This is a genomic window from candidate division KSB1 bacterium (assembly GCA_034506395.1).
Classification (GTDB): domain Bacteria; phylum Zhuqueibacterota; class Zhuqueibacteria; order Thermofontimicrobiales; family Thermofontimicrobiaceae; genus Thermofontimicrobium.
The window spans coordinates 1-171,446 of record JAPDPQ010000009.1 but is presented as its reverse complement, the minus strand read 5'-3'; the positions used below and the strand labels follow the sequence as shown (position 1 = coordinate 171,446).

Below are 171,446 nucleotides of genomic sequence, written 5' to 3'. Positions count from 1 at the left end.
TCCAGCCATGTGGAAAATTTCTTGAAGATCGAAGGCGTGGAGGTCAAAGCCATCTGCGATATTGTGCCCGAAAAAGTTGAAAAAATGCAGCAGCGAGTAGTGGAAGCAGGTCAGCCCAAACCGACTGGGTATTCCCGTGGCAAGCGGGATTTCGAACGGATGTGTCAGGAGCAGGATCTGGATCTGGTTTTTACCTGCACGGGCTGGGAATGGCACGTCCCTGTCTGCGTCGCTGCGATGAAAAACGGCAAACATGCCGCCACTGAGGTGCCTGCGGCATTGACCATCGACGAATGCTGGGAACTGGTGGAGACGGCCGAGAAATATCAGAAGCACTGCGTGATGATGGAGAACTGCTGCTACGACCGCACCGAACTGATGATTTTCAATATGGTTCGTCAGGGACTATTCGGCGAGTTGCTTCATGCCGAATGTGGCTACTTGCATGATTTGCGGGAGTTGAAATTGAGCGATTTTTATGAAGAACGCTGGCGCATCAAATATTCCATCCAGCGCAATGCGGACCTATATCCCACCCATGGCCTGGGACCCGTGGCGCAGTGGCTGGACATCAATCGGGGCAATCAATTCGATTACCTGGTTTCCATGAGTTGCAATTCTCGGGGACTGAATCTTTATGCCGAAGCCAAATTTGGCCCCGACAGTCCCGAGGCCAAGCAGAAATACGCCCTGGGCGATGTCGTCAGCACGTTGATCCGCACCAAAAATGGCCAGACTATTCTGGTGACGCACGATACCAATCTGCCCCGACCATACAGCCGTCGCATCTTGCTGCAGGGAACCAAGGGTTTGGTGCAAAAATATCCCGAACAGAAAATCCATATCGAGGGTCGCAGCCCTGCTCATCGCTGGCAGAACCTGGAGGAATATGTGGCTGAATTTGAGCATCCCCTGTGGAAGCAAATGGAAGAAATGTCCCGAGGTGCAGGCCATGGCGGTATGGATTTCATCGAGGACTATCGCCTGGTGCAATGCCTGCGGGAAGGCCAGCCGACGGACATGAACGTCTACGATGCGGCAGCGCTGAGCGCTGTCACCGAACTGAGCGAACGCTCGATTGCCAACAAAAGCCGCTCGGTGGATTTTCCCGATTTCACCCGAGGAAAATGGAAAAACTGGCCGCCGCTGGGGATCATTGGGGCGTAGGGTCAGAATTGTAGTCACCTTGAAGGTGGGCTACATTTCATTGTGCTTCGACCGCAAATTTCGTTAATTATTCGAATTTCGCTAAAGATGGACTGGCGCAATTTGGCAAATTCGTGCAATTAGCTGTAAAAAAATTTTTATTGGAAATGTAGTCCACTTCAAAAGTGGACTACATTTGTTTAAAAAATAGTATTGCATTCCTATCGAAAAATGATTATAATAGGATCGCATTCCTAACAAAATTACGCTTCTTCGATAAAGATATTCAGTAACCATTTTCAAAGAGCATTTGATATTGTTTAATTGATTAACGCATGAAGGCTGTCGCTCATTATGAGCAAATAGAGTTGGGTGCGAGATGAAGCTGCAGGCGGTTTTTTGGGATTATCCCCAATTCCTTGATGAGAACTATCTGAATTCGACTCTCCATACAAAAAAGAACTCGGATATTTATTATTGGATCATGAATCGCTTCCTCGAACATGGTCGGGTGGTCGATGTATTGAAATTTTTCACGATCTATGAAATTTCTCAAAATTTAGACAGACTCAAACTGACTGATTATGCGACCAAGAAATGGAAACGGCTCATTGAAGTTTACAGCAACTTTGAAAGAAAATAAGAATTGCTATGCTTCAGCCACGCAGCGGGAAATCCTTATGGCGCTGGTCAACAAGAAAGTCCTTGGGGACAATTTTTTTCTGACTGGAGGCACTGCGCTGGCGGTGTTCTATTTGCATCATCGCCGATCGAATGATTTGGATTTTTTCACGCTCAGTTCAACTGATCTATCAGAAATCGATTTCTTTTTGAAATCCAATTGGAGAAACCAGTATAGTAAGATCAAAGAATCTGCAAATTTTCTCTCGGCGCTACTCAAAAATGTGAGAGTCGATTTTATGATTGATCCATTGTCGTTTGACGAGGAGCGGGAAAAGTATTTTCTCGACTCGAACTTGTTTCTATTGGTCGATACAGCACATAACATCGTCACAAATAAATTTTGTACAATAGCCAGCCGTATTGAGCCCAAAGATTTCATCGATTTCTATTTCATCAATAGAAAATTAAATATCTCGTCGCTTGAGGGGCTTTATGAGGATGCACGGAAAAAGGATGCCATCTTTGATGACCCACCAACGGTAGCCTATCAAATCGAACAGGGATTGAACTTCATTGAAAAGAATCCCAGTTTATTCCCCGAGCTTTTAATTGATTTTAGCAGCGATGATTTTTATCGTTTTTATCGGGAGAGCATCGATTGGATTTATCGAAAAATAAAATTGAAAATGAATAATCGAGGATGATATTATGGGGGAAAGCTTTCCTAAACCTCTGACGTTTAGGAAAGCCTACGTGGGGTCGCCCACATGTAACTGATTGATTGTAAAATTATCATAATTTGCCTTAACTTTGTTACAGAAGGTGGCTATTTTTTAACGGTCAACCCATGGCAGCAGTAAGTAGACGCTTTATAATTTTTTTGACTGCAAAAATAAACAATTCCATCGTCCCACTTATTCTCAGACTGCTCATTTTCATCTTTCCTTTTGGTTTGATCTCCTGTCAAAAATTAGACAGAAGTAACAGGCCAGTGCTTATCGATCATCAATTCTTAAAAAGTTCAGTTCCCCTGCCAGCAGCACTTACCATTCCAACAATTGATCTTACCCATCAAAACCATCGCCAAATAATCGTCGATAAAGAGTCAGGCCAATATCTCGGCCATCCGACCACGGTTTTACTGGAAGATGGAAAAACCATCATCGCTGTTTATCCCAAGGGCCATGGCCGAGGGCCGATCGTGATGAAAAAAAGCACCGATGGCGGCTTGACCTGGAGCGAGCGGCTGCCCGTGCCTGAAAATTGGGCGACGTCATTGGAAACTCCTACCATCCATCGGGTGATCGATCCACGGGGGAAGAAGCGGCTAATCCTATTTTCGGGGTTGTACCCTGCTCGAATGGCGGTTTCCGAAGACGATGGCGTGAGTTGGACGCCGCTGCAGCCAATTGGAGACTGGGGCGGGATCGTGGTCATGAGCAGCCTGGTCGAATTAAAAACTGGGAAACGACATTACCTAGCCATGTTTCACGACGATGGGCGATTTTTTCGGAAAGATGGGGTGGTGACCGATACCTTCACACTGTATCAGACGTTTTCCAAGGATGGAGGCCTTCATTGGTCGTTTCCTGTGGCGATTTTGAAAACAACCGAAGTTCATCTCTGCGAGCCTGGTGTGATCCGCTCTCCTGATGGGAAACAATTGGCTGCCCTGCTCCGAGAGAACCGCCGTGTCCGAAATTCATTTGTGATCTTTTCCAATGACGAAGGCAAAACATGGACGCCGCCTCGGGAGTTGCCCGCTTCCCTCACAGGCGATCGCCATACGGGAAAATATGCGCCCGATGGCCGATTGCTCATTTCGTTTCGGGATATGGCTCGTGAATCTCCCACCCAGGGCGATTGGGTCGCCTGGGTCGGCACGTATGACGATATTGTGAACGGCCGAGAAGGCCAATGCCGAGTGCGGCTGATGGATAATCATTACCAAGGGGATTGCGCCTATCCTGGGGTCGAAGTGCTGCCCGATGGGACGTTTGTGCTGACGACTTATGGCCATTGGATCGAGGGGGAGCCGCCGTTTATTGTGAGTGTGAGGGTGAAGCTGGAGGAGTTGGATCAAATCAAGCGTTAGATAAGCGTTCCTAAACCTCAAAGGTTTAGGAACGCTATTAACTATATTTGATCAATTACTCCATCCAGAAAACTACTATTGACTTTTAGATTATATTTTTTTATATTTGATTTGGATTTGTTTTGGCATTGGGAGATGAATTTATGGTTTGCGACGTTATAATTCACAAAAAGAAAGACAAGTATTTTGCAAGAATAAAAGATTGGCCAGAAATATCGGTAGAAGAAAACTCTCGAGATGAGGCGCTAACCCAGGTCAGATCAAAGTTTATTGACTATCTAACCAACAATGTTGAGTTAGTGCAAATTGAAATTCCTTTTCCGTCTCGAGCAGCCAACCCCTGGCTTGAGAAATTTGGCTGGTTTAAAAGCGATCCCACTTTCGATGACCTCCAATCTGAAATCGCTTCTTATCGTAATGAAATTGATAAGGAGATGAGGCAATCAGGCAAATGAGACTTTATGTATTAGACACCGATCATCTCAGCTTACATCAACGAGGGCACGAACCACTCAAATCCCGTCTACAAAAAATCTCACCTGAACAAATTGGTATCACTATCATTACTGTCGAAGAAATATTTAAAGGTCGCCTGGCGCAAGTCAGAAGAGCACAGCAGCCAGAAGATCGCTTGAAGGCCTATTTCTGGCTCTCTCGAACATTAGACTATCTTTGTGGCTTTGATGTGCTGATATAGGATGCACATGCTGAGGCTTACTTTCAAAAATTAAGAGAACAAAAAATCCGAATTGGTGTCCAGGATTTAAAGATCGCTGCCATCGTCTTGAGTCACGATGGTACTTTGGTGACTCGCAATGTGAATGATTTCAAAAATATCCCCTTATTAAAGATTGAAGACTGGTCTTGTTAACAATAAATTCTTCCTGAAAGCATTTTATCCATTCGAACAGACGAGGAGAACATTCTATGGATTCATTGCAATTCTGTTTCAAAATATTTCTTTCAGTTATGGTCGTTTCTCTTATTATTCTAAATGTCAACGCCTCTGCCACCGAACCAAACGACTGGGAAAATCCCCAGATCACCGCCATCAACACCGAGCCGCCACACTGCACGCTGATGCCTTATGAAAATACAATCAAAGCCATCGAAGGAAATCGCTTCGCCTCGAAATATTTCAAATCTCTCAACGGTAATTGGAAATTCCATTGGGTGAAGACGCCCGATGATCGTCCCCGAGATTTCTATAAATTAGATTTTGATGTCAGCCAGTGGAAAGAAATTCCCGTGCCCAGCAATTGGCAGATGCAGGGCTACGACATCCCGATCTATTTGAACATTCCGTACCCATTCGAAAATAATCCGCCGTTCATCCAGAAGCATTTCAATCCCGTGGGCTCGTATCGCACCGAATTTGAGATTCCTGCCGACTGGAAGGATCGCCAGGTGTTCATCCATTTCGATGGCGTGGAGTCGGCGTTCTACCTGTGGATCAATGGCGAGAAGGTCGGATTTAGCAAGGATAGCCGCACGCCTGCGGAGTTCAATATCACCAAATATCTTCGGCCTGGCAAAAATGTGCTGGCGGCCGAGGTCTATCGCTGGTCCGATGGCTCGTATCTGGAATGCCAGGATTTCTGGCGGCTGAGCGGCATTTACCGCAACGTCTATTTGTTCGCTACGCCGAACGTTCACATTCGGGATTTTGAAGTGAAATGTGATCTGGACGAAAAATATCAGGATGCCCTGCTCCACGTCACGGCGAAGGTCTGGAATTATGGCAAAGAGGCGTGTTGGAAGCCTGAGATCGAGGTGACGCTGTTGGATGCGAACCGCCAGCCCGTGGGTGCGGATGTTTTGATGAAGGGCAATAGCGTTTACATTCCACCAGGCGATGAGAGCATCATGAAAATGAAAGCCTTCGTCAAAAATCCGCTGAAATGGTCGGCGGAAATTCCGAATCTTTACACCGTGATTTTGACGCTAAAAGATAAAGATGGCCATATTCTGGAGATCGAAAGCTGTAAATTTGGCTTCCGCAAAGTGGAAATTAAAAATGGGCAACTATTGGTGAACGGCGTGCCCATCCTCATCAAAGGCGTCAATCGCCACGAGCACCATCCCGATACAGGGCATTACATTACGCTGGAATCGATGATCAAAGATATCCAATTGATGAAGCAGCACAACATCAATACGGTCCGCACCTGCCACTATCCCAACGATCCGCAGTGGTACGAGCTCTGCGACAAGTACGGGATTTATTTGATTGATGAAGCCAACATCGAATCGCACGGCATGGGCTATGATCCCGACAAGACCTTTGCCAACAGGCCTGAATGGAAGAAGGCGCACCTGGATCGCATTCAGCGCATGGTGGAGCGGGATAAAAATCATCCGTCAGTCATCATCTGGTCCATGGGCAACGAGGCGGGCGATGGCATCAATTTCGAAGCGGCCAGCGATTGGATCCACCATCGGGATCCGTCCCGACCCGTGCATTACGAGCGGGCGCAGCTCAGGCCGCACACCGATATCTATTGCCCCATGTACGCCCGCATCGAACATCTGGTCAAATACGCCAGCCAGAAGCAGGATCGGCCGCTGATTATGTGCGAGTACGCCCACGCCATGGGCAATTCGGTGGGCAATTTGCAGGACTATTGGGATGTAATCGAAAAGTACGATCATCTGCAGGGCGCTTCGGTCTGGGACTGGGTCGATCAGGGGATTCGGAAAAAAACGAAGGACGGCAGGGAATTCTATGCTTACGGCGGCGATTTCGGAGAGGAGCAGACCGATCGCAATTTCTGCTGCAACGGCTTGGTGCTGCCCGATCGCCAGATCACGCCCAAATTGTTAGAAGTGAAAAAGGTTTATCAGTACATCAAGTTCAAGCCCATTGATTTGAAGAATGGCAAGGTGGAAATTATCAATAAATACGATTTCAAAGATCTGAGCGATGTGGATATCCATTGGGAAATTCTGGCCGATGGCAAGCCGATCGATAAGGGATTGCTGTCGAATCCGAGGATTCTGCCCAAAGAGAGCCGCATTGTCACGGTCGATCTGTCAAAGATCAAGCCCGAGCCAGGCGTCGAATATTTTCTCAATTTCAGCGCCAGGACAACTGAGGCCCAGCCGTTGGTTCCCGCTGGCTATGAGATCGCTTATGAGCAATTCCAATTGCCTATCGAAGCGAAAACCGTGGAAACCACAAAAACCTCTCCGCCCAAGTTGACATTCAGCCAGTCGGATCAAGCGATCCGTGTCGCTGGCAAAGATTTCCAGCTTGTGTTTGATAAAACGAAAGGGACAATTTCCTCATTCAAATTTCAAGGTGCAGAGCTGATCATGTCTGGTCCTGAGCCGAACTTCTGGCGGGCGCCGACGGACAATGATTTCGGCAATGGGATGCAGAAGCGCTGTGCCGTCTGGCGATATGCGGGTCGGGATCGCACTATCACTGATGTTCAGGTGGAACAGATTTCTGATTCTGAAATTAAGGTTTCATTCAACTTTGATTTGAAAGAGGCCGAATCGAACCATCGAACCAGTTACACCGTTCTGGGCAGCGGTGATGTGATCGTGGACAATCATTTCACACCAGGGAAAAAGGAACTGCCCGAGCTACCCCGCTTCGGCATGACGATGTCCATTCCAAAAGGCTACGACCGAGTCGTCTGGTACGGCCGAGGTCCGCATGAAAATTATTGGGATCGCAAGACCAGCGCATTGGTTGGCATCTATCGCAGCACGGTTCGAGAGCTGTTCGAGCCGTACATCAGCCCGCAGGAGAACGGCTACCGCACCGATGTCCGCTGGGTCGCTTTTTTGAATGACAAAGGCAATGGTTTGCTCGCCGTGGGATTGCCGCTGATCTGCTTCTCCGCCCTGCATTACACCAATGAAGACCTGACTCAGCAGAGCCGTGGCACCATGCACCCAACCGACCTGAAAGAGCGGGATTTTGTGTTTCTCAATCTGGATTACAAACAGATGGGGGTCGGCGGCGATGATTCCTGGGGCGCCCGCCCGCATCCCGAATACACGTTGGCCGCGCAGGAATATTCGTATCGGTTTCGGTTGACGCCTGTGATGAAGAAGGATGATTTGATGGAAGTGAGTAAAACCCAATCGATTTTGAAATAGCTGCTTTATGCAAGATGGAGGCCATTTCTAGAATGGTCTCCATCTTTTTCTTCAATTATTAATTCAATTTCATTTTATATGATTGCTCTTACAAAGATGCGATAGAATTTTAATTGACTTTATCCCCAATTTCATTTATATTCTGACGGTCTCAATTTCAAATCCAACAATGAGGTATAACCCATGGAACAGCTTGCCGAAAAGAAATATTATTCTCCTGAAGAATATTTAGCCCTGGAAGAAACAGCGGAATATAAAAGTGAGTACTATCGGGGTGAAATTTTTGCCCTGGCTGGAACATCTGTCAATCATAACCAGATTATAGTGAATACGGTAAGCAAACTAAGCAACCGTTTGGATGAAAAATGTAGGGCTTTTACAACGGATGTACGACTATGGATTGACGAAAAGGACCTATTCACCTATCCCGACATCATGATTGTCTGTGGCAAAATTGAATTCTATCCTGGTCGAGATGATACTATCACCAATCCATTGGTCATTATCGAAGTCCTGTCTGAATCGACGAAAAATTATGATCGAGGGGAGAAGTTCGTTTTCTATCGAGCCATTCCTTCATTTAAAGAATATATATTGATCGATCAATACACAGTGCATGTTGAGCATTTTTACATCGGCGAGCAAGGCAAATGGGTCTTAACCGAGTATGATAATCCTGATGACATTTTGAAATTCACCAAAATCGATTTTCAAATTTCACTGCGGGAAATTTATCATCGGGTTGAATTGCCAACGTCTAGCTCATCGTAAAGGCCATTCTGACAAAGATTAGAATAGATATAAAATTTCGTGAAATTTGATTAACACTTAATAAAAGCAAGCATCAGCTTCACGACGCGCTCATGATTTGATAAACATGGAAAAAGAAAATCAACGCTATGATTTTGCGTCTCATCTTGGGCGACCAGCTCAATCCCAATCACTCTTGGTTCAAAACAGTTGATCAACAGGTGCTTTATGTGATGATGGAAGTTCGACAAGAGACCGATTATGTCATGCATCATATTCAGAAGGTCCTAGCATTTTTTGCAGCCATGCGCGATTTTGCCAAGCAACTGAGTGATAGGGGCCATCGAATATTATATTTGAAATTAGATGATCCAGATAACACCCAATCGATCCCGCAGAATCTCTCTCGATTGATCTCACAATACAATATCAACCGCTTCGAATACCAATTGCCCGATGAATATCGCCTGAATCAGCAATTGCACGATTTCTGTGATTCGCTTACGATTCCCTCAAAGGCATCGGATACGGAGCACTTCCTGTCAAGTCGCGAGGACGTGGCCAATCATTTTCGCGGGAAAAAGTCTTATTTGTTGGAATCGTTTTATCGGATGATGAGGAAACGGTACGGTTTGCTGATAGAGAATAATCAACCCATTGGAGGGGTTTGGAATTTCGATCCTGAGAATCGAGCTCCATACGATAAAAAAGTGCCTGTCCCATCGCCGATTGTTTTTCGGAATGATATTCGAGAACTGAACACATTATTGGCCAAATCAAATGTTAAAACTTTTGGTGAATGCGGCGATGAACTGATCTGGCCGATTAATCGCAAACAAGCGATAGAAGTTCTGACCTTTTTCATTGAACGATGCTTGCCCTATTTCGGCCGCTATCAAGATGCGATGAACAAAGCGCACTGGTCCATGTTTCATTCCCGTTTATCATTTGCGCTGAACACCAAGATGCTGCATCCGATGGAAGTGGTGGAATCGGCGCTCGAAGTCTGGGAACAAAATAAAACTAAAATCGGCCTCCCGCAGATCGAGGCGTTTGTGCGTCAGATCATTGGGTGGCGTGAGTATATGCGCGGTGTCTACTGGGCGCATATGCCTGATTATGCAGATCAAAATTTTTTTGGGCATTATCGTCACCTGCCGCATTATTATTGGGACGGTGACACGAAAATGCAATGTCTCCGTTTTTGCATCGGACAATCGCTGCGATATGCCTATGCTCATCACATTCAACGTCTAATGATAACTGGCAACTTTGCCCTGTTGGCAGGAATTCATCCAGACGAAGTCGATGCATGGTACCTGGGAGTTTACATCGATGCAATTCAATGGGTCGAGATCACCAACACCCGAGGGATGAGCCAATTTGCAGATGCAGGCCTTGTAGCAACCAAACCATATATCTCCACTGCAAAATACATTCAAAAAATGAGCGATTATTGCGTTGGTTGCTTTTATGATCCGAATAAGAAATATGGCGAGAGAGCTTGTCCTTTCAATAGCCTTTACTGGTCATTCTATGAGCGGCATCGGGATAAACTCGCCCATAATCCTCGAATAGCCATGATGTATCGCCTGCTCGATCGTTTTTCTGCTGAGGAACGGGCCAAAATTTTGAAACAAGCGAACGAATACCTTAACGCCATTGAAGAATTGTAGCATCGAGCCCAAAACATGATAATCAGCAAAATCTTTGTACCAGAAAAAAAATGGACGACAATTATTGTGAACCAGTCAAAATTAAAATTCAGTGAGGGAAGTAAAATGCATAAATCACCGAAATTTTTATTCATTCTTGTTCTTCAATTTTGGACGGCAACATCACTCATGGCGCAATTTCAGATTGACTTCGAGACTGGTGCTGTATTTAGCGGGTACAACGATGTCCGTATCCCAGGTGATGGCGGGACACTATTCTCGTTATCTGAGGAACTCACCATCGATCCATCGGTCTTCTTTCGGGCAAGAATATTTTACGATTTCAACCCAAAGCATCATTTGGGCTTACTAATTGCCCCATTATCTCTGAATTCCACTGGTCAATTGGACCGTGAATTGGTTTTTCAAGGTAAACTGTTCCCAGCCAATACTCCTCTGGACGCAACATATCGGTTTAATTCCTATCGATTGATATACCGTTATGATTTTCTGAGAAAGGAGCGATTGAAATTGGGAGTTGGCTTCACTGCTAAAATTCGCGATGCAGAGATCAGCGTCCGTGGCAATGGAATTGAGGGCAAGAAAACGAATGTGGGATTCGTTCCGATCGTCCATTTCAGACTGCTATGGAATTTTTATGATCGTTTTGGTCTATTATTGGATGGGGATGCGCTTGCAGCTCCGCAGGGGAGGGCAGAGGATGTCATGGCGGCGCTCAGCTATCAATTGTCAAATCGCGCCCATCTGAAATTCGGATATCGCGCGCTCGAAGGCGGAGCGGACAATGATATAGTCTATAATTTTGCTTTGCTCCATTATGCACTTATTGGCCTCATCTTTAAGCTATAGATCAAATCAATTTTTCGCAGATTTTCCAAGTTGAAGAATCATAAATCAACTGATAATTTTCTGAGAGCTGGGAAAATGAATTGCTCGCGGGATAGTGCAAAAGAAATGAGCGAGTGATGGATGAAATTTTTTATCATGAGATGTTTTGCAAACCCAATTTGATGGATTCACTATGATTCATATTGATCGATGAGTTGCTGCATTTTATTTCGAACCAAATCACGAAGCTGCTGGCTGGTCAACGATTGGAACGTCTCTGGATGAATGACATCCCCGATGACGAATTTTACAGTCCCTGGTTGAATTAGCCAATGATTGACGCGTTTAATTTGAAAAGCGCCGATCATCACGGTGGGAACAATCGGTGCATCAGACTTTTTGGCGAGGAGAAACGGACCGCGCATAAATGGCAGTAATCGTCCGTCTTTGGTGCGATGTCCTTCTGGTAGAATGATGATCGATGTACCTTCGCACAGAGCGGCTCGGGCTTGTTCCAGGCTCTTCAATGCGCTCGTCACCCGGCTTTGACTAATAGGGATATTGCCGAACCGAGTGATCACTTTGCCCCAAATGGGCCAATGGAAATGCTCATCCAGTTCCACGCCTCGGGCAAAATTTGGAATGTAGCCGTAGAGCAAAAAAACGTCGAAAATGTTGACATGATTGGACATGAATAGGTAGGTTTTCTGGGGATCAATTTTTTCTAAGCCAATGACATCGACCTTGATGAAAATCGATCGCAAAAATGCCCGACAGAGCCATTTGACAAAGCGATCGTATTGACGAGGCTTAAAAATCAAGGTTACAGCAATCACAATAATGGCTAATAAAAAGAAATTCACCGCGCCAATTGCCCAAAGCAATGCTGAGATCAAGTATTTTATGAGTTGAAATTGCTTCATCCCAGAAATTGATACAACCAAATCCCACCCAATTTCCGAAATCCATAGCTTCAGCAAAACATGCTGATCTTACTTGGAAAAATAGAAACCTCAATCGGGGTCGTCCCAAACACTTCCCCGTCTGGGGTCAGCTTCTGTGCCGGCTCTGAGGCAACTTTGATCTGCCGACCTCGAAAAGTTTCCACGCAGGATTCATTCACATGGGTTCCCTTGAAGATTTGAGGAAAAATCGTCAATAGTTTGGTCCGAGAGATTTTGTTGAGCAAAATGATGTCCAAAAAACCATCATCGATCTTCGCATTGGGCGCCATGATCATATTGCCACCAGTTTTGGTGGAATTGCAGATCTCAATGAAGATCGCATCTCGATGATATACCTTGCCGTCAATAATTATTTCGGTCGGCAGAGACTTCAATAGTGCGACTTCTTCAAAAACGCCCAAAACGTAACTTGCGGCGCCGAGCGCTTTGTACTTCTTGGCTCGATGGGCGACATTCGCCACAAATCCTGTGCCCAGCAAATTAATGAAATAATGCTCTCCTTCTGGATGTCTGAACCATCCGACATCGACCTTTTTAGTCCTGCCAGCGGCGATTTTCGCAACCGCATCTTCGATGCTATGAATCGCCAAATCTCGGATAAATGAATTGCCTGTACCGACGGGGATCTGTCCGATGGGGATGGCGAGATTCGAATGCTGTTTCAGCAAGCCATTCACCACTTCAAACAGCGTACCGTCCCCTCCGACAGCGACAATTCCATCGTATTTGGATGGTTCTACTTGTTGGGCTAATTGGATGGCGTGTCCCGCAAATTCCGATACCAGAAGATCATAACTGATATCATGTTTTTTCAAAAAAAGATCTGCTCGCTGGAGCGCTGCAATGCCTTTGTTTTTCCCAGCAACCGGGTTCAAAATCAGCAATATCTTCATGCAAAAGGCACCTGAGATTCAGATTGAAAGCCCTGAGCCAATTAGGAATGAAAGAAACTCCGAAATGTCATGGATAGCATCATTTGGATTGCAAGATTGACCCGAAAATAAGTTTTGAGTGTTAAATTGATTGGCGAGATCACAGAAAATCCGCGTTAAAAGTATCGCCTTGATTGATATCTCCGGTTTTGAAGCCCTTCATGAACCATCGAACGCGTTGCTCTGATGTCCCATGGGTAAACGCATCTGGGACTACATAACCCTGGGTTCGTTTCATGATCCGATCATCTCCGACTGCGCTTGCAGCGTTCATCGCTTCTTCCACATCGCCCTCTTCTAAAATATTATGCAATTTTTGAGCATGATGGGCCCAAACGCCAGCCAGAAAATCTGCTTGCAATTCCAGTCGAACCAGGTACTGATTGAATTGGCGCTGACTCATGCGGTTGCGCATCGCCATGACTCGGTCATTGATGCCGAGCAAATTCTGGACATGATGTCCAATCTCATGGGCAATGACATAGGCCATGGCAAAATCGCCAGGTGCTTCAAAGCGCTGTTGCAGCTCTCGGAAAAACGAAAGATCGATGTAGACTTTCTCGTCCCCTGGACAATAGAACGGTCCAGTTGCGGCACTGGCATAACCGCAGGCGGATTGAACTGCTTCTGAGAACAAGACAAGCTTGGGCTCTCGATATGCAAGACCCTGCCGGCGGAACAGTTCATGCCAAACATCCTCGGTGTCGCCCAATACCACACCGACGAATTGAGCCAGCTCGTTCTCCTCTGCTGTCCCCTGATATTGCGATACCGAACTTTGATCTCCAACTGGCTGCAGATTATTTAGCAGCTCTAATGGATTGCCACCAAACAACAGCCAGACGATCAGGACCAAAATAATCGTGCCACAGCCGCCACCAGCGATCCTACGGGTGGTCTGGCCGCGCCGATCTTCAATATTGGTGCTCTGCCTTCTCCCAATCCAGCGCATGGCTTTTTCCTCCCTGATGTTTGATAATCATCATTGATGAGGAATAACATCATTTGTTATCGATGCTCATCAAATCAGACAATAAAATAGAAATAAAGCTACAGATAAATGACCAATAATTTTGTCAGCATTGTGGCATCCTTCAAAATTGCCATTGATCATAGCGAGCCATTAATGCTTTGCGGAAAAATGCTTATATAAGAGCCAGGTCACCACGAACGATATGATAAAAATGAGAGTTGGGATTACGATGCCGTGAATCGTTCCACCGACCCGGGCAGCTAATAAAATCAGAGGCATGACCGTCATTTTACGCTTCCTTCTTTCTTGGTGAAGTTGAACCTTTATGCTTTCGGTACGAGACCCACGCGATGATCAAACCCAAAAATGATGCCAATAGAGCCATAAGCATCCCGATGGTAAACATGATAATTTTGGTGTTCATCAATCTTCCTCCCATTTGACACTTTTTTCCAACTGGATGAGATATTCTTTCTGCTTTTGCTCATAGTCAGCAGAGATTACCTTTAACTTGGGGTTGATGATCCAGAACATGATCAGGCAAGCGACAAATCCAGCAGCGAGCGTAATAAATCCGATCGGTAGCAACAGAAACGATAGCGCTGTCCCGATAGTTAATAGAACATAAGAAAGCACAGCAAAGATACAAGCGAAAAGATCCTCTTTTGTCCATTCATCAGCCTCTGCTGCTGTCCAACTCCGTTTGATAAAAGCCATTATATTCCTCCGTTTCTCAACGTTTAAATTTCGATCTTTAATTCCTCAGAAGGATTAATTGATAGGCCGTTCGATCAATTGATTTCCAATTAGCTTGTTTTCAGCTCTTTGGTTAACAGCCCTCGACGTTCAGCCTCTTTCCGGACTGGCCCCCACCAGCCGAGCGGTTTGGACATCACATAGTATTTGACCAAACGATCCATGTTCTCTGGCGGAGTGAGCAAAGTGACCGGGATGTAGATCAACGCCATCAAGACAACCAATAACCAGAATTGTTCAAAATCTTTGAGCTTGGGCATGACCCCGATCTCAGGAAGGATCCAAACGATCAACCAACTGATGCTGAGATTGGCGATCCAAGCGGAGAGGTAGCCCCATGAATTAAAGCGCCACCAGATCACTTGGAGGATGTTCGGCAACCAGACACCAGCGGCCATGATCCATAGGGCAAATATTAGCCAATTGGTGATCTCCTCCATCATTAATCCGTAGACGAACGATCCCAATAATAATAGCACAGTGGCTATTCTTCCCACAAGGATCAATTTTTGTGGTGACGCCTTGGGATTGATGTAATGATGATATAAGTCTCGAGTGAAATACATGGCTCCGAGATTCAATTGCGTCGCAATGGTGGAGAGATGAATGGCTACGATGGCCGCGAAGAAGAATCCGATCATGCCCACGGGAAGAGATTCGAAGCCCAGTCGGAACCAACCTAACTCATACTCTTTGGTTTCGTTAATATTGGGATAAAGCACAAAGAAACCGAGGATCGCAGCAGCCCAGATGGCATTGCGCGTTAATACCAGAGCTGTGCCACCCCAAATGCTATAGGATGCATCGCGAACTGTCTTGGCGCTTTGAATACGTTGGGCTTCGGTGTACCAATCGATGGCTGTGCCCATGCCCACTCCACCGATAATGGCCACCACAAACATCGTAATGAACCACGCAGGGGTAAAATCAGCAGTGAAATGGAATGGATTCAGTCGCCAAGCTTGTCCAAGTTCTCCTAACTTAGCAATAATCTGTCCCGGTCCACCGGCATAAATAATGCCCCAGATAGAGACAATCACGATGGCTAAAAACGCGATGACACCTTGCTGAAAATCTGCCATCACGACCCCCCAATATCCAGCGGCCGTGACATATATTGCGCAGACTGCCGAAAATACGATCAATCCGATCCAATTCGGCCAGCCAAAGGCATAGTTACAAACTTTTCCCATGGCAATACCAACCCAGCCGAGGATGAACATGTTCATGAAGATCTGCCAACCAGCGACCCAACCGCGGAGCAGTTCTGCCCCCAATCCACTAAATCGCAAGGTCTGCCACTCCGCTTGCGAATAGGCGAGCGAGCGACGAAATATCCGAGTCGAAACAAATGCTGAGACCGCGCACCATGCAGAAAAAAAAGTGTACCACAGCCCTGCCAAACCGTGTTTATAAATCACACCAGTCACCCACATGGGCGTATCAGTGGCAGTATGCGTGGCATAGACGGATGTTGCCGGCAGCCACCAGGGCAACCCACGACCAGCCAAAAAGAAATCGGCTTCAGAACGCTTCCCTAATCGATAAAACAAAGCGCCGCAGCCGATCATCAAGATCAAAAACAGAATCATCCACACCCAATCCAGTAACGCAAATTGAACCTGACCCATGCAGTAGTCCTCCAATTCGAATTATTTTTTAAAAAATTTTAAATGGAAGGCTAAATATATTTTGATAATTTTTAAAAGTCAAGCAAAAATTTGGCTTTGCTCTTTTCAACGTCACACAAATCAAAAAAACTCTCACCAAAAATTTGGTGATCAACCTGAATCCATGGAATATGATACCGTGAGATGTTCATTGAAGAAATGTGTTGCATTTTATGCTGGGAATGATAATATTTATTGCAGTCGAGACGCCTGCTTTACTGGAATTTCCTGGCAAATAGATATTGATTTCGTTCTTTAAAGTCATTAGACGAGGTGAGAGTCATCGTTTCCGCGGGCTCTAAAAATTAAAAATCGCGCGATGAGAAAGCAAAGATTTGAAAATTGTTTCGGAGTTGAACATGATCCAGATTGATGGTTCTTTTGGAGAAGGTGGGGGACAAGTGCTGCGAACATCGCTGACATTATCATTGATCACTGGCGAGCCATTTGAGATTTATAATATCCGAGCCAAACGCAAACGGCCGGGATTGCAGCCTCAGCACCTGAAATGCGTTGAAGCTGCGCGATTAATCAGTAATGGCGCGACTAAGGGCGAAAAAATAGGCTCCACTCATTTAATCTTTGAGCCAGGAGCTGTGAGACCTGGAGAATATCAGTTTGACATTGGTACGGCTGGGTCCACAAGTCTGGTGCTCCATACTGTTTATTTGCCGCTGGCGCTGTCTAACGGCCCTTCAAGTTTATGCATCACTGGTGGCACCCATGTCCCATGGAGCCCGTGTTTTCATTATCTCACCCATCAATGGCTCCTATATCTCAAAAAGATTGGCTTTCATTTGAAGCTCTTTTTGGATCGAGCTGGATTCTATCCAGTAGGAGATGGAAAAATACGTGCAGAGATTGCGCCAGCAGAAAAGCTCAACTCACTTCAATTAATAAACCGTGGGAATCTGAAGAACCTCACGGGCATTTCTGCAATTGCGAACCTCGATATTTCCATCGCCGAGCGTCAGCGCAATCAATCCTTAAAAAGATTGGAGCGTTTGGGCTATTCAGCAGAAATTGCCATCGAACGATTAGAATCGCGGCACAAAGGCACAATGATGCTCTTGCGCGCTCATTTTGAGGGAGGAAGCGGGTGTTTTACTGCGCTGGGAGAAATTAGAAAACGTGCAGAACAAGTGGCAGATGAAGCCGTTTCCGAATTGGAGGAATATCTCGCTTCGGAAGGATGCCTTGATAAATATCTGGCTGACCAATTGATCTTGCCGCTGGCGGTCGTAAATGGAACTTCAGAATTCACGGTATCGAAAGTTACCAATCATTTACTGACCAATATGACAGTGGTTCAAAAATTTTTAGATATTCAAGCTACGATAGAGGGAAGTATTGGTGAGACAGGAATCGTAACACTCGTTGTCGGGCCAAAAAGGACCAAAAATTGAGAACCCATACATTTTTTCACTCATCGCCGACTTTCTGAAATTGAGGTTGCGCTTTACAAAAAGAGAAGAGCTTGTGAGATATTATCAATAATAACCTTCAATGAACGAAGATTCGATCGCTTGAATTCAATTGAAAGGCATTTATGGCGGCATTTGCGTAGTGAACTAATTTTAGCTTCATTGGCATAAATGACAAAAAAATCCCGAAGTCGGCCATAACAAAAAATATACAATCAGATAAAAACAATCAAAATCAAATGAGGAGGAAAGAAATATGAAAAATGCAATTATTTTTGTAGGTCGAATCTTATTGACATTGATTTTTTTCCTTTCTGGCATCCAAAAAATCCCCAATTTCAATGGAACGAAACAATATATGGCTGCTGCTGGAATGCCGCTAACTGACTTATTTTTAGTAGCGGCTATCATAATTGAAATTGTGGGAGCCATTCTCATATTCATCGGTTTCAAAACCAAATGGGCTGCTTTAGCACTAATTATCTTCATGATCCCAGTAACCTTAATTTTCCACACCAATTTTGCCGATCAAATTCAGATGATCATGTTCATGAAGAATCTATCCATGCTCGGCGGCTTGCTCCTACTAGCAGCTTACGGGGCCGGCAACTGGAGCTTGGATGGGAAAATGAAAAAGTAGATCTTTTCAGATTTAATATACTAAACCTGCGTCTTTTTCATTTGGTAACTTTTGGTTCAAAACTGCAACGTCCAGACTATTTTAATGTGCGGCAAATGTGGGATGAAAAAATTATTTTAAATTAAATATCACTCTCATCTCACATTTGCCCGTCTAAATTTAATCCTTCGTTCTACCATCTTCGGGACGTAAATCCCTTTGCTTTCCAATGTGATTATTTTTAAGATTTCAATTAAAAATAAAAACCCAAACCGAGATTCATATTGCTACTACTTTGTTGCATCTGAGCCACGAATGATATAATGAAAATACTTAAACCTGAGAATTATGCCTGCACCTAATTCTCCCTTCCTGCATCTAATAGCATGAACGATTTGAGCTTTTTGCTTGATTCATATTCAAGAAACCTCAAACCGCCAAGTCCGCTAATTTGAGCGAATTGATGATATCCATTGGCAGTTGGTTCGATGATTTTTTTTGTTTGTATCTCCAACGGATCAAGGAATCCAACTGATGGAATTTTGGGACACGAATTTGAAGGACTAATCGAAAAGGAAGAAATAATGAAACGAAAAATTATCATTACGCTACCCATTATTATTTTAATCATCGGCTTTATCGCCATGCGAGTCTTGATCAGCATGAAAAAGGAGCCACCCAAGCGGCCTGCGGTGGTGCGGCCCAGAATGGTGGCGGCGCAGGTGGTGCAGTTGAAAGATATTCCTGCGCAGATTATCGCTTACGGCCGATTGATGTCGGCGCAGCCAATTACGTTGTTCAGCGAGGTGGCAGGCGAGATCATGCCAGGTACTGTGCCGTTCCAGCCTGCCCAATCGTTCAAAAAGGGCGATCTGCTGCTGAAGATCGATGATCGGCAGATCAAGCTGGATATCAATACCGCCAAGAGCGAATTCCTCAATGCGCTGGCTGCGGTGCTGCCTGAGCTGAAGGCGGATTTTCCTGAAGAATACGAAAAATATCAGAGCTATTTCGACTGCTGCGGCTTCGGCGAGGAACTTCGAGAATTGCCTGAGACAGACAATCAGAAGGTCAAGCTGTTTCTGTCTCGGTTCAATGTGTACAAACTTTATTTTGCGGTGCGCAATCTGGAGATTCGGTTGGAGAAGCATTATTTCTACGCACCGTTCGATGGCTCGATTGTTTCGGCTGATCTCAGAGTTGGCGCAACGGCTCGAGTGGGAAGTCAATTGGGGCAGATTATCAATCTTGAAAATCTGGAGGTGGAGTTGCCCATTCCTGCCATCGATGTGCAGTGGATCGACCAGACCAGGCCTGTGATTTTCACGTCGAGCGAGATGGCGGGCCAGTGGCAGGGCAAGATCAGGCGCATCGGCAAAAATATCGACACCCGAACCCAGGCGGTTCAGGTGTATGCCTCGGTGGATCGGGGCGATCAAAATGGCCTATTCAATGGCGTATTTCTCAAAGCGCAGATTCCAGGCAAGGTCATCAGAAACGGCATTGCCATCCCCCGCCGAGCGATTTACGAGGACAAGTTCGTCTACCTGATCAAAAATGGCAGGCTGGATTACCGAGAGGTGATGATTTCATTTCAGGAGCCTGAATCGGTCATCGCCACAGGCGGTCTTCAGAATGGCGATACGCTGGTCGTCGAATTGTTGCAAGGCGTGGCACCTGGCATGTTGGCCGAAGCACGCATCAGTGAGGAGGTTGGCCGATGAAAAAGATCATCGAATTTTTCATAAAATATCGCCTGTGGGCCAACGTGATGATGTTCAGCATCCTCGGCTTCGGGCTTCTGTTTTATTCAAATATGAAATACTCGTTCTTCCCTGAAGTTGAGCCGAGTTTTATCATCATCCAGGTCGTTTATCCTGGCGCTTCGCCTGAGGAAGTAGAGGAGGGTGTGATCTTAAAGATTGAAGAGAATCTGGATGGTCTCGACGGAATCGAGCGAGTGACCTCAACGTCTCGTGAGAATTTTGGTGTGGTCACAGTGGAGGTGGCTGAGGGAGCTAAGATTGATAAAGTCTTGACTGATGTCAAAAATGCCGTAGACCGTATCGGGTCGTTTCCGCTGGGAGTGGAGAGGCCTGTGATTTTTGAGCAGAAATTCCGTGTTCGGGCGCTCTCGATCGTTCTCTATGGCGAGACCGATCGGTACAACATGAAGTACATTGCAGAAAATTTGCGGGATGAATTGCTGGCGACACCAGAGATTTCACAGGTCAGCATCGAGGGATTGCCCAATTTGGAATTTTCTATTGAAGTGGCGGAGGCCGATTTGCGCCGCTATCAGTTGACGTTCGATGAGATCTCCCGAGCGGTGGCTTCGGCCAATATCAACATTTCAGGCGGAAAATTGGAGACCCGTGATGAGGAGATGTTGATCCGAGCGTATGGCAAAAACTATTTTGCCAACGAATTGCTCAATCTCGTCGTGCGAGGCAATCCCGATGGCACTGTGATCTACCTGAGAGATGTGGCGACAGTTAAGGAGAGTTGGGAGGACAGCCCAGATCGATCGTATTATAACGGTCGCACGGCGGTGGTGCTGAATGTCGATAAAACGACTGCGGAAGATATTTTGGCCGTTGCCAAGACTGCCAAAACCATCGTTCAAAAATTTAATGAGAGCAATGATAAAGTCCAGGCATTGATTATCGACGACACCACAATTCCCTTGCGGCAACGGCTGTCGTTACTGGTGAACAATGGCATCATGGGCTTGATTTTGGTGCTCATTCTGTTGGGATTTTTCTTGAATCTTCGGCTTTCATTCTGGGTGGCTATGGGCTTGCCCGTGGCTTTTGCAGGGATGTTCATCGTCGCCAATTTATCGGGCATCACCATCAATGCGATTTCGCTGTTTGGTATGATTATCGTGGTTGGAATCCTGGTGGACGATGCAATCGTGGTGAGTGAAAATGTCTATTCCCACTACGAGCGGGGCAAACCCGCCCTGAAAGCCGCCCTGGATGGTAGCGTAGAGGTGTTAGGGCCTGTAACGACCTCGGTTCTAACTACCATCATCGCCTTTCTGCCGTTCTTTTTCCTCAGCGGCTTCCTGGGCAAGTTCATCTGGCAGATGGCGGTAGTCGTGGTAGCGGCGCTTTCATTTTCTCTGATTGAATCATTTACGATCCTGCCCGCTCATCTGGCGCATTCAAAGGCGCTCCGACCTCAACAGAAGCTATCGGTTGTGCGGCAAAAAATCGAAAAAATGATCGCATACCTGACGCATCGAATTTATGGGCCGACATTGAAATTGGCCATGCGGCGCAAGTGGATCACGGTCTCCATTCCGTTTGCGTTCGTGTTTCTGACCATCGGCTTGCTCGGTGGCGGATTCATCGGCGTCACTTTTTTCCCATTTATCGATGGGGATACGCTGCCCATAAACGTTTCGCTGGTGCCTGGTCGACAGGAAGCGGATACGGATTCGCTATTGGCGCAGATCGAACGCATCACCTGGCAGGTGAATGACCAATTGAAGCAGGAGCGTGCAGATAAAAAAGATGTGATCCTCGGCATCAAGCGGGACATCGGCAGCAACGATTTTGGCGATGCAGGTAGCCACGCAGGGCGATTGACCCTACAACTGTTAGACGGCGAACAGCGCAATATGGAAAGCTTCATTATTGCCAATCGCATTCGCCAGGCAGTTGGACCTGTGCCCGAAGCGCAGAAAATTTCGTTCGGACGCACCAGTGTCTTTGGCAAGCCTGTTTCGGTGAGTTTGTTGGGGAATAATCTAAAAGAACTGAACAAAGCCCGAGACCTGATGGTTGCAGAACTCAGCAAGTTCACGACGCTGAAAGATATCACCGACTCCAATCAGGAAGGCCGAAGGGAGATCAATATCACGCTCAAGCCCCGTGCTTATGCGCTGGGACTGACGCTGCGAGATGTGGCAGGGCAGGTGCGGCAGGGATTTTTCGGCCAGGAAGTGCAACGGATTCAGCGGGGCAGGGATGAAATTCGGGTCTGGGTGCGGTATCGCCCCGAAGATCGGGCGGCATTGGGATTTTTAGATCAGATGCGCATTCGAACCAGTACGGGAGCGGAATATCCGTTCAGCGAGTTGGCAACGTATGAGATCAAACGAGGCATTTCGGCCATTAACCACCTGGAGAAAAAGCGAGAGGTGCGAGTAGAGGCGGATCTTGTGGATACAAACATCGATCTACCGCCAATCCTGGCTGAGATTCGAGAGCGAGTGGTGCCGAACGTGTTGGCGCAGGTACAGGGAGTTCAAGTTTCCTTTGAAGGCCAATCCCGTGATCAGGAGAAAATGCAAAGATCGATGCGCAGTGCTTTCTCTGTGGCCCTATTAGCTAATCTAATCCTTCTATTTTTGGTATTTCGATCTTATGCCCAGGGATTACATATTTTCTCATTCATCCCATTCGGAATTATGGGTGCCATCTGGGGACATGGCATTATGGGGTTGCAGGTGAATACGCTATCGCTGTACGGAATCATCGCTCTGGCAGGCATTGTCATTAACGATAGCATCGTTTTTGTGGATCAAATCAATCGCAATGTTCGGGAGGGCCAGAAGGTGTTTGATGCGGTCTATAATGCGGGCATCTCTCGCTTGCGACCGATCCTTTTGACGACGTTAACCACAGTAGCAGGCCTGGCCCCACTGATGTTTGAAACCAGTCGTCAGGCCCAATTTCTGATCCCGATGGCAGTTTCTCTCGCCTATGGCTTGCTGTTTGGGACGTTCTTATTGTTGATCATTCTGCCAGCTTCATATCTGGTACAAAATAAATTTCGTCTCTGGCTGGCTTATTTGCTAACTGGCAAGAAACATGTGCCAGAAGAAGTAGAGCCAGCATGGAAAGAGATGCAGGTGGTAGGTTAATTGGGTGAAGGAGTTAATCCGTCAGGATTTTAATTGCACTCAGAATTGAAGGGTAACTTTTAATTTAAGATTCATGGGGTTAATCCGTCAGGATTCTAATGAGAGTCTCTCCGAAATTAGCGATTTTTCTTAAAAGCGGTCATTCCGATCCGCCAACTGGCGGAGAGGAATCTGGAAGTCCCATGTTTTCAATCATTGATAGATTCCTCGCTTCGCTCGGAATGACATACTTCTTAAAAATCTTTAGTTTTCGGACGGACACTAATTATACTCAGAATTGAAAGGTCATAGAATTTAAAATCAAGATTCTTTTCTGAGACCTTTCAATTCTGAGACCAAAAATTACTTATTGGTCAAGGTAATAAAAAATTTTTAGGAACTCTAACAATGAAAAAATACATTCTACTATTTTTCTTGATTCCCTTTGGCGTACAAGCCCAGGACATCCTCACCGCCGAGGATGCTATCCGAATTGGACTGAAGAATAACTTCGATATCCAGATCGCTCGGAATACGGCCGAGATCGCCAGAAATAATGCGGGCAAAGGCACCTCTGGATTTCTGCCGACGCTGGATGCGCTGGGAAATTATCAGATCCGCTCCTCGGAACAGGAGACCAATTCGCCCATCGGATTTGGGAATTCAACCTCACAAAATCTCAATGGGACGATTTCGCTCAACTGGACGCTGTTCGATGGATTTCAGATGTTTGCCAATAAAAGTCGCTACGATGAACTGGCCAAACTGGGCGAATATCAGGCTCGGTTTCAAATTGAGAATACCGTGGTGGCCATTCTGGCCGCCTATTTCAATCTCGTGCGGCAGGAGCAACTGCTGGAGGTGGCGAAAAACGCCAGGGATGTATCCGAAACCCGCTTGAATAAAGCCAGGGTGCGTCGGGATTTAGGGGGCACCTCAGCGGCAGATTTTCTAAACGCCCAGGTCTCGTTCAACAACGACGTGGCGACGCTGCTGAACCAGGAATTGCAGGTCCGAATTGCTCAGAAAAATCTGAATATTTTGTTGGGACGAGACCCCGCCACGCCGATCAATGTGGAAAAGCAGATCACCATTAACGGGGTAAATTTTGAACGAGAGGAACTGTTTCAATTGGCAGCGGAGCGCAATAGCTATCTGCTGTTCATCCGACAAAATAAATTGGTGGCAGATCAAAATGTGAAACTGGCGCAATCGGCGTTCTATCCACGATTGGCGCTTAATGCCAGCTATGGCTATTCCGATGCCACCACCGAGCGCAAGGTCACCGATGGCAGTTCCTTTTTCCCCAGGACGGTGGAATCGCAAAGCAAAGACGCTACGGTCGGCCTAACGCTGTCGTTCAATCTGTTCAATGGCTTTCGCAATAAAATCGATCTGCAAAATGCGAAAATCGAGGCGCAAAATCAGGAATTGAATTTGGCCAATGTCAGAAATCAAATTGCGGGATTGGTGCAGGAGAAATTCGATACGTTTCAGAAGCAGATTGAGCTGGTCCGATTGGAAGAGCAAAATCTGATTGCCGCCCAGCAGAATTTAGACCTGCAATTGGAGCGATTCAATATCGGGACGGCCAGCTCCCTGGAATTTCGGGATGCCCAGATCAATTTAATCCGAGCCCAGACGGCCCTGATCGCTGCCCGCTATCAGGCGAGGATCACCAGGCTGGAGATCGAGCAGTTGATTGGGAGGGTGGGCATTGAATAGCAGGAACTGAAAATTTAATTTTCTCCAACGGATGGAAACAACCCAACAGATGATTTTCCCAACGGATGGTAGACTACCGCTGATATTTTATTTAAAAACTATCCGTGGTCGTCCTATCATCCGTGGGGAGAATTATGGAGTATTAAAATTTCAGAACAAAAACCGTTGGGTTGTTTCAATCAGTGGGATAATAAGAGGGTGTTTTACAATTATAAATTCGATCTTATTAAGCCAATCTTAAGATAGACGTTAACCTCAACCCGTTATTCAAAGGCAACTGTTTATAACTCATCGATTGCTCCTGTAAGTTTTTTTTAGGGCTCGCAACCCAATTAATGCTACGCTAATTAAGTTGGATGTTCATTCCCCCTAACAATTGCACTTATTATTTTAGCTCACGAATAGCAGCTATTCAAGGATGGTCTCTATGAGAAGAAGAAGATTGAATTACAATCAGTAAGCTGAAAAGCGGATTAGAATGACCGAGTCTTTTACATTTCTCTGAAATAAAAAAGGTTGCCGGTTACCGGCAACCTTTTTTATGAAATTCTGTTGTGTTTCATTTTGAAAGTGAAAGTTGATAGCCCGCCATCAGCAGAAAATCTGGGGCGCCATCGTCAAGACCGAGCCCCAAACCAGCTCTCAAGCGGCCACTTCCCAATAGATAATCCGCACCGCCGCTCAGCAACATGTAGTCCCCTTCGCTTTTAATGTTGAGCTCGCCAACCACATTGAACTCCTTATTAACAGCGTAAACTAGGCCGGCGCCGATATTCAGATAGTTTTCGTAAGAGGTTTCCTCTTCAACCTCGAAAGTATTAGGATTGAATTTAGGTTTCTTTGACTCATAAAACATCAATCCTATGGTACCGACCAGGGACATATGGGAATTTAAAGCATGTCGGATTGCACCGAAAGCACCAAAATCGAGATTCCCTTCGAGCACATCTTCTGAGCCTATCGGCAGCGAGACCATCCCTCCAGCAGAGATGTTGGTCTTATCTTGGTTGAACACATTATAACGTCCGAAAACATCAATATCTGAAATCCCAGATTGGCCGTCACCCTTATCTGGTGAAAAATTGACAAAATGCAATTGGGTGCCCAGTTCTATTTTCTCGTTGATTGGATAGCCACCCATGACACCAATCCGAAAGCTGTTCCAGAGATCGTAGTTGGCATACATCAAACCTCCTTGGCCGTAGCCTGCTTTCGAGATCGGTGCGTCATAAAAATAGGATTGAAATAAACGGACGTTATCGAGATTGGATTGTGCGTAAAGTGGAAGAATGAATAATCCCAATAATAAAGTGATGAACATAAATCTTCTCATATCAAGCCTCCTGATGGTTGATTGTTCTTGGTTTGGTAGGTGTTTTAAAAAGTTGGCAAAGATAAGGAAATTTTAGTTGAATGTCAAGTATTTTGTCTTCGCAATAGCGATAGTTCCCATAAAAATTTTAAGATTGCTCAAATTGTTCGCAGAGAAAATACACTTTTGAAATTACATTAAATCATCTAATCCAAAAATTTCCCTTGATATTCAGACCACATTCATTCTATATAAAACCAGATCGCAAGGTCGAATTGTCGATGGTTTAGATGTCGTGAAGCGAAGGGGGATTCAAGCTCCATTAGGAAATTTGCTGGTCTAACGAGAAAATAGATCGGCCTTACATTATTTTCCAAAAATCTAAGTGGTGATATCTAGACCCAATTTGGGTGGACCAATCAGACGAATTCATCGCAAAAAGTCTGGTGGAATTGAACGACCTTCAGTTTTTGAATTTACTAATAGGCGGATGATCGCCTAAAAATATAAGTCAGAATCCGAAAAATATTTTGCAAGAGAAGCCTTTAATCATGGCAGCTAATATTTGGAGCAAGGCAAGTTTTATATGCATCTTTTGCATGGAGATGCCGAAATTTAACTATATTTATTTGACAAAAATTCTCCCTTGACTTTTTCGGAAAAAATTATTACAATGCTTTGACAAAAATAATGACCGCGGAATGAATAACTATAATTTGCAAGGATCAATGCCCTTAGACGAAATATTGTACAAATATAGAAATCTGATTTTCAAGGTCAGCTCGAGATGCGAAACATTGGAAACGCTCTATCGGGAACATTTGGTCTGCAAGCCTGGCTGCAGCCAATGTTGCCGGGTGGAACGCACCGTTCTCTCTATAGAGGGATATATCATCGAGCGGTATTTGCAAAAATTTTCTCCGCAGCGGATCAAGCGACTCCGAAGGCTTTATAAAGACTCCGACGAGACATGTCCGATGTTACTAAAGGATCGATGTGTGATTTATCCAGTAAGGCCAATCATTTGTCGAACCCATGGATTGCCTATTCTTTATGAAGAAGCGGGAAGGGCGTTCATTGATTATTGTCGATTAAATTTCACTCGCCTGCCATTGCATTATGAGTTTGCTGAACAGGACGTTCTGGATATGAATCCGTTCAACCTTGAGCTTATTGAGCTTGATCGATATTTTGTGGAGGAGGTGACCCATCAGCCATGGCATCCTAAAAATCGTCGCTCTTTGAAGACGATTCTTTTTCATCTCGACTTGCGGGAACGTCAAACTAACAATTCGATCATTGATGAATTGCGCAGTTTTTACAGATAGGCTTTTGTGAGCCCTATGGATGATAAAATAGCAATCTAAGGTATAGCTAAATATAACTGGCGAACTCAAGAATGATATTGTTGAAGATTGTTTCATAAATAAGATGATCAAATTCATTGATCAAATCAAAAATATATTTCACGTGAACCTATTGACATAAGGTTTTTTCAAATATGAGCGAGCACTCTAAAAAGCAAAGCAAAAAAAGCAACAAGCGCCCGATTAAGATTGAAAAGCGTGTGCATTTTTCGATCTGGTACATCATCTTTGGTATCATGATCATGTATCTATTAGAGACCATGATTTTGAAAGAGACCGTTGTTAAATTGCCTTATAGCGAATTTAAAGAGATGGTGCGCAAGGGCCAGATCAAGGATTGCCTTATTAGCCAGGATAAAATTACTGGCCGATTCTTCTCAGATCCAGCGAAATTGGATTCTCTCTACCAGGCGTTTGGCTTTTTACCAGATACGATTTCGAACGCTGAAACTCTGAAGTCGAAGCGCAAATTATTCAATGCCTGGGTCGATTCGCTGGCTCAAAGCGGGCCGATTCGCAAGCGGGGAGAAGCGGTGAAAGGATTGTCCTTGGCGAGCTTCTCAACCACGCGCGTCGAAGATCCAGAGCTGGTGAATCAGTTGGAGGCAATGGGCATTCAGTTCTCGGGGCAACCAGAGCGGAGCTGGTTATTGAATTTTCTATTGGTTTGGGTTTTTCCGCTGCTCATTTTGGTGGCCATTTGGGGGTTCATCTTTCGTCGCATGAATCCCACTGGGGGGATGTTATCGATCGGAAAAAGCAAGGCGAAAGTGTATGTAGAGGGTCAGACCAAAGTGACCTTCAAGGATGTTGCTGGGATTGATGAGGCGGTCGAGGAGGTGAAAGAGGTAGTTGAATTCTTGAAGAATCCTGCGAAATTTCAGTCCTTGGGCGGTAGGATTCCCAAAGGTGTTCTGCTGGTCGGCCCTCCAGGCACGGGTAAGACTTTATTGGCCAAAGCTGTGGCAGGTGAGGCGGGTGTACCCTTCTTTTCGATGTCAGGTTCAGACTTTGTCGAAATGTTTGTTGGTGTGGGTGCAGCACGAGTTCGTGACCTATTTCAGCAGGCGGCGCAACGATCACCCTGCATCATTTTCATAGATGAACTGGATGCCCTGGGTAAGGCGCGTAGCATTAGCCCGGTCACTGGTGGGCATGACGAGCGGGAGCAGACATTAAACCAGTTGCTCACCGAAATGGACGGATTTGATCCGAACATCGGGGTAATTATCATGGCAGCGACCAACCGTCCTGAGATTCTTGATTTAGCCCTGTTGCGGCCGGGCCGGTTCGATCGCCAGGTTGTCGTCGATCGGCCTGATATCAATGGCAGAGAGGCAATTCTTAAAGTGCATGCGCGCGGAGTCAAGCTGTCACCTGATGTGGATTTGCGCGTCATTGCCGCTCGGACCCCAGGATTTGTCGGTGCTGATCTGGCCAATGTGATTAATGAGGCGGCGTTGCTCGCGGCGCGTCGCAATAAGAATATCGTCAGTATGGAAGAATTGGAGGAGGCAATCGATCGTGTGATTGCCGGGCTCGAGCGAAAAAGCCGAGTGCTCAATAAGCATGAGAAGGAGATCGTTGCCTATCACGAGTCCGGTCATGCGATCGTTGGCGCCAGCCTGCCCAATACTGATCCAGTGCATCGGGTTTCGATTATTCCACGCGGTGTAGCAGCGCTGGGCTATACGCTGCAATTACCCACCGAAGATCGCTATTTGATGACTCGCTCCGAACTGGAAAGTCGGCTGAAGGTGCTATTGGGTGGCCGAGTGGCAGAAGAAATCACATTTAATGAAATCTCCACTGGGGCTCAGAATGACCTCGAGCGCGCCACTCAAATTGCTCGCTCCATGGTGGTCGAATACGGGATGAGTGAGAAGCTAGGCCCGCTATCGTATGGCAGTAGCCAGCGTGGCATCTACCTTGGCATCCAAATGCCAGAGAGTCGGCCCTACAGCGAACAAATCGCTGCCGAAATCGATAATGAGGTCCGAAAAATTGTCGAGTCCGCATATAATGTGGTCAAAGAGTTGCTTATAAATAAGAAGCAGCAGCTCGAACAACTCGCAAAACGATTGCTCGAAAAAGAGATCGTCGAGAAAGAGGAGCTATACCAAATCCTTGGCATAGAACCACCGAAACAAGAATAGGCGAACCAGTCAGCGGGCAACTATCGAACGAACGAGTAGGCAGTGATATTGAAATTGCCGCGCCATTTTTATTCCGCCTTCAATCAGCACGGCCAAGGTCTACTCGTGCAGCAATGAGAACTCAATTCTCAATGAGTTCCATTTTCATTTTGCAAGCATTAATTTGGAAACACGATAATCATCTCGAAAGAAGATTCCTTCACATTGGACTGTGTAAATGTTAGTGCCTAATCTTCTGAGCATGTTTCGCTAACCGCTGAGGTATGGGGGCGCAAAGAATCTCGATATTTCAAAGCTCGATTCGCTTGAATAGATCTCTTTTTTGCCAAGAACGCCAATCAGAATGCGATACACGGTGTTTTCTTTCTCCTTTCAATTTCATCGCAATGAAAATATCACCGAAAATTTTGCATTTTCATTCATGATTGTTCAATTGCTCCAATTCTTTAGCTTCCCTTAATGGTCATTTAATAGCTTAATATTACCACCTCGCCTTCTTGCTGGTTCAACTGAGGAAAATTCCGAATTTGATTGGTTCGCAATAGAATTTTATAGCTTTCTTTCTGAGGGAATCAAGCAATTATATAAATATCTCTCTGCAAAACAGAGGGTCAGAAACATTGATTTCTATATTTTGCGTAAATCCTGAAGCTCGGTTTATAGGTTTTTTTGCATCTTGTCAAATAAAAACCGAAAAGCTGTTACAATATTGAAAGAACGGTTGCATCTCTTTAAATTGGGCAATTTTTCACTTGATTTTCCAGAAGAAATTTTTAAATTGAGTAATGCAGGGAATGATCTGAGGCTTTCGATCTTGCCCTTATCGGGTCAAATGAAGTCTCGCCTCCACCCCCAAGGCTTTGGGGATTCCATCAAAATCAAATGGATTTCGGGTATAAGACTCAGCAATCCGATGGACACGGTTCACCCAGAGTGTTATTGCTGGGCTAGCAGCGTCAAACCATCCACTTATCGCGAGCGATCCGGTATTATTTGATTCCATGAGAATCTCCCTCTTTCAACAGATTTCGGACCGCTCCGCTTTATTAATTTTATTAATTGAATCGTCAGGCAACAGATTTTTGCTTTCAGCGTTATTATCGATCCTTTTTATATCATCATCGGCTTTGGAGGAGAGGAAATGATGAGCAGGTTGCTAATGTTCATGTGGGGAAGCCTATTTTTATTTTTTGTCAGCGGGCGTGCCAGCCAGCCGAACCGCATGGACCTGAACACTGCCGTGGTAACCTGCCAAAATGACCTCATCGCTGCTGGTTTGGAGAACATTGAAATTCAGGTGGCATCCGGCCCGACGATATGGATCAGCTACGAAAATCGGCGTTTCCGAAATGAGGTGCTCGCTTTGGGCGTTGTCCTTGTTTCATCAGCTCATCGTTTTTCCTCTTGCCACAGAATTGTCCTAATTCCCAAATACCGAAACGTGACGATCAAATACATCATCGTCGAGCGAGAAGGGTTTGAGCAATGGCTGCAAGATCAAATTTCATTGACTGAGTTTTTGGCTGGCGTATCAATTGGCTGGTATCCACTATCCCCAGCTCCTTATCCCGGTTATATTGCACCTGAGCGCCAGTCCTCTGCATTCAAATTTGATCTCAGTTTTATTCCTGGATGCAATGCCCAATTCGCACAGCCAAAGGATCCAGCGCAATTGCAATTCAATGTGACTTCCAATATTTCGTTTACCGTTGCCAAGGGATTTCAAATGAACGGTCAGCTTTATGCGACGATTTATGATGAGTTTCAACGTTTCGGGCATAAAAATCAGACGGGCTTTTTACAAATTCAACAATTGATCCGATTGCCCTATCAGTCATTTCTATCGCTGAGCGCTGGCCGGTTCGAATTCGGCTGCTACGGCATCTCCTCCCAGCTCAGACATTTTCTGTGGCGCGATCGAGTCAGCTTTTCTGCCAGAATAGACTGGGTGGATGCGCATTCAATCGGACAATGGTTGTCAATTTCTCGCCCGATCAACAATCGCTATTCCTATCTTTTCCAGACCGACTATCGCTTTGAGCCAGTCGATGTGCACTTTCGGGTGAGTTGGGGCAGATACCTTTTGGGTGATAGTGGCTGGCGCATCGATATCATGCGCCGTTTTCGAGAGTTGGAGCTGGAATTTATGGGCGTCTGGAGCCAATCGCTTGAATTTCTCACTGGCATGACCGTCCGAATCCCATTCCCAATGATCCGGCAGGCGATGCCAAGTCGATTCCGATTGACCTCACCTCGATCCATCATTTGGGACTATCGCTATCTGCCATGTTATGACGGTCTGATCCTGAACACTGGAGAAAGTTTTGAACGCGTGGCCGATCAATTGACCCTCAGCTTTATCCGGGCTAATAGTCACTATTTAAAAATAGCGCGGCGCTATGTTAAACTGGATGAAGCTGTTTTTCGCCACGAATATATTCCGAAGCGAGGGAGTTGATAGCAGTGATTGCATCCGCTATTCGATTTTCACAGCTAATTAGCTCGGTTCCACGAGTGATGGGATGGTTCATGCTAATCTTGGCGTTTCCAATGCCCAGCCGCTCTGGTATTTCGCTTTCTGGGACCAGCGGTCTGATCCAAATCCCCACAGCGGAGGTGATTGAGGATCAACAGGTGGCAATCGGCTTCGGTTATGTCGATCGTCATGCAGCGTACCTCGCCACCCATCTTTTTCATAATTATCCTTTTTTCATCGTCCTCGGCTATCTCCCCAGATTGGAATTTAGCGCTGGCGTGACATTCGTGCCTGGTCAACAAAGCTATGATGGTACCAATACCTACAAAGATGGCGTGATCAGCTTGCAATATCTTGTGCTCAAAGAGCATGGCCAGCTTCCAGCAATTGCCATCGGCGTACGGGACATTTATAGCTTTATTTTGCTTAATACCAGCTATATGGTTATCAGCAAAACCATTGTCAACCAGCCTCAAAGCTGCTGGCGGTTGCATATCGGTTACGGCTCTGATCTAATCAATCGCCACCTCGGCGTGCCAAAGCAAGATCGCGATCTACCAGTGGGACATACTATCGTCGGTCTCTTTGGGGGGCTGGAAATCAGTTGGAAAAATTGGCTGATTTATTTGGTTGAATATGATTCTCAAAAAATAAACGCTGGATTTCGATTCTTATTTTCCCAGCATTTGAATTTCATGTTAGTGCGAATGGATATGGAATATTGGAGCGCGAACCTCAATTGGACATTTCGCCTATGAATAGCGCCCATGACAAAAACGAGGGAAAGAAATAAATTTCATGTGATGGATAGCGCAAAAGACATTCGATTTTGTGATTCCGCCTCATATACAAAAAGGCGAGCTAGTAAAATGCGATGATTGTTTCGATCATTCACCAACAATCCCGACCGAGAAGCTGATTTTGGTTAGCTCCTTTTTCCATCTAATATCATAAATTATCTCTGCGACAGACACTGCTCCCTAAAAAATCAGTTGACATTTCCATCCGAAATTGTTATAATTCTGTTGAATATTTCTTAACAACCTTTGTGCGCGAGGGCGTTATGGCAAAAAACATCATTAAGCAGGTGCGATGGTGGTTGTTAGCTATTGTCATCTGGGCTGGGGCATGGGCTCAGGATGAATTTGTTCAGTTTACTTATTATGATCAACTGACATGGTCGCCAGATGGAAAACAATTGGCGTTTCGATGCATTTTATTGGATGAGTCTCAGCCAGAGCGGTTCAAAATCCACATTCTGGTCAAGGATTTGGCATTAGATCGTTTGGTCTGTCTTAATCCGCAACCAGAGCAGTTGGTCGTAGCGCAAGATAAAAAACAATTGATCTTCTCCAGCAGTTTTGGCCTGTACCTCATGTCGTTGAAGCCTCTTTCTCCCCCTGTCCAGATCTACTTTCGCGATCCAACATCGAAATGGTATTTTCAGGAATTCGGATTTCTCAAGAAAGATAATGGGATTTACATCGATCGTTTCGAGCCAGGAACTGGGCAGACGATGCGACATTATTTTTCGTTACCGACCGGACAAATTGCCGCGGCTGGATCGTCTTGGGTCGAGCCGATCGCGAAAGAAAGGATCCGCAGTAGCACTTTTAATTTGAGAGAGGCGGCCATGTCAACCAGCGAACCCAGAGCAATGAAATTAAAAAAAGCGACACTTCAATTTGTCAGTCGCGCCGAGCCAGGAGGATATGATCTCGTCCTGCAACCCTCGGGTCTGCGTGCCCAAGCGGCCACGGTTTTGCTTAAGAATGTACGACCGCGATTGCTCAGCACCAATCCCCGGCAAAGCGACGCAATCCTTTCCGTGCTTTCTTCAACCGGAAATCTGACGTTCCATTATGCAATGAGTTCTGGGAAGTTTTCTGCCATTGATAGCAGCCGCTATTATGCACTGGCATGGTTGGATGAGGATCGCTACTTGTGCATAACAGATCAGGGGCTAATGCTGCGCAGCCTTGATCGCTCATTGGATCAGAAATTGAACGATTGGCCAATGCCGTCATGGTGTCATTCGATCTCATTGGCATTGCCCCAATATGAGCTACAAGTCGGTTTTGAACCAGATCGGCCCGCTGCGGAGAAGATCGCAGCGCGATTGGCGAAATTGGGCTATTTTGCCCGAATAAAGTATTTTCAGGATGAGAAAAAGTCAGGATATCGAATACGGTTAGGCGGCTTTTCGACGAAAATCGAAGCACAACAATTTGCCTCTCAGCTCAAACGCCATGGGTTCAAATATTGGATCGTGCCAATTGACGATTGGTACGATTATTTTAACGCTGAACACGCTGGAGAGCATCGTCGCTATGATGAATCAACCGAAGCGATCATCGAGTACAAATTCGATCGCTATTTGCGGAGCCGAATCGTGCTCAAAAGACCAGGCCAACCAGCTCGTGTGATCGTTGATGAGATGAATAACATTCCTGATCGTGGCAATTGGTAACCGCCAGCCTATTAATCGAATTTGACAAAAGTTCGCTCTATCAATCGTTCAAAAGCTGTTACTGCTTGTCCAGATTGTTCCTGCAGAGCTGACAGGTTTCATGGATTAAAGAAATGACAGTTTGATATGCAAAGGTGTGACGCGTGAGTGCAAAAGTATATTTCATGCCGGCCACGGCAAAAGATCCGGTGGATTTGATGCATCGAAAATTGATGCAATTGTACGAGGCGGCACAATTGAGAAGCTGTTTTTCAGCAAGGGACATGGTGGCGATAAAAATTCATTTCGGAGAAGAGGGCAATAGCACCCATGTGGCAGCTGAATATTTGCCGCCATTAATTGCGGCGATCCGGCAAAGCCAGGCGGAGCCATTTTTGACCGAGACGTGCGTGTTGTATCGGAGTCAACGCGCAAATGCGGTGAGCCATGTGCGCTTGGCCGAACAACATGGCTTTGGCATGCGGCAATTGGGTGTTCCAATTATCATCGCCGATGGGTTGCGCGGTAATAGCGAGATTGAGGTCAAGATCCCTGGAAAATTGTTCAGCAAAGTTGCCATTGCCGCCGAGGCGTTGATGGCCAATGCGATGTTGGTCATTAGCCATGTGACAGGGCATATGGCTTCGGGATTGGGTGCGGCGATCAAAAATTTGGGCATGGGGTTAGCCAGCCGCAAGGGTAAGCTGCGGCAACATTCCTCAATGAAACCGCGCATCGAGATTACGCGCTGCACGGGGTGTGGCGAGTGTATCCTTTGGTGTCCTGAAACGGCCATCACGATGAACGGGAATGTGGCCGTTATCAATGAAAAAATTTGCATCGGCTGCGGTGAATGCCTTACTGTCTGTCGTTTCGACGCCGTAAAATATAATTGGAAGACATCCAGTGAAAGCTTGCAGCGAAAGATGGCCGAACACGCCCTGGGGGCAGTGATTCATAAAAAGGATAAAGTGGCCTATTTGAACTTTTTGATCAATATCACCAAAGATTGTGATTGTCTCACTGGAAAGCAGCCTTCAATAGTGCGAGATATCGGAGTGTTGGCGAGTCGAGACCCTGTAGCGATCGACAAAGCCAGCCTGGATCTGATCGCCCAATATGCTGGCAAAAGCTTGGCCGCCCTCTCTTATCCTCATATCGATCCTACCGTACAATTGCAGCACGGTCAGGAGATCGGGCTAGGCTCGATGGATTATGAGCTCATTTCGCTCGATGCCCCGACAGAACCATAGTCTGGGCGAATTATCTCTCTATTGATTCTTTTTTAGGGCCTGTGAGCGAAACTATGACGCCGGTATTTGTGGCAAAAGACTAGCTTCGAGAAAAAATTCTTGCTTTGCGATGCGATAATCGTTATATTGTTGGCCGTTGAAATGGCTGGTTAGTTGATAGACCAAGTGAATTGGGTCCATTGCCACAAGTTCAACTCGGAATTTGGGAGATAATCTTTTCGGTAGTACATTTAACAGACGATCAAACTTTTGGGATTGAAAGTAATTGGGATTGATCGGGAGGATTCGCCGGTTATCGAACATAAAAAAATATTAAATGAAGGTGACTATCTCAAGCGAGCGATTCGGCTTGCACGACGCGGGATGGGACACGTGAGCCCCAATCCCATGGTGGGCTGTGTGATCGTGAATAACGATGCGATTGTGGGCGAGGGATATCATCGATATTTTGGCGGGCCCCATGCGGAGGTGGAGGCGCTCCAGGCTGCTGGTGAAGCGGCAGCCGGGGCAACGCTCTATGTCAATCTGGAGCCGTGTTGTCATTATGGCAAGACGCCTCCTTGTACCGATGCCATTATTCGGGCCGGCATCAAGCGCGTGGTGGTAGGGATGATCGATCCCAATCCGCTCGTGAATCAGCGGGGCATTGAAATTTTAAGGCAGCATGGAATCGAAGTGACCAGTGGGGTGGAGGAGGAAGCGTGCCGCGAGTTGAATCGGTGCTTTATTAAATATATTGTGGCTGGGCTCCCGTATGTCACGATGAAGATCGCTCAATCGTTAGATGGTCGCATCGCCACGGCGACGGGTCATTCGCAGTGGATCACCTCTTATCCAGCGCGGGTGCTGGCCCATCGCTTGCGCGCCGAGCACGATGCCGTGATTGTTGGCATCGGAACCGTGCTGGCTGACGACCCTCAATTGACGGTTCGTTTTGTGAAAGGAACGAATCCGTGGCGGATCGTTTTAGACGATCAACTCCGGATCCCGTTAAGCAGCCGATTGCTGACGGGCGAATTGGCAGCAAGGACAATAGTCGCAACCACCTCACAGGATGAGATGCGCAAAAAGGCTGTCGAAGCCACTGGGGCTCAGGTCTGGACAATTTCGCCGAATCAAAGCAATCGGGTTTCGATTCCAGAATTGCTGAAAAAAATGGCAAGCGCCCATATCAGCTCTGCATTGATCGAAGGTGGCTCACAAGTCAACACAGCGTTTCTGAAAGCCGGCATGGTCGATCGAATCATCATCGCGATAGCTCCCAAGATTATCGGAGCTGGTATCGAGGCGATTGGTGATCTGGGAATTGAGAGGGTGGATCGCTGTATTGAACTGACCAATATCCGACTCAAAGCTGTCGGGCCAGATTATGTGGTGACAGCCGATCTGCTTTATCCTAATCCACAATGATGATCAACTTTGGACAAATTGGGTTCTGAGGTTTAAAAGAATATCAATGTTTACCGGGATCATCGAAGAAATTGGGCTGGTAGAGTCCAACGTGATGCAATCTGGGGCAATGCGGTTTCAGATTCGTGCGGAACGAGTGCTGAGCGATCTGGCCGTGGACCAGAGTATTGCGGTCAACGGGGTATGTCTGACGGTTGTTGCAGTTGGGGACAGCTATTTTGAAGCTGATGTTGTAGCCGAAACATTAGCTCGATCGACCTTAGCGCAATTGCAGCGCCATGATCGTGTAAACTTAGAGCGAGCGTTGCGATTGCAGGATCGCTTAGGTGGACATCTGGTGCAAGGCCACGTCGATGGCCTCGGCACCATTCAGAGGCTTCGCTTTTCCCCAGGAGGTGGAGAATTAACCATTTCGATCCCTTCAGAACTGGAGCGATACACCATTGAGAAAGGCTCTATTGCGATTGATGGGGTGAGCTTAACCATCGCCAAAAAGAGTGGGGCGCTCATTTCGATTGCTGTCATCCCCCATACATGGAATCAAACGATATTACAATTTAAAAAAAGTGGTGACCAAGTGAATATCGAGGTCGATTGCTTGGCAAAATATATTGAGCAGTTGATCTGGCGACCTGGCGAAACAAATATCACCATGGAATGGTTAAAACAACAAGGTTTTTAGCCAGGCGGTTAAAATTTAAAATTGAGATCAATTTTTTTATGTATAAATTCAATCTGATAGAGGATGCCATTGAGGATTTTCGTGAGGGGAAGATCCTCATCGTAGTGGACGATGAAGATCGCGAGAATGAAGGCGATTTTATCATGGCGGCGACCAAAGTGACCCCGGAGAAGATCAATTTTATGGCGACTTATGGACGGGGGCTGATCTGTGTGGCGATGACCGAGGAGCGATTGGAGGAGCTGGAGTTGCATCCGATGGTGTCGCGCATTACGGCGCTGCATGGGACAAAATTTACGGTATCGGTCGATGCGGTGAAAAACACCACCACAGGGATTTCCGCGCACGATCGAGCGCAAACCATCAAAGTGCTGATTGATCCTTACACCAAACCGAGCGATCTGGCACGGCCTGGGCATGTTTTTCCCATTAAGGCCGAGAAAGGGGGCGTACTCAGCCGTGCCGGACATACGGAAGCGGTGGTTGATCTGGCGCGACTGGCTGGCCTGTATCCGGCTGGCGTGTTGTGCGAGATCATGGATGACGATGGCTCGATGGCTCGGGTGCCCAAGCTGATGAAGCTTGCTCGAAAACATGATTTGAAAATCATCACGATTCGCGATCTGATCGAATATCGGCGTCGCACCGAAAAACTGGTCGAGCGCAAGGCCACAGCCAAGCTGCCCACCAAATACGGCAATTTCATCCTCCATTTATATAAAAGTTCAGTGGATGAGCACCATCATCTGGCGTTAGTCAAAGGCGATGTGGCGACTGATGAACCAGTGATCGTGCGAGTTCATTCGCAATGCCTTACTGGCGATATTTTCGGCTCACTGCGCTGCGATTGTGGAGAGCAATTGGAAAAGGCGATGAGGATCATCGAACAGGAAGGCCGTGGTGTCCTGCTTTACATGCGCCAAGAAGGACGAGGGATTGGTCTGGCCAATAAAGTGATGGCCTATCAGTTGCAGGATAACGGCAGGGATACAGTGGAAGCCAACGAGGAGTTAGGTTTTAAAGCGGACTTGAGAGATTATGGGATTGGTGCCCAAATTTTAGCAGATCTTGGGATCAAACGGATCAGGCTTTTGACCAATAATCCCAAAAAAATCGTCGGTCTGAAAGGTTACGGTCTGGAGGTGGTGGAACGGATCCCCATCGAAATCAAGCCAAATGAAGTCAATGCGCGCTATTTGCAAACCAAGCGGGATAAATTGGGTCACTTAATTTTGAACGGGCCAGTGGTGGAGAAATAAACCTTATTCATCAGGAGGCAGATCATGCCAAAGATTTTGCAGGGAAAATTTGTCGGAAAAGGGAAAAGGTTTGGGATCGTGGTCAGCCGTTTCAACGAGTTCATTTCATCTAAATTGCTAGAGGGAGCACTGGATTGTCTCCAGCGCCATGAAGTGGATATGGATCAGGTGGACATTGCCTGGGTGCCTGGTTCGTTTGAAATCCCTTTGACTGCGCTGCGCATGGCGAGCAGCAACAAATACGATGCGGTCGTATGTCTCGGAGCCGTGATTCGGGGCGCGACGCCCCATTTTGAATATATCGCTGCAGAGGTGACCAAAGGTATTGCGCAGGTCAACCTCCAAACCGGTGTGCCCACGATTTACGGAGTGATCACTGCTGATACTCTGGAACAAGCTATTGAGCGGGCTGGCACTAAGGCGGGAAACAAGGGTTGGGATGCCGCAATGTCCGCCATGGAAATGGCCAATCTGTTTGAGAACCTGTAATATGGATCAACATCTCATGAAATTCAAAATAAATTGGATCGCCCTAATCGCGCTACTGGCAACACATGGGATGGTTCATGCTGGAGTAGGCGATTGGACCACGTTTACCAGTCAGACCGATGTCCGCGATTTGCTCCTGGTTGGGGATGCGATCTGGTGTGCCACCAATGGGGGGGTATTTCGATATGATATCGCCACTGGCGATTACACGCTTTTTAATAACACGAATGGCTTAACATCCATCGATGCGAAAGCATTGGCAATTGATCAAAGGGGCCGAATCTGGGTGGGCTTTACGGACGGGTCAATCAATTTTTATCAGCCCAGCAGCGAACAGTGGAAGAGCATCAAGGAATATATTGGCCGCCGGATTTATGACCTGGCATTGATTGGGGATTCGCTGCTGGTAGCGCTGGATATCGGTCTAAGTCTCTATGACATGAATCGGCAGGAGGTGAAGGAGACCTATAAACGGTTGGGGTGGAAATTTCCCAGCGAAACTGCTGTCACCTACGTCACGATCGTGAATCGAGAGATTTGGGCTGGCACAGCGCTGGGCATCGCGCGCTCCAGCTTCGATCGCGCCAATTTAATGGCACCTGAGAGCTGGCAAAACTACACCACTCTTGATGGATTGCCCCACAACCAGGCGAATGCGATCATCAGCCACAATGATTCAATTTATGCAGCCACCAATGGTGGAGTCGCCGTCCTGCGATCGCAGCAATGGGTATCGATGAGCACCAATTTGAGCTATCCGGAAGTGCGAGGATTGGCATCGAAAAACGGGACGCTTTATGCACTAACTTACGGATATGTGAGCCGTTGGGTCCCCACTGAGATGCTATGGCGCAATGTGGCCGAATACGTCAGCGAATTGAGTTGCTTTGCTGTGGCGGATAATGGTGATCTTTGGGTGGGCCGAAACAAATCAGGCAGCGGCCGCGGGTTTGCTCACTTCTCAATTGCCCAGCAAAGGTGGGAATATCTTGTTCCGCCCGGACCCGCCAGCAATGAATTTAACGGGCTTGCGGTAGACCGTAATGGCATCTTATGGTGCGCTTCAGCCAGGGATGGGATTTTCAAATTCGACGGCAAGACTTGGCGCCAGTTCACCACTGCCGATGGGCTGATCAATAATGGCATTAAATGCGTGACCGTCGATGGCCAAAATCGAAAATGGTTCGGGAGTGAAGGCGGTGGCTTGATCTGTATTGATTCCGACGAGAAGATCACCGTGTACTATCGCGATTATCTCGCTCCGGCTGGTGCTTTTTCCGATTTTGTGGTCGTCCCCGATGTTAAAGTCGATGAATTCGGCAATGTATGGGCGCTCAATACCGAGGCGAATAACGGACGCGTCGTGGCGGTGTTCGCTGCCAACGGCTCGTGGTATTATTTCTCGGTCGCTGAGGGCATATTGAACAATTCGGTCACTTCCCTGGCAATCGATTGGGAGAACCGAGTCTGGGTCGGCACCAAGGGGGGAGTCAGTGTCATCGATTATCAGAACACCCTCGCTGTCAAATCCGATGATATCATCAAGGATAATAATCTGACCACTAACGATGGTTTGGAAAGCAACCAGATCATCGACATCGCTATTGATCAAGATAATATCGTTTGGATCGCCACTAGTGCCGGTGTGAATTACTGGTATTGGGACAACAACAAGCGGGCTGGAGTAGTCAAGTACCAACCTGGTTTGCTAAGCACCAGTGTGAATACCATCGAAGTGGACATCCGCAATAATAAATGGTTCGGCACGTCGGCTGGGATCAGCATCTTGGCGCCCGATGGATATACCTTTTCTCATTATACTACCGCAAATAGCTCCCTGGTATATGACAATATTACATCGATTGCGTTCGATCCGGAGAGTGGGAAGGCCTATATCGGGACTGGCAGAGGACTCTCGGTTCTCGAGACCCCGTATGCGCGGCCCAGAACCGATTTGAGCATGGTGAAAGCAGGGCCGAATCCATTTATCATTCATGAGGCGCGAGGATTCAATTTCATGGAGCTTGCCGACGATGTTGCTATCAAATTTCTCGACGAAAGTGGTCATCTCGTGCGCCACATCAGCAACGAAGAGATTTTTGGGAATTATTTCTCCTGGGATGGGAGAGATGACCAAGGCCAATATGTAGCCAGCGGCATTTATATTTATGTGATCTATAATCCTGAAACAGGGATGCATCATGTCGGAAAAGTTGCGGTGATCCGATAAACTGTGGTCTTATTCGATGGTTCACAAAAAACAACAATCGCATCACTTCGATTGGTGCGATTCCATTCGATTGGAAACGACATCAATTCGTTTGAAGGCCCTCTGGGAAAAATAGCTCTAATGATGGGCCCAAATTTCAGCTCAATTCCCTCCAGAGTACAATAAGAGATCAGTTCATATTTGCTATTCAAATCAAAAAATTTAGACTCGTATTGCGACATGCTTAAAAGTCTGCACGTCGAAAATTTCGCTGTGATCGATCAGGTCGATGTCGAATTCGGACCAGGGCTCAATATCATTACTGGCGAGACCGGCGCTGGCAAATCGATTTTGATCGATGCCTTGGGTTCAACCATAGGCGGTAAAATTGAAGCTGACTCGCTTCGCAAAGGAGCGACCAAAACGGTTGCCGAATGTGTTTTTGCGATTCGCGACAATGCCGAATTGAATCGGGTCTTGCAATCGCACGATATCGATCAATTCGATGATACCGTCATCCTCAGAAAAGAGATCTCTGATAGCCTCAGAAATCGCGCCTTCGTGAATGACACCCCAGTCCCCAATGCTGTACTGGTAGATATCGGCAACTTGTTAGTGGACCTTCATGGGCAACACGAACATCAATCGCTGTTGAACACCAACTATCACATTCAATATCTCGATGAATTTGGGGGCTATCACGCCTTGCTCGATCAGGTTCGGCAACATTACCATCGGTTGGTCGAGCTGATCGAACAGCTCAAAGAATTAAAACGGCAACAAGAGACGGTGAATGAAAAACGTGATCTGTATGAATTTCAGCGGGACGAAATCAATGGAGTAAATCCCAAACCGGGTGAAGAGGAGGCGCTGCTTCAGGAGGAGAAAATCCTCCAGAACAGCGAGAAGCTCTTTCAAACCACTACCGAACTCTTTGCCGAATTGTACGATAGTGAAGGATCGGTATTCGATCGCATAGCAGCGGCGCAAAATCGCTTGGACCAGTTATCGGCCATCGACAACCGCTTTGATAGAATCAAGGCTGATGTCCAAGCTGCTCGGATAGCGATCGAGGAAGTTGCCAATTTCCTCCAACGCTATTTTAACAGCATCGAATTTAATCCGGAACGGCTGGAGCAAATCCGAATGCGGCTTGGTCAGTTTGCCATGCTGAAGCGCAAGTACCATCGCACCATCGATGAGCTCATCGCCTATCGCGATCAGATCGTTCAGGAGTTGCAGCAGATTGATAGCATGGATGACCTGATTTCGGCCAAGGAACGGGAGATAGAACAAAAGCGAGCAGAATTGATCCAGCACTGCCAGGCATTATCTCAGCGACGACATGAAGCTGGGCACAGATTAGAGCAGGAGGTGCTGAGTCGACTGGCAGAGTTAGGCATGAAAAACGCTCGGTTTAGCGTTCAAATCCGATGGATTCCAGATGAGAAAGGGATTATCACCATCGATCAAACATGCTATCGCGTTTCAGATCGCGGGCTTGATCATGTGGAATTTTATATTGCGACCAATCCTGGGGAGGATTTAAAGCCGCTGGTAAAAGTGGCATCAGGTGGTGAAATTTCGCGCATTATGCTGGCGCTGAAATCCTCTTTGGCCCAGGTCGATCGTATTCCAGTGCTGATCTTCGATGAAATCGATATGGGTATTTCAGGCCGTATTGCCCAGGCCGTGGGCTTGGCCTTGAAACGGCTTTCCAAAACCCATCAAATTATCTGCATCACCCATTTGCCTCAGATCGCCAGCATGGGCGATCACCATTTCGTAGTAGAAAAGATCGTGGAATCTAATTCAACCCGAACAACCATTCGAAAGCTCACCCGCGAGGACCGGGCGATTGAGATCGCGAAGCTGTTGGGTGGCCAGTCCGTTACCGAGACACACATCCAAGCTGCTCGGGAATTGATCGAAGAGGCGAATCAATTCGAAAGTCATATTGCGCACCCAAATTACCAAAATTGATGCTTTGATTCACAAAATGGTAATTCCCCAATAGCCTGTCTATGTCCTTTCCGAATTCTTGCTAAATCGTCTTGGTCAAACTCGTCAGAAAGACAAGCTTCTTTTCGCAGTTGCTGCTGAGCAAGGATAGACTAAAAATTCAAAACAAAAAGTCTTAATCGCTGGCATAATTATTGTATAGATATAGAATCAGCGATCGGAGCCGATTTAGGCGAAGATCGAGGAATTAGATGTTTGGACATCAGAATTTCGTCTTTGGAGTAGGCTGCAAATATGGCAAAACCCTTAAAAGGCGGACCTCTGGTGCAAGGGGTCGGAACATTTGGAACTGAAAATGGAATTGTGCTTATGAGACTTTCCCAATTTCCAAATTGAAAGACGATGCTTGCAAATTGCAATAGGAAACTCAGCCAGACATTATCTAAAAATAAAATTCATTCAAAAATATTGCATTTTTCATGATTATTTATTATAATAGCATCGCCTGTCAAATTGGAGGTGATTGGGCCATTTCGCCCCGCATCGTGCAAATTTTGCTGATGAGGTTCAATGGGCCGGATATTCGAAGACAACTTAGCACTGCATCATTTAAAATTCGGTGGAAACCAATTTTAAGGAGGAAAATATCATGAAAAACACCAGAGCCCTCATGAGTTCTTCATTGGTATCGCTCATCATCATCGCACTGGGGCTGTTTGTCCTGTGCATGGGGCGCGCACCTCACGTTAATTTAGATGAGCCACTGATTGAAGGGGGCGGAATCGCTGCGGAATCGGATAGCTCTAACGACGAGCTTTCTGCGTTATTAGATGATGCCACTGATTCTGAAAGCATCTCCGGCAACTCCGAGGCGTCGTCATTTGAAGATAGCGACTTGTCCAGTCTCCTGGCTGAAGATGATGATAACAAAGCATCAACGAACAGTGATGATGGAATGGATGAGATTTTGAGTTTGCTGGAGGATAATGGCACCGAGTCAAACGATAGTGGGAATAATGATAGTTTCGAGTCGTTTGCCGAAGCGGACGCGAATAATCGCCTCAGTAAGAACGCATCAGATTCCGATGGTTCGTCTAAAGCACCCCAGATGGCATCGGCCGATCAACTATCCGAAGAGATTAGCCAATTGGAGAGTGTATTATCCGAAAAAACATCGGAAGCGAATAGATTGCAAGCTGAATTAAATAATTATGATCAAAAGATCGCGGAGTATCAACGAGCTGCCTATTCGCCAAGTAGCGGCACTCCGGTTCGGACTGTTAGCACCAGCAAGCCCGCGCTATCCAGCGCAGCGGAGGAATCCTACTCGCCTCAAAGCGAAAGTCGCGCTGCAGGCGGTAGCGATTATGAAGCAACTTATAATGCTGCACTGGAGCAATATCGCAACAAGCAGTATCAGCAAGCGATTGCGACGTTCGATCGGCTGATTCAAAGAAATCCCAATCACCCCCTCGCTGCCAATTGCCAATACTGGATTGGCGAGTGTCGCTTTGCCCAGGGAAATTTTTATCAAGCCATTGTCGAATTCAATAAAGTTTTCGCTCATGATTCGCCTGATAAGCAGGATGATGCTCAGTTGATGTTAGGCTTGGCTTATTTGAAGCTTGGCGAATTGAATATCGCACGAGTCGAATTCGATTGGTTGGTGAGCTGTTATAACTCTAGTGAATATCTGAATTCCGCTCATCATTACTTAAGCCAATTCTAATCTACTTTCGGCTGGGAACCAGTTCATAAGCAGAGCTGGTTTCCAGCCCTTTTTACCCTGCGGCAGCGACCTACCTATAAAGCCAGATGATGGCCACGGCATTGCTATTTTCCCAATATTCCAATATTGTTGTTTGTCGGTAGTAGCAGGCAATCTCGGAAGTTTATCATTTTTCATTTGATTTGCTGGAAAGTGGTTTCAAAATTTGGGACATCGGCTTTATGAGCGATTTTGTTCATCTTCATAATCATTCGCATTATAGCTTATTAGATGGCGCCTGCAAAATCGAAGATCTCATCGAAGCGTGCCGGGAATTTGGGATGGATACCCTGGCTTTGACCGATCATGGCAATATGTTCGGTGCGATTGAATTCTATACCAAAGCGCGCGAGGCTGGCATCAAACCGATTATTGGCGCTGAGGTATACATCGCTCCCGGCAGTCGGTTCGACCGATCTTCTGCGAAAGGAGCTAAAGATGCGTCGTTTCATCTGATCCTGCTGGCGAAAAACGAGACGGGCTATAAGAACCTCATGAAGCTGGTGTCGGCAGGCTTTTTGGAAGGATTTTATTACAAGCCGCGTATCGATAAGGAACTGCTTCGTCAGCATGCTGACGGGCTTATTGCATTATCGGCTTGTTTAAAGGGGGAGGTGCCGCAGCGCATTTTGCAACAGGATCTGGCTGCGGCTGAGCGGGCCGCCCTCGAATTCAAGGACATCTTTCATGATGATTTTTATTTTGAAATTCATCGCCACAAGATCCCCGAAGAGGAAATCGCCATTCAAGGCATCGCGCAATTGAGCAACAAGCTCAATATCCCAATGGTCGCCACCAATGATACTCATTACTTGAAACGCGAACATGCTTTTGCTCACGACATCCTGCTTTGTCTGCAAACCGGCAAATCTTTGGAAGAAGAGAACCGCATGCGCTTTAACACCAACGAGGTCTATTTCAAATCGCCTGAGGAAATGAAGCAGCTTTTCCATGATTTTCCCGAGGCGCTTCGAAATACCCGTTTGGTGGCCGATAAATGCAATCTAACGCTCGACCTGAAAAGCGTTCATTTGCCTCGCTATCAAGTGCCTGAGGCATATGGCAACATATCTCTGGATGATTATTTGCAGCTATTAGCGGAACAAGGACTGCGAGAACGGTATCCCCAGGTCACGCCCGAGCTGGAAGCGCGCTTGACCTACGAATTGGACATCATTAAAAAAATGGGCTATGCTGGTTATTTTTTGATTGTGAAGGATTTCATTGATCATGCTCGCAAGGAGAAGATCCCAGTGGGACCAGGACGTGGATCAGCGGCTGGCAGCCTTGTCGCTTATGTCTTACGCATCACCAATATCGATCCGATCCAATATGATCTCCTGTTTGAGCGGTTTCTCAATCCTGAGCGCGTGAGCATGCCGGATATCGACATCGATTTCTGCTTTGAGCGCAGGGAGGAAATCATCCAGTACGTCAAGAAGAAATATGGCGAACAAAACGTCACTCAGATCATCACCTTTGGCACCATGGCAGCGCGCGGTGTGATTCGCGATGTCGGTCGCGTGCTGAAAATGAGCCTTAGCGAAGTCGATAAAATTGCTAAAATGATCCCAGAAAAACTCGGCACAACGCTGGAAAAGGCGCTAGAACAGGTGGCTGAGCTTCGCCAGGTGGTCGAACAAGATGAGTTGCATCGGAAATTGATCGAGAACTCGCTCATTCTCGAAGGGCTGGCGCGACATGCTTCAACCCACGCCGCTGGTGTTGTCATCACCCCGGACGAGTTGACCAACTATACGCCCTTGTTCAAATCCAGCCAAGGCGATGTAACCACCCAATACGACATGAAAACCCTGGAGAAGATCGGCGTATTGAAAATGGACTTTCTGGGCTTGCGCACGCTGACCGTAATCGATCATACCCTCAAATTGCTCAAGAACCGCGGCATTGAATTGGACTTGGATCAATTGCCATTAGACGATCCGGCGACGTTCCAGATCTTCTGTAACGGAGAGACCGTTGCGATATTCCAATTTGAAAGTTCGGGCATGAGGGATTGCCTGCGTCGTCTGAAACCAGAGCGGATCGGCGATTTGATTGCAATGAACGCGCTGTATCGACCTGGCCCAATGGACATGATCGACGATTTCATCGCTCGCAAACATGGGGAGCAAAAAATCGAGTATCTCCATCCGCTCATGGAGCCGATCCTCAAAGAGACCTATGGCGTCATGATCTACCAGGAGCAGGTGATGCGAGTTGCCAGTGAGCTAGCGGGATTCAGTCTCGGAGGGGCTGATCTATTGCGGCGCGCAATCAGCAAGAAGAAGCTCGAGCAGATAAAACAGATGCGCGAGCAGTTCGTCGCTGGTGCGGAAAAAAAAGGCATTTCCCCTGCCATCTCGAATGAAATTTTTGACCTCATTGTTAAATTTGCTGGCTACGGCTTTAACAAATCTCATGCAGCCGGCTATTCGCTGATCGCCTATCAGACCGCCTATCTCAAAGCCCATTACCCAGCCGAATTTATGGCCGCGAACCTAACTAGCGAAATCAGCGACACCAGCCGCATCGTGGTGCTCATCGATGAGTGCAAACGAATGGGCCTCACAATTTTGCCACCAGATGTGAATGAGAGTGAATTCGAGTTCACCGTTGTAAATCAGGCGATCCGCTACGGTTTGGGTGCGATCAAAAATGTTGGCAGGAATGCCATTAATTCGATCCTGGCGGCTCGAAAAAAACTTGGTCGGTTCAAAACCATTTTTGACCTCGTTGCTCATGTCGATGGCCGGCTGGTCAATAAAAAGGTGCTGGAAAGCCTCATCCAGGCAGGGGCAATGGATTCGCTCCAAGGCCATCGCGCCCAATTGATGCAGAGTATCGATCTGGCTGCCAATTACGCTCAGCGCATCCATCTGCATCGCGCTAATGGTCAGACCAGCATTTTTGATGCAAGTGGGCCCAGTATCGGCCCGGATACACCACCGTTGCCAGACGTAGCTCCATGGAGCCATTCTGAGCAATTGAGCCGAGAGAAGGATCTGCTCGGATTTTACTTCTCTGGACATCCGCTCTCCAGGTACAGCATTGAGCTGAAAATGTTCTCCCAACATACGCTGGATCAGCTCCGTTTCCTTAGCGATAAGGCCGAGCTAAAAACGATCGCCATGATTACTGGCATCAAAAAGCATTTTGACCGCAAAAATCGGCCGATGGCTTTTGTGACCATTGAAGATTTGACCGCGACTGGGGAGCTGATCATCTTTGCTGATGCGTTTGAAAAGCATCGACAAATTGTCCACGAAGATTCCATTCTCCTGGTGATCGGAAAAGTCTCGATGAAAAATGGCAATGACGAGGCGAAAATTTTGTGCGATGATTTGATCCCCATCGATCAGGTATGGGAACGCTGCGTCAAAAATATTAAATTTTCCCTCCAAGTTAATCAGCAGAGCGAACATCATTTGCGCGAAATCAAAAATATTCTGACGAAAAATCGAGGATCCGTGCCCGTGTTGATCAATCTGAAAACGCCCGAAAACGGTGAATATACGTTTCTTTCGAAAAAAATCACTGCTCAACCTTCCTCGGCTCTGATCTCCCAATTGTCGAACATTATCGGCTTAGAAAACATTTGCATTGAACTTCAGCCCCGATCTTTGTAATAAGCTAGACCGAAATAAATTCGTAAAATGCCCAGCCGATGTCATCATGCGTTGGGAACTTTTTGCCCCTCCACGGGTAAATGTGTCAACCGTGCGATCTTTTTGTCGTTCGATAACCTAATTCTCAGAATGCCATGTGAATCGCAATGTGAGGCGGAGATTTTCATTCGATCAAATGGGCCATAGCGGTCACTCCGAATAGGATTTTAAAACTCATTTTCTCAAATCTCAATTTATCAAATTCGATTTTCCAAAAGTTAAATTACTCGCAGGGAGGAACCATGGAAGAACCGAAGGGCTTTTTTACCACATTATTTGACTTCTCATTTTCAGAATTCATCGTTCCAAAGGTGATTCAAACGTTATTTGTCATCGGGATTCTCGGGGCCGCGGTCGGCGCCTTTTTCTTCATCGCCTGGGGATTTCGGGCCAGTTTCTTCGCTGGTCTGCTTACCATTCTGCTCTCCCCAATCGTTTTTGTCATCTATGTGATCCTGGTTCGCGTTTACCTCGAAGTCGTGATGGTACTGTTCCAAATATCAGATACACTGAATAAGATACTGGCTCAGAGGAAAGAATAGAATGGAACTCAATTTCAACTGAGAATCATTGATGAAAACCGAACTGGCAATATCGCGAATCAAGGAAAGGAGTTTAGCTCAATGAGGTCATGAAAATTGAGCTATTTTAAAAATTCGGTATGGTCATATAAATTTCAAAAGACTGCATGAAGACAAATTTCGGTTCAGAAGAGTTCGAGCGCTATGCGCGCCAAATAGCGTTTCAGGAGATCGGCCCGGCAGGGCAGGAAAAGTTAGCCCGGGGTCGGGTGATGATCTTGGGATGCGGCGGCCTTGGGGCGGCCTCGGCGTCGATCCTGGCGCGTGCCGGAGTGGGCTATCTAAAGTTAGTCGATCGCGATTTTTTAGAATTGAATAACCTGCAGCGTCAGCTTTTGTATGAGGAACATGATGTCAAGGAGGGATTGCCTAAGGCCATTGCAGCTCAGCACCGCATCCAGCAGATCAATTCCACGATCAACACCGAAGCAATCATTGCCGATGCCAATCGATTCAATATCGAATCGCTGATCAATGATGTCGATGTGATCATCGATGCTACGGATAATTTTGAGACCCGATTTCTATTGAATGAGGCGTGTGTGAAGCACAGCCGTCCTTGGATTTACGGTGCTGCGATCGAATCCTATGGTCTGACCATGACTATTCTCCCCGGAGAAACTGCTTGCCTTCGATGCGTGATGGAAAAAATCCCCGAACCGGGAACAGTCCCGACCTGCGAAACTGTCGGTGTTTTGGCTTCCATCGTCGCGATAATCGCCTCCATTCAATCTGCCGAAGCGATCAAAATAATAATCGGGAACAAGGCAGCGATCAATCGCAATTTGATCAGCATCGATGTCTGGCAGAATAGCTATCAGACTATTGATATTGCGAAAGAAAAAATTCAGAAGAACTGCCCGGTCTGCAATCAGCGGTGGTTCGATTACCTTGAGGGCAAGCACGGCAGTGCCTTCACTACGCTGTGCGGCCGCAATGCGGTGCAGATTCTGCCATTTAAACAAACCCAGCTCGATCTCCCTCGATTAGCCATCCAGCTTGCGGAACTGGGTGTGGTGAAAGCCAATGAGTATTTGATCCGCTTTGAGATCGAAAATTATGAATTATCCATTTTTCCCGATGGCCGGGCAATTGTCAAAGGAACCACCGATACAGCAATTGCGCGCAGCCTCTATTCCAGATATGTAGGGAATTAGTACCTGAACGGAAACTCACCTAATTATTTCGACCCAAAGGAGAAATCGGTAAATGAAATAACCTCAAAGTGACCAGATTCCTCACTTCGTTCGGAATGACGGTTGGCTAAAAATTTAATCGTTTTCGTTGACGCACTAATTAGATTGAAAACGTCAATCATCTACTCCAGGGCAGCCTCAGCCATGGCCCGCACATTTTCGGCTGGCACATTGGGCAATAGCGCTTCGTGGCTAGGGCTGACGACCAGACACGGACCAAGCAATGCTTTCACGCGTCGTACTTCTTGTTTGACCTCATCGGGGCTGGCATGTACCAGTATTTGCTGCGTATCGATGCCACCAATAAAAGCGACCTCCCCCTTAAATTCGCGGGCTAAAATCTCTGCATCCATGTTGCTGGCTTTTGCCTGAAGTGGGTGCAATGCCTCAACCCCAAGGTCAATTAATCGAGGAATGACTTTAAAGATCGAACCACAGGAATGGAGAATCACCTGATAGCCATAACGATGCCCTTGGTCGGTCAATTCCTTGAAATAAGGAAACACGAACTCTTCGAACAATCCAGGGCTGATGAGTAGATCGAGTTGAGTGCCAAAATCATTCCCAAAAAAGAACGCATCGATCAGATCCCCAGCTTGCTCGAAGAATCGACGATTCGCCTCCAGGTAAAAATCGATCACGTGACGGGTCACGGCATGCACCACATCAGGATGAGTATACATCTTGATGAAATAATTTTCCATGCCGAAGAAATCGGCGATCTCATGGAAGAACGGACACCAGAAGCCGCTGGCTCGATATACATCTCCAGCTTGTCTGAGCTCGGCCAATGTCTCGGAAAAATCGAGATAATCGGGATTCGGCCAATCGAAATCATGAACTTGCTGGACATCCTCGCAATCGGCAAAGACGCCCTCGGCACTGAGCTCTTTGCCTTTGCGTTGCATGTCCCACATCGGTTTCCCCTCAGGATGTTTATAGGAGTTCCATTGCGGACATATCCAGCGGAAATCATCTTGAAGCATCTGGCGGATATGTTCCATATCGGGTTGCTTGAAGGCGTTGAGATAGATCGGCTCCGTATCGGGATGGGGTTTACCCAGCCAAAAACCGACACGATCAGCCGCTTTACCAGAAATGATCGTTCGAATCCGTTCACGATGCGTCATGCTTATCAAATTTCCTCAAATTGATTTACCAAATCGCAAAATCCATGGTTAGAATTTGATCTCGCGCTCAGAGTTAAGTATCGGTGAGCCTCGCAACTATGGCAAAGTTCATTCTGGAGGTTCTTTTCAGAGCGGTTCAGTTCCTTACTTTGGCGATGATTACACCAATCCATTTCATCCATCTACCAAACAAAATTTTATTGGATTTCTCATGATGAGTTCTGTTGCACTAATGCGAAATGCTTGGCCGAACTGCTTTCAAAAATAGCGCTGCTTTATGCAAAAAAGACCTTCAGCACCACGTTCGAGCATGTCACTCAAAATGGACCTCTAACAGATCTAAAACCTGCTGAATTGGGTTAAAAACAGTCACTTCATTAGAACCGGCAAATAGTAATCCCACTGCATTATTTCCATCGGCAGTTACCAGCAGGGAGCCAGAATCCCCTGGGGCGGACATATTGGTCGTGATGATCTGATTTTCAAAAATGGCACTTTTACCATTGCCATAACCGACCTCGACCATGGTATTCAGGCTGGTAATCGTGCCTTCGGTCACAGCAGTGGTTCGTCCGCTTTTTCTCACTTTCATATTTAGTTCAGGTTCAGCAATGCCATGGACCGTTCCCAAGTTGAGAATTTCATCCGTAATGCTATCGCCCCAGGGCGATGCGACCGCTGCGTCGACCACATTCACGGCATCTTCGATCCGAAAGGGGGCCAACCGCGATTTTGAACCAAACCGCGCGGCAAGATAATTCGCGATTTTGGCGATCCGAGCCGCGATCGAACATACGTTCGTTTCACTTTTTTTGAAGCTGATCGGGACGAAACGTTCCAGTTGAGCAATCAAGTCCTGCGGAGCGCGTCCGCCATCGATGGGACCCGGCTGAACGATGGCGTCCTTTTTTCGTGCGTCATTACTGTTGGCCAAAACATGATTATTGGAGAGGATCAGTTTTTTACCGGTTGCATTATCTCGCACAACTGCACCGAAGGTACCTGCCGTAACATATTCGTGGCCGATACTCACCCCAGGCGGCGCTGGGCGCCAACGTTCGGTCCGCGACTTATGAATTATGATCCGACCCACCGGCTTGACATCAGTGACGACTCCCTTAATCGCTTTCGGAATGACGTCTCGGCTGGCTAATTGCGCCGCCGGAAGCTTGTCCGAAACAAAAACCACCAGACCAATTTCTCCTGTGGTTCGATGATTTGACATTTTATAACCAATCCCGACGCCGACAACGTTCTTTTTTTTCATGAGCTCAAACTGAACCCGTTTTTGTATTGCCAAAATCTGTTGGATGGTTGGCATGTTAACCTCTCTTTCCTTTCAATTAAAATTTTTTCAGAGACTAATCGAGCGATCGTTTTCAACTGAGATGGCGAGCCATGAAAAGTGGTGATAGGATCTCGATAGGATATGTTCAACCCATGAAATTGAGATTTAATAACAGGGCAATAATGAAACATTTTTTAAGACCAGTTCCCGTTCTTTGGGGTAGGTGAGTTTGCCTACCGCAGCGTCAGCGCTCCACCATTGGAGCCGATCTACCTCATTATTTGTCCGAAACGGCATCGGAGCAATTAATTTCATATTCCAATAAAGCACTAACTTGGGAACTTTATTCGTAACATAGCAAACACAGCCGGCAAAATTTTCAATTTCTGCCTGGCACCCTGTCTCCTCAAACACCTCTCGAAGTGCCGCCTCGTGCCAGGTTTCGCCTGGCTCTAATTTCCCTTTGGGCAATGTCCAGTCATCATGCTTCGGCCGATGGATGATCGCCAGTTCGTTACCATGAGCAGTCGAACGCCATAGCAAACCACCAGCAGCTTGGATGACATCAAGCTCAGTCAGATTTTGAATCATCAATGAATTCTCCTGCTTAACTCTTTTTGGTTTGTTTCATAATAGTGCTTATGATAATCAAATTCTATCAAAAAATCAAGCATTTTTCTGACAACTCTGAAACGCTGAGATCCTTGCCAGATCTGAAGGAAATCCCCAGAATAATCGCTCTATCGCCCTCTTTGCTATTTTGCAATTTCCGCATATTCGATTATCACTGATTTACCCAAGATAATAATTTTATATCTTATCCTCCTTAATCAATTTTTTTAAATTGTGCTTGCAATTTTAAATGATAATTTTTATCTTTAAGGCAATTTCATCAGAAGGCGATCATGGATTTTTGGTCGGATAAAGTTCACGCACGCCATAGGATCTTGATCTCATACATGCATGTCAATTGAGTAATCCAAAAAAATAAAAATGACTAAAATGGAGCGAACATCGATGAGCAACTTGCTGGCTATTAACGAAGAAAATTTTGAAAATGAAGTGCTGCAATCTCCTCATCCGGTCTTGATCGATTTCTGGGCAATTTGGTGTGGGCCATGCAAAATGATCTCTCCGATCGTTGATGAATTGGCGCGCGATTATGAGGGAAAATTGAAAGTAGGCAAATGCGATGTAGATTCAAATCAGCGGATCGCTATTAAATATGGCATTCGCAGCATTCCGACATTGCTGCTGTTTAAAGATGGCAAGGTGGTTGACCAAATCATCGGTGCCGTTCCGAAGCATCACATTAAAGAAAAAATCGATAAAATATTAGGTGCCTAAAAGAAACCTCTTTTAAAGAAATTTTGCTTGACATTCAGCGCTTTTGTTTATATATTCAGACCAATTATTTGAGGCGAAAATGATGATGAACCGATTGACATTGGTTTTTATGTGGCAAAAGTGCTTTCATTGGTGGTGGTATATATGATCGGGCGGAATTAGTCACTGTACAGGTGTTTCATAAATAAATCAACCAATTCCAGCCCACTTAAGCTTTTTAAGTGGGTTTTTTATTTAACCCTCAGGAGGAGCCGTGATTCAGAGAAATGATCAGCAGCTTAAGATTGGAGAACTCCCACATCTCAGAATCGTTCCTATTTCCCAAATTATTTTCCACGAAGATCCAGACTTAGAGCGATCCTCAAAACTGATCGAGTATATCAGGAAAGAGAATCGATTGAAAAATCCTCCGGTCGTCGCCACTCATTCTGGCACCGATAAATACATCTTATTGGATGGGGCCAACCGATTGACTGCCTTGCAGGAACTGAAAATTCCCGATGTGCTGGTCCAGCATATCGATCTATTCGACCCAGGACTCATCTTTCTCCACTGGCATCATGCCGTTGAAAAATTCAGCAAGGCTGAATTTTTGGATAGGATCGGTAATATCCCGGACATCAAGATCACAAATCATCCCAAGAATGAATTGATCGATAATGAAAACGGGGATCTGCTCTGCCAAATTCAATTTGCCGATGAGACCGTTTACCACGTTCATGCTCATACCGATTTATTTCAACGGATCAAAGATCTCCAGAACATTACGCAAATCTACAAAGGTTTTCAATACATGGATCGGGTGAGTTATACAAATCTCGATCATTTGAAGGCCAATTATCCCCAGTTTTGTGCCTTGATTGTATTTCGAAGATTAGAGAAGCAAGAATTGGTAGAGGTCACCAATCGCGGTATCAGGATCCCCAGCGGCATTACCAGAATCATTCTGCCGAAACGAGCGTTGCGAATCAACGTGCCGTTAGACATATTGCGGTTCGATGTCTCTGTAGAACAGAAAAATTACTGGTTGCAGAAACGTATTACCGAGCAAATACGCGATAAGTCCATCCGTTTTTATCATGAGCCGACGTTTTTATTTGATGAATAATTTGCGGACCATTTTTTGGATTCTAATTCTGCTTTTGATGTTTGATTTTTTATCGCGATCTATTATCTGAGCTGTTCAATACCAGCAACATGCTAAAGGACATAATTCCGTTCGAAGCGAGGAATTAACTAACTATTCCTCGTATGAGATTGCTTCATCTCCGCTGAAAAGCAGATCTGAGCATCGGTTCTAAATTTGGCATGTTGGACAACGGTGTATCGAAACTAATGGACCTGTCCAATCAGCTAATTTCGAGTCATTGAGAGAGGTGAAGCAGCGCAGCAGTCTTTGCTTTTCGCTCGATTATTGGATTCCTCGCCATGCTCGGAATAACTGAATTCGATAATTTGCAAATATCCCTATCCAAACTAACCGAAAGGAGTCATTATGAAGACGACAAAAATTCTTCTCTCCGAGAAAGATCTACCACACGAGTGGTACAATATTCAAGCAGATCTTCCCAAGCCGTTACCTCCAGTGCTGCATCCGGGCACCAAACAGCCAGTGGGACCCCAGGATTTGGCACCGCTGTTTCCGATGGAATTGATCAAACAAGAGGTGAGCACCGAGCGGTGGATTCCGATTCCAGATGAGGTTTTGGACATCTATCGGCTCTGGCGTCCGTCCCCCCTGTTTCGGGCTTGGCGGTTAGAGAAGGCGCTGGATACGCCAGCGAAAATATATTACAAATGGGAAGGAGTTAGCCCGGCTGGCAGCCACAAGCCAAATACGGCTGTGGCCCAAGCATATTACAACAAGAAAGAAGGAGTGAAAAGAATTACGACCGAAACTGGCGCTGGCCAATGGGGAAGCGCGTTGAGCTTGGCGTGCAACTTTTTTGGTCTGGAATGCAAGGTTTACATGGTGAAGATCAGTTACAATCAGAAGCCGTACCGTCGAATTATGATGCAGACCTGGGGGGCCCAGGTCGTACCAAGTCCCAGCACCGATACCAATGCTGGCCGGATGGTCTTAGAACAGGATCCTGATTCTCCCGGGAGTCTGGGGGTTGCCATCAGTGAGGCGGTTGAAGATGCAGCGATGAGAGAAGATACCAAATATTCGCTGGGAAGCGTGCTTAACCATGTGTTACTGCATCAGACCGTGGTGGGTTTGGAGGCGAAGAAACAAATGGAGCTGGCGGGAGATTATCCTGATGTGGTTATTGGCTGTGTGGGCGGTGGCAGCAATTTCGCTGGCTTGGTGTTCCCGTTTCTCCATGATAAATTTAACGGAAAAAAAGTAAGAGGGGTGGCGGTAGAGCCTGCTTCCTGCCCAACGCTCACTCGCGGCCCGTATGCCTACGATTTTGGGGACGTGGCTGAGATGACACCGCTTTTAGCCATGCATACCTTGGGCCACAAGTTCATTCCGCCTCCGATCCATGCCGGTGGGCTTCGCTATCATGGGATGGCTCCGCTTATTAGCCACCTGGTCAAAGAGAAAATTCTTGAGGCCGTTGCTTACAAACAGTTGGAAACCTTCGAGGCCGCAAGAACCTTTGCCAGAGCCGAAGGGATTATCCCAGCGCCAGAATCTGCCCATGCGATCCGCGCCGCAATCAATGAGGCTTTAAAAGCCAAGCAAGCGGGCACGCCAATAACAATCCTGTTCAACCTCAGCGGTCATGGACATTTTGATATGGCGGCCTACGACGCCTTTTTGGCTGGCAAACTTGCCGATCATGAGCTCCCAGAGGACGAAATTAAGCGCACTTTGGAGTTGATCAAGGATTATCCAAAAGTGGCCTAAGCGACATTATTCATATTTTCATTTTGCCCACGAGTCCAAACTATATTCATCAATGGCTCGTGGGCTTTTTTTTATAAATCTGAGCCTTGAGAAAAGGTTTGACCACTAGATTGAAAAAAAATCATTTTGGCGAAGTTTTCAAAAATTCATTTTGCTATTAGCTCTCAAAAAGAAATTGAATCGCAAAAATTTTCATTGACATTTTGATTTATTTTTATTATTATCGATTAATTCAATCTGGTACCAAACGTTCCTCTGAATAAAAAAAATCGATCGAGGATTTTTCAATATTTTATCACTAACCAAAACTCTGCTGGGACATCTTTACGCACGCCTTCTTTGGTCATTCCCAGACTTATTCGCGCTTTAATTGCTGGCGTTTTTAAATATTTGTTCTCCGCATGCCACTAACTAAATTCATCTCACCGCTCGTCAATGGATCAGGGAGGATCGGACAATGTTACTCAGGCTCAAATTCTTTCCTATCTCTTGGCTTTGTATTGCATTTTTATTGACCCCAAATTTCTGTTCAATTACTTTCGCACAATCTACCAAGATTCAAGCGTATCATGGAGCGTTCAAGTCTTATTTCACTTCGAATCGAATTGTGATTAAATTATCAACGGCTGCTCCCAAACTGGTTTTCAGTCAAAAAAACGGCATCATTACCACTGGAATTCCATCGCTTGATCAGCTTAATTCGCAGTTTAAAGTTGTCGCAATGACCCGTCTCTTCCCTGGGGCTGAAAACATGTGGGAAGGCGGGCAATTTGGACTTGATCGGGTGTATCGGCTTGAGCTCGCTCCACAAGCTGATATTATGGATGCTGTCACTGCCTATGCATCTAACCCATTCATTGCATCCGCTCAGCCGATCGGTATCCATCGGGTTTATGGTGTCACACCAAATGATCCCGATTATTCCAAGCAGTGGGCCATGATTAAAATTCATGCTCCTGAAGCGTGGGAAATCAGCCAAGGAGATAGCACAGCAATTCTGGCGATTGTGGATACTGGTGTCGATTGGCAGCATCCTGACTTGGGAGGATTGAACCCCTATTTGAGCGGGAATATTTGGACCAATTGGATTGAATATAGCGGGGTAGCTGGGGTTGATGATGACCAGAATGGCTATGTGGATGATATACGCGGCTGGGACTGGGTAGATGTGGCGCCTGGGGATTATCAGCCCTTCCCTGGGGAGGATGGGACCCAGCCCGATAACAATCCCATGGATTTCAATGGGCATGGCACACATTGCGCTGGGATCGCCAGCGCCATTACAGCTAATGGGGTTGGGGTATCCGGATTGGGCTGGAAATGCAAGATTATGCCATTACGAGCAGGATGGTCAGCCAAGTATTCGGGCTATGAAGTTGGTCTAGTGGATATGTCGTTCTGTGCTCAGGCCATCTATTATGCTGCCCGAAACGGTGCGGTAGCAATTAATTGTAGCTGGGGCTCAAGCAATAGCGGAGGAATTGCGGACGCAGTGAATTTCGCTACTGCAAGAGGGGTCGTGGTCATTTCGGCTGCTGGTAACGACGACTTTCCCGAATCCTCCTATCTTTGTTCGCGGGCTGATGTGATTTCAGTCGCCGCAACCGAGCCGAGGGACTTGAAAAGCTCATATTCCAGCTACGGATATTGGGTAGATATCTCAGCCCCGGGCGGAGATACACCGCCATCAACAGATATGATTTATAGCACCTACTATGATCATACGACGAACGCCCATACCTATGAATGGCTGCGCGGCACATCGATGGCCGCTCCCCACGTTGTTGGACTGATCGGTCTCATTTCCAGTCGATTTCCAACTTGGAATTGGCGAGACAAAAAAGATCGCTTATTATTTACGAGTGAAAATATCGATCAGCTCAATCCCAATTATCTAGGAAAATTGGGTGAGGGGAGAATCAACGCACTGGCTGCAGTCTCTCAGATTGAAATCCCCTTATTCACGACTTTTTTTGAGGAAAATTTCGATCACGGCCTTCCGGCCGATTGGTCTGCTGATCCCTATTGGCGAGATGATGATCCTGGCAATCGCAATGCTGATTTTGATGATCAATATCAACCAGGTACGATTAAAGTTGGGTATGATATCTGGTCTCCTCCGTTTTTAATTGTCGATAGCGATTATGCTGAGACTGTGGACGTGGACGCTTCCCTGATCAGTCCAATCATCGACTGTTCCATGTATTCGAACATCCGACTGGTGTTCAATAATTGGTTTCAAAATTATGCGGGTAGCTACAACGAACAAGGGGATATCGATATCCGCGTCGATCAAGGGCCATGGCAGACAGTCGCCAGCTTCAAAGATGTGGGAACTTATAACATTGTTGATGCAGCAAAAGATATCGTCATCAAACTCCCCTCAGCTGTCGATTATCAAAGCAGTGTTCAGATTCGATGGCATTATTATAACGCCAATTACGAATGGTTTTGGGGGATCGATAATATTAAATTGATGGGCGAGTTAATAGAGCGCGATTATTTCGTCACCATTACGCCCCAGACAGTGACGATGCGGGGCGAAGCGGGGGATACGCTGAACTATCCGCTCAAGATCAAAAATGTCGGATTGCTGAACGATAGTTATGACCTCGTTGCGGTTGAAAACCAATGGACAACGACATTTTGGGATTCGGCTGGCAAGACACCGATCAATAATACTGGCCTGGTCTCTTCCCGACAAGAAAGAGTCATTCTTGCTCGGGTTATCATTCCAAGTGATGCAGAAAATGGGGCGAGCGATCAAGCCCGAGTAGTCGTTCGCTCCACGAGTGATACGACTGTCTTCGCGAAGGCAACATTAAAATCGGTTGTCGCCGCGATAGGACGTATCCCTTGGTTTGATGATTTTTCCACTACGATCATCGATACTTTAAAATGGTGCATGAATAGGGGACCAGCCACAGTTAACACTAATGGCTCAAATGAACCCAGTCAACCTTATTCCTTAAATCTCAACGGAGACGCAATCGGCGGCGATGAAATTCAATCTTGCGATATTGACCTCTCAGCTGAAAATAATGTGATTTTGAGCTACTACTATCAGCGGACCGGTGGTGGTAATTCGCCAGAGGCTGGTGAAGATCTTTTTGTGGACTATTGGAATGCCTCTGGCACATGGGTAAACCTGAAACATTACCCTGGCGATGGAATCGATATGAATCAATTCGATCAGGAGGTAATTAATTTGCCAGCCGATGCCTATCACAAGAATTTTCGAATCCGTTTTCGGAACATCGCAACTCCTGGCAATTACGACGATTGGTTCATTGATGATATTTATATCGGTGTTGGCCCAGATATATCTGTCAGCATTGATCCCGATCCGTTCGAATTTTCTCTGGAAATTGGAGATAGCACCAAAGGGGTAGTGAAAATCGATAATTTGGGTTTAATGCCTTTAAACTATTCACTCACGACTAAAGAACCGAACACCATCTTTGCAGAACCCCATTTAATCCAGATTCCTGCGCCAAGCCTTTCTGTTTCGGGAGAAGCGGCGAAATCTCCACCTTCAAAACGTATTGCACAGCCATTCATGCATGATATCGCTGGTGAAAGACTCATGTCCAGTCAGCTCGACATATTGCTTATTTATGCCGATGATGGAGCAAGCGCACTGCAAAGCATCCTGCTCGGATACCCAGATATTCGCAAGGTGGATACTTGGCTGGCTAATCAAAGCGGCAGTATTCCCAACCTGGATTTCGTGCGGAAATATCATTTGGTAATTGCTTGGAATAATTACCCCTGGTTTAACAAATATGCCATTGGCGATCTGTTGGCCGATTTCATCGATGTGGGTGGGAAAGTCATTACGACGGTCGACTGCTGGAGCGCCGATCCCTTCGATTCGCGCGGGCGCTATTTTGATGCGGGCTATTGTCCTTTTATTTCCCTCGGTGGCGCTCAATTTTCTCCTCGGACGCTCGGCTGGTTCAAAGCGGATCATCCAATCATGCAAGGTGTCAATCAATTGAGAATCAGTGAATTTTATAATAATGTCGCCTTGAGCCCAACCGCTGAATTAGTGGCAGCCTGGGACGATAATACCCCATTGGTCGCCACAAACCCGAATACCGTCGCTATCAATGTCTGGCCTGGCGACGGCTATTATTGGAGCGGTGATTTTCCAACGCTTCTTCATAACAGTATCCAATATCTCTTTACTGCGGGCAAAACGAATTGGTTAACTTTTCAACCCAATTCAGGGAATGTTTTGCCCAAAAGCAGCGACACTGTGATCGCTCGTGTTTCTGCCGTCGATCTGATCCCTGACAGCGCCTATTCGGTCGATGTTATTATCCGCAGCAATGATCCCGACGAAAACCCGATCTCTTTTCCCGCCTCGCTGTTCGTTAAGATGACCGATTACTATTTTGTTGTTGAACCGTTAGAGCTGAACGCTCGCGCCAAAGCAGGGGATACCCTGAGTTATAAATTATCAATAAAAAATTATGGCCAGTTAACGGATAGCTATGATCTGTCAGTGATCAACAACCAATGGAGCACAACTTTTTGGGATTCGACTGGCAAAATTAGCATACACAACACCGGTCCAGTCCCACCCAAATCCAAGTTCAATTTGACCATAAAGGTCGTGATCCCGATAACAACCGCTTTCGAAAACGCAGACACAGCGGCCGTTCAGATCCGCTCGGAGAGCAAACCAAACCTAGTCCGGACTTGCCAGGTTCTATCAACATCGTTGGGAATACCGACGGCCATTCCGTGGTTCGACCAATTTACGTCTACAACACTCAGCCCAACCAAATGGATCCGTAACATCGGTCCCGCCAACGTGAATAACCTTGCACTAAATGAGCCTAGCCCTCCATATTCGTTAAATCTCGATGCCTATTCGACCGGCGGGGATGAAGTTCGTTCGCAATTGATCGATCTATCTCAGGACAGCTTGGTCGTTCTCAGCTATTTTTGGCAGCGAGGTGGATCTGCAGATCCTCCAGATGCGAATTCCACGCTTCAAATCCAATTTGTCAACCCAGCGAATCAATGGCAATCTCTTAAGGAGTACACAGGCAATGGAAGATCAGATTCGATTTTTTCCTTCGAGGAGATTGTTTTGCCGAAAGAGGCATATCATAATGCTTTCCAGTTGAAGCTGAAGAGCAGCGGATTCAATACCACAGCTTTCAACGATGATTGGTTCATTGATGACATCTCAATTTCTCTTCCAGCAAAAATCAAAGTTGATCCTGCAAATTATGATATTACTTTGGTCGCTGGTGATAGCCTTGTTTCTGCAGCGCCGATCCAAATTCATAATCACGGGATGGCTCCGCTGCGGTATCAGATATTTGCAGTGCCGGGGAGTTCAACTGGTTCAAATCTATTTTTTGCGCCCGCCACAAAAAATTATCCTCCCAGCTATTTTTCGATGGAGTTGGAAAAAGATCAATTAGACCCACGGGTCGGCGCTCCAGTTATTCACAAAATGGGCGGCCCAGACAAATTCGGTTATTTTTGGATCGATAGTGACGAGCCAGGAGGCCCAGGCTTCAATTGGATTGACATCTCAAACGTTGGGACGGAGATTACTGGATTATATGGCGATTCGAATGTGGGGTTCTTCCCCATCGGCTTTAATTTTCCGTTTTATAACAGGGTTTACTCGATGTTCCGGTTTTGCTCCAACGGATTTATCAGTTTTACCAGTGCATCAAGCGATTGGTCCAACGATCCAATTCCCAACCAGAGCGTTTTCGATCTTGTTGCTCCATTTTGGGATGACCTTTTTGTGGACACCAATACCAAAGCATATTATCATTTTGACGGTGAAAAATTGATCGTTCAATTCAACAGATTTCGGACCAGTTCAGCTCAGTATAATACTTTCGAAATTCTCCTTTATCCAGACGGGCGGATCGTTTTTCAGTATTTGATCATGCAAACCAGTTCAGCATCAGCAACCATTGGGATACAAAATTATAATGGGAGTGATGGCCTTGAGATCGCATTTAATAGCGATTACGTTCACAACCGCATGGCGATTCACATTTCAACTGGTTTGCCGTGGCTTCAACTAAGCCGAAAAGCTGGGCTTGTTGTCGCTGGACAAAGCGATGCCATAGGCATTAGATTTTATGCAACGAGTTTCAAATCAGATACAACTTTGTATGCGAATTTGGTCATAAAGTCCAACGATCCTTTGGCTCAGTTCACCCGAATTCCAACGAAAATGAAAATTACTACAGCAGAATTCATCAGCGGCCAGATCCGATCGGATTCCAAGCCGTTGAAAGATGCCATTGCCCAAGTCTGGGATGAGTACCCTTCTGGGACAATGATTGACTCTGATACTACCAGCGCTGACGGAACATATTTTCTTACGGTACCGCCGTCAGGGGATAAATATACTGTCCGCGCTTATTGTCATAGGTATTTCCCAAGTTTCAAAGAACAGGTTGCTGGTAATACCGCTAATTTAATCTTTCAATTGAAGCCAATTCCAAGCATTACTCCCACCACGGAGTGGGTTGATTTTTATAGCAAAAACTCCCATTTTTGGGGCGGCCTTGTCCAAATGGGAGATATTGTCACCGCAGAAGACCCCGATGGTGTGGTTTGTGGAATTTGTACGGTTGATAAGAGCCCTGGCAATTATGGATTCCTGCCCGTCTATCGGGATGATCCATATTCTACAAACGTCGATGAAGGAGCAGAGCCAGGGGATTCCCTCGTATTTCGAATCAATGGTTATCAAGCAAGGCCGATGGGGCCAGAAAGTCCCATCTGGACCGCTCACGGTGATATCCGAAACGTTGATCTACTCGTCGAAGAAATTGACACAGTCAAAATCCAATTGGTCACCGGTTGGAACCTTGTATCCTGGCATGTGGAGCCAGCCAATGATTCGACGCATGCGCTGCTGAAAGATTTGTTGTCTAATTGCACAGTGGTAATGAGTTTTGAGCAAGGGGCACTGGTCTACGATCCGAAAAATCCAGATCTGAGCAACCTGAAGCGGCTCGATCATCTCCATGGATATTGGTTCAGGATGCTGAAATCAGATACACTGGTGATTATCGGCAATCCAGTCGATTATACGATCGAACCGATCAGTTGTGAACGTGGCTGGAATCTGGTCAGTTACCTGCCCACGCAGCCCGATTCGGTCGCCCATGCTTTCCAAACAGTCATAAATCACCTGGTTAGAGCATACGGATTTGACAACGGCGCTAAGACCTATGACCCCAAGCATCCCGAATTCAGTACTCTTAACTTTCTGTATCCCGGGTCTGGCTATTGGATGTATCTAACCGCATCAGACACACTGATCTATCCGAAGCCGATACCTGGTATCAAACGCTCTGAACAGCCTGATGAATTAATGCATCTTATCGCCTCGTCCCAATCGAATGAAAGCAGTCTTATCCCCACTTATGAATGGATCAATCTATTTGGTGATAGTATTGAGCTCGATGGGAAGTTGCTCGCTCGCGGAACGCATATCATTGCTCGGGATGCTCAGGGCACAATCTGTGGAGAATTTATTGTGTCAATTCCAGGTCGGCTTGGATTCATGCCGATCTACCGCGACGACCCAGCAACTGCGATTGACGAGGGGGCGGTCCCTGGGGAACCGATCTCGATCTTCTTCAATGATTATGAGTTACCCATGCAAATCACTTGGACCAGCTTCGGTGATCTGATAGATGTGGCTCCTCTGATCACCTCTTTGAATTGCAAACCGACAAATCTTCCAGACAAATTTGCCCTCTCATACAATTATCCTAATCCATTCAATCCGCAGACCACTATAAAATTTCAACTGCCGCAGCGGCAATATGTCACCCTAAAAATCTATAACATGTTGGGACAGGAGATACGGACATTAAAGGCCGAAGAAATGGAGCCAGGCTATTATAATGTGCTTTGGGATGGTCGAGATAACCAGGGTATGCTGGTGGCGAATGGCGTTTATTTATTTCAGTTGAAAGCCGGCGTTCATCAAAGCACTAAGAAAATGGTCATGTTGAAATAACACCGATTTCTGGGGTGCCAATGAACGATAAAGCACCCCAGCCTCTTGTCACCTATCGTTTTGAAAGGGACGCAGCATGAAATTTATCGATATTCTAAATATCTTCATCCATTTTATTTTCATGATCGCGCTCATGATCATCCCTGCCGAAGCTCAGGTCACCCCCACCGATGAGTGGGTCTGTTTCTATGGACGAAATTCCTTATTCCATGGAAAGCCGATCCCGATCGGTACAATAATCGATGCTTACGACCCAAATAGCGTTCATTGCGGATCATTCACCGTTACAAGCCCAGGACAATACGGCTTTTTATTCGTCTATCGAGATAATTTCCTCACTGAAGATATCGATGAAGGTGCCGAACCAGGAGATACGATCAAGTTTAAAATCAATGGAGTTTGGGCAAAAACGTTCGGTCCAGATACCAGCGTTTGGACGCAGAAGGGGGATATTTTGGAGGTGGATATTGCCGATAACCTCCCGCCGATTCAGATCTCAGAGATCTCTTTTCTGAGTCTGCTCGAAGATGCCCCAGATACAATGATCGCGGACCTGGATGAAGTTTATATTGATCCTGACGGTGACTCGCTCCAATTTGCTGCCGTGACCGATCAATCTGCCATCATCCCTTTTATTGATGAAAATAATTGTCTTCATCTTTCCTTGCAGCCTAACTGGTCTGGGGCTGCATCGATCGTTATCGTTACGCAAGATCTGTGGTTTGAAAGTCACGATACGATTATCATTCAAGTAAAAGAAATTAATGACCCGCCCATTATTTTAGGTTTGCCGGACACCTCCTTTTCCTGTAACACCAGCTTGATTTTGGATCTGAACAATTATGTCATTGATGTGGACCATCCAAAATCAAGCTTACTCTGGCAGGCAGAGGTCCAGCCACCCTATCATGATTCCCTCACTATAGAAATTGATAACGTTGAAAAAACCGCAACCTTTCGGGCCAGATACAGCTTCAATGCGCGAGTCACTGCAATTTTTAAAGTATATGACGACAGTCTTGGTTTCGATCGCGACTCAATGAGGGTTTGGGTGAAATTTCCAAGCGCAGCGAACCAAATGGATATCTCGCACTTAACAATGGAATTGTGGCAAAATTTTCCCAACCCCTTTAACGAAATAACGACGATTTCATACTCATTAGCGGCTTCAGCGAATGTAAAGCTGGAAATTTATAATCCACTTGGCGAGAAGATCAGCACACTTATCTCTCAACAGCAGCCCGCTGGTGAATATTCAATCCAATGGAAGGCACAGGATCTGAGCTCTGGTGTTTACTTGATGGTTCTTTGTGCGGATAGCGTTACAATAAAGCGAAAGCTATTGCTGATAAAATAGATTTCGAGTCAAGCAAAAACTCGAGTATCAATTAGCGGCATGATGAAGAATGGAACGCCAAATTTATTTCTGATGAGATTTATTCTGACGTGATTCACTTGACTCGAATGATTCGAGACGAAAATCCGCTGGTAACAAAATATTACCACAAAAGAATCAGCAATGAGAATACAAGGGGGCTATGAAAATGAGCGGATCGATAATCTTTAAAGCTCCCCAATACATTGGCTCACCACCTTTCCCAGAAGTGGATGATCTTTGATCTGTTGTTTGAATTTCGTCTGATCAATTTCAAATTGGTGGCTATGCAAAGATTGCTCCACTCGGTCCGCATACTCAGCGGATTCGAAGTAACTGGCCAATCTGTCACTGACCGCAAGAACCTGCTCGTCTGTGAACCAATTCCAAATCTTCCCGCTATTTTTCTCCACCACACAATTTAGCTCCACAGCCCAAGCTGCTTTAAATAGACCGACCATCCTCAAATCCCGAAGCATGGCCTGAAATTGCCCTTCAGTGAACGGATTAAAATATCTAAAATGCTTCGAATAGAAAACAGCATTATGGTAGTGCTCGGGGATATTCAATAATCCATCCGTTTTTAGTCTCATGGCCATATTGATGAAAATGCCAACGATTTTTCTTCCCATCCGCAGCCCTGGGTAAATCTGTCCTGGCAATGGAGGGCGCGAGGGAGCAAACTGGGCAGTGGGATCCTGTAATGTCAACCATTCGATCACGATCATACTGAATTTTTGACCAGCGATATTTGATGGAAAGATCGGCTTAGCGATAAACATCTTTTTTCTAACGATCAGCTCTCCCAAAAGGTGATCGGGATCTTCCTTCTCGAAATATGCTTTTAGAGTATGCCGATAGGGATCATCAGCGTTAATTCTAATGATGAAATTTCGGAAGCCTCGCTTATTCAGATCCTTAAAAACGCCGTATTCCTCCAAAGCTTTGCGAACGCCATTTTCTGAATAAAAATTCAAGAACAGATGCGGTCGCACTTTGTCTCTCAAGTCTCCCAGAACTTCTTCGGCAGATATGATTTGATCAGCTTTGGTGCTGCGTTGTAGCTCAAAATTGGTTAGCTGCTCGTAAATGCGTCGGTATTTTTTAGAGATATATGGCATATTAGAACCAATCCAAATAAGTGCAAAATAAAATTCAAATCCACTCGGATGATAAAAAAGGACTACCAATCTTCGTGGGAGAACCCTATATGAATTTGGGCCTTTAACATAATTTTTATTAACTCGAAGAAAAAGAGAAGCTGAATACCTCAGCATCAAATGTGATTTCTTTTAACGAAAGGTCTCACGAGTTGTCCGTGCCACAATTCGAGATAGAAAAATCAGTCCCACTAAATTGGGGATGGCCATAATCGCATTAAATGTATCTCCCACATTCCAAACGATATCAAGATATTTTCCGGTCATCAATGCACCGAAAAACAATAATATGATGAAAACAATGCGATATGGCATGTGCGACTTCACCCCCCAGATATATCCGATACATTGTTCCCCGTAATAAGCCCAGCCTAATAAAGTCGTATAGCCGAAGAAAAAGGACGCCACAGCTATAATAATCCCGCCATAGGGGATAACAGAGTTAAAAGCTTGTACAGTTAGCGCGGTGCTTGAGAGCCCTCCCGCAGCGAGATCGTATCCTAATTTTTGTGCCATTTCATGAACTTGCGGAGGCAGGGAAGCGAGAGCAGTGAACGGTTCCCCTTCCTTGATTAATTCCAAACCGCAGGCGGGGGTTAATTTCCAAACGCCAGTGACAACAATGGTCAAAGTGGTTAAAGTATTCACCAATAGCGTATCTATAAAAACCCCGGTCATGCCGAGCAGTCCATTGAAAGTCGGATCTGGAGATTTGGCGGCGCTTTGAGCGATTGCTGCAGAACCTAATCCGGCTTCATTTGATAATACTCCGCGACGGACTCCCAAACTGATGGCCTTTTGGACCGAAGTACCAATGAGCGCCCCACCCATAGCCTTTACAGAGAAAGCTGATTTGAAAATGGTAACAAACGCATCATCTAATTCTGAAATTTTGGCGATCAAAATGACGAATGCACCTCCAAGATAGAACAGGATCATGGTCGGCACCAATTTCTCAGACACTGCGCCAATGCGCTTAATCCCGCCAATAATAACCACACCGACCAAACCGGTAATAACAACCGCGCTCACAATGGTAGGAATGTTAAATTGGCTTTTCCATGCCAAGGCCATCGAATTAGACTGCATCATGTTGCCAGTGCCCATTAAAGCAGTTATTCCACCACATACGGCAAACAACATTCCAAGAAATTTGCCGATGGATTCGTTTTTGATCCCATATCGGCAATAATACATCGGCCCTCCAGCCATTGAGCCGTCTTCAGCGACCTTACGAAACTTTATTCCAAGAAAGCATTCCGCATATTTTGTTGCCATCCCAATAAAGCCAGAAATCCACATCCATAGCGGAGCGCCAGGTCCACCCGTAGCGATTGCTGAAGCGACGCCCGCGATATTGCCATTTCCGACTGTCGCCGCCAAAGCGGTCATTAAAGCTGCGAATGGAGAGATATCGCCCTGAGTATCTTTTAAAATTTCACTTTTCTTGCCTCCTTGAAACAAATACTTAATTGATAATCGAAATTGACGGATCTGGACAAATCGAGTCATGATGGATAGCAAAATACCCGTGCCAACCAATAACAAGATCATCCAATTGCCCCACATAAAAGTGACAACTGTTTTTGACAAAGATAATAAGACTTCCAAAAAACCAGTCATGCAGCGCCTCCTCCGGAAAATTTAGCCAAATTGTCGGTCTCGTGTTACATTTAGTGTATTTAAAAATTATTGGCACGCTCACTTAAAATAGCAAAAATTATTTCTAAGTCAAGTTTTTTTTCTTGAATAATGGAATGAGACCAAATTTCCAAGTATATCACAATTTCTGCTGCATTTAAATAAGCAAAATTTTTTATATGATTGTAGATCCAAATGGCATTTCAAATTGGTAATCCTGCAAAATTGCTTTGATTTAAGATTTCCTTTAATTAATGATGATTTAGAGTCACTTTTTTGAAAACTGAAATCCATCTAATATCCATTTTGCAGCTCCGTTAGCATTAAAAAAATCGGATCACAAATATTTTGCTTGACCAATAAAATGAAAATGCTTATATTGGTATTTAAAAATTACAATAGGACTTAACTTTAAGTTTTGATCTGGTAAAAATAGAGGCAAAAGGTTCATAGTGGGGGCTTTTACAAAAAGTTAATTTTTTGCTTGACAAATATTATTTTCTTTATTATATTTAAAGTCATTTTGGATTGCCTCACCAAAGACTAGACACCTACCAAGTTAAGGAGGAACAGAATGCAGCTCCCAAGGAAAGGTCACCACTATTAATCAATTCAAGGAGATTGATATGCGTGACAAGCGCGTCAAGTTGGTTTTTTTTTCTCTAAGGGGGTCAGAAGTCCGCGATTTTAGCATTTCATGGCAAAAGATCTTGCTTTTTTCCGTCATGTTGGTCATATTTCTGATAATTCTGGTTGGGGCAGTTGTTGGTCTTATTTCTAACTTTTATCAGAACTCTCGAATCACCACTCTCCAAAAAACCAATCAAATCCTGAAAAATCAACTCGGGGAAATGCGAGAGCGAATTGATGCGGTTGCCGCTCAAATCGAAAAAATCGAACATTTTGATGATGAGCAGCGGCTTATTGCTGGGCTTGATATCATTGCTAAAGATATGCGAAATGCAGGTCGAGGCGGTCCATCGCTGGCAAGCTTTGTGGGTGACTTTAGCGTGCTTCCCGACCATACACGAGATGAGCTTACTAACATCAGAATTCAAGTGGATCAGCTTGAAAAAAGAGTCGAATTAGCGAAAGAAAGTCAGCAGGAAATCGCCGAAATTTTTAAACAAAAAAAAGAATGGGTTGAGCACTTGCCGACAATAAACCCTGTTAGAAATGGCCGAATTACTGATACATTTGGCTACAGAATTGATCCTTTTATTGAAAAACCCAAGATGCATACAGGGCTTGATATTGCAGCGCCTGTGAATACCCCAGTCTACGCCGCGGCAGCAGGGTATGTGGAGTCGGTCCACCATAGTTACAGTCCTAATGCCAGCTATGGTAAATATGTTGTGATTGATCATGGCTTTGGTAAGAAGACAGTATATGGCCATTTAAGCAAAATTTTTGTCAAACCTGGGCAACAGGTCAAGCGTTGGGATATTATTGGTGCGGTAGGAGAAACCGGAAGGGCTACTGGGCCGCATCTTCATTATGAAGTTAGGATCAATGATGACCCTGTTGATCCAGCAAAATACTTTTTCGAATAGTTCCTTGGTTTGCAATCAGCAAATCGCTCAAACTGAAATCACATTTTTGAATATTTGATTATTCTTTGCACCCCTCTTGGGAAATCCCAGAGGGTTTCTTTTTTGGAAAGGCTCGATCAGCAATTCATAATCTGAAAGCGAATTAAAGGAAGGATTGCAGTTTTTTTATTATCTGATTATTCCAGTTTTTCTTTAGCGATTTGATAGCCGAGATCAATATTTCTGGCGATTAGCTGAGGCGAGAAATCTAATTCGTCTCCAAAGGATTGATCTTTGGCTGGGGCAATCAATTTTAATTCAATAAATCTATATTTTCCTCCTCTAAAAGCCACTCCCTTATTAACCGCTTTGTTTATATCTTCGCAAGTGTTAATATCGTTTCTTAGTACCTCATTGTAAAGAATCGCGAGCGAGCGGATCCCAATGTTTACCAAATTATGAAAATCTCTCATTTGTTCACCAATTTCTAATGGATAGCAGTGCAATACAAAAATCTGGTCGCAGCCAGCTTGAATGGCTGGTTTTAAAGGAGCACTATCTCGCACACCTCCATCAACGTATTGTCGCCCTTCATAGGTAATTGCTGGAAAAACCATTGGAATAGCCGTCGAGGCCAGCAACATCTTTTGAAAATCATGATGAGTTTTATCAACCAATAGATAAGCTCCTGTTTGTAGCTGAACGGTGCCAATTTTCAGCTCAATAGGGCTTTGTTTTAACTTATCGAGATCAATGTATTTTTTGATTTTTTTCCATAAAGGCGTATTGTCATAAATCGATCGGATTAGCTTCCAGGGACGGAACCAATTATTTTTATAAATATCTGAATTCCCTTTTATCTCGCGCCATAGCCGCTCAAGAAGGTGCAAATCGCCCTCTTGTGCCCAGAATGTTGCATTGAGTGAACCGACGGAGATGCCTGAAATAAATTCAGGTTGCAAACCCTGTTCAGCAAGGTAGAGCATCATGCCAAGTTGCCCAGCTCCTTTTGCTCCACCTCCAGACAAAACAAGGCCAATTTTCCTTCTTGACATCATCCCACCTCGATTTTTCATAAAAGCTCTGAGTACATGCTATTAATAATCACAAAAAATGATTTGCACTTTTGTTACCGAATAATCCTAACGAATATTCAGCTCATCATAGAATGATTTAGGTTTCAACCATCATTTCGTTTCAATAATTCTCTCAATAAATTAAAATCTTACTTCCAAGTTTGCTTTTGACCAGCTATCAGGAAATTTCACATACAGCAGTTTCTTGGTCGAGTGATAAGTCCATCCTAATTTTTCTTGATGAAGTTCATCTAGCGAAACCGTTTCTTGCAAGGATCGCTTGTCTATATTCACACGGTGAGGTTTGAGGTCGCTAGCATGAAATTTTAGCAGGAATGATCGCTTTTCTGGTGAATAGCCGTCAACGATTCTTTCAATAAGTAAGTTGATTTTTTTCTGCTGGACAGATAATTCAAATTGAGTTATGCGATATTGACCTTTTTGATAATCGAAACTGTTTCCATCATCCTCGTACAGTGAATCATTACTGATCCCCGGACTGGGATATATTTCTACCACAAGGGGATCAGGTGGCAATTCTCCCACGTATTGCATCGTTGGCTGCATGGGCAGGATAGACCCCGATTTGACGAACATGGGAATTTGATCTAAGGGCGCTTCGACGAGTTTTTCAGTTGGGCCAATTATTTTTTCGTCAGTCCAGAAATTATACCATTCACCTTTTGGAAAATAAACCTTTCGCACGATTTGATTGGCCTGATAAACAGGAGCAATCAACAGCTTATCGCCAAGCATGAATTGGTCATCCATCCAATATGTCATGGGGTCTTCCTGAAATTCATAGATCATAGGACGCATGATTGGCGCATTTTGGGTAGCACTTTGATAAAAAGTATGGTAAAGGTAAGGCAATAATTGATAACGGAGTTGAATATATTTTTTATTGATTTCTTCATAGCTATCGCCAAATGACCAGGGCTCCTGATCTGGTGTATCAATGCAGGTGTGCGTACGAAATAAGGGGGTAAATGTCCCTAATTGAATCCACCTTGTATAGAGTTCAGATGTGGGAGCATTCATAAAGCCACCGATATCCATCCCACAGAACGCTACGCCCGTCATCCCCAGTCCTAAACACATCGCTATTGACATTTTTAGATGTTCCCATGAAGCCACATTGTCCCCAGTCCACACCGCGGAGTACCGCTGTACACCTGAGAATCCAGCTCGAGTGAGGACAAACGGCCGGTCATTGGGTCGCAACTTTTTAATTCCTTCGTAACTGCTCTTTGCCATGAGCATTCCATAAAGGTTGTGGATTTTTAAATGATCTGCTTTTCGTCCTTCATCGTCAAATTGGACAATATCTGGAAATGTGCCACCCCAAGTAGCAGGTTCATTCATATCATTCCAGAATCCCACCACACCGTCCTCCACAAGATCGCGATAAAGCTCACCAAACCAATCCCGTGTTGCCGGTTTGCTAAAATCGGGAAAATGACACCATCCAGGCCAAACCTGACCCTGATAATAGGTTCCATCGGGGTACTTGCAAAAATGATCCCCTTTGATTCCGTCCTGATAAACCCAATAATTGGGATCCACCTTGATGCCAGGATCAATAATGACCGCTATTTTAAAACCCATGTTTCTCAAATCTTGTATCATTCTTTTAGGTTGCGGAAAACGCGTTTTATCCCAGGTAAATATGCGGTAGCCATCCATATAGTGGATATCAAGGTAGATCACATCACAAGGGATTTGTTTGGATCGAAATGTACGAGCTAAAGCCAAGACTTCGCTTTCAGGATAATAGCTCCAGCGACATTGCTGATAGCCTAGACTCCACTTGGGCGGCAGGGGAAGGGTTCCCACCAATTGTCCATAGCGTGCTAAAACCTTTTTTAAAGAGGGACCATAAATAAAATAATAATCCATTGGCCCATCATCGGCGCTAAAGCTGAAAAACTGGTCAGTTCCAGCACCGAGATTAAATTGTGATCGGTAGCTATTGTCGAAGTAAATTCCGAAGCCCCGGCCTTGGTACAATCCCATGAGAAATGGGTGCGATTGATAGAGCGGATCTTGCGTGGGCGTATAACCTGGAATATCAGAATTCCACATAGTATAGACGTGGCCGCGCTTGTTCAACCCTCGCGTTTTTTCGCCTAAACCATAAAAAGATTCATCATGCAATTCTTTCCAGCAGCAAATTTTGGAACCGTTCCAACCCGTTCCAAAAGCATCATGATCCTTGCAGATTAAATTTCCATGAACATCATAAAACGCCAAACGGCAGGGGAACTTTTTGATTATCAACCTCAATTCATTTGTGCTGATTTGAATTTCATCAGAGAGATCAGCGACTGCTAGTTGGGAAGGCACTGTTTTGATGGGCAGAACAGAATAGGAATTGTCTACTCTGAAGCTGCCATGAGCAGCGACCTCAATTCGAAATAGATCATCACTGAGTACTGTAACTCTTACAAGGGCGTTATGGCATTGGATTACGATTATATTTTTGTTCTGCTCAAAACTGGTCACTCCACCAATGAATTGAAAGCCAGAAGAAGCAGCCTGAATCGCAATCAATGCTAAAAATAGCACAGCAAACAACAAGCTCTTGCTCATTTTCTCTCCTCAACTTTTTTCGATGATTTTGGCCAATAAGTTACTGTAAAGACTGTGATGAATCAAACTCTGTTTCTTTCAATCTGACATCAATAAAATTTGTTGAAATCTATTCAAAAAATGGTCAACCGAGATAGCCAAAATTTGTCAGGGCATGATATGGAACTTATTTTGTATAGCCAAGTTAATAGCAGAAATTTAATCAAGGAGCCTGTATCATGTCACGAAAAAAAGCAGATGTCTATACTCGAACTGGTGATGCTGGGACAACAGGACTATTTGGGGGCTCTCGTATCGAGAAAGATTCTCCCAGAGTTGAAGCTTACGGCACTATTGATGAACTCTGTGCCGTGATATCGGTCGTTAAAACAACAGATGTCAGCGCAAAAATTTTCGATGTGCTGAGCAAGCTTCAGGACTATTGCCATGATATTAATGCTGAGCTGGCCGCGGATGATCAAGGCATTAAAATGTTGACCAAACGGGTTAGCCAGGCTGACATCGAATATATTGAATCTTTGATCGATGAGTTTGATGCATCGTTAGCGCCGCTTAACCATTTTATTGTACCAGCGATCAAACCCTCGGCCGCATTCTTGAATTTAGCGCGAACAGTTTGTCGTCGCGCAGAACGAAGATTGTGGAGTTATTATCGCCAGCAACCTTTCAATCGACATATCATTGTGTTTTTCAACCGATTGGCTGATCTGCTGTTCACTTTTATGCGCTACGAAAGCGAACAATGAACAAACTACCGGGCTGATCATTCATTAACCCCAAAGAGGTTGGGATTTGAATTGAATAATCGGTTATTCCGTAGAGTCTTCCACAAAAATTTGATTTAAAAAAGTCCTACTGATTGCTTCCCATTCTTGAGATAATTCCAACAAAAGATTTCAAGGACCTGGTTATGCGTTTTTGGCGGGTTTAGCTGAATGATCAAGGACCTTGTATTGCGGTTTTTCGCAAGCTCAGCCCGATTAAACGACAGCAACAGGTTTTAGCCCGGCCTTTTTCTCATTATTTTTTTTATTATGCTATTGATTTTTCGAAGTACCTCCTCTTCACTTGGCTCATGATCGAATTGAATCGATGAAAGTGCCTTCTGCAGTTGGTTCATTTTGCCAAAGATATAACCGCGTAATGCCATAAGACGCTCTCGATTTGCAGTTTCCCAATATTGTCCCTCATCATGGACCTCTAAATTGGGGATATAAGATTGTTTGAGAAGTTGCAGCAATTTGATGATCCCAATATGCGCATCTACTGAGCCATATTGGGTCTTTACAAATAACCATGCCTGATCCCAGGTGAGAGAACCGTCGTGGATCATAATTTCTTGCATAAAACTGGATAACCGTCCCTCGGGGTTGAACATTACATCCAAAACTTCATTTTTAGGATCGCTAAAAATCGAAACTCCCCTGAGCGGAATATGTCCTTGAATTTTAATCCCCTTTGGCTCGTGAACCAAACGTGCATTAAAGGGCTTGCTCAAATTCAAGTTCCAGAGCTGATAGTTCCAGTTCATCGATTGACAATAAGCCATGATCTCGTTTTGAATCGGCTCAATGAGGGACAAATCTTCAATTGAACCGCGATAATAAATTGTTATTCCCATCGCGAATCACCTCGTTATCTTTGGATTGCAGAGAGCTCGAAAGCCATGGGAAATGGAACTGCTAATTATTGTTCAATTCAATGATAATAGCAATTTTTGAAAAAAGCAACATTTTTTTTGATTTTGTCATTATGATGTCACCATCGACCAAATACATGATTTGACCGTCCAGAATAGTGAGCTATTCTTAAGTTTCGGTGAGATCATCCTGAGACAATGCCATTCGCCCTTTCAATTGTTCTCATTAAAGAATTTCTGAGCTTGCAAATATCGAATTATTAGCTTATATTATTGCAACTGCTTAATATTAAGCTGCGAAACTTGTTAAATTCAATTCGCCAACCGAGACTTTAAGGGGTGAATATGCAGATCAAATCTGATCGTTTTTTCTTCGTAATTCTTCTTGCGCTCGTGACAATATTTCAGACTGGCTGTGAAAAACATCGGCGAATTTACCTCTTGGCTTCAGGTCCACCTGGGACTTCCTACTACCGAATCGGCAAAAATCTCGCTGAAGTCGTTTCAAATTATAGTCGCATCAAAATCGAGGCTGTGACAAAGCCTGTAGTTGTCGATGGGGATACGCTGCCGCTGAATGCTCAGAATAATTGTCGAATTCTCTCACGATTAAAAGTGGATTTCGCAATTTCTCAAAACGACGTTACGCTTATTCCCGTGGCTGGCGAAAGCAGCAATAACTTCAACAATTTGCAAAGCATCATCCCGCTATTCCCTGAAATATTGTTCATTTTTTACAAAGAAAATCTGAAACCGAACGACAATTCGCTCGCCGCCTTGATCCGTGGCCGAACAGTCACCATGGGACCTGAAGGGAGCGGCGAGGCAAGGTTGACAAAAAAGGTATTTCAGGAATTTGGGATTGGTCCCTATGAATACCAAGCTCGGCATGTGAATTTCGATGAAAACGTCTTGTCGGATTCGGTGGATCTTTGCTGTATGGTAACTGGCTTCGATAATCCTCGGGTGCAGAAAAGCATGGAACGGGGCGGAAAAATTTTTAGCCTTGGCGATCCAGATTTGGCAGGGAAGGGATCAGAAGCGGATGGGTTCTGCCTTAAATATCCCTTGGCCAAGCCACTCATTATTCCCAAAAATATTTATTCCAATCTCCCAGAGCATCCGATCTTGACCGTCGCCATCGATGCGGTTTTGCTCACTCGAAAAGATATGGATCCCGAAGTGGTGCACGAGGTCATTGAAACAATTTTAAACCGCAAACAGCACCTTGTCATGGATCTGGACAATAAACTGCTGAGTCAAATCTCCGAACAATTTGATCCGTTGAAGCTTCGTTTTCCACTACATCCTGGCGCACGACATTATCTTGAGCGGGACAAGCCGAGCTTTTATGAACGATATGCCGAATTGATCGGGGTGATATTTTCAATTTTCCTTGCATTGGTCAGTGGCATCGTAGCCCTGTCGCGATGGAGTCAGCGGCGCAAGAAAAACAGGATCGACGATTATTATAAACAAGTATTAGACATTCAGGTCCAGATTGATGATTTTGATGACGAACATGCTTGTCGTCTGGCAATTGCCAGATTGAAAGATTTGCGTGAGAAGGCATTCCAGCATCTCATTGCAGAGAAGCTTATGGCCGATGATAGCTTTCGCATTTTCATCACGCTGGTTAATGACACCCGCAGCGAAATTCATCAGCGGTTGTCGGAGATTCGGCAAGGAAACTAAAAGTCTTCAAGAAAGAGGCTTCGAATACTGAAGCTTGTGCGCTAAAAAATCAATAAAATGTCTATTGATATTTGGGAACCTGAATCCTAAAAATTGCCCAGGTAGCGGCGACATTGGAAAGTGAACACGAACCAAACTGGTTTCTGGGGCAGAATTCGAACTTGAATTAGGCCGTGTCATTCCTGCGAATGCGGGGATCTCTTTAAAAGTTCTTATTTGACTCAATTATAAAAAGCGAAGTTGATTGAATGCTTGCCGTTAACCCTGGTCTCTAAACCACAATTTTCTTAGCTTTCTTTTGGCCAATTCCCAGAGGTAAGGTTTGAGACGTCCCTTTTCGATTAAGATTTGTTTGAATAGATCTCGTTTTGTGCGTGGTGGAATTGCCATATTTTGCCGGGGGATTAGCGCAATGGCTTGGTTTGGGCAGGAAGAGATGCAGGCGCCACAACCGAGACAAATAAGACTGTTAACTTGGCTCACTTTTTTCGTTGCTGAACGATCACGACCGATGGCCTTAACATTACAAGCTGAAAAACACGCCCCACAATAGTCGCATCGCTGGGGATCAATCAGCGCGATATAGCTGGTTTTGGCTACGCCATCGTAATAGCCCATCTGTACACCAGCCATGATCTCGCAACAGCAGCCGCAGCAATTGCAGATGAAAGTCGGTCGGTTGCGGATATTATCGGTCACATGAGTGAGCTTCAGTTCATGCGCCCGATCGATGATTGCTAATAATTGTTTTTTACTCTTTGGCACGGCAAAACCTCGTCGCGAAAGAAACTTGGCACCGTTGCCCAGTGAAATACAGATTTCCTCCATGGGCGCCCCTTTTTTGCATTCGAGCCCCTCATGATGCCGCTTATGGCGACAATAACACAATCCTGCTGCTCCAAACTCAGATTGCTTGATAATCTCCCTGGCGCTCTCGTAAGGGGTAACCACGCTGGTTACTGGGATATGCTCTTCGTAGACCAAAGATCGCGTCAGTTGGGTGGAGCTACCGAAGAATTCTTTTGCCATGCCGTGCTTCGGGTCCTGATGAAAATATTCTGTCATTAATTTCGCCAGTCGTTCCACTGGCAAATCGACGCGATGCTTCATGAAACTGAATTCAATGAACCCAATCACCCCAGGCATCAGCAAATAATAGGTGGTATTCTCGTAGGGCATATCCATGATCAGGCCTTTGTCGGCCATGGATTCCAAGATTGGCAATAGTTCATCTGGATTCATTCCGGTTCGCTGGCACAGTTCGGGGAGGGTTGTTTCCATCAAAGGGAACTTTGAACCCACATAGGCTTCTTGTTCGGTAAATAGAAGCGAAAGGATCTCCCGAAGGAGCTCGTTATCTACCAGGCCAATGGGATATTTGTTTAGCCGATCAATCAAGGGAACCAAATGATTTTTAGAGTAAGTAATATGGCCCATCAGGATGTCTCACTTGACTTTGAAATGAATGATTTGCACAAAAATAACTAATGGAAATTTTATGAAGCTTTGACACCTTAATCATTCGATCAGCGCTCAGGCTTTGTTGAAAACGAGATGGTCAGATATTCATAAAGCGAGCAAGATGCTGACCCCAGATGTACTGGGAACGAAGTGAATAGCAGTTGATTTTATGGAATTGGTCGCAAGCCAGGCGATCCACCATCCTAAAAAAGCCTGGGAGAAATAATGCTGATTATCATTGATGCGCGATAGGCCGGTGAGCGTTGATCCCAGGTACAGAGGGATTTTGATCAATTGAAGGTTGGTGTGTCGAGCAGCCACCAAAAATGGCAAAGCGCCCATAAAGCAATGTCCACTCACCCCATTGTTATCTTTGAAGGGATGCCATTTAGAACCATTATTCTCATAAGGTCGAGAAGCACCAGTCCCCAGTTGCAATCCTAAAACTAATGGCGCGCCAAGAATCAGGGCCCTGGAACATTCCTGCCCCCAATCTGAAATTTTGTTCATCAGCTTGTTTCTCGGAAAAATAAAGATCATGCTTGCTGTTGCTAAGTAAAGGGGCACCGTAATTTTGCCATTGCCAAATTGTTTTGCAACTTTTGAGATTTGATCTGTCGCCGAACTTCGAATATAATCATGATAGAGATTTTGAATCTCGGTATCGAAACTCGTATTAGCATAAAAGGCCCCGACGCCGAGTCCCAATGCGAGCTGGCCAATATTGTCCAGAGCGTAAAATTGTTGGTGATCATCCCAGATAGTTCGAGATAGCGTCGAGCAACTCTGATGCTGGCTCATCGAGATAGGAGTCCATGATGCTATGAGAAGGATTGCTGTACAGAACCTAATTTTCATCATCGAATACTGCCCTCAATCGTTTTATAGTATTTACTAAATCTACTGATAAAATTCAACAACTTTTTATCTCAATTGCCAAATATGGGAACAATTGAACTGAAAGCAGGTTAATATAAGACATTTTAAACCACTGAAGTGAAAATCAAATGTGTTATCACATTCATCAACAGAGGAGAAGAAAATATGAGTAGAATAAAAATCGTATTTGCGATCTTGTTCCTAACACTACTGAGCTTAACTCTGGCTGCCCAGGCTGATGTCAAACGAGAGTCCGTGACCAAAATGGATTTTAAAGGGACGCTTGGCACAATTATGAGGATTTTTGGCGCTGACAAGCCGATGCGGACGGTAGAATATTACAAGGGCAACGTCTTTCGATCAGACAACATAGATGATAAGGGGCGAATGATAAGCTCTCAGATCATTGACTTAGATAAAGAGCTCTTTATCACTCTCGATCATAAGGACAAGAAGTTCACTCAGATGACCTTTGAGGAATTTCGGCAAATGATGGCTCGAACTCTGGAACAAATGAAATCGGATCGGGAGAAAGCCCAGAGGGAGCACGCCGAGGTAGAATGGGATTTCAAGGTGAATGTCACGAAGCCTGGCGAGACCGAAGTGATCGTTGGACAGCCTGCTGAAAAGGTCATTATCAATATTTTGGTCACCAGCAAGACAACACAGCCAGCAAAACAAGAGGGAGCAGCTCAAACGGCGCAAGGTGACCTGATCGTTTCTTCTTCAAATTGGATGGTGAAATCGATCGATGGGCAAAAAGAGATCGAGAATTTTTATTTAAAATTCGCGGAGAAATTGGGGATGATGCCAGATAAGGGCGGCTTGGAACAGATGATGCGGCAACTTAACCAGAGTTATCCTCAGTTGGCTGATGCGATGAAAAAGCTACAAGAGGAGAGCAAGAAATTGTCGGGCGTGCCAGTACGAACTCATACAGTTTATGAGACCAGAACCCAGGCAACACCTTCATCTGGAACGGAACCTGAAAAGAAAAGCGCTGAGATCCCAACCTCGGTCGGTGGGCTATTAAAGGGGATTAGCAAAAAGGTAGCTAAATCTGAAAAATCAGAATCAAGCGCGAATGTACTTTTGGAAATCAGCGATGAACTTGTGAGCGCTGAAGTTGTTTCAATTGAAGCGAGTCAATTTGAAATCCCTGCAAATTATAAATTGCAGCCAAACGCGATGAAATAGCCCATTCGGTTCAAAAATTTATAGAAGCCCTTGGGAAGGCAAGCTTTTTTCACAAGGGCTTTTTCGATTTTTTCTTGCGTCATTTTTCGGTTTTCTGTTGCTGAAACTTTCATTAGAAAATTCTGGTGGCGAATTCATTGGAAAGAGCGGTCTCAGCGAAACATCGCATGGTTGGATTATTTGAGAACTGAATCGATAGATTAGCTAAGAATCAGATTCGATGTTTTGATCGGGTAGCTCCCAAAGAGACAATCCTATCAAATTATAACCCATACATGAAGTCTTCGACTTCGTTTTTTAGATCCAAAAATTGCTTAGTGCGCCGCGTGTCGCGCGTTCGAGGAAATGGCAAATTGACATTGAAGCTCTGAATGATTTTGGCAGGTCTTCCCCCCATGATATAAATTTTGGTTCCCAAAAATACCGCCTGCTCGATATCATGAGTAACCAAGATGATGGTGGATTGCAACTGTTCCCAGAGATTTGCCACCAAGAGATCGATCTGAAGGGCAGTGTCGTTATCGAGGCCGCGATTTGGCTCGTCCATGAGAACAATTCCGGGATTGGCGATGAGGCTTCTGGCAATCACCACTCGCTGGAGTTGCCCGCCCGATAGCTTGCCAAATTTAGCGTACTTATGTTCATGACCGTCCAATCCCACCGCTTTGATCATGTTCATCGCTCGGTCGGCAGCCTCCCATTCGGGGACACCCCGATAAAGCAGCGGCAGCATGACATTTTTGAGCACCGTGTAATGCTCCAATGCCGATGGCTCTTGAAAAACCATTGAGATCGGCACTTCTTGTAACCGATCTCTGCCGTGAATTAAGACTCTCCCAGAAGTGGGCTTGGTTAAACCTGCAATATATTTCAAAATCGTGGTTTTGCCGCAGCCTGATTTGCCCAGGAGCACAACAAACTCACCACTATCAGGAATATCCTCAATAAGCAAATTGAAATCTTTGATGATAAAGGTCCTTCCACCATCAAAACTGGTGCAGATGTCCTGAAGCTCGATAATGTCAGGCAGATTTGTATTGATAAAAAATTCAGCCATTCTGGACTCCCTAAGCATATTTGAACGGAAAAGCTTTTCGATCGACCCAGCGCAATATCTGGTCGAAGAGAAATCCGACGGCTACCATGATCAAAATTAGGGCGTAGAGTTTCTCAGCCTCGTGCTGCCGAAAATAGAGGTTGTAGATTAAGGCACCAATTCCCCCTTCTTGCTTATTGATCAATTCAACGTAGATCGCATAAGTCCAGCTAATGGCTACGATATTGATGAAGTCAGTTGAAACGCGAGAGAGCACCTGGGGGATGAATACTGTTTTGATAATCTGCCATTTGTTGGCACCTAATGTTTTCACTGCATCAACATAGACCTGAGGAATTTCCTGAACGCGGAAAACGACGGCTGTAATCAAATAGACCAGAATGGCGAATGTGAGGAATTGGACCTTCATGAAAAGATAAATGCCAAAGGCTGCCATGAACAGCACAATTGTGGCAGTTAGCGGAATATAGCGCGTTGCCTGAATGTACCCACCGAACAGCGCGCCAAAGAGAGGGAACAGGCCGATCACGAAACCAATGGGGAGTGCGATGGCCGCCCCCTCTAACCAGCTCATCGCGTTCATGAAGATGGTCAGTGATAAATGACGAAACATCTGATCCCTTACCACCAGTTCAGGCAAGCAGGCAACAATGGCGAACGGGGAGGGAAGGATCTTCGGGTTGAAAATTTTCACCGTCACGGCCAGCCACCAGAGCGCGATGATTCCCACCAGACCGATTAATCCAATCTGAATCCGAGCGGCCTTAGGCAAACTACCACGTAATTCGAAAAGTCCTGACACGAGCGTCTCCTCAAGTCGTGGGTTTCTAAACAAGCAACTGAAACCGTTGAGTCAGAATGAACCAGAATTGATTTCTAAAAAGGATAATTTTGAAAGACCATTTTGCTTCGCAATCAGATTTCTTAAAATCAGAGACCAGCAAATGAATTGCTTCACAAGCTGGTCAATTTTTATCGAGCTCTTGAAGCCAGGTCCTTATAATAGCGAGCACTCAGCCCTACGATTTAATGCGCGTCCCTCCTCGGTTTCGTTCGTGGCGATCGGTTGATCTGGTCCTTTGCCATCATAAATGAATTGATTTGGGCTGAGTCCATAAGTTTCCACCAAAAAATTGACAATCGCCCGAGCTCTTGCCTTTGAGAGCCGGATGTTATAATCCCGATCACCGACATTATCCGTATGCCCTATGATTCGAAATCGAGAGTTTCGATTCATCGCCACGATCTGGCCGTACTCGTTTTTGAGCTTTAATTGTTCTGCTGGACGCAGTACAGCTGAATCGAAATCAAAATTAATGCGAACGATCTTTGTCGCAACTGCTGGTTGGGTTAACATCCCAGGAGATGGTGGAGCAAAAGTTGCTGGCGCCTGCGCAAGATGTTCTGGACCGACCAGTGAGATCGAATTAAGGATGCTGACGTTAGAGACAGCTCGCCAGCGCGGCAGATTGGGCGAAGCAAAGCCAAGCTCCTGATAGACCTTGCAGGCTTCGTCATAAACCATCTCTGCGGTCACCCCTTTATAACTGGGATTGAGACTAAAGAATGCCACATTATCCCCATAAGTGGCAAATCGGACGTTGTTGAACGTTTCCAACCAATAATCTTCAGTTGTGCCGCTATATCCCGCAGTCATGATTTTTGCAGCAGCAGCTCGGGCGGTAGGGCTGGTATTAAGCTCCGCGGCTGCTTTCATCCAACCTTCGAGGAACGCCTTGAGATCCTTGGGTCGCTTGTCAATTAGATCTTGGCTGGTGAACATGATGCCAAATAGCATCTCAGAGGCCTCTTTCGTGCTCTTCAGCACATGAGCTCCAGGAACCCTGTTGCGAACCCCAATATCATCTGGTGACCATCCTACGGCGGCATCAAGTTGGCCGGTCTCGAACGCTTTGAATACCTGCGGCACCTCCATGAACTCGATCCCTTGAACGTCCTTCATCGTCATTCCTGCTGCTTTAAGCATATTCAATAGAAACCATTGAGAGGGAGTACCTGGTACATAGCCAACCTTTCTTCCAGCCAGATCGCTCATCGAACGAACCTCGGCTGTTGCAATGATCACATCGGCGCCCTGGGACTTGTCAGTCAGATAAAAGATCCGAGGATTGAAGGATAGTAATTCCTGGAGACCAATCGGATAGGAATCCACTGTCAGCACGATGATATCCAGCTTGCCCGCCTTCCAGGCTTGAATGGCGTCTGGAATCACATCGATGACCGTGAATTTAACTTTCAATCCATATTCCTTTAGGTACCGCGATTCGGGATTGGGCGACATCCCATTATTGAAATAAGGTCCAGGCGCCATGCCAGAGTAGGTCACGAGGTGAACTCGCAGTTCTTTTCCGCCAATACCAACTTCGCCAGGAAGAAATTTCCAGCCGATATAGCCAACAATTGCAACGATAATTAGGCCGATAAGTATTTTGGCGAACGGCGTTAATCCCCCTTTGCTCTCTCTTGCGCTAAATTGATCAGCCATTTTGTCCCTCCTTACCTGTCTTGCCAACAATAATGTGTTATTAAATTCACGATTGAATGATCCAAACCTAAAAGAGACCAGTCATCCACCTGCGCTGGGCAGATCTAACAGTTGAAAAGCGGCTGTGATTGTCAAAAAATTGCTCTGAAAGATCATCGGAATCCAGAGGGCTATTATTACCAGCGATATTTCTTTTTGCCTTCTGATTCTGAAGCCCCAGTTTCAATTGGAATCAATTGCTTTTTCTCTCCACTGGTGACGATTGCCACAGCTTGGCTGGTGTCTCCGGCGGATAACGCCTGCCCTGCTTTGCCGATATTCTCAGCCTGTTCCATCAACTGGTCGGTGGCTTTATCCCATTGTTCCAAAGTTTTCATCATGGCATCTTCACTGACCATGTCGTGGATCTCTGACTCTGCCATGAATTGGGGGGCTACCTGCATGAAACGATCCACCTGACCAGTAAAGAGCGCGATCTGATTTTGGACGTATTTAACGGATTGTTCGTAGATATCAACCCGAGCATCGCCGCCCAGCACGCTGGAAGTGGCTTCGGTTGCTTTCGCCATGGCCTGCGCCTCGCGATAATCGGCGGAAAGCGTGTCAGCGAAGAACTTGGTTTTATCTCGGTAGAATTCGAACGCCTGCTGCATTTTCTTCATGATCTGGCAATACTTTTCAGCGCGTTCGAGCCGCTTCTCGGATTTGGTCAAATTCGTCTGCAACATACCCGCTTCACTGCTGATCTTTTGAAATTGAAAGCGCTTTTCCTCATTGGTCCATTGTCCATCTTTGTAGAAACGGCTCTTGAGTGCCTCCGCCTGCTGAATCCGCTCATTGATTTGAGCCCGATAATTGTCGATATTATTTTTGATCTCGTTGCGGATGCCGTAGACGTGATCCGCGGCGCTACGGATCGTGTTGAGCTTTTCGCTGAGATACTCATTCACGTAGGCATAGATTATATCCAGGGGGTTGGATTTGATCATCAGCGAGGTGAACCAACGATAAAATTTTGCCCTCCAATACCAGAGGATCGCCCAAAATTTTTTACTGGTGAATAAGAACCAGAGAATCGCGGCCAGCACGACCAAAATTCCCAGCAGAATGGTCTTACCCACTAAGGTTATCCCCCAATTCACAAGCTGAATCAAGTAGGGCGCGGCCGCATAAAAGCCAACTCCGAGCAATGCAAGAAGAATCAATGCTCCGAAGTTACCCCAAGCCTTTTGCTTTTTCGATAAAAATGTCGTTACTTTATCAGCACCAGGCAATGTAGGCATATCAGTCATTTTCAATCCTCCAGACTATTTGATCTGTTTCAAATTTTCTTCCAATTCAATTTTGAGCTCTTGAAGTCGTTGACGATGCGCCTCTAACGCAGCATTAAAGAGGTTCTCTCGCTCGGCCTTCTTCTGCTTGAGCTGATTCATCTCGCTTTCAGCGATGATCCGCTGCGAGATCATTTGCATCCGCTCGTCCTCCAGCTTTTTCTTTTCGGCATTCTTCGCAGCAAGAAACGCTTCGATTTCCTGTTGCAGGATTTGCAAACGACTCTCCCGCTCCTTGATGCCTTGGCTCATCTGTTGTACTTTCTGCTCTACCTTTCGATAGTTATCCCGATAACTCTGCTCATTTGCTGCTTCGAACTCCTGTTTTTCTGTTTCTAAAGTCCGGGTTAAGCTGTCTAACGATTTCGATAAGATGGCTGGCGTTAACTGTTGGTTGCGGGTCTTTAGCGCTGTCTGCGCGGCATGAAATGCCAGTTGATAGCGCGTCGCCTTGTCCAGATTGGGAAATTTTTCGTTGATCACCGACATTTGATTGTAAAACTCAGCAAATTCGGCAGGCATGGCGCTCGCGATCGCTTTCTCGATTGCACCATAAAATTCTGAATCGCTCGCCGGAGCTGATTTTGGAACTTCCTCTTGCATCGGAATCGGCGCTAAGATGTCAACTTCTTTAGGGGAAGAAGTAACTGATTGCTCCTCTGCTTCGCGCCAAAACAGCCTTTTTATTTTCTTTAAATCTGCCATTCCAAGATCTCCTGAAGAAATATTCATCCAGGCGATGGATGAGAATTTTTTAATGCCAGCTTTAGAAAGCCTGCATTCTTCAGCTATGATAAAATAGGTTCAACTCAAATAATGTCCCATTATCATGTGAACAATCTTCGGCATGATTTTCACCGAGTTCAAACCATGATTCGCTTCGCGTAAAGATAGCGATGCTTCAGTATTCAGAAAATCGATCGAGTTCTGAATACCAAATCGCTCAGAATAAACGTAATCTGGATCGATTAGTTTCTTTTTGTCCACAAAAATTTTCAGCAAACAAGGACAGATTTGACCAAGACCATCTTTCTTTTTATCAAGGGTCAAATCATCGCCAACACCGAAAGCTATATTTACAAAATTTTCAGACAAAATACAACATTTTTTTATGTATGACCCGCAAATCATTTACTTCTCATTTAACACCGTTGTGGAGACAACAGGGGCGATTTAAGATGAAATGGGAGGCAATTTTAATCTTGATAAAATTGGCAGATGAAACCAGGTTTTTATTGCAACTGGATAATTATTTTTTTATATTTGCAACTTGATTTTTGGAGAAGAAAAACTAAATATTGTCCTATCAGAAAATAAAGCAAACTTCTGAGGTGATAAATGATGCCATCTTTTTCGACATCATCCTCTTTCTGGCTGAAATTAAATTCAAAGATGGCAGCGCAGCAACCGACAGAGAGACGAGTTGAAATTTTATGAATATGAGCTGATTAAAAGTGTGGAGATAAATATCAATTGAGAGTTATGAGATCTCGATCGCTGTTCATTTCAAACTGAAGATATACGGAGGTGAGAAGCGAATGATTGAGAACAAGCCTAAAATTGGTTTCATCGGGCTTGGTATTATGGGCAAGCCTATGGCACGGAATCTGATGAAAGCTGGTTATACCTTGGTGGTGTTTAACCGCAGCAGACCAGCCATTGATGAACTGGCTCGAGATGGGGCGCAATCAGCTCGGTCTGCCAGAGAAATTGCCCAGCGTTCTGATGTAATAATCACCATGCTCCCCAATTCAGATGATGTGGAGGCAGTTGTATTGGGAGAATCAGGGATTTTGGAAGGTGCGAATCCAGGGCAGATTATCATCGACATGAGCTCTATTGAGCCGTTGGTATCGCAGCGTTTGGCGGCCGAAGCCGCAAAGCTGGGTGTGGAATTTTTAGATGCACCAGTGAGCGGCGGCGAACCTGGGGCGATTCAGGGGACATTGGCCATCATGGTCGGCGGAAAAGAGGAAATATTCCATCGCTGTCGGCCAATATTCGAAGCAATGGGCAAGACTATTGTTCGCGTCGGCGATGTAGGAGCTGGGGGCTTCGCTAAATTGGCCAATCAAATCATTGTCGCGATCAATTTGGCAGCGCTGGGAGAAGCGTTCGTTCTTGCCCAAAAAGCAGGGCTGGATCCAGATAAATTATACCAGGCGATATCTGGGGGATTGGCTGGTAGCCGTGTGATGGATGCCAAAATCCCAATGATTGTAAATCGCAACTTCAAGCCAGGTTTCAAAATCAAATTGCATGACAAGGATCTCGCTAATGCTTTAGCCACCGCCGCACAATTACAAGTTCCCTTGCCGCTCACCAGCATCATGAAACAAATCTTATCCGCTCTTATCCTCGATGGCAAGGGAGAGATGGATCATGGGGCGATTATTCAATTTACTGAACAATTGGCAAAAATCGAAGTGAGAAAGGATCGTTAAATGGAAAAACTTGGGGTCGGAATTATTGGAGCAGGTGGAATTTCTGAAGCACATGGTGAATCGTTTGCGCGACTAAAAGATCGTGTGTCAGTCATAGCTTTCTCCGATGTAGATCTTGAGCGAGCAAGCTCTCGGGCTGAGCAATTCAACGCGCCTATTGCTACTAATCGCTATGAGAACTTGCTGAAGCGTGAAGACATCCATATTATCAGCATTTGCTCTCCCCCGGGCGATCATTTTCAGCAGATTGTCGATAGTTTGAGCGTCGGGAAGCATGTGCTTTGCGAGAAACCAGTGGTATTGAATTTGGCTCAACTAGATAAAATTGAAACGTTGGTGAATCAAACTGGATTATGCTTTGGTGGGGCGTTTCAATGGCGGTTTGGAACAGGTATCCAACAACTCAAAGATTTGCATGAGCATGGATTGTTCGGCAAAATTGTATATGCCACAAACAATTTGTTTTGGCATCGAACCCAGGAATATTTTGATGTGCCTTGGCGGAATACCTGGAACCGGTCTGGCGGTGGGATCATTTTTACGCTGGCATGCCATGGGTTGGATGCGCTGATTTATGTTTTAGGGGACATCAGCACTGTGATCGCTGAAGTTGCAGCGATGAAGTATCAAATTGAAATTGAAGACACTGGTGCTGCGATCTTGCGGTTTAAAAATGGGGGGTTTGGAGCTATTAATGCTACAGTGACCGCCCATCGGCAACGCAGCCATCTGGAAATTGTGGGGACCGATTTGGAAGCTATCTCTCCAGACGATCCGTACGGGGTGGCTTATCAGCCCTGGCAGTTCTATTCGGTAGATGCTCACCATGAGCAACGGGTGAAGCAATTTTTGGCAAGCAAAAACTATCAGTTCGAACCTGCCAGCCATCGTCGATTGGTCGAAGACTTCGTCAATGCCGTGATCAACAAGCGGCAGCCTGCTATTCATGTCGCTGAAATTCGGCGCTCGCTTCAGGTGCTTACCGCCATCTATAAAGCCAATCGGCTCGGCTGCAAGGTGGAATTGCCCATTGATAGCAGTGATCCGTTTTATTCTGCTCTGAATCCTGATTAGCTCTCAATTTGCTCCCAGCGCTTACAGCTTTTATGCTGAATTTAGATTGCGGTTATTAATTTTGGAGTCAACTCAGCGGGACCAAAATAGAAAACCCAACCAATGAACCATGGTCTGTGATCATTGATTGGGTTTTATTTTTCGATCAGTAATTATCGCACCTACAAGTGCGACGGTATCATCATCACGTTACAATTGTTTGATATAAATCAGATTGTTTTCCGTCTCAATCGTATAGTTGATGCGATTTCTCAGATCGATCACCACCCGAGAGAAACGATCCTCTGGGTGATAACCGAGCCGCGCGCGAATAAATGGGCCCATATTCAATTCATAAACCGAGCGATCGTCCAGTAGGAAAATACCTGGGAAATCCACTACAATACGATCTGGATTGTCCATGAGCTCATCGACGAACTTCACGCGGCCATTGCACACGATTTTCACTGTTTTCGCATCGACGATCTCCACCCCCTGGATGGCAGAGCCCTCAGGGACAGCTGGAGCGGTGGGTGCAGTGTATATGAGAAAATCGACGCGACGATTTCGGAACCGGCCTTCGGGAGTGGTATTGGTATCCACCGGCCTCATTTCGCCATAACCGATGGGCATGAAGAACCGATCATAAGAAATTTTTTCGCGCGTTGTCAAGAAATTGATCACGCTGTTTACCCGGCGCTGGGATAGTCGAATGTTGTATTCATCTGAACCGATGAAATCGGTGTGGCCAGAGATATGGACCTTGCTCTCTGGATAGGTGTTCAAGATTTCGGCCACTTTATGCATGGTCCCATATTCATCTGGTCTAATGTCCGCTTTATCGAAATCGAAATTGATGCGCATGGAGACCAGAATGCTGTCTCCATATTTTGGAACGGTTGGGGTGACCAATTCCAATTTACCCTTGCTAGACTCGACAATTTCCTGAATCCGTTTAAACCGTTTCTGCATTTCATCTTCGAGGGCTTTGGCTCGGCGTTCTGCCTCTTCCGCCGAAAGTCGCGCTTTTTCTGCCGCCTCCACCTCTTTTTTGAGTTGCTCTTTCAGTCGTGCAATCTCCCTTTGGTCTTGGGGCGTGATAGTGACCCTTGGTGCTTCCAACCCGGCAGCTCGACCAAAGGCAAAAACTAAAGAGAATCGGTGCGCCGCGGCATCAAAAACATCCAATGGGCTATAGGAATAATCCAATTGGGTCTGGGAACCATAAAACCAGCTCATCGGAATAATAAGCCCCAAGCCAGCCGACCAGCGGCTGGCCTCAAATTCGTGGATTTTGTACCCGCCACGGACCGCAATCAAATCGCTGAACACAATTTCACCGCCCACATAGGCTCTCACTTTCTGATCGACCAGCCAGGCGACATCGCACCCTGTATTTGCTTTGACATTGTCGACAATCGGGAAATGCAGCCCGATACCTGCCCGATACGTCTCAGGCAAGTTGTCCTTCTTTTTTAAAAACTCTAATTTCGTCAGTTCCAGATTCTGAACCAACGCCCCATAGGAGATATATTTGGTTCTCACTAATACGCCGAGATCTAATCCGACCGCGGTAGCCATTTGATCTGCCAAGTTCTGACGTACGACTTTCAAGGCGCCACCGAACGATACCGGGCGTTTGAAAATATTAACAAATGAGCCATATCCCAAAGTGAGAACGAAATCATTGCTGCTGATTTCCGCACCCGAGCGATTGAAATTGGGATCGAATTCTGTAACCGTTCCTTCGTTAAAATAATCCAGCTCAAAACCGAAAATGCCATAAAGCGTAGGGAGCGCCAGTCCCATAGCACCTTGCTGCGTATCATCGATCCAATTGTGGAAATGGATCCCCAACATGGGGTTTTTGATATAGCCTAAACCGCCGATATTATATCGAAGCAAACCGATATCATCGGCCAAGCCAGTGAACGCCTCTCCCATGCCAACTTGGCGAGCAGTGGGGCTGATTTGGAGGAATGATGCCCCATATTTTCCGATGCCCTGACTTTGTTGCGCATATCCAGAGAACGCAAGCAACGGCACCACGAGCAGCAAAATGATTTTCACGTATTTTATAGGATGATGGCTGCCATCTTGTCCGGCTGCCTCAACTGAGGTAATATTCTTTATCATATGATAGGTCCATGGTGAGTGTGTTCATTATTCGATTCATCTAACAATTACCAGCTTTTTGATATGAGAAAAACTCCGATTACTGTTTACCGTATTTCCCGATACTTTAACCCAATAAGTGCCGCTACTAATTGGCACAGAATTTTGATCCCGCAAATCCCACCAATTGTCTGCATAGCTAAATTGCTCTGCTGGTATCGGATAGGCATAATAAAACTTTAAGCTTGAGCCAGCAATCTCAGTGATCTTTTGTCCAGCAAAATTGAAAATTTCTATCTTTTCCACTATTAAATCCCCCACTGATGAGGCCACTCGAATCCGTAATAAATTGTGGCGATCCTCATAATATGGATTGGGCGCAATATCAAAGTCAAGCGATCGAAGCCCAGCATACGGTTCAATTGGGATGGGTGGATGTTTGTCGTAAACTTTAATGATGGGAATTTTGGAAATGGTTTCTTCATAAGTGAGGCTGATGCGACTCCCTGCAAATGTCTGGAGCAAGCCATCACTAAATATCGGAGTTCGTCCTAACACCAATGGAAGCCCTTCAGAGAGAAAATTTCCTGTTTGGTATCGCGATAGACTATCAGGAATTTCTAACACATTTAGCGTTTCTTTATCTGCAGTTTCAAAATCGAATACGACGATAGAAAATTTGTCTTGATCAGATGACAAATCTCGATCGCGCTCTCCTGTAAAGTAGACAAAAATTGTATCGCCAATGGCTGCCGAATCGATCTTGGTATAATAATCATCTCGAATCTTAATCAACCCCTCGACATCGCGAATGAGAAATTGGACGATTCCCTCAGTGTTTTGAACAATCAAAGCGGTGTCGGACGCTTGGTCAGAGGGATTCATGGGATCAATGTATGTCACAACCAATCGATCTCTATCCTGAACCTGCAAAATTCTATCATTGATTTTTACTGTATCGGCTATGGCCGCTGGAATGCTGGTATCCATCAGGTACCAGCCTTCTGGCCTCAAACTTAAAGTTACCTGCTCAGAATCCCTGGTTTGCAACGAAGAGATCCTGAGAGTGATAGCTGACTGGATCGGCACCAAATTCGGATCTACCAGACGGACATTAACATAATCGATATAGTCCTGCCCTGAAATTGGGACGCGATAATAGGAGGTTGGCCGAAACTCTTGATTGATCAATTTAACGAAATCGATGTTTGCTTTTGTTAATGGGGTTGATTCCCAGATCAATTCCCAGCTATCCAATATTGGCGTTGCCGCAGTCGTATTGGTATTCAAAGTAGCGTGGATCCGAAAATTTTGCTTGAGCCGAAGCGCTGCAATGTTGTCGAGTGGTTCTTCATTGACAGAATTGAAGGGATTGGCAACGAATGTGCGTAATGGGGCGCCACTGATGCCATCCTGAAGCGTGACTTCGATGCGAACTTTGTCCCGATTGATAGGGTTAGGCGGCAAGATCGTATGATATTTTAGCGATTTCCATTTGGTGATGATGTAGTTACTTGAGTCACGAACCACGCCGCTCGTAAGTTGGCCAGTCACTTCAGTATCATAATACCGATAAGTCACTTTGACATTATTGAGCACTGGGGTGTATAAAGGATCGCTGGTGGACAATATCGCCTTAAATTGATAAATGGCATCGCCATCGTGAATCGGATTGATCTCGCTGCCCGAAGTCGTATAATAGGCCTCAAGCTCTGATGGGCCGCGCCATGGATTATTCGGCGACATAAGCTGCTCGGGAGAATTCCCAGTACGGAATTGAAGTTGAATGGAAGTATTATGCTCAGTTTTCGCAGTCCAAAATAACTGATCAAAACTCACAGCGCGATTCAAATACCGCGGGGCTGAATAGAATTCATGAGAAAGGTAGCCGATCAAAGCTGGCTGACCATTGACAATAGCCAGATGCTTATTTACCCATTCTTGACCCAAATCGATACCCAATCGGTCGGCATCCTTCAAATTTTGAATGGGCGTCTCTAATTGCCACACGATTTGTCGATTCAGATTCACCTCGATCATCCGATTGTTCCCTCGATCGCAGATCAGCACGTCGCCATTGGGCAAGAAATCTGCATCCGAGGGAAGATTTAACCCGATATCATAATCCCACGTGACCACATTGGTTCGGATGTCTAATTTCAAGACGCGATTGTTATTTTGATCGGTAATAAGCACTTCCTGAGAGGTCGGATTGTAGTCGATGTCAACTGGCCGATTTAAAATGCCACTGCCGAAGGTATTAATAATAGTACCCGCCCCATCAACTAGAACCAGGCGATGATTCCCAGTATCGCAGATTAGTACCTGATCAGTGCCAGGGATGACCACAGCATCCAGGGGAGAAAAAAGCTCATTTGAGGCAGGCGCCCCAAATTTCCATTTCACTACGTCACCAATACGATCGTATTTGATGACTCGATGTCGGCCTTCTTCAGCGATCAAGAATACTGGATTCCCATTTTCCTTATAAACTTGAATGCTTGCTGGGTTGTTAAGTCGATCTCCATCGATTGCGTCCAGTACCCAGGCTCGATCGGGCCGGGGGAGAATCAAATCAATAATTTTCCCCCCCTCGCGATCTGCCACCACATAATGAATCACGTTGTTGAGGTCTAAGTATAGTTCTATCGCCGCTGCACCAACGATTTTCACCTTATCGGCTGGCTCTTGAGGCCAGGTCCAATTTGAATCGAACGCAGAAAGCATCAATTCAAATCCAGGCGGTTCCTCGCTAAATCCCAGCGTTGGTATCAGGCTCACTACCGAGTCCACCCGCACATTGTTCGATTGGGAGATATTTCGGAAAGTTGGTTGACCATCGCTCCAGCTTTTGGTCAAGATTTGAGGGATTTGCGCGGAAATAGTGGTCGCTATACTCAATAACCACACAATGAACAATAATAGGTGTCTTTTTCTCATGGTAAGATGATTTCTTTTAGTTAACGAGCTGATTATGATTGATGCTTAACATTCATTAAGATTTTGGCCTGCTATGAATATACACAATTTTTCCAAAAATGCAAGTATTTTCTCTAAGTTGTAACAACTTAGCTGGGCAGTTATTAAATTTTGGAAACATCTTCGAACATTTTTATGATGAGCCACCTTTGCTAATGAAGTTTCAGAAAATATTGCTTCCATAAAATAGAATCGAAGCCAGCAAATAACATTTTGCCAATTAATTCCGAGCTCTTACCGTAACATTCCTTTCAGCAGCAAGCTTAACAAAACAGCCAATAAAAAAACCATCAGATAAATGATGAGTTGCTTCCAGGATGGGCGCGGTTTGAGGATGCGAATTTTCATCCATCCCCTAAAGCCGCATTTGTGGCATCGGTAGGTCTGTTGACGCAACAGCCTTTTTCTCAATCGCTCATAAAAATTTCGGGTATGTGATTTGTGAAATGCATACTCGTGGCATTTCGGGCAGGGTATCGTTGATGGCATTTGCTATCTCTCAGATCGTGTTTAATTAGATTTGCCCCAAAAAATATAAAAATAAACGCCAATAATGATTCTTATTCCTTGTGTTTTAATTGCCCAAGTGATTCGGATTTTTCTTTGAACTTTAAAAATCAAACGCTGAATCTCTGATCAGAAAAGTTGCGATCGAATGCTGAGAATGGCTGAGAAAAAAACTGATATTTTTCCCCAGGTACAATTGGGTTGAAAAGGGGCGCAAATCTCAGTAAAACTAAGCCCTCAATCATTCTGAGTATTTATTCTTCAGAGCTGTCTTCTTGGCCTGAGGCAGCCTTGGCCGCTTCTTCCTCAGCTTCCTCGACCAATTGATCATAATCTTCTCCCAGCTCATCCCCCATTTCTCGTCCCATTTTTTTTATAAATTTCACCATGCTTTTCGGATCGTTCTCATCCAAATCACCCCATTTGCTAGGATCGGCAAGGCTTTCGAGGCGGCTCTCTTCTGAACGGATCGCTGCGAAGCGGGACATGATGCGTTCAAGATTGGGACTGCCGCATTTTGAGCATCTTGGTGATTGTGTGCTTGGGTTTAGGATCAACAGGCTAATTTTTTTATTGCAATCCCGGCAGATGTATTCATAAATTGGCATTGATGCACCTCCATCGTTTGAAATTCCCAGCCGGCTTTTTGGCTGAAAATATAATTAAAAATTTCGATGAAATCAATCGTCAATTTTGAAACATTTTTAGGCGAAAAACTCGAACAAATCTTAAAATTTGAATTTGCGATTTCGATGGCTCGGGTCCAAGTCGAGCCCATAATAAAGCTAATTCCAGACTTAGCTCAATGCTGGCAGTGTTCACACACAAAGCTGCTGCGATCTTTTTGTTTGATTCGAACAATCGGCTGACCACATTGGAAACAGGGTTCTCCCTCACGGCCATAGACCATTAAAATATTCTGAAATCCACCTTCCATATTGAAGACCGATCGATAATCTGATACCCGATTACCCAAAGTCGTGCCCATTTTTTGGACTGCCAGTTCCAGAACCCGAGGGATCCAATAAAACAACTTCCCAATTTCTTCATCAGAAAGGGTGTTCGCCCTGCGTTCGGGATGGATGCCAGCTCGGAATAGGATCTCATTCGCATATATATTTCCAATACCAGCAATTTTGTTCTGATCCATTAGAAAGAGCTTTATTGCTAATGATGATCCTCGACACAGCGTTTGGATATGCTCGAGCTTCCATGCCTGGCTCAGCGGTTCGACTCCTAACTTGAGTAAAGAAACATATTGCTCGCCCTCTGGCAAATAAATCAGCCAACCCAATGCACGCGTATCATTGAATTGCAAACATGAGCCATCAGTGAAATGAAAGATGGTTCGGGTAAATTTATCCAGAATTGGCTCAAATGGCGTCCAGATCAACTTACCAGTCATGCGAAGGTGAATAATCAAATTGCCACCGCTTTGGAATTGAATCAAAATAAATTTGGCACGTCTTTGGACTTGATAGATGCGCTGATTAACCAAGGCAAGTTGAACTTGCTCAGGCAAATTTTTGTGCCACTGGTCTGGACGCAATATCTCGACCCGAGCAATGACCTTATTAATGATTTGTTGGCGTAATTGACGGGCGATGGTTTCAACTTCTGGCAATTCTGGCATAATAGTTCTTTCCAAGTTCGCTGCTTATGATTCAAGCTGTTACGAATGTCGATCGCTTCTGGTTCGTTGCTTTCCAAAGAAACTTGAATAATCCAATCTGAAAATTAATGCTTGATTTATGGCTTTAAATTGCTTAAATTTGCATTTTAAAATTCAGCTCATCGAGTCAGATTTGGTTACTCAGACGCTGAATGAAAGTTCCAATCAAAATCATGGTCTCAATTAAGGACAATGATCAACCGAGCCCTGTTATTCGAAGCCAAGGCGTTCCTTTGTTGGGAAAAATTTGATCAACTGTCGATCAAGTTGATTCCTATTACAGGAACGGTAGCATTTTTTTATCCGCCGACTGAGGACATTGCGACGATAAATCTCTTTTACAAGAGCGAAACCGAGGATTTCGGTCAATCGCTTTGTCTGCTGTTTCATGAGGCGGGTCATTATCAGCAATGGCGCCAATGGTCGAACCAGGACAAGGAGCGCGAATTTTGGAACTTGCTGAATATCGATAAAGGTGCTGAGAAAATCGCTTTTGAACGGGAGGCTTGGGACCTGGGAGGGCGATTGCTTGATGAGTTCATTGAACGACTGGCTGCGAACCATGATGATTTACGTGATGCGTATGACAAGCTGGCTCAACAAAGTATATTAACTTATCATGACTAAGTCCCGAACTAAATGTGAGGATGATATGAAACTGAAGCTGTTGTTGGATGATTTAACCGAAAAACAAGTATATGGTGAAATCGATAATGTGGAAATCAAAGGGATCGCTTATGATCCGCTTCGAATTCAACCTGGCTATTTATATGTAGCGATCAATATCTACACTCAATTGGATAAGATCGAAATTCCAGATGGTCATGACCGGGTCGATTTGGCGCTTCAAAATGGGGCCGTCGCCGTCATGTTACAACGGGATCTCCCATTATCCCGACCTGCAATCAAAATTATCGTTCCAAATTCCCGATATGCATTGGCGGTGATAGCCAATCGTTTTTATGGGTTTCCGTCGCGCCATTTGAAAATGATTGGGGTGACTGGGACTAATGGCAAGACTACTACAACCCATATCATCGAAAGCATCCTGATGCAGAAATATCGCGTGGGACTTATTGGCACGTTGTATTACAAAATCAATGGAGAGATCAATAAATCCAAGGATACGACTCCAGAGCCTCCCGATTTGGAGGAGATTTTTAGCCGCATGGTTGCGCGAGATGTTGAATATTGCGTGATGGAGGTCTCCTCACACGGGATCGACTTTTTCCGAGTTCATGGGATCCATTATCACGTCGCATTGTTCACCAATTTAACTCAGGATCATCTCGATTATCACAAAACAATGGACCATTATCTCCATACGAAAATGAAGTTGTTCCAGTGGCTAGAGCCGAATGATTTCGGCATCGTAAATGCAGATGACCCGTACGCCAAATATTTCTTGGAGGCGACCAAGGCTCATCGGTTGACTTATGGCATCTATCAGCCAGCCGACATCATGGCAAAAAACATCAATTTTTCAATTAAAAATACCCAATATCAACTGGTCACACCGATCGGACAAATTGACATTCAGCAGCAATTGGTAGGGACGTTCAATGTCTATAATAGCCTGGCCGCAGTAGCAACAGCTATTTCTCAGAATTTTGATCTGGAGACTATCAAGCGCGGCCTGGAGCAAAAGATCAGGGTAGCCGGTCGTTTCGAATTGGTGGATCGGGGGCAACCATTCTCTGTTGTGGTCGATTATGCGCATACTCCAGACGGCATGGAAAAGGTGCTTAGCTTAGCTCGAAATCTGAAACCGAATCGCCTGATCTCAGTGTTCGGCTGTGGGGGGGATCGAGATAAAGAGAAACGGCCGTTGATGGGAAAAATAGCTGCACAATATAGCGATCTGATAGTGCTCACCGCTGATAACCCTCGTAATGAAGATCCAGAGGCAATTATCGATCAAATCGCGGCGGGAATGAATTCAACAGCATATCATCGGATCATCGATCGCTATGAAGCGATTGAATTTGCGCTGCGGCAAGCTCGGCCTGGCGATATTGTGATGCTGTTGGGAAAAGGCCATGAGACCACTCAAACATTGAAGGATAAGACCATTCATTTTAACGACGTTGAGGTAGCTGAAGAGATCTTAACTCGAATGAATGGAATATAAGATCAAATTGGTTCGAATTTTTGAACAGAAATTAGCACGGATGAAATTTAGATCCAGAACAATGAACAAAATACTTCGGGTTTCGCTCCTTTTATTGGATTTTTTGGGAATCGCTTTGCTTATCAGTTGTTCTCGCAAAGCGCCAGAGCCGATCGTAGCTCAGGTTGGCAAGATAACCATTCCGCTCTCTGAATTTCGCGAACGCTATGAGTTTACCCCGCATCTTCAAATGACCAAAGATAGCAAGCGAAATCGCGAACAAGTCTTGATTGACCTCCTGGGCGAAAAAGTGCTGGTTGCTGAGGCATATCGGCGCAATTTATACAATAGCGAAAAGTTTAAAGCATATTCCCAGCAGATGGAAAAAGAGGCGATCATCGAGGCATTGTTCGAAAAAGAGGTCGCGTCGAAGATTACGTTGACCAAAGAGGAGGTGAAGCAAGCCTTTTTGCAATCGCAATCCGAATTGGATGTGCAAGTGTTGAGCTTCGATACGATGGAGCGGGCGCAGCAAGCCCGACACCAACTCCTTGCTGGAAAAAATATGCACGAGGTGAAACGAGCATTCCAGACAGATACTTTCATCGCTGCTGATTCGGTACTTACCCTGACGATCAAATGGGGAGATGCCCATCCAAACATTGAACAAGCTGCCTATCAGTTGAAACTGAATGAGGTATCCGAACCAATTGAGGCGGATGGCAGCTTTTTTCTCATCAAACTCATCAATAAGCGGACGAATCCGCTAATTACAGAGGCAGATTATTACCGCGAAGCCCCGAAGATTCAAAAAATACTTCGAGAGCGAAAGCGGACGGTTCTCCTCACCGAGTTCTTGTATTCTCTGATGGCGGACAAAGAGGTGAAGGTTTCGCGAGAGATCTTCGATTTTGTGGCAAGGGAATTGGAGAAATTTTATCCCATTCAAGACAGCAGTCATGCTTCGGCCCAATTGGAACATCCAGTAGAGCTATCCTTGGATTCGCTCAAAAGCAAAAGTCTGGCAGATCGTTTGAATGAGCCATTCGCCCGGTTCAATGATGGCACGATTTGGACCGTGGGAGACTTTATTAAAAAGCTGAGTGTCAGCCCATTTCGGTTAAATTATCAGTCACGGCAGGCGTTTCGAAATAGCTTATCTCATTTGATCCGAAGGACTATCGAATTGGAGGCGTTAGCTCAGAAGGGGCGCAAGGCCGGTCTTGAGAAAAGCTATTATGTCCGATATCAAAAGAAGATGTGGGATGATGCTTATCTGGCACAGCAATTGCGACAGCAGATCATCGACACTGTCACGGTCTCAGATGAGGAGGTACGACAATTTTATGAACGACATCAAAACGATTACCTCTCATCAGAGATGGTGAATTTGCAGGAAATTCTAGTGGCAGATGAATCGTTGGCGAACCAGCTATTAACGCGGATTCGAAACGGGGAAGATATGGGGAAACTGGCGCGCCAATATACGCTGCGCGAATTGGGTAAGAAAAACGATGGGATTTTGGGTTATTTTGCACCATCTGCATTGGGCAAAGTGGGGGCAGTCGCGCAAGAGTTGCAATTTGGAGATCTCGCTGGGCCTGTGAAAACCGAAGATAATAGATTTTCGATCTTCAAAGTCCTCGATATCCGAGGAAAGGATCCGCTTCCCATCGAGCAGGTTTGGAATCAGGCAAAACGAGATGCGCTAACAGAAAAACGAATCAAGGCCATCGACCAATTTCTGGTCAAGGTAGCGGAAAAATATCCGATCAAAATCAATCATGTCGCAATTGACTCGCTGAAGCTGAGCGACTTGAGCATGCTCGTTTTAAAACAGCACTTCCCAAATCGCACGGCCGCGCCGCTGGTGGCACCATTGCATCAAGCGACCCAATGGCAGCGGCGTGCTTTGGGGCGCTAATCCATGACTCGCGGATTTGAACCATTTAGTTTGATAAATAATGTTTGGATGTTTTAAAAACTTCGAACAGATCTGGTGACAAGGGTAGTACATGAGACTGAAGGTTGATCTGCATCTGCATACAGCAAATGATCTAGTGGAATTGGTTGCGGGACGAAAAAATTTAATGTCGCCGAAACAACTGATCGATTTAGCAGTAAAGCATAAATTCGATGCGATTGCCATTACGCATCATGGGCTACAATATCAAGATGCGGAGCTCTCTGAATATGCACGGCAAAAAGGTCTGCTATTGATCAATGGGGTGGAGACCTATATTCACAAAAAGCATGTGCTGCTGATTAATTTTTCTGCCAAAAAACATGTTTTGAATTATTCGGATTTGCTTCGTCATAAAGCTGACGATGTGTTAGTGATCGCGCCGCATCCGTTTTATTTTTTGCCCGAATGCCTCGGAAAAGATCTGATCCGCTATCACCATTGTTTTGATGCGATCGAATTTTGTCATTTTTATTATCGGTGGTTCAATCCCAATCGAAAGGCGATTCGGATCGCAAAGCAATTGAATCTGCCAATGGTGGGCAATTCTGATGCGCATCGCTCTTTCCAATTCGGCCGAACCTACTCTTACGTTTATGCGGAAGAGAAAACGATACCAGCTATTATTCGGGCTATCAAAGCGGGTAAAGTGGAATATGTATCGCAACCACTGACATTGCGGGAATTTCTATATGAACTGGGCTGGCTGCTTGAGAGCCTGCCTTACGTGATAAACATCTTCCTTCGTAAATTAGCCTTGCGCACATCTCAGCCATTTTTGATGCGCAAATTCGCAACTCCGCAGCTTTCGCCCGAAGCGCTGAAGGTAACGAATGGACAACGAGTTCTGAATTCAACCAATGGAAGCAGAGGGCCAATAGGTTCTGAGCAAGAGAGGCCCCAATCTATGAATTTAACGAGCCGAGTGAAATTGGATGATCGCTTATTTTAACGGGAATTTTCTCCCTAAGGATCAAATTCATATCACCCCAGACGACCGCGGTTTTTTATTTGCCGACGGCGCTTATGAAGTGATTCGCTGTTACCGGGGCAAGTTATTCATGGCAGAAGCGCATCTCCAGCGACTCAAGCGTAGCTTGGAGCAGTTGCGAATTGATTTTTCTGATATAGATCAGCTTTTGCCTATCGCCACAAAGTTGATTGCAGAAAACCAATTGACTGATGGTCAAGCGACGGTTTACATTCAGGTAACTCGTGGGGCAGCGCCGCGGACCCATCGCTTTCCAGCGAAAGAGACGCCTGCGACCGTTTATCTTGCAGCTTCCCGTTTTCAGCCACATCAAGACGAGCTGGATCATGGGACGAAAATCATCTTGGTATCCGATACTCGATGGTCTCGCTGCGACATTAAATCCATCGCGCTCTTGCCAAATATCTTAGCGCATCAATTGGCCATCGATCGAGGCGCCACCGAAGCCGTTTTTGTCCGCGATGGCTGCATCACTGAAGGAACTCACACCAATGTCGCTGCAATTTTCAATGGCACTTTTGTTACTGCTCCCGCTTCCAATTACATTCTTTCTGGAATCACCCGACAGATCGTCATCGAACTTTGCGGGAGATTGGGGATTCCGGTCAAAGAATTCCCAATTCTCGAGGTCGAGTTGCATCAAGCGGATGAACTCATGCTGATCGGCACGACGGTTGAGATCACCCCAGTGGTTCAAGTGGAAGATCGGCGTGTGGCGAATGGGAAGCCTGGCCTCATCACGCAAAAATTGCAGCGATCTTTTTACGAACTGATTGCTTGGCGTTAGGCAGGGAAAGTTAAGGAGCTCATCCCAAAAATCGTTACGTGACTATCCTCATGAAAAAGTGGCTTTCTGCTGATGAAATCCTGTCGCGCTTTCGACAAAAACCAATCGATCCTGATTGGTCGTTTGAAGGGTGTACTCCATCGCAAACTGGCAAATGGACCCACGATTTTCATCGCTATCCTGCGAAGTTCATTCCGCAATTAGTTGAAAAATTAATGGAGGAATATCTCCAATCGAGCGATGCTCATATCAACGATCCGTTTTTCGGCAGCGGAACAACCATCGTTACGGCCATTGCTCGGGGGATGAAAGCCAGCGGTACGGATATCAATAAAATAGCCTATTTGATGACCCGCGTCAAAGCGACCCCGCTTGAACCGGCGTTGCTATCGGAGCAAATCGCTGCTTTATTGGACCAACTCGCTGATTTGGAGTCCCCATCTTGGGACAAAGCTCGCCCCTCCATCGAGCCATTGATCCCCGTTCGCCATCGCGATCGAATCGACTACTGGTTTTCGATTACGCAACAACAGGAGCTGGGGATCATCCTCCGAATGATCAATCAAATTCCCAAACCAGATATTCGGAATTTCTTTTTGGTGGCGTTCAGCCACATTCTTAAAAACTGTTCTATCTGGCTCCAGACCAGCACCAAGCCGACGCGCGATTTTTCCAAAAAACCGGAGCGACCGCTTGCCGCTTTCAAACGACAGCTCTCGAAGATGGAACGTGGGAACGCTGAATTCTATCAGATTGTCCCAGCAACCGTCAAAAATCATATCGAGCAATATTTAAATATCAAGATCGGTGATGCCCGGGAGCAACCCGTCCCGAACAACTCTGTCGATCTGATCGTGAGTTCAAGCCCTTACGTCACCAGCTATGAATATGCAGATCTTCATCAGCTCTCTACAATCTGGCTGGAATTTGCCGATGACCTGAATGAATATAAACGGGAATTCATCGGCACTGCTCATAAAGCGTATGACGATCAACAATTGAAAAGCCAGATTGGGCAGAGGATTGTGGAACAGATGAACCTTCGTAGCAAAAAGATGGCGAGAGAGATCGCGGCCTTTTTCATGGATATGCAACAAGTGTTCGATGAGAGCTTCCGCATCTTAAAACCTGGCGGCCGATGCTGTTATGTGATCGGAGATACGCGATTAAAAGGCATTGAAATTTTAAACGCCGAGGTGTTTGCTGAGAGCCTGCAGCATTCAGGCTTTCGGTTAGATCGAATCATCAAGCGATCGATTCCGTCTAAAATCTTGCCGCAGAAACGCGATGAAACGACTGGGCGATTTGCCAGCGTTTCTTCAGCGAATTCGGAGGCGTATCCCTGCGAGTTCATCGTAATTGGGCTCAAAGAATAACCACCCAGCCCGCTGCAAATCCTTTTATCGCTTCGCGAGCATTTATTATCCTCTCGCTCAAACGAGTGCTGCTTTGATCCCATCTGCAAGATGTTTATCTGAGATACCAATGACACTCACCTCGTCACGACCACAAATTTTTCCTAATTCCGATTTATTGCCGAAAAGCATGAGCGGAACGCCATGCCGGAGACAGTCGATTTCCATTTGCTTTTTAAATTTATCAGAGGCATCGAACGCCATGATGATCAAAGCAGCCCTCCGGCGCTTGAGCAAAATTTCGACGGGCGTTTTCCCGATTTCGATCATGCGGCCCTTGCGGCCAAGATTGAGGAGAGATTTCACTTTTTCGATGTTCAAGTTCAGCGATCTCCCAATGCAGTTTTCAATCAATCGTTTTCACTCAAGTGATGGAAGTTATGATTTGAAAACGATGATCACTTACTGCTTCGAAGCGTTTGACCGTGGATTGGCGATCGTAGTTCCAAAATAAGCTGTGAATTTAAATCTGAACGCTAATTGCTACCCCGTTCCAAAAAAGATGTCAGCATTACTATAAAAAAACGCCATATTCATTGAATTTTTTATTCAGCACATCAAAGCAAAAAGCCATTGAGCATCTCGCTCAATGGCTTTTGTGCTAAGTCGGATCATGCCTGCGCTGTCAAAGACTATCGCACCAGCATCATCTTTTTCATATCAGAGAAGGAGCCTGCTTTCATCTGATAGAAATAAATGCCCGATGCAACGCTTTGACCGTCGGAATCGGTCCCATCCCATAAGGCGATATGATAACCTGCTTTCATTTCCTGATTCACTAGCGTCTTAATCGCCTGACCACTGGTGTTGTAAATGGTAATGACGACATGCGAGCTAGTCGGAAGCCGGAAGCTGATCGCTGTGGTTGGATTGAATGGGTTGGGGTAGTTCTGCGCAAGGCCGAACTCGGTTGGAATGGCACTGGCCGACCGATCCTCTACATTGGTGAGCACTGATGTCTCATTGGAATATTTGCTCTCGTTCAGGCCAAAGTCAGTAGCAGTCACCACATAGTAGTAAGTCTTCCCTACGGTAGCAGCGGCATCGGTGTAACTCAAATCAACGGTATAAGCCAATGGTGTTGAAGGATAATTGCCGCTGACTTCGCTTCGGTAAACAGAGTAATACCGGACATCTTCATCAGGGCTGGCTTCCCAGGTAATGATATTGGTGTTATTCTGTCCGATCGCCATGACATTCATCGGAGGATGCGGAGCCAGGTTATCAACGGATTTCCCGCTGACGATCTTTGAGTTGACAAACACCGTGGGATCACTGGTATGAGCGGATACCATAAAGCCGGTTTCCACGCCATCTGCCAGCGTCGGAGCCACATAATTATAGACTGGATCAAAGTGAGCTGGGATAGTGGCAATGAAATCATATTGCGTGCTGCCCAGAACAAACGAGTCCCCAGGTTTGCCAGGATTTGAAAGCATTCTTTTCAGATCGGTAGCAGCAGCCACCCTTGCAAGTCCAGTGGTGGGAATGACGCGCCATAGGTTATAATGTGTGACTATATGCTGTTCAAAATCCCCATAGCGGCCTTCATTCCATAATTTCAGATCATTAAATGAAGCTTTCCAAGTGACCCGCACCTGTTTTCCTTGGTCATCGGGAATATCAGCAACATTGGTGATTCTGGCATAATCAAGGCCGCCATAAACCACCATATCCTCGAAGCTAATCCCGGTGATGTAAGAATTCTCAGATTTGACAGCGATCATGACCATCATCTTCTGGCCGCCCATCTTGAGCGCTGGGGTGAGGTCCACATGCAGGTAACTTGTATATGGCAGGACCGGCGTGCCATAATAGTAGTTCGGTAAGCGGCGCGAGTCGTTGGCCAAACCATCATAATCCTGCCATACGAAGGCTGCTTTCCAGGTCTTTCCACCATCGATGGAGAAGTGGATCTCAAACGAAGTTTTTTGCATGCCAAATGGTGGACCCAATGCTGGATGGAACGTTCGGAAATAGACGTAATACCGCATAAACAACGTTCCATTTGGCCCGATTTCAGAAATATCGAACTCTGGTGTAATCAGCGCTTCATCTAAGACCTCGGAGCTATCGTAAGGAGCCACAACATCGGTACCGGGATCAAGGTTGCCCCAGGCATAAGATATTAATGCTCCGCCATGCCCATAAATGAGTCCAGAATCATATTCCCATTTATTGACATTTAAGCCTGTCGCTTTGCATCCGCCGCCGTTGATCACAGTGAATCCCAGATCCTCCAATGTGCTCCCCCCGGCGCGCTGCTGGAAATCCTGTTGATAGACCACATTTGTATAAGGTGCACCATATACCAAGAAATCGACGCGAAAAGTGTTATTCTTGACATCATTATCCTGCGCGTATGAAACCTTTCCGCGGAACAAATAATGACCCGGTTCTTTAACCAGCCATTCTCTGGCTGGGTTGGTCGGAATAACCACTTTTTGGCCTGAAGCAAAATTAGTAACTGCTAAGGTACCAAACATCGCTGGATGAACAACAACAGTATCTCCCGTGGTGATATCAGCAATTTCACCGGTCCATTGCAGGGTTGCAGTAATACTATTTAACCCAGCATTGGCAACGACAACGCCCAAATTCACCTTTTTATCAACAGCTATGGTATTGAATCCAGTGGCGCCCAAAGCGGTTACATCGAAAGGCAATAATCCAATACCATATAGGGTCACATCGTCAATGAAAAATCCTCTCCCAGCCGTGGAAGCTCCGTCAGATTCCCATTGGATTGCGATGCGAATGCTATCGCCAGGATTAATTGATACACCGAATCCTGGGACGACAATAGGCTCTGCTGCCTTCCAAGCAGGAGATGGATTGGCAGAACCTGTGACGCTCCCAAAGCGAGCCCCTGGGGCAAATCCATTTTTAACGATAGTCGACGTGCCAGATTCTCCACCGTCATCATAGAAGAATGTGGTGCTGGCATCGCTCACTTTAATCTCATCAATGCCCCAGAATCCCTCAGCAGTACCATAATCGCCCTTGCTGCTAAAGCGGATTTTTACCACCTTGCCAATGAAATCCGAGATGTCTAAGCTCACGTTTGTCCAGGTCAATTGTTTGGTGCTGCCATCGTAAAATGCGAGAGTCTTGTAGGATACGAAATTGTCGGTCGAAATGTCCACTGAGTAATAATCAAATTCGACCTCTGAATCGTATTTGTGTAAGAAGGTTAGATTTACCGGAGCGGTTGCAGAGGTCAAATCGATTGCTGGCGTCACCAACCATTGGCGCCAATGCTGGATATCTTTCGGAACCATCCACCACGAACTGGTTCCCGCGCCAGGATCGGTATTGGTGAACTGCCACCAGCATTCGGCAGATCCCACCAAATGATGCCAGCTATTGCCAGCAGGAGTATCAACATCATAATTATAACCGAGCTTCAAACCTTTCAAGGGGCTGGTCACACCACCAGTGGTCACTTCCGTTGGGAGGTAAATCACCGGAGAAATAACGAAATCCAGCTCTTCATCCAATCCCAATTTGGCATGCCAGCTTGTGCTTGGGCTTGAGAAGTTCGTATTGCTCGGTTCCCAACTGCTCACTGGCTGATAGGCACGATTGCCTGCTGCTGTAGCGACATGGTTCCAACTGGCATCGATCACCCAGTTCGGTTTTCCTCCTTCAAAATCATCACTGAAGATGACTGGGTCGGCCAGGGATTGGTTATCAAATACACTAATGGTACTGAGGGAATTTTTCGTGGAACGATGCGGCTGTTTCTTTGGAGCACTTGCCTGGATGGTGACCGCCATGAGGAAAATCGCTGCGATCATCAGGACCAAAATTGGAAGCTTTTTTACCATAAATACCTCCATGGTTTGTGGTGAAGTAAGTTGATTGGGGATTTTAAAATCCAAAAAAGAAAAATTTTGATTCGCTCTCACCTCCTCGAAAGATATGTGTTTTGCATCATCGTAATATTTGACTTAATTTGGATTTGTGCGGCAATTAGGTGAAGATCAGAACAACATTTTTAGAATGGTGAATAATAAAAAAATTTAATCAAAATGTCAAGTATTAATTTTTATTTTATACATTTTTTTAATTGATAATTAGCCATGAATTTTATAATAAAACGGCCATGTTAAGGTCATTTTTCTTTTTTTGATGATAAAAGCTGAATGAGCTCATCATACAAGGATCCAGGGACATCGGATCGAAACGATCGATTGAACCCTCGCTTTCGCTTTGCTTTGATTGCGCAATCTAAATTGCGGCACACATAGGCGCCTCGCCCAGCTTGCTTTTGTTGCCAATCGATCTCATATTTTCCTTCTCTCGTTCGGACAATTCTGAGTAGATCTTTTTTATGTCGCGGCGTCCCACAGCCGACGCAGATTCGATACCAATTTGGTTGGGCCATTGCTTCTCACCAATTCATTAATCCAGCTAAATCATCATGAGAAAATGGTTCGATGCTATTTTAATAATACCATCTTTATTGCTTTCGACGCCAATGGGGATGAATCTTCCTGTTGATCTTTTATTTTGACTTTTGCGAAATAAATGCCACTGTCACAGCGAGATCCCCGATGATCGCTGCCATCCCATACAATGCTATGCTGGCCAGATAGTTGCCACCCGAGCGATTTTTGCTGAACCAATTGGCCGATCAAATTAAAGATTTCTAATTCAATCGACGCCGAGACAGCAAGTTCGTAATGAATTTCAACGGATAGATTGAATGGATTGGGCGCGACATTTATAAGTCGAACCGACAGAAAACCCTTTTGCATGATGATATTCGGAGAAGAGACCCCGGCTTCGTTGTCAACCAGCAGCGCGATGTCGTCGATGAACCAGCCGTCCATGGGCTGTACCTGAAGTGCATCGGAAAGCATGCGGAAGCGCAAGCATAGCGTGTCCGTTCCTTCTTGATAGAAATCGCTGAGCGGATAGAACCTTTGATACCACTTATCCGCCATGCCCGAAACTGGAGCGCCAACGGGCTGCCAAGTATTCCGATGATCGAGACTCACTTCGACAAGCCCAACATCGCCATCACTCTCCAATTGATGCTTTGTCCAAAAAGAAAGTATCAAATTTTTTAGTTGATTTCGCGGCAGGCCGAATTTGCAATTAAGCCGAATGTCGATATTGGTTGGATAGCTTTTGCTGGGATAACTGGTGATGCAATATCGCCCTGAATGGGCTTGCAGCTCATCGAGTCCCCAGCCATTGTTCTCCGACTCCCAAAATGTCAGGCCATATTCGAAGCCTTCGATGCCAATTCGATAGGAGAACGTTTCGGAGCTTGCCCGGTTGGGTGGAATGGATGAATCGTTAGCCGAGAACCAGTAAAATATTTTTTCCCCCAGACTGGCGATAGGTGGAATAACCGCATCGAACCAGCCAGCTTCTCGCAGCGTCATTCGGATGCTATCGCAAATCCCAATGGTTTGATAATGCAACCAAACTGAGGCTGGATCGACAGCGACGTTATCCTTGACAAACAGCGCGACTTCCCGCGGTTGATTCTGAATGAAAATATCATTTAACCGAATATGGAACAATTCAGGCGGAATTGTATCTTGTCCAATCGAAATTGAAAATGGCCGCTCAAAACCCGCCAGCGGCAACTGAAAAGAATAGTAAGGTGTTTGAAGTTGGAAGTAATATTGGAGTTTGCCAGAGTAACCGCGTAAAGCGATGGAGCTGATGAACTGATGATCTTGTTTTTTAATTAAGGGTGCTGAGTTGAATTTTTGCATCTCATCGGTTCGCCAAAACAGCAACAGCGATTGCATATCATTGACCAGAGGTGAAAGGGTCACTGAAAGCGAAAGCGAATCTGGGGCTACGGGCAGATCTCCTGGCGGCTGATGCCGAAGTGGGCCTAATCTATCGATAATGCGATGCAATAGTTCGTTTCGTGTCTTCGATTGCCGATCTGGCGGATCGAATTGCGAGGCATCGACGGCCTCAAATCCAAATCCAAGATAGAGCACCGAATGTTCTCCCTCAAAACTCACTCCTGCTCCTCGGCCATTTTCATATTGAAATGACCTCTGAGCGTCTGGGGTGGGCTCGATCCATTCTGGAAATTGAAAGTGATAGGGGATTTGTGGCTGGTAAATATCGAATTCTAATCCCTGGCCAATAGTTCCAGGTATTCCAATGACGCGCTGCGACCCACTATGATCAGCCCGATAAATGGCATGCAGATAATCGCGATAGAATTGCTCAGTTAGACTTGTGTGCTGATCCCCAGCGGGATCTGCGAGGTCCCAGCCAATGTCCTGACCGGAAATGAACAAACTTCCTCCCTGATCAAGATAATGGGCAATGGCCGCCCGATCTGGATCCTCTAAGCTGGGAAAGGCCCATTCGCAACTCCAGATCACCATCGGAAAAAACGACATCAGTTGCGGGGAGGGACTGCCCAGTTGCGCATGATTCCAGAGCAGATAGCTGACGTGCGCTTGATCCAATATTGTTGTATAAAATCCTTCAACGTTACGCTCGCCATTTTCGTCGTCATCCACAAGTAAGATCGCGCTTTTGCCGATGGCGACGAACACCGTATCGCTCCCTCCAGTTCCATTATCCAACTGATAATTTAATACAAATTGTACCAAATGGGGCGTTGCTTGAGATCGAATTCGAAAACTGAGTTCCTTAGGAACGATAGTTATGGCATCAGCGGGCAAATGGGACAATGTAGCGATCCGATTTAGCGGGATGATATCCGCATCCTGACTTATTAACGCGATGGTCAAGTTTCGACCGGGGCTAATCGCATAGTTCCGATACCATGCATCGACACCAATGATCTCATTTCGCTCGAACAATCCATTCCCATTTCCCCAAACGGAATCGTTGAATGCCACTTTGAACAGGCTCACCTTAGCTGGCTCCTCCTCCTGAACGTCCTCAGTCAGTGCTCGAAACGCATTGACGCGACCATAACCGATCAGCCCATCATACCGCAGGTTAATTTGGTCAATGGGGTCACTCGTCATCACCACTTGTCGGGCGATTTGCAACGGGGAGAATTGAGGGAATTTTCTGATCAATAAAGCCACAACTCCTGCTACGACTGGGCTTGCCATGGATGTCCCAGAAAATTCGCCATAACTGCCGCGCTCGACGGGAAAGGTGCTGAACAGCCCAGGTCGTCCTCCACGGACATCGCCGCCAGGGGCGGAAATATCGATGAATTTGCCGTAATTTGAATAGCTGGCTTTTTCATCGAGATCATTCACCGCTGCTACTGCGATCACATGCACATAACTGGCTGGGTAAAAGTTATCCTGCACATTGGAATTTCCAGCGGCTGCGACGATGAGGCAGCCTTTTGCCGCAGCGTAATTAATCACATCTTGTTCAAATTGGGAAAACGGTCCGCGCCGGCCCCAGCTAACATTGATCACCTTTGCTCCTTGATCTGCGGCATAGACTATGCCCTCATAACCGAAAGGAATCTGGCGGGTATCAGCATCCGTGCTGGCTTTGATCGGCATGATCGAACAATTCCAGCTCACGCCTGCCACACCGATGAAATTGTCGGTCACCGCACTTGCAAGCCCAGCAATGTGGGTCCCGTGTGAAGTGATCGACGCGGGATCTGTCCCATGACTCGGGTCATTATCATTTTCTCCGAAATCCCAGCCGTGAATATCGTCAACGTACCCATTGCCATCGTCATCCACATTAGGCAAACCGGCGGCTTCTACATTATTCGTCCAGATATTGGCGGCTAAATCGGGATGCCGATAATCCGTGCCATTGTCAACAATTGCGATGACTGTGCTGCCATCTCCCTGCTGATAATCCCATCCGCGAAACATCTGAATCTGTCCGAGATGAGACTGTCGGCCAAGCAGCGAGTCGTTGGGAATTGTCTCGGCTGCAAAAGAGACATATTTGGGTTCGACATATTCAAATATCTTCCAGCTCATAAGCTGACTGGCTATTTCATTCGGCGGAAATACTGGATCGAAATAAACGGAATAAATTCGGGATAAGGTAGCGGACCTTGAATGAAGCGGAAAGGCCGGCATGACATGGAACATCAAAGAAGGTCGTTGGAAATGCCACAGAGTTTGAATTTGGGTTTCGGGTTTCAGTTTTGCTATAACTACTCCGGGTAGGTAGCTCGTTCTTGCCTCTTGCTCGGTGTTTGCTGCAAACGAAAATTCTGTGAGCAATAAGAATAAAAACGTGAATATATTTTTATTGATGGAATGGTTTTTCATTTTGGCCTGATCGATAGATTTTTGCTTATCGGATCTGTGTTGATTGCCCAAGAGATGCAGCTAAATTCGCTTTTTGCCCTCGTCACAATTCGCATTGAATGCTTTTTGCCTAATAGATCGGTTTTGTATCGCCTAATAGATTTCGCTTATTGAGAAGAAAAAGCCTGCTATGCCGCCAGGTGGCAGCCTCCGATAAAAAAGCCGCTGGGGAGAATCTTCTCCCCAACGGCTTTATACTCATCACTTACCCTGAAAAAGCTATTAAGAGTTTAGCGCAACAGCATCATCTTCAAGGTCTTGGAGAAGTCACCAGATTCCAGTCGGTAGAAATAGACACCGCTGGGCATATTGGTCGCATTCCAAGTGATCTGGTAATTGCCGGCTGGCTGGATTCCATTGACCAGTTCAGCAACCTTCTGTCCTAGGACATTATAGATCGTTAAATTCACCCGTCCAGATTTGGCGATGCTATAGCTGATCTTCGTCTCCGGATTGAAGGGGTTAGGATAGTTCTGATGCAGGTTATAGCTCGCTACCAAACCTGGTTTTGAATTATCCACGGCTGCGGGTTTTTCAGGAGCGCCGAGCCATTTCAGAGCATTGTAGAGCACGCTGGTCTCCTGTGAATCAAATTCTGGCCAGTGGTAATTGGCATTGGTATATGGCGGATTGATATCCAACGCCAGTTGATCGAGCGCAATAAAGACCGTTTTAGTAGTAGTGCCGTCTTTATGCAAGCCCATGGGTTGTCCTGAAGCCTTGTCAGAGAAGCAAGCCACTGCCCCTTCACCAGCATCCAGGCCATCAGACCAATCATTGAATCCCAACTCATAAGCGGGGTTATGCAGCAACTGGAAGCTGCTGTCCTTGCAGAGCTTCGCTATTCCACCGGTGATCGGATTATTTTCTACTGCATTCACTGGCCATGGCTGATTTGGAGTGCCGGTATAACCTGCAGCGGCATACTGCAGATCATGCTTCACCCCTTTAATGCCCAAGAAAACATGATGCCAGTCATCAGCAGCATAAGTTGTGTCTGTCCAATTCGTCTCATAGCCCAAGAACTCTGGAGATGACCAGAATAAAAATTTCTTTTTCTCAGCCGTTCCAGAGGCTAACCAGGCCTTGAACTCTTCGCTATCGAGATTGACAGGACCGCCGCCATCGATCCGCACAATATAATCGAACATATTCAGCAGGTCGCTGGTTGCCGCGCCGTCAGCAACGCCGTTCCAAGTATCATGCATATGTGGCGCCTGATGCCAATAATAGGTATTTGCATCGCCAGTCGATAGCGTTTCATCATTATAATAGAACAAAATATCTGTGGTTTTAGCGAAGTAACCGTAAGAGAATTCATCGGTCTTCGAGGTCAAACCACCGCCATCGGTCATTTCGAAGTAGAAAGTCAACACATCGCCGGGCTTAAGGGTGCCAGCGGGGATATCTCCCTTCCAAAGCCCATCGGTTTTGGTTCCCTCGGCTAAGCTCATTGGGGCTTTTTTCCAATCGCCGCCATTGACGTTGTAGACAATATTTGCTTCCTTGATCCCGGCGGTGGCATCATTACTTGCGTCGATATCCACTGCATAGCATTCCAGAGTTCGGGCTGCATCGCTCAAAACAGATCCATACGGTCCACCTGGCGTCAATACGGGTGGGGTATTTTCATAATACTCCACTACGGCATAGGCATAAAAACCGATCGCTTGGCGCAGATGCCAGTTGCCTGTGCTGACGTACCATTTCCAAAGCATCTGCTGCCGGGTAAGCGCAATCCCTTGTGTATCATCAAAACCGCCTTCGGAGTTGGAAGGTCCATAAGGAACAATGGCAATCACAAAATCTTTGCCTTGGCAATCCGCTTCCATCCCTAGCCATTCCATTCTAATAACTTCATCCACATCACTTGGTGTGGCAATAATGGTGGCTGGGAAGCTGCCCCAGAACATGCTGCCAACAGGGGGATTGGGATAATTTGCAGCATACCAAGGATTAGGATTCCACACGCCATTGACCCACTGTCCCAAAATATAATTTGCAGGAGCACCTGGCTCTGCTTTGCCATCATAATTGGCAAAATTCAAGGATACATTCAAGCCATCCCAAAGGATCGGATAAAGCTCTGGGTTGTTTTGCCAGTAGCCGCAATTGAAGCCGATCTCGAGGACTTTGCATCCAGCGCCCGGGCTGAAATAAACGGCGAAGGTATCACCTGGGTCGCCCCCAAAATATGGACCACTTGTGCTACCTGCATTTTTCGGCGTTGTAAACAGAGTGTCGATGATCGTAGCTGGCTTGGTTAACTTGTGCATTCCGGCCGGCTTGTTCAAAAGCGCCTTGGCCTCTTTTTCTGTCAGCGGAATCATGATATTGTCGTTTTTGCCATCGGATAAGCTGGGCATCAAAAGCGCATATTTGGATTTCTTGCTATCGATTTTCCCAAATACATTCCCAGCAATCAAACCAACAGCGATAAAAACTATTAGTAACATGCTTCTCTTCATAGAAACTCCTCCTTGTTAATCCCTGAATTGTAATTGGTGAGATATTGATTTATTAAAAAATACTGGTCAGAAAAATTTGCTTTTTCGCTTCACCTCCTTCGCAAAGAGATTTTTATAGGGTAAGTGATATTAAGTTGGAAAGCTGTGAATGATCTGAAAATAAAATGTTAAAAGCCTATTACCATTCCGCTGCTTATGCAATGAACTATATTCCTATTGACACCGATCGATTAATCGTTTAAAGCTCATAAGCATTTGAGCGAGTAATGCTTCAATCCATTACTTGATGCATCGGTGTTCGCCCAAAAGAACGGTCACAATTTTGATGAGAATGTCAGGATAGAATGAAATATTCAAGATTGAGTGATAAAAAACAAATATTATGCCATTTCATTAACTACTTTTCATGTTAGTTAACTCTTTGAAATCAATGAATCGCTATGGTGTACAATTCGCTTTCCATTGAAACGTCGTGCAAACTCTTACACAGCTTGAATTGAAAAGTTTTGCACGATCAAAGGATTTTGATCTTTTTAATGATCCTTTTCAATGATCGGCCAAATTTTGCTTGCCGAATCTCTAATCGCCGATCAGCACCTTCACCCACGCTTTTCGTCTCAATCCCATCAAAGTCCTTGAGATAATTATGAACAATAAACCGCTCATAATTGCCCAAATACGGCATCACGATCGTTTCCCCAGTTTCCAACACTTTTTCAGCATTTTGTTTGGCTAACCGTTTCAAATTTCCAACTGGGATAACTTTAAGCACAAATTGATCGCCCTGGCGATAGGTTCGGGTTTCATATTCATCCTTCTTGGTATCGAAAAAACTATGGATTTTCTTGCGCTCAAAACTGTTGAGATTTTCCACGCAATAGGGCTCTAGTGAATCGCGGAGTTTCCGCTGAATATCAATCAGAATTTGATCGATTTTGCTCATGTTGACTCGCTGTTCGCTGCGACGAATCGTTCGTTTCTTCTTCTCCATAGCTGCTATCATCTCACTCCAAATCTATCATTTAGCTTTGTGATTAATCGTTGATGAATATTATCAAAGGCACCATTGCTCATGATCAAGACTTGATCCCCAGGCATCACCCGAGGGACGATAAAATCGACGATTTCGGGGACAGTTGGGATGTAATAAGCTTCCTTTTGACGTCGTGTTAGTTTGGCGACGACGGATTCCACAGACATCCGCTCTTCAGCTCGGACTTTTTCTGGCAAATGCAGCGCCGCAAGAATGATAATATCTGCCTCATCGAACGCTTTGGCATATTCATCTTCCATGATCTTTCGTTTGGCCGTCGCAGTGCGTGGCTCATAGACCGCCCAGATTTTGCTTTTTGGATAGCGACAGCGCAGACCATTAATGGTCGATCTGACTTTGGTGGGATGGTGAGCGAAATCGTCGTAAATCGTCACCCCATTGACCGTGCCTTTGACCTCCAATCGTTTGACAATGTTCTGAAATTGTGCAAGCCCAGGAACAATCACCTCTGGTGTCAATTCGAGCCGATTGGCAACCCCAACTGCGGCCAGGACGTTGCGGATATTATGGTAACCAGTCAAAGGAACAGTGACCGTAGCAAATTTTTTGTCGCGCTGAAAGATGTCGAAGGTTGTGCGATCAGGATAAAAATGAATCTCCTCGGCGCGCCAAAAGGCATCGGGTGCGAGCCCAAATGTCTCCACTGGACAAAAGGCCCGAGGCGATAGCTCCATCACGTTGGCATCCTCTCGATTGGCCAATAGCAACCCATTTCGCGGCACCAAATTGATCAGACGACGAAAAGCCAATTTGATCTGATCAAGATTATCATAGATATCGGCGTGGTCGAATTCGATGTTATTGATGACCAAAATATGGGGCAAATAATGAAAGAACTTGGCGGCCTTGTCGAAAAATGCAGTGTCGTACTCATCCCCTTCAACTACGAACAGATCGCTATTTCCAACTTTAAAGCCCTGACCGAAATTTTTAGGGATCCCACCAATCAGAAAGCTGGGATCTTTGCCAGCAAACTCCAACAACCAGGCGATCAATGATGTCGTGGTCGTTTTGCCGTGAGTCCCTGTCACCACAATAGATGTTTTGCCCTGAATAAAAAAATTTTTTAGTGCTTCTGGGAGCGAAGTATAGGGGATTTTTCGCTCGAGCACTGCCTCCACCTCTGGATTACCGCGCGACATCGCATTGCCGATGATCACCAGGTCTGGCTTTGGATCAAGATGGGCAGGATCAAATCCTTCATAAACCTGAATACCCTGGGAAGCTAAGAAGGTGCTCATGGGGGGATAGACATGGCTATCCGAACCAGAAACTTTGTACCCTTGAGATTTTAACATTGCCGCCAATGAACCCATGGCGGTACCACAAATGGCGATCATATAGATGTCTTTTACTTCGCGCAGCAGCATTATTTCTTCCCAATTCCAGATTCAATGATTTCTAACAGATCCTGCTCTAAGCTTACTGTTGCTGATTCGACAATGCGCCCGATCTCTTCATCTTGTTGAATTACCACAAATGTGGGCACAAATTCAATCTGATATTTTTCGGCAAGCCCGAAAGCATCTCGTTTCGAGCGATCCAATCCGATGAGCTGATAGCTAATTGGCCCACCTTTTGTCAATTCCATAATTTTGAGAAATCGTGGGACTTCCCGCTCCGAATCGGGACACCACGTCCCTAAAAAAACGAGGATCTGAATGTCGGACCCGAGCGAACGCAGCGCGGAGAGAGCCTCAGGATCGGGCTGATACGCAACCTTGCCGCTTCGATATGCTGCCAGATTATCTAATAATTGTTGCGCCGTTAATTCCCCAGTCATGATAAGCCTCGAAGGCATTGCTGTGCGGCTGCGATCCATCTTCGGCTGGTGCTGAGTGCACGATAGTATCATTCCGATTTGCACAAGAATAAGCGCCCATCTCATTGTGAGAGTAAACTTTTTCGTGGTTTTCATTATAGTGTGCTCTTTTGAATTCCTTGCTCGGTTAAATCGAATTTAACCACTTCTCCAGCATGTCCCAGCTTCCCCAGATCTTGGCCATTTAGGTACAGCCGAACTCCGGCTGCATTACCGATGCGTAGTTTGAAGCGCTCTCGGGCCTGCCAGCGCTGGTTCGCACCGCTTTCAAAAGTAAGTTCCTTTGCCAAGCTATCGTCAACTACAATTTGTAACCAGGTTTTCTCTAGAGCTTTTAGCTCTAAACTTAAAAATTTTGGCGCTGGGACAATTTGGCTACTATCCGCTGCGATCTGATTCGTATCGCTAATCGCCGTATCAGGCAATACGCTGACAATTTCGGGTTGAGCCCTAACCACTGGTTCATCGCTTTGAGTTTTGATGAATGCAATCACGGCAACGAATATAACCAAGGCGATTAGCCCAATCCAAACCGTGCGCATTTGACGCAGGTAAGGTTTCAATCTGTCAAGAATTGCGGTGATTTGGTTCCGCAAGCTCCAGCGTTTGGCTGGTTCGGGTGCTGCTGTTTCAGCAACCACTACAGGTTCGCTCGCCTTTTTTCGAGCACGAATGTCATCATATTCGTCTAGCCAATCCACCCAATTTCCGCCCAATTGTTGAAGATACAGTTTTAAAAAACTTCTGACGTAAAGTTCTGGTAGAAAATTGAAATTCCCCTCTTCGAGATTCTTAAGATAGCCGATGTTGATTTTGGTCCGCTCGGCAATGGATTTCAAATCGAGTTTTTGTTCTTCTCGAAACTTTTTCAGCTTATTGCCAAAGGCAATCAGGTCCTGTTCTCTCAATTTTTTCCTTCCCCGTTTAAAATCGTCCTCAAGGCAAGAAATAATTTGGTAAGCGGCAAACCAACGACGTTGTAGTAGTCACCAGTGATGGACTCAACGAAAATAGCCGCATCATCTTGAATCCCATAAGCGCCAGCCTTGTCGAAGGGTTGACCCGATTCGATGTAAGCCTCAATTTCCCATGGCTCCAACTGTCGAAATTTCACTTCGGTGACTTCATAATCGCTTATGCTGCGCTGCTCTGGGACACTGATGATGGAAAAACCCGTGTACACTCGATGCACTCGACCGCTCAATGAGCTTAGCATTTGATAGCTCTCTTTGCGGTCCTGAGGCTTGCCCAATATTTTCCCATCAAGGACTACGATCGAATCCGCGCCAATCACGACCCCAGAATCGATCTGCTGCGCTGTTGCAGCCGCTTTATGCATGGATATAGACATCACCAACTGCTCTGGGCTGAAAATCTCAGGCATGGGCTCATCGAAATGGGTAGCGCAAATCTCAAATGTCGGAATGACTTTTTTCAGCAGCTCGATCCGCCGCGGTGATTGACTGGCTAGAACAATCCGCTTTGTCACAGGATTCAAAATCGGCATGATATGTGATTCTGTTAAGTCCCCTCTTTAGCTAAAATAATGTATAATTAATTTTTTTGAAAAAGTCAAGCGAAATTTTTATCGAAATGGCTGTATTTCAATTATCGCTCATTGGTTAAATTTACAATCACTCCGCTGTTTGACTATGATGAGTTCAAGCATCGAAATGTCTTGAGACTGGGAGTACGTTAAGAGTCTTCTGCAAAGATCAACTATCTGCAACCAAAACTCCTATCTCTCCGAATTTAGGCATTTATTCAGCTTCTTGTTCGTTGAAAAGGATATTGCCTCCATCAAAGAAATGACAGGGAAATGAGCAACATGATTCATTGCTACGATTCAGTAGGATAAACTAAATATGCAATCTCCTGCTGAACTCTCAAATTGAATGGAAGCCCCTTGGGAGGTAAGCAGTTCAAATGAGCTGAAAAGAACCCTTTCTTAGTGCCTATTAGTTTTCCACCTGATGCATCAATTTGAAGTGAATTACAATTTTGAAGCATAGAAGAGTTGAACAATCGCGAATCAGGCCGAACGAATAAATGAGCGATTATCGTTCGATCCCATCGCGTGCTATTACCTGCTGGCGATAATAGTGCTTCACCTCGGCCATTTCGGTGACAAGATCAGCTTTTTCGATCAGCGCTGCTGGGGCATAACGGCCAGTTAAGATTAGTTCCACTGATGTCGGTTTATTATTGACAAATTCCATCACTTGCTTTAGGGTGAGCAGCCTGAAATGAATGGCGACCAAAATCTCGTCCAAAATGATAATTTGAAATCGCCCAGACATCATGGCCTCATAGGCTTTAGCCAGCCCAGCTTGCGCCATTTTGATGTCCTCCTGTTCGGGCCGATCGATATGGACAAACGTATTTTTGCCGAATTGCTCAATAGTAATCTCAGCAATGCCATGCAAGCTCTCGAGTTCGCCATAAAACTGGCCTTTCATAAATTGGGCGATATAAGTCCGCAATCCATGACCAGCCGCGCGAACCGCTAGCCCCAATGCCGCAGTGGTTTTGCCCTTGCCATTGCCAGTATAAATCTGAATATACCCTCTTGGCCATTTCATAGTCATCGAATTCCCAGTATGATGTAAAACTGATATTGCTGTCATCATGAGATGCCCCGGCATTATTTTCCGAGGTAATAGCGAAGACAGAGGGCAAAACTCAAGTATGGATCGATCCGTGTCACTTTTTCATCGACTGTGCTGGCTGGTTTGGTCAGCGTTTTTCCTCGAGTTTTCAAATAGGTGAAATTAGAAATGAGTCCAACCAGCAATTTGTCACTAAATGCGTCCGTAAATACCCCAGCTTCAACGAGTGTTCCTGGGCCATGTCGCTTGCGGGAGCTTTTTAATTCACCGAAATAGGGGTGATCGAGCCGGGTAATGAACCAATAATACGCAGCGCCAGCGCCAACAAACCCTTCGAGCTGATCTTTGAACTGAAAGCGGTAGCGCATCGTCAGCGGAAAGCCATAAATATTTACTGATTCTTGAATCAGCCCGTAGTAATAATCGTAGTAGTAATCAGGGTTCTGAGGCGACGAACTGCCGAAATCGAAAGCGAGATTAAAAAGTTCAAAGTGCTTGGTGAGTTGATAGCCCAAACCGAATCGCAGTGAAAAGCCAGAGAGCATATCGTCGCTGGTTTGGTCGGCCACAGGGAAACGGATGCCAAACCAGAATTCTGAAGTAAAGCGCTTTGGGTTCTCAAAACTGGGCGAGCCAGCGATCAAAATAGAATTTAACCCAACCAAAAGAATGAATAGCGAAAAAAAGTTTTTCATCATAATTCACCTTTCATTTTCTGCCGCAGCGAAGACCTATGCCCGTTGAGAATGAAACTGAACAGAGTAAAATGATCATCGGGCGACGATCGCGAGGCGATGGGTCATCGCTTTTTCAGCATGTCAGAGTCATTTTCATATAACCTCAATATAGTGCTAAGTTTTGAGATTTGCAAGCGAAAAATATGTGGTATTTGATCGGAGATTTCGCTATATTTAGGGCTAATAAGAGCAACAGCAGGTTTTGTATCACGAGCGATTGAAGCTTGTGCTTGTTTATTTGTAGAAAAGTACAGATCATGATGGTTAATTGAATAAGGAGTGAGCATTGGATATCCATAAATTGGATCGTATTTTCAAGCCCCAGCGCATTGCGTTGATAGGGGTGACGCCGAACCCGAAAAGTGTTGGAGGCAAAGTGCTCAGCAATCTGGTGGGAGGAGGTTTTCGCGGTGTGGTTTATCCGGTGAATCCGAGCAGCGAAGCCGTCCTTGGCATTCAATGTTACCCAGATCTGAAAAGTTTGCCCAAAACTCCAGATTTGGCAGTGATTTGTAGCCCAGCCGAACAAGTTCCCGACCTTGTGCGACAATGCGGCGAGAATGGCGTTTTGGGGATTATCATTCTTTCCGCCGGTTTTCGGGAGATCGGGCAGGCAGGCAAAGTATTGGAATTGCAGATTCGCTCCGAGGCCAGTCGGTTCGATGGGATGCGGATCATCGGGCCGAATTGCCTCGGCATCATTGTGCCAGGCGAGAATCTCAATATCAGCTTTGCCCAGGGCATGCCCAAGAAGGGGCATGTGGCATTCATTTCTCAATCTGGGGCGCTTTGCACATCCGTGCTGGATTGGGCGCTTGAAGAAAAAGTCGGGTTTTCATATTTCGTCTCCATTGGCAATACGCTTGATGTCGATTTTGGGGATTTGATCGATTATTTTGGCGAAGATGAAGCCACCAAGTCGATCCTGTTGTATATCGAATCGATTGAACAGTCCCGAAAATTTATGACAGCGGCGAGAGCTTTTGCCCGAACCAAACCGATCGTTGCTTACAAAGCAGGCCGTTTCCCCGAGTCTGCTGAAGTCGCGGCTTCTCATACCGGCGCTATGGCGGCTGAGGACGCCGTTTATGACGCGGCGTTTCAGCGAGCTGGCATCGCCCGCGTGCTCAATATTGGAGAGATTTTCGATGTGGCTGAGCTCTTGGGACGTCACAAAATTCCCAAAGGACCTCGGTTGGCAATTGTAACGAATGCGGGTGGACCTGGTGTCATGGCCACCGATGCGTTGATCGCGGAGCATGGTGTTTTGGCAAAATTGTCAGATGATACCATTATGAAGCTGAATGAAAGTCTACCCCATTTCTGGTCTCATGGCAACCCGGTGGATGTATTAGGAGATGCGCCGCCCAAAAGGATCGCCCGCGCTACAGAGATTGTCCTACAAGATCCAAATGTTGACGCGGTATTGATCATCATCACCCCCCAAGCGATGACCGACCCGACCCTTACGGCGCAGCGCATCAGCGAACTGACAGAACAATCCAATAAGCCATTGCTTGCAGCCTGGTTGGGCGGCCACAGCATGCGCGATGGGATTCGCTGGCTCAACGATCGAGGCATTCCAACCTATTCAACTCCAGAGCAAGCGGTTCGTGCGTTCATGACCATGGTCGCCTATGCCAGAAATCTCGAAAGTCTCTATGAAACTCCTAAAGATATTCCGGTCCAATTCTCTATCGATCGCGAACAGCTTAGGGCCCAATTCAATGCCATGATTTCAGGACAAGAAGAGATCTTAACCGAAGAGGTTTCCAAACAACTTTTGGATGCCTATGGCATTGCGGTGACCCGTCCTTTTCTGGTTCGATCGGAGCAGCAAGCAGTAAAGATAGCCGAACAAATTGGCTACCCAGTGGTGCTGAAAGTCCTCTCCCCAGATTTGCCCCATAAAACCGACGTTGGCGGCGTGATGTTGGATCTTAGGGACGCTGAATCGCTGGTCCGTGCCTATCGACAGATGTCCAATACCATTGCCATGCGTCGACCCAATGCGAGAATCACCGGCTTCACTGTGCAACAAATGATCCAAGATGAAGAAGGCGTCGAATTGATCCTGGGAATCAAAAAGGACCCGGTGTTCGGAACTGTCGTCATGGTGGGGCTTGGCGGCATCACTGCGGAACTGTTTGGTGATCGCGCTTTGGGGCTACCGCCGTTGAACGAACGGCTGGCTCGCCGGATGTTGGAATCGCTCAAAATTTGGCCCTTGCTCTGTGGTTATCGCGGTCGTCCAGCTATGAACATAGAGGGATTGATTGAAATCATGATCCGGCTGTCCTATCTTGCTGCCGATTATCCAGAGATTAAGGCGTTGGATATCAATCCATTATTGGTTACGCCGAGACAAATTATCGCGCTGGATGCCCGAGTTCAAATCGACCGCAGTGTGCTGGGCAAGGAGATCAAACCGTACGCTCATTTGGCCCTGCGTCCTTATCCTGAAGAATATGTTCGCGGCGCCGTCTTGAAAAATGGCACTTCAATTATCCTGCGACCAATTAAGCCAGAAGATGAACCAATGTGGATGGATATGTTGGCCAGTTGCTCCAGAGAATCAATCTATCAACGTTTTCGTTATTTTTTCCAATGGGCCTATCATGAGGTGGCAGTGCGGTATTGCTTCATTGATTATGATCGTGAGATCGCCATTGTGGCAGAATTGAACGAAAATGGCACCCGAAAGCTCCTTGGTGTGGGACGGCTTGTGGGCGATCCCGACCTGAATACTGCGGAATACGCTGTGTTGGTCACTGATGCTTGGCAGGATAAGGGATTAGGAAGCTTGCTTACCGATTATTGCATCGAAATTGCCCAAAGCTGGGGAGTCAAGAAAATTGTGGCCCAGACGACAACTGATAACCCTCGGATGATCGCCGTATTTCAAAAACGGAATTTCTCGATCGAGATCGATCCCTTGAGCTCGCTGGTCGAAGTAGAAAAGATTTTAAACTGAATCGTCAGAATAGCCTTTATTCCTGTTGAAGCGGGGCAAACTTGGATCGCCAGTTAAACTTTTATCAATCGATTGAATGCAGCAAATTTTGCCCAGTTGCAGCATTATTCTTGTTCAATTGAGCTGGAATCGGACATCAAATCATCACAAATCTCTTCGATCTCGTCACGATATTCCTCTGGAGCCTCCAGATGGCCCCAGCCTTTCTGAAATTGGTACAAACCATTCAGGGCGAAATCGTGATACGATTTGATGAGATGAGGGATATTGCGTTCTTTCAAGATGGCCTCCAGGTGTCGCGCTTCTATTTCATTTTCAAAAATGATGATCTTGACAAATTCTGCCATATTAAGCTCCTATGTTTTTGATCGACCCGTTTTTTCGAACATAAAATTCTTCTTGGACCAAAACCCGATGGAACTTCTGAAACAAGTTGAGTCGGTGATTGGGCTGGCTTAATTCCCGAGGTAGCTATGCCCTCATTCAATGCTATTCTAATCCATCCATTCAAATCAAGTTTGAAGGTTAAATATAGAATAAAAAAATCTGAAAAACAAGCCCAATTTCGGTTAAATTAGATTCTTTTCAAACGCTCAATCTTCCATTCGGAAGGCAGCTTCGTCCGATCTATCGAGTCCAAAAAAGTATTTTTTCCGTCAATTACATTTCACCTTTATCCCTCAGCCAGCCAATATTTGATTGAGCACCTTCTTCATAACAATTTTGATCTTGACTGAAACATTCTCCCTAATTTTGAGTAAAGAGATTATCAAAAACCAAATATCTTAAACCGAGCGATTTCACTACGTATCGAAAGCCTTAATTATTAATCGTACTAACTGATCAAAATAGAAATAAAACGAATCATTATGGCGAGCTGAATCATAGTCAGATGAATCGGATATCAAACCCACTCCTATGTTTTCGCAACTCAACTATTCGATATTTGGTAATAGACTCAGAATAGCGCTCATTAATTTTCGTGAGGAAAAAAATGAAAGTTCTCCAGGTTGAAAACATTAGCAAGTCTTTTGGAAATCTCAAAGCGGTTGATCAGCTCTCATTTGAGGTCGGCGAGGGCGTCATTTTCGGATTGCTTGGGCCCAATGGCGCTGGGAAAACCACGACGATTCGGATGATTAATAATATTATTATCCCAGACTCTGGGCGCATTTCGATTTTAAACCATGGCGATTTTACAACTGCTTCAAATCATATTGGGTATCTCCCAGAGGAACGGGGCTTATATCGAAAGATGAAAGTGGGGGAGCTACTGCTTTTTCTGGCGCGATTGAAGGCCATGCCGAAAGGTGAAGCTCAAAAAGACATCGATTATTGGCTCCAGCGGCTCGATTTAATGGAATGGAAAAAGAAGAAAGTCGAGGAGCTTTCCAAGGGCATGCAGCAAAAGCTTCAGTTCATCGGCACCATTCTCCATAAACCGAAATTATTGATTCTGGACGAACCGTTCATGGGACTCGACCCAATCAATACCAATCTTATCAAAGACATTATGCTGGAGCTAAAAAATAATGGAGCAACGATTATTTTTTCCACGCATCTGATGGAGAGCGCGGAAAAACTCTGTGACGAAATCCTATTGATCAATAAGGGCAAAAATGTGCTTTCTGGCCGATTAGCCGAGGTCAAGAAGCGGTTCGGACGAGAAAATGTGGTGCTCGAATTCCACGGCGATGATGGATTCCTCAGGACCTCGGATCAGATCAAAAAGTATGACTATTATGGCAATTTTGTTGAGATCCAGTTGCAACAGCACGCTGATCCCCAGAAATTGTTGATTGAAGCCATGAGACATGCCCAAATCAGAAAATTTGAAATTAAAGAGCCATCACTTAATGAGATCTTTATCGAAACAGTTGGTAATACGCAGACCATATCAGACAATTTAGCCTAAATATTACCAGACGAATTGGGCAGCAGTGAAAACGCAACCCAGTTTCAACTAAATTGATAATCGAAGATTTTGATATTGCTAAAACATTATCTCAAGTCCGTGCTAAAAAACAGATCAATCGATGGTATTTTTCTTATGCACCTGTTGCATCACGCCCTGTTTATTTGGTAGCATAAAATCATTTCAGCAGGGTAGCAAAAATGTGCGGAGGTCAAGATGTTAACCAAAAAAGTCATGCCCATTATTGGCAGAGAATTTTTAACGCGCGCAAGGACCAAGGGTTTTATCATCGGCACATTGATTTTCCCTCTCATGTTGATTTTAATCTTTGGTGGGATTTTTCTCTTTTCGGTGCTCTTTAAACCCGCCAGTCGTACGTATTACGTTGTAGATCAAACTGGAAAGATTTTTGAAGAGCTCGTTCGGCAGTTACCCGATACGCTCAAGAATGGACAATTGAAATACCAGTTCATCAAACAGGATGTCCCTGCTTCGCAGCTCGACCAAGCGATGGCAAATTATCAAAAATTGGTGATGGAAAATAAGATTGATGGGTATCTGATCATACCAGAAGACATCGTGCAATCCCGAGAGGTGCGATATTCGGCCAAAAGCGTCAGTGATTTTGAACAACAAAGCGATTTCGAACGGGCCTTATCTCGGATCGTCACCAATATCCGATTGGAGAACATCGGGCTGTCGTCCGAGGTGATCCGGCGGGAAATGGCACAGGGAAATGTGCGTCTGGTGAGTCGCCAGATTACAGAGAGTGGAGAAATCGAAAAAAGTGGCGTGTCGAGTTTTGTATTAACCTATTTTCTCACTTATATCATGTTCCTCATGATCATAATTTATGGTGCCATGCTAATGCGCAGTGTTATCGAAGAAAAGAGCCAACGGATCACTGAAACGATCATTTCATCTGTTAAGCCAGTCGAGTTGATGGTGGGCAAAATTATCGGCATTTGCGGGTTAGGTTTGGTCCAATTAATTTTAATGGGCCTGATTATCCTGGCGATCGTTCATTTTGGAGAATCTCTGTTTGTCAAAATGGGGGTTAATATTCCAGAACTGTTCCGAGTATTAAAGCAAATTCATTTCTCGCCAGCAGTGTTTATTTTCATGGTGCTCTTTTTCCTGCTTGGCTTTATTTTCTATTCAACCCTGTTTGCCGCCGTTGGGGCTATGGTTACGACCGAGGACGAGGGCCAACAATATCAGATGCCTCTGGCATTTCTTATAATGATCAGCTATTTTATCATGTTTTCAGTGGCCAAAAACCCCGAGACACCGATGGCCCTTTGGACCTCGCTGATCCCATTTTTCACCCCGCTGTTAATGTTCACGCGCATTGCCGTGAGCGATCCAGTTTTTCCCTCTGGGGCGATTGTTTCGATTGTCACCATGATACTTTCGATCGGCATCATGGTCTGGCTGGTAGCCAAGATTTACCGAGTGGGAATTCTTATGTATGGCAAGAAAGCGAGCATTAAAGAAGCGATCAAATGGATTCAATATTAATCGCTGATTCAAAAAGATTGATCAATCGCATAGTGGAGTGAAAATCATGTGGAGCACTGGCCAGGTTTGGCCCGTTTCCAATTTCCGAAATCTGACCAGTGTTAAGGCTATTGAAAAATTTTATTCGACCTAAGCAATGGTTATATCCTGAGACCAATACGAACATTTCATCTCTCGATTGCTTGCAGCGCCTTTTTAGCGGGCTCGAAATTTGGATCCAATGCCAATGCTTCTCGATATTCAGCGGCTGCTTGCTGTTTATTGCCCTTCAATTTGTAAAGATGTCCCAGTTGAAGCCGAGCGAACGCCAGTGATGGCTGCTCGGTGGAAGGCTCGCTTTTCAAATATTGTTTGAGATGCTCCTCACCCTGATCGAGTTTTTGCTCTGCGAGGACCGCCAGCCAGCCCAGATAAAAGTGAGCCGTCACCTCTTCAGCTCGTCTGGCCAATAGTTGTTCCATCACTAACCAGGCTTGGTCCCACTGTTTGTTTCTTGCGTAAAGGAAAGCTAATTGATAGTAGGCTTGTGGGTCGTCAGGCTTATCTTCCATGGCAGCGCGGAACTCCTGCTCTGCCAACTCGTAGCGTTCGTTCGCCGCATGAACTATGCCGAAGGCCAAATGTCCCTGATATTCATTCCGTTGTTTAATCTGTGCAGCCTGTTCCCCAGCGGCCTCTTTGCTGCCGCCGATAATGCCTGGGGCAAAAGCATAGAACTGAAGCAACGCCATCCTTGCCGCGAGATTGTCTGGATTCAATTGCACTGCCCGTTCGAACGCAGTTTTGATCTGTCGAGCCGCCGCTGCTTTTCTCAATAGACCAACCCGCTGAGCCTTGATCGCATAGGCCCGGCCCAGCCAGAAATGATAATTTGAATTGTTCGGTTCCGATGATATCGCACGCTCCAACCAGTCGATCGCCTTTTCATGATTCCCTTCCCGAATGTAAATCCTTCCAAGATGGTAGGCAATAACAGGTTCTGTCATTTTGCCAGCCGCGAGCGATTCAAATACTTGCTTGGCCTCAGCATATTTTTTGGAATTAAAATACTGGATCCCTTGCTCAACTCCATTAGTTTGGGCAATGGCTGGTGGCAGATGTGTTGGGGCAATGATCAATAATAAACAAAAAAATGCACTAACAAAATTGTTCATTTCAAGCTCCACAAGTTCATTTCATCAATGGAAGTATTTTCAACCCATGCCGACTTCTATCAATTAGCAAGTCAGGCATTACCATGGCAAAAAACCGTTCTACCCGTTCAATGACATACCTGGCGAAAAACTCTAAGATAATTTTCGCCTAAAATTTTTTTCACATCTGAGTTGGAATAGCCATGTTTTAGCAGTGCCATGGTCAGGTCGGGAAATTTCGATACATTCTCCAGTCCGACCGGTGTGGTCTCGATCCCGTCGAAATCCGAGCCCAAAGCGACATGATCGACACCGACCAATTTGACGATGTGGTCAATATGCTTGATGACAGTGCTGATGTCGACCCGTCCGTATGGGGTAAGAAACGGGGGATAGAAAACAACTCCAATCACGCCACCGGTACTGGCTATTGCTCGGATCTGGTCGTCGTATAAATTGCGATAATGATCGTTCAACGCTCGAGCACCAGAATGCGATGCAATAATCGGATTTTTTGTTATGGCGATAATATCTTCGATCGTCTTGATGCCCACATGGGAAACATCGATGATCACTCCCAGCGAGTCCAACGTACGGATCACTTGTTTACCAAATTCTGATAAGCCTCGGGTCCGCGTCCGGCTATCTCGGGCCGAAGTCGCCCAATCGGTGCTGTTGTTCCAAGTGATGGTCATGTAGCGCATGCCACGCTGATATAATTGCTTCAGTTTGTTCAAGTCATTTTCGATGGCATGTCCACCTTCGACAACCAATACTCCTGCGAGTTTTCCTTGCTCACAGATCTGGATAATTTCATCCGCAGTTTTTGCCTGGGCGATGAGATGAGAGTTGAGCGCCACTTGCCGGTCAAAGGCATCGAAAAACTGGAGCGCTTTCTGATAAGCCACGTTCAAATAGCGATCTGGATCTACCCAGGCCACAAACATCTGAGCGTCTACTCCTCCGTCGAAAAATCTGGGGAGATCGGAATGATTGTAGCTGTGTCGCACACCTAATTGATAGCCAGAGTCAACCACCTTTTCCAGCACATCATTATGGAGGTCGATCACCAGCGCTTTGCGATGCAGCCAATCCAATTGTATCAAGATCGGTAATTCATTGGGGAGTGTGACTTCAACTGAATCTGGCTCATAACCGAGTTTGGTTGCTTTGATCTTGGCTGTGAGATTCCCTGGTTTTTCCAGCCATGGGTCGTTGCTATCCTCCGCCATCGATCTGATATCTCCCAAGCCGCCTTGGCCGTGATCCAATTGCAGCATCTTTCGTGTGAGCCGCTGATGGTTCATTTCAAGCGAATAAAATAGAAAACCGGGCACTCCTTTAGCCGACCAATCAACATAGTAGCGTCCGCGATTCAAAAAAATGGTCCGCTCATCCAATAGTTGTCCCAAGACATTATATACCCGCAGGGTCACTTGTCCCGCTTGATAGATTGAAAAATTGATCCGAGTTGTCGGACTGCCAGATTGATTTGAAAACGGGTTCGGATAATTCTGATCTAATGCAAAGGAGCTGGGTATTGGAACAGATGGGGGAGCGACGCCAGTGGTTTGAAAACGAAAGTTCCATGAACCATCTTGGCCGCTGAGAACGCTCTCAGTCCTCTGAAGCACAGGGATGTCGATCGTCACCAAAACCGAATCCAAAGGAACACCACTGTACCGGTCTTGAATCGTGCCATAAATTGTGATCTCCTCCCCAATGACAGGAATGCAAAGGAAAAGGGTGATGAGAACCGTCAACCAGATGCTGAGTTGATGAATTAAACGCATGCTTATCCCCTGTAACTTGAAAAGCATAATGGTTCTTGAAATTCGATGCAGAATCAAGCATCTTGATCAAAAATGAATTGGTTTGCCCGCCGATTTTTCGAAACACAGTGCGCTGCAAATAAAGAGCTAAGTGGCTCAGGTGGAGCAATGGCTGTCAAATCGCCCTTTTTGGGTTAATAAGTCGATTTATCAACCAATTGATCCTCTTCCCAGTGAAAGTGGGACCGTGATGAAGTAATTTTTAAGGATCGATCGCTCCAAGCACTTTTTAACTAAGTACAGGTTCGCTCATCCAAACATGTGATGTTCGCTGGATTAAAATTTGCGACCGTAAATCAGCTCCAATCCGATTGGGGCCACTTTTGTCCGAGCTTGCTTGAGAAAATAAGCAATCCAGAGCCGCGATTGAACGCTTTGTTCATTGTCCAATTGATAGCTTACCCCTGGATTGATTAGTATCATCGGCAGGAACTTTCGTTTTTCGGGATCGGGTGGGCTAGCCAGCATCATGAATTCTGCACCAAGGGTTGGCTGCCATTTTCTATTGCCCCCTTCCCACTGATAGCCCGCTGCTAGGCCGTAAGGCAACCCTTTTTCTGGTGCCAGATAAAATGTCGCTTGCACTCCCTGATGCGCATCCCAAAAATAACAATAACCAATCCCTAAGAGCAAATGGCCGCTGAGCGTCAATGACATCTGAACCCGATGGTTTAAATGATCATTGGCCAACAGAGCATTGGAGCCGATTTGCAACATCAATAACGCAATCGCTCCATTCAGAATAAATTGGGCGACTTTCATTTTGATCCATCCCTCTTTTAAAGATATTAATTCGTTTTTATGTTAGCCTTTTGATTTTTGCACGATATAACCATGGGCAACCAAAATATCCAGCTAGACCGAAAGAGAAAAAACGATGATCGGCTGGCGAAGTGAATCCTCAGCCAAGCTCCAGGCTTTGCATTGCAGAAAAATCGTTTGCAAGCCAACTTGAGGTCAATTTAAATGATATCTGTGATGTCATCTTCTTTAATCTCCATTTTTAAACCAAAAATGAGGGAGCAAAGCTAACCCACTTACAATTTGACATGCGCCAATTGACTTAGCACGTAATTTCGGATCTCATGCACCGAAGGATACTTTGTTGCCAATTGGCCCTTTTCGATCAAAGGTTTCAACATGGCTTCATACGGCTGACCACAAGAACAAACGGGAGTTGGCGTTGAATGATGCGGAATGACAATTGTTTGAAAGCAAACTGGACAACGGAAGACCAATTTTTTGCCTGATGGTTTACCGCGCTTCGCAATTGGTTCGCCTTCAATAGCGACGATATCCAAAGCAAAATCCAATACCGGGGCGCTGGAGATCGCAGTGCCAACACCGTAGGCGTCGACCACTTCGTTGAGGGTTAAAATTTTATATTCATCAATGCCCCCAGAGACTAAGATTTTGATGTTGTGAAATCCCCGCAAATCCAATTCCCAACGGACCTCTTTGAGAATGCTCAAAAAATCCCCACGGCGATTGCTTGGGGTATCGAGCCGGATGCCGAACAGATCGGGGCCCAGAGCATGGGCCACATTGACGGCTTCAAATTTTTCATCGAGAAACGTGTCCACCAAAGCCACCCGCTTTACTTTCTTGTCAATGATTTCGTTGAAAGCTTTCACGGCTGCGACGGTATCGCCCATAATCAGAATGAGCGCATGGGGGATAGTGCCACTGGGTTGCAGACCTAACAGTTCAGCGCTTTTCATGACGGCCACGCCATCACACCCGCCAACATAAGCGTTTCGCTCGACCATTGGAGCAATGCTGGGGTGCATGCGACGGGCGCCGAATGAGATAAGTTGTTTTTCACCAGCGGCAATGCGACATCGTGCAGCTTTTGTGGCGATCCCAGACGCCTGGCATAAAAAGCCCAATAAGGCGGTCTCGTAAATACCAAACTCCAGATATGCGCCCTCAATCACCATCAATGGTTGATGCGTCCCAAAAATTGTCCCCTCGGGCATCGCCCAAACATCGATATTTAATCCAGCCAAAATTTCCAGACTCTCTTCCACACCAGACCAAATCCCCCATTGATATTCGTCAGGAAATTTTTTGAGCACAATCTCTGCAGTGACATGTTTGTTAATGTTCAAAGTTTCAAGTACCTGCCGAGTTCGGTCGAAATATACATCACATACTCGGCCCTTTTTGATCTCTTCTAATGTGGCAATTTGTAACATTTCAAATTTTCCCCTCTGGCTAATCAAAGAATATTTGCATCCAATAGCCTATGATGATGTCATGAGAGACAAATTTTCAATTCATCGTTAAGCTTACTTTTTGATTTCTCTCAAAAGGACCATCCGCTTCATGGCAGAAAAAGCGCCAGCCCGCAAACGAACGAAATAGATCCCCGAGCTAACCAACCTACCTTGATCATCCCGGCCATCCCACTCTTTTTGGTAATAAAAGGGATGCAAGAATTCGTCGACCAATTTCCGCACTTGTTGACCCCGAAGGTTGTAAATGATCAGCGTCACTGGTGCTGGCGCATGAAGGTCGTAGCGAATTGTTGTTGTACTGGCAAATGGATTCGGATAATTTTGATGCAATCGGAAGTGCTGCGGAGGCTCGATCCGGGTAATGGATGAATCAAATGCGATAAAGGAGAAATATTCCTCTGGTGCGCGATGAGGATGATACTTGAAATCCCCAGATTCGTTTGCCGCCGAAAAATAGAATTTGACCTCAGTGCCAAAAGGTGCAAAGGGGATCCATGCTTGGTATTCTTGGGGTTCCTGCGTCGGCTCGAGTGGAATTGGAGTAAATGGTTGGTCCAGAATTGAATAATAGAGGTACAGGGCATCCGTTTTCAAATTGGCTTTGGAAAAAATTTGAATTTTGATCAGATGGCCTGTTTGTTCGTTGGCGAAAATTTTCGGTTTGGAACTGAAAAATAAGCCATGATAGAAGATGGCCTCGTAGGCATTTACCAAGCCCCAGCCGTAATCATTATCTGGATTTTGGGCGCGGTCGGCAGTTTCTCGCAAAGCGTCTCTCACCTCAAACGGCGTTAGGTAGGGATGGGCTTGCAATATAAGGGCCGCGACACCGGCAACCAACGGACTGGAAAGCGAGGTACCGCTCACTCCCCGATAATCACTGAGGGTGTTGGGTTGCGCTGAAATAACGTTAGCGCCCATTGCGACAACGTCAGGTTTGATGCGACCATCATAAGTCGGGCCGCGGGAACTGAAACCGACCAGTTCTCCAGTGTTATAAACAGCACCGACAGATATCACATGAAAACCATCTGCCGGGGCCATCATATGGCGCCACAGGCTGGTTCCCTCATTCCCATTGCTATTTACGACTACTACTCCTTTCAGAACTGCGCGATCGGCCGCAAGCGTGGTGACGGCGGTCTTTCCGTTCATATCCTCGTAATTGTACCAATCGTTATACCCCAACGAGCTGTTGACCACATCAGCGCCCATCGCCTCGAGCCATTCGATGCCAGCCACCCAATAATCTTCTTCAATGCGGGTCTCAGAACGAACATCCTCGGTCTTTGCCAGCAGAAAAGATGCCCCATAAGCTGGACCGATGAGGCGGCCTTCTTGAAAGCCGCCCAAGGCCGATAACGTATAGGTTCCGTGGAAATGCTGGCTGGAAGCATCGTTGTCATCGATCTCATTCTGGGTAGTGCTGTCGTTGTTGATGAAATCATATTCCGCAATGACTTTCATTTTTGAGAAGGCCTCGTGCTGTTTATAGTCGAAGCCAGTATCCAGCATGCCGACAATCACACCGCTCCCATCCAAGCCCAAATCATGAACCTCTGGCACATGCATGATCTGATTTTGATCCAGCGATGGGCCGTAATCCAACCGATGCTCGGCTGCCTTTACCAAGGATTTCGCTGGGGTAATTTGAGGCAGCTTTAGCTTAAAACTGATAACCGGTTGGATGTGTCGGACAAAATTGAGCTTTTTCGCTTGAGCAATCTGATCTGGGGTCATACGAGCACTCATTGCATTGAGCCAGCGCGATTGGACAATGGGCCGAATGCCAAGGGCAGCCAATTGTTCTAAATAGGAAGCATATATTGGTAAATCATCCTCTCCGACCAGATCTTGCTGATGCATCATTTTGGCGCGTCGCTCAAGGGCTCGCCTCGAGAGATACTGTTTTGCGCTGATGATCTGAGTCTGTTTTTCATGAATTAAATTTCCCTTATCTCGAAAAAATATCCAAAATTTCTCTTGACTAAAAACAATTTGAGGGGTGATCAAAATCCCCAGAACGACAAAGAGCCATCTATTTCTCATATTTTTTCCCTATTTCTGTCAGTGAAAACGGGTTGAACCCGATTATTTATCGGTTGAAATTTACATTAATAACAACTTGCTTGACCTTTCCGTTCCATTTTTTCTTCACATGGTCTGAAATCTCCCATTGAAGTTTTTGCTTTTGCACTGTCTGACCGGCCCAAGAGGGAGATGTTTCGTTTATTATGGTGCAATTTCAGTTTTTATCCGCAGGGGCGTAAGCTATGGACCAAATTTTCGATTGCAAATTACTATTATTTTTTTTAACTTCACATTGAAATCCAAGATTTGCTTTGATGGTGTTAGCACTTTTGAATGACATGAAATTTGCCGAAATAGCCGTTCCTGTCCCAATTCATCAGACCTATACATATCAGATCCCAGAGGATTTTCAAGCGAGTATTTGCCCTGGCTATCGGGTCATTGTCCCGCTGGGACAGCGTAAGATCACCGGGTACGTCGTTGCGCTATTAGATGAGTGTGACCGGAGCGATTTAAAGCCGATCGATGATCTATTGGATGATGGGCCTGCGCTCCAGCCGGACCTGCTGCTCCTTGCTCGCTGGATCTCGGATTACTATATCTGTCCCTTGGGAGAAGCCATCAAAGCGATGCTGCCAAGCGGGATCAATGTTGAATCTCAGATTATCATTACGCTCCAGAAAAACCATGATGAAATTCAAGACTACCTGCGAGAAAATCATGTGCCGACCCAGGCTCAGATCCTTCATCAGCTCATGGAAACTGGATCGCTGAGCATCGAAGAGCTTCGAAAGAGGGTACGTCGTTCCGGATTAAATTATTCTATCAATCGTCTGGTCGAAAATGGGCTGGTAACCCGCTCCCTTGAGTTGACGAAGCCGTCTATCCGACCCAAGTTTGAATCCTGGATTCGGATCGGTATGGGCTATAGCGATCCGATCAGGGTACAGGAGGTCCAAAACAAGTTGACCCAAAAGAATCCTCGGGAATGGGAAGTATTCCGATCAGTTCTCGCTGTCGGGGAAATTGCTCGGCGAGATCTCGCGGCCCAATTAGGCGCGGATGGCAAAACCATCAATCGGCTGATTAAGCTGGGTTATTTGGAGAAGTTTCAAAAGGAAGTCGTTCGTTTGTACTATTCAACCTCGGCTGAGACGATTGCCCAGCCTATTCAACTGAACGAGTACCAACAAAGAGCGCTTCAGCCCATTATTGATGCGATTGATCGCGGCGAATATCGAACTTTTCTCATTCATGGGGTCACTGGCAGTGGTAAAACCCAAGTTTATATCGAGGCGCTAAAACATGCCATTGCAAGGGGCAAAACTGGGATCGTGCTGGTGCCCGAAATTTCGCTCACTCCTCAGACGGTGAGCCGTTTTACTGCAAATTTCCCGGATCAGGTGGCAGTGCTTCATAGCCGAATGTCCCCGGGAGAGCGGTTCGATTCATGGCGTCGGTTGAAGCGCGGCGAGCTGAAAATCGCCATCGGTCCGCGCTCTGCCATTTTCGCCCCGCTCGAAAATTTAGGGATGATCATCGTCGATGAAGAACATGAACCTACCTATAAGCAAATGGACAATCCGCCGCTGTACCATGCCCGAGATGTGGCCGTGTATCGCGGGCTATTGAATCAGACTGTGGTCATCTTGGGGTCGGCAACCCCTTCCCTGGAATCTTATTTCAATGCGATACGAGGAAAATATCAGCTTCTTGAGCTGCCGCAGCGCATCGACGATATTCCCTTGCCCCAGGTGACGATCATCGACATGCTGCAACAGCGCAAACTTTTTCCTGGAAAAAATATCTCAATTTTCTCCAAGCCATTACAAGAGAAGATCCTTGAAAAACTCAAACTGAATCAGCAGATCATTTTGTTGCAGAATCGGCGCGGTTTCTCGACCAGCATTAAATGCAAAGACTGTGGCTTTATCGAACGATGCCCGCATTGCAACATTACTTTGACCTACCACTTGAGTAATCGATCGGTGCGGTGCCATTATTGTAATTTTACTAAGCGCGCGCCAGATCGTTGTCCCCAGTGTGGCGGCATCGATATTCTGTTTCAAGGGATTGGCACGCAGCGTGTCGAGCAAGAGATCCGGCAGGCTTTTCCTGAAGCGCGAGTCATTCGAATGGATTTGGATACGACGACACGAAAGTTTTCGCACGACAAAATTTTGAGGGATTTTGGCTCAGGAAAATACAATATTCTGCTCGGTACGCAGATGGTCGCCAAAGGTCTTGATTTTCAGAATGTGACTTTGGTCGGCGTGATTTCAGCCGATACCAGCCTGCTATTTCCTGATTTTCGTGCCTCAGAACGAACTTTTCAACTATTGACCCAGGTGGCGGGCCGCGCTGGTCGTAAGAATATCGTTGGCGAAGTTTATATTCAAACCTATTGTCCTGATAACCTCAGCCTGAAATTCGCCCAACAGCATGATTTCAAGCGATTTTTTCTGTCCGAGTTGCCAGTCCGGAAAGAGCTAAACTATCCGCCATTTGGACGGCTGGTCCATATTTTATTTAGTGGGGAAAACGCGCTTGACGTTCAAAATGGCGCGGAGGAGTTCCATCAAACTTTGCACATCCCAGATGCCCTGGGAAAAATTTTGGGTCCAATCCCAGCGCCCCTGACGAAGCTCAAGAACAAATATCGCTGGCATATGATCATCAAAGTTAACAAAGCCCAGGATCCAAAGGGTGAGCAACTGAGAGGGATACTGCTTGAAGCGCTCAATCGATTCAGGGCTCAGTCGCATCCCAAAGGTATCAAACTCCAGATCAACGTCGATCCGATTTCGTTGTTATGAAAGTTATTTTCTTGACAAAAGCAAAATTATTCTTGCATCAGAGCGAATTATCAGTTATATTTAAGCGACTTAAAAGTGCAAGCCGAACAGCCGAGGGAGGAGTTACTGATTGCGCTATGCCATCATTTCGGACATTCATAGCAACCTGGAAGCGCTCCAGGCGGTGCTGAAAGCGATAGAAAGCCTAAATATTGACCAGATCATCTGCCTCGGCGACATCGTTGGGTATGGTCCCGACCCGAATCAATGTCTTGAACTGGTGAGGAAAAAGTGTGAGCTGATCCTTGCGGGGAATCATGATTTTGCCTGTATTGATAGTTCTGAACTGGAAAATTTCACCCAATATGCCAAAGCAGCGATCGAGTGGACAGTGCCGAAACTAACACTCGAAAGCTTTCGGCAGTTGGCAGCCTTGCCGTTGACCGGGGAGATTGAAAGCTGTTATCTGGTCCATGCCAATCCGGGAGATCCCCGATCATGGGATTATATCCTGACGCTAAGTGATGCCAGGTATTACTTTTCCCAATACCCGAAGGAATTTCAAATTTGTTTTATCGGTCATTCTCATCGACCCATTATCTTTCTGGAACAGATGGGGCAAGATTGGCCCCACTATCATATTTATACGTCAGCACGTTTGGAATTGGAACCGCAGCATCGCTATATCATTAATGTCGGAAGCGTAGGTCAGCCGCGGGATGGTAATCCTGCGGCTGCGTTTGGAATTTTAGACACCGCACTGCAACTATTTGAGGAACAGCGGGTGCCCTACGATGTTAACAGAACCTATCAAAAAATCATCTCGGCGGGGTTGCCCGAGTTCTTAGCCGATCGGTTATTAGTTGGAAGATAAACTGCATAGGCTTCTGCAATATGCACCGATATTGAACAGATGCAACTCACATCAGTCGATGCGGGATCGTTTGCATCTCACGAATCATCTCATAAAAAATGCCTGCATTCGCATCGATGATAGCAGAAGTGTGAATTGCATCGATTTTGCAGAAACCTAGAGAACTGTAATCAATGGAGCATTCCGATGGACCTAGGACATGGAGATAACGGACAATCGATCGTTTTGTCCGGAGAAATGTACAAGTCGATTTCTGAAATTTTATCAGAATTAGCGGCCAAGACGCGAGCACGCGCCATCATTTTCTCTGATATGAACGGCCATCCGATCACCCAGCGCGGCTCTGCGACGGAGATCAATGTCAGCACAATGGCTGCATTAGCCGCAGGTGGATTCGCTGCCACCGCTGAAATCGCCAAACTCATCGGCGAAAAGAAACAATTCAAGTATATCTTCCATGAGGGAGAAAACTATAACGTTTATTTCTCCAATGTCGGAGACAATTTTTTATTGGTCTTGGTTTTTGGGTCCCAAACTGCGCTGGGCATGATCCGGATTTATACCAAGCGCGCGATTGACTCGCTCTGCCAACTAATTTATGCCGCGAAGGAGGAAGAACAAAAAGCCACCCAATTTCTGGATATCGATTTCAACAAATATCTCAACGAAGAACTTGATCGTGCTTTTAAAATTTAGTCAACCGTTCAGTCGTATCACTCATTCGAGGAAATACCGCGCCAGTTCGGCTTAATATGTTATGTTTATCAATTTGGCTCAGCAGGAAATAACATTAAAAATTGTATATTATGGTCCGGGTTTAAGTGGTAAAACAACCAACCTGCAGTATATCTATGATCATATCAATCCTTCACTCCGAAGCGATTTGATCACGCTCAAAACCAGGGAAGAACGAACGCTGTTTTTTGATTTCCTACAATTGGAATTCGGCAAAGTGTTGGGGAAAAAACCACGATTCAATCTTTATACCGTCCCAGGCCAAGTATACTATCGCCATAGCCGCAAGGTGATCCTATCCGGCGTGGATGGCCTGGTATTTGTGGCAGACTCCCAATTAGGTCGGATGGATGATAACTTGGAAGCGCTTTATGATTTAGAGCAGAATCTTATCGCCTTAGGACAGACGTTACAGCATATTCCATTTGTCATTCAATTTAATAAATGGGATGTACCCAACAAGTATGATCTGGAGACCCTTCAGCAGCGGATCAACTTTTATCAAGTGCCCTATTTCAAAGGCATTGCAACGCGCGGTGTTGGGGTTTTCGAAACACTCAAAACCATTATCAATTTGATTATCCAGCATATTCAGCAGGTTCATCAGCCCGTTTATTAGTTTTAGTTAAGGACAAAGATGTCATGAACAAAGATCTCGCGCCACAGGAACAAATCGAAAATTTCATGAAAGAAGTGGTCACGCTTGGCAATTATGAGATGGCCTATTTGTTATCTCAGGAAGGATTGCTGTTAGCCCAAAGCAAATCTGCCGAGGTTATTCCAGAAGATCGCCTGGTGGAGATGGCGATCTTGTTTCAAGAAATCCAGAAAATGGCGGATGTCATGGCCGGCATTGATGAAATTAAAGAATTGACAATTGAGGGCGCCAACAAGCGTAAGATTATTTTTCGTCTCTTCAACGCCTTTGGACAGACCGTAACCCTGGTCCTGATCATTTCTCCAGGAAGAAGCTATCGAGGTCTAACCAATCGATTGGTGCGACTTATCCAGAAGGTTTCGGATTAGCGCTTGATATTGTCGATTTTTTTTCGTAATATTACGCCGCAACCTGATTGTGTAACCGGGATTTGCGGCTTTTTTATTGCAAAAAGATTTGGGTGAGATTGACAATTTAGGCCCGAAAAAATCATGTTGTTTATCTTCATCATTATCCCAAAACATTTGAACAGCCGAGATGGTCTGTGGCCAATATTTTTGCTATCAAAGCTCTCAAAATGCTTTGATAATTGCTGGAATAGTGTACCATAGCCCTCTGATGCGCGCTGAGCTATAAAGAACTGAAATTGGAAAACCTGTATTGTCCATGAAAATAGAACCGACAGCTCATACCCTCACGGGTCTAGTTTCTCATCCGAAGCGATATCGAACGGCAATCAATGCCTGGTGCATGTACGATTGGGCTGATTCGGCTTTTGCCACCACCATAATGGCCGCGCTGTTTCCACCATTTTATCGTTCGCTGGTCACCAATGCCGGTCTCGCCGAAAACCAGGCAACTGCCTATTGGGGCTACACCACATCCATCGCACTGATCGCTGTGGCGCTGATTGCCCCGATTTTGGGAGCGATCGCCGATCATACCGGTGGAAAGAAGCGATATATCGCTTTATTCGTAGCGATTGGAGTCATCGCCACTGCATCATTCGTCTTTATTGGAAGCAATACCTGGTTGCTCGGTTCATTGCTTTATAGTTTGGGGAATTTTGGCTTTGCTGCTGCAAATATCTTTTATGAATCGCTGTTACCTCATCTGGCTCAGAAAAATGATATCGATCAAATTTCCACCCGAGGTTATGCCTTCGGTTATATCGGTGGCGGGATCTTGCTGATCGTAAACGCACTCTGGATCGCCAAATATCAATGGTTCGGTATGCCAGACATCGGCTTTGCCCTGCGGGCATCTTTCTTCAGTGTAGCCGTTTGGTGGGCGCTGTTTTCAATTCCGCTATTTCGTCATGTCCCTGAGCCCCCCGTATCTCGAACCCATCACCTCTCGCGAAACGTCATCGTTATCGGATTCTCACGGCTGGCCGCCACATATAAAGAAATCTCGCGATATAAACAGTTGCTCATTTTTCTCATTGCATTTTGGTTGTATAATGATGGCATTAATACCATCATCAAAATGGCAACAGCCTATGGAGACGAACTCGGCATACGCGTGGCGGATATGACACTGGCGCTAATCTTAACTCAGTTCGTTGGCGTTCCATTTTCCTTTCTCTTTGGCAAATTGGCTCAAAAAATCACTGCCAAATTTTCGATCCTGCTAGCGCTCAGCGTGTATTTGCTTATCAGCATCGGCGGCTTTTTCATGCAAAATGCGCTGCATTTCTATATGCTTGCGTTTTTAGTGGGAACTGTCCAAGGTGGAAGCCAGGCCTTGAGCCGGTCGTTGTATGGTAGTATGGTTCCAAAGCACAAAACTGCTGAGTTCTTCGGCTTTTTCAGCACCAGCTCTAAATTCGCTGGCATCGCAGGTCCTTTGTTGTTCGGCCTTGTCAGCCAAATCTCAGGCGCCAGCCGATTAAGCATCTTGTCGTTAATCGGATTTTTCTTGCTTGGTGGCGTTATCTTGTTGAGGGTGAATGTCCAGGAAGGAATTGTAGCCGCGCGCAACTCTGAGATTGCCCATGATATGGATTAATCATCGCTCGGGACTGACCTCCAAAGGAAATCATTTTCCCCCAAACTTATCTCTTGTCCTCTAATTTGGATTTTTCGTTTCGAATAAAATCATTGATCGCTATCTGTATTTGACTCGCTGTTCTTATCCTACCATTTCACTTGATACGAACACCTATCAGGCGAGGGGAAGCGCTTGAGATTGTTCATCAATTACAATTCAAAATTTCCCTTGGCGCGTTCAATTTTATCCGATCCCTGATCAATTGAACTTGGCATCAATACAAATTGCAATTTTAAAATGAGATTTCAAATTGAAAGTCGATTATATAAATTGCGATGATGATTGTACTAAACTTGAGACAGTGTATCTTGAGTGAACCCGAATTTTAAGATGAAGCGCCTTTCCATTGCATTAGGGTAATTGCACATATTCATATTTATAAGCAAATTAATTAGCGCATATCATAATGGCACAGGAATTGCGTAATCAAATGATAGATGTAACCTAAATCGCAAATTGGATGATACCATGATGAAAGGATAAAGCCATGAGGTCGAAATTATTCATAATTGCAGCGATAGTTGCTTTGATCTTCGCTTGCAACGATTCTGCAAATACAGCTCCGAAAAATGAATTGACCATGCGGTTTATTAAGGTATTGAATATTAACTCTCGAACCAATGTTTTTGAGCGAGTTCCAGGCGAAACGCAAATCACTCCGCTGTTCATTCGCTCGTCCAAAAAAGGCGATATTGATCTGACGATGCTCATTGCCTATGACGAGCGCGTGACGAAATTAGCTCAGCAGATTCTTAATAAGCCAGTGACACCGCTTATTTTTTCAGTTTCCACTATGCCATTTGTGAATGACAATTTTGCACCTGAGAGCCTGGTATTCGAACAAAACGGGAGAAAATGGTCTCCCAGCAATCATCCCGAAAGCAATGATATGTTCCCAATTGATGATGACGTTCCGTTCGGCGGCCCCATCTCCGATACTCAGATCCATCAAGGCGTGATTTTGCTCCCAAGTTATTTTGATATGAGCTCGCCCATAGAAATCAATTACAAGACATTCAGGAAAATGTGTCTCTTGAAATAAATTCCCCCTTAAACAGTGCCCAAACAATGCGATGTTCTCGGAATCAAGTCTTCGATGAGGGCATCGCTTTTTTATTTTGAATTTTAGCGGAAAATTTGTAAATTGCCAGCAAACACAGATCTACTGATTCAGCTAACGCATACCTATGATTCCCGATAGAAATTGGTTTCGTCGTACAATTGTTCGCAAGATTATCATCATTTTGTTTTGGATTGTTGGACTTAGCGCTTCTATCACAATTGCAGTTTGGATCCGGCAATGCGAGCTATTGTTCGGTGATCCACTGTTTAATAGCATCGCCGTGCTATGCACTTTTCTCATCGGGATGAGTGCTGGTAGCTACCTTTGTGGCAGATGGATCGATCAAAAACGCAATGAGCTCCATAAATTTTTCTGGATCGTCTTGCTGATTGGCGTTTATTTGCTGCTTTCGTTCCCGATTTTCAAATTATTGGCGGGCTTTAATAAATTAATATTTCATCAATTCGCAGCCAATAGTCAGGCTTTGCTTGTTTTGAACACAGTATCCATTTTTGCCACTTTCATCCTTCCCGCAATTTTTATAGGTAGCCTCTTCCCGATCCTTGGTCGCTTTCTCATCCAGACATCGGATCGGGCCAGCAGGGAAATCGGGAATCTTTACGGTCTCTTTGCTTTTGGTGTCGCTATTGGTTGTGTCTTGATACTATTGCTCCTATTTCCAGTGATCGGGATCCAGCGGTCTTTATTGTTTGCTGCCATGCTTTATCTTCTCTGTGCAGGAACTATCAAATTTATTTTGAAACAAATTGATCCAACCATTCATATCGAGACTGAGTTCTATAACCAACAACTAAAGCATCTTGCCCGGGTCAATTCATCTCGGTCCCCGTTCTTGAAACGTTCAGTCATGTTCAGTATCGCAGTTTTCGGTTTTTTTTCCAGTTCTTATTTGTTCATCTGGCATAGATGTCTCATGCTCATCGCTGGTGATAACAGTGCAGCCATTTATGTATCGCTCACTATCTTTTTTGTTGGCTTGATGTTGGGCGCCTTTTTTTATCCGCGTTTCTTGGAAAGAAATAATCTCTATTCTGTATTTGGACACATCCAAATCATTATTGGCACATTCGCAATCATTTCGATCCCTTTGCTCTGGCAGATACCAACCATTAATCAAAGATTATTTGAGCCGCTTATTGTTTCACAAAGCTGGCTGGCGATTTTGCTGATCCAAGTCTATGACGCATCGCTCATTCTCTTAACTCCAACCATCTTTATGGGGATGGCGATCCCATTGATCTTCAAAATCTATCTTACAGATTATGAACGCCGAGGCAGAAGTTTTGGGACGATCTTTTCGGCAAACGTCTTCGGGGCAGCCGTTGGTCTTCTGATAACCCCTTTGCTCTTGATCCAATTGACTGGTACCCAAAATACTTTAATTTTTCTCGCGCTGCTGAACTTGCTAATCGGTTTGGTGGTGTTGCTACTGACCTCAATTCGATACGGGAATCTGCTGCGGACCGCCATTGCCTTTGGAATTGCATCCTTAATGCTCATCTTGATATCGATCGTCCCATTCAATCTTATCGGTCGGTTAATTGGAAGTCATTTTCCAGAAGAGCAAATCGTGTATGTCAAAGAGAGTCCTAGAAATGCTGTTGCGATTGCTCATCATCGTTCCCAACCGCAAATGTCGATGATACTCAATGCGGTTAAGATCGCAGAAACAAGCAAAGAATCTGCCTCTATTCAACGGCTGTGCGGCCAATTGCCCATGCTCCTTCATAAAAATCCTGAATCAGTGCTAGTGCTTGGCTTCAGAAATGGAGAAACCATTGCGAATGTGCTAAACAATTCGGTCCGTGAGGTCGATTGTTTAGAATTTCGAACTGATGTTGTTTCTACAGCCGCAGTCATTAACAGCGATCGTTATAGCCTTAAAGATCATCCCAATTTGAAGATCCTTCCGATCGATGGGAGATATTATCTGGCGCAATCGCATAAAAAATATGACATCATCATTAATGAAATTGCTCATCCAGCGTTTAATGGAAATGCCCGCTTTTTCTCATTAGAACATTTTCAGGGTTGCAAGAGACATCTTAAACCTGGCGGCATCGTGTGCGGTGTTATTCCCCTGTTCAAAATTTCGATCGAAGATTTCAAAGCAATACTTGGAACATTCCTAACAGTGTTCCACACAGCGTCCCTCTGGTATCCAAATAATTATTTGGCCCAATATGCGATTGTAATCGGCAGTTCTGATGCGAACTTCAAAATTGATTATCAAAGGGTCAGTAATGGTGTCAATCAACCAGCCGTGATGCTTGAGCTTGCAGCGGCTGGAATTGATAATAGCTATGAAATTTTTGATTCATTTATATGGGGGAGCAAGATCTGCCATGAAATCACCGAGGGCGTTCGACTTCAGCGGGACGCGATGCCGTATCTCGAATTCTCCTGCGCTAAAACCAGTGATACTCGAAAAAATTGGGGTCAAATTTTGCAGCTCTTGGCCAACTATCGGGAGCCAATTTTTCCGTATCTCAGCAATATCGAGCCAATAGGAGAATCAAAAGAGATGGTTCGATTAATTTTAGATAATTATTACAAAAGCACCGAGCTGGCGTTGCGGGCTTCTATTTTTGAGCTTCTTGGGGATACTACCACCGCTCTATTGTTGTATCGAAAAGCTTATGTCTTAAATCGTTTTGACCGAGCCTCAAAACGGTTCTTTGATTCATATTTCGATCCCATGCTGATTGATTCCGCTAGCACAGCCGCAGATTATCTTCAGAATGCGACTATTCTCTATCAAAAAATGGAATATGAAGAATCTATTTCGCAACTCCTTAAAGCATTGGAACTGAATCCCAACTATGCACCTGCCTTTTTCGGATTAGGCATCAATTATGAAGCGATGGGAGAAGTCAGAAAAGCGCGGGAGATGTATTTAAAAACGTTGCGACTCAAACCCAATCTTTTAGAAGCCAAGAGCCGCCTGGATTCTTTGGTAGTGGGAAATTAATAGACCAACTTGCAGCTAAGCTCATTTTCAAAGTTAGTTTTCAAAATTGATGCCAACTCCAATTAATTTGTCATTCTGAATCTTAGCAGTTGTTCGCTCAATTTCTCATTTTTGCCCAGTCGAGCAAATGCTTAATCAACATGCTATCCCAATGGCATTGGCTAAAAACTCCATGAAAGGCTTCGCTATCTGACAGATCTCGGCATAGCGCTCGATGAAATCGCTGCGGCAGGCCTCCTCTTCGCTCAATTCGGCAAAGAGATAGAACTCCTTCATCTTGATCACTTCGATCAGCGGGTGCTGGGGATCATAACCTCTGGGTGCGGTCTTGAGTTTATCCCCCTCCAGCGTGAAAGTCGCTGCCAATTTTTTATCAGCAAAAATTTGCTGCCAACGATCGGGATGGGCGACGATGGCATCCCGAATTTTGCCCAGTGTCTCCGCATCGGGCTGCCAGACGCCGATGGCGGTAAACACATTTTCAGGTTCGAGCTGTAGATAGAAGCCAGGCGCATGGGCATCCCTGGCGCTCTCGTGGCGAAATTGAATTCCTGCGTGGGTTTTGTAGGGGCTTTTGTCAGGCGAGAAACGAATATCCCGATAAATGCGAAACAGCGAGCCACCGACCTTGCGGGGATCGGCCTCGAAATGCGGGCTGATTTTAGCCAGATAAGGCGCAAAATCGGCGATGAACCTCAGCAGCGGCTCTCGCACTACCGACTCGTAGCGTTCCTTGTTCTCCTCAAACCAGATGCGGTCATTGTTTCTTTTTAATTCTCTAAAAAAATCGAACAGCGCTGGTGTGATGTAGGGAGAAAAATTGTCTTTAACGCTCATTTTGATTCATTCTTTTTTGATCTTGATCCAGCTTCAAATTCTCAATATTCAAAGGACAAATCACAAATAAATTTCAATGATCAAAATTGGAAATTCCAAACAAGTTTGGCTCATTGAAATTTTGGAACTGAAAATTATTTGGAATTTGCTTTTTGTGATTTGGTATTTCATCCGTTGGGTTATTCCGATTCTTCGGAGCTAAAACCTTTTCACATAGCCATGACAATACGGATGATGTCCCGTCTTTTGATAATACGATTGGTGGTATTTCTCCGCCTCCCAGAACGTACCCGCTTTGGTCACTCGAGTGGCTACTTTGTAGCCTTTGTCCTTCAAAATCTTGATCAGCTTCTCGGCAATTTGCTTCTGTTCATCGTTCACGTAAAAAATCTCGGAGCGGTATTGCTCGCCAATATCGGGCCCCTGGCGATTGACCTGGGTGGGATCGTGAATTTCAAAAAAGAGTCGAGCTAACGTCTCGTAATTTGTTTGGCTGGGATCGAACACCACCTCCATGGTCTCTGCATGACCTGTATTGCCTTTGCAAACATCTTCGTAGGTCGGATTTTTCAAATGCCCGCCCATGTAGCCCACTCGGGTGGAAATCACACCTTTCTCTTTTTGAAAAAAATATTCCACGCCCCAGAAACAACCACCTGCAAAATAGGCCTTTTCAGTGCTTCCACTCGTTCTATCATCGGCTGGAATGAAGTTCAACGAGATCGAATTAACGCAATGGCGGGTATTTTTAGGCGTGAATCCTTCGCCATAAAATACATGACCTAGATGCCCGCCACAATTGGCGCAGACGATCTCGGTCCGAATGCCATCGGCATCTGGCACCCGTCTGACCGCACCAGGAATTTCGTCATCAAAGCTGGGCCAGCCGCACCCCGAATCGAATTTGTCCTCGGAACGGTACAGTGGTGCCCCGCATTGCTTGCACGTATAAGTGCCTTTTACTTTATGATTGTAATACTTGCCCGTAAAGGGCATCTCTGTCCCCTTGTGAAGAATGACCCGCTGCTCTTCTGGAGTCAATTGATTGTACTTCATCTGATTATCCTGTTTCGTTTTGTCCTGTGAAATAAACCCGATCGTGGCTGCCGCCGCGACCAGAATCGTGATTGAAATAATGATTGCTTTCATTTTATCCCCTTCCTTTGTTGGTGAGACGGCAAACGTGAGAAGTGCGCTTTCTAAGGTTCAAAGCACTCATCCAAATAACCGTTAATAAGCTTCCAACGGATTTATTAAAAAATCGTACAAATTTAGCCAACTGAAGGAACGTGTCATTTCGAGCGCAGCGAGAAATCTTTCTTGAGAACATCTTTCATGATTCCGCGGTCTTTTGCTAGTAAAGATTCCTCCCTTCGGTTGGAATGACAGGCTGCGGTTCAAGTAGCTAAATTCTTACAAAAAATCTTTCATCAATTGGGTTGTTTCTATCCGTTGGAAAAAAATTATCTCATCTTTAAAAAACCAATGAAGTCACTTAATCTCAATGTTGTCATTTCATACCTCACATCTGCCGTTTGCCATCTCACGTTTTGATAAACGTCCCGTTCCGATACTCCTGAAACGCTATCATCAGCTCCTCATCGGTATTCATTACAATTGGTCCCCGCCAGGCGATGGGCTCGTTCAGTGGCTTGCCTGAGACAAATAGAAATCGAACGGCATCAGATTTGGTCTGAACCTTCACGCTGTCGCCCTGATCAAAGACCACCAGATGATCGGCTTTGATGGCATCTTTTTTGTCGGGATCGAAAATGCCGCTGCCTTCGAAGACAAAGGCAAATGTCTTATAATCGGGCTTCGTAGCGATTTCAAATTCGGCATTCGGCGCTATGGCGACATCGAAATATTCGGTATCCACCACCAAATCCTGAACAGGGCCCCTGGCTCCATTCAATTGCCCTGCGATGATTTTGATTTTCACCTTCGGATTGGGGGAGAACTCTGGAATGGTTTCGCTCCTTACATCCCGATAACGAGGCGCCATCATTTTGTGCGACCTCGGCAGATTGACCCAGAGCTGAAATCCCCGCATTTCCCCCTCAAAGCGTTTCGGCATTTCCTGATGAATAATACCGCTCCCCGCTGTCATCCACTGCACATCGCCCGAATAGATCACGCCCCTATTGCCAAGACTATCGCCGTGCTCCACCTCGCCCGCCAGCATGTACGTCACTGTTTCGATGCCCCGATGCGGATGCCAGGGGAAGCCAGCGATGTAATCCTCGGGATTGGCGGAGCCGAAATGATCCAGCAACAAAAATGGATCGAGCAATGGCTTTTCATAATAGCCGAACACCCGTTTCAGCTTCACCCCAGCCCCTTCGAGGGTGGGCTTGCTTCTGATGATGTGATTGATTTTTCGAATTGCGTTCATGATTTTAATCCTTAAAATTTTTAGTCAATTTCAAAACGCAAACCCTTTCAAAGGTTCAAAATCTTTGAAAAGGTTGGACAGGCCATTTACTACTAAGAGCATTAAGTAGTTTACATCGAAGAGTCATTTCGACCGAAGGGAGAAATCTGTAAATTCAATAGTCACTTCAAAGCCAGACGCCTCTCCTCCATCTGGCGGATTGGAATGACATTTCAATAGTAAACTATAATATGCTCCCCGTGATAAATTTTACTTGAGCCGTGGGATCTTCTTCATAAAAAATCTCATGCCCGTCGACCCATTTTCCATTTTGCAAATATTGGGACTTGCTATGCATTCGGCCATCGGGCGGCCTCTCGCCATCGCTGCTTATTTAATTTCTATTAGATCAAAATTAGTTTTAATATTAAAACATAAATTAAACGTCCCTTTTTCTTGATTGCTCCCTCAGAACTAGAATCCCACAGAAAAAATATTCCACAAATTCATAAGATCTTCCCGAGACATTTTATCTCAATGCAATCACCACAAATTTCCATGCCTCAGGGGTTTCTCGATAAGAGCGGCAGTTTTGGAGCAATCGAATAGTGCAGCCCAAAGTGGTAAATCATTACACCATCACTCCAATTCTCCTTCTATAAATCAAAAATCGTTGATCATTAATCCGAGATCAGGGTCGACCCCAATCAGGCAGCCGACCCTGTCTCTGTGCGGAGGGTAATGGTTTTATCTGAGAATCTCAATCAATTACAAGCAAATACTATTTGGACCGCTAATTTCACGAATTATCCGAATTGCGCCAAATTCGAATTTTGAAAATTAGCGCAATTAGCTTGATTGGCGAAATTAGCGGTCGGAGTTCTGTATTAGACCGCTAATTTCACGAATTATCCGAATTGCGCCAAATTTAAAAATAAACCATTAGCGAAATTCGATTCATTGGCGAAATTGGCGGTCTATTTTCTCTCTTCACAAACCCTAAGATCTCATCGCCGCATGAAATTTATCCGCCACCGTCTTCCAATTGACCACATTCCACCACGCCTCAACATACTCGGGACGGCGATTCTGATATTTCAAATAATAAGCATGCTCCCAGACATCGATGCCCAGGATCGGCGTCATGCCCTCACTGATTGGGCTATCTTGATTGGCTGTGCTACTGACGATCAATCGGCCGTCCTTGACGCTCAGCCAGGCCCAGCCGCTGCCGAAACGGCTGATGGCTGCATTGGAAAATTTTTCTTTGAACGCCTTGAAATCGCCGAATTCCTTCTTAATCGCTGCTGCCAGATCGCCTGTCGGTTCGCCGCCAGCGTTTTTCGCCATGATCTCCCAGAACAGATTGTGATTCACATGGCCGCCGCCGTGATTCCGAACCGCTGTGCGAATGGCCTCGGGCACCGCATTCAAATCCGCCAATAGTTTTTCCACACTGTCAGCATGAAAATTGGCCGACTCCAGCGCTTTATTCAAATTTGTTGTATAAGCCACATGATGTTTGTCATGATGAATTTCCATCGTGCGAGCGTCGATATATGGTTCTAACGCATCATAAGCATACGGTAGATTTGGTGTTTTGAAATTCATAGTTTGCTCCTTCTATAAAAGACTGGTTCACTTTTTTCTCCAAAGGATTAAAACAATCCAACGGATAGAAATTTTAAAAAATAAATATACCAGACCAATTTAGTCTGATTTAATGATAAAAAAATTTAATCTCAAAAGCGAGAGGACAAAGAAACAATCTTATCTCTTAACTTCTGCGACCTTTCAATCCTGAGAACAAAAAAATTATTATCAGTTAATCACGTCCACACCCAATTGCCCAAATATCTAATTATCCAACCCGCCCCGATTTCCACTTGATATTACATCCTATGCTGGGCTTCTGTTCCTCGGGAACAGACTTGCCCGCCAAAATCGCATCCAGTGCAGCTCGAATATCTTTGCCCGTGACGGGGATATTATTGCTGGGCCGAGAATCATCCATCTGGCCACGATAGACCAATTTCAAATTTTTATCGAACACATAAAAATCTGGTGTACAGGCCGCCATATAGGCACGGGCTACTTCCTGGGTTTCATCGTAAAGATACGGGAATGGATAGCCAAATTGCCTGGCTACTTTCTTCATCTCGGCTGGTGAATCCTCAGGATAACCCTCCACATCGTTGGAGCTAATGGCGATGAAGGCAATTCCTTTGGGAATGTAATCCTTCGCCAATTGAACCAGGCCCGTCCGAACGTGCTTGACAAAGGGGCAATGATTGCAAATAAACATAATCACTGTCGCTTTATCTGATTTTAATTCTTGCAGCGACAGCTCTTTGCCAGAAATCGTATCGGGCAACGTGAAATCTGGAGCCATTGTCCCCAGCGGCATCATGTTCGATGGGGTTACTGCCATTCATTCCTCCGCTTTGTTTTAATTTTTACAATGATAACAATAAATGATCATAAAATTTTTGACCGCTAATTATGCTAATTGGTCCAATTTCGCTAAGTCGATTTTATTACGGGGAGCATTAGATATATTACATTTGAATTGTCATTCCGAACGCAGTGAGGAATCTGATTTTCTAGCAAAAGTTGAATTTACAGATTTCTCTCCGCCAATTGGCGGATCGAAATGACACCGATATGTAACCTATTTAGCGATCTTACTAATAACAGATTGGCGCAATTCGTCTAATTGGCGAAATTAGCGCTCCAATTCTTTTCAATTATCAATCGACAATTTCGTATCGAAATCCTTGAGCGTGATTCCTTCCAATAAGCCAACCAGCCTGGACTGAATATCTTCCATGGATTTGCGGATGAGGCAACTTCGCTCTCGCTCGCAGACCGTTTCCTCGTCATTATCCAGACAATCGGCGATGGCGATTGGCCCGTCGATGGCCGTGATAACCGAGGAGATATTGATATGATCGATGGGCTGCGCCAGAAAGTAGCCACCTTTGACGCCCTGCACCGAAATCACCATTCCGCTTTTCACCAGGCTCTGCAAAATTTTTCCCATCAGCTCCAGCGAGATGTCGTACTTATCTGACAGCTCCCGAGCCGTGGTCAGTTCGTCTGCTGATTTTTTAGACATGTGCAACAGGGCAATTAACGCATATTCGACTTTTTTGCTGAATTTCATCATAACCAGTTATACCAGACTGAGTTGGTCTTATTTTTGGTGAAAATAAAAATCATTGGCTTCCAATGATTTCAATGTCTGAAACGCATGGGCATGGAATTAGTTCCGAAATGGGACTGATATGGTCTTATTTGAATCTAAAATTTTAATTTTGACCTAAAAAAATTTTGGTCTCAGAATTGAAAGGCCTCAGAATTGACGCTCTTAATTTCTAATTCTGTGACTTTTCGGTTCTGTGACCAAAAATTTATTGGTTTTAGATTTGAAATGTCTCAGAAATGAACCTTCAATTTTTAGTTCTGTGACCTTTCATTTCTGTGACCCAAAATATCAGTTTTCTTCAACCAAAAAACTATTTTGCAAAGCATCCATTCAGATATCTTTTTTGTATCAAATGCCACTATAACATTGATGATCAACTCTGAATTTCGGCCAAGATTACTACCAATTTACCTTTCTTTTTGACCAAGAATTAATAAAAATATCCTTGAGTTTTGACCATCCTTTTTTCTGGTTCTGATTTTTGTTGAGCCGTTAAGTAGGTTAAGTAAGTTGAGTAAGGGAGGCTGAATGCATCGTCTCAATCGTCTCCCCCTCCAGCGTCAGGTAGCTGCGAAGGAGCGGCACCGTGAGGCAGGAATGGGCGGGAAGGATCGCCAGAATATCCCCAATTTTGACCTGATCGAAAAATTCAGCAGTCGTTTTGATGATCCCATGCTCCTGGGATAATGCCGATACGTAGGTATTGGGAACGATATTGCCCCAACCTCGCTCGTAAAGCGGCGCCACGTAGCCGAAAATCTTGTTACCATCGTGATCGACGATAAAATCTTTCGAGAGATGCACCGCCCCACCATAAATTACAATTTCATCCCGCTCCCTATGCTTTGCCACTACAGGACAGGCCACGGCCACGGCAATATCCTGCTCGGTGCAGGAGCCAATATTGAGTTGCATGACATCATAAAAAACAAAATTGCCAGGTCGAATTTCATCCACACCACTGAAATCATCGACCACGCTGCAAGATGGCGTATCGCCAATGGAGATCTGTGTTGCTGAAAATCCTTCTTCGATCAGCTTCCACTTGAGCTGCTGCAACTTGTGTACGGTGTCGTGATAAATCGCCCTGACTTCATCTGCCGATCGGGCTCGATAGCTATGTCCCGCATGGGTTAATAATCCTTTAAAAGTCATGTTTTTTGAATGGCCAATTTGCCGAACCAGGCCAATGGCTTCATCGACCTGCTCCCACCAGATGCCCGTTCGATGATAGCCGACATCAATTTTGATCCATATCCCAACCTCGGCTTGTAGATTTATATCCAAAAAAGCCACCACCTCTTTAGATTCGACCAGCAGATGCAACTGAATTTCAGATGCCAGTTTATTGATGTTTTCAATTTCCAGAATATTCACAGGAAAAGCGATGGTAATATTTCGCCAGCCATGCTGGGCAAAATAGCTCGCCATCTCCACCGATGAGACGGTGATCGTCTCCACACCAAATTGCCGAAACCATTCTCCGATCTGAGCGGACTGATGGGTTTTGAAATGAGGACGGAAACGAACGCGGTTTCGGCTCGCTTTTTCGGCCATGCGACGAATATTCGCTAAGGCTTTCGAACGATCAAGCATCAAGGTTGGACGGATGATTCCCATTGCTTTCATTGAGGCCATATTATTCTCCTACTTGATTGCATTTGCTTCATGATAGGAATTTCCAGGCCAAGCAAATTGAAGTTGCATTCTTTCGAAAGGAAATCCCACAGCAATGAAACAATTCCCCTTTAACTAAGTTTCAAAATTTGTTTGTTGAAACAGCATGGAGAATTCTGCTGTAACAGTAACGCAGGGGTGCTTCTACAATGACTCCGATCAAATAACATGTTAGAATTTCATCTACCATAGCGAATTATTTATTTGGATTTTTCCAATTTGCATCTAATTTTCTTCTAGGAGGAGCCAATGATGACACAATTGCTTTACCAGACCGATAGCTATCTCAAGGAATTTCAGGCTAGCGTGATCGAAATAAATTCGGCTGAAAACTCCATCGCGCTGGATCGGACCGCATTTTATCCTGGGGGCGGCGGCCAACCGAATGATCTTGGAACGATCAAATCATCCGAGCGAGATTTTCCAGTGACGAAAGTTAAAAGTTTAGAAGGGGTGGTTTGGCATTGGATTGAGGGTCCGTTGCCAGCAGTTAGAACAGAAGTAGTGGGACAATTGGATTGGGATCGTCGCTACAAGCTAATGCGAACCCATACAGCGCTGCATATTCTCTGCGGGGTGATCTGGCGGGATTATGGCGCGCATGTGACGGGCGCCAATATCGAGCCACTCAAAGCCAGGATGGATTTTGAGCTCGAGACCCTTCCAAAAGATTTAGTAAAAGATATCGAAACGAAAGTCAATCTCGAAGTCCAAAATGCCAGGCCCATCCAGATCAAAATCCTTCCACGCGAGGAGGCTTTCAAGATTCCAGATCTGATCCGAACGAAGATCAATTTGCTCCCCGAGCACATTAAAGAAGTAAGAACAGTGGAGATTGTTGGTCTGGACCTACAAGCCGATGGAGGCACCCATGTAGCCAATACCAAAGAAGTTGGGCTTGTTCGGATTATCGATTATCAAAGCAAAGGGAAAATTAACAAGCGAATCTATATTGAACTTAATCCGGGTAATTAGTGATCAGTAATCAGTGATCAGTGATCAGTCTGTTTTTTTGCAGGATGCCGTATGCTTTTCGATGATAAAACCAAAACGAGGGAGGATAATGAAAATACCGCTTTATCAGATCGATGCTTTCACGAGCAAGGTTTTCTCTGGGAACCCTGCGGCGGTTTGTCCGCTTCAGGAATGGCTGGATGATAAAATGATGCAGGCAATCGCAGCGGAAAACAATTTATCGGAGACTGCTTTCTTCGTCCGGCAAAATGATCATTATGCGCTCCGCTGGTTTACTCCCATGGTAGAAGTCGATTTGTGTGGTCATGCGACGCTAGCCTCAGCTTTTGTGATCTTCAATTATTTTGAACCCCTTGCCTCGAAGGTGCTATTTCACACGAGAAGTGGACCGCTCATCGTTGATCGCGAAGGAGAGCTAATGGCAATGGATTTCCCAGCACGAAGAGCCGAGCCCTGCTCTACCCCAGCGCTGCTTGTTAAAGCTCTGGGAAAACAACCCAAACAGGTTTATCGGTCGCGGGATTACATGGCCGTCTTTGAGGTTGAAGCCGAGATCCGCGCCCTCGTCCCTGATATGAATTTGCTTTCTCAGCTCGATGGCCTTGGGGTTATTGTAACTGCCAGAGGTGATCAAGTAGATTTTGTGTCCCGGTTCTTTGCCCCCAAGGTCGGTGTTCCAGAGGACCCTGTCACGGGTTCGGCGCATTGTACTTTGATCCCTTATTGGGCAGAGCAATTGGGCAAGCAAAGGCTGCATGCATTGCAGGTCTCATCCCGCGGGGGAGAGCTATTCTGTGAGCATCTGGCCGATCGAGTGAAAATTGCCGGTCGGGCTGTCCGCTTTTTTGAAGGATATTTGTATCTATGAACCGATGAATTCTTTTGGATTTTCGTTTAAGCTGCTGCAAAAAGAAGCAATGGTAAATTGGAGCTTATTGCTTCTGGGTAGGCAAACGCCTCGTTAGTTTTTGACTGGAAGCTAAAAAATGCTCACATCCCCAGGCAAGAAAGTGGAGCTTTATGATATTTTATAGCAAACACGCCTCTAATTTCATTTTGAGCTCATGCCATTGCCTGCCTTTTTGAAGCGAGCATCGAAATTGCTGCAAAGAAATCCTGATGTCCCTTTGTTTAAAGATCAGGACTGGTGAGGCAGAATTATTGAGATCGCAACTCTGACATGCAGAGAGTGAGGACCGTTCATTTCAATTGCTGCCCGAAGATACCTGCAATGAACCATTTTTGAAAAAATAGAAATAGGATTACAGGCGGCAAAAGCACCATCATTCCAGCAGCGGACAGTCCGCCCCAATAGGTTCCCCAACTACCCAAAAACGATAATATTCCCTGTGGCAAAACCCGCAGCGACTGAGAACTGGTGAGTGCGAAGGAATAGAGATAGTTATTCCAGGCATTAATAAACACGAACACCGCAACAGCGACGATCCCTGGCCCCATATTTGGCAAAACCATGCGAAACAGCACGCCCCAGCGCGAGCAGCCATCAATGCGAGCTGCCTCTTCCATTTCTACGGGGATGCCCAAAATGAAATTTCGGACCATCCAGACCGAGAGCGGGATATTAAAAACCACATTGGCGACGATCACAGCAGCGAGGGTGTTATAAAGTGTCAATTTTTGGAAATAAGATAACAGCGGTACTAGGATGGCGACTGGAGGCAATAAGGGCAAAATCAATAAGAGCGCGCCGAATTGGCGGCCTCGAAACCGCATCCGCGCCAACGCATAACCTCCCAATAGAGCAACTATCAGCGTAATGGCAATCGAACTGAACGAGACCACCGCGCTGTTTCGCAGATAATACAATAATTCTGGCCGTGCAATTATTGCCTGATAGTGGCTGAACGTCCAATGCGTTGGGATAAATTTGCTATCAAATCGTTCGGCAAGCGAGGTCCGTATTCCCCAGAAAAACGGAAATAGAATAAAGGATAAGGCGATCATACAAATGATCGGTGTGAGCGTCCTTTTCACCATATTCATCTCATGACACCAATTAAAATATTCAATCGATTTTTAATGGCAACCAACGCCAAGTATCACCCCGAATTTTGATTTTTTCAATATCGAATGCAGGGCTACTTCGCAAATCCTTCTTTCGTTTCTCTTCCAAGGCGGTGGATCCATTGAATGAAAACCAAATAATTGAATCATAGTAGCCATTCCGGTCAAAACACGATCTAGCGTTCTTCCCTTTTCGCAGCAAATTGGACATAAAGGATCATAAAGATCAATCCAACTAACAGCAACAGGACTCCTAAGGCAGCACCACTGTTGAGATCGAAATTCAAGAAGGATTCTTTAAATAGCCGAACGGCCATGACCTCGGTGCTATATCCTGGGCCGCCTTCGGTCATCGCATATACTGTTTCTGCATCTTGCAAGGTCCAGAGAGTAATGGTTAAAAGCACGATGACCAGATGGATTTTGGTCAGTGGAAAAGTCAGCGTGAAAAATTGTTTCCATTTTCCAGCGCCATCGACCATGGCGGCTTCATACAGCTCCTTAGGGATCATGGCGATGCCAGCAGCTAAAAACAACGTCATGAACGGCAGCGATCGCCATACGCTATGAATGATGATCACCGCCATTGACCAGGTGGGATGGGCCAATAGGACAATCGAATGACCAATGATTTTCTCAATCATCCAGCTCAAAGGTCCAAAAGCAGGATCCACTAAGGAGCGGAACAACACGGTGCTAACGATGGGCGCTACTATCCAGGGCAATAAAAACACACCCCTCAATAAGGACGCTGCTTTTAATTTACTAGTGATCAGCAAAGCCATGCTGTAAGCAATCGGCAACGAAATCGCAAGATTGCCCAGCACGTATAGCATCGATAGTCGAATATTATTTAGAAATCTGGCTTCGGTCAACAACAGCCAATAATTTTTTAAACCAACAAATTGGGTAGTGCCAGAAAGGCTGGTTTTATAGAAGCTCATAACCAGCCCAGTGATCATCGGCGATATTAAAAATAATCCGATCAGGATAAGAGTAGGGGACAAAAAAAGATAAGCCTGGATTTCGCTATGATACCCTCGGTTTGGCAAAGCCTGCCGCTGATCCATTAATCCTCTCCGAATCATTTTATTCAATCAAAAATTTAATACCGTTTTTGCAGAAAGAAAAACATCAACATCGATTAAGACGATCACCTGAGCATCGAGTGAATTGGTGCACGATATTTTTTGAGATTTTGCGATCATAAAAATAACGAGAGGTCGAGCTGCTTGAGCAAAAATTATCTTTTCGCTTAAAACACAAAAGGCCAATTTTGTTGCAAATGATTTAGGGGATGAGTGCTTTCAATAAAGTATCGTTCCATTTTTTGTTGACAGGATCGTAAATGCCAAAGCCAGAACAGAATTCCCAATAAGCCCAGCTAAATTTTCTTTGTTCCGCCTCTCGAGCGACGAATGAGGTCCATTGATAACGGGAATTCAGATCAGCTTTGCTGTACGCGCCGAACTCACCCATAAACAACGGTCGATTTTTGCTTTTCGCCCATGCTTCGGCTTGAGCGAATTCGTTCATGATCATCTGGCGTTGCGCCATGGTTCCAGTCCAGGTGGTTCCCAGCCAGGCATTGCTCCCTTGCACCCATTCTGCCCCCTGATGGGTGAATTGAAACGGATTGTAATAGTGGAATGTGACGATGATGTTCCGATCAGAATCGGGTAAGGTCAGCGTATTTAGAGCAGTGATGCTGTTCCAGTTTACTGGACCAATGATCAATGTCCGATAGGGATTGCTCTGGCGTACCACTTGGATCGCTTCGCTAAGCATTTCGTTCCAAATGGGCGCTGTCAGGTTGGTATTGGGCTCATTCAGTAGTTCGAACATCAGCTCGTCGGGGTATTTTTGATAATGAACAGCGATCTGCTGCCACAAACCCAGAAATCGATCTTTATGTTGCTGGGGATTCTGCATGATCTCATCATAATGATGGATGTTGATTACCGCGGCAAGGCCACGCGTCAGTGCTTGAGCTACTGCCCAATCGACTCGAGCGAAAAAGGCGGGTTCAATGGTATAAGGCGGTTCAGCTTTGGCATGTCCCGACCATTTAATCGGGATTCGAACGCCCGTAAAACCTGCTTCTTTGATCAGTTGGAAATACTCCGCCTGTAGGGTTACACCCCATTCGCCCTCGTTCGGCGCTTCCAGCGCATTGCCCAGATTAACGCTTCGCGCCAATAATTGATTTTGAATAAAAGGATCCAATACCTCATTCGAGGGCGGCTTAAAAGGATACTCATCAGAAGGTTTCTTGGAGTCTGAGTTCTTGCTGCAATTCAAGACAAGAACCGCGATTGCGACCAAAGATAACCATTTGGTCACTGGTGTTCCATGTGCCATCATTTTTTCCTCCCTGGTTTTATGCTACTGACGGATTTTAGCAAAACTTAAATGCTTTGGACATGCGTCCTGTTCTTACGAATCAAGGTAGATAACAAATTCACGAAACGAAAAAGATTTTTGCTTTCCCTGTGGTGACAGACATAATTTGATGACAGACATAATTTGATCCCTTGCAAGTTTTCAGAACGCTTTTGTGCTAATGCGGAATTTCTCTCAGATGAAAACCTCCGTTTATGCTGGAAACGTTCATCTGCTATTGCTATAAGATTATGTGCCGATCAATTTTCATCCGTTTCTTGCATCGATCGGCAAGTTGTTACTCCCCAGCATAGCGACTGTTATAGGAACGTTGAAATTTCGTCAATGTCGCTTCCACTGGGGCGTTTTTGATCAATATTTCCTGGAGCGCTGCTGCCACTGTATTGGAAAGCTCTTCATAATGAGCCGTTGGAGGCATGGATCTGCCTTTGCTGGCCGCCTCGAACCAAATTTTATAGAACTCTGTCTGATATTCAGGAGATTGCCATAAAGATAATGCGGCTGGCAGCCCGGCATCGGGGAACGAACAGAGCGCTTTGGGATCAATGAACTTTTTGAGAAACTGAATGCTTTCGTGGGGTTTTTGACTTAGTGCATGGATGGAGATGGTCCAGGCGTTGGTAAATTGGGCCTGGGGAACGGTCGGAGTAATAAATATTCCGATTTTGATCATTTCGCCATCGGGGGTTGGCGGATAGCAACCAGCAACCAGCCCTTGTTCCTCGAGTGGTTGGATCCAATAGCTGCCCCATCCCCAAGCCATGGCGACCCTTCGATCGAAAAAAGCGCGCATTACCACGTCATCGTAGGTGCCGCTGACCGCCCAACGGGGAATAACCTGATATTTATTCAGCAGGTCGCTCAAGAATTGGGCGGCGTGCACCCCGGCTGGAGAGGCGAACACCGCCTGCTTGCTATGCTCATCCCAGAGTTCGCCGCCAAAGTGCCAAATCAGTGGCGCGAAGGAAATCTCGATCGTGGCCCGCGATGGGCCAAAGTACATTCCCAATCCCCATACATCGGTCTTGCCATCGCCATTTAGGTCTCGCGTCAGCTTTTGGGCATAATCAACCATTTCGTCCAGCGTTTTTGGAGGCCGATCCGGATCGAGCCCAACTGCGGCGAACTGGTCCTTCCAATAAACGCAGACCCTGGTATGCGCCCCCATTGGAATGCCGAGCCATTTGCCTTGCTGCACACAAGCTTGCCAGACCGGGTTCCAAGAGAACTCCGCCTTCTGAGTTTCATCCCAATTCAATAGCGGCCGCAAATCCAACAGATCGCCCACCACCTGGTGTTTGGGCAAAAATTGCGGTGAAGTAATGACAACATCATGAACGATGCCCGCGCGATAGTCTGCCATGCATTTCGTATCGATCTGATCCCATTTCGCCTGCTCCAGCTCCACCTTTAGCTCGGGATGCAAAGCTTGAAATTCAGCTACCCGAGCGTTCACCCAGTCCATGCTTTGCTTACCAGTTGGCCCACCCAAAGCATCATAAATGTGCGTGAATCGAATTTTATTTTGATCATCCTGCGAACAGCTTGAGAGGAGGAAAAGAATAATAAGTACTATTCGAGTTGATTCTTTCATTTGTTCTCAGCAACCTCGATCAGTTGTCAGATATTGGCTCATCGGGATCCACCCAATCAATCCTTATTGAAGCAGTGGTTTTTTATCTCGATAATTAGCAGCATTGGGATGCCTGCATTCGCAGAAATGACAGATTGAACAGCTCATTTTTATGGTTTGTGTCATGAAAGCTAATCAATCAAAACGATAGATACAACAGAAAATTGCCATTGAAAAAATTTAATTGCCTCGGCTGGATAAAAAATCATCCAAAAATCGAGATCATCCTTTTCGATAGCGGGAATACAAAATCTCTCAATACAAAAAATTCAACAACCAGAGAGCTCAATGAACTCTTTCACTCTGAATGTGCACCTCATGATGCAGAAGACGAAAATCAATTGATAAATCGCCTTGCCGGAATATCCCAGTGATCAAATCCACGTGAAGGTTAGTCCATTTAATTGAGCTTGTTTGTCCTTACGCTTCCCCTTGCTAACGATGCAAAAATTCCGGCAAAGCAGAACACTGCGAATATGATAAAAGCAGCCCTTGCAGCGACTAAGAATGCTGGATATTTATCCGGCGTGATTTTCACTTTGCCAATGACTACAGCGAAAATCACCGTGGCGATACCCATACTGAACATCTGTCCGACAAGCCGCATGGTTCCGAGCGTTGCCGAGGCCACACCATAATATCTCTTTTCGACAGAGCTCATCACTGCATTGGTATTTGGGGAGGAGAACAGTGCAAAGCCAACACCCAACAGAACCAGATTCAAAACGATTATGAGAATAGGAGTCCTCTGCTTGAGAAAAATTAGCAGGGTTAAACCGACCACGGTCAAAATCATCCCTGAGGAAGCAACGATCCTCGGTTCGATTTTATCGGAGAGCTTTCCAGCGACTGGGGAAAGCAGAGCCATCACTACGGGTTGAGACACCAGGATGACACCTGCTTGTTGCGGGCTCAGCGCCTTGATATATTGCAGATAGAGGCTCAGCAAAAACGTTACGGCGGAAGTAGCGCTGTAATTGATCAGGGCTGCCAGGTTAGAGAAACTAAGGGGCTTATTGTGCCGAAACAAACGGAGATTGAGCACTGGATGATCGACCCTGAGTTCCCACCAAACAAAGAATGCGATTCCGAACAGGGCAAAGAGGATTAACCAGAAAGCCTCTTGACTGGGCAAGCGCGAAAAACCATACATGAGGCCGACCAACATCAAGCCGTAAATGACGGATCCGACCAGATCGAGCTTTTCGCCTTTCGCCTCAGCCCACTCGCCGGTTAATTTCCAGAGCACGAAAAGAAGGGTGATAATTCCGAGCCCAGTATTGATCCAGAAGATGCTGCGCCAGCCCCAATGTTGGGTTAAGATGCCGCCCATGAACGGGCCAAGCGACAAGCCAGAATAGACCGCGGCCACGTTAATTCCCAGCACTCTGCCGCGCTGGTGCGGCGGAAAAACCGAGGTAAGAATCGCTACTCCTGTGCCAAAGATCATTGCGCCACCGACCCCCTGAATCACTCGAGCGGCGATCAGTTGAAGTGAGGTACTCGAAAGAGCCGTCAAAATCGAAGCGATGGTATAAATTGCGATGCCCCACATAAAGACCCTTTTTCGACCATAGATGTCTGCTAATTTCCCGAATGGAACGAGAAACATGGCAGCAGCCAGCAAATAGGACGTAGCGATCCAGCTCAATAAGATCGCGTTCATCGAGAATTCTCTGGCAATTGCTGGGAGCGCAATATTGATCGAAGATGCCATGAAGGGCGTGAAGAAGGCGCTCAATGTTGCGGCAAATAGCGCCGCCTTTCTGCTGACAGGAGTAGAAATCGTATCTGCCATTTTTTGCTCTTTTGATTTTTTCAAATTCTCTTCTTTTTGCAATCGCCTCTTTCATGATCATATTCAAAACGAAATATCGCAGAGGTCGGATTGCGAATCATTCCCGGGCTTCATCATTTATTAGGCGAAGCTATCTATTTTTCCTGTGGCGTCATCAATTTCAATTGTTCTAATCTCTGCACAATGGGTGGATGGGAATAATAAAGTTTCGCATATAGCGGATGGGGATGGAGATTGGATAAATTGTCCTTGGACAATTTGATCAACGCGCTGATCAATCCATCGGGGCTGCCAGTGAGGTTCACGGCCATTTGATCCGCCTGGCGTTCTTGCTTCCGCGAAAAATAAGCACTGATCGGCGAAAACGGAACCGAGATGATGCTCCCAATGAAACCCAGAATGATCAATTTGACAAAAAATGTCGTTTTGTCAAGATAGTTTGCTGAAGGTTCAATGCCGAACAGATCGGTTAGCCAACTGGTCTGCAAAATTCGAAACGAAATGTAGAATCCAACAAATCCCAGCGCCTCCGAGATGATGATCCGCTTCAAGATATGCTTTTTTTTCCAATGACCTGCCTCATGTGCCAACACAGCCAAAATCTCGTCGTGAGTCATTTTTTGTAATAAAGTATCGTAAAGGATGATGCGTTTCACCTTGCCGATTCCTGTGAAATAGGCATTGGTATGGGTGCTCCGCTTTGAGGCGTCGATCTGGAAAACACGGCTGACCTTGATACCGACCTTTTCGAACATGGCGCGGATCTTTTCTTCCAGCCCCTCATATTCGGTAATTGGGGTGAATTTATGGAAAAGCGGCTCAATCACGTAAGGGGAAATGTACATGAAAAAAAGGCTAAAAGCCAGGAAGAACGCCCAAATCCACAGCCACCAAGAGTTGGGACTGACCTGGACGATCCAGAGCGCAGCTCCTCCAGTAATGAGAAGCAAGATAATGGAAATCAGCAGCGATTTGATAAAATCGGATATCCAAATTTTCGGTGTGGTGGTGTTGAACCCGTACTTGTTCTCTATTTTGAACGTGCTATAAAGATCAAAGGGAATACCTAAGATAGTCGAAACAAGATCGAGGATGAGAAAAAATACAATGCCAGTTAATACGAACGAAAGATCCAGCGAGTTGATCCAGCGATTGTATATCATCATTAACCCGCCGAACAAAAACGCGATGAACAGAATGTTATCGAAAATCGAAGCGATGTAACCGAATCGACTATGCTCAAATGTATAGGCGCTGGTTTTTTTCAATAGCTCACCATCGATATGGCCCTCAAATGGCTTGGGAATGATGTGTCCATGCTTACGCAGAAAATTAAGATTGAGAAATTTCATCCAATAGCCAAATATTACCAGCAACAAATAAATAACCAACAAAATTACCATAGCTGTTGTCATGTTTCTTTTTCTCCGTATGGCTCAAATCACCATGATTGATGAAAAGTTGTTAGCGAGCAAAGATCAGTAATCAGTGATCAGTAATCAGTGATCAGTAATCAGTGATCAGTAAGCAGTAAGCAGTAATCAGAGAACCAGTGATTATGAGATTTGAAATGATCATGTATCGGAATAATGATCGATGCAATTTGACGTTTCAGCTTGATTTTTCCGCTATATGGATTGCGACGTTGCGGAACATCACTGGGAAGCAGCGAACATTCTGCCAGCCAGCCCTGGCTATAACCTCCTTCAGTTCCTCGGCGGTATAGAAATTTTCGATGGACAGCGGCAGATAGGAATAGGCATCGGGATAGGAGGTGAGCCAGCGGCCCAGACGAGGGATGACATGCTGAAAATAGAACCAAAATAGCTTTTTTAAAACTGGATGGCTCTGCTTCACCATTTCCAGGGACGCCACTTTTCCTCCTGGACGGATCACCCGATGTAATTCCCGAAACACCTGTTCAACGCTGACGACGTTGCGTAGGGCAAATGCGGTAAATGCACCATCGAAGACATTATTTTCGAACGGCAAACTCAATGCATCGCCCTGAATGAACCATGCCTTGTTCGCCGCGATCCCATCATTTAGCTTTTTCTTTGCAATCTGCAGTAACGGCTCACAAAAATCCAGGCCAATAAATTCCGCTTCAGCTACAATTTTTTTCGCAGCCAAAATCATGTCCCCAGTCCCAGTCGCCAGGTCAAGCAATAATCCATCCGACTTGAAATTGGCGAGCTTAATGGATTTTCTGCGCCAACTCATGTCCAACCCGAGCGACATGATCCGATTCATGCGATCATAATGATCCGGGAGCGAAGAAAACAGGTTCAAAACATAATTTCTTTTCTCTTCAGAAGTCGAAAACCTTCCAGCAAATGGATTTTTTTCGGACATAAATTTATTCGCCTAAAATCAAATTGACCCTCATTTCATTCTTCTCTGGCCACGGATGGAGAGTCATTCCCCTACAGATCCGACAGCTTTTTGATTTTCTCAACGATAATCGAACTGGAAACTCCAGCGACCATGGGCAAAAGCACGATTTGGCCGCCATAGCCTTCCACTACCTTGCGTTCTGCTTGGTCAATCGTATCGAGGGTATAATCCCCTCCTTTGATGTAAAACTCAGGTTGGAGCTGTTCGATGATTTTGATCGGGCTTTTATCTGAAAAAATGATCACGAAATCAACAGGGCTAAGCGCACATAATACTTTGGCCCGATCTTGTTCTGAAAAAATCGGACGCAATTCTCCCTTGAGTTGCCTTACGGAAGTATCACTATTCAGCCCCACTACCAGATAATCGCCATAAGCCTTCGATCGCTGCAGATAATCCACATGACCGGCATGAATGATATCGAAACAACCATTGGTCCACGCGATCCGCTTCCCTTCGGAGCGAAATCGATCAACCAGGCCTTTCAATTGTTCCAGCGAAACCAATTTATCAATCATATTTTGCTTCCGAGCCAATTTATTTCTCTGCTTTCAGAGCAATGCCTGTCCCTAATTTCGCATGGCTCTCCTATCGCAAAATTCAAGCATTCCTACCATATTAAATCAATTCTTTCATTGTATCATTGCTCGATTGAGATATCTCAAACTTCGGCTAATCGGCTATTCCCGCTCTAATTTTAAAATGGTCTCTGCCGCTTCCAGCAAATCTTTGACGATGAAATCCGGCTTGGGGGACATCGACTCTAGCGCCGGCACTCGTTCATTTTCGATCAGAATCGTTTTCATCCCAGCCCGAACGCCAGTCTCAATATCGATTTCGCTATCACCGATAAAAAAACTATGCGAAAGATCGAGATTCAATTCCTCCTTGGCGCGTTCGATCAATCCGAGCTCTGGCTTGCGACATGGGCAATTGTCGGCCTTGCTATGGGGGCAGAAATAGATTTTATCGATCAAAATTCCAGCTCGAGAAACCTCAGCCAGCATCTTTTTATTGACCCGGTAAAAGTCCTCTTTGGTAAAATATCCAAGCCCTATCCCCCCTTGGTTCGTGACAATTACCAGCCGATATCCCAGGTCCTGCATTTTCTTCAAACCATGGAGCGCGTTGGGAAGAAATTCGAATTGTTCTGGCTCGCTCAGGTAACCGATCTCGCGATTGATCGTGCCATCCCGATCCAGGAACACGGCAGGTCGCATTTTCGTTGGCTTCAGCTTCAAATGAACTGTTCGCTCCTGTTCCTCGACAAATCGATCCCCATCTCCCTGGAGCTGGATCCGCTCGATGATGGCGGTGGTAGATATCGGTTCGTTAACGGGGATTAATCGTACTTCCCCCCCGATTTGTTCCATCAGCGGTTTGGAGGACAGTTGCTCTGCAGTATAATCGCCAGCCTTGAAATAAATATGTGGCTTTAGCAGCTCGATGTTCTTGGCATTGCGCCGCTCATCAAATAAAAAAACATAATCCACCGATTCCAGTGCTGCGACCGTTTTCAGCCGCAGTCGTTCTGAAATGATTGGCCGAGTTGGTCCCTTATATTTTTGGATTGACGCATCCGAATTGATGCCGACGATCAATCGATCGCACTGTGCCCTGGCCTGCTCCAGGAAATCCACGTGACCAGCATGGAGCAGATCAAACGCGCCAGAGGTAAAACCGATGACTCGCCCTTCTCGTCGCATCTGATCACAGATCAGAACGAGTTCGTCTCTGGTTGTAATTTTTTGTGCGATCATGAAAGAAATTCCAAATACCTAATTTGCACCCGCTCATTTCCCGTCTTTAAAAAAATGCGCCTCGACGATGGCGCACAGCGTATGATACACCTGCAAATGCAGCTCCTGAATGCGATGCGTGCTGCTGGCTGGCACGCGAATGGCGATCTCAACCATCGAAGCCAGTTTCCCACCAGTTTGGCCTGTTAATGCAATGGTGCTCATCCCAATCGCTCGGGCCGTGGTCATGGCATAACAGACGTTTCGGGCGTTGCCGCTGGTACTGATCCCAAGGAGTACATCACCTGCTTTGCCCAGTGCAAACAATTCCTGCGCAAAACCGATCCCCGGCACTGGTATGTCGTTCTCCACGGCCGATCGCAGCGAAGCGTTCAATCCCAAAACGATCACCGGCAGGCCATATTCCAATGCCCCAGCCAAAATCTCTCCATCCGGCAACCCCAAAAATCTTTTCCGATCCTCGGCACGAAGGCCGCGCCGACGCTGAAATGACTTCATCATCTCTGCCGAAATGTGCAGACTATCGGCAAAGCTTCCACCATTGCCGCAAACGAATAGCCTCCCATCTCGCTCAAAACAATCTACAATTCGGAGGTAGCTTCGAATGAGATCGCCCATAGTTGGTTCAAAAGCTGGGCTGCGCTCCATGAAATCGACCAAAATCGCTACCACGTCCGGGTGCTGATTGAGAAATCGTTTCGCATCTTCAGGCAGGTTATGAAATATTTTTTGCATGATTCTGTTCTCTCTTGTAATGAAAAATCAATCTGATTTAGGCCTACATGAATTTGTTGTCCTTTCTACCGCTGATTTATGCCATGCAATGTCAATTGCTTGGTGTTTTATGCTTTGAGAAGGGGACTTGTTGGCGCACTTTAATTCTTCCTCCCGCTTGCTCAATTAGCATCTATGAGCATCATCTTGAGCTCGCTTTTATGCCAGCTTGACCACTGTTTAACGCTGCTGACCGATCAAAATATCCTGTTTAATATGATCGCCTTGCCAAGCCGAATAAAATTCACCAGGATTTTCACCGGCTAAAGATCATCTCTTAATTTGCGATATAACTTTTGCATCTTTTCACATTCGCAGCCCGAGATGGTAACAGCCGTGCCAGCCTGATTCTGGCATCGAACCGCCTTCACCATCACTTCGCAATTGTGAAAAAGTCCATAATCACTTTTAAAATGCACCCATTTCCCTTTAGCGTCGGCGCCATCTTTTCGTCGATTCAAATGCGAACCCTGGGGCACATTTTGGGCAATCAGATTGGCAGCGCTGGCAATGACCTGAGCCGGAGAACTGAGGATCACAAATTCATCATAGGTTTTCATCTTTGTCTTCTTAGCATCTTTATTCAATGGTTCTACTGACCGATCACTTGCAAGGACCGATCAGTAACGACTTTAGCCCTGAACAGTCAATATCAGCTACCGATCAGTTTTTCAGCTTTCTCCTTTTAATTTCTGCCAAAACACTTCAAACATCCGCTGAAACATCAACCCGTGATTTGGATATTTCAAATGCAGCAACTCATGCAGCACCTTCTCCAGCCGCTCGTTATGCGACAGATGCAGAATCTCGCTGTTGAACGTCAATCGCCCTCGGGACGAGCAACTGCCCCATTTGCGTTTCATCTGGCGCAGGTGAATCTCTTTCACTACCACGCCGACCTGCTGCGCCCAGCTCGATACTTCCTGTTTGAATTCACTGGCTGCGATCATGATTTGCTCTGCTTTCGCTTTTCAATTGAATTGATAATAGCCCACGGATGACACGGATCACACTGATTAACACGGATTTTTGATAGCTGTATTTACTAATTCAGACCTTTTAATCTCATTGAAATTTAAATTAATGGATCCACAAAGATTGATGGATCAATCCGATTAAACCTTATAAACCTTAGTAGTTGATGATGAACAACAGCGACTAAACCTTATTGGCTTATTTTTCTTTTAGGTAGTAATCCTAATAAGCTAATAAGGTTCATGCATTCTTGAATCAGCTCTGCTACTAAGGTTAATAATATTTTCATTAGCCATCATTGGATTGGAATAAAAATCATTAACATCGTCTTATCGAGTATTTCTTTCGGTCTCTTCAAAAGGAAAGAACGAGCTAAAAAATCGTGCCACTTCGCCTCATCCGTCTCATCCGTGTGCTATCGAAAGCTTTACACCGAATCCCCCTTCAGCACCCGCATGATGGTCTCGCTGATCGCTTTTACCCGCTCCATGTCTTTCAGCCCGCTTTTCACCAACACCGAAAAAAGCTTGCTCCTCACCTCCCGCTCCTGCGCCGAGCTGGTGCGGAAATGGGGATAGCGCTGGAACGTCTCGATCATCTGATTGGCGCAGGCCTCGGGCGAACCAATCCCCTCATTCTTCAACACCCAGTAGATCGAAAAAATCTCCTTCGGCAAATTTTTCGCCTGTTGCTCAGCCCTCGCTTCATTGATTTCGACGATCAATTTTTTCAGCTCCTCCAGCGCCTCCAGCGTCTGCTTCTGCCCGCTCTTGAACAGCTCGATGATCAGCGCCGCCTTCTCGCCGATGGATTTGAGATAGGGCTGCGCCCCAACATGCTCCCGCACCTCTTTCTCGATGCTCTTCAACAAGTTGAACACCCGCTCCGTGTCCGAAACCTGGCTCTGCTCAATCAATTCCAGCGTTCGGTCATTGATCTGATAGACCTCGATGGTATCCCGAATGCGGCCACCCGACGTGTGCTCTTGCACCAGTTGCGCTACCTTTTTGGAGAAATCCCGATCCACATCGATCCCAGGCTCGTACGCCTCCCGCAGCATCCGATACATCCGTGCCAGCGTCTCCATGTCGTTGATGTACGGCCGCAGAAACGCATCAGGCGAGATGATGTCGTAGCTCTCGGACAGCCCCTTGAAAAATTGATAGAACTCCTGCCTGATCGTCTCATCTTGAAAATGGACCAGCACCGCCTCCACCGCTTTGTCGCCATAATGGCCCCGAATGACCGACAGATAATGTTCACGGGCGAACTCGATCTTCTGGCCGAAATCCACTTTCAGAAGCTCGATGTCCCGCACCACGCCCTCGATGTCCTGCGAGTCGAACGCCAGCGCCTTCTCCAGATTCGCAAAGATGCCCACAAAATCCAGCACCAGGCCGCACGGCTTGCCCTTGCCCTCAGCCTCGTACGGCCGATTCACCCTGGCAATGGCCTGCAACAGCACATGATCCCGCATCGGCTTGTCCAGATACATGCAGTAGAGCACAGGCGCATCAAAGCCCGTGAGCAGCTTTTCGGTCACGATCAAAATTTTGGGCAGCGCATTTGGGTCACGGAATTTCTTCCGCACCCGCTTCTCTGCCTCTTCAGAGAGATGAAATTGC

General features: G+C 45.6%; 126 protein-coding genes and 1 pseudogene. 61 read left to right on the top strand and 66 right to left on the bottom strand.

The window, feature by feature from the left end; translation table 11 throughout:
* The 10 genes from ONB37_08260 to ONB37_08215 form a co-directional block, all read left to right on the top strand.
* On the top strand, positions 1–1,167 hold a 1,167-nt coding region (locus ONB37_08260; protein ID MDZ7400139.1), incomplete at its 5' end, for a Gfo/Idh/MocA family oxidoreductase.
* Between the two features lie 358 nt (positions 1,168–1,525).
* Positions 1,526–1,789: a hypothetical protein gene (locus ONB37_08255; GenBank protein MDZ7400138.1), complete on the top strand. Its 264-nt coding sequence runs from the start codon at positions 1,526–1,528 to the stop codon at positions 1,787–1,789.
* On the top strand, positions 1,758–2,474 hold the full coding sequence (locus ONB37_08250; protein MDZ7400137.1) for a nucleotidyl transferase AbiEii/AbiGii toxin family protein: 717 nt from the start codon (positions 1,758–1,760) through the stop codon (positions 2,472–2,474). Before ONB37_08255 ends, ONB37_08250 begins: the two co-directional genes overlap by 32 nt.
* A 287-nt stretch (positions 2,475–2,761) precedes the next feature.
* Positions 2,762–3,865 carry a glycoside hydrolase gene (locus ONB37_08245; protein MDZ7400136.1) on the top strand — a complete coding sequence of 368 codons (1,104 nt, stop codon included), beginning with the start codon at positions 2,762–2,764 and terminating at the stop codon, positions 3,863–3,865.
* Between the two features lie 143 nt (positions 3,866–4,008).
* Positions 4,009–4,320 (top strand): hypothetical protein, encoded by a 312-nt coding sequence (locus ONB37_08240; GenBank protein MDZ7400135.1) that lies wholly within the window; start codon positions 4,009–4,011, stop codon positions 4,318–4,320.
* Positions 4,317–4,562 (top strand): hypothetical protein, encoded by a 246-nt coding sequence (locus tag ONB37_08235; protein ID MDZ7400134.1) that lies wholly within the window; start codon positions 4,317–4,319, stop codon positions 4,560–4,562. Before ONB37_08240 ends, ONB37_08235 begins: the two co-directional genes overlap by 4 nt.
* 230 nt (positions 4,563–4,792) lie before the next feature.
* The gene (locus ONB37_08230) at positions 4,793–7,978 is read left to right on the top strand and encodes a DUF4981 domain-containing protein (protein MDZ7400133.1); all 3,186 of its coding nucleotides are present in this window, start codon (positions 4,793–4,795) and stop codon (positions 7,976–7,978) included.
* Positions 7,979–8,161: 183 nt separating this feature from the next.
* Entirely contained in the window at positions 8,162–8,749 is a 588-nt protein-coding gene (locus tag ONB37_08225; protein ID MDZ7400132.1) for a Uma2 family endonuclease, read from the top strand.
* 128 nt (positions 8,750–8,877) lie between these two features.
* Positions 8,878–10,404, top strand: coding sequence for a cryptochrome/photolyase family protein (locus tag ONB37_08220; protein ID MDZ7400131.1), 1,527 nt, complete (start codon positions 8,878–8,880; stop codon positions 10,402–10,404).
* 105 nt (positions 10,405–10,509) lie between these two features.
* Complete coding sequence (locus tag ONB37_08215; GenBank protein MDZ7400130.1) at positions 10,510–11,253, top strand: hypothetical protein; 744 nt, start codon at positions 10,510–10,512, stop codon at positions 11,251–11,253.
* 170 nt (positions 11,254–11,423) lie between these two features.
* Here the strand turns inward: ONB37_08215 and ONB37_08210 are convergent, their stop codons facing one another.
* From ONB37_08210 to ONB37_08180, 7 genes are all read right to left on the bottom strand, one after another.
* The gene (locus tag ONB37_08210; GenBank protein MDZ7400129.1) at positions 11,424–12,176 is read right to left on the bottom strand and encodes a 1-acyl-sn-glycerol-3-phosphate acyltransferase; all 753 of its coding nucleotides are present in this window, start codon (positions 12,174–12,176) and stop codon (positions 11,424–11,426) included.
* Positions 12,177–12,205: 29 nt separating this feature from the next.
* Positions 12,206–13,090: a diacylglycerol kinase family lipid kinase gene (locus ONB37_08205; protein ID MDZ7400128.1), complete on the bottom strand. Its 885-nt coding sequence runs from the start codon at positions 13,088–13,090 to the stop codon at positions 12,206–12,208.
* Between the two features lie 139 nt (positions 13,091–13,229).
* The gene (locus ONB37_08200) at positions 13,230–14,081 is read right to left on the bottom strand and encodes a zinc metallopeptidase (protein ID MDZ7400127.1); all 852 of its coding nucleotides are present in this window, start codon (positions 14,079–14,081) and stop codon (positions 13,230–13,232) included.
* Between the two features lie 171 nt (positions 14,082–14,252).
* Positions 14,253–14,390 carry a hypothetical protein gene (locus ONB37_08195; GenBank protein MDZ7400126.1) on the bottom strand — a complete coding sequence of 46 codons (138 nt, stop codon included), beginning with the start codon at positions 14,388–14,390 and terminating at the stop codon, positions 14,253–14,255.
* Position 14,391: 1 nt separating this feature from the next.
* Complete coding sequence (locus ONB37_08190; GenBank protein ID MDZ7400125.1) at positions 14,392–14,526, bottom strand: hypothetical protein; 135 nt, start codon at positions 14,524–14,526, stop codon at positions 14,392–14,394.
* Positions 14,526–14,819, bottom strand: a complete 294-nt coding sequence (locus tag ONB37_08185) for a hypothetical protein (protein ID MDZ7400124.1) — start codon at positions 14,817–14,819, stop codon at positions 14,526–14,528. The genes ONB37_08190 and ONB37_08185 overlap by 1 nt, the downstream gene beginning before the upstream one ends.
* A gap of 89 nt (positions 14,820–14,908) precedes the next feature.
* Positions 14,909–16,489, bottom strand: a complete 1,581-nt coding sequence (locus ONB37_08180; protein ID MDZ7400123.1) for a Na+:solute symporter — start codon at positions 16,487–16,489, stop codon at positions 14,909–14,911.
* Between the two features lie 398 nt (positions 16,490–16,887).
* Between ONB37_08180 and rtcA the strand changes: the two genes are divergently transcribed.
* From rtcA to ONB37_08155, 5 genes and pseudogenes are all read left to right on the top strand, one after another.
* The gene (gene rtcA, locus ONB37_08175; GenBank protein ID MDZ7400122.1) at positions 16,888–17,934 is read left to right on the top strand and encodes an RNA 3'-terminal phosphate cyclase; all 1,047 of its coding nucleotides are present in this window, start codon (positions 16,888–16,890) and stop codon (positions 17,932–17,934) included.
* Between the two features lie 271 nt (positions 17,935–18,205).
* Positions 18,206–18,592: pseudogene (locus tag ONB37_08170) on the top strand (DoxX family protein).
* A 563-nt stretch (positions 18,593–19,155) separates the two neighbouring features.
* Positions 19,156–20,295, top strand: coding sequence for an efflux RND transporter periplasmic adaptor subunit (locus tag ONB37_08165; GenBank protein MDZ7400121.1), 1,140 nt, complete (start codon positions 19,156–19,158; stop codon positions 20,293–20,295).
* Entirely contained in the window at positions 20,292–23,447 is a 3,156-nt protein-coding gene (locus tag ONB37_08160; GenBank protein MDZ7400120.1) for an efflux RND transporter permease subunit, read from the top strand. The genes ONB37_08165 and ONB37_08160 overlap by 4 nt, the downstream gene beginning before the upstream one ends.
* A gap of 387 nt (positions 23,448–23,834) precedes the next feature.
* On the top strand, positions 23,835–25,151 hold the full coding sequence (locus ONB37_08155; protein ID MDZ7400119.1) for a TolC family protein: 1,317 nt from the start codon (positions 23,835–23,837) through the stop codon (positions 25,149–25,151).
* A 559-nt stretch (positions 25,152–25,710) separates the two neighbouring features.
* Here ONB37_08155 and ONB37_08150 read toward each other — a convergent pair.
* The gene (locus ONB37_08150) at positions 25,711–26,484 is read right to left on the bottom strand and encodes a hypothetical protein (protein MDZ7400118.1); all 774 of its coding nucleotides are present in this window, start codon (positions 26,482–26,484) and stop codon (positions 25,711–25,713) included.
* Between the two features lie 707 nt (positions 26,485–27,191).
* Between ONB37_08150 and ONB37_08145 the strand changes: the two genes are divergently transcribed.
* Both ONB37_08145 and ftsH read left to right on the top strand, forming a co-directional pair.
* Entirely contained in the window at positions 27,192–27,791 is a 600-nt protein-coding gene (locus ONB37_08145) for a YkgJ family cysteine cluster protein (protein MDZ7400117.1), read from the top strand.
* Between the two features lie 173 nt (positions 27,792–27,964).
* Complete coding sequence (gene ftsH, locus ONB37_08140) at positions 27,965–29,986, top strand: ATP-dependent zinc metalloprotease FtsH (GenBank protein MDZ7400116.1); 2,022 nt, start codon at positions 27,965–27,967, stop codon at positions 29,984–29,986.
* 820 nt (positions 29,987–30,806) lie between these two features.
* Here ftsH and ONB37_08135 read toward each other — a convergent pair.
* Positions 30,807–30,989 carry a hypothetical protein gene (locus ONB37_08135; GenBank protein MDZ7400115.1) on the bottom strand — a complete coding sequence of 61 codons (183 nt, stop codon included), beginning with the start codon at positions 30,987–30,989 and terminating at the stop codon, positions 30,807–30,809.
* 138 nt (positions 30,990–31,127) lie between these two features.
* On the opposite strand from ONB37_08135, the gene ONB37_08130 reads away from it, so the two are divergent.
* From ONB37_08130 to ONB37_08065, 14 genes are all read left to right on the top strand, one after another.
* Complete coding sequence (locus ONB37_08130) at positions 31,128–32,444, top strand: YjbH domain-containing protein (GenBank protein ID MDZ7400114.1); 1,317 nt, start codon at positions 31,128–31,130, stop codon at positions 32,442–32,444.
* Between the two features lie 71 nt (positions 32,445–32,515).
* Positions 32,516–33,220, top strand: coding sequence for a YjbH domain-containing protein (locus tag ONB37_08125; GenBank protein MDZ7400113.1), 705 nt, complete (start codon positions 32,516–32,518; stop codon positions 33,218–33,220).
* A 305-nt stretch (positions 33,221–33,525) separates the two neighbouring features.
* Positions 33,526–34,932 carry an SPOR domain-containing protein gene (locus ONB37_08120; GenBank protein MDZ7400112.1) on the top strand — a complete coding sequence of 469 codons (1,407 nt, stop codon included), beginning with the start codon at positions 33,526–33,528 and terminating at the stop codon, positions 34,930–34,932.
* Between the two features lie 143 nt (positions 34,933–35,075).
* Complete coding sequence (locus ONB37_08115; protein MDZ7400111.1) at positions 35,076–36,164, top strand: DUF362 domain-containing protein; 1,089 nt, start codon at positions 35,076–35,078, stop codon at positions 36,162–36,164.
* A gap of 249 nt (positions 36,165–36,413) precedes the next feature.
* Positions 36,414–37,574: a bifunctional diaminohydroxyphosphoribosylaminopyrimidine deaminase/5-amino-6-(5-phosphoribosylamino)uracil reductase RibD gene (gene ribD / locus ONB37_08110; GenBank protein ID MDZ7400110.1), complete on the top strand. Its 1,161-nt coding sequence runs from the start codon at positions 36,414–36,416 to the stop codon at positions 37,572–37,574.
* Between the two features lie 46 nt (positions 37,575–37,620).
* The gene (locus ONB37_08105) at positions 37,621–38,256 is read left to right on the top strand and encodes a riboflavin synthase (protein ID MDZ7400109.1); all 636 of its coding nucleotides are present in this window, start codon (positions 37,621–37,623) and stop codon (positions 38,254–38,256) included.
* A 38-nt stretch (positions 38,257–38,294) separates the two neighbouring features.
* Positions 38,295–39,515 carry a bifunctional 3,4-dihydroxy-2-butanone-4-phosphate synthase/GTP cyclohydrolase II gene (locus ONB37_08100; protein ID MDZ7400108.1) on the top strand — a complete coding sequence of 407 codons (1,221 nt, stop codon included), beginning with the start codon at positions 38,295–38,297 and terminating at the stop codon, positions 39,513–39,515.
* A gap of 24 nt (positions 39,516–39,539) precedes the next feature.
* Positions 39,540–40,004: a 6,7-dimethyl-8-ribityllumazine synthase gene (ribE, locus tag ONB37_08095; protein MDZ7400107.1), complete on the top strand. Its 465-nt coding sequence runs from the start codon at positions 39,540–39,542 to the stop codon at positions 40,002–40,004.
* 16 nt (positions 40,005–40,020) lie between these two features.
* Entirely contained in the window at positions 40,021–42,234 is a 2,214-nt protein-coding gene (locus ONB37_08090) for a hypothetical protein (GenBank protein ID MDZ7400106.1), read from the top strand.
* Positions 42,235–42,453: 219 nt separating this feature from the next.
* The gene (gene recN / locus ONB37_08085) at positions 42,454–44,196 is read left to right on the top strand and encodes a DNA repair protein RecN (GenBank protein MDZ7400105.1); all 1,743 of its coding nucleotides are present in this window, start codon (positions 42,454–42,456) and stop codon (positions 44,194–44,196) included.
* A 628-nt stretch (positions 44,197–44,824) separates the two neighbouring features.
* Positions 44,825–45,904, top strand: a complete 1,080-nt coding sequence (locus ONB37_08080; protein ID MDZ7400104.1) for a tetratricopeptide repeat protein — start codon at positions 44,825–44,827, stop codon at positions 45,902–45,904.
* Positions 45,905–46,125: 221 nt separating this feature from the next.
* Positions 46,126–49,572 (top strand): DNA polymerase III subunit alpha, encoded by a 3,447-nt coding sequence (locus tag ONB37_08075; GenBank protein ID MDZ7400103.1) that lies wholly within the window; start codon positions 46,126–46,128, stop codon positions 49,570–49,572.
* A 281-nt stretch (positions 49,573–49,853) separates the two neighbouring features.
* Positions 49,854–50,153 (top strand): DUF4282 domain-containing protein, encoded by a 300-nt coding sequence (locus ONB37_08070; protein ID MDZ7400102.1) that lies wholly within the window; start codon positions 49,854–49,856, stop codon positions 50,151–50,153.
* A 146-nt stretch (positions 50,154–50,299) separates the two neighbouring features.
* On the top strand, positions 50,300–51,349 hold the full coding sequence (locus tag ONB37_08065; GenBank protein MDZ7400101.1) for a ThiF family adenylyltransferase: 1,050 nt from the start codon (positions 50,300–50,302) through the stop codon (positions 51,347–51,349).
* Positions 51,350–51,510: 161 nt separating this feature from the next.
* On the opposite strand, the gene ONB37_08060 is transcribed toward ONB37_08065, so the two are convergent.
* From ONB37_08060 to ONB37_08050, 3 genes are all read right to left on the bottom strand, one after another.
* Positions 51,511–52,518 carry a hypothetical protein gene (locus ONB37_08060; protein MDZ7400100.1) on the bottom strand — a complete coding sequence of 336 codons (1,008 nt, stop codon included), beginning with the start codon at positions 52,516–52,518 and terminating at the stop codon, positions 51,511–51,513.
* 313 nt (positions 52,519–52,831) lie between these two features.
* Entirely contained in the window at positions 52,832–53,839 is a 1,008-nt protein-coding gene (locus ONB37_08055; GenBank protein MDZ7400099.1) for a S1 family peptidase, read from the bottom strand.
* Positions 53,840–53,971: 132 nt separating this feature from the next.
* Positions 53,972–54,397, bottom strand: a complete 426-nt coding sequence (locus tag ONB37_08050; protein MDZ7400098.1) for an NUDIX hydrolase — start codon at positions 54,395–54,397, stop codon at positions 53,972–53,974.
* A 426-nt stretch (positions 54,398–54,823) separates the two neighbouring features.
* Here ONB37_08050 and trxA point away from each other — a divergent pair, with 426 nt between their 5' ends.
* The 5 genes from trxA (at position 54,824) to ONB37_08025 (ending at position 67,396) form a co-directional block, all read left to right on the top strand.
* On the top strand, positions 54,824–55,153 hold the full coding sequence (gene trxA, locus ONB37_08045; protein MDZ7400097.1) for a thioredoxin: 330 nt from the start codon (positions 54,824–54,826) through the stop codon (positions 55,151–55,153).
* Positions 55,154–55,406: 253 nt separating this feature from the next.
* Entirely contained in the window at positions 55,407–56,261 is an 855-nt protein-coding gene (locus ONB37_08040) for a hypothetical protein (GenBank protein ID MDZ7400096.1), read from the top strand.
* Positions 56,262–56,648: 387 nt separating this feature from the next.
* Positions 56,649–58,013, top strand: a complete 1,365-nt coding sequence (locus tag ONB37_08035) for a TrpB-like pyridoxal phosphate-dependent enzyme (GenBank protein MDZ7400095.1) — start codon at positions 56,649–56,651, stop codon at positions 58,011–58,013.
* 607 nt (positions 58,014–58,620) lie between these two features.
* Positions 58,621–66,039: a S8 family serine peptidase gene (locus ONB37_08030; protein MDZ7400094.1), complete on the top strand. Its 7,419-nt coding sequence runs from the start codon at positions 58,621–58,623 to the stop codon at positions 66,037–66,039.
* 76 nt (positions 66,040–66,115) lie between these two features.
* Positions 66,116–67,396, top strand: coding sequence for a T9SS type A sorting domain-containing protein (locus ONB37_08025; protein ID MDZ7400093.1), 1,281 nt, complete (start codon positions 66,116–66,118; stop codon positions 67,394–67,396).
* 206 nt (positions 67,397–67,602) lie between these two features.
* Here ONB37_08025 and ONB37_08020 read toward each other — a convergent pair whose 3' ends face one another.
* Together ONB37_08020 and ONB37_08015 are read right to left on the bottom strand one after the other, a co-directional pair.
* On the bottom strand, positions 67,603–68,535 hold the full coding sequence (locus tag ONB37_08020; protein MDZ7400092.1) for a hypothetical protein: 933 nt from the start codon (positions 68,533–68,535) through the stop codon (positions 67,603–67,605).
* Positions 68,536–68,706: 171 nt separating this feature from the next.
* Complete coding sequence (locus ONB37_08015; protein ID MDZ7400091.1) at positions 68,707–70,197, bottom strand: amino acid carrier protein; 1,491 nt, start codon at positions 70,195–70,197, stop codon at positions 68,707–68,709.
* Positions 70,198–70,841: 644 nt separating this feature from the next.
* Between ONB37_08015 and ONB37_08010 the strand changes: the two genes are divergently transcribed.
* The gene (locus tag ONB37_08010) at positions 70,842–71,768 is read left to right on the top strand and encodes a M23 family metallopeptidase (protein ID MDZ7400090.1); all 927 of its coding nucleotides are present in this window, start codon (positions 70,842–70,844) and stop codon (positions 71,766–71,768) included.
* 176 nt (positions 71,769–71,944) lie between these two features.
* Here the strand turns inward: ONB37_08010 and ONB37_08005 are convergent, their stop codons facing one another.
* Together ONB37_08005 and ONB37_08000 are read right to left on the bottom strand one after the other, a co-directional pair.
* Complete coding sequence (locus tag ONB37_08005) at positions 71,945–72,823, bottom strand: patatin-like phospholipase family protein (GenBank protein MDZ7400089.1); 879 nt, start codon at positions 72,821–72,823, stop codon at positions 71,945–71,947.
* Positions 72,824–72,964: 141 nt separating this feature from the next.
* Entirely contained in the window at positions 72,965–75,415 is a 2,451-nt protein-coding gene (locus tag ONB37_08000; protein MDZ7400088.1) for a glycoside hydrolase family 31 protein, read from the bottom strand.
* Between the two features lie 218 nt (positions 75,416–75,633).
* On the opposite strand from ONB37_08000, the gene ONB37_07995 reads away from it, so the two are divergent.
* A complete protein-coding gene (locus ONB37_07995; GenBank protein MDZ7400087.1) occupies positions 75,634–76,161 on the top strand; it encodes a cob(I)yrinic acid a,c-diamide adenosyltransferase in 528 nt (175 codons plus the stop codon).
* Between the two features lie 254 nt (positions 76,162–76,415).
* On the opposite strand, the gene ONB37_07990 is transcribed toward ONB37_07995, so the two are convergent.
* Complete coding sequence (locus ONB37_07990; GenBank protein ID MDZ7400086.1) at positions 76,416–77,036, bottom strand: hypothetical protein; 621 nt, start codon at positions 77,034–77,036, stop codon at positions 76,416–76,418.
* Positions 77,037–77,399: 363 nt separating this feature from the next.
* Between ONB37_07990 and ONB37_07985 the strand changes: the two genes are divergently transcribed.
* A complete protein-coding gene (locus ONB37_07985) occupies positions 77,400–78,749 on the top strand; it encodes a TAXI family TRAP transporter solute-binding subunit (GenBank protein MDZ7400085.1) in 1,350 nt (449 codons plus the stop codon).
* Positions 78,750–79,007: 258 nt separating this feature from the next.
* On the opposite strand, the gene ONB37_07980 is transcribed toward ONB37_07985, so the two are convergent.
* The gene (locus ONB37_07980) at positions 79,008–80,186 is read right to left on the bottom strand and encodes a 4Fe-4S binding protein (protein MDZ7400084.1); all 1,179 of its coding nucleotides are present in this window, start codon (positions 80,184–80,186) and stop codon (positions 79,008–79,010) included.
* A 129-nt stretch (positions 80,187–80,315) separates the two neighbouring features.
* On the bottom strand, positions 80,316–81,011 hold the full coding sequence (locus ONB37_07975; protein MDZ7400083.1) for a phosphatase PAP2 family protein: 696 nt from the start codon (positions 81,009–81,011) through the stop codon (positions 80,316–80,318).
* A gap of 243 nt (positions 81,012–81,254) precedes the next feature.
* Here ONB37_07975 and ONB37_07970 point away from each other — a divergent pair, with 243 nt between their 5' ends.
* Complete coding sequence (locus tag ONB37_07970) at positions 81,255–82,286, top strand: hypothetical protein (protein MDZ7400082.1); 1,032 nt, start codon at positions 81,255–81,257, stop codon at positions 82,284–82,286.
* Positions 82,287–82,548: 262 nt separating this feature from the next.
* Here the strand turns inward: ONB37_07970 and ONB37_07965 are convergent, their stop codons facing one another.
* The 5 genes from ONB37_07965 to ONB37_07945 form a co-directional block, all read right to left on the bottom strand.
* Positions 82,549–83,343, bottom strand: coding sequence for an ABC transporter ATP-binding protein (locus ONB37_07965; GenBank protein MDZ7400081.1), 795 nt, complete (start codon positions 83,341–83,343; stop codon positions 82,549–82,551).
* A gap of 10 nt (positions 83,344–83,353) precedes the next feature.
* Positions 83,354–84,145, bottom strand: coding sequence for an ABC transporter permease subunit (locus ONB37_07960; protein ID MDZ7400080.1), 792 nt, complete (start codon positions 84,143–84,145; stop codon positions 83,354–83,356).
* A 195-nt stretch (positions 84,146–84,340) separates the two neighbouring features.
* Positions 84,341–85,849, bottom strand: coding sequence for a phosphate ABC transporter substrate-binding/OmpA family protein (locus ONB37_07955; protein MDZ7400079.1), 1,509 nt, complete (start codon positions 85,847–85,849; stop codon positions 84,341–84,343).
* Between the two features lie 176 nt (positions 85,850–86,025).
* Positions 86,026–87,141, bottom strand: coding sequence for a hypothetical protein (locus ONB37_07950; protein ID MDZ7400078.1), 1,116 nt, complete (start codon positions 87,139–87,141; stop codon positions 86,026–86,028).
* A 15-nt stretch (positions 87,142–87,156) separates the two neighbouring features.
* The gene (locus ONB37_07945; protein ID MDZ7400077.1) at positions 87,157–87,885 is read right to left on the bottom strand and encodes a hypothetical protein; all 729 of its coding nucleotides are present in this window, start codon (positions 87,883–87,885) and stop codon (positions 87,157–87,159) included.
* An 833-nt stretch (positions 87,886–88,718) separates the two neighbouring features.
* Here ONB37_07945 and garR point away from each other — a divergent pair.
* Both garR and ONB37_07935 read left to right on the top strand, forming a co-directional pair.
* Positions 88,719–89,624 carry a 2-hydroxy-3-oxopropionate reductase gene (gene garR, locus ONB37_07940; protein ID MDZ7400076.1) on the top strand — a complete coding sequence of 302 codons (906 nt, stop codon included), beginning with the start codon at positions 88,719–88,721 and terminating at the stop codon, positions 89,622–89,624.
* Positions 89,625–90,698, top strand: a complete 1,074-nt coding sequence (locus ONB37_07935; protein MDZ7400075.1) for a Gfo/Idh/MocA family oxidoreductase — start codon at positions 89,625–89,627, stop codon at positions 90,696–90,698. It abuts the gene before it with no gap.
* Between the two features lie 189 nt (positions 90,699–90,887).
* On the opposite strand, the gene ONB37_07930 is transcribed toward ONB37_07935, so the two are convergent.
* The 4 genes from ONB37_07930 to mutM form a co-directional block, all read right to left on the bottom strand.
* A complete protein-coding gene (locus ONB37_07930; GenBank protein MDZ7400074.1) occupies positions 90,888–92,813 on the bottom strand; it encodes a PorV/PorQ family protein in 1,926 nt (641 codons plus the stop codon).
* A 36-nt stretch (positions 92,814–92,849) separates the two neighbouring features.
* Positions 92,850–95,732 (bottom strand): hypothetical protein, encoded by a 2,883-nt coding sequence (locus ONB37_07925; protein ID MDZ7400073.1) that lies wholly within the window; start codon positions 95,730–95,732, stop codon positions 92,850–92,852.
* Between the two features lie 800 nt (positions 95,733–96,532).
* Complete coding sequence (locus tag ONB37_07920) at positions 96,533–96,886, bottom strand: zinc ribbon domain-containing protein (protein ID MDZ7400072.1); 354 nt, start codon at positions 96,884–96,886, stop codon at positions 96,533–96,535.
* Positions 96,887–97,080: 194 nt separating this feature from the next.
* Positions 97,081–97,926: a DNA-formamidopyrimidine glycosylase gene (gene mutM, locus ONB37_07915; GenBank protein MDZ7400071.1), complete on the bottom strand. Its 846-nt coding sequence runs from the start codon at positions 97,924–97,926 to the stop codon at positions 97,081–97,083.
* Positions 97,927–98,142: 216 nt separating this feature from the next.
* On the opposite strand from mutM, the gene ONB37_07910 reads away from it, so the two are divergent.
* The 6 genes from ONB37_07910 (at position 98,143) to ONB37_07885 (ending at position 105,177) form a co-directional block, all read left to right on the top strand.
* On the top strand, positions 98,143–98,577 hold the full coding sequence (locus tag ONB37_07910) for a hypothetical protein (GenBank protein ID MDZ7400070.1): 435 nt from the start codon (positions 98,143–98,145) through the stop codon (positions 98,575–98,577).
* Between the two features lie 25 nt (positions 98,578–98,602).
* Positions 98,603–100,081: a UDP-N-acetylmuramoyl-L-alanyl-D-glutamate--2,6-diaminopimelate ligase gene (locus ONB37_07905; GenBank protein ID MDZ7400069.1), complete on the top strand. Its 1,479-nt coding sequence runs from the start codon at positions 98,603–98,605 to the stop codon at positions 100,079–100,081.
* Positions 100,082–100,142: 61 nt separating this feature from the next.
* Positions 100,143–101,984, top strand: a complete 1,842-nt coding sequence (locus tag ONB37_07900; protein ID MDZ7400068.1) for a peptidyl-prolyl cis-trans isomerase — start codon at positions 100,143–100,145, stop codon at positions 101,982–101,984.
* Between the two features lie 91 nt (positions 101,985–102,075).
* On the top strand, positions 102,076–102,975 hold the full coding sequence (locus ONB37_07895; GenBank protein ID MDZ7400067.1) for a hypothetical protein: 900 nt from the start codon (positions 102,076–102,078) through the stop codon (positions 102,973–102,975).
* Positions 102,959–103,801: an aminotransferase class IV gene (locus tag ONB37_07890; GenBank protein MDZ7400066.1), complete on the top strand. Its 843-nt coding sequence runs from the start codon at positions 102,959–102,961 to the stop codon at positions 103,799–103,801. Before ONB37_07895 ends, ONB37_07890 begins: the two co-directional genes overlap by 17 nt.
* Positions 103,802–103,851: 50 nt before the next feature.
* Entirely contained in the window at positions 103,852–105,177 is a 1,326-nt protein-coding gene (locus ONB37_07885) for a DNA methyltransferase (GenBank protein ID MDZ7400065.1), read from the top strand.
* A gap of 57 nt (positions 105,178–105,234) precedes the next feature.
* Here the strand turns inward: ONB37_07885 and ONB37_07880 are convergent, their stop codons facing one another.
* The 12 genes from ONB37_07880 to ONB37_07825 form a co-directional block, all read right to left on the bottom strand.
* A complete protein-coding gene (locus tag ONB37_07880; protein ID MDZ7400064.1) occupies positions 105,235–105,537 on the bottom strand; it encodes a ribosomal L7Ae/L30e/S12e/Gadd45 family protein in 303 nt (100 codons plus the stop codon).
* A 311-nt stretch (positions 105,538–105,848) separates the two neighbouring features.
* Complete coding sequence (locus ONB37_07875) at positions 105,849–109,046, bottom strand: T9SS type A sorting domain-containing protein (protein ID MDZ7400063.1); 3,198 nt, start codon at positions 109,044–109,046, stop codon at positions 105,849–105,851.
* 287 nt (positions 109,047–109,333) lie between these two features.
* Positions 109,334–109,606 carry a YlxR family protein gene (locus ONB37_07870; GenBank protein MDZ7400062.1) on the bottom strand — a complete coding sequence of 91 codons (273 nt, stop codon included), beginning with the start codon at positions 109,604–109,606 and terminating at the stop codon, positions 109,334–109,336.
* Between the two features lie 55 nt (positions 109,607–109,661).
* The gene (locus ONB37_07865; GenBank protein ID MDZ7400061.1) at positions 109,662–113,246 is read right to left on the bottom strand and encodes a S8 family serine peptidase; all 3,585 of its coding nucleotides are present in this window, start codon (positions 113,244–113,246) and stop codon (positions 109,662–109,664) included.
* Between the two features lie 464 nt (positions 113,247–113,710).
* A complete protein-coding gene (locus tag ONB37_07860) occupies positions 113,711–115,948 on the bottom strand; it encodes a T9SS type A sorting domain-containing protein (GenBank protein ID MDZ7400060.1) in 2,238 nt (745 codons plus the stop codon).
* A 514-nt stretch (positions 115,949–116,462) separates the two neighbouring features.
* A complete protein-coding gene (locus ONB37_07855; GenBank protein MDZ7400059.1) occupies positions 116,463–116,951 on the bottom strand; it encodes a hypothetical protein in 489 nt (162 codons plus the stop codon).
* Complete coding sequence (gene mpl, locus ONB37_07850; GenBank protein ID MDZ7400058.1) at positions 116,948–118,372, bottom strand: UDP-N-acetylmuramate:L-alanyl-gamma-D-glutamyl-meso-diaminopimelate ligase; 1,425 nt, start codon at positions 118,370–118,372, stop codon at positions 116,948–116,950. The genes ONB37_07855 and mpl overlap by 4 nt, the downstream gene beginning before the upstream one ends.
* Positions 118,372–118,785: a thioredoxin family protein gene (locus ONB37_07845; protein ID MDZ7400057.1), complete on the bottom strand. Its 414-nt coding sequence runs from the start codon at positions 118,783–118,785 to the stop codon at positions 118,372–118,374. The genes mpl and ONB37_07845 overlap by 1 nt, the downstream gene beginning before the upstream one ends.
* 134 nt (positions 118,786–118,919) lie before the next feature.
* Positions 118,920–119,732: a DUF4115 domain-containing protein gene (locus tag ONB37_07840; GenBank protein MDZ7400056.1), complete on the bottom strand. Its 813-nt coding sequence runs from the start codon at positions 119,730–119,732 to the stop codon at positions 118,920–118,922.
* Positions 119,729–120,331 (bottom strand): Maf family protein, encoded by a 603-nt coding sequence (locus tag ONB37_07835; GenBank protein ID MDZ7400055.1) that lies wholly within the window; start codon positions 120,329–120,331, stop codon positions 119,729–119,731. The genes ONB37_07840 and ONB37_07835 overlap by 4 nt, the downstream gene beginning before the upstream one ends.
* Before the next feature lie 550 nt (positions 120,332–120,881).
* Positions 120,882–121,406 carry a cob(I)yrinic acid a,c-diamide adenosyltransferase gene (locus ONB37_07830; protein ID MDZ7400054.1) on the bottom strand — a complete coding sequence of 175 codons (525 nt, stop codon included), beginning with the start codon at positions 121,404–121,406 and terminating at the stop codon, positions 120,882–120,884.
* A gap of 62 nt (positions 121,407–121,468) precedes the next feature.
* The gene (locus tag ONB37_07825; protein ID MDZ7400053.1) at positions 121,469–122,131 is read right to left on the bottom strand and encodes a hypothetical protein; all 663 of its coding nucleotides are present in this window, start codon (positions 122,129–122,131) and stop codon (positions 121,469–121,471) included.
* Positions 122,132–122,456: 325 nt separating this feature from the next.
* Between ONB37_07825 and ONB37_07820 the strand changes: the two genes are divergently transcribed.
* The gene (locus tag ONB37_07820; GenBank protein MDZ7400052.1) at positions 122,457–125,144 is read left to right on the top strand and encodes a bifunctional acetate--CoA ligase family protein/GNAT family N-acetyltransferase; all 2,688 of its coding nucleotides are present in this window, start codon (positions 122,457–122,459) and stop codon (positions 125,142–125,144) included.
* 104 nt (positions 125,145–125,248) lie between these two features.
* Here ONB37_07820 and ONB37_07815 read toward each other — a convergent pair whose 3' ends face one another.
* Complete coding sequence (locus ONB37_07815) at positions 125,249–125,491, bottom strand: hypothetical protein (GenBank protein ID MDZ7400051.1); 243 nt, start codon at positions 125,489–125,491, stop codon at positions 125,249–125,251.
* 647 nt (positions 125,492–126,138) lie between these two features.
* Between ONB37_07815 and ONB37_07810 the strand changes: the two genes are divergently transcribed.
* Together ONB37_07810 and ONB37_07805 are read left to right on the top strand one after the other, a co-directional pair.
* On the top strand, positions 126,139–127,059 hold the full coding sequence (locus ONB37_07810) for an ATP-binding cassette domain-containing protein (protein MDZ7400050.1): 921 nt from the start codon (positions 126,139–126,141) through the stop codon (positions 127,057–127,059).
* A gap of 216 nt (positions 127,060–127,275) precedes the next feature.
* On the top strand, positions 127,276–128,580 hold the full coding sequence (locus ONB37_07805; GenBank protein MDZ7400049.1) for an ABC transporter permease: 1,305 nt from the start codon (positions 127,276–127,278) through the stop codon (positions 128,578–128,580).
* Positions 128,581–128,747: 167 nt separating this feature from the next.
* Here the strand turns inward: ONB37_07805 and ONB37_07800 are convergent, their stop codons facing one another.
* From ONB37_07800 to ONB37_07780, 5 genes are all read right to left on the bottom strand, one after another.
* Positions 128,748–129,734 (bottom strand): tetratricopeptide repeat protein, encoded by a 987-nt coding sequence (locus tag ONB37_07800; GenBank protein ID MDZ7400048.1) that lies wholly within the window; start codon positions 129,732–129,734, stop codon positions 128,748–128,750.
* A gap of 107 nt (positions 129,735–129,841) precedes the next feature.
* Positions 129,842–131,506, bottom strand: a complete 1,665-nt coding sequence (locus ONB37_07795) for a dipeptidase (GenBank protein ID MDZ7400047.1) — start codon at positions 131,504–131,506, stop codon at positions 129,842–129,844.
* 315 nt (positions 131,507–131,821) lie between these two features.
* The gene (locus ONB37_07790) at positions 131,822–132,307 is read right to left on the bottom strand and encodes a hypothetical protein (GenBank protein MDZ7400046.1); all 486 of its coding nucleotides are present in this window, start codon (positions 132,305–132,307) and stop codon (positions 131,822–131,824) included.
* Positions 132,308–132,582: 275 nt separating this feature from the next.
* Positions 132,583–133,743 carry a nicotinate phosphoribosyltransferase gene (locus ONB37_07785; protein ID MDZ7400045.1) on the bottom strand — a complete coding sequence of 387 codons (1,161 nt, stop codon included), beginning with the start codon at positions 133,741–133,743 and terminating at the stop codon, positions 132,583–132,585.
* Positions 133,744–133,836: 93 nt separating this feature from the next.
* Positions 133,837–135,834, bottom strand: a complete 1,998-nt coding sequence (locus ONB37_07780; protein MDZ7400044.1) for a S8 family serine peptidase — start codon at positions 135,832–135,834, stop codon at positions 133,837–133,839.
* Positions 135,835–136,130: 296 nt separating this feature from the next.
* Between ONB37_07780 and priA the strand changes: the two genes are divergently transcribed.
* From priA to ONB37_07740, 8 genes are all read left to right on the top strand, one after another.
* Entirely contained in the window at positions 136,131–138,632 is a 2,502-nt protein-coding gene (priA, locus tag ONB37_07775; GenBank protein MDZ7400043.1) for a primosomal protein N', read from the top strand.
* A gap of 109 nt (positions 138,633–138,741) precedes the next feature.
* On the top strand, positions 138,742–139,485 hold the full coding sequence (locus ONB37_07770; GenBank protein ID MDZ7400042.1) for a metallophosphatase family protein: 744 nt from the start codon (positions 138,742–138,744) through the stop codon (positions 139,483–139,485).
* 186 nt (positions 139,486–139,671) lie between these two features.
* Complete coding sequence (locus tag ONB37_07765; protein MDZ7400041.1) at positions 139,672–140,181, top strand: roadblock/LC7 domain-containing protein; 510 nt, start codon at positions 139,672–139,674, stop codon at positions 140,179–140,181.
* A 61-nt stretch (positions 140,182–140,242) separates the two neighbouring features.
* Positions 140,243–140,839, top strand: coding sequence for a GTPase domain-containing protein (locus ONB37_07760; GenBank protein ID MDZ7400040.1), 597 nt, complete (start codon positions 140,243–140,245; stop codon positions 140,837–140,839).
* Positions 140,840–140,862: 23 nt separating this feature from the next.
* Positions 140,863–141,246, top strand: a complete 384-nt coding sequence (locus tag ONB37_07755) for a hypothetical protein (GenBank protein MDZ7400039.1) — start codon at positions 140,863–140,865, stop codon at positions 141,244–141,246.
* A gap of 298 nt (positions 141,247–141,544) precedes the next feature.
* Positions 141,545–142,888, top strand: coding sequence for an MFS transporter (locus ONB37_07750; protein MDZ7400038.1), 1,344 nt, complete (start codon positions 141,545–141,547; stop codon positions 142,886–142,888).
* Between the two features lie 529 nt (positions 142,889–143,417).
* Positions 143,418–143,972: a hypothetical protein gene (locus ONB37_07745; protein ID MDZ7400037.1), complete on the top strand. Its 555-nt coding sequence runs from the start codon at positions 143,418–143,420 to the stop codon at positions 143,970–143,972.
* Between the two features lie 202 nt (positions 143,973–144,174).
* Positions 144,175–146,985, top strand: a complete 2,811-nt coding sequence (locus tag ONB37_07740) for a fused MFS/spermidine synthase (protein ID MDZ7400036.1) — start codon at positions 144,175–144,177, stop codon at positions 146,983–146,985.
* A gap of 135 nt (positions 146,986–147,120) precedes the next feature.
* On the opposite strand, the gene ONB37_07735 is transcribed toward ONB37_07740, so the two are convergent.
* From ONB37_07735 to ONB37_07705, 7 genes are all read right to left on the bottom strand, one after another.
* Positions 147,121–147,822, bottom strand: coding sequence for a DUF2461 domain-containing protein (locus tag ONB37_07735; protein MDZ7400035.1), 702 nt, complete (start codon positions 147,820–147,822; stop codon positions 147,121–147,123).
* A gap of 198 nt (positions 147,823–148,020) precedes the next feature.
* Positions 148,021–148,878, bottom strand: a complete 858-nt coding sequence (locus ONB37_07730; GenBank protein MDZ7400034.1) for a bifunctional methionine sulfoxide reductase B/A protein — start codon at positions 148,876–148,878, stop codon at positions 148,021–148,023.
* Between the two features lie 487 nt (positions 148,879–149,365).
* The gene (locus tag ONB37_07725; GenBank protein MDZ7400033.1) at positions 149,366–150,217 is read right to left on the bottom strand and encodes a pirin family protein; all 852 of its coding nucleotides are present in this window, start codon (positions 150,215–150,217) and stop codon (positions 149,366–149,368) included.
* Positions 150,218–151,195: 978 nt separating this feature from the next.
* The gene (locus ONB37_07720) at positions 151,196–151,807 is read right to left on the bottom strand and encodes a superoxide dismutase (GenBank protein ID MDZ7400032.1); all 612 of its coding nucleotides are present in this window, start codon (positions 151,805–151,807) and stop codon (positions 151,196–151,198) included.
* 250 nt (positions 151,808–152,057) lie between these two features.
* Positions 152,058–152,627 carry a thioredoxin family protein gene (locus tag ONB37_07715; GenBank protein MDZ7400031.1) on the bottom strand — a complete coding sequence of 190 codons (570 nt, stop codon included), beginning with the start codon at positions 152,625–152,627 and terminating at the stop codon, positions 152,058–152,060.
* Positions 152,628–152,939: 312 nt separating this feature from the next.
* The gene (locus ONB37_07710; GenBank protein ID MDZ7400030.1) at positions 152,940–153,365 is read right to left on the bottom strand and encodes an Rrf2 family transcriptional regulator; all 426 of its coding nucleotides are present in this window, start codon (positions 153,363–153,365) and stop codon (positions 152,940–152,942) included.
* 540 nt (positions 153,366–153,905) lie between these two features.
* On the bottom strand, positions 153,906–155,042 hold the full coding sequence (locus ONB37_07705) for an alanine racemase (GenBank protein ID MDZ7400029.1): 1,137 nt from the start codon (positions 155,040–155,042) through the stop codon (positions 153,906–153,908).
* Positions 155,043–155,333: 291 nt separating this feature from the next.
* On the opposite strand from ONB37_07705, the gene ONB37_07700 reads away from it, so the two are divergent.
* Positions 155,334–156,056: an alanyl-tRNA editing protein gene (locus tag ONB37_07700; GenBank protein MDZ7400028.1), complete on the top strand. Its 723-nt coding sequence runs from the start codon at positions 155,334–155,336 to the stop codon at positions 156,054–156,056.
* 88 nt (positions 156,057–156,144) lie between these two features.
* On the top strand, positions 156,145–156,924 hold the full coding sequence (locus ONB37_07695) for a PhzF family phenazine biosynthesis protein (GenBank protein ID MDZ7400027.1): 780 nt from the start codon (positions 156,145–156,147) through the stop codon (positions 156,922–156,924).
* Positions 156,925–157,256: 332 nt separating this feature from the next.
* Here ONB37_07695 and ONB37_07690 read toward each other — a convergent pair whose 3' ends face one another.
* The 13 genes from ONB37_07690 to ONB37_07630 form a co-directional block, all read right to left on the bottom strand.
* The gene (locus ONB37_07690) at positions 157,257–158,054 is read right to left on the bottom strand and encodes a carbohydrate ABC transporter permease (GenBank protein MDZ7400026.1); all 798 of its coding nucleotides are present in this window, start codon (positions 158,052–158,054) and stop codon (positions 157,257–157,259) included.
* 203 nt (positions 158,055–158,257) lie between these two features.
* Positions 158,258–159,151 (bottom strand): sugar ABC transporter permease, encoded by an 894-nt coding sequence (locus ONB37_07685; GenBank protein MDZ7400025.1) that lies wholly within the window; start codon positions 159,149–159,151, stop codon positions 158,258–158,260.
* Between the two features lie 220 nt (positions 159,152–159,371).
* Positions 159,372–160,445 carry a glycoside hydrolase family 5 protein gene (locus ONB37_07680; protein MDZ7400024.1) on the bottom strand — a complete coding sequence of 358 codons (1,074 nt, stop codon included), beginning with the start codon at positions 160,443–160,445 and terminating at the stop codon, positions 159,372–159,374.
* A gap of 316 nt (positions 160,446–160,761) precedes the next feature.
* Positions 160,762–162,078 (bottom strand): extracellular solute-binding protein, encoded by a 1,317-nt coding sequence (locus ONB37_07675; GenBank protein MDZ7400023.1) that lies wholly within the window; start codon positions 162,076–162,078, stop codon positions 160,762–160,764.
* Between the two features lie 439 nt (positions 162,079–162,517).
* Positions 162,518–163,939: an MFS transporter gene (locus ONB37_07670; protein MDZ7400022.1), complete on the bottom strand. Its 1,422-nt coding sequence runs from the start codon at positions 163,937–163,939 to the stop codon at positions 162,518–162,520.
* A 110-nt stretch (positions 163,940–164,049) separates the two neighbouring features.
* Positions 164,050–165,330, bottom strand: coding sequence for a M48 family metallopeptidase (locus ONB37_07665; GenBank protein ID MDZ7400021.1), 1,281 nt, complete (start codon positions 165,328–165,330; stop codon positions 164,050–164,052).
* Positions 165,331–165,526: 196 nt separating this feature from the next.
* Positions 165,527–166,270 carry a bifunctional demethylmenaquinone methyltransferase/2-methoxy-6-polyprenyl-1,4-benzoquinol methylase UbiE gene (gene ubiE / locus ONB37_07660; GenBank protein MDZ7400020.1) on the bottom strand — a complete coding sequence of 248 codons (744 nt, stop codon included), beginning with the start codon at positions 166,268–166,270 and terminating at the stop codon, positions 165,527–165,529.
* A 71-nt stretch (positions 166,271–166,341) separates the two neighbouring features.
* Positions 166,342–166,830, bottom strand: a complete 489-nt coding sequence (rfaE2, locus tag ONB37_07655; protein ID MDZ7400019.1) for a D-glycero-beta-D-manno-heptose 1-phosphate adenylyltransferase — start codon at positions 166,828–166,830, stop codon at positions 166,342–166,344.
* A gap of 162 nt (positions 166,831–166,992) precedes the next feature.
* A complete protein-coding gene (locus ONB37_07650; GenBank protein ID MDZ7400018.1) occupies positions 166,993–168,072 on the bottom strand; it encodes an HAD-IIIA family hydrolase in 1,080 nt (359 codons plus the stop codon).
* A 33-nt stretch (positions 168,073–168,105) separates the two neighbouring features.
* Entirely contained in the window at positions 168,106–168,807 is a 702-nt protein-coding gene (locus ONB37_07645; GenBank protein MDZ7400017.1) for an SIS domain-containing protein, read from the bottom strand.
* 302 nt (positions 168,808–169,109) lie between these two features.
* Positions 169,110–169,406, bottom strand: a complete 297-nt coding sequence (locus tag ONB37_07640) for a hypothetical protein (GenBank protein ID MDZ7400016.1) — start codon at positions 169,404–169,406, stop codon at positions 169,110–169,112.
* Positions 169,407–169,517: 111 nt separating this feature from the next.
* The gene (locus ONB37_07635) at positions 169,518–169,796 is read right to left on the bottom strand and encodes a M48 family metallopeptidase (protein ID MDZ7400015.1); all 279 of its coding nucleotides are present in this window, start codon (positions 169,794–169,796) and stop codon (positions 169,518–169,520) included.
* 452 nt (positions 169,797–170,248) lie between these two features.
* The coding region (locus ONB37_07630) for a type I restriction endonuclease subunit R (GenBank protein ID MDZ7400014.1) at positions 170,249–171,446 on the bottom strand (1,198 nt) is incomplete at its 5' end.

What these genes read in the sequence shown, in the direction of transcription:
- ONB37_08120 (MDZ7400112.1), top strand. Translation starts at nt 33,526, where the DNA reads ATGGCAAAAAACATCATTAAGCAGGTGCGATGGTGGTTGTTAGCTATT.
- ONB37_08025 (MDZ7400093.1), top strand. Translation starts at nt 66,116, where the DNA reads ATGAAATTTATCGATATTCTAAATATCTTCATCCATTTTATTTTCATG.
- ONB37_07950 (MDZ7400078.1), bottom strand. Translation starts at nt 87,141, where the DNA reads ATGACTGATATGCCTACATTGCCTGGTGCTGATAAAGTAACGACATTT.
- ONB37_08010 (MDZ7400090.1), top strand. Translation starts at nt 70,842, where the DNA reads ATGCGTGACAAGCGCGTCAAGTTGGTTTTTTTTTCTCTAAGGGGGTCA.
- ONB37_07855 (MDZ7400059.1), bottom strand. Translation starts at nt 116,951, where the DNA reads ATGATAGCAGCTATGGAGAAGAAGAAACGAACGATTCGTCGCAGCGAA.
- ONB37_07830 (MDZ7400054.1), bottom strand. Translation starts at nt 121,406, where the DNA reads ATGAAATGGCCAAGAGGGTATATTCAGATTTATACTGGCAATGGCAAG.
- ONB37_07910 (MDZ7400070.1), top strand. Translation starts at nt 98,143, where the DNA reads ATGATCAACCGAGCCCTGTTATTCGAAGCCAAGGCGTTCCTTTGTTGG.
- ONB37_07790 (MDZ7400046.1), bottom strand. Translation starts at nt 132,307, where the DNA reads ATGAAAGTCGCCCAATTTATTCTGAATGGAGCGATTGCGTTATTGATG.
- ONB37_07935 (MDZ7400075.1), top strand. Translation starts at nt 89,625, where the DNA reads ATGGAAAAACTTGGGGTCGGAATTATTGGAGCAGGTGGAATTTCTGAA.
- ONB37_07705 (MDZ7400029.1), bottom strand. Translation starts at nt 155,042, where the DNA reads ATGGCCTCAATGAAAGCAATGGGAATCATCCGTCCAACCTTGATGCTT.
- ONB37_08015 (MDZ7400091.1), bottom strand. Translation starts at nt 70,197, where the DNA reads ATGACTGGTTTTTTGGAAGTCTTATTATCTTTGTCAAAAACAGTTGTC.
- ONB37_07965 (MDZ7400081.1), bottom strand. Translation starts at nt 83,343, where the DNA reads ATGGCTGAATTTTTTATCAATACAAATCTGCCTGACATTATCGAGCTT.
- ONB37_07895 (MDZ7400067.1), top strand. Translation starts at nt 102,076, where the DNA reads ATGAGACTGAAGGTTGATCTGCATCTGCATACAGCAAATGATCTAGTG.
- ftsH (MDZ7400116.1), top strand. Translation starts at nt 27,965, where the DNA reads ATGAGCGAGCACTCTAAAAAGCAAAGCAAAAAAAGCAACAAGCGCCCG.
- ONB37_07680 (MDZ7400024.1), bottom strand. Translation starts at nt 160,445, where the DNA reads ATGATGGCACATGGAACACCAGTGACCAAATGGTTATCTTTGGTCGCA.
- ONB37_07875 (MDZ7400063.1), bottom strand. Translation starts at nt 109,046, where the DNA reads ATGGTAAAAAAGCTTCCAATTTTGGTCCTGATGATCGCAGCGATTTTC.
- ONB37_07980 (MDZ7400084.1), bottom strand. Translation starts at nt 80,186, where the DNA reads ATGGGCCATATTACTTACTCTAAAAATCATTTGGTTCCCTTGATTGAT.
- ONB37_07675 (MDZ7400023.1), bottom strand. Translation starts at nt 162,078, where the DNA reads ATGAAAGAATCAACTCGAATAGTACTTATTATTCTTTTCCTCCTCTCA.
- ONB37_07645 (MDZ7400017.1), bottom strand. Translation starts at nt 168,807, where the DNA reads ATGCAAAAAATATTTCATAACCTGCCTGAAGATGCGAAACGATTTCTC.
- ONB37_07885 (MDZ7400065.1), top strand. Translation starts at nt 103,852, where the DNA reads ATGAAAAAGTGGCTTTCTGCTGATGAAATCCTGTCGCGCTTTCGACAA.
- ONB37_08215 (MDZ7400130.1), top strand. Translation starts at nt 10,510, where the DNA reads ATGCATAAATCACCGAAATTTTTATTCATTCTTGTTCTTCAATTTTGG.
- priA (MDZ7400043.1), top strand. Translation starts at nt 136,131, where the DNA reads ATGGTGTTAGCACTTTTGAATGACATGAAATTTGCCGAAATAGCCGTT.
- ONB37_07715 (MDZ7400031.1), bottom strand. Translation starts at nt 152,627, where the DNA reads ATGGCAGTAACCCCATCGAACATGATGCCGCTGGGGACAATGGCTCCA.
- ONB37_08205 (MDZ7400128.1), bottom strand. Translation starts at nt 13,090, where the DNA reads ATGAAGATATTGCTGATTTTGAACCCGGTTGCTGGGAAAAACAAAGGC.
- ONB37_08185 (MDZ7400124.1), bottom strand. Translation starts at nt 14,819, where the DNA reads ATGGCTTTTATCAAACGGAGTTGGACAGCAGCAGAGGCTGATGAATGG.
- ONB37_07990 (MDZ7400086.1), bottom strand. Translation starts at nt 77,036, where the DNA reads ATGGGAATAACAATTTATTATCGCGGTTCAATTGAAGATTTGTCCCTC.
- ONB37_07695 (MDZ7400027.1), top strand. Translation starts at nt 156,145, where the DNA reads ATGAAAATACCGCTTTATCAGATCGATGCTTTCACGAGCAAGGTTTTC.
- ONB37_07665 (MDZ7400021.1), bottom strand. Translation starts at nt 165,330, where the DNA reads ATGACAACAGCTATGGTAATTTTGTTGGTTATTTATTTGTTGCTGGTA.
- ONB37_07720 (MDZ7400032.1), bottom strand. Translation starts at nt 151,807, where the DNA reads ATGAATTTCAAAACACCAAATCTACCGTATGCTTATGATGCGTTAGAA.
- ONB37_07835 (MDZ7400055.1), bottom strand. Translation starts at nt 120,331, where the DNA reads ATGCCGATTTTGAATCCTGTGACAAAGCGGATTGTTCTAGCCAGTCAA.
- ONB37_07815 (MDZ7400051.1), bottom strand. Translation starts at nt 125,491, where the DNA reads ATGGCAGAATTTGTCAAGATCATCATTTTTGAAAATGAAATAGAAGCG.
- ONB37_07780 (MDZ7400044.1), bottom strand. Translation starts at nt 135,834, where the DNA reads ATGAGAAATAGATGGCTCTTTGTCGTTCTGGGGATTTTGATCACCCCT.
- rtcA (MDZ7400122.1), top strand. Translation starts at nt 16,888, where the DNA reads ATGATCCAGATTGATGGTTCTTTTGGAGAAGGTGGGGGACAAGTGCTG.
- ONB37_07735 (MDZ7400035.1), bottom strand. Translation starts at nt 147,822, where the DNA reads ATGAGCGTTAAAGACAATTTTTCTCCCTACATCACACCAGCGCTGTTC.
- ubiE (MDZ7400020.1), bottom strand. Translation starts at nt 166,270, where the DNA reads ATGTCCGAAAAAAATCCATTTGCTGGAAGGTTTTCGACTTCTGAAGAG.
- ONB37_08135 (MDZ7400115.1), bottom strand. Translation starts at nt 30,989, where the DNA reads ATGGAATCAAATAATACCGGATCGCTCGCGATAAGTGGATGGTTTGAC.
- ONB37_08255 (MDZ7400138.1), top strand. Translation starts at nt 1,526, where the DNA reads ATGAAGCTGCAGGCGGTTTTTTGGGATTATCCCCAATTCCTTGATGAG.
- ONB37_08235 (MDZ7400134.1), top strand. Translation starts at nt 4,317, where the DNA reads ATGAGACTTTATGTATTAGACACCGATCATCTCAGCTTACATCAACGA.
- mpl (MDZ7400058.1), bottom strand. Translation starts at nt 118,372, where the DNA reads ATGCTGCTGCGCGAAGTAAAAGACATCTATATGATCGCCATTTGTGGT.
- ONB37_07955 (MDZ7400079.1), bottom strand. Translation starts at nt 85,849, where the DNA reads ATGGCTGATCAATTTAGCGCAAGAGAGAGCAAAGGGGGATTAACGCCG.
- ONB37_07755 (MDZ7400039.1), top strand. Translation starts at nt 140,863, where the DNA reads ATGAACAAAGATCTCGCGCCACAGGAACAAATCGAAAATTTCATGAAA.
- ONB37_07970 (MDZ7400082.1), top strand. Translation starts at nt 81,255, where the DNA reads ATGAGTAGAATAAAAATCGTATTTGCGATCTTGTTCCTAACACTACTG.
- ONB37_08055 (MDZ7400099.1), bottom strand. Translation starts at nt 53,839, where the DNA reads ATGCCAACCATCCAACAGATTTTGGCAATACAAAAACGGGTTCAGTTT.
- ONB37_08070 (MDZ7400102.1), top strand. Translation starts at nt 49,854, where the DNA reads ATGGAAGAACCGAAGGGCTTTTTTACCACATTATTTGACTTCTCATTT.
- ONB37_08080 (MDZ7400104.1), top strand. Translation starts at nt 44,825, where the DNA reads ATGAAAAACACCAGAGCCCTCATGAGTTCTTCATTGGTATCGCTCATC.
- ONB37_07635 (MDZ7400015.1), bottom strand. Translation starts at nt 169,796, where the DNA reads ATGATCGCAGCCAGTGAATTCAAACAGGAAGTATCGAGCTGGGCGCAG.
- ONB37_08220 (MDZ7400131.1), top strand. Translation starts at nt 8,878, where the DNA reads ATGATTTTGCGTCTCATCTTGGGCGACCAGCTCAATCCCAATCACTCT.
- ONB37_08190 (MDZ7400125.1), bottom strand. Translation starts at nt 14,526, where the DNA reads ATGAACACCAAAATTATCATGTTTACCATCGGGATGCTTATGGCTCTA.
- ONB37_07685 (MDZ7400025.1), bottom strand. Translation starts at nt 159,151, where the DNA reads ATGGATCAGCGGCAGGCTTTGCCAAACCGAGGGTATCATAGCGAAATC.
- ONB37_07930 (MDZ7400074.1), bottom strand. Translation starts at nt 92,813, where the DNA reads ATGATAAAGAATATTACCTCAGTTGAGGCAGCCGGACAAGATGGCAGC.
- ONB37_08130 (MDZ7400114.1), top strand. Translation starts at nt 31,128, where the DNA reads ATGATGAGCAGGTTGCTAATGTTCATGTGGGGAAGCCTATTTTTATTT.
- ONB37_07800 (MDZ7400048.1), bottom strand. Translation starts at nt 129,734, where the DNA reads ATGAACAATTTTGTTAGTGCATTTTTTTGTTTATTATTGATCATTGCC.
- ONB37_07810 (MDZ7400050.1), top strand. Translation starts at nt 126,139, where the DNA reads ATGAAAGTTCTCCAGGTTGAAAACATTAGCAAGTCTTTTGGAAATCTC.
- ONB37_07945 (MDZ7400077.1), bottom strand. Translation starts at nt 87,885, where the DNA reads ATGGCAGATTTAAAGAAAATAAAAAGGCTGTTTTGGCGCGAAGCAGAG.
- ONB37_07700 (MDZ7400028.1), top strand. Translation starts at nt 155,334, where the DNA reads ATGACACAATTGCTTTACCAGACCGATAGCTATCTCAAGGAATTTCAG.
- ONB37_08150 (MDZ7400118.1), bottom strand. Translation starts at nt 26,484, where the DNA reads ATGAGAAGATTTATGTTCATCACTTTATTATTGGGATTATTCATTCTT.
- ONB37_07760 (MDZ7400040.1), top strand. Translation starts at nt 140,243, where the DNA reads ATGTTTATCAATTTGGCTCAGCAGGAAATAACATTAAAAATTGTATAT.
- ONB37_08060 (MDZ7400100.1), bottom strand. Translation starts at nt 52,518, where the DNA reads ATGACGCATCGTGAACGGATTCGAACGATCATTTCTGGTAAAGCGGCT.
- ONB37_07995 (MDZ7400087.1), top strand. Translation starts at nt 75,634, where the DNA reads ATGTCACGAAAAAAAGCAGATGTCTATACTCGAACTGGTGATGCTGGG.
- ONB37_08075 (MDZ7400103.1), top strand. Translation starts at nt 46,126, where the DNA reads ATGAGCGATTTTGTTCATCTTCATAATCATTCGCATTATAGCTTATTA.
- ONB37_07900 (MDZ7400068.1), top strand. Translation starts at nt 100,143, where the DNA reads ATGAACAAAATACTTCGGGTTTCGCTCCTTTTATTGGATTTTTTGGGA.
- ONB37_07745 (MDZ7400037.1), top strand. Translation starts at nt 143,418, where the DNA reads ATGAGGTCGAAATTATTCATAATTGCAGCGATAGTTGCTTTGATCTTC.
- ONB37_07650 (MDZ7400018.1), bottom strand. Translation starts at nt 168,072, where the DNA reads ATGATCGCACAAAAAATTACAACCAGAGACGAACTCGTTCTGATCTGT.
- garR (MDZ7400076.1), top strand. Translation starts at nt 88,719, where the DNA reads ATGATTGAGAACAAGCCTAAAATTGGTTTCATCGGGCTTGGTATTATG.
- ONB37_08240 (MDZ7400135.1), top strand. Translation starts at nt 4,009, where the DNA reads ATGGTTTGCGACGTTATAATTCACAAAAAGAAAGACAAGTATTTTGCA.
- ONB37_07870 (MDZ7400062.1), bottom strand. Translation starts at nt 109,606, where the DNA reads ATGGCCCAACCAAATTGGTATCGAATCTGCGTCGGCTGTGGGACGCCG.
- ONB37_07795 (MDZ7400047.1), bottom strand. Translation starts at nt 131,506, where the DNA reads ATGCGTTTAATTCATCAACTCAGCATCTGGTTGACGGTTCTCATCACC.
- ONB37_07750 (MDZ7400038.1), top strand. Translation starts at nt 141,545, where the DNA reads ATGAAAATAGAACCGACAGCTCATACCCTCACGGGTCTAGTTTCTCAT.
- ONB37_07805 (MDZ7400049.1), top strand. Translation starts at nt 127,276, where the DNA reads ATGTTAACCAAAAAAGTCATGCCCATTATTGGCAGAGAATTTTTAACG.
- ONB37_07640 (MDZ7400016.1), bottom strand. Translation starts at nt 169,406, where the DNA reads ATGAAAACCTATGATGAATTTGTGATCCTCAGTTCTCCGGCTCAGGTC.
- ONB37_07975 (MDZ7400083.1), bottom strand. Translation starts at nt 81,011, where the DNA reads ATGAGCCAGCATCAGAGTTGCTCGACGCTATCTCGAACTATCTGGGAT.
- ONB37_08005 (MDZ7400089.1), bottom strand. Translation starts at nt 72,823, where the DNA reads ATGAAAAATCGAGGTGGGATGATGTCAAGAAGGAAAATTGGCCTTGTT.
- ONB37_07730 (MDZ7400034.1), bottom strand. Translation starts at nt 148,878, where the DNA reads ATGAAGTACAATCAATTGACTCCAGAAGAGCAGCGGGTCATTCTTCAC.
- ONB37_07845 (MDZ7400057.1), bottom strand. Translation starts at nt 118,785, where the DNA reads ATGACTGGGGAATTAACGGCGCAACAATTATTAGATAATCTGGCAGCA.
- ribE (MDZ7400107.1), top strand. Translation starts at nt 39,540, where the DNA reads ATGCCAAAGATTTTGCAGGGAAAATTTGTCGGAAAAGGGAAAAGGTTT.
- ONB37_08065 (MDZ7400101.1), top strand. Translation starts at nt 50,300, where the DNA reads ATGAAGACAAATTTCGGTTCAGAAGAGTTCGAGCGCTATGCGCGCCAA.
- ONB37_07710 (MDZ7400030.1), bottom strand. Translation starts at nt 153,365, where the DNA reads ATGATGAAATTCAGCAAAAAAGTCGAATATGCGTTAATTGCCCTGTTG.
- ONB37_08035 (MDZ7400095.1), top strand. Translation starts at nt 56,649, where the DNA reads ATGAAGACGACAAAAATTCTTCTCTCCGAGAAAGATCTACCACACGAG.
- ONB37_08145 (MDZ7400117.1), top strand. Translation starts at nt 27,192, where the DNA reads ATGCCCTTAGACGAAATATTGTACAAATATAGAAATCTGATTTTCAAG.
- trxA (MDZ7400097.1), top strand. Translation starts at nt 54,824, where the DNA reads ATGAGCAACTTGCTGGCTATTAACGAAGAAAATTTTGAAAATGAAGTG.
- ONB37_07785 (MDZ7400045.1), bottom strand. Translation starts at nt 133,743, where the DNA reads ATGTTACAAATTGCCACATTAGAAGAGATCAAAAAGGGCCGAGTATGT.
- ONB37_07765 (MDZ7400041.1), top strand. Translation starts at nt 139,672, where the DNA reads ATGGACCTAGGACATGGAGATAACGGACAATCGATCGTTTTGTCCGGA.
- ONB37_07985 (MDZ7400085.1), top strand. Translation starts at nt 77,400, where the DNA reads ATGCAGATCAAATCTGATCGTTTTTTCTTCGTAATTCTTCTTGCGCTC.
- ONB37_08105 (MDZ7400109.1), top strand. Translation starts at nt 37,621, where the DNA reads ATGTTTACCGGGATCATCGAAGAAATTGGGCTGGTAGAGTCCAACGTG.
- ONB37_07725 (MDZ7400033.1), bottom strand. Translation starts at nt 150,217, where the DNA reads ATGAACGCAATTCGAAAAATCAATCACATCATCAGAAGCAAGCCCACC.
- ONB37_08230 (MDZ7400133.1), top strand. Translation starts at nt 4,793, where the DNA reads ATGGATTCATTGCAATTCTGTTTCAAAATATTTCTTTCAGTTATGGTC.
- ONB37_08100 (MDZ7400108.1), top strand. Translation starts at nt 38,295, where the DNA reads ATGTATAAATTCAATCTGATAGAGGATGCCATTGAGGATTTTCGTGAG.
- ONB37_08225 (MDZ7400132.1), top strand. Translation starts at nt 8,162, where the DNA reads ATGGAACAGCTTGCCGAAAAGAAATATTATTCTCCTGAAGAATATTTA.
- ONB37_08180 (MDZ7400123.1), bottom strand. Translation starts at nt 16,489, where the DNA reads ATGGGTCAGGTTCAATTTGCGTTACTGGATTGGGTGTGGATGATTCTG.
- ONB37_08050 (MDZ7400098.1), bottom strand. Translation starts at nt 54,397, where the DNA reads ATGATTCAAAATCTGACTGAGCTTGATGTCATCCAAGCTGCTGGTGGT.
- ONB37_07860 (MDZ7400060.1), bottom strand. Translation starts at nt 115,948, where the DNA reads ATGAAGAGAAGCATGTTACTAATAGTTTTTATCGCTGTTGGTTTGATT.
- ONB37_08155 (MDZ7400119.1), top strand. Translation starts at nt 23,835, where the DNA reads ATGAAAAAATACATTCTACTATTTTTCTTGATTCCCTTTGGCGTACAA.
- ONB37_08020 (MDZ7400092.1), bottom strand. Translation starts at nt 68,535, where the DNA reads ATGCCATATATCTCTAAAAAATACCGACGCATTTACGAGCAGCTAACC.
- ONB37_08165 (MDZ7400121.1), top strand. Translation starts at nt 19,156, where the DNA reads ATGAAACGAAAAATTATCATTACGCTACCCATTATTATTTTAATCATC.
- ONB37_07925 (MDZ7400073.1), bottom strand. Translation starts at nt 95,732, where the DNA reads ATGAGAAAAAGACACCTATTATTGTTCATTGTGTGGTTATTGAGTATA.
- ONB37_07890 (MDZ7400066.1), top strand. Translation starts at nt 102,959, where the DNA reads ATGATCGCTTATTTTAACGGGAATTTTCTCCCTAAGGATCAAATTCAT.
- rfaE2 (MDZ7400019.1), bottom strand. Translation starts at nt 166,830, where the DNA reads ATGATTGATAAATTGGTTTCGCTGGAACAATTGAAAGGCCTGGTTGAT.
- recN (MDZ7400105.1), top strand. Translation starts at nt 42,454, where the DNA reads ATGCTTAAAAGTCTGCACGTCGAAAATTTCGCTGTGATCGATCAGGTC.
- ONB37_08160 (MDZ7400120.1), top strand. Translation starts at nt 20,292, where the DNA reads ATGAAAAAGATCATCGAATTTTTCATAAAATATCGCCTGTGGGCCAAC.
- ONB37_08125 (MDZ7400113.1), top strand. Translation starts at nt 32,516, where the DNA reads ATGCTAATCTTGGCGTTTCCAATGCCCAGCCGCTCTGGTATTTCGCTT.
- ONB37_07825 (MDZ7400053.1), bottom strand. Translation starts at nt 122,131, where the DNA reads ATGATGAAAAACTTTTTTTCGCTATTCATTCTTTTGGTTGGGTTAAAT.
- ONB37_08000 (MDZ7400088.1), bottom strand. Translation starts at nt 75,415, where the DNA reads ATGAGCAAGAGCTTGTTGTTTGCTGTGCTATTTTTAGCATTGATTGCG.
- ONB37_07865 (MDZ7400061.1), bottom strand. Translation starts at nt 113,246, where the DNA reads ATGCCGGCCTTTCCGCTTCATTCAAGGTCCGCTACCTTATCCCGAATT.
- ONB37_08200 (MDZ7400127.1), bottom strand. Translation starts at nt 14,081, where the DNA reads ATGCGCTGGATTGGGAGAAGGCAGAGCACCAATATTGAAGATCGGCGC.
- ONB37_07920 (MDZ7400072.1), bottom strand. Translation starts at nt 96,886, where the DNA reads ATGCCAATTTATGAATACATCTGCCGGGATTGCAATAAAAAAATTAGC.
- ONB37_07905 (MDZ7400069.1), top strand. Translation starts at nt 98,603, where the DNA reads ATGAAACTGAAGCTGTTGTTGGATGATTTAACCGAAAAACAAGTATAT.
- ONB37_07690 (MDZ7400026.1), bottom strand. Translation starts at nt 158,054, where the DNA reads ATGGTGAAAAGGACGCTCACACCGATCATTTGTATGATCGCCTTATCC.
- ONB37_08195 (MDZ7400126.1), bottom strand. Translation starts at nt 14,390, where the DNA reads ATGACGGTCATGCCTCTGATTTTATTAGCTGCCCGGGTCGGTGGAACG.
- ONB37_08090 (MDZ7400106.1), top strand. Translation starts at nt 40,021, where the DNA reads ATGAAATTCAAAATAAATTGGATCGCCCTAATCGCGCTACTGGCAACA.